Source organism: Sphingomonas colocasiae (assembly GCF_019880585.1).
Classification (GTDB): domain Bacteria; phylum Pseudomonadota; class Alphaproteobacteria; order Sphingomonadales; family Sphingomonadaceae; genus Sphingobium_A; species Sphingobium_A colocasiae.
On sequence record NZ_JAINVV010000008.1, the window covers coordinates 230,687 to 461,372 of the forward strand.

The window sequence follows — 230,686 nt, forward strand, 5'->3', positions numbered from 1 at the left end:
ATCGCGGTGACATTGTCGTCATGGCCGGAGGGCGTATTCTCGTCGAGCCAGGCGACCGCCTTTTCGCGGCTCCAGCGCAGCGCATGGACGCCGGTGTCGGTGACCAGCCGGCCCGCGCGCATCAATTCCATCGAGAGCCGGCCGAATTCCTGCCAGGGATCGCTGTAGAGCCCCATTTCGAGCGGAAGCTGTTCGGCGAACAGCGCCCAGCCCTCGCTGAAAGCGGTATAGCCGCTGAAGGCGCGGAATTTGGGCAGACCGGTCAGCGCCTGGGTGACCGCCTTCTCCAGATGATGGCCGGGCACGCCCTCATGATAGGAGAGCGCCGACAATTCGAAGATCGGCAGGTTCCGCATCGTCCGCGTGTTGACGTAAAGGATGCCCGGGCGCGATCCGTCGGCGGAGGGCGCGAAATAGCCGGCGGTGCCCGCCGACGCCTCCAGCCAGGGCTCGACCGGCTTCACCAGCACATCGGCGCTCGGGACGTGGCTGGTCAGTTCGCCCAGCCGCGCCGTCACCTCCGCGATCTTGGCGCGCATCGCGTCAAGATAGGCGGCCTTCCCTTCGGGCGTTTCCGGATAATAGAAACGATCGTCGGTCTGGACGTGCGCGAAGATTTGCGGAAGCGTACCCGAGAACCCGGTGCGCTTCATCAACGCGCGCATCTCGCCATGCAGCCGCGCCGTCTCCTCCAGCCCGATCCCGTGCACCTCCGCCGGTGAGATCGGCAGCGTGGTTTCCCAGCGCAGCGCGGCGGCATAATAGGCGTCGCCATCGGGCAGCCGCCAAACGCCGTCATTATAGGCGACGGTACGCCGGCCATGCTCGAGATGCGCGATCAGATGGCGGAAGCCCGGCTCGAACCCCTGCTTCAGCCCCGCCTCGGCGGCGCTCGTCAATTTCGCCCTCGCGGCTTCGGCAATGGCGAGCCTGGCGATCTTCGCCTTGAAATCGGCGAGGATCGGGCTGTCCGCCCCGTCCGCCTGAAAGGGGCGACCGGTGATCAGCTTCACGCAATTGCCAATCACCAGCGGATAGGAAAAAGCGGGCGGGCGCACCCCGGCAACCGCCTGCGCCTCGAGTTCCGCCACCACCTGTTCAAGGAACGGCTTCACATTGTGCAGCCGCGCGACATAGGCCTCCGCATCGGCGAGGTCGGCGATCGGATGATTGTTGATCAGCGTTTGCGGGATCGAACGCTGCGGCCCGCGCATCTGGCAGACCGGATAACGATTGCCGCGCCAGCGATGGCGCTCGATCGTCTCGTTCGCGTCATACTCGAAAAGGCGATAGCTGAGCGCGCCCTCGGGCGTCAGCGCGTTGCGATCGAAGCGTTTGAGCGCAGCCAGGTCGCGCCGAAGCTGAGCCACGTTCGCCGCCGCGCGCGCGGTGCCGATATCGGGCCAGCGATCCTGCCCCGCCTTCACCCCCATGCCCGATTGCGCACCGGGATCGCGCGCGAGATTGCGCTGGAAGACGCTCTCGAAAAAAGCGTTGAGGCGATCGGTTTCGCTCGGGCCGGCGGTAGCCCAAGCGGGCGTTGCAGCGAGTGCGGCGCCGGCCATGAGGAAGTCGCGGCGGTTGAGGGTCATGCGCCCCCTCCGTTTACTTCGAGCGCAGGTTCGAGCTTGTCGAGAACCGCAGTCGAGAAGTTGCCGGACGCAGCGCTTCTCGACGGGCGCGTCTCGACTTCGCTCGACGCTGCTCGAAGCAAACGGGGGGAGGAGGGCGAAATCGTGAACCTGGCCACGCTCACCGGCCGATCGGGAAGTCGCCGATCGGCGAAACCGGTTCGGCATCGGCCATGGCGGTGGCCGGCGCGCCCTTCACATGGGTGTCGAGGAACGCCTTGATCGTGCGATAGGCGACGATCTGGTTGGCCTTCTTGCGGAAGCCATGCCCTTCGTCGGGAAAGACGACATAGTCGACGGGCACGCCGTTCGCCTTCACCTTGGCGACGATGTCCTCCGACTCCACGGGCAGAACGCGCGGATCGTTCTGGCCCTGCAGCACGAGCAACGGCTTCCGGATGTTCGCGGCATGGAAGACCGGCGAGATCTTCTTCAGATACTCCGCGTCCTTTTCGGGATCGCCGACCTCGGTGAAAAGCAGGCGGCGAAGATCCTCCCACCAGCTCGGCGTATTGGCGAGCAGCCTGGGCCAGTTCGACACGCCGTAGATGTCGACGCCCGCCGCGAACGCGTCGGGGCGGAAGGCGAGGCCCGCCAGCGTCATATAGCCGCCATAGCTCTGCCCCTGGATCGCGACCTTCGCCGGATCGACGAACGCGGTTTCGGCGAGCATCGCCTTGGCCGCGACGACATCGTCGAGATCGGCGTCGCCATGGCGGCGGTCGTCGAGATGATAGAAGGTGCGGCCCGATCCGCTGCTGCCGCGATTGTTGATCTCGAACACGACATAGCCGTGATTGACGAGATACTGGACGAGCGGGCGATAACCGATCGAACTCTCGTCGCCCGGCCCGCCATGGACATGGATGACGGCGGGCAGCTTGTCGCCCGCCTTCGCGCCTCTGGGCACGTAGAGGATGCCGGGCACCGAGACGCCGTCATAGGATTTGAAGCGCACGACCCTGCCGGGCACCAGATCCTCTGGCGCGACCTCGGGCGAGCGCGCGCTGAGCAGTGGGGTGCGCTTGCCCGTCGCGAGATCGAGCAGCAGCACGTCGCCCGGCGTCGCGCCGTTGGACGCGCGCAGCACCGCTTTCCTGGCATGGTTGGCGAGCAGCAGGCCGACGCTCGCCTCGGGCATCGGATTGGTGAACGCCAGCGGCTTGAAGCTTTTCGCGTCGAGCAGCCAGGGCCGCGACCGCGCATCCTGGTTGACCGAGACGACGAGCGTGCGCCCGTCGCGCGAGAAGCCCGCGCCCGACACGTCCCAATCGGGCTTGAACACGGTGACGCGCTTGCCCGTCGCCACATCCTGACGGACCAGGAAGGTGAATTCGCCGCCGTCATCGGTGGTATAGAAGAGTTCGGATCCGGTAGGTGCGAAGCTCTGCGGCTCGCACGCGACCGGCTTGCCCTCGGCGGTGAGCTGGATCAGCTTCGCCGCCGTGCGATCATAGACATAGCAATGTTTGGTGGCGTTATCGACGATGCGGCTGAGCCCGACATAACGGCGATCGGCGCTGACCGCGCGCACCTGATAAGCCTTGTCATTCTCGAACAGCCGCGTCTTGGCGTAGCCGTCGGCCTGGATCTCGTAGAGATCGAAGAAACGCGGATCGCGTTCGTTGGTCTGGACGAAGAAGGATTTTCCATCCTGCGCCCATTCGACGAAGCGCGCGACATGCTTCGTGCCCGGCGTCACGTCACGCGTGGTGCCATCGCGTTCGCGGACATAGATATGCGCGAGCTCGTTGCCACCCTGATCGCTGGAAAACAGGATGCGCTCGTCATTCGGGAAATAGCCGATCGCATTCACGGTTTCCTTGACGGAATTGGTGAGCTGCGTGGCCGGGCCGCCGGTGGCCGGCATCACATAGATGTTCGCGATGCCCGTGCGGTTGCTCGTGAAGATCAGCCTGGAATCATCGGGCGACCAGGAAACCCCACCGATCGAATCGCCGGCCATGAGCTGTTCGATCGTATAGTCCTTCGCCCCCGCGACGGCGGGGGCGATCAGGCAGGCCAATCCCGCCAGGGCCGAACACAGGCTTTTAGGCATATCGCTTCCTCACGCCCGAAATCTCGTCCGGGCGGCGTGGGAGCCGCCGCCCGGACAAGGATCAGAAGTTCGCAGAGGCGCGCACGGTGAAGGTGCGGCCGATCGGATCATAGACCCCGAAGGAGCGCGTCGCCGTCGCTTCATAGGGCACCTTCTGGTCGAACAGGTTCCGCACGCTGAACTGCAGACGGAAATTCTCGTTCACACGGAAGCCCAGCGTCGAATTGACGATGGTCGATGCCGGATATTGAAGGAACGGCAGGTCCTCCACGGTCGCGGTGTTGTCGACCTTGGTCTTCTGCGACCAGACGACCTGCACATCGAGATCGAAGGGATCGAAGGCATAACCGACGCGCGCGTTGAAGCGCCATTCGGGTGTGCCGAGCGTACCCTTCACGTCGATGATCGGAGACCCCGACGAGTTCTGCGTGGTGAACTTCGTCACATGGAACGCGCTGAGGCCCAACCGCAGCACGCCCTGCTCGCCCGTCGACGAGGCGATATTGGGCAATTCGATGCCGTAATCGATCTGCGCCAAAATGCCGGCAAACTTCTGCGACGCGGTGTTGAAATAGGATTCCGAATATCCGTTGGCGATATCGCCCGCGATGCGCGCGGGGCCGGGCTGGGCGGCCGCCTGCGCGGCGGTCAGCCGGCTGAACGCCTGGCAGGCATTCTCGTTGGGATAGTTCGGGCTGTCGTAACAGGCCGCCTGCGCCGTCAGCAGCGTGAAGCGCGTGATCGCATCGCGCAGATCGATATTGTTATAGTCGATCGCGAAGCGCAGGCGCGGGATCGCCGGCGGCTGATAGACCATGCCGATCGACCAGCTGTTCGCCTTCTCGTTCTCCAGCCCCAGATTGCCCGCGATATTGCCCGCTGGCGACGCACTGCTGGTCGTCGGGTTGAACAGATTGGGCGCCGGACCGCCGACGGCCGCCAGGGCGGCGGTGCAATTGGCGAGGCGGACCGCCGGATTGGGACCGGAATTGACGCGGCTCGCGGCGCAGACGTCGTTGGCGTTGCGCAGCACGCTTGCCCCCGGCAGCGCCAGCTCGACGATCGACGGCGCCCGGATCGCGCGGGTATAGACGCCGCGGAAGGTGAGGCCATCGATGAAGTTGGGCTGGATACGCGCGCCTGCCGACCAGGTGAGATCGCCCCCTGCCGTCGAGTGATCGACATAGCGCAGCGCGCCTTCGAACTGGGCGGCGCGGATCAGCGGCAGCCCCATATCCTCGTCGATCAGCGGAACGATGGTTTCGCCATAGACTTCGTCGGTGTTGAAGCTGAAGGGCGGCGTCTGCGTGAAGGCCGCCGCGCCGCCCAGCAGGGTGATCCCGCCCTTCAGGATCGCATCGGGCGTGAAGCTGCCGAATTCGCGACGATGTTCGTAGCCGATATTGAAAGCGATCGGATCAGCAATGCCGAAGGGCAGCTTGCCGCCGAGATTGGCGGTGATCGTCTGGAGGCTGTTGACGCTGATGCCGATGCCGCGATCGACGACATATTCGGCGGCGGCGTCTGAAAAGGCGTTCTCGCCGAAGATGTTGAGCGGAACGCAATTGCCGCCGACGCGGCAGACCGGCGCGGCCGCGGTTCCGACCACGTCGATCGCCTGCAGGAAGCGCGTCAGATTGACCTGGTTGAACTCGGACTCGTTCTTGCTGCGGCCGTAATTATAGGCGAGATCCCAATTCCAGCGCTCGCCCGCAACGGTGAAATCACCCTTGAAGCCCGCGACGATCCGATAGACGTCCAGCTTCGTGCGGCCGGGCGTGCGATCCGCGATGTCGTTCATGTTGCGATTGAGCTTGAAGCTGGTCACGCCATTGGCGACCAGAATGCTGCGCGCCTGCTGGCTCAGGAACGGATTGTCGATGCTCATCGTCAATGTCGGGCCGCCCAGGATATTGGGCGCCGCATATTGGAAGAGATCGCTGAGCTTGGTGCCACTGGTGTGCGCGTAGGACCCTTCGACGAAGAAAGTGATGTTGTCGGTCAGGTCGTAATGGCCCATCGCGTTGATCAGGTAACGCTCATTGGGCGAAAGCAGACTGAAATGCTTGGCCGGATCGAGCCCGTCGCCACCGTCGCGCATGATCGCATAGGGGCCCGAACTCGCACCGAAGAAACTGCCGCCGAGCTGGAACGGAATCAGGTTTCCGTCCGGTCCGAACTGGAGCGGATTGCCCGCCGCGTCGCGGATATAGCTGTTGGTCGACGGCGCGATATCGCTTGCCTTGTAGGGCAGGCCGCCTTCGGTGAGCGCGGCATAGCGCAGCGCATCGACCACCAGCTGGGCCGCGATGCCGTCGGTGCGATTGGTGTTGCCCGACGAGGTGAGGTAACGGAACTTGAACCGGTCGCCGAGAACCATGCCTTCCTGGCGGACATATTCCGCGCCGAGCACGATATTGCCGCGCCCGCCCGCGAAATTCTTGCCGAACAGGGCACGAACGGACTGGTTGGCGGCATCGCCGCGATCGCTGATGCTCGCCTGCGCGGTCAGCTCCAGCCCTTCATAATTGTCCTTGAGGATGACGTTGACGGTGCCCGCGATGGCATCCGAGCCGTAGACCGGCGCACCGCCGATCGCGATCGTCTCGATCCGCTCGATCAGGCCGACCGGGATAAGGTTGAGATCGACCTGCGAACCCGGCGCGACGCTGGTGCCGCTGCCCGAAACCGAATTGGACGACACGTAGCGGCGGCCATTGACCAGAGTCAGCGTGCGCTGCGCACCGAGGCCCAGATAGTTGGAATAGCTCTGCGCGACGCCGAGATTGGCCTGAGCGGCGCCGATCTGGCTGTTGGCGGCGGGCGCGAACCCCGGCGTATCCTGCAAAGCCTCGATCGCGTTGGTATAGGCGCGCCGCTCGATCTGCTGCGCATCGACGACCGTGGCCGACTGCAAAGTGTCGAAGCCGGCGCGCTCGATGCGCGATCCGGTGACGACGATGTCGCTGCCCGCGCTTTCCGACGAACCCTCGGCCGATCCGGCCCGGCGGATCACCGCGGTGCCGTCGCTCGACAGGCTCACCGTGAGCCCCGTATTCGCCAGCATCTGCCGCAGCGCCTCGATCGGCGTGTAGCTGCCGTCGACCGGATTGGTGGTGACGCCCGAAAGATCGGCGTTGGGCGCCATGACCTGAAGCCCAGACTGGACGGCGAGCCGCTGCACCGTGGAACTCGCGTCACCCGCGGGCAGATTGTAGCGCTGCTTGTCCTGTGCCGCTGCGGGCGCTGCCCAAAGCAATGCGGCCGCACCGCCGAGCAGCATCGCCCGCTTGCCGAACCGAACTGATTGCCCCCAATTCATCGCGTTTCTCCCCGCCCCGAAGTGCGAACCAATCGCCTCCATTGCAGAAGAGTGACGGTGCGATGAAATCCGCTAGTCGATCAGTGCGACGGCGAATTTTGCTGGCGAACCAGCCGCAACTCCTGCCCGTTCTGGATCACGTCGGCATTGAAGGCCCGGCCGGCGGCGACCGCGAAGCCCCTGGCATCGCCGATCTTGAACACGCCCATGAATTCGGCGCGCGCCAGGGTTGGATCCTCGATGACGACGCGCAGGTCCGAATGGCGATTGACGTCGGCGGCGGCCTTGCCCAGCGGCTGGCCCTGGAAAACGAGCAGCCCACGGCGCCACGCGGTCATGCGTTCGACATCGGCCGAATCGAGCATCGCCTTGCGCGGGCCGGTCTCGGCCGCGACGAACTGCTCGTTGCGCTTCAGATAGCGGGGCGCCGCAGCACCGGGCACGCCCGCGACCGCGACCACCCCCTGCTCGACCGTGACCTCGACGTCCTTGTTCTCAAGGCCGACCGCGAATTCGGTGCCCACCGCGCGCACCGCCAGCCCGTTGGCATCGACGATGAAGGGCCGCGCCTTGTTGTGCGCCACCTTGAAATAAGCGGCGCCGCGCCGCAGCACGATCCGGCGCACATCATTCTCGTAACGGACCTGGATCGCGGAATCGCCGTTGAGCACGACGGTCGATCCGTCGTCGAGCGCGATTTCCCGCACCTCGCCCCTGCCCGTGGACACGCGCCCCGCAAGCTGATCATAAGCGACGCCGCCGCCCATCAGCGCCAGCGCCACCGAGGCCGCCATCGCATAGCGCGGCCAGCGGCGCAGCTTCTCCTCGACGACGGGCGCCTCGATCCGCGACCCGCTGTCGAGCGAGGCGACGCGATCCAGATCGAGCCAGAGCGCCTGGGCACGCACATAGGCGCCAAGATGGCGGGGTTCCTCCAGCCAGGCTTCCAGCGCCCGGCTTTCAGCCGAATCTAGCGGGCGTTCTGCGGACCGGATCGCCCAGACCGCGGCCTGAGCGTCGATATCAGCCCCATTTCCAGAACCTGCGCTCACCAGACCTTCTATCCTTTGCGCCGGACGCCGGCGTCTTCTTCATTTCTTCCGAGACCAGGCGAAGCGCCTTGGCAAGATGTTTCTCGACCGTGCTCTCCGCAATCCCCATCCGTTCGGCGATCTGCCGCTGCGACAATTCCTCGAACTTCTTGAGCTGGAACGCCTGGCGGCATTTGGGTGGAAGCTCGGCAAGGATCGCATGGAGCCGCGCCACTTCCTCCTGCCCGCTCAACCGGCGATGCGCGCCAACCTCGTCATCTATGATGTTCAGCGTTTCCAAATCCGCCACGAGCTCGATCGCCACGATCCGCGAGCGGCGGATCTGCTCGCCAACGATATGACGGGCCGTCACGAACAGATAGGCGCGGGCATTGCCGATCGCGTCGATATCCGCGGACCAGATCCGGGCATAGGCTTCCTGAACGACCTCATCGAGGTCGCACGACGCCAGCCCCCGAATGCGCCCGGCAAGCCATTTGCGCATATCGGACTCATGCGGCAGCACTTCGCGCGCAAACCAGCGGAGTCGGGCCTGATGATCCATCGCGCGCAATGGCATCATCGATTGCCCTTGCCGTCAAGGGAAAACGACACGGATCTGAAAAATTAATGAAATAAATCATTGTGTTATGCTGAATTCACGGAAACAGAAACGGCCGGAGGCGCAGCCCCCGGCACAATTTCCGATCGGCGGGCGGTGCGCCTATTGGGTGATGCGTTTCACCACCTTGCCGCTCTCATCCAGAAACTCGATGCTCGGCGCCCCATCCGCGCCGACCTTGAGCAGCAATCGCGGCTTGCCGTTCTTGTCGGCCAGCCGAACGATCGCGTCTTCCTGCGTCTTGCCCGCAAACAGCCTTTCCTGGCCCATGCCCCCCTTGGATGCGGCAAAAGCCTGCATCTCGCCGCGGATCTTCTGCTTCTCCGCCTCGGTGGTCGCACGCGCGGCGGCGTCGCTCATCTCCATCAGCGGCTTGATCGACCAGTCCGGGCGGTCCCAGACGCGCAGCCCGGCGGTGCGCCGGCCATTGCCTTCGCTATATTGCAGGCCGACGGTCTGATCCTGCTTATACTGGTCGAACATCAGGCTGCCGCTCGCCGCGCGCTTGTCGCCCACGGTGCTGCTGCCATAGCTGAGGCCGCCGACCTCATCGCCCTCGTCGTTGAAGAACAGCATGCCGCCGCCCTTGCGGGCATGATGCTTATACTCCTTGCCCTCCATGAACAGGCCCGGAAAGCGTTCCGAATTGGCGAGGACGAGGCGATATTTGCCGTCGGGCTCGACGATGTTGATGCGCTTGACGCTGATCTCGTCGAAGCTCGTCCTGGCTGGCCCGCCATCGGCCATCACCCAGGCCACCGGAATCATCGCCCCGGCCAGGAAAACGGCGCCGATCAGCGCGAAACGCTTGCCCTTCGATCCCATCGCCATTCCCCTCAATAATTCCAGTCGGCGACCGAAGCGCCGGCCGGCGCGGTCTTACGGACATGATCGGCGACCTCGCGGACGACACCCGCCCAATCGGTCAGATGCCAGTTATGGCCCTTTTTCGGCCGGCCATATTCGAAGCGGATCGGATAATCCTTGCCCCCCACCTCGCCGACCATGTCCTGGAAGCGATAGACCGCGAGGTTGAGGTAGAAATCGTCCATCTCGCCGGCGAAGAAATTGAGCTTTCCGCGTAGCTTGGGGCCAAGCACCGGCCAGTTGTCGCGGACATGGGCCGACAGGTCATAGCCATGCTCGCGCATATATTTGACGACATCCTTGTTGATCGCGCCGGTCTTCTTGTCGAACAGCAGGACGGGATAGCCGTCCGCGCCCACCGGCCCGTGCGTCGCCTGCCAGATGTCGAGCTGGTAATAGGACCGGCCCTTCGAACCCATCACGGCTTCGAGCGCGGAGAGGTTGCGCATCGAGAAGAGCGGATGCCCCTCGCGGCTGCGGCGGAACGGCTTTTCCATCGCGTTCCACTCGTTCACGCGCAGCGTGAACATATTGTCTTCCTTGTAGACGTCGGTCAGCTGGTAGCGGCTGAAATCGATCGGATCGGGATTAAAGACCCAGGCGCCGCCGATCAGGTCGGGATAATGAAGCTGCATTGCCAGCGCTTCCCAACCGCCGGTGGAGGCCCCTTCGACGATCCGGCCATAGGGCTGATCGATCAGGCGGAAGGTCTTTTCCAGATAGGGCATCAGCTCCTTGGTGATCGCATCGCCCCACGGGCCGTTATTGGCCGAGTTGAGCGCATAGCTCTCGATGAAATACGGCCCCGGCGAAACCAGCGAGATGGCGACGACGCGCGGGAATTTATCGCCCGTCCATTCCTGCGCGAATTGATAGCCCGTCTTGACATTGGCATCGGCCGCCGCCGCCCGCGCGCGCTCGTTATCGCTCTGGGGATCGGTGTTGAAATTGAACGGACCGCCGAAATGACCGAACGTATAGATCGCCGGATAACGCGACTTCGGATTTTCCGCCCAGCCCTTGGGCAGCAGCACCTCGGCGCCGATGGTCATCGGCACGCCCCAGAAATCGGACAGGATCTTGCTCTTGATGCTGACGCGCTTGATCCAGGGCGTGTCGGGCTCCTCCGCCATGGGACCGATCTTTTCGGTCAGCGCCAGCGGCACGACCGTAGACGATGCCGGATCGAGCCGCAGCTTCGCCGCCTTGCTATAGGGATTGCCGGGCGCCATGAACGCGCTGACGCGCTGCTTGGGCAACGGCACCCAGATGGTATGGCCGTCCGAGCGCTTGGCCTGGGTGTAGAGGATCAGCAGCGCCTGGACGTTATAGTCGCCGGCCGGCAGCTTCGAGAGATCGAAGGGGAAACCGTCGGCCTTGGCGTCGACGATCGCGGTCTGGCCGGGCTTCAGCCCTTCGACATCGACGCCGAAAGCCGGGGGGCCGTTCATGCCGATGGCCAGCCGGGGCTCCGGCTTGTCGCCACGCGCGGCAACGACGATCAAACGACCGGTCACCGGCCCCTTGGCGGCATCCGCCGGCAAGGTCACCTCGAAGCGAAGCTGCGCATATGCGGGCAGCGCCACGGCGAGCGCGAGCAGCGCCCCAAGGCTCAACACGATCTTCTTCGCGATCCAGCGCAACGGCATGGACATCCCCCCTCGACCCAATCCCATACCGGGATGATGCATGGGCGCGGGCAATCCGCCATTGGTGTTTTTGGAGGGAGAAGACTGAGCCACCCTTGTCATCCCCGCGCATGCGGGGATCCAGCTATTCCGTGAAGCATCCGGAGAAAGAAGAAGAAGCTGGATCCCCGCGTTCGCGGGGATGACATCGGAAGAATATTGGAAAATCTAAGCAACTTCCCGGCCTGCCCTAGCGCGACATCGTAGCTTATCGTGCGATGGCGAGCAGCTCGATCGTGAACACCAGTGTCGCGCCGGCGGGAATCTCGCCGCGCCCGGCAAAGCCGTAGCCCAGATGCGCGGGCAGCGCGATTTCCCATGCCTCCCCGACCCGCATCATCGGCAACGCCTCTCGCCAGCCGCGCACAACGCCGGCGACCGGAAAAGTCGCGGGTTCGCCGCGCGCATAGCTGCTGTCGAACACGCGGCCGTCGATGAAACGCCCCTCGTAATTCACGGTCACGCGATCGGTGGGGAGCGGGCGCGGCGCATCGGCGGGTGCCGCGCGCGTCACACGATAATACAGGCCGTTCGACGTCGTCCGCCAGCCCGGCCCGGACGCCGGGCCGGTCAGATAGGTCTGCTGCGCATGGAGATAGGCGCTGTCCGCCGGTGCGCCGGGCGGCGCCGGCTTGCGGCCGAGTTCGCGATCCAGATAGCTCAGGATCAAGGCGGTGCGATATGCCTGCTCGTTGCGATTGGCCGTGCCCGAATGGCCGCCATCGACATTCTCGTAATAGAAAAAGCCATGGCCCTGTTCCTCCAGCCGCGCCGCGAACTTGCGCGCATGGCCGGGATGGACGCGATCGTCCTTGGTCGAGGTCAGGATCAGCGGCCGGGGATAGGCGAGGTCGGGCCGGATATTGTGATAGGGCGAATAGCGCCGCAACCAACCCCAATCCTCGGCGCGATCGGGATCGCCATATTCGGCCATCCACGAGGCGCCGGCCAGCAGCTTGCTGTAGCGCTTCATGTCGGTGAGCGGCGCGCTCATCACCACGGCGTCGTAAAGGCCGGGGCGCTGGAGGAAGACGGCGCCGGCGAGCAGCCCGCCATTGGATCCGCCATAGATGCCGAGGCGCGACGCGGTCCGGTCGTTCCGCAGCGCCTCCGCGACGGCGTGGACATCGTCATAGGATTTCTGCCGGCCCGGGCCGATCGCGGCGGCATGCCAGGCGGGGCCGAATTCGCCGCCGCCCCGGACATTGACGATGACATAGGCATTGCCCGCCTCAACCCAAAGCTGTGCCATCGCCGGCAGATAGATGGGCAGGCTCGGCTGGCGGAAGCCGCCATAGGCGTTGATCAATGTCGGCAGCGGCCCCGTTGCGTCCTTCGGCCGAACGAGGAAATAGGGAATACGCGTGCCGTCTCGCGAAACCGCCCAATGCTGCGACACCGCGTAGCGCGCCGCATCGAAGCGCGGCGGCACCGATGCGATGCGGACGGGCGCACCGCCATCGGCCAGCGCATAGAGTGTCTCCGGCCGGGTCAGGCCCTGGACGACATAGAAGAGCGTATTACCATCGCGATCGGCATCGGCCAGCGCCAGCGCGCTGTCGGGCGCCACCGGGATCGCCTTGGGCGGCCGGCCAGCGCGCAGCGCGACCAGCCGCGCCGCGACATTGTGGAGCAAACCGACATAAAGCGTCGACCGTGTCGCCGCGACCGAGACGATCGATTCCCCGGCGGCCGGCACATAGACCGGTTCCAGCGACGGCGCGGTTGCGGACAGTTTCCAGGCGACCAGCGCGCCAGCGGGCAGGTCGCGCCCGGAAACGCGCAACGGCGATTGCAGCCGGGCGATCACCCGATCGCCGATCATCGCCTGATAGGTCGCGTCCTCGGGCAGCGGTGCACGCACGGTGCGCCCGTCGGGCTTCAGATGGAGCAGCTCCGCATCCCAGGTCGTGCGGTTGCGCAGGATCAGGACATGGGTGGTCGCACCGTCGCGTTCGACGATCGGCCGCAGCCACACGTCCGTCGCGGGCGCTTCGTAGAGCAAGGCGGCATCGGCCAGCACCGTGCCGCGCGTCCAGCGGCGAAGCTGGCGGCCGTAACCCGAACTGTTGAGCGTGCCCGCGCCGAAATCGGAGACCAGCAGCAGATGATCGCCATCCTGCCAGACCAGATCGGTCTTGGCTTCGGGCGTGACGAAGCCGCCATCGACGAACCGTGCCTCCACCCGATCGAATTCGCGCCAGGTGACGGCGTCCTTGCCGCCATCGGAGAGTGCGATCATGCAACGGCGATGCTCGGGGGCGAGGCAGGCGGCGCCGCGCCAGACCCAGTTGCGCTTCTCTCGCGCCGCCAGCGCGTCGAGATCGATCAGCGTCCGCCATCGCGGTGCGCCGGCGATGAAGCCGCGCCGCTCGGCCGCACGCCACAGGCCGCGCACATTGTTCGCATCCTGCCAGAAGTTGACGATATCGGCACCGGCGGCGCGCGGCATCGCCAGCCGGTTGCGATCGTTGAGGATCGTCGTCGCTTCCCGCTTGTAACGATCGAAATTCTTGCCGGCTTCAAGCACCGCGCGCGACCGGGCATTCTGCGCCGCCACCCAGTCGAGCGCGCGCTGGCCCTGGGTTTCCTCCATCCAGAGATAGGGATCCTCGCGTTCGGCCGGCGCCGCCGTCGAAAGCAGCAGCGCCGCCGCAGCCGCGAACGCGCGCATCACTCTCACGGCTTGGCCCGACTGAGCGTCGTACGCTGAACCGAACTGGGATGCAGCGTGACGACGCCCTTGCCCGCCGGCTGATCGGTCGCCGAGATGATCTCCTGCTCCAGCATGTCGCCGCGCTTGCGCGTGATCACGGTGAGCAGATGCGTGTCGAACTTGAAGATCGAATAGAGCGTGTCGCCGAGCAAACGGGTCGGCAGCTTGATGCCGTCGCCTTCGTCGACGGTATATTCGCCCTCGCCCGCAAGCCGGCAGAGCCGATAGTCCTTCAGGTGACGAAGCTCCGCACCATGGAGATACCGCGTCCGCCAAGTCGCGCACTCGCCTTCGCGTTCGGGCAACTTACCCGCTTCGAAGGTCACGTCGATCCGCTCGGCACCAGCCCGACCGGGCAGATTCTGGAGCACGCCATGCCAGGTGCCCGTCCAGCTCGGGTCGAGCGCCAAGGCTGCGGCAGGCGCCATGAAAAGCGCCGCCGCCACGATCAAGGACAATCGCATCGGTCTTCCTTCAGAATTTCAGCGAGATGCCGGAATAGAAGAAACGGCCGACATTATCGAAATTCGCGCCGCCGAAACCCGCGCCATAGATGCCGAGCGGCGGCTTGCTGTCGAACAGATTGTCGATACCGATATAGAATTCGCTGCGATCGTTGATCATCGCGCCCATGCGCAGATCATGGACGAAGCGACTGCCGGTCTTGCGATATTCGGGCGGCAGCGAATCCGGGTTGAGCGCGGGCTGGCCGCCGACGCTTTTGAAATTGGCGACGGGACCACGATACTGGCTGGAGAAATAGCGCAGATCATGGTCGAGGCTGAACGCGCCATAGGTCAGCGTCGTCCCCAGATTCGCCGCGATCCGCGGACGTGAGACCGTTTCCACCTGCTGGGTCGGGAAATCAGGCTGGGTGGGCGACAGATAATCGTCGCGATCGATCACATAGCTGCCGACCGCGCGAAGATCGACGCGCACCGGCCCGACGGGGAAGCCATAGCGCGCCTCCACATCCACGCCCGAGGCGGTCAGCTTGGTCAGGTTGACCGCGCGCTGCGCAATGTCCGTAATCTCGTGCGTCGTCGGATCGCGCGTGATCAGCGGGCAGAACACATTGTCGATCGTCGGTGAATCGACGCACTGGTTGATGATCGTATTGACCGGGATCGAGGTGATCGCGTCGGTCAGCTCGATATTGTAATAATCGACGGTGAGCGAGAAGCCCGGCAGGAAGCGCGGGGTCAGCACCATGCCGAGCGTCCAGGTCGTGCCCTTTTCGACATCGAGATTGGGATTGCCGCCGGTGGAGCCCGGAACCGTCGAGCCGATCGTGCCGGCGACGAATCCGGCGGGAATGCCGAGCGCGAGGCAGTTGTTCGCGCGCGTGCCCGTGCCCTGGTTGACGTTGCCGACCGAGCAGGGATCGAACACGCTGAAGCGCGTGCCCACCGTCGGCTGGAACAGTTCGGCGAGATTGGGCGCGCGCGCCGCGCGCTGATAGGAACCGCGGAAACGCAGGCCTTCGATCGGTTCATAGACCGCGCCGCCGCCCCAGGAGACTTCGGTGTTGACGCCGTCCAGGCTGTATTTGGCGACGCGCACCGCGCCGCTCAGCTCGAGCAGGCGCGCGCCGGGCATGTCGGCGAGCAGCGGCAGCTTCATTTCGCCATAGCCCTCGATCACGTCGAGCGAACCCTTGATCGGCTGGAAGCCGGTGAAGCTGGTCTGGCCCGCCAGGTCGCGCGGATCGGGCGAATAGCGCGTGCTTTCGTCGCGATACTCGAAACCCGCCACCAGCTTGACCGGGCCGCCGGGCAAGCGGAAGAAACCATCGGTGTCGCCGGTGACGAAGCCGCCGACGACATGCTGCTGGAGCAGGCCGGTCGCGCGCGTGTCGACGGTCAGATATTTGCGCGCCGCCGCGTCGATCGAACCGTTGCCGAACACATTGGCGGCGACGCAGGTGTCGATCGCGGCATTGCCTGTCGGCACGCCGCCCGCCTGGAGCCGGGCGCGGCAGACGATCGCATCGCGCGTGCCGAGCACGCCGGCGGTATCGCGCACCGCATCGGCCGCCAGCGCCATGCGCGCGGGATAGATGCTGTTGAAGAAGTCGGACGTCACCTCCGTCCGGCCGTAATTATAGGAGAGTTCGAAGCTCCAGCGATCGGAAAGATCGCCCTTCAGCCCAGCGACGCCGCGCAATGTCGTCCGCTTGGTGCGCTCTCCCTGCACGCCGAGATCGTCGTTGATCCGGCTCATCGCGAAGGTGCCGCCGCCGGGGATCAAGGTCGCCAGCATCGCCTGCGCCTGCTGCGTCAGGAAGGGATTGGAGGTGGAAAGCGTCAGGCTGCTCGACGTGCCCTGCCCCCAGGTGCTGGCATTCTGCCAGACGCCCTTTCCCTCGATGAAGAAGCGCAGCGAATCCGACAGGTCGTAGTGGCCGACCAGATTGACCGAGAAACGCTCGTTATCGGGCATCAGCGTGCTGGTGCCGATCGAATTGAGGCCGTCGCCGCCATCGCTGACCGGCGCCAGCGGCAGGAAATGGCCATTGCCGAAATTGGCGAGGTTCAGGCTGCCGTCGGGCGCGAAGCGATAGATGCCCGGCGGATTGGTCGCGGTGCTGCGCACGATGGTGCCACCATTGGAGGTAGCGAGAAGGCGCAGCTTGGTGATCAGGATCTGGTCGGGAATGCCGTCGGGCGGCGAGCCGGCCGGGCGCGTACGATCGGTATCGAGCACGTTGGGCACGAAGCTCGCCTGGTTCGCCGAAAACTCCCGCGCATCGTAGCGGAGCTGGTTGCGGCGCGCATAGGCGACGCTGGCCGCGATGTTCCCGCGTCCGCCGCCGAAATTGGTGCCGGCGGTGATCGACCCCATATAGGCGCCGGCATCACCGCGCGCGCTGATGCCGCCCTGCGCGCGCGCCGCCAGCCCTTCGAAATCGTCCTTGAGCACGAAGTTGACGACGCCCGCGATCGCGTCCGCGCCATAGACCGCCGACGCGCCGCCCGTCAGGATTTCGACATGGTCGAGCAGTTCGACCGGAATGGCGTTGACGTCGGGCTGCGACACGACCTGCGAGCCCGAAACATGACGGCGGCCATTCTGGAGAACGAGCGTGCGCGAGGTGCCGAGACCGCGAAGATCGAGCTGGTTGAGGCCGACCTGGCTGGGCGGCTGGTTGCCCGTCGACGACGCCTGCGACAGGGTCGAGCGAAATTGCGGAAGTTCGTTGAGTTCGTCGCCCAGCGCGGTCCGGCCGGTCTTGCCGAGGATCTCGGTCGCCGGGACGACCGAGACCGGCGCGGGCGCGTCATTGGCGGCGGTGCGGATGCGCGATCCGGTGACGAGGATTGGATCGGCCTCCGCGTCGTCGGTCGCCGGCGCCTCGACCGCCGCGGCCTGGGCGGCGGCGACGACGCTATAGGTTTGCGCGCCCGTCATGCGCGCGACAAGCCCTGTGCCGCGCAGCAACTGATCGAGCGCCTGGGGAACGGTCATCGCGCCGCGCACCGCGTTGGTGCGGCGCCCCCGCGCATCACCGGCGGAGATCAACACCTGGACATCGGCCTGACGCGCGAAAGCGGCAACACCGGTTGCGGCAGGCTGAGCGGCAAGATCGAAACGCTTGGCCTGGGCGACCGCCGGCGTCGCGACCACGATCGATGCGACGACAGCAGCGGCGGACAGGCCGTGAAGCTGGATGGACCGGAACGACATGAAAACCCCCCTTCGATTCAGCGGCGTTGTCACGCCTCGACCGTTAAAGACGCGGGGTGCGCGTTTTTCCTTTTCACCAAAGCGTCTTTTTTCTTTCGCGCGCCCGTCACGCGCTCATTTCTCCGCGGAAATCGTGATCTGTCCTTCAGCGTCGCGCGCGATCCGCGCGCCCAGGCTCATGCGGACGGCAGCGGCGAAACCCTCCGGATCGTCGGTGCGAAAAATGCCGAACAACCTTTCCCCGGCGATCGAACGGTCGACGACGATGCGTTCGCGATCATTGTAGCGATTGAATTCGGCGGCAGCCCAATCGAGCGTCTCGCCGCTCAGATCGATCTTGCCGTTGCGCCAGGCCAGCGCGCGATCGATCTCGGACGGCGCGGACGGCCGGCTGCTGATCGCGGCATTGTCCGCGACGAAGGCGCGCGCGCCCGCGCCCACGCGCACGCGATGCCCCTCGGCACCCACCACCCAGGTTTCGACCACGCCCTCCGTCACCAGCACATCGGCGCCGCCCTCGCGCCGCCGAACCGAAAAGGCGGTGCCGACGGCACGCACACGGACGTCACCCGCCTCGACGACAAAGGGCCGCTGCTTGTCCTTGGCGACCTGAAACCAGGCCTCGCCCTGCGCCAGACGGACGACACGGCGATCGCCCCGCGCGTCGAAATCGACCGCGCTCGCCGTATTGATCACCGCCGCCGACCCATCGGCCAGCGGCACGCGCCGGATCTCGCCGACGGCCGTGTCGTAACGCGCATCGGGCTGCATCAGCAGGAAAGCGGCGGCGATCGACGCCGCCAGTGCGCCGGCTCCGCCGAACATCGCGCGCCGGGCAGTGAACCATCGCCGGCGCTCGACCTCGGCGGGCTCCGGCTCGCTCACCTGCAACTGACTGCCGCGATCGAGCAGCAGCCAGGTCGCCTCCGCCTGGAGCAGCGCGCCTCGCCGGCGGACGTCGCCGGCAAGCCAGCCGTTCAGCTCCGCCTGCAACGCAGGCGTGCGCCCCTCCGCATCGATGCGCCAGACCCAGCGCACCGCCTGCTCCTCTATCTCAGCTGCGCTTTGCCGGTCGCTCATCATTCGCTTTCTTTCCGGTGAATGCGGGTTCGCCCGTGGCGCGCATCGCCTGCATGATCAGGCGCATGCCCTTGACCCCGTCATTCTCCACAATGCTTTCGGTCACCTTCAGCCGCTCCGCGATCTCGCGCTGCGACAGGCCTTCGATCTTGCGCATCTCGAAGATGCGGCGGCAGCGATCGGGAAGCCCCGCGATCAGCCGCTGCACCATCTCCAGCTCGCGCCTGGCGCCCGTCACGCGCTCGGGCGACGGATCCTCCGATCCGGCGACGAGCGTGTCGATCTCCGCGACGCTTTCGATCCGCACGATGCGCGCGCGCCGGATCTGCGTGGTCAACAGGTTGCGCACGATCTGGAAGAAATAGCCGTCGGGCCGCGCGATCTGCTCGAACGCGTCGAGCGAGGCGAGATTGGCGTAGGCTTCCTGGATCAGATCGTCGGCATCCTCGGCCGACACCATCGACCGCTTGAGCCAGGCGCGCACGGCCGGCTCATGCGGCATCACCTGGGTCGACACCCAGGCGACGAGGCGTTGATCCCGACCCCCCATGATTGCGCTTCATTCCTTTCGCTCAAACAGTCGACACGCATAGCCCAGACGAACGGCGAAGCGAGTTCCTTCGACAAAACCAATATATTTTTCCAGCCCTTGATCCCGACTTTCCAGCGCTACAGCCTCACGCGTGACGTACGTGAGAGATCGGCAGGAATATCGATGAATATCAAAGTATTGCTCTTGGGCTTCACCTTGATCGGCGCGACGCCCGCACAGGCCGAAACCATCCTCTTCATCGGCAACAGCTTCACCTATGGCGCCTATTCGCCGGTCCAGCATTATCGATCCGATGCGGTCACCGACCTGAACGGCGAGCGCATCGGCGGCGTGCCGGCGCTGTTCGAGATGTTCACGCGACAGGCGGGGCTCGATTACGAGGTGAGCTTGGAGACCGCCCCCAGCAAGGGACTGGACTTCCACCTGACCGACAAGGCGGCGGTGATCGACCGTTCCTGGGATCATGTGGTGATGCAGGGGCTGAGCGTGCTCGACGCGAAGAAACCGGGCGATGCGAGTTCGACCGTCACCTATGCCGGGCTGCTCAGCGAGCTGTTCCGCCGCCACAATCCGGCGGTACGGCTCTGGCTGACCGCGACCTGGTCCCGCGCCGACCAGACCTATCTGCCGGGCGGACGCTGGTACGGCCAGCCGATCGGCGCGATGGCGCGCGACGTGCGCCGCGCCTACGACCTCGCGGCCGCCGCGACACCCGCGATCCGCGATGTCATCCCCGTCGGCCAGGCCTGGACGCGCGCGATCGACGACGGCGTGGCCGATGCCAATCCCTATGACGGGATCGATGCCGGCAAGGTCGGTCTATGGGCATATGACCATTATCACGGCAGCACCCATGGCTATTATCTGCAGGCGCTGGTCGTTTTCGGCCGCGTGACGGGCAAGGATCCGCGCATGCTGGGCGAGAAGGAGATCGCCGCATCCGAACTCGGCATATCGCCCGCCCAGGCCAGGGCGCTGCAGCAGGTCGCGTTCGACGCGCTGGCGGCGGAGGGCGGGCGATCGCCGGCGGCGCCCGTCCACGGGCGCTGGGGGCTGGCGCCCGATGCCGGCGATCCGACGGTTCGTCCCGGCGACGATTTCTACCGCTTCGCGCAAGGGCGCGCGGTGGCGGCGATGGAGATCCCGGCGGATCGGCCGCGCCAGAACTGGTTCTCGATCCTCGACGATCTGTCGCGCGAACGCCAGAACGCGATCTTGGTTGAGGCTGCGGCGGCACCGAAGCCGGATGCGCTCGGCCTTTTCTATGCCGCCCATATGGACGAGGCGCGGATCGAGGCGCTCGGCACCGCCCCGCTCGATGCCGATCTGAAGCGGGTCCGCGGCGCGCGCGACCGCGACGCGATCGCCGCGATCATGGGATCGGCCAATCGGGGCTTCGCCGGATCGCTGTTCCAGCTCCGCATCCGCGCCGATGCCCGCGATCCCGATCGCTATGCGGTCCAGCTTCTGCAGGGCGGATTGTCGCTGCCCGATCGCGATTATTACCTCGATCCGCGCTACCGGGGCGATGTCCGCGCCTTCCAGGCCTATGTCGCGACGATGCTGAAGCTGGCGGGCTGGGCGAACGCCGAGTGCGCCGCCGAAGCGGTGGTCGCGCTGGAAACCAGGATCGCGCAGGCAAGCTGGAGCCGCGCCGACAGCCTCGATCCCGAACGCACCCATCATCCGATGACCGTGGCGGCGCTCGAAGCCGCCGCGCCGGGCTTTGCATGGCGCCCCTTCCTCGCTTCGGCGGGGCTCGCGGACAGCGACGGACTCGTGCTCGCGCAGGACAGTGCGATCGTAAGGCTGGCCGCCTTGTTCGCCGAAACGCCGATCGAGACGCTCAAGGCATGGCAGGTTTTTTCGCATGCCGACAATGCCGCCGAGATCCTGCCCGCCCGGTTCGGCGCGGCGCGCTTCGGGTTCCGCGACAAGGCGCTGCAAGGCACGCCAGCCATGCCGGCGCGCTGGCGCCAGGCGGTGCTGACGCTCGACCGCTATATGAGCGACACGCTCAACCGCCGCTATGTCGAGCGGCATCTGCCGCCCGCCACCCGCCAGGCGGTGATTCAACTCCTGACCAATCTCGAAAAGGCGGCAGCGGCGCGGATCGACCGGCTCGACCGGATGGGGCCGGAGACGCGCAAGGAGGCGCATGCCAAGATCGCCGGGCTGCTCCGCAAGGTCGGCCATCCGGATCAGTGGCGCGATTATGCGGGCCTGGAGGTCGTGGCCGGCGATGCCTATGGCAATCTGCGCCGGGGCCGGGCCTTCGACTGGGATATGCGCGTCGCACGGCTGGGCAACCCCGTCGACCGGTCCGAATGGCAGATCACCCCGGCACTGGTCGACGCGACCTATAATGGCAGCCGCAACGAAGTGCTGTTCACCGCCGCGCTGATGCAGCCGCCCTTTTTCGATCCCTCCGCCGATCCCGCCGCCAATTATGCCGCGATCGGCGCGGTGATCGGGCACGAACTGAGCCATGCGTTCGACACGATCGGCCGCCGCTACGATGCCAGGGGGCAGGTGCGCGACTGGTGGACGCCGCAGGACGATGCGCGCTTCCGTACGGAAGCGTCGCGGCTGGGCGCGCAATATTCGCGTTACGAACCCCTGCCCGGCTTTCCGCTCAATGGCGAACTCACCATGGCCGAGAATATCGCCGATCTCGGCGGCGCGGTGCTCGCGCTGGAGGCCTATCGCATGTCGCTGGACGGCAAGGCCGCGCCGGTGATCGACGGGCTGACCGGCGAGCAGCGCTTCTTCCACGCCTTCGCGCAGCTCTGGCGATCGCGCCAGCGCGACGAGACCGCGCGGCTGCGCATCCTGCTCGATTCGCACGCAGCCGAGCAATTCCGCGTCAACGGAGTCGTCCGCAACATCGATGCCTGGTACGATGCGTTCGATGTGAGGCCCGGCGATGCGCTGTATCTGGCGCAGGCAGATCGCGTGCGGATCTGGTGAGGCCGGCGCCACGATTCACGCGCTTTCAAAACAGAGATTGTGATCGGCGGGCGTCTGGGTGAAACCGCGCATCCGGCGGAAGCGATCGTCTGCACCCGTCCGCCGGATGCAAGGGGAGAAATCGAGATGGGCCGCAGCCCAGGTGCGAAACGCAAATCCAAGGCGCCGGCCAGCGCGGGCGCCCAGCCATTCGGCACGCCCAAGCAACTCGCCGATGGCGGCTTGAAGACCTCGCTCGTCCAGAGCGTCTACGCGACGATCATGGAAGCGCTGGATGCCGGCGAACTGATGCCCGGCAGCCGGATCATCGCATCCGAACTCGCGCAGCGGCTGGGCCTCAGCCGCGCGCCGGTGCGCGAGGCGCTGGCGGTGCTGGCGGGCCAGGGCCTGGTCGAGCTTCATCCCGATCGCGGCGCCATCCTGCGCCCGCTGACGGTGCACGACCTGATCGGCATCTACGAAGTCAGCGCCCCCGTCGCCGCCGTCGGCGTGCGCGGCGCGGCGCTCCGCATCGAGGAAGGCGACAATGCCGCGCGCGTCATCGCCGCGATGGCCGCCATCCGCCGCGCCGGCGAGGAGGCCACACCCAAGGTGGGCTTCTATCTGGTGCTCAACGAATTCCACTATCTGCTGAACGCCATCGCCGAGCGCCCCTATGTCGATTTCGTCCTGCGCGCGGTGAACATCGAATATTGGAATCGCTTCCTGGTCCAGGCGATCGACCTGGAGGTCCACGCGCCAAAATATGTCAGCAACTATCAGCGGATGACGGATGCCGTGCTCGCCGGCGACCCCGCCACGGGCGAATCCGTGATGCGTTATCATGGTGATTGGTGCGTCTCGCTGCTGCGTGGAGTCGGATAAAGAGCAAGATTGTCGACAATTTTACGATTTTAATCCGCTGAATCGTCATGATATTGCAAGAATCGTCGACAATAAGGTTGCATCGCGACCCGAATCATGGTCTCTTCCCCTCAAGCCGACGCCCGACAGGGGCGCGGTCCAAGGTCGGGAGGAACAGCAATGGGGATCTTTCTTCGGGTGCTGCAGGGTGGGCTGCTGCTCACTGCATCGAGCATGGCGATGGCGCAGGAAGCGGACGCGCCGAACACCTTCGATGACGGCGATATCGTGGTGACCGCCAACAAGACGGGCGCTTCGCGCCTTCAGGACACGCCGCTTTCGATCACCGCCTTCAGCGACGCCACGCTTGCGGCGACCGGCGTCAAGGACGTACGCGACCTGACGACGATGACGCCCAATCTGCAGGTCACGCAGAACGCATCCTTCTCCCAGGTCTATATCCGCGGCATCGGATCGAACAACGTGTTCGGCGGATCGGACCCATCGTCGACAATCCATGTCGACGGCGTCTATCTCGCGCGCCCTGCCAGCTATCTCAGCAATTTCCTCGACGTCGAACGGATCGAGGTGCTACGCGGTCCCCAGGGCACGCTTTACGGCCGCAACTCGGTGGGCGGCACGATCAACGTGATCAGCCGCAAACCCGGCAACGACTTCGCCGCCAAGGCCCAGTTCACCTACGGCAATTACGATCTTCTACGCGGCGAGGCCTATGTCAGCGGTCCGCTGGTCACCGACAAGGTCGCGGCGTCGATCTCCGTCATCGGCACGCGCCGCGACGGCTATCTCAAGAATATCGCGCCGGGCGTCGGCGATCTCGACAATGAAAAGACCTACGGCACGCGCGGCCAGCTCCGCTTCACGCCGTCGGAACCGCTGGAGATCATCCTGCGCGCCGATTACCTGAAATCGGACGACGCGCTGGCCGGCTATGTGAAAATGCTGCAGACGACGACCGATCCGCTCGCGAACAGCATCATCGGCGATTATCGCAAGGTCGCGACGAATATCCGCTCGTCTTCGAATCGCCAGCAATGGGGCTTGGCCGGCGAGATCAATTACGATCTCGGCTCGGACATGCAGATCAAGTCGCTCACCGCCTATCGCGAGAACCGGCTGGTCCAGGTGGGCGACACCGACGGCACGGCGGTCAACACCCGCCGCACCGATCAGTTCGAGGGCCAGCGACAATTCTCGCAGGAGCTGAACCTGACGGGCAAGACCGGCGGCCTCACCTATATCGCCGGGCTTTATTATTTCAGCGAGAACATCAAGGTAGACTCGAGCGTCACCACCTATCCGACGGTGCGCGCCAATTTCGCGCCGACGATCCAGACCAGCGCCCTCGCCGCGTTCGCGCAGGGCACCTATGCGCTCACCGACCAGTTCTCGGTCACCGCCGGTATCCGCTACACCCGCGAACGCAAGGATTTCGATCAGGTCGCGACGAACTTCTCGCTGCCCACCGGCCTACCGCTCGCGACCTATCCGCGCCTTTACTCGTCGCGCGGCATCTACAAGGCGTGGACGCCGAAGATCGCGGTCGAATACCGCCCGACGAGCGGCGTGCTGCTGTTCGCTTCGGCCACCAAGGGCTTCAAGTCGGGCGGCTTCAACTTCTCGAGCGTCAATCCGGCGCAGGGCTTCGATCCGGAGACCTTGTGGAGCTACGAGGCGGGCGCCAAGCTGGATCTGTTCGACAGGCTCCTGCGCATCAACGCCAGCGTGTTCCATTATGCGTACAAGGACCTGCAGGTTCAGTCGTTCCTGACGCCGGGCGTGATCGACATCACCAACGCCGCAGACGCGCGCGTCAACGGCGTCGAGATCGAAAGCGAACTGCGCCCGACAAGCTGGCTGCAGATCGGCGCGAACCTCGCCTATCTCGACGCGGTCTACAAGAATTACACCAACGCTCTGAAGCCTGGAAACATCGCGTTCGACGCATCGGGCAACCACCTGAACCTGTCACCGAAATGGGCTTATACGCTCTACAGCCAGGTCGATGTGCCGGTGGGCGACGGCTCCGTCTTCGGCCGGGCCGAATATAGCCATCGCACTCGCCAGTATTTCACGGCGTTGAACGCCGGGCTCGACCAGCAGGCAGGTTACGGCCTGATCAACGGCAGCATCGGCTATAATTTCCCCGGCGACCGTTTCCAGATCATCGCCTTTGGCCGCAATCTGGGCAACAAGGCCTATGTGACCAGCACGGCCAGCTTCGCGGCGGGGATCGTCGGCCGCGTCGGTGAGCCGCGGACCTATGGCCTGCGCGCGATCGTGAAGTACTGATCATGAACGCGCCCGCCCTTGTCCAGGCGGACTCCGACATGCCGATCCATGGCGTGTTCGATCCCGCCTTCGGCGCTGTCGCCGATACCTTCGCGGCGAATTTCCGCGATCGAGGAGAACATGGCGCGGCCGTCGCGGTCTATCGCGACGGCCGGAAGGTCGTCGACCTCTGGGGTGGCTGGGCGGATCCCGCCCGCACCCGCCCGTGGCGCGAGGATACGATCGTCTGCATGATGTCGGTCGGCAAGGGCATGGCCGCGCTCTGCGTGTGGATGCTCGTCGATCGCGGCCTGATCGAGATGGATGCCCCCGTCGCCCGCTACTGGCCCGAATTCGCGCAAGGAGGCAAGGCCGGCATCACCGTTCGCACGCTGATCACCGGCAAGGCGGGCCTGCTCTATGCCGATCATGCACCCGATGGCGCGGGCTATGACTGGGACGTGATGATCCGTGCGCTGGAACGGCAGGAACCCTGCTGGGAACCCGGCACCGATCATGGCTATCATTCCTCGACCGCCGGCTATCTGTTCGGCGAACTCGTCCGCCGCGTCGACGGCCGTCCGATCGACACCTTCCTGGCGCAGGAAGTCTGCGACCCGCTGGGCGCGGACTATGGCTATGGCACGCGCGGCGCCGATTCCGATCGCGTCGCCGACATGATCCCGTCGGCCGAGAGTCATACGTTCGTCCAGTCGCGCGATCCGTCGACGAAACTGGGTCGCGCCTGGCGCATGCGTCCGCAATCGCCCGATCACTATAACGACCGGCGCATGCGCGAAGGATTGATGCCGTCGACCAACGGCCATGGCAATGCGCGCGCGGTCGCGCGCATCTATGCGGCGCTGGCCTGTGGCGGATCGCTCGACGGCGTCCACCTGCTGTCCGCCGCGACCATCGATCGCATGCGCGAGGAAAGCTGGTTCGGCCAGTGCGCGATGACCGATCGCGTCTTCCGCTACGCGCACGGCTTCTTCCTCAACGAACCCAATATGTCGCCGATGGGCACCAACCCACTGGCTTTCGGCCATCCCGGCGCCGGCGGCGCGCTCGGTTTCGCCGATCCGGAGAACCGCATGTCATTTTCCTACAGTCCTTCGCTGATGTGCGCGGGCGGTGGCCTAGGCGAGCGCTGCGCGGCGCTTGCCGCCTCGGTGTACGCATGAGCGGCGCCTTCACCGGCAAGGTCGCGCTCGTCACGGGTGGCAGCTCGGGCATCGGCCAGCGCGTCGCGGAGATGATCGCGGCCGAGGGCGGCAGCGTCGCCGTCGTCGCCAGCAGCAAGGTCGAGAAGGCGGCGGCCGTGGTCGGCGATATCGAGGCCAGGGGCGGCAAGGCGAAACCCTATGCGGTCGATGTTCGCGACGCGGCGGCGCTTGGCGCACTCGTCGAGCAGGTCGAAGGCGATCTTGGCGGCATCGACCTGCTCGTGAACGCGGCAGGCGTGTTTTACCCGACGCCAGCTGGCGCGACCGACGCCACCGATGCCGGGCGCTTGCTCGACATCAATATCCAGGGTCCCTGGAACGCGATCTCGGCGGTCGTGCCCGGCATGCGCGAACGCGGCGGCGGGCGCATCGTCTCCCTCTCCTCGGTCGCGGGGCAGATCGGCGTCAACGGTTTCGCGCTCTACACCGCCAGCAAGGCCGCCGTGTCGATGATGACCCGCTCGCTCGCGGCCGAACTCGCGCCGCACGGCATCGCGGTCAACGCGGTGGCGCCCGGCAACACCGCCACGCCGATGAACGCCGATGTCCGTTCGAACCCGGACATGGCGGAAGGCATGCGGCGGATGACCCCCAGCGGCAACGCCTTCAGCGATGTCGACGACATCGCGGACATCGTGCTGTTCCTGCTCTCGGACAAGGCACGGCCGGTGCACGGCGCGACCTGGCTTGCCGACGAAGGCATTTCGGCGGCGATCGGCTGATGACGACACCGGCACCCCTCGCCACTCGGGCAAGCGGCTATGCCTGGTATGTCGCGCTGCTGATGGCGGCGGCGCACCTGCTGTCGTTCGTCGATCGTTTCCTGATGAGCCTGGTGATGGAGCCGCTGAAAGCCGATCTCGGCGTCAGCGATGCGCAGCTCGGCCTGTTGCAGGGCACCGGCTTCGTCATCCTCTATACAGTCGCCGCCGTGCCGCTGGGCCGGATGGCGGACCGGGTCAATCGCCGCAACCTGATCATCGCCGGCATCCTGATCTGGAGCCTGGCGACGGCCTTGTGCGGGCTCGCCAATTCGTTCGGATCACTGTTCCTCGCCCGCGTCGGCGTCGGCTTTGGCGAGGCAGCGCTGGTGCCCGCCGCCATGTCCCTGCTCGCCGCCTATTTCCCGCGCAATCAGCTTGGTCGCGCCGTCTCCCTGTTCACGACAGGCGCGTCGCTCGGCAAGAGTCTGGCACTGGTCGGCGGCGGCGCGCTGCTCGCCATGCTGGTCGCGGCGGGCGGGCTCTCCGTGCCTGGCCTTGGGCTGTTGGCCCCCTGGCAGGGCACGTTCGTGCTCATGGCGCTGCCGGGCATCGCACTGGCGGCGCTGCTGCTGACCGTTCGCGAACCCGCGCGCAGCGAAACCGACGGGACGCGCGCCAGCATGGCGGAAGCCTTCGCCTATCTTCGCCAGCATCGCGCGGCGTATCTGCTTCATGTGGCGGCTGCGGCGTCGGTGGTGCTCGTCGTCCAGTCCTTCAGCGCCTGGACGCCGTCCTATTATGTCCGCTACTTCGATCTGACACCGGCCGCCGCCGGCGTGGCGGTGGGCAGCGTGATCCTGATCGGCGCACCGCTCGGCCATCTGTGCGGCGGCATATTGACCGACCTGTTCCAGACGCGCCGCTTCGCCTCACCGGCCGCCCCGGTCATGATGGTCAGCCTGATGGGCAGCCTCGCCGTGCTGTTCGCCTTCGTCTCGACCACCAACCTCACTACCTCGCTTGTCCTGCTCGGCCTGCTCAACGTTTTCATGACGCTGGGCGCTCCGGCAAGCCTGGCAGGCGTGCAGATGCTGACACCGGACCGCCTGCGCGGCGTCGTCACCGCCGTGTTCCTCGCCTGCACCACATTGATCGGGATCGGTTGCGGTCCGCCGCTGGTGGGGCTGACCGCCGATCTGCTCGGCGGCCCGCTGCATCTGGCGACTGCATTGCTCATCATTCTGTCGACGATCGCGGTGATCGGCACGCTCGCCGCCCTCGCCAGCCGCACACCCTTCGCACGAACCGTCGCGGCCAACGCCGCTCATTGAACCCAGAACAGGGAGCTGTCCCATGCGCCGAACCAACAAGGCAATCATCACCTGTGCCGTGACCGGATCGATCCACACGCCATCGATGTCACCGCATTTGCCGATCACGCCCGACGAAATCGCCGAACAGGCGATCGAAGCAGCGGAGGCCGGCGCCGCGATCCTGCACCTGCATGCCCGCGATCCGCGTGATGGACGGCCTTCGCCCGATCCAGAACTCTACATGCAGTTCCTGCCGCGCATCAAACAGGCGACCGACGCCGTGGTGAACATCACCACCGGCGGTGCCCCCGGCTTCAGCGAGGAGGATCGGCTGGCCGGGCCGCTGCGCGCCAGCCCGGAAATGACGTCGCTCAACATGGGCTCCATGAACTTCGGATTCTGGCCGCTCGCCGACAAGTTCGACTGGAAGCACGATTGGGAGCGCGAGCTTATGCTCGGGTCCAAGCGCTTTCCCGCGAACCATAATTTCGCGCTGATCGAACGGATCATGGTCGAGCTTGGCCAGGGCCATGGCACGCGCTTCGAATATGAATGCTACGATATCGGCCACCTCTACAATGTGAAGCATTTCTCGGATCTGGGACTGATCAAGCCCCCGTTCCTGATCCAGGGGATTTTCGGCATCCTTGGCGGGATCGGCGCCGATCTCGAGAATTTCATGCTGTTCAAGCAGACGGCGGACCGTCTGTTCGGCGACGATTACATGCTGTCCTGCTTCGCGGTCGGCCGGCCGCAGATGAAATTCCTGACGCAATGCGCGCTCGTCGGCGGCAGCGTCCGCGTCGGGCTGGAGGACAGCCTCTATATCGGACGCGGCGAACTCGCGACCAGCAATGCCCAGCAGGTCCGCAAGATCCGCGGCATCCTGGATTCGCTCGACATCGAGATCGCAAGCCCCGCGGAGGCGCGCGAGATGCTCGGCCTCAAGGGCGGCGACTCGGTCGCCTTCTGACGGAACGATCATGCGTCTCGCAACCGATACCGGCGGCACTTTCACCGATCTGATCGTCGAGGACGATGACGGCTCGATCACGCTGCACAAGGCATCGACCGTGCCGTCCGACCCCGTCGTCGGCGTGCTCGACGCGCTGCGCGGCGCGGCTTCCACGCGCGGGCTGAGCCTGGCCGAACTGCTCGGCCGCTGCGACAGCTTCATCCACGGCACCACCCATGCGATCAACGCGATCATCACCGGGCGCACGGCGCGCACCGCGCTGATCGTCACGCGCGGCCACCGGGACATATTGCTGTTCCGCGAAGGCGGCCGCACCGAGCCCTTCAACCACACCATCCCCTATCCCGCCCCCTTCGTGCCGCGCGCACTGACATTCGAGGCCGACGAGCGCATCGGAGCGGACGGCGTCGTGATGACCCCGCTCGACGAGGCCGCGCTGGTCGAGACGCTGCGCCGCATCGGCGAGACGGGAGTGGAAGCGGTCGCGGTGGCGCTGCTCTGGTCGACGATCAATCCGGCGCATGAACGCCGCGTCGGCGAGCTGATAGAAACGCATCTGCCCGGCACTCCCTACAGCCTGTCGCATGCGGTCAATCCCACATTGCGCGAATTCCGCCGCGCATCCTCGGCCGCGATCGACGCGTCGCTCAAGCCGCTGATGACGCATTATCTGGGCGGCCTGACCACGCGGCTGGCCGAGGCTGGCTTCGGCGGCAAGGTGATGGTTCTGACCAGCGCGGGGGGCATGGTGGAAGCGAGCGAAGTCGCCGCCGCGCCGATCCGCGTGATCAACTCCGGCCCATCGATGGCGCCCGTCGCGGGGCGCCATTATGCGGGACGCGAAGGTGCATGGCGCACCGCGATCGTCGCCGATACCGGCGGAACCACCTACGATATCAGCCTGGTCAGCGACGGCCGCATCCCGATGACGCGAGACCTGTGGATCGGCGAGCCCTATCGTGGTCATCTGGCGGGTTATCCCTCGGTGGACGTGAAGAGCGTCGGCGCCGGCGGCGGCAGCATCGCCACCGTCGATACGGCGGGCCTGCTCCGCGTTGGCCCGGGAAGCGCGGGATCGACGCCCGGTCCCGCCTGCTATGGACGTGGCGGCACGCGCCCGACCGTGACCGACGCCTGTGTCGCGCTCGGCTATGTCGATCCCGATTATTTCCTGGGCGGTGCGATGCGGCTCGACGGCGATGCATCGCGCGCGGCGATCGCCCGCGACGTCGCGGACCGGCTCGACACCAGCGTTGAGGATGCCGCGTGGAGCATCCTCGATCTGGCCACCGAGAATATGGTGCAGGCGATCCAAGACATGACGGTCAATCAAGGCATCGATCCCGGCCAGGCCGTGCTGATCGGCGGCGGTGGTGCTGCCGGCCTCAATTCGGTGTTCATCGCCCGGCGGCTCGGCTGCCGCGAACTGCTGATCCCCGAAACCGGCGCCGCGATGAGCGCGGCGGGTGCGATGATGTCCGACATCGCGGCGGAGTTCGCGGTCACCACTTTCGCATCGACCGCATCCTTCGATCTGGATCGCGCGGACACGGCGATCGCCGATGTCCGGCGTCAGGCTGAAGCCTTTATCGAGCGGGCGCAACGCGCCGGATCGATCAGCTATGTGGCGGAAGCCCGTTATGAGGGGCAGGCATGGGATATCGACGTGCCGCTCGACAGCGCCACCTTTGCCACCGAGGACGATGTCGCGCGCTTCCGGGCGGCTTTCGATGCGACGCACGAACAGCTCTTCACCATCCGCGACGAAAGCTCCGCCGTGGAGCTGATCGGGCTGCGCGCGCGCGTATCCTGCCCCGCGCGGTCCGGCGCCGCTTTCCGGTTGAAGGGTGACCCCGAGGCGACCGGCGAAGCGCGGTCGCGGCCGGTCTATTTCTCCGGCCATGGCTGGATCGAGACCCCGGTGCTGCGCTGGGATGCCATGGCCGCCGAACAGCCCGTGGCCGGCCCGGCGCTGATCGAATCCGCCTTCACCACCATCGTCGTCGATCCGCCGGCCCGCTTTCGCCGGACGGCCGACGGCTCGATCCTGATCGAGGCCTGAGAGATGACCGACAAACCGATGAACGGCGCGGAAATGGCGGTGCTGCGCAGCCGGCTGGACGGCGTGGTCCGCAAGATGTCCAACACCTTGCTCCGCACCGGCCGCTCCGGCGTGATCAACCGCGCGCGCGACTTTTCCTGCTGCCTGCTGACGCGCGACGGCGATCTTCTGACCGCGGCTGACAGCCTGCCCATCCATGTCCTCTCCGGCCCCGACATGATGGCGCGCAGCATGAAGCAGTTTCATCCGGAGCTGCGCGCGGGCGACGCGTTCCTGCACAATTCGCCCTATCATGGCTGCTCGCATCCCGCCGATCTGAGTGTGATCGTGCCGGTGATGGACGCGGAGGGGCGGCATCGCTTCACCGTTCTCGCCAAGGCGCATCAGGCGGATATCGGCAACAGCCAGCCGACGACCTACATGGCGGAAGCACGCGACGTCTATCATGAGGGCGCTCTCCTGTTTCCTGCCGTCCAGGTCCAGCGCGACGGACGCGACATCGACGACATCATCCGCATGTGCGAATTGCGCATCCGCGTGCCTCACCAATGGCGGGGCGATTATCTCTCCACCATCGGCGCGGCGCGGATCGGCGAAAAGGCGCTGGGAGAACTGGCGGCGGAGATCGGCTGGGACCGGCTGGAAGCATTCGCCGCACAGTGGTTCGATTATTCGGAAGCACGGATGGCCGATGCGATCGGCAGGCTGCCCGCCGGCCGCGTGACCGGATCGAGCACGCACGATCCCTTTCCCGGGCTGCCCGCCGAAGGATTGAAGATCACAGCGACCGTCGATGTCGATCCGGCGGCTGGCCGCGTCGCGGTCGACATGACCGACAATCCCGATTGCCTGCCCTGCGGCATGAACCTGTCCGAAGCCTGCGCGCGCACCGCGGCGATGATCGGCGTGTTCAACAGCATCGATCATGACGTGCCGAAAAACGCCGGATCGTTCCGGCGGATCGACGTGAAGCTGCGCGAGGGCTGTATCGCCGGGATACCGACCCATCCCTTTTCCTGCTCGGCCGCGACCACCAACATCGCCGACCGTGCCGCCAACAGCGTCCAGACCGCGCTTGCCGGGCTGGGCGAGGGCATCGGCATGGCGGAAGTGGGATCGGTGATCGCGCCTTCGGCGGGCGTGGTCTCCGGCATCGATCCGCGCACGGGCCGACCTTTCGTCAACCAGATATTCCTGGCGATGAGCGGCGGCGCCGCGAGCCCGGCCAGCGACGCCTGGTGGACGATCGGCCATGTCGGCAATGCTGGGCTGTGCTGCATCGACGGCGTCGAACTGGCCGAATTGTCGCAACCGATCATCGTCCACCGGCGCGGCTTCGTCACCGATAGCGAAGGCGCGGGCACGCAGAATGGCGCGCCCTCGACCATCGTCGAGTTCGGCCCGGTCGGCGCGGGCATGGATATCGGCTATCTGTCCGACGGACATGTCAATTTGCCGGCGGGCGTGCGCGGCGGCCAGCCCGGTGGCGGCGCCGATCAATATCTGATCCGGCGCGACGGCACGCACGGCCCACTCGATGCTTGTGCGCAGGTGCATATCCAGGACGGCGAACGCATCGTCGCGATCTCGTGCGGCGGCGGCGGTTATGGCGACCCGCGCGAACGCCCGGCGAATCGCGTTGCGGACGACGTGGCGGGCGGCCTGATCAGCCCTGCGCGCGCGCGCGAAATCTACGGCGTCGTGGTCTCCGACGACGGCACACTCGACGAAACCGCAACACAGATCGAACGGAGGGCAGCGGCATGAGCGGCAGATCGATACTCGTCACGGCCGGCGCATCGGGCATCGGGCGCGCCATCGCGGAGCTTTTCCATGCGCGCGGCGATCGCGTCATCGTCTGCGACGTCGATCAGGCCGCGCTCGACAGCATCGCGGCCGCGCTGCCGGGCATCGTCACCAGCCGCACCGACGTCGCCGATCCGGCGGCCGTGGCGGCGATGATCGATCGCGTCGGGCCGATTTCGGTACTGATCAACAATGCCGGCGTCGCCGGCCCGATCGGCGGCATCGAAACCAACGATCCGGACGAATGGGCACGCTGCTTCGCGGTCAACGTCCATGGCGCGTTCCATACCATCCATGCGGTCGCACCGGCGATGCGCGCGGCGGGCGAAGGCGCGATCATCAACATCTCGACCGCGTCGACCGTCACCGGCCTGCCGGGCCGATCGGCCTATGTCGCGTCGAAATGGGCGCTGGAAGGGCTGACCCGGAACGTCGCGCGCGAATTCGGCCCGGCCGGCATCCGCGTCAACGCCATCCGCCCCGGCTTCATGGACACCGAACGCATGCGCGGACTGATGGCGCGCGCCGCCGAACGCCTGCAGCGCCCCGTCGCCGAAGTCGAAGCCGAGGCGCTGGGCTATATCTCGATGCGGACCAAGATCCAGCCGAGCGAGATCGGCGAGATGGCCTGGTTCCTCGCATCCGATGCCGCGCGCCACATCACCGCGCAGATCATCGGCGTCGACGGCAATGCCGAGTGGGAGGGCTGACCGATGGGCCGCATGCAATTGCTGGATGCCGATGCGCTCGGGGCGAAAGGCATTGATGTCGCGCCGTTCCTCGAGCATTTCGCCGAACTGCCCGGCAGCGTCGCCACACTGGGCCACCGACCGGCGATCCTGGGCGCGACGCTGGGCCTGTGGAATGCCGTCATGGCGACCGGCGCCGTGCCGCTCGAACTGAAATATCTCGCGGGCCATGTCGCGAGCATGGCGGCGGGCTGCCGCTATTGCGCCGCGCATACGGCGAGCAACGCCGCGCATGGCGGGAACAGCGCCCGGATCGACGCGGTCTGGGATTTCGAGCGCAGCCCGCTCTTCACCGACGCGGAACGTAGCGCATTGCGCTTCGCGATGCTCGCCGGCCAGTCGCCTTCGGGCGTCACCGACCAGGCCTATGCCGAACTGGCCGCGCATTATGATGACGGGCAGATCGTGGAACTGCTGTCCGCGATCGCGCTCTACGGCTTCTTCAATCGCTGGAACGACAGCCTGGCGATGCCGCTGGAAGAAACGCCACGCGGTTTCGCCGAGGCACATCTGACGCCGCACGGCTGGGAAATCGGCGGCCATGGCTGAGGGCCATCCGATCGATTGCGGCTTCGCCGTCGTCCATCCCTGGCTATGCGACGCGATGGGACATCTGACGACACGCCATTATCTGGGCATGTTCGATGACGCGACCTATCATCTGTTCGCGACGCTCGGCCATACCCCCGCGCAGGACATGCTCGAACATCGCGGCTGGGCCGATGTCCGCCACGAGATCGATTATCGTTCGGAACTGGCGGCGGGCGCACTGGTCAGGATCGACGGCCGCGTGACGAGCATCGGCCGCACGTCGGTCGGCATCGAATATCGCATGTTCGAACGCACCGAGGATCGCCTGTGCGCCGCGCTCGCCGCGCGCACCGTCTGCTTCGACCTCAAGCAACGCCGGGCGCAGCCGCTGCCGGAGAATTTCATCGCGCGTGTGGCGGAGCGGTTCGGGATCCACGCGTGATACGCATCGCGCTGCCAAGGCTAATCGACGGCGTCACCCGCCAGGGCCGCAACCTTCTGCGCCGATATGCGGCCGGCGCATTCGCACGGCGCACCGGCGGATCCGGATCGCATGCGATGCGGCTGGAAAGGCTGGCGCACAGCCTGTTGTCGGGACGCGGCGAGGCATCAGGCGTGCTGATCGCGACCGAATTGCTGCAGATCTATGCCGGGGCGACGACCGACGAGCGCCTCGCCTTTTTCCGCCTGCTGGCGGAACGCTTCGACACCGGCGCGACCGCGCTCGATGCGGCATGGGCACGTTACAAGGCTGACGGACCATCGGCGTTGCCGGCGCTGGCGCAGGCCGTCGAGGCGCCGCGACAGGAACTCTTCCGCAGGCTCAACCTCGCGCCGGGCGGCACTGCCGCACTGGTCGGGATGCGCGCCGATCTCCTGCGCGCGGCGAGAAGCGCGGGCGGGACGCTCGATGCCGTCGACGCCGACCTGCTCCATCTGCTGCAATCCTGGTTCAATCGCGGCTTCCTGACGATGCGGCAGATCGACTGGTCGTCGCCGGCCAACCTGCTCGAACGCGTGACCCGGTACGAAGCGGTCCACCATATCCGCGACTGGAACGATCTGCGGAGCCGGCTCGATCCGCCCGACCGACGCTGTTTCGCCTTCTTCCATCCGGCCATGCCCGACGAACCCCTGATCTTCGTGGAGGTCGCGCTGACGCGCGGCATGCCCGATGCGATCCAGTCGGTGCTCGATCCGGCGCGCGCTCCCATGGCGTCGGCCGATGCCGACACCGCCGTCTTCTATTCGATCAGCAATTGCCAACCCGGGCTCAAGGGTGTGTCGTTCGGACATTTCCTGATCAAGCAGGTCGCGTCCGATCTGAAAGGCGACCTGCCCGGCCTCGACTGTTTCGTGACCCTGTCACCAATTCCGGGCTTCATCGCGTGGCTCGGCAAGAGCGATCCGGCGCTGGCCGAAGCCTGCAAATCGGACGATTTCGACGAAGAGGCACGCGCGAGCCTGACCGCACGGGCGATCGAGTATTTCACCACCGCCCGAACCGCCGACAACCGGCCGGTCGATCCCGTCGCGCGTTTCCACCTTGGCAACGGCGCGCGACTTGAACGGCTAAACTGGATGGGCGACACGTCCGCCAACGGCATGCGGCAGAGCGCGGGACTGATGGTCAATTATCTCTACGATCTTGCGAACATCGAAACCTATCATGAAGCCTATGCCAATGACGGCGCCGTGATATTGGGCGATCCGTTCCGCGCGACGATGCGGCAACTGACGAAACCCACCGCACGCGCGATGGCGAGGAATCGACGATGACCAATCTTTATGCGCGGCTCGCGGATTGTTTCCCGGAGGATCGCGAACAGCGCTTCGCGACGCTGCCCGGCGGCGGCATCGTCAGCTATGCCGATCTCGCCGCGCGATCCGCCCGCTATGCCAATGCCATCGTCGCATCGGGCGTCGCCCCGGGAGACCGCGTCGCGGTGCAGGCGGAAAAGAGCATCGACATGCTGATGCTCTATCTCGGCTGCCTGCGCGCGGGCGCGGTCTTCCTGCCACTCAACACCGCCTATACCAGCGGCGAGCTCGACTATTTCATGCGCGATGCAGAACCCGCTCTGTTCGTCTGCGATCCCGCCCAGGCCGATCCGATCCGCGCGCTCGCCGCCACGGCCGGCGTGGCGCGCGTCGAGACGCTGGATGATGCGGGCGGCGGTTCGCTCGCCGCGATCGCTGCCGATTGCGCCGGCACCTTCGAGACCGTGCCGCGCGCCGACGACGACCTGGCCGCGATCCTCTATACCTCCGGCACCACGGGCCGCTCCAAGGGGGCGATGCTGAGCCACGACAATCTCGCCTCCAACGCCTTCACGCTGCGCGAACATTGGCGCTTCACCGGCGCCGATGTTCTGCTGCATGCGCTACCGATCTTCCACACCCATGGCCTGTTCGTCGCGACCAATGTCGTGCTGGCGGCAGGCGCGTCGATGCTGTTCCTGTCGCGCTTCGACGTGGCCGCGATCATGGCTGCGCTGCCGCGCGCCACGGCGATGATGGGCGTGCCCACCTTCTATATCCGGCTGCTCGGCGAGGCGGGTTTCGATCGCGCGCTGGTCGCGCACATGCGGCTGTTCATCTCGGGCTCGGCGCCGCTCTCCGCCGACATCCACCGCGAATTCAACGCGCGGACGGGCCATGCCATCCTCGAACGCTATGGCATGACCGAAACCAACATGAACACGTCCAACCCCTATGACGGCGATCGCATCGCGGGCACGGTCGGCCAGCCGTTGCCGGGCGTGAGCATCCGCATCGCCGACCCCGAAAGCGGCGAGATACTGTCGCAGGGAAAGATCGGCGTGATCGAGATCGCCGGCCCCAACGTGTTCAAGGGCTATTGGCGGATGCCCGAAAAGACCGAGGCGGAGTTTCGCGGCGGCCATTTCATTTCGGGCGACCTCGGCTTCATCGACGCGCGCGGCTATGTCTCGATCGTCGGCCGCGCCAAGGACCTGATCATTTCGGGCGGCTTCAACATCTATCCCGCCGAAGTGGAGACCGCGCTGGACAAACTGGCGCAGGTGCATGAATCGGCGGTGATCGGCGTGCCCCATCCCGATCTGGGCGAAGCGGTCGTCGCCGTGGTCGTGCCGCGCGATCCTGGCTTCGCCGATGGCGACGCGCTGAAGGCGGCGCTGGCCGATCAGCTCGCCCGCTTCAAGCAGCCGCGCCGGATCCATTTCGTCGATGCGCTGCCCAAGAACGCGATGGGCAAGATCCAGAAGACGGTGCTGCGCGAGCGTTACGCCGAAGCTTCATAGCGCCTGATCCAGCGGGAATGATTCATCCTTTGTCATTCCCGCGAACGCGGGAATCCAGCTTTTCCGTGAAGCATCAGGAAGAAGAAGCTGGATTCCCGCGTTCGCGGGAATGACACTGAGGGGTGTTTCAGTTGGACGAAGCCCTGTCTTCAGCCGCCATGCGCTCAAGCGCGCGTCGATAAACAGGCATGCCGACAGCGATCAGCAGGATGATGCAGGGCAGCAGCACCGCACCGGCGAGCGAGATGGAATAGCGCAGCGCGCCTTCGTCCCCGAAGCCGAAATCGGTGATCGCCGCGATGAAGCTGGCGCCCAGACCAAGCCCGATCAGGTTCACGCACAACAGGGTCAGCGCCATCACCTGGCCACGAAGCTGATTGGGCGTCACATCCTGGATCGCCGCGATGATCACGCCCTGCGCGCCCTGACCGATCAGCGTTCCCACCGCCATCAGCGCAAGCGCGAGCACCGGGGTGGGCATCAGCGGCCCGACGATCAGCGGCAGCGCCTTGAGGATCGTCGTCATCAGCACGATCCGCATATTGGCGTCGCGCCGTCCCGCGCGCATCAACCGGCCCGACAGCCAGCCGCCGCCGAGCGTGCCGAGCGTTCCGCAGATCAGCATCACCGTGCCGTAATACAGGCCGACATCGGTGACCGACATCTTGTAGGTGCGGATCAGGAATGTCGGATACCACAAGGTCACGCCGATCGAGAGCATGCCGATCAGCGAGATCGAACCGATCAGCATGCCATAGAGCCGCCAGTGCTGACGAAGATAGGCGACGACACCCGACAAGGGCAGCGTCCGCCCCTCATACCCCTTTGCCAGTTCGCGCCTTTCGGGCTCGCGCACCGTCATCAGCAGGCCCGCGATGATCGCACCGGGAAGGCCGACGACGACGAACACCGCCTGCCACGGCGCCAGCGCGCCGATCACGGGCAATGTGATGCCGCCGGTTCCGGTGAAATATTGCAGCAATACCCCGCCGATGATGAGCGCGAGCCCGCCCCCTATCGGATAGCCGATGGCATAGACGCTGATCGCGAGCGCGCGGCGCTTCGAATCGAAATAGTCGCTGATCAGCGAATAGGCGGTGGGACTGAGCGTCGCTTCCCCCACGCCCACGCCGATCCGCGCGGCGAAGAGCTGGCCGAAGCTGCGCGCGAGCCCGCACGCCATCGTCATGATCGACCAGAGCACGACGCCCCAGACGATGATGCGCGTCCGCGCGCGGCTGGTATCGACGAAACGGCCGATCGGTATCGCGGCGACGCTGTAGAGCAGCGCGAAGGCGAAGCCCTGGAGCAGGCTGATCTGGAAATCGGTGAGGCCCAGATCCTGCTTGATCGGCACCACCAACAGGGTGAGCACGCGCGCATCGATCGCGCTGAAGCAATAAGCGAGCGAGAGAACGCCCGCGACATACCAGCGATAGGCTCCGTTCGTCGCCGTTGTCACGTCCCGCACCGCATTGCTAGCCATCGTCGCGCGTTTCCCTCTTCAAATCATCCGCCTCACCATGCCGATACGGGATTGGCCCTTGCCAGCAATTCCGAAATCCTGTCGCGCAGCTTGCCGTCGCCATCCTCGCTTTCGGGCAGCAGCCAGAAACGGCCCTCGCGAATGCCCTCCAGCGCGAAGGATGCGACTTCCTCCGGCTCGGTCAGCGCCATCTTCAGCCCGGTCGTGCGGACCAGATCCTCCATCGTCTCATAGGCCGGCTTGTTGCCGTCGGTCGCGCCGTAATCGGCGGGGCGATTGCGGTTGGAGGCGAGGATCGAGGTATTGACGACATGCGGGCCGGGAAACAGCACCGCCGCGCGCACGCGGTCGCCCTCGCGCAGCAATTGCTGGTACAGCACTTCGCTGACGCTGGTGACCGCCGCCTTGGACGCGGCATAGATCGGCGTATTGGGCAGCGAGCGGAGCCCGCCGTTCGACGAGGAGGTGTTGATCACCACGCCTTCCTCGCCCGAGGCCAGCATGCGCGGCACGAAGGCGCGGATGCCGTGGACGACGCCGAACAGGTTGACGTCGAAACCCCAGTGCCAGTCATTGGCGGGCAAAGACCAGATTGCGCGCTGCGCCTCACCCAGCCCCACCCCCGCATTGTTGAACAGCAGATGGACCGCACCGTGCCGCGCCCACACCGCATCCGCAAGCGCGTCGACCGAATCCGCCTTGGTGACGTCGACCCGGATGCCCGTCACATCGGCGCCGGTATCGGCCGCGATCTCGGCCGATACCGCATCGAGCCGGGCCTGATCGATATCGGCGAGCACCACTTTCGCCCCCGCCCCCGCCAATTGCTCGCACAGCGCACGGCCGACGCCGCTGGCGCCGCCCGTGACCACAGCGACCCGCCCCGCGAAATCGCGCATCAGGCCGCCTTCGCTTCGGCAAGCGCGATCTCGACGCCGGGATTGGACGGCGCGTCGTTGCGCTGCACCCAGAAGGGCGCGATCCATTCGGACGGCACGGTGCGCAGCAACTGCCCGCTGGTATTGGTCGCCCCCTCGACATAATCGAGGCTCAGCATCCGCCGGATCGGCACGTCGACGATCGGATCATAGGCCGATTCATGGAATCGGATCGCGCCGTCGAAACCATGATGGCGGCTATAGTTCCGCTTCCAGTTGAGCCGCGTCAGATAGACGTCGCCGTCGAACTCGCCCGGCGTGGTGATCGAGGGCAGCCCCTTGTAGCAGTAGAAATATTCCTCGAACGGCTCGGGCTTGCCCTGGTCCGCGCCGATCGTGCCCTCCACCTCGAAATAGGTGATGCCATGGCGCGAACAGGTGGCGCGGACATGGTCGCCATTCTTGTCGAACGTCGTTTCCGCGATCTTCTTGGGTTCGCCGAACCGCTCGCGGCCGCTGGTGACGACGGTTTCGCCCTCCATCGCCATATGGAAGACATAGCCGCCGCGCGTGCCCTCGTAATCGCACATCACGCCCAGGGTCAGCGCGCCGATCTCGACCGTCGTCTCGGGCGTCACATGCATCGCGACATGCGCGAACTGGAGGAAGATCTCCGGCCGCGCCGCCGGCACCAGCGGCTGGGGCAGCAGGGCGCGCGCGATCTCCGCATCGGTTTCGTACAGCGCGCGCACGGTGCGGACAGTGTTGTTGAGGCCACCTGATTGCGGCGTCGCGACCGGACCCTGAACATAGCGTAGCTTGACCATATCGTCTCTCCTTTGCGGGCCATGACTCTCCGACCGCGCGAACCTGTCGCCCGCGCGCCGATCAGCCTTGATTGAATTGAGTGCGACTAGACCGCGGCCATCTGCCGCGGCGTGTCACCCTCGGTATAGAATTGCTCGAAATAGCGCCGGAAGCGCAGGATCGGGCCGTCGCCGTCGCACAGCAGCGGGCGGGCGCGATGGATCTTGTTGTGCCAGATCGGAATGTCGCCCTCGACCCCGCTCTGGCCGCACGTATATTCGATCGCGATGAGCGCCGCCTTGTACTCGGGCGAACCTTCGGGCGTTTCGGGGAAGGTGAAGCAGAAGCGCAGTTCGACCTGATCGGCCTCGACCGGCGTCGCCAGCACCATCAGCGACAGAGTGACCACGCCCTTCAACTGCGTGAATTTCTGTCCGGCCCCGTTCTGGATCGTGTTGACGCTGGACGGGATGATCTTCGTCGTGCCGTCGGGAAGCGAAATCACGCGCTCGCCCTGTGCATCGCTGCGGCGGATATGCCCGTCATAGGCTGTCTTGCCCTCGGGCACCGCCTCCATCTTGTGGACATATTCGAAATGGGCGAGGTCGACGCCGTTCTCCGCGATCTCCTGCGGGTTGCTGGCGAAGGCCCAGAAGCGGCGGACGGGCGCGCTCCAGCCGCTTTCGGTGAAGGGCGCATGCTCGATCACGTCGAAGGTCGGTTCGATGCGATCGGGGTGATACCAGGCCCAGACGACGCCGTTCTTCTCGACCACGGGATAGGGCCGCGCGATCGGCTCGCGCTTGGTGATCGGCGGGATCGCCTTGGCATAGGGAATGTCGACGCAGAAGCCGTCGGGGCGGAACGCCCAGCTATGGAAGGGGCAGCGCAGCTTGTCGCCATCGACCGTGCCGCCATGCCCCATATGCGCGCCGAGATGCGGGCAATAGGCGTCGAGCAGGCCGACATCGCCGGACTCGCCACGGAAGATCACCAGGTCTCGGCCGAAATAGTGGAGCGGCTTCACCTCGCCCACAGCGATCTCGTCGCTATAGCTGACGAAGAACCAGCCGAACGGGATGCCCATCGGGAAACGCTGAACCACCATCCTATTCTCCCATCGGCCGGCTTTGCACCGGTCCTTCCTCGATCAGCATAGCCGCTCGGGCCTGACACGGAAGCGCCCCGATGGGGACGCACTGTGCGCGGTGATGCACAATCTTTGTCCAAACAGACGGAAAGTCTGTTTGGCAATGCGCCGATGGCGCATTGCCGCACCAGCCCGCTCCCCCACCCGGCCTCCCAACGGCAGTATCTTCTGGGAGGCCGGGTGGGGGAGCGGGCTGGTGCGGCCTTGAAAATGTGCTCTTCCGCATATTTTCAAACAGACCCTATCTGCTGCGATGCAGATGGCTGGCGAGCGCGCTCATCGCCGGCTCCATCCAGGGGCGCAGCTTGCGATGTTCGAAGCTCACCGCCAGATGATCGATGAAAGCGCGCGTCGCGGCCGGCATCATCCCCGGCGAGAACACCGCCCAGACTTCCCTGTCATAATAGGCCCATTCCTCGTCGAGCGCGGTCAGCCGCCCTTCGCGCAGGTCGTCGCGGATCACGCTGATCGGGATCTGCGCGATGCCGATGCCATGCCGTGCCGCCGACGCCAGCGCGAGGCCGCTGTTGCTTTTCCAGTTGCCCGACACCTTGACCCGGCCGTTCGCCGCATCGTCGTCGTTGAAATGAAAATGCCCGCCCAGATCGGTCAGGCAGGAATGGCCGGCCAGTTCGGCGGGCGAGGATGGCCAGCCATGCTGCGCGACATAGTTGGGCGACGCGCACAGGCAGTAGGAAAGAAAGCCGAACAGCCGCGCCTTGAGGCTCGAATCGTTGAGCCGGCCATAGCGGATGACGACGTCGAACTGTTCCTGAACCAGTTCGCTTTCGCGCAGATAGGCGACGACCTCGACCGAGATGTCGGGATGCCGGGCGCTGAAATCGGCGACGATCGACGACATGTAGCTGACGCCGAAAATATCGCTCAGCCCCACGCGGAGCCGGCCGACGGGGCGTTCCTGGAATTGCGCCATCTGACGTTCCACATCGACGAGCGAGGCGCGCATTTCCTGGCAGCGCTGATGGAACACGTCCCCCGCGGCGGTGAGCGACAGCCGCCGCGTCGTGCGCACGAGAAGCTGCGCGTTCACGCGCGCCTCCAACTCGCTCACCATCTTGCTGACATAGGATTTGGAAACGCCCAGCGCCTCCGCTCCCGCGGTGAAGCTGCCGGTATCGACGACCGCCAGAAACTCCTCGATCCCTCGCCACGTCACCGGCCGCATCCCCTGCCATGCCGCGTCGAGCGCGGCGTAGCGGGAAAGGCTAGTCGGGTCCGGGGCGGATGGAAATCCCGATCGGTCGCGATTGTTCACGATACGCGACAAATCGGGACGCGACGGATCGAAATTCGATAGACCGGACAGACGTTCGCGTTCAGGCGGCACGCTTTTCGAACTGCGCCTTTTGCGGACCGATCTTCGCGGCGAGCGACCAGAGCCCGTCGGTGTCGACATCGTAGACGTTCAGCGCATTGCCGGCCAACATCTTCTGGATATCCGTATCGGGCAGGCCGCCCAGGCTGATCGTCATCTTGTCCAGCGTCGCCGGCCAGGTGCCTTCGGGATGCGGATAATCGGTGCCCCACATGATCCGGTCGATGCCGATCTTGTAATAGGCCTCGGTCGTTTCCTCGTCGGGCAGCGCCGAACAGCCGACATGGATGTTGCGCGCGAAATATTCGCTCGGCTTCATCGTCAGGTTCGAATTATAATCGCCCAGCTTGCCGCTGGTGTGCTTCACCGACGCGCGCACATCCATCAGCTCGATCATCCAGGGGAACCAGAATTCGCCGCCGGCTTCGGTGAAGACGACATTGAGCCTGGGATAGAGTTCGAACACGCCGCCGAAGATCATCGTCCACATCGGCCGCGTCAGCCAGAAGGCATATTCGGAGAGATAGGTGCCGATCCAGCCGGGCTGGCTGGTGTCATAGGCCGGCGCGCCGCCCGAATGGAAATGAACGGGCATGTTCAATTCCTGCAGCAGATCCCACATCGGATAATATTTCCGGTGGTTGTACATGGCGTAGCCGTCCATGATCGCGGGCAGGAACACGCCCTTCAGCCCGGCCTCGCGCGCCCAGCGTATCTCCTTCAGATTCTCGTCGACATCGTAGAGCGCGGGGATGACCGCCAGGCCGATGCGCCGCACCGGATCCTCGCGGCAGAATTCGGCGAGCCAGCGATTATGCGCGCGCCCGCCCGCCCATTGCAGTTCGGGATCGACGCCGAAGGGGCGCAGGCCGACATCGGCGCCAAAGGGTGGCGCGTTGCGCTCGGTGATGCCATCGGGGAACAGCACCTCCGCCGCAACGCCGTCATGATCGAGCACGCGGTTGCGGATCACCGGATCCCAGGCACCCTCCAGTCCGTCGCCAACGCGGGCGCGCCATTTGGTGTTGAAATCGTCGAGCAGGAACAGCTTCTCATGCTCCTCGCGCATCTTGATCTCGCGCGCGACGCGCTCATCGAACTGCGCATGGTATCTGCTCTCCAGATAGTCGCGATAGCGCTCGGGCGGCAGGCCCGCATGGCCGTCGGACGAAATGACGAGATAGCGATCCATGAAACTCACTCTCCTGCTGATGTCGGGCTGGGCCGGCCTTGTCGGCTCCACCGCCCATCCGATCCTTCTTCCCGAGAATACCGCGCCGCTCCCCGCCGCCACAAGGCAACCACCGCGCACAAACTATCGCTCACAGGAAACGATCGAGGGCACGGAAGCGCTGAATTCTGCCAATGCCGGGGTGATCAGGGTGTAGATGAGCAGCGCCGCCAGCGATCCGGCGAGGACGATGAAGGGCGCCGCCGGAAACAATTGATAGAGCATGACGGCGACGATCGGCGGCACGACGATCGCGGCGCCCGCGATCGCCGAGAGCGCGCCGGCCACCGCGCCCTGGCCGATATCGGGCGCGACGAGCGAGGCGCCCGCGCTGAAACCCGGCCGCGCCAGGCCGTAGCCCAGATTGACGAGCGCGAAGGCGGCGACGAGCGCTGGATAGCCCGGCAGCAACACGATGAGCGCGTTTCCGGCCAGCGCCAGCGCCGCCCCCCAGCGCAGCAGAGCGCGCGGCATCATGCCGCCGATCCCGATCAGCCCCCATTGCGCGACAAGGCCCGCGACCGCGCCCGCGACCATCGCGATGCCGATCGCCCCCTGCGCCGCGATCGGCGGCACAGCCAGCCGATCGATGACGAGAAAGCCGAGCGTATAGGTGTTGGCGGCCTGCGCCGAACTGACGACGAAGCCGTAGAGCAGGAACGGCCGCACCTTCGCGTCGCGCCAGATGTCGCGCGCCGTCATCCCGCTATCCTCGCCCGGCCCGGCAAGGTATCGCGGCGTGTCGCGTGGCAGCGCCACCGCGACGAGCAGCAGGATCGCGGCGCCGCCCAGCCCGAACAGGAACATCGGCCCGGCAAGGCCGGCCGGCGGCAGGATCAGGAACGGCGCCATCGCCGGCCCCAAAATCGTGCCGAGGCTGAGCGCACCGCCAAGCGCCGCGATCGCGCGCACACGCGCCTCGCCGCTGCTGTGATCGGCGACATAGGCCTGCGCTGCCGTGGCCGACGCCGATCCGAAGATGCCGTAGCTGGAGCGGATCACCAGGAAAGCGAGAAAGACGATGAAGGGCGCCGCCATCCGGTCGAGCCCGGCGAGCACGACCAGCCCGCAGCCCATCATCGAAAAGACGAAGCCGCACAGCCCGACCAGGATCAGCGGCTTGCGGCCGCGCCGATCGGACAGCCCCGCCCAATAGGGCGACGAGATCGCCCACATCAGCGCCGACAGCGAAAAGATGCCGGCGATCAGGAAATCGGAGATCCCGATCTCGCGGCCGACCGTCGGCATCACCGAGATCAGCCCGGTATTGCCGATCGCGGTCGCCAGCGTGGTCGCGAACAGCGCGGCGAAGGCGAGGCGCGGCAGGCGCGAACCCGCCGCGTCGATTGCCATCCGGTTCATGACGGGCCTCGCATTCCGCCGGGGTCAGAACCGCAGCCGGGCCTCCGCGCCGAAGGTGCGGGGATCGCCCCATTGGCGGACGGTGAACAGGCCGAGGTTGATCGCGGCGGTCCAGTATTTCTTGTCGGTGAGGTTGCGGCCCCAGACCGAGAATTCGAACTCCGTCCCGCCGCCGAGATCGATGCCGCCCAGGGTGACGCGCCCGTCGAGCAGGCCATAGGCGATGCGCTTGGTCAGCGGATCGGGGGCGATGTTGCTGTGCTGCGAACCGCGCCACGAATAATTGAGGCTGGGGGTCAGATCGACATCGCCCATCGGGATGCGCCACTGCCCGCCGATCTGGAAATTATGCTTGGGCACGAGCGGAATGACGTAGCTGTTCGTGACATCCTGTCCATTGGGCAGGATGAACTCGTCATATTTGGCGTCGACATAGCCATAGCCGAAATTGAGCGTGAGATTGTCGACCGGGCGCACCTGCCCTTCAAGCTCGAAGCCGGTATAGCTGGCCTTGCCGGCATTGATGATGTTGGTGGTGATGAGCGCGGGGACGAACACGCCCGCCTGAAAATCCTTGTAGATGCTGTGATAGACGGCGGCGTTCAGGCTGAGGCGTCCATTCATGAAGATGCCCTTGGTGCCGAGCTCGAACGAGGTGAGCTTTTCGGGATCGAAGGGCGTGTTGAACGCCGAATTGTTCGCCGCGGTATCGTTGAACCCGCCGCTCTTGAAGCCCGTCGCGAAGCGCGCATAGACGTTGAAGTCACGCTGGATCGCGAAGGAGATGCTCGCCTCGGGCGTCAGCCGCGACCAGGATTTCTGGTTCTCGAGCGGGATCAGGTCGTAAGGGCCGGGTCCGTTGCCGCTGGGCAGCACACCCGAAGCGGGGCCGCCGCTGCGCGTGACCGGATTCCCGTTCGCATCGCGCTGGAACACGCCAGACAGCGGATTGGCCGGATTGGCGGCATAGTTGCTGTACGAGAAGAACAGGTTGCGGACGCGCTTGGTCTCCTTGGTCCAGCGCAGGCCGGCGGTCACGTCCAGCCGGTTGTCGAGCGCCGAGGGACTCCAGGTGAACTGGCCATAGCCCGCGATCGACTTGTTGCGCGCGCCGCGATCGCTCAGGTCGTAGCGGTTCTTGACGCCGAGCTGCACCGACCAGCGCGGATTGTACACGCCATAGCTGTCGCGCATGTAGAAGGCGCCGAGCGTGTAGCGGAAATCGTCGCTCGTCCCGATCACCTGCAATTCCTGGGTGAACTGGCGATAGTCGTTGTCGAGCGTGAAGCGCAGCAGATCGGAGACGGTGCCGTCGAAATCGCTGTTGCTGCGCGTCTTGAGATTGCGCCAGGCGGTGATCGATTTCAGCGTCACTTCGCCGAAGGGCGTCGCGCCCGCATCATATTCGGCGGTCACGGCATGGCCATGGACGCTGAAATCGCTGCGCCCGGTGGCGTCGGTCGCGATGCCGCGGGGGCGTTCGGTGTAGATGGAATTGGCGATCAGCGGATACAGCGCCTTGAGCGATCCGGTGGGCGAGATCAGGCCCGGCGCGCTGATCGCCAGCATGACGCCGGTGCCCTTGCTGTCCGTGATGTCATAGGCATAGCCGATCGACAGATTGCTCGTCGGTTCCCACAATATGTCGGCGCGCGCCGCCACCTGCTCCTGCTCGCCGAAATCGCCATGCGCCGGCCCGCTATTCTTGTAGAAGCCACCGAACTGCCGGCCCGAGACGCCGAACTTCATCTTGATCGCGCCGAGCCCGCTTTCGATCGTCGGCACGTTCACCATCAGCCTTTGGGTGTAGAGACCATCCTCGCCGATCCCGAGCAGCAGCTGGCCGCCGAATTCGCCGCTGGGCTTGCGCGTGACGAGGTTGATCGCGCCGCCGATCGTATTCTTGCCGTACAGCGTGCCCTGCGGCCCGCGCAGCACCTCGACGCGCTGGAGATCGACGGTGTCGAACGCGGCGCCCGTCGACTTCGAGACGGGCACGCCGTCGATGTAGATGCCGACGGGCTGGTCGCGGCCCAGGCTGGTGTCGCCCGCAGGCGCAAGGCCACGGATCGAGATCAGCGGGCTCCAGGAATTGCCGACGGTCTCGTTGATCTGGATGTTCGGAACGACGGTGCCGATCGCGGTGACGGTGGTCGCGCCCGCATTTTCGAGCCGCTGCTCGCCGATCGCCGAAACCGAGATCGGAACATCGACCAGCCTTTCCTCGCGGCGCTGCGCGGTGACGACGATCTCGTCATTGACGGGGGCGGCGGATTCAGCGGATTCGGCCTGGGCGAAGGCCGGCCCGGCACACAGAGTGGCAGCGGCGGTGTTCATCAGCATGATCAATCGGGCGCGACGATTCATAATCCCTCCTCAGTATCCGCCGAAAGGGATCGGTATCGCGCCGGCCGACGGCCGACATTGCCCCCTCCCATCAATGCTGCGATTTTCGCAGTCAGAACAGTATCTTGCTTACGAAATGCGGACAGATTTCGTTCGAAGACCGTAACATCATCCTTGCCGATGCGCCGTTCATCAACAAGGCCACGGCCAAGATCAGACTGTTTCCGCTCGACTTTCAAAACCCCTGTGGCGGCTAGCGGGCGATCCGTGGATCGCGATGCCGAATGGGGAAGCCCGTAAAGGCCTTGCTCTGCTTCATCAGGACATGGGAGGTAATCTTGTCGATGCCGAGCGGCGAAGCGAGCAGATGGTCCGACAGCGCGCGCCACCCCTGGATATCGGGCACCGCGATCTTGAGCAGATAATCGAAGGACCCGCTCAGTTCGAGCACTTCGACGATGTCGTCGATCCGGGCGACCGCCTGTTCGAACCGGCCGAAATCCTCGGGATGGTGGCTCTTCAGCGTCACTTCCGCCAGCACGATGATGGTGGGCGCGATCCGTTCGGCCGCCACGCGCGCGTGATAGCCGATGATGACACCCGATTTCTCGAGCGCGCGTACCCTGGCCAGGCATGCGCTGGGCGACAGGTTGACCGCTTCGGACAGCGCCTGATTGGTGATGCGTCCGTCGCGCTGCAGGCGGTCCAGGATGGCGAGATCGATTCGATCCAAAAGATTCTGCTGCACGGCCGTCCTTCCGATGGGGCTTCAATCCTCGCACTAGCGCGGCTCGCGAACAAGAAGCTGCGTTCCTGACACTGTTTCACCGCAGAAATTGCGGCGATCTGACCGGCCTTCCGTCACCCCTTCGCCGACGGCAGCGCTAGAGCGTTTCCACGATAAGCGGAAACGCCCTTGTCTTTCGCGGTCGCATTTTCCGGGCCGTTGGCCGTCAACGGTCAAACTTGAAAATGCTCCAAGGCTGTCCGATCGAAATTTGAGGGGAGACAGTGCCGGCATGCTCGTCCGGATCGCGACCATCGAGGATAGCGACGCATTGCTGGCGCTCGCCCGCAAGGGCGGCGCGGGGCTGACCAACCTGCCGCCCGATCGCGACGCGCTCGCCGCGCGCGTTCGGGCCAGCACCGAAGCCATCGCCGACCCCGAAGCACCCGGCCCGATCGTGCTTGTCCTGTCGGACGGCGCGGACCTGATCGGCTGCGGCATGGTGTTTCCGCGCGTCGGCGTCGACTGGCCATTCTACAGCTATCGCATCAGCCGGACGAACCAGCGATCGGCGGTGACCGGCCGGCGCGTCTCGTTCCGCATGCTGACGCTGACCAACGATCTCGACGGCCATGCCGAGGTCGGCGGGTTGCTCGTCGATCCCGCCTTCCAGGGCCGCGCCGCCGGTGCCTTGATGTCGCGCAGCCGCTATCTCTTCATCGCCGGGCATCGCGCACGCTTCGGGGAAAAGGTGATCGCAGATCTGCGCGGCGTCCATATCGACGGACATTCCCCCTTCTGGGATGCGGTGGGCCGCCGCTTCTACGACATGCCGTTCGAGGAGGCCGACCGGCTCAACGCGCTGACCGGCAACCAGATGATCGCCGATATGGGGCCGCGCCATCCGATCCACGCCAATCTGCTGAGCGACGAGGCTCAGGCAGCGATCGGGCAGCCGCATGCCGATGGCCGGCGCGCGCGCGACCTGCTGCTGGCGGAGGGATTTCGCGAGGATGGCTATATCGACATTTTCGATGCCGGGCCCACGCTGATCGCCGAGATCGACGGGCTCGCGTCGATCCGGTCGAGCAGAGTCGACCGGATCGACGCCATCGAGCCATGCGGCGCCGATGGCGTCGACAGCCTGATCGCCGCGCATGAAGGCGGCGATTTCCGCGTGATGCGCGCGCCGGTGCTGCGCGGCGCATCGGGCATCGCGATCGCGCCGGAGACGGCGGCGGCGCTCAAGCTGGGCAAGGGCGACATGGCACGGCATACGCGTTTCTGAAGCGCATCCGGCCCATCGACAGGAAGGACATCAAATCAATGCAGGTGCGTGAGATCAATTTCGACGGGCTGGTGGGTCCTCTCCACAATTATGCGGGACTCTCGCTCGGCAATGTCGCGAGCGCGAGCAACGCCGGGGACACGTCGCATCCGCGTGCCGCCGCGCTTCAGGGCCTGGCCAAGATGCGGACATTGCTCGATCGCGGCCTGGCCCAGGGCTTCCTGCCGCCGCTGCGCCGCCCCGCGATCGGGGCGCTGCGCGGCCTGGGCTTCGCGGGCGCCGACCATCACGTGTTGCGCCAGGCGGCCGATGCGGATCCCGTGCTGTTCAACAATGCCTGTTCGGCATCGTCGATGTGGACCGCCAATGCCGCGACCGTGATCGCCGCGGCCGATGCGCGCGACGGCCGTGTCCACCTCGTCACCGCCAATCTCGATACGATGCTGCACCGCAGCCTGGAGGCCGCCGAGACCTTCGCCAATCTCCGCCGCGTCTTTGCCGACGAACGGCATTTCGCGGTGCATGCGCCGCTGGCGCCGGGCCGGCATCTGAGCGACGAGGGCGCGGCCAATCACATGCGCATCGCCCCGCATCACGGGGCGGCCGGGCTCAACATCTTCGTCCATGGCGAGGAGCGCGGCGGACGTTTTCCCGAACGCCAGTGTCGGCGCGCGGGCGAAGCGGTCGCGCGGCTGGCTGGGCTGAACGAAGACGGCGCCTTGCATATCCGCCAGTCGGCGGCGGCGATCGCGGCGGGCGCATTCCACAACGACGTCGTCGCCGTCGCGAACGAGACCGTCCTTCTCGCCCACCCCCAGGCCTTCGACGAGGATGCGCGGGCCTTCGCGCGCATCGCCGAACTCATGCCCGACGCGCATCTGATCGCGGTGGAGGGCGTGTCGCTCGACTCGGCGGTGCGCAGCTATCTGTTCAATTCGCAGCTCGTCACGCTCGAACCCGGCGTGATGGCGCTTGTCCTGCCTTCCGAAGTCGATCGCGACCCCGATGTGAAGGCGGCGATCGACCGGCTGGTCGCCGCAAACAATCCGATCGCGGAAGCGATCATCGTCGATGTCCGCGAAAGCATGCGCAACGGCGGCGGCCCCGCCTGTCTGCGGCTGCGCGTGCCGGCGAGCGAGGCCGCCATCGCCGGGATCGATCCCGCCTTCCTGCTCGACGAACGACGCTGGGACGCGCTGGCGCGGCTGGTCGAGAGCTGGTGGCCCGAGACCATCGCGCCGCACGACCTTCGCGATCCCGACCTTTGGTCGGCGGTGGCGGCGGCGCACGACGCGCTCGACTCCCATCTGGCGAAGGGATGATCAGCTCAGATCGCGACCGGCGCCAGCGCCGCACGGCGCGAAAGCGCGCCATGCGCTGCCAGCACCAGCGCAGCGCATAGGGGCGGCACGGCGACGGCGAAGAAGATCCGGTCGATCGGATAGCCGGCCGCCAGCAGGGCTCCGCCCGCCATCGGCCCCACGATCGATCCGATCCGGCCGACCGCCAGCGCCGCGCCGATGCCGGTCGAGCGCAGGGCGGTGGGATATTGCCCCGTCGTGAAGGCGCTGAGCCCGGTCTGCGTACCGACCGAGAAGACACCCGCGACGAACACGCTCACGATCAGCGGCGTCATCGCGACCCCGCTCAATCCGATCGCGACGATGCTGAGCGCACCCGACAGAAAGGCCCCGATCAGCACCGGATAGGGGCTGTAGCGATCGATCAGCCAGCCGAGCACCACGCCGCCCAATGCGCCGCCCAGATTGAGCGCCATCGCGGCGGCGATGCCGGTATCGAGCGAAAGCCCGCGATCCTTGATGATCAGCGGCAGCCAGCTCATCAGGAAATAGATCACCAACAGGCTCATGAAGAAGGCGATCCACAGCATCGCCGTCGGCCCGGCGCGGCGATCGCTGAACAAGGATGCCAGCGAGGCGCGCGTCGCGGCCGGTTCGTCGGCGAAGAAGGTGCAGCCCGGCTGCGCCGCCGCCGGCACGATCGCCCGCATGACGCGCGAAAGCGCGGCTTCATGCCCCGCCCCCGCGCGCAGCAGGAAACGCGGGGATTCGGGCAGGGCGGCGATCAGCACGGGCACCAGCGCCAGCGGCGCGAGCCCGCCGGCGATGAACACCGAATGCCAGCCAAAGGCCGCGATCAGATGCATGCTGAGATAGCCGCCGAGCACGGCGCCGAGCGGGAAGCCGCCGAAGACGAGCGCGACCATGGTCGCGCGTATCCGCCGGGGTGCGAATTCGGCGGTGATCGCCATGATGTTGGGAATGGCGCCGCCAAGCCCGAAGCCGGCAAGGAAGCGCAGCCCCAGCAGCATCCACCAGCTCTGCGCCGCCGCGGTGGCGAGCGTGAGCGCGCCGAAGCACAAGGTGGAGAGGATGATGACCCGGCGTCGCCCGAACCGATCCGAAAGCATGCTGAAGATGAGCTGGCCGAGCATCAGCCCGGCAAGGCCGGCGCTGAAGATCGGGCCGAAACTCTTGCCGTCCACGCCCCAGTCCTCGGCGATGACCGGGGTCACGAAGGCGATCGACTGGGTATCGAATCCGTCGAGCATCGCGACGAACGCGCAGAGCAGGAAGACGCGGAACTGCAATCCGCCGATCGGCGCGTCGTCGATGGCGCGCGCGATATCCAGCCTTGTATCGGCCATCGGCCCGTCCTCCCTCATGGCGCCTTCAGCAATGTCGCGATCGGCAGAACCTCGCCATCCCTGACCACGGTATCGACCTTCATGAGATCGCGGATATCGGCGAGCGGATCGCCGTCGATCACCACCAGATCGGCGAGCTTGCCCGGTTCGATGCTACCCAGTTGCGCATCGGCGCCCAGGATGCGCGCGCCCTCGATCGTCGCCGAACGCAGCGCCTTTTCCGCGCCAAAGGCCTGGGCGAAATGCATCACCTCCGCGATCTCGCCGAAACCATAGCTGACGGTGCCGCCGTCGGTGCCGGCGCCGATGACGATGCCCCGGTCGCTGAAGGTCTTGAGCGTAGCCAGTTCGTCGCGCGCCGCCTCCGACGCGCGGTCGCCATGCGTCTTTTCGAAATAGCCCATCGCGCGTTTGTAGGCGGCGATATAGCGGGGCGGGAATGCCTTGAGCTGGGGCAGATCGAGCAATCCGGGCAGCTTGCGCATCTGATAGGTGAAGCTGGTTCCCGGCAGCCGCCCGCCCGAGGTGGGGCTGATATACATGCCCGACGACGCCATGAGCTGCACGACATCCTCATAGGCGCGATTGTGCATCGAGATGCGATCGGCGAACTGCATGCGATCGCGCGTGCCCATATGTTCGATCGCATCGACGCCGAAGGTCGCGGCGGGATACAGCTCGTGCGAGGCGACCATCAGCCCGTTGCGGTGCGCGAAATCGACGATGCGGCGCTGCACCTCGTGCGTCATCGTCTCATAGGTCTTGATGAAATCGTAATCGAGCGTCAGCGCGCGCCGCAGCTCCATGTCGAGCTGCGCGTCGGGCCCGACGCCGACATTCATCCAGTAATAGAGGCGGTCGCCCTCCAGGATCACCGAATAGAATTGGCGCGGGCCGAGGCGGCGGCCGCTGGCCCAGGCCTCACGCCGCTCGAGCGCCTCATAGGGTTCCGCCCCCGGCTCGCGGACCGAGGTGACGCCGAACGACAGCCAGGTCCGCCCGGGCGTCTCGCCGTCGCTGACGAAATGATGGATATGCGTCTGGACCAGGCCGGGAATGACGGTCTTGCCCGCCGCATCGACGATGCGCGCGCCCGGCCAGTCGGCGCGGCGCGGCACGATCTCCGTGATCCGGTTGTCGTCGACGACGATATCGACGTCGCGGCGATAACCCGAGCCGACCGCGTCGAACACGCGCCCGGCGCGGATGACGGTGCGCTGCGGCTCCGTCTTCCGGCTCCAGCTCAGATCGAACGGGATATCCTCGATCGCGCCGTCGACGAGCGAGATGCGCTTGAAGGCGGTGCCGTCGAGATAGACGATCGATCGCGAATCCCCGGTCCAGCTCGGATAACTCGCGTCGCCGCGCGTCATCTGCACCGGCGCTTCGACCATGTCGCCGCGCGCATCGACCGCGACTGTCCACAGCACGCCCTGGTGCAGATAGGCGATGCTGGCGCCATCGGGCGACCAGGCGGGCGCGGTCTGGCTGCGCGTGGAGACCGAGCGGCTCCTGTCCGGCGTCGAGAAGCGTGTCGCGCCGGTCGCGAGGTCGATCGTCATGAATTCGTTGTGGCCCTTGCGGAACCTTTTGCCCGGCGTGCGCAGTGCCAGCGTCACGATCGACTTGCCGTCGGGCGACCAGGTCGGCGTGGAGGGCAGGAACAGGCCGTCATGAACCTTGCGAAGTGCGCCCGTCGCGGCATCGACGATGTTGAGACGCGCCGCGTGCCAGTCATTGGCGTCGCGCATGAACACCGCGATGCTCTTGCCGTCCGGAGACCAGGCGGGCTGCATCAGATCGTCCGTCGTTTCGGTGAGCCGGTGTTCCTTGCCCGTCGCGACATCGCGCAGATAGAGATCGGTCGTCCCGACGCCCCGGCGATCGGACAGATAGGCGATCGTCCGGCCGTCCGGCGACCAGGCCGGATCGACGTCGAGATAGGCGTCGTCGGTCAGCTTGCGCGGTTTGGGGTTGCCGATGTCGAGCTGCCACAGATCGCCCAGCGCGGTGAAGAGGATCGCCTTGCCGTCGGGCGACACGCGCGGACGCATGATGCCCTTCACCGGGCGTGGCCCGGTCGAATCCAGATCGAAACGGCGCTTGGGATAGTCGGGGCGCGACACCACGTCGAAGCGCGCGCGGAAGGGCACGACCGAGGCGTCGCCGCCGATGCGGCGGATCTTGATCCGTCCGTCCGCCGCATAGGCGAGCCGATCGCCGTCGATCCAGGACGCGCCGGTCGGGAACAGATCCTCCCGGCCATCGTCGCCGCGCGTCGCCGTGCCGGTCGCGACATCGACGATCTGGAGCGTGCTCTCGGCGCGATCCTCATTGTAGCGATTGACCGCGATGCGGCGGCCATCCGCGCTCCAGCGCGGCAAAGCGAGATCGTCGCCCTCCACCATCAGCAGCGTACGCGCCTGGCCGCCGGTCTCGACCACCAGACTCTGCCCACGGCCGGCGGCGGCGATATAGGCGATGCTGCGGCCATCGGGCGATGCGTCGGGATAATATTCCTCGCGCGCGGCATCGCTCGACGCCGCGCTGTATCTGGCGATCGCGCCGGTCGCCACATCGACGCGCCAGATGTCGAAGCTGTCGGCGCGATCCGATCCGAACAGGATCGCGCGGCCATCGGCGCTCCAGCGCGGTTCGCGATCGTCGCTGGCGCCGAAGGTGAGCTGGCGCTGGTCGCTGCCGTCGGGACGGCTGATCCAGATGTGCCAGCCGCCGTTCCGGTAATATTGATAGGCGAGCCATTTGCCGTCCGGCGACCAGGCGGCGAAGCGCGCCTCGTCCATCACCGGCGTGATCGGCCGCGCGGTGCCGCCCTTGAACGGCAGCACCCAGATCCGCCCTTGCAGATCGATCGCCACGGCGGAACGATCGGGCGAGATGGCAGCCGCGAAATTGGTGCCTTCGCGAACCTCGAAGGAAACCGGCCGCGCCATCGCGGGGCAGGCCATGGTCGCGACCAGGCCGAGCAGCAGCATCCTGACTGTCTTGCGCATCATCATTCCCTCAGCGCGGCCCGGCCAGCAGCCGGTCGAGCGTGTAGAGTTCACCGTCCTTCACGACGGCCGAGACATTGACGAGATCGGTGATGCGGGCGAGCGGATCGCCCGACAGGATCACCATGTCCGCCAGCTTGCCTGGCTCGATCGAGCCGAGCAGATCCTCGACATGGTTCAGCCTGGCGGATTCGATCGTCGCCTGGCGGATCGCCTGCGCCGGCGTCAGCCCGGCCTCGACATAATAGCAAAGCTCTCCGAACACGCCGAAACCGATATTGTAGAAGGCGGTGTCGGTGCCCGTCGGGATCGGTACGCCCGCCGCGATCAGCGTGCGCAACGGAGCGGTCGATGCCGCGAGCAGCTTCGCATCGAGCGCCGGCTTGCCCGGCACGACCGCGCCGGCGATCTGCCGCGAATTGCGGAAACGTTCGGGCAGCAGCCGCATCTGGGGAAGGTCGAGCATCGAGCGGCCCGCCTGCTGGAGATAATAGCCGCCGGTTCGCATCGATCCGCCGATCGCGGTGGGCACCACCGCCATGCCCGACTGGGCGTAGATCTGCGCGACATCCTTGTAGATGTTGCCGAGCGCCGATTGCCGGTCTCCGATCGACGCGCGGTCGCGCGCGGTGAGATGCTCGACGGCGTCGGCACCGAAGCGCGCCGCCGGATAGGCGTCGTGCGACGTCACCGGAATGCCCAGATCGTGCGCGAACTGGATGGTGCGCTTGAGCAGGGGCGCGTCGAGCTGCTCATAGGTCTTGATGAAATCGACGTCGAAGCGCGCGGCGCGATCGAGTTCGAGTTCGAGCGCGGCGGGCGAACGCACCGGATAGGACATGGGATAATAGATCCGCCCGCCCTCGATCAGCCCGGTGGTGAACAGCCGCGGCCCAAGTCGGCGCCCGCTCGCCCAGGCTTCCTTGGATTCGCGCCCCTCGCTCGGCTCGGTGCCCGGCTCGCGGATCGCGGTGATGCCGTAGGAAAGCGCGACACGGCCGGTGATCTCGCCGTTGATGATGAAATTATGGATATGGTTCTCGAACAGGCCGGGGATCACCGTCTTGTCCGACGCGTCGACGATCTCGGCATCGTCCCAGCGCGCACGGCGGGGAACGATCTCCTTGATGACATTGTCCTCGACCAGGATATCGACATCGGTGCGATAGGTGTTCGCCACCGCATCGAACAGGCGGCCGGCGCGGATCACCTTGCGCCCCTTGACGCGGCGCGGCGTCCAGTTGAGCCTCAGCGGAATCTCTTCGATCGATCCGTCGTCGACGTTCAGCCGCCTCAACTTGTCCACCGAGGTGAAGACGATCGACTTCGAATCCCCGGTCCAGCTCGGATAATCGGCGACATCGTCGGTCAGCCGGCGCGGCGTGCCCAGAAAGCCGCCATCGGGTCCGGTCGCGACCGACCATAGCATGCCATCCTGCACAAATGCCGCCTGGCGGCCATCGGGCGACCAGGTGATGCCGTTGGCGGAGCGGATGCCGAGCGCGACGCCCGGCATGGGGCTGACGAAACGCGCCGGCGATCCGTCGAGCGGCACCAGCCGCACCTCGTTCAACCCCTTGCGATAGCGTTTGGAGATATAGTCGAGCGCGACCGAGGCGATCGCGCTGCCATCGGGCAGCCAACGCGGTCCGCTGGGCTTGAACTGCGGATCGTCGAGCTTGCGCAATTGCCGCGTCGCGAGATCGAGGACATGGAGCGTATTGGCATGCCAATCGCCATGATCGAGCATGGTGACCGCCAGGCTCTTGCCGTCCGGGGAGAAGGCGGGCGCGGTCAGGCTCTCCGCCGTATCGGTCAGCCGCTCCTCGCGCCCCGTCGTCATGTCGCGCAGCCAGACGTCCATCGTGCCCGTACCGCGCCGGTCCGACACGAAGGCGAGCTTCGATCCGTCGGGCGACCAGGCGGGATCGATATCGACCCAGGGATCGTCGGTCAGCCTTTCGGGTTCGGCCTTGCCGACCGTCAGCAGCCAGATGTCGCCCAGCGCGACAAAGGCGATATGGCGGCCATCGGGCGAGACGACGGGCGCCATGATGCCCTTGGCCGGCTGCGCCGCCGCCGATCGGAGATCCTGGCGCTTGAACCGGTAGGGGGCGGGACGGTCGACCGTGAATTGCGCGGTGAAGGGAATGTCGCGCGTCCGCGCGTCGCGGCGCAGGCGGATCTTGCCGTCGGCGCTGTAGAAGAGCTGCCCATCCGGCGCCCATTGCGGCCGGCCGACAAACACATCCTCCAGCGCGCCGCTGCCGCGCGCCACCTTGCCCGTCGCGGGATCGACGAGATTGAGCGCGGTCAGGCCGGCGTCGCGCCCCTCATAGATCTCGCGATATTCGACATAGGCGAGCCGGTCGCCCGCGTCGTTCCAGTTCGGGCCGACCAGTTCGTCCTTCGAGGACAGGATCACCCGATCCTGGCCGTTCTCGCGCACGATCAGGCTGCGACCGTCCTTGCCGGCAGAAACGAACGCCAGCCGCCCGCTCTTCGAGATGGCGGGGAAATATTCCTCGGCCGATGATGTCGTGACCTGTTCGGGCGCGCCGCCATCCAGCCCGACACGCCAGATGTCGAAATTGCCGGCGCGATCCGAACTGAACAGGATCGACCGGCCATCGGGCGACCAGACGGGCTCGCGATCGTCGGCGGCGCCATTGGTGAGCTGGCGCAGGCCGGTGCCGTCGCGCGCCATGACAAAGATCCGCCATTGCCCGGCCGAGAAGTGCTGGAAGGCGATCCATCGGCCGTCGGGCGACCAAGCGGGCAAGCGTGCCTCGTCGGGCAAGTCGATCGCCTGGCGCGCGGCCCCGCCGGCGGCGGGCAGAATGCGGAGTTCGCCCTGCAGATCGATGACGATATGCTTGCCGTCGGGGGACAGGGCGGCGGCGAAGTTCGTGCCTTCATCGACCGAGAATTGCCGCGTTTCGGCGAATGCGGGGCCTCCCGCCAGCGCCGTCACGCTCATCGACAAAGCGAGCCACTTCTTCACCTGCACCTCCACACCCCGGTTTTTCTTTTTTGGGGCCGGGCGCGATCCGCGCCCGGCCAGATCCGCATTCGTTCAGTAGCGGAACCGCAACGTCGCACCGTAGGTACGCGGCGGCTGGAACTGCGCATAGCCGTCGAGCGTCGGCACTTCGGAGATCGTGTTGATGTTCAGCCGGTCGGTGACGTTCTTGCCCCAGAATTCGAGCGACCATTTGTCGTCGGGTGTGGAGAAGGACAGCCCCAGATCCAGATTCTTGAGATTGGGGATCTGATCGACCGGCGAATTGAGGATCGAAGAATAGAAATTGGAGCTGTAGGTATATTCGGCGCGCCCGGTGATCCGCAGCCTGTCCCCCACATCCACCGCATAGGTGGTGCCGATCGAGAATTTATGTTTGGGCGCGCGCGGCAGGCGGTTGCCGCGCAGGTTCGTCGTGCCGCTGATCAGTTCCTTGATGTTGGAATCGGTATAGGCATAGGTGCCGTAGAGATTCCAACCTTCCACCGGAACCGCGTTGATCTCGAGTTCCGCGCCCTTGATCGCGACCTTGCCGGCATTGCCGGTGACGCCGAAGGGCGGGAAGTTGGGATCGACCTGGCGGATCACCGTGACCTGCAGATCGGTATAGTCGGTGTAGAAGAGCGAGGCGTTGAAGCGCAGCCTGCGATCCAGCCATTCGGTCTTGAGGCCGACTTCGTAATTCCACGCGAATTCGGGATCGAAGGGTTCCATCGCGCTCAGCCGCTCGACTTCGGTGTCGCTGAAGCCGCCGCTCTTGAAGCCGCGCGAGACCGAGGCGTAGACGAACTTGGTCGGCGTCGCCTGGAAGTTGACCGAGAAAGCGGGGGTGAGCGCGCTCCACGCCGCGCGGCCGGGCGCGGTGAAGCCGGGCACGATCACGCCGCCGTCACGATAGGGCGTATAGTTGTTGCCGCCGGCGACGACGATGTGATCCTTTTCGTCGCGGCTCCAGCGCAGGCCGCCCCGCAGCTTCAGCCGGTCGGTCACTTCCCAGGCGAGATTGGCGAAGGCCGCATAGGAATCGGTGGTGTTGCTGGCGTCGAAGCGGCGGCGGCCCTGCGAATTGAAGCGCAGGAAGCGATAATCGGTGATGTTGGTCGTATCGACCTTCTCGTGGAAATAATAGATGCCGACGACCGAACTCAGCCGGTCCGAGATATCGCTGGCGAGCCGGAGTTCCTGCGAAAACTGCTTCGAATCGGTGTCATCCTCCTGGATGAACAGGGTGTGGTGATATTGGTTGCGGTTGGGATCGGTCAGTTCCGCGACGAACAGCCCGGTGGTGTTGGCGCGCGTGCGCAGCTTCGATTCACGGTAAGCGGTGATCGACGCGATCTCGCCCATCGGCGAGTCGAAGCGCGCGTTCAGGCTGACGCCGCCATTGCGGATCCGGTTGAAGCCGTCATCGGTGTGATTGCGGCCGCGCCGCGGATCTTCGTTCGCCTTGCCGATCGAGTTCGGTCCCTCGCGCAGCAGGTGCCACCAGTTGCCGGTGCCGTTGAGCCGCGAATAATCGGCGTTCAACTGGATATCGACGCCCTCGCCCGGCTGGAAGCGCAGCGCGCCGCGCACCGCGTTCGAATGCTCCGTCTCGATGTCCCTGCCCGTCGTCTCGTTGAAGGCATAGCCGCCATGATTGCGCGACGAGAAGGACAGTCCGGCGGCGACGCCCTCCGACAGCGGACCGCTGACCGCGAAGCTGCCGTCGATCTTGTCGTAATTGCCGACGGTCAGCGCGGCCTGGGCGCGGAATGTGTCGTCGGGCTTGCGCGTGAAATAGGAAAGCGCGCCGCCGACGACGTTGCGGCCGAACAACGTGCCCTGCGGCCCGCGCAGGATCTCGACGCGATCGATATCGACGAAGTCGGTGCTCGTCATCGACGGGCGCCCCATATAGACCTCGTCGACGAAGACGCCGACGGCCGCGTCACGCGCCGAACCCGCAGCGGTGCCGCCGATGCCGCGAATGAAATAGCGCGGCTGGCCGGGCGAGAAGGTGTCGACGTTCAGGCTGGGCGTGCGCGCCGCCAGATCCTTGACCGTCTCGATATTGGAGCGGGTGAGGCTGTCACCGGTGAAGGCGGTCAGCGACAGCGGCACGGTCTGCAGATTGTCGCGCGTCTTCTGCGCGGTGACGACGATCTCCTCCAGCCCGCTCGCCTCTTCGGCGGGCTGTGGCTCGGTCTGCGCGAACGCCGGCATGGTCAGTCCGGACGCCGCCAGCAGGCCGATCATGAATCTGCTACCCTTTTTCATCGCGAAGCTCCCTTATCCCTGTGGTTTCTTGTTTGAAATGGCGGTCACCACGGCATTCGCCCGGTTCCCGTCCAGGCCCAGCAGGCGCCGCGCCGTCGCGCAGTCCGCCAGATGGCTGCCCATGTCCTCGACGATCCGCCGCGCCTTCACGACCAGCGCGGCATTCGACGGGGCGAGGACACCCCGATCGAGATAGACAGTATCCTCCAGCCCGATGCGGGCATGCCCGCCGGCCAGCACCGATTGCGCGACCATCGGAAAGGCCGCGCGGCCGATGCCGAACCCCGCCCAGGGCGATCCGGCCGGCAGCAGCCCCGCCGCGTACAGCGTGGTCGCAGCGCCCGGCTGAAAGCCGTAGCGCACGCCCGTCACGATGGAGCACAAGGGCGCGGGATCGAGCGTCCCGTCCCGAACGAGATCATGCAGCAGCGCGATATCGCCCGAATCGAACAGCTCGATCTCCGGCTTCACGCCCGCCTCGCGGATCACCGCCGCCATCCGCCGGACATTGCCCGGCGTGTTGATCACCACCGCCGCGCCCGAATTCATCGTGTTGAGATCGAGCGTGCAGATGTCCGGCCGCAGCAGCGCGATATGTTCGACGCGCGCCTCCGGCGGCAGCAAGGTCGTACCCGCGGCCGCGACGCGCGGTTCGTCCTGCGAGGGCACGAAACGCCCGCCCGGCCCCGTCGTCAGGTTGATGATCAGATCCGGCCGGGCATCGCGGATGCGATCGACGGTTTCGCAATAATGCGCGATCTCCATAGACGGCATCCCCGTTTCGGGGTGGCGGACATGGATATGCGCGACGGCTGCTCCGGCATCGGCAGCCTCGATCGCGGCGGTCGCGATCTGGAGAGGCGTGATCGGCAGATGCGGCGTCTGTTCGGGCGTCGTCAGATTGCCCGTGATCGCGCAGGTGAGGATGACGGGATCGTTGATCGGGAACATCGCCGATCCCCCTAGAGCGCCCGCCCGCCATCGACCTGGACGATGTGCCCGGTCGAGTAGCGGAGGTGTGTGGCGCAGGCGAGGATCGCGTCGGCGATGTCGTGCGGGGTGGCGATGCGGCCGAGCGGCGTGCTCGCTTCCACCCGCGCGTTGAAATCGGCGCCACGCCCAGGCACGAACGCGGTATCGACGACGCCCGGCGAAACCGCGAGCACGCGGATTTCGGGCGCCAGCGCGCGCGCCAGCGCCTTGGTCATCACGTCGATACCCGCCTTCGCCGCGCAATAGGCGATGTTCGATCCCACCGCGGTGAACGCAGCGATCGACGAGATCGAGACGACCAGGCCGTCGCCCGATGCCTTGAGCAGCGGCGCGAACGCACGGATCGTGGCGAACTGGGCGCGCCAGTTCACGCGGAAGATATCGTCGATCAGCGCATCGTCGAGCGCGTCGAGATCGGCATGGGCGACGGGTTTTGTGAAACCGGCGGCGTTGACCAGGATGCTCAGGCTTTCACAATCGATTGCAAGACTGTCCCGCAATTGGGTGAGCGAGCCGTGATCGAGGATGTCCGCGGTGGCGACGCGATGCCCGGAGCCCGGCAGCCCGGCCAAAGTCGCCTGCATCCGCGCGCGATCCCCCTCACCCTCGCGATCGACGAGGATGATCCGCGCGCCCATGCCGGCAAGCGCCCCGGCGGTCGCCGCGCCGATCGCGCCGTTGCCGCCGATGATCACCGCCGTCCTGCCCTGAAGTCCCATCGCCATCGCGCCGTCCTCAATCGATCGGGGGATGCGGAAGCCGCGATTCCCCCGCATGCATGGTGAATGTCCGCATCAGGCTGAAGCGCGCGCCGTCCCCGTCTCCGGACCGTTCATAGGTGCCCACCAGATTGTCGTTCACGCCGAACACGACATCGCTGCCCAGATGTTCGTCGTCCTGGACGAAGATCTGCGTGATCAGCGTCCGATATCCGGACTTCCAGGCCAGGAAATGGATATGCGCCGGGCGGAACGGATGCCGCCCCTGACGCTCGAGCAGCCGCCCTACCGGCCCATGCGTCGGCACCGGATATCCGGCGGGCATGACGCTCTCGAACGCGAAGACGCCGTCACCGTCGGTGCGGAACTTGCCGCGCAGGTTCATCTCCGCCTGCTCGGCATCCTGATTCTCGTACAGGCCGCAGGGCGACGCCTGCCACACATCGACCTCGACATCGGGGATCGGCCGCCCGTCGATATCGACGAGCCGCCCGGCGACCGACAAGGGCTGCCCCGGCGTGGCCGAACGGACGATCGACCCGCCATTGGGCGTCACCGGCGAATGCATCCGCCAGAACGGCCCCAGCAACGCCTCGTCGCCCGCCCGCTCCTCCTCGCCATGGCAGGCGAGCGTGGTCAGGCCGAACACATCGGCAAGCAGGATCGCCTCGTTATGCGTGGCGGTCGTCGCCTGGCCCACCGCGTTGAGAAAAGCGAGGCCGATATCGAGTTCGTCGCGGGTCAGCCCGGTCTCGCGGATGAAATCGTGGAGATGGACGGTGATCGCCTGGGAAATGCCGCGCAGGCGCGCATCGCCGGTCCCTGCCAGCGCGCGCAGCACCGCATCGGTCACCACATGCGGCCGCGATACAGGCTGATCCAGTGCAATCCGTTCGGGCAATGCCCCGCCTCCCTTGGCCCCGGCCGCGCGCTCGGCGGCCATCACGTAATTTTCTTATCTTCCGAGTGCGCCATTCGACCGAATGACACGGACGCCAGGACGCCTCGGACAAGAATGACTTTACAATCGATTGCAGAAGATGCAAACGAAAAATGCAATATGCGCTTTCTCCAGTGCAATCGCGTGGCCGGCCCGATCGGAAACACTGCGATTTCTGGCTGAAATTCGGGGATGCGCGATCACCGGGCGCGAAACTGGACGGAATGAAGGAGACGAGCTTTATGACAACCGATTGCAGCCAGTCGCGCAGGCTGCGCCTCTTGAGCAAGGCGGAAAGCGTCGAAGGCCTGTCTCCGGTGATCGAGAACGGCGCGCCCCGGCGCGACAATGACAGCCAGATCGTCGTTGAAGTGGCCTGCGCCGCCGTCAATCCCAGCGACGTCAAGGCCGCGATCGGCATGATGCCCTATGCCGTCTGGCCCCGCACGCCGGGGCGCGATTTCGCGGGACGGATCGTCGATGGTCCGCGCGATCTGATCGGCGCGGAAGTCTGGGGATCAAGCGGCGATCTCGGCATCCGCCGCGACGGATCGCATGCCACGCATCTCGTCCTCGACGGCGACTGCGTCGCCCGCAAGCCCGAGAATATCTCACTGATCGAGGCGGGCGCCGCCGGCGTGCCCTTCGTCACCGCCTGGGAAGGCCTGAAACGCGCCGGCCTGCCGGTGCGAGGCGAATCGGTGGTGATCCTGGGCGCCAATGGCAAGGTCGGCCAGGCGGCCATGCAGATGGTAACGATGCTCGGCGCGCGCGCGATCGGCGTCACGCGGCGCGACGAGGGCTATATCGGCCACGCCAATGCCGAGGTGGAGATGATCGATTCGAGCGCCGTCGATGTCGGTGCCGCGATCCGCGACCTGACCGACGGACAGGGTGCCTCGCTGATCTACAACACCGTCGGCAGTCCCTATATGCAGGCCGCCGCCGACGGGCTCGCACGGCGCGGGCGCCAGATCCTGATCGGCACGATCGATCGTGTCGTGCCCTTCGACATCCTGCAATTCTATCGCGGCCAGCATCAGTATCTGGGGATCGACACGCTGGCGCTCGACACGCGCGCGACGGTGGCCTGCCTGACCGAGCTCGCCCCGCATTTCGAATCGGGCAAGCTCCGCCCCTTCGCGGTGAAGCCGGACGGCATGCACAGCCTGGAGGAAGCCGCGATCGCCTATGCCAAGGTGATGCGATCGGATCGCGAGCGCGTGGTGATCGTGCCGCGATGAGCGGCGCGATGCATGTTACGCGCTTTGCCGAGGCGCGCGAATATCAGGCGCCGGGCCATGTCGCGATGCGCTGCCTGCGCATCCAGGGCAAGGATGCGGGGCCTTCGCGCGCCATGTGGTTCGCCATTTCGACGATCGAGCCGGGCGGCGGCATATCCGCCAGCACATCGCCGCTGGAAAAAGTCTATGTCGTGCTCGAAGGCAGCGTGGAAATGACCAGCCGGGGGGAAAGCGTGACGCTCGATCGATGGGATTCCTGCCGGATCGCACCGGGCGCGGATCGCGCCGTCGCCAATCGTTCGGCGCTGCCCGCGACGATCCTGCTCGCGATGGAGAATGACGGCGCGGCGGAGCAGCCCGCATGACGCGGCTCGACATCGTCATCTTCGCCGGCGCCTCCAACTGGCCGCTGTGGATCGCGCAGCATCATGGCCTGTTCGCGATGCGGGGGCTCGACGTCCGGCTGTCGATCACGCCCGGATCGGCGCAGATGGCGCGCGACCTGTTCGACGGCACAGCACAGATCGCGCTGACCGCGTTCGACAATGTTATCGCCTATGCCGAAGGCCATGGCGCGGTTTCACTGCCTGAAACGCCCGATTTCTTTGCCTTTGCCGGCTTCGACAACGGCCTGCTCAGTCTGGTCGGCGCGGCGGGCTTCGACGGGATCGAGGCGTTGCGCGGCCAAACCATCGCGGTCGACGCGCTGACCACCGGCTTCGCCTTCGTGCTGCGCGCGCTACTGGCGGATGCGGGGCTGGGCATGGACGATTATCGCCTGGAAGCGGTGGGTGGCGGCGCGCAACGGCTGGAGGCGCTGATCGCGGGCCGGCAGGCTGCGACATTGCTCAACAGTCCACTCGATATGATCGCAGCCGAAGCGGGCTGCACGCCGCTTCGCCGCGCACGCGACGTGATCGGCCCCTATCAAGGGATCGTCGGCGCCGCACGGCGCGGATGGGCGCAGGCCAACCCGTCGATCCTGGCCGCCTTCGTCCACGCCATGCACGATGCGCTGGCCTGGCTCGCCGATCCGGCGAACCGCGACGATGCCGTGCGGCTGTTGCGAGAGAAGATGCCCCGGCTCGATGCGCGACTTGCGGACAGGGCCTATGAAATGCTGGTCCACTCGCCCGATGCGCTGACGCGCTCGCTGGAGATCGACCGCGCGGGCGCCGAAGCGGTGCTCGATCTGCGCAGGCGGCATGGCGGGCAGGCGATCGCGGCGGCCGATTCAGGGGTCTTTATCGACCAAACGATCCGCGATTCGGTTTTGACCTAGGGATAACGCCCCTTTGTCATTCCCGCGCACGCGGGAATGACAAAGGATAGATCGAACTACCGAATCCGACCTCAGCCGGCACCACGCTGCTGGTTGCGCAGCCGCGACTGCGCGCGCGGCGGAGCGGTCGATCCCCGGACGATCAGCGCGGGCGCGAGCACGACGTTGCGGGTCGAACTTTCGCCGCCGGTGAGTTGCTGCAACAGCAGATCCGCCGCCGCACGGCCGATTTCGCGATGACTGATGCGCACGGTGGTGAGCGGCGGCGCGACCATGTCGACCAGGGGCATGTCGTTATGGCCGACGATCGAGAGATCGCCCGGCACCGACAGGCCGCGCTCCGCCGCCACGTCATAGGCGCCCAGCGCCAGCAGATCGTTCGCGGCGACGATCGCGGTGATGCCCGGCGCCGCGTCGAGCAGCCGACGCGCCGCCTTCGCCCCTTCCTCTCGATTATAGGCGGCTGCGGCCTCGCAGGGATAATCGCCGGCGGGCAGACCGTGAACCTCCAGCGCGTCGTAAAAGCCCTTGCGCCGCAGAAACCCGGTCGAGATCGTTTCCGGCCCCGCGAGATGGCCGATCCGCGCATGGCCGAGCTCGACGAGATGATCGACCGCCAATTGCATGCCCAGCGCGTCGTCCGACACCACCGCTGAAATGCGCCGGCGTTCCTCCGCGCGGTTCACGAGCACCGCCGGCAAATGCTGATCCAGGCAGAAATCGACGACGGGATCATCGCGGCTGACGGTCGCGAGGATGAAACCGTCGATGCGCCGCGCAACGAGCTGGTTCGCGAGTTCCAGATGCCGCGCCGGATTGGTGCCGACATCGGCGACGACGATCGAATAGCCGTCTGACGCCAGTCGGTCGCTCGCGCCGCTCAGGATCGGCGAGAAGACGGTATTGGCGATATCGGGAACGAGTGCGCCGATCAGGTGCGAGCGCCCGGTCCGCAGCCCGGCGGCCAGCAGATTGGGCCGATATCCCAGCGCATTGGCGGCGGCGAGCACGCGATCGACCACTTCGGGCACGACCATCGATCGGGTGGCGGGGTTGAGCGCGCGCGACACCGTCGATGCGTGCACGCCCGCGGCCTCCGCCACCTGCTTCAGGGTAATCGCGCGGACCTGCCCTGTCCTTTTCGCCATCCCATAACCTCCCGCCGGCTCAGGCGCGTCGCCGCGAGGCCGGTGTTTCCGAATAACAACGAGTTTTGAATATTGACAGACTCCATGCTTCTCTGCAATCGATTGCGAGAACGGACTCCGACGAGTCCCATGGTCGAATTGCGAGTGGAGAACGGGTGATGGAGAAGAGCTATGTACGCGGCACCTGGCAAAAGACGCGGGCCTTCTCACCGGCGGTGATCACGCGCGGCGGCGCCACGATCTGGCTGGCCGGCCATACTGGGCAGAAGGACGATGCCGGCAACGTGCTGGCGGGCGATTTCGACGCGCAGGTCCACCAGACCTTCCGCAATCTGGAAGCGACGCTCGCCGAGGCGGGCGGAACGCTGAAGGATATCGTGACGATGACGGTGTTCCTCGTCGATGTGCGCCACACGACGCGCATGACCGAATTGCGCACCGAGATTTTCGGCAGCGATTTTCCCGCAAGCGCCGCGATCACCGTCACCGGCTTCGCCGATCCGGCGATGCTGATCGAGATCCAGGCCGTGGCGGTGATCGACGACGCGGATTGAACGCGACCGACAGGAAAGGATGACTTCGATGATATCGCGCACGCTCCTGACGATCGCGTCCTGCCTGGCATCGACGGCCGCGTTCGCCGCAGGCCCGCCCAAGCCCGTCGATCCGGCGACCTATGGCATGGATCCGGTGACGGGCCGCTTCATCCACCCCGAAGCCGCGCCGTCCACCACCTATGCCGGCCCCAATCCGGTGAAGGGCAGCCTCGATCACCTCGAGCAGAAGGACTATATCAAGAACATGAAGGTGCTGGGGCATTGGGACATCATCGTCCGCCCCGGCCATACCTGGCAGCATTTCGTCGACATGAATGGCCGGCGCTACATGTTCCATTATTACCGGCAATATGTGCGCGTCTACGACGTCACCGACCCGACGAACCTGAAGACCGTGCTCAACAAGGAATATAAGGACGGTTCCTGGTTCGGCGCCGCGTCGATCGCGTACAACAAGAAGCTCGGCAAATGGATCATGATCCAGACCTTCGAGGTGCCTCGCTCCAAGGGCGGCCTGGACGACAAGAAATACAGCGATCCCAGCGTCATCAACCATGTGCTCGAAGCGCCCGGCCTGCGCGGCTTCCGCGTCTATGAGTTGAAGAGCCCGACCGAATGGGTGCTGCTGGCCGAACGGAGCATGGACGTGCTCAATCCCTCGGCGGTCGTGCAGCAGGGCGGCGGGGGTTACGACGTGCCCAATTATGACGGCGGCAAATACGCCTATATGCTGGGCGCGCCGGACAACACCTTCACGCATATGGAGTTTTCCAACCAGCTCTATTCGCCGGCGCAGATGATCTACGACATGGAGGATCCGGCGAACCCCAGGCTGGTCTCGACTTGGTGGGTGCCGGGCCAGCGGCTGGGCGAGGAAGAGGCCTATCGCAAATGGCCGACGGCGGGCGACCAGACCTCCTGGACCGGCGGGCGCCTGCCGATGGAAGTGCCCGTCTCCCCCGAAAAGGGCGGCAAATATGCCTATACCGCGATGGGCAGCCTGGGCTTCTATGTCCTCGACATCGCCGATCCCGCACATCCGAAGACCGTGAGTTCGTTGCAGCTCGCCAAGGGCGCCGGCGGCGTCGAGGGCGATCATGTCGACGCCTCGCGCGTCACCCGGCGCGGCATCGTGCTGACCGGCGGCTATCCGATGAACGAGGATTGCTACGAGCCGTGGAAGGACGTGAACATCATCGACGTCAAGGATCCGGCGCACCCCAAGGTGCTGAGCGTGCTGCCGCGCCCGATGCCGCCCAAGGACGCGCCCTACAAGGATTTCTGCCTGCGTCGCGGCAAGTTCGGCCCGAAACGGGCGTCGCCGTCCTATTCGCCGGGCCAGCCCGACGCCAACATCGCCATCTATCCCTATTTCAACGCGGGCGTGCAGGTGTTCGATATCTCCGACGCGACGAAGCCGAAGAATGTCGGCTATTACGTCCCGCCGATGGGCGGCAAGTTCGGCGATCTCAATTCCTACAATTCGCCGGTCGAAAGCATCCATGTCGAATGGGATCGCAAGCTGATCTGGGCGTTCACCACCGCCGGCATCTACCTGTTGTCGTCCGACGCGCTGGGCAAGCCCATCCTCACGCCGAAGGGGCACTGAGCGATGGCGGCGAGCGCAGGATTACATGCACGGACGACGGACGAGGTGTTCAGCCGCCTGAAGCTGCGCCACCTGAACCTGCTGGTCGAGGTCGCCGCGCGCGGCAATATCGTCCATGCCGCATCGTCGCTGAACGTCGCTCAGCCCGCCGCCACCAAGATCATCCGCAATCTGGAGGCGGCGCTGGGGCGGCGCCTGTTCCAGCGGATCGCGCACGGCGTGGTCCCGACCCATTATGGCGAAGTGGTGGTGCGGCGCGCACGGCGCATCTTGGGCGAGGTCCACCATACCGGCGAGGAATTGCAGGCACTCTCGCAAGGCATGACCGGCCATGTCACCGTCGGCACCCTGCTCGCGGCGGCGCCAAGCCTGTTGCCGCACGGCATCGTCGCCCTGAAGCGCGAACGCCCCGAGATCAGTTTTTCGCTGGTCGAGGACAGTCATGAGACGCTGATGGCGATGCTGCGCCTGGGCGATCTCGACTGCGTCGTCGGCTATCTTTCCGGTCGCGCGCCCGATGCCGGGCTGGTTCAGGAGATACTCTGCCACGAGCCCGTCGCGATCACCGTCCGGCGCGATCATCCGCTGGCGGGCAAGCCGGTGGTGACGCTCGGCGATCTCCAGGCGCAGCAATGGATCATGCCGCCCGCCGAGACCGCGCTGCGCCGCCAGCTCGAATTCTGCTTCCGCAAAGCCGGCCGAGCATTGCCGCGGGAAGCGGTCGAATCGATTTCGATCCTTGCCAATTTCTCGATGCTCAAGGCGAGCGACATGGTGGCGGCGCTGCCCTGCAACGTCGTCGATACCCAGCCCGACCTGTGCCGCCTGCCGATCGATTTCGTGATCGGATCCGGCGCGATCGGCGTCACCCGCCGCGCCGAGGCGGACATCACGCCCGCGGCCGATCATTTCCTGCACCTGCTGAAACGCGTGGCGCGTGAGCGTGAGGATCGCACGCGCCACTGAACAGCAGCGGCGTTTCAGAAACGCCGCTGAACGCCGACCATGAAGGTCCGGGGTTCGCCCGGCGTGGTCCGCGTCAATGAGGCCGTCGGGAAATAGCGCTCGTTGAAGATGTTGCGGATATTGGCCTGCACCGACCAGTCGTCGAACTTGTAGTAAAGCGCGCCATCGACCAGCGTGTAGCCGTCGAGATAGAAGGGCAGCGCGGTCTTCGTCGCCGTGCTCGCCGGGCGATTGCTCTCATGGTGCACGCCCAGGCCCGCACCGAGGTTGGCAAGCGGGCCGCTCTGGATCGTATAGCGCGCCCATAGATTGGCAATGTGCTGCGGCACGCTCGACAGCCGCGCGCCGACGAGCAGGCGGCTGTCGGCCGTCACCTTGGCATCGAGATAGGTATAAGCGGCGGTCAGTTCGACCCCGGCCAGCGGGCGCCACGCCCCCTCCAGTTCGATGCCGCGCGTGCGCTGCTCGCCCGTCAGCACATAGGTGTTCGGCGGCGCCGTCGGTGAAAGATCGGCGGTGGCGACATTGGCGCGCGTCAACTGGAACACAGTCGCCATGCCCGAAAGCGTGCCGTCGGCGCGCGCGACCTTGATGCCGCCTTCGTAATTCACGCCCCGCTCGGGCGGAAGCGTCGATCCGTCGGAGGCCTTGTAGGTGCCCTGCGGCATGAACGACTTGGCATAGTTGACGTAGAGCGACACGCTGTCGCTCAGCGCCAGCGTCGCGCCGGCGCGCGGGCTGAACGCGCTGTCGCTGACCTCCGGATTGGGGACGCCGTTATTGGCGATCCGGCTGATCGCCTTGTCCCAGCGGCCGCCGAGCGTGACCGTCAGCAGCTCGCCGAGCTTGATGTGATCCTGCAGATAGAAGCCGCGCTGCTTGGTGAGCGAGGAATAGCTCGTCTTCGCCACGGCGGGATTGGGCGCACTGACGGTGCCGTAGACCGGATTGTAGAGATCGAGCCAATAGGGGCCGGGATCGAACAGGTTGGTGTCGTCGGCCGAGCGGCGCCCATAATCGAAGCCGGCGAGCACATAATGGCCGAGCGGACCGGTATCGAACTTCAGGCTGACATTGGTGTCGACACGGAAATAGGTGCCGTTCTGATCGTAGGGACCGTAATAGAAACGGCCGATCTGGCGATAGTCCGGCGATATGCTGCTGACGAACAGCCAATTGTCCCAGCTATTGTGGAAATCCTGGTAGCGCAGCGATTGATGGATCGCGATCGCGTCGCTGAACTTGTGATCGAACACATAGCCCAGATTCCAATAGTCGTTTTTCTGGACCGCCGGATATTCGCCGTCGTTGATCGACAGCTTGATCGAGATCGGGCCGTTGGGATTGGGCAGCGCGGTGCCATAGGCCGTGGTCGGCGACCAGGGATTGATATTGTCGTCGACATAGCGGCCGAGCAGGGTCAGCGTCGTGTCCGGCGTCGGCTGCCAGGTCAGCGCGGGCGCGATGAAGATGCGGCGCTGGCCGGAATGATGGACGAAGAAATCCTGGTCGCGATAGACCGCGCTCAACCGGGCGAGCAACTGCCCGTCGCCGGTGAGCGGCGCGTTCGCATCCATGCGCAATTCGAACATGTCATAGGATCCGCCGGTCAGCGCGACATCGAGAAACGCATCGTTCTGCGGCCGCTTGCTGACGAGATTGACGATGCCGGACAGCGGCCCCTGTCCGAACAGGCCGGACGCCGGCCCCTTCACCACCTCGACGCGTTCGAGCCCGGTCAGTTCGGACGTGCCATAGCCGGTATCGTCGAGCAGGCCGTCGAGATAGGTGGCGCCCGACGAGGCGTTGAAGCCACGGATATTGAAACCGTCGAAGAAGCCATAGGTGTTGTTCCGCGATACGCCGGCGACGTTGTAGAGCGCATCGCCCAGCCGGAGCACACCCTGATCCGACAGCGTCTGCTGCGAGATGACCGAGATCGCCTGCGAATTTTCGAGCGGCGGAATGTCCGCCTTGGCTGCCATCGGCGTTTCGCGGATCGCGACGCCGGTCACGATGATCGGATCCTCCGCCTTGTCCTTGTCGTCCTCGGCGGCGAACGCCGCCTGCGCAAACGTCAATGAAACGACCGCGATGGTCGCCGCCGAAGAGATCGCAATTTTCCGCATGTCAGCCCCTGTTCTGATGACGCGGGCGTCGATATTGCGAATCATATTCATTAGCAAGTGCGCTGAAGCAATTTGGTGAAATGCGCAGACCGGCATGCGGGGGGCTTTGCCGACGCCCCCGCACATCCTTCAATCAGCGTGTGAAGCTGAGCGTGGAGACATGGACGATCGACGCCATATCCTTGCCGGCGATCCGGGCAGCGCCATTCTCCTGATGCGACGCGGCCAATATGTAGCGGCCGGCCCCCAGCGCGGGCACGGTGATCCGGCCCTGCGCATCGCTCTTGAGCTCGCGCTGCGCGCGATCGGGCGCGATGACGTTGACCGAAATATCGGGCACCGGCTTGCCCCGGAAGATCACCGCCAGCGTATCGCCATGCGCTTCAACCGGCACGATCTCCAGATCGAGCGCGGCATGCGTCTCGGCACGGCCGGCGCGCGCATAGAAGATCGCGCCCTGCTTGCCCTGTTTGCCGTCCCAGGGATCGAACACGGCATCGTCGCGCACACGGACGTCGCCGGGCGCGGTGACCGCCGCCTCGATATGATCGGCCCTGCGATCGAGCGCGACGGGCTCACGCGATCCGTCGGCCAGCACGACCGGCGCACGCAGGCGATGGAATTCGGGATCGCCGGTCGCGGGCACAGGCTCGGCGGGTTCGCCCAGATAGATACGCGCGGGGCCGTCACCGTCGCGCTCCACCCACACCTCATGCGCCGATGCCGGCATCGACGACAGCGCGGCGACCGCCGCCAGCCACAAACGGGTCTTCATGATCATCTCCTTCTTGCTGAACTTCGACAGCGCCATGGAGCGCCGCGCCTGTGCGATAATCGCCTGGGCGCCATCGCTCCTTTTTCGAATCGATCCGCGGTCCTTACGAAGAGAACTATTGCGAGTCACTATCATTAGCGAATAAGGCCGGATCGAACGGGAGATTCGGACGATGCAGACACATGCCCCGCGCAAGGCCGCGCCAGCCGCGCGAAGCGCGGAACCGCCACGCTGGCATGTCGCGCTGCGACTGCTGCTCGCGATCCCCCTCGGCTATGGCTGGACGGCGCTGGCGACCGCATCCCTCGCGCGCTTCCTGCCGCTGCCCGCGCTTGAGGCGACGATCGCCGCCACGCTGGCATCCTTCGGCATCTATGCGGCGCTGATCGTCTGGATCTTCCATGCACAGCATCCGGGCCGCGCGGCATTGCTGATGGCGCTCTCCGCGGCGGCGATGGCGGGGCCGCTCTGGATTTCGATCCTCCTGGAGGGCCGGCTGTGAAGGCGTCGCTGCGTCAATCCATGTCGTGGCTGCACACCTGGTCGGGCCTGTTGTTCGGTTGGCTGCTCTTCACCATGTTCGTGACGGGCACCGCCGCCTATTTCAACGAAGAGATCACGCGCTGGATGCAGCCCGAACTGAAGGGCCGCGCCGCGCCGGAACAAGCCGTGGAGGGGGCACTCCGCTATCTCGAGCGGACCGCGCCCGATGCGAAAAGCTGGTTCATCTCACCGCCGGGCCGCCGCACCCAGACCACCAATGTCTTCTGGCAGCCGGCCGATGACGGCGGCGAGAAGCGGCGCCGCCGCCGCGACACCAGCGCGCAGCTCGATAGCGAGGGCAGCAAGGTGGAGGCGCGCGACACGCGCGGCGGCTTCTTCCTCTACCGCTTCCATTTCGACCTTCACTACATGCCCGTGATCTGGGCGCGCTATCTGGTCGGCCTCGCCGCGATGTTCATGCTTGTCGCCATCGTCTCGGGCGTGATCACCCACAAGAAGATCTTCGCCGATTTCTTCATGCTGCGCTTCGGCAAGGGGCAGCGAAGCTGGCTCGACGCGCACAACGTGACCGCCGTGCTCGCGCTGCCCTTCCACCTGATGATCACCTATACCGGGCTGGTCACGCTCGCGACGCTCTATATGCCCTGGGGGATCGCGGCGACCTATCAATCGAGCGACAGCTTCTTCGAGGCACGCTTCCCGTCGCGCGAGGAGGTGGAACGGCTGGATCGCCCCGCCCCGCTCGCGCCGATCGCCCCGATGATGGCGGCCGCGCGCACCGCATGGAACGGCGCACCGGTCGGATCGATCCGGATCGCCAATCCGGGCGACGCATCGGCGCGCATATCGCTGACGCGCGCCTCCGAAGCCTCGATCGCGTCACGCGGCGAGACACTGGAATTCAACGGCGTCACCGGCGCGCCGATCACGCCGGTCTCCGCCGGCCTCGGCGGCGCGGCGCTCACCGAAAGCACGATGATCGGCCTTCATGCCGGGCGCTATGCGCATATCGGCCTGCGCTGGCTCTATTTCCTCTCCGGCCTTGGCGGCATCGCGATGGTGGGCACCGGCCTGGTGCTGTGGACGGTCAAGCGGCGCCAGAAACTGCCCGATCCAATGCGGCCGCATCTTGGTTTCCGCATCGTCGAGAAGCTGAACGTCGCGACGGTGGCGGGTTTCCCTGCCAGCCTCGCCGGCTATTTCCTCGCCAATCGCCTGCTGCCGCTGCGCATGGAGGGCCGAGCCGATTGGGAAGTGCATGCCATGTTCATGCTCTGGGCGGCGTTCGCGGCCTGGGCGGTCCTGCGCACGGCGCGGCGCGGCTGGATCGAGATACTGGGTGCTGGCGCGCTGCTCTTCGCGGCGGTGCCGATCGTCAATCTGATGACCACCGAACGCGGGATCGTGCACAGCCTGATCCATGGCGACCTGCTGTTCATCGGCTTCGACGCGGCGATGCTGATCTGCGCCGCCCTCTTCGCGCTGGCCGCACGCAAGGCCGCGCGGAAGCGCGCGGAGCCGAAGCAACGCGCCCGGCCCGCCCCCGCGGCGAAGCGGGAGGCCGTGGCATGATCGGCATTCTGTCCGCCGCGACGGCGTGGCTGGGCTTCGCCTGCCTGTGCCTCGCCATGGACCGCCACCAGCGCGATATCCTCGGCCGGCGGCTTTCCGATTCCGCGTCGCGCAGGCTCAGGCTAACCGGCTTCGCTGCGATCGCGCTCGGCCTGGCCACCGCCATCGCGGCCCTGGGCTGGGGCTATGGCGCCGTGCTGTGGTTCGGCCTGCTCACGCTGGGCGCCGCGCCGATCATCGCGCTGCTCAGTGCATGGTCCTCGCGGGCGAAGCGGTGATCCACGCGAGACCGGGCACCGCGCCTACACGAAGCCCTGCGCGGCCAGCATGAGTGCTGCCGATGCATCGATCGGATCGGCGGTTTCCAGGCTGGTGGCGGTGATCGACTGGTCGCCGATCCTGACCGCGCGAACCACAGTGTCGTAGCGCAGATCGAGCGTGGTTCCGGCGAAGTCGAGCGTCGTCGGGTTCACGCCGATCGGGATCGCGATTGTCGCGTCCGCCGATGTCAGGACGATGTTCGATCCCACGACATGGGCCTGGAAGAGCTGGCAGCGCAGGCAGCCGAGATTGAACGATTGAAAGCGTCGTTTAACACCAAAGAGAATCTCGTTCGCGCGGAAAACGACTATTTGTATCGGGTGGACGAGAGCGGACACAAGGTTGGTTATCCGTTCCGCCCGAGATGTGAGAGCCTCGATTCACGCATGATACAGTTGGTACGAGACGGCCGATTCAATCATGCAAAATGCCCCGCCTGCGGGACAACGTATACGCCGGTCACCGCGTATTACCCTCCAGCACCTGGCCAGCCCGAAAGGTCTGATGAGCGCATGGTCAACGAGAACAAAGCTTCCAGCGAAGCATTGCGCAGCGCCGGAGCAATGCTAGGGCCTCATAGGTGGATGGCCAAATAACGCAGATGCTCGCCATCTTCGCCGCGGTCGTTGCGACCGGCTCCACATTCCAATGCACCCCCACGCGAGTATAGGACGGCGACGGGCCGATATGGTGCGCGGAGGGGCCGAAGATCCGCCTGGCCGGCATCGCCGCACGGGAAATTGATGGTGAGTGCAAGCCCGGCCATCCTTGCCCGGCGGCCAACGGCGAGGACGTGCGGGACCATCTCGTCAAATTGCTGGGCGGGTCGCGCGGACGCGCGCGCGAAGGTCACATCCTCGTCAACGGCCCGCGCCTGACATGCCAGCCCGTCGGATCGGGCAAGGGCGACCGCACAGCCGCTTGGTGCTCGACGAGCCGTGTCGATCTGTCATGCGCGATGGTCCGCGATGGATATGCGGCGCGGTGGGACGGGTATTGGCCAGGAAAGCGCTGCTAGGCGCAGCATAACAGCCAAGTGCGTAATTCGCCTTGTCTGGCCGACGACTTCATAATCGCTTAGGAATTGCGCCAATGTGGGAGGTGTGAGACCGTGAATTTCGGATCGATAGCAAAAATGACCTTCATCGGCATTGTGGCAACATTGATCGTCGGCAGCGCGACATTACTCATTTCGGGGAGACGAATCCTCATTTACGAGCGAATCGTTCAACCCGGCGAAAACTACTACGCCGGCGAGTGGGGAAACCTCGGGGCTAGCAAGCAAGCCTCTCTGGTATGTCGTTATTGGACAGGACGAAGCGTCAAACTTCAGGTCTTTTGGTATGCAGAAGGCGGGTTTCTAGGCCGAGACGAGTGCCCATTCGTGAAAACGACGAATGATTAAAACCGCTCGTCCAAGCCATAGTGGTTCTGAGCTTGAGCGGCTGCAAACCCGACAAGCCCAACGATCGAATCTACCTGACGCCACCTGCGCCCGCTTCCGGCGACTGGTTCGGGTGCGTTCACCGTTGGGCGTATCGTCTAGCCGGCGCCAGCGACGACTCGCTCGTCATTGCTCAGGCCGCCGTTACCGCGTGTGCAGATGCGGTTGCCGATCAGATAAATCGCGCTCCCGCTCACGAGCGGAATGCGCTCAGCTCCGACATAAACAGCTCGATTGTGTCGATAGCTCGATATCACGTCGCGCAAGCAAGAGCAGGAAATTGCGAGATTCCCTAGACCCTAAGCAAATTAGGCAGTGCTCGAAAAATTTGAGCGGGCTTGATCCGCCACGTATCCGCCAAGCCTCAACAAACGCACGTCGGACTTGCCGTCCCGTCGCAGCACTTCTTTCTGCCGCTTGACATGCAGACACAGACACTCCCGAGTTGCGATCAGCATCCGCTTTGCCCGGTTCGGCCCGGTCCAGCAATTCGCCGCCGTCGCAGATCGGAGCAATAGCCCAGCGCCAGCAAGCACTATCAGTTTTAGAGTTCGCTCCCCCATCCCAAGCTGAATAAATCGAGCAATCGAGTCGAGGGCCTATTCAATCTATAATAGAGCCCGACCACGCGGCCGCTTACTGTGGCGCGGTCATGGTCGCGGGATTTCATGGCGAGCTTCGGCGGACGCGCCTCGTCTCGTTTGAGGCTTTGCGCACCGCCGATCGCGACCCGCTCACGCCAGCAGTCGATGACGTTCGGCGTGAACTGAAGATGGCAGGCCGGCAGTAAAACGGGACTGGCCCGCCACTCAGGAACCCTCCGTCAACACGGCGCTCTGAGTGAGAAGCGGCCCAAGCATCCGAGTCGGCGATCAAGTGCGATTTTCGTCAAACTACCAACCTGAAAATAACTCTTGGCTACTTTGGTGGATTGGGGATAGATGGAAAGGCACGACGCGCCGGGGCCAGCCTCCAAAGCTGGCAACGCAAGAGCGGGCCGAATGATATTTCTGGGTAGCCACTGCTTGAGATTCCAAGCTCAAACAGTCCGTAACATCATTCTTCCCGCTCTTGAGCGTTACATTGTGTATTGCACTACTTGACGGTGCGGTCAACATATTCGCGGCATTCTTGCCGCATGCGCCACTACCCCGCTTCACGCTCGTCCTCTCGCCATACCCCGACACGCGCGCCCGGACGCTCGCCAGCGGGACCGGCGCGCACTTCGCGCCAGATAACGCCGCCTGCCTTGAGTTGTCCGAGAATGTCCTCATGGCGCCGTTGGTCCCAACGGCCGCGTACGCGCTTCTTGTAGAGATTCGGATTGCTCAGCAACGCGAGCGAAAAAGAAGTGATCAACAAATTTGCATGAATTAGGCTCGCAGTTAGGCGACAGAACCCCTTTCGGGATAATCTCTTTATTTTTCAACAAGTTTTGGCGGAGAGGGTGGGATTCGAACCCACGGTACCGTTGCCGGCACGCCGCATTTCGAGTGCGGTGCTTTCGACCTCTCAGCCACCTCTCCGCAGAGGAACGGGGCACCCGGACGGGTGCGGCCGGTCGAATGAGGGGCGGGCCTTAGCGCAGGCATTTCGATCTGACAAGCGCCGGGTTGCGGATGTCGAAAACGACCCTAGATTAAGATCATGACCGTACCCAGTTCCGCTTCGGCCAATGGCACACCGCCGCTGTCGATGCCGCCCGTCAGCCATGCGCGTTTTTCGATCGGCGATGTGGTGAAGCACCGGCTGTTCGATTTCCGTGGCGTGATCTTCGATATCGATCCCGTCTTCGCCAATACCGAGGAATGGTACGAGGCGATTCCCGAGGATGTCCGCCCGCGCAAGGACCAGCCCTTTTATCATCTGCTCGCCGAGAATGCGGAGAGCAGCTACATCGCCTATGTCAGCCAGCAGAATCTGGTGAGCGACGAGAGCGAGGAGCCGGTGGACCACCCCGCCATCGCGGGCATTTTCGATGGCTATGCCGATGGCCGCTATCGCCTGCGCCGGGAACACCGACACTAGCGGCTCGGCTTAAATTTTCGACACAGGCGCAACCATGGTTGACCCCCGGTGGAAACCGGGGGCATGAGCCCTTGCATGCCTTTCGAAACGCTTCTGCTGTTCGGCGCGACCGGCGATCTCGCGCGGCGCATGTTGCTGCCCTCGCTCTACGCGCTTCATGCCGACGGGCTGGTGGCGGATCATCTCCGCATCGTCGGCACCGCGCGCAGCGTGCTCGACGATGCCGGCTATCGCGATTTCGCGCGCAAGGCGCTCGACGAATTCCTGCCCGCGGACCGCAAGGACGAGACGGCGATCGCCGGTTTCATCGAGCGGCTGTTCTACCAGCCGCTCGATGCGTCCAGCTCTGAAGGTTTTCCGGCGCTCGCCGAGAAGGTGGGCGACACCTCCAGGGGCCTTGCCATCTTCCTCTCGACCGCGCCCTTCCTGTTCGAGCCGACCATCGCCGGGCTCAAATCGGCCGGGCTGGCGGGCGACAATGTCCGCATCGGGCTGGAAAAGCCGCTGGGCACCGATCTCGCCAGCTCGCGCGAGATCAACGACGCGGTGGCCGCCGCCTTCCCCGAGGACCGGACGTTCCGCATCGACCATTATCTGGGCAAGGAAACCGTCCAGAACCTGCTGGCGCTGCGCTTCGCCAATTCGATGTTCGAGCCGTTGTGGAATGCCAACGGCATCGACCATGTCCAGATCACCGTATCCGAAACCGTCGGCCTGGAAGGGCGGGTCGGTTTCTACGACGATACCGGCGCGCTGAGGGACATGGTGCAGAACCATATGCTCCAGCTTCTGGCACTTGTCGCGATGGAGCCGCCGGCGAGCTTCGACGCCACCGCGATCCGCGACGAGAAGGTGAAGGTGCTGCGTTCGCTGCGCCGCATCGATGCCGAAACCGCGCCGAGCCACACCGTGACGGGCCAATATGGCGCGGGCGCGAGCAAGGGCGAGGCAGTGCCCGGCTATGCCGACGAACTCGGCAAATCGTCCGACACCGAAACCTTTGTCGCCATCAAGGCGCATGTCGACAATTGGCGCTGGCAGGGCGTGCCTTTCTATCTGCGCACCGGCAAAAGGCTGCCCACGCGCCAGTCCGAAATCTTCATCCAGTTCAAATGCGTGCCGCATTCGATCTTCGCCAAGCGCGGCGGCAAGCTGAAGGCGAACAAGCTCGTCATCCGCCTGCAACCCGAGGAATATATCCGCCTGCTGGTGATGGCGAAGGAACCAGGGCTCGACCGCGACGGCATCCACCTGCGCGAAGTGCCGCTGGACCTGTCGCTCACCCATGCCTTTGCCGGCACGCGCCGGCGCATCGCCTATGAACGGCTGCTGCTCGACCTGATCGAGGGTGATCCGACCCTGTTCGTCCGCCGCGACGAGGTGGAAGCGCAATGGGACTGGATCGACGCCATCCGCGCGGGCTGGGCGAAGAACGGCATGAAGCCCAAGCCCTATGGCGCGGGAAGCTGGGGCCCGTCGCTCGCGATCGCGCTGACCGAACGCGATGGCGTGACGTGGCACGACTGATCTTGGCATCATTGTTTTTAGCGTGATTGAGGACCGGGCATGATCGAAGCCGAATTCTGGGATTATGAGGACGAGGATGAATGGGCCGACGCCGTTGCCGGCGATATCGGCTTCATCATCGAACAGGCGCTGGACGCGCGCGGCCAGGCGCTGGTCGCGTTTCCCGGCGGCGCCACGCCCGGCCCGATCTTCGCCAAGCTGGCCAAGGCCAAGCTCAAATGGAAGAATGTCACGATCATCCCGACCGACGACCGGCTGGTCGCGGTCAACGATCCGCTGAGCAATGTCGCCGGCATCGCCAAGGTCTTCATTCCGCTGGGCGCGCGCGTGCTGCCGATCGCCACGGAGAACAAGGATCACAAGCTGGCGGGCAATGCCGCCGATGCGCGGCTGCAGGAACTGCACTGGCCGCCCGATCTGGTCTGGCTGGGCATCGGCACCGACGGGCATACCGCCTCGATCTTTCCCGGCCCCGATCTCGACGAGGCGCTGAACGGACCCAAGGCCCGCCGCGCGGTGGGCGTGCTGCCCGATCCGCTGCCCGCCGAGGCGCCGGTGCCGCGCGTGACGCTGACCCGCGCCGCGATCCTTTCGGCGCGTACGCTGACCATCGCGATCAAGGGCGCGGAAAAGCAGAAGGTGCTGGAGCGCGCAATCGCCGACGGCCCGAGTTCCAGCGTGCCGATCGGCCGCGTGCTTGCCGATTACGAGCAGCCGATCGACATCCACTGGCTGACCGATTGAGAAGGGACCGCGCATGACCCTGCACCCCGAAATCGCCGCCGTCACCGATCGGGTGATCGAACGGTCGAGAGCGGGGCGCGACGCCTATCTCGACCTGATCGCGCGCGAACGCGAGACCGGCATCGACCGGCCCCGACTGTCGTGTGGCAATCTCGCCCACGGCTTCGCCGCGGCGGGCGACGACAAGGCCGCGATCCGCAGCGGCAAGGCGATGAACATCGGCATCGTCACCGCCTATAACGACATGCTTTCCGCCCATCAGCCCTATGGCCGATACCCGGAACAGATGAAGGTGTTCGCGCGCGAGGCGGGCGCCACGGCGCAGGTGGCCGGCGGCGTGCCCGCGATGTGCGACGGCGTCACCCAGGGCCAGGTCGGCATGGAATTGTCGCTGTTCAGCCGCGACACCATCGCCATGGGCACCGCGATCGCGCTCAGCCACGGCATGTTCGAAAGCGCGGCTTTGCTCGGCATCTGCGACAAGATCGTGCCCGGCCTGCTGATCGGCGCCTTGCGCTTCGGCCATCTGCCGACCATCCTGATCCCGGCGGGGCCGATGCCGTCCGGCCTTGCCAATAAGGAAAAGCAGCGCGTCCGCCAGCTCTATGCCGAAGGCAAGGCATCGCGCGACGAGCTGCTGGAGGCGGAGGCCGCCAGCTATCATGGCGCGGGCACCTGCACATTCTACGGCACCGCCAATTCGAACCAGATGATGATGGAGGTGATGGGCCTGCACGTGCCCGGCGCCGCCTTCGTCCATCCAGGCACCAAGCTGCGCCAGGAACTGACACGCGCCGCGGTGCACCGCCTCGCCGCGATCGGCTGGGACGGGCAGGATTATCGCCCGCTCGGCCTGTGCGTCGATGAGCGCGCGATCGTGAACGCGGCCGTCGGCCTGCTCGCGACCGGCGGATCGACCAACCATGCCATCCACCTGCCCGCGATCGCCCGCGCCGCCGGCATCCTGATCGACTGGGAGGATATGGATCGCCTGTCGGCGGCGGTACCGCTGATCGCGCGCGTCTATCCCAACGGCGCCGGCGACGTGAACAATTTCCACGCGGCGGGCGGCATGGCGTTCGTCATCCGCGAGCTGATCGCGGCGGGACTGCTGCACGGCGATATCATGACGGTGTGGGACGGGGACCTGAACGCCTATGCGGCGGAGCCGATGCTCGACGGCGAAACCCTGGCCTGGCGCGACGTCGCGGAGACGCGCGACGACAGCCTGCTCCGTCCGGTCGCGGCGCCGTTCATGCCCGATGGCGGCATGCGGCTGCTGACCGGCAATCTCGGCCGCGCGATGATCAAGACCAGCGCGGTCACACCCGATCGCTGGACAATCGAGGCGCCCGCGCGCGTCTTCTCCGATCAGGACCAGGTGATCGCCGCGTTCAAGGCCGGCGAGCTCGAACGCGACGTCGTCGTGGTCGTCCGCTTCCAGGGGCCGCACGCCAATGGCATGCCCGAGCTTCACAAGCTGACGCCATCGCTGGGCGTGCTGCAGGACAAGGGTTTCCGCGTCGCATTGGTCACCGACGGACGCATGTCCGGCGCGTCGGGCAAGGTGCCGGCGGCGATCCACGCCACCCCCGAAGCGCTCAACGACGGCCCGCTGGCGCGGCTGCGCGATGGCGACATCGTGCGCGTCTGCGCCACGCGCGGCGAGCTGACCGCGCTGGTGAGCGACGCCGAATGGGCGTCGCGCGTGCCGGCCGCCTCGCCCCCGCCGGTGATGGGTACCGGCCGCGAGCTGTTCGCACTGATGCGCCGCGGCGCCGACGAGGCCGAGCATGGCGCGTCGGCGATGCTGACCTTCGCGGGATTGTGAGTCCTGTACCCTCAATCCTTCCTGTCATTCCCGCGAACGCGGGAATCCAGATTCATAGAGCTCAATGATCGACATCGCCTGGATTCCCGCTTTCGCGGGAATGACATTGGGTGTGGGAATAGGAAAACGGACATGAAACCCATCGAAACCATCATGCGGACCTCGCCCGTAATCGCCGTGCTTGTGATCGAGGATGTCGCCCACGCCCGCCCGATCGCCGAGGCGCTGGTCGCGGGTGGGCTCAGGGTGCTGGAAGTCACGCTGCGCACAGCGGCCGCACTCGACGCGATCCGCGAGATGAAGCGTGTCGACGGCGCGATCGTGGGCGCCGGCACCGTGCTCAATCCGCAGAACCTGCGCGCCAGCATCGATGCGGGCGCCGAATTCATCGTCTCGCCGGGGTTGACCGAGCCTTTGGGCAAGGCCGCGGTGGAGAGCGGCATTCCCTTCCTGCCCGGCACCGCCAATGCCGGCGATATCATGCGCGGCCTCGATCTCGGCCTCACCCATTTCAAATTCTTCCCGGCCATGGCGGCGGGCGGCACCCCGGCGCTCAAGAGCCTGACCTCGGTGTTCGCCGATTGCCGTTTCTGCCCGACCGGCGGCATCACCCAGGACACCGCGCCGGACTGGCTCGCGATCCCTCAGGTGCTTTGCGTCGGCGGGAGCTGGATGATCGGCAAGGGCACACCCGATACGACGGCGATCACCGCCGCCGCAGCCAAGGCCGCATCGCTCGGCTGATCTATCAAAGATAGACGTTATCGATGATACTTGTCGCTTCTGATAGGCATCTTTAGACGCCCGACCACAATCCTGTTCCCTGGGGAGGAAGCCCATGAAGACCCGCGCCGCCGTCGCATTCGAAGCCAAGAAGCCGCTGGAGATCGTCGAAGTCGATCTGGAAGGCCCCAAGGCCGGTGAAGTGCTGGTCGAGATCATGGCGACGGGTATCTGCCATACCGACGCCTATACGCTCGACGGCTTCGACAGCGAGGGCATCTTCCCCTCGATCCTGGGCCATGAAGGCGCGGGCATCGTCCGCGAGGTGGGCGCCGGCGTCACCTCGGTCGTGCCCGGCGACCATGTCATCCCGCTCTACACGCCCGAATGCCGCCAGTGTAAATCATGCCTCAGCGGCAAGACCAATCTCTGCACCGCGATCCGCGCGACGCAGGGCAAGGGCCTGATGCCCGACGGCACGACGCGCTTCAGCTACAAGGGCCAGCCGATCTTCCATTATATGGGCTGCTCGACCTTCTCCAACTTCACCGTGCTGCCCGAGATCGCGGTGGCGAAGATCCGCGAGGACGCGCCGTTCAAGACGAGCTGCTATGTCGGCTGCGGCGTCACCACCGGCGTCGGCGCCGTCGTGAATACCGCCAAGGTGCAGGTGGGCGAGAAGGTCGTGGTCTTCGGCCTGGGCGGCATCGGCCTGAACGTGATCCAAGGCGCCAAGATGGTGGGCGCGGACGTGATCGTCGGCGTCGATATCAATCCCGATCGCGAGGAATGGGGCCGCAAGTTCGGCATGACCCATTTCATCAACGGCAAGGGCAAGAGCCGCGACGAAGTGATCGCCGAAGTGCTCCAGCTCACCGATGGCGGCGCGGATTACAGCTTCGATGCCACCGGCAACACCGAAGTGATGCGCACCGCGCTGGAATGCTGCCATCGCGGCTGGGGCGAAAGCATCATCATCGGCGTCGCCGAAGCCGGCAAGGAGATCGCCACGCGCCCGTTCCAGCTCGTCACCGGCCGCGTCTGGAAGGGCACCGCGTTCGGCGGCGCCAAGGGCCGGACGGACGTGCCAAAGATCATCGACTGGTATATGAACGGCAAGATCGAGATCGATCCGATGATCACCCATGTGCTCAGCCTCGAAGAGATCAACAAGGGCTTCGACCTGATGCATGCCGGCGAGAGCATTCGCTCGGTCGTCGTGTTCTGAAACCGCGAAGCGACAAGGAGAAGCTGCCATGTTCTCGCACGTGATGGTCGGTTCGAACGACCTCGACGAATCAAAGGCCTTTTATGACGCGACCTTCGGCGCGCTCGGCGGCAGGCCCGCGCGCGTCGACGATCATGGTCGGCTGATCTATGCCAATAATGGCGGCATCTTCATGGTGACCGCGCCGATCGACGGCCAGGCCGCGTGCCACGCCAATGGCGGCACGATCGGCTTCGCCGCCAGCTCGCCCGAACAGGCCGATGCCTGGCATGCGGCAGGCGTCGCCAATGGCGGCGTGGCGTGCGAGGATCCGCCGGGCTTCCGCGAAGGCGGCTTCGGCAAGCTCTATCTCGCCTATCTGCGCGATCCCGCCGGCAACAAGCTGTGCGCCCTGCATCGCCCGGCCGCCTGACCCGGTCCGACAGATCCATGACGCTCGAAACCGTTTCAACCAACAAGAGCTTCGGCGGAACGCAGGGTGTTTACCGCCATGCGTCCGCCGAAACCGGCACCGACATGACCTTCGCGGTCTTCCTGCCCCCCCAGGCGGAAGCGCCCGGCGCGAAACTGCCGGTGCTCTGGTATCTCTCCGGCCTCACCTGCACCCATGCCAATGTCATGGAGAAGGGCGAATATCGCCGGGTGGCGGCCGAACTCGGCGTCATCATCGTCTGTCCGGACACGTCGCCGCGCGGCGACGACGTGCCCGACGACGAAGGCTATGATTTCGGCAAGGGCGCCGGCTTCTATGTCGACGCCACCGCCGAACCGTGGCGCGCCAATTACCGCATGTATTCCTATGTGACGCGGGAACTGCCCGGAATCGTCGCGGCGCATTTCCCTGCCGACATGGATCGCCAGGCGATCACCGGCCATTCGATGGGCGGGCATGGCGCGCTCACCATCGCGCTCAAGCAGCCCGCACGGTTCCGCAGCGTCTCCGCCTTCGCGCCGATCAGCGCGCCGGGCCAATGCCCCTGGGGGCACAAGGCGCTCGGCGGTTATCTGGGCGAAGACCGCTCGGGCTGGCGCGCCCATGACGCGACCGCGCTGATCGAGGACGGCGCGCGCGTCGCCGAAATCCTGGTCGATCAGGGCGCGGCGGACAATTTCCTGGCCGAACAGCTGAAACCCGAACTGCTGCAGGCGGCCTGCGAAACCGCCGGGATCGCGCTCACGCTGCGCATGCAGCCGGGCTATGACCACAGCTATTATTTCATCTCGACCTTCATGGACGATCATATCCGCTGGCATGCGGAGCGGTTGTTCGCGGAGTAAGACGCATTCTTCACTGTCATTCCCGCGTGCGCGGGAATGACAGTGAGTGGCTGTTGGTCTAACGCCCAGCCATGCAGCTTCGCTTCCTCGACTATTTCGTCGCGCTCGCCCGCGAGAAGCATTTCGCGCGCGCGGCCGAAGCCTGCCATGTCACCCAGCCGACGCTATCCGCCGGCATCGCCGCGCTCGAGGAAATGCTCGGCAAGAGGCTGGTGGTGCGCGACCGGCGCTTCATCGACCTGACGCCGGAGGGGCATGCCATCCTGCCCTTCGCCCGCCAGCTTCTCGCCGATCACGAAGGATTGCGTCGCGCGATCGACGCGCCGGCGGGGCCGTTGCGCGGCGAATTGCGTATCGGATCGATCCCGGCCGCCATGCCGTGCATCGGCCATCTGATGCGCGCGCTGCGCGCCCAGCACCCCCGGCTGCAGGTGACGATCCGGTCGCTCACCTCGCGCGAGATCGAGCGCGCGCTGCTCGATTACGAGCTGGAGGCGGGCCTGACCTATCTTCACGACGATCCGCCGGCGCAGGTGCGCGCGGTGCCGCTCTATTCGGAGCGCTACATGTTCGCGACGCGCACCGATTCGCCGCTCGGCACCAGCGACGCCGTCACCTGGCGCGACGTCGCCGCGACCCCGCTCTGCCTGCTCCACCAAGGCATGCAGAACCGCCGCATCCTCGACGCGCATCTGGCGCGTCTCGGCCTCGCGATCACGCCGGTCGCCACCGCCGATTCCTATGTCGCGCTGCTGTCGATGGTGGCGCATGGCGGATTGTCGAGCATCGTCACCGACAGTCATGCCGAGTTCGTCGCCGGCGATCCCGAGTTGCGCGTGATAGAAATTGTCGATCCAGCGCCGCCCAACAGCATCGGGCTGGTCGTGCTTGACCGCGAGCCGCTTTCCCCGCTCGCACGCGCGGCATTGGCGGTCGCCGAGACGATCGAACTGACGGCGTCGCTGCGCGCCAGACGATAGAGGATATCTATCAAGGATAACGCCTCTCGATTTGACCTTTTGTGCGATTTGCGTGACCGCTTGGTCCATGAACCTGCCGAACGACGCAGCCGGGCAAGAGGATGTCAGGGCGATCATCAGCCGCCACGCCCATCGTGAGGGCGCGTTGCTGCCGATCCTCCACGCCATCCAGGCCGATCGGGGCTGGATCGACGAAACCGCGATCCGCACGGTCGCGCACGCGCTGAACCTGAGCCGCGCCGAGGTGCACGGCGTCGTCAGCTTCTATCATGATTTCCGCACCCGGCCCGAGCCGCGCCCGGTGATCAAATTGTGCCGCGCCGAAGCCTGTCAGGCGCGCGGATCCGAGCCGCTGGCCGAATGGGCGCAATCGCGGGCCGGCGATCGCGTGGCAATCGAACCCGTCTATTGTCTGGGGCTGTGCAGCGTTGGCCCCAATGCGATGCTCGGCGACGACGTCCATGCCCGGCTCGACCAGGCATCGCTCGGCGCATTGATCGAGGCACTGTGATGCGGATCCTGATTTCCGACGATGCGCTCGCCATCGCCTGCGGCGCTGACCGGGTGGCCAATGCCTTCGCCAAGGCCGCGCCCGACGCGGAGATCGTGCGGGTATCGAGCTGGGGCATGCACTGGCTGGAACCGCTGGTCGAGATCGAACTGGACGGCACCCGCACGGGCTATGGCCCGGTCTCCCCCGCCGACGTGCCCGCCATCTTGGACGGACGCGGCGACGCGATCCGGATCGGCGACGTCGCGGCCCATCCCTTTATCGCCGCCCAGACGCGGCTGACCTTCGCGCGCGCCGGCCGCACGCGGCCATTGTCGCTCGACGATTATGAAGCGACCGGCGGCTGGGCCGGCCTGAGAGCCGCCCGCGCGATGACGCCGCAACAGATCGTCGAGACCGTCACCGCATCGGGGCTGCGCGGGCGCGGCGGCGCGGGTTTTCCCGCCGGCATCAAGTGGAAGACGGTGCTCGATGCGCCGGGCGCCCGCAAATATATCGTCTGCAACGCCGATGAAGGCGACAGCGGCACCTTTGCCGATCGGATGCTGATCGAGGGCGATCCCTATCTGCTGATCGAGGGCATGGCGATCGCCGGGCTGGCGACAGGCGCCGATACCGGCTTCGTCTATGTCCGCTCCGAATATCCCCATGCGATCGCGAAGCTCGAAGCCGCCGTGGCAGCGAGCCGCGCGATCGTCGCGCCGTTCAGGATCGAAGTGCGCACGGGCGCCGGCGCCTATGTCTGCGGCGAGGAGACATCGCTGCTCAATTCGCTGGAGGGCAAGCGTGGCGAAGTCCGCGCCAAGCCGCCGCTCCCGGCGCATCAGGGGCTGTTCGGGCGCCCGACCGTCATCAACAATGTGCTCACGCTCGCCGCCGTACCCTTTGTGCTGGCCGAAGGGCCGCAGGCCTATGCCGATTACGGCATGGGGCGTTCGCGCGGGACCATGCCGATCCAGCTTGCCGGCAATATCCGCCATGGCGGGCTGTTCGAGACCGCCTTCGGCATCACGCTGGGCGAACTTGTCGACGCGATCGGCGGCGGCACCGAGAGCGGCCGGCCGGTGCGCGCGGTGCAGGTGGGCGGGCCGCTCGGCGCCTATTTCCCGCCGGCGCTGTTCGACACGCCCTTCGATTACGAGGCCTTCGCGGCGCGCGACGGGCTGATCGGCCATGGCGGCGTGACCGTGTTCGACGACCGGGTGGACATGGCGGCGCAGGCGCGTTTCGCGATGGCGTTCTGCGCGGTGGAAAGCTGCGGCAAATGCACGCCCTGCCGGATCGGATCGACGCGCGGCATCGAAACCATCGACCGGATCGTCGCGAACGAGAACAGGCTGGCCAATATCGCGCTTGTCGAGGAACTGTGCGAGACGATGAAGTTCGGATCGCTGTGCGCGCTGGGCGGTTTCACCCCCTATCCCGTGTTGAGCGCGCTCCATCATTTCCCAGAGGATTTCGGCCTGAAGGACGCTGCCGAATGACGCGCGCGCATACCCTGGGCGCGATCGTCGCCGGCGGCCGGTCCAGCCGGTTCGGCAGCGACAAGGCGCTGGCGCCGCTCGCGGGGGAGCCGTTGCTGGCGCATGTCGTCCGCGCGCTTGGCGCCCATTGCGATGCCGTCGTCATCATCGGCCGCGAGTCGGAGCTCGCCCGATCGATCGCGGACTGGCCCCGGCCCGGCCTTGGCCCGCTCGGCGGGCTGGCGGGCGCGATGCGGCATGCGATCGACCGGGGTTTCGATCAGGTGCTGAGCTGCGGCGTCGACGGAATCGGCCTGCCCGGCGATATCATCGACCGGCTGAGCCCCGCCCCCGCCTATGTCGCCAGCCAGCCGGTGATCGGCCTGTGGCCCGCCACGGCGCATGAAACGCTGGAAGACATGATCCATGGCGGCGCGAAGCTTTCGGTTCGCGGCTTCGCCGAACGGATCGGCGCGCGCGCGGTGGAACTCGACACCCCGCCCGCGAATATCAACACGCCCGAAGATCTCGCGCGTCTGGAGAAGACCCATGGGTTATGAGCGCCAGCCCGATTTCGGCACACCCGCCTCGTCATCCGAAGAGCAGGTGACGCTGACCATCGACGGCCGTCCCGTCACCGTACCCGCCGGCACCACGGTGATGCGCGCGGCGGCGGAGATCGGCACCGCGATCCCCAAGCTGTGCGCCACCGATTCGCTCAAGCAGTTCGGATCGTGCCGGTTGTGCCTGGTCGAGATCGACGGCGCGCGCGGTACACCGGCATCCTGCACCACCCCCGTCGCGCCGGGCATGACCGTGCACACCCAGACGCCCCGGCTGCAAAAGCTGCGCAAGGGCGTGATGGAACTCTATATCTCCGATCACCCGCTCGACTGCCTGACCTGCGCCGCCAACGGCGATTGCGAATTGCAGGACCAGGCGGGCGCGGTCGGGCTGCGCGACGTGCGCTACGGCTATCAGGGCGCCAACCATCTCGGCCAGGCTAAGGACCGCTCCAATCCCTATTTCGACTTCGAATCCTCGAAATGCATCGTCTGCTCGCGCTGCGTGCGCGCCTGCGAGGAGGTGCAGGGCACCTTCGCGCTGACGATCCAGGGCCGCGGCTTCGGATCCAAGGTCTCGGCGGGCACCGCCGACGACGATTTCCTCTCGTCCGAATGCGTCTCGTGCGGCGCCTGCGTCCAGGCCTGCCCGACCGCGACGCTCAGCGAGAAGTCGCTGATCGAGATCGGCACGCCCGAGCGTTCGGTCGTCACCACCTGCGCCTATTGCGGCGTCGGCTGCACCTTCCGCGCGGAGATGCGCGGCGAACAGCTCGTGCGCATGGTGCCGTGGAAGGACGGCAAGGCCAATCGCGGCCATAGCTGCGTCAAGGGCCGCTTCGCATGGGGCTATGCCCAGCATGAGGAGCGCATCACCCGGCCGATGATCCGCGCGAGCATCGATCAGCCATGGCAGGAGGTGAGCTGGGAGCAGGCCTTCGCCCATGCCGCGTCCGAACTGAAGCGCATCCAGGCGAAATACGGCCAGCGATCGATCGGCGGCATCACGTCCAGCCGCTGCACCAATGAGGAGACCTTCCTCGTCCAGAAGCTGATCCGCGCCGGTTTCGGCAACAACAATGTCGATACCTGCGCGCGCGTCTGCCATTCGCCGACCGGCTACGGGCTCAAGACCACCTTCGGCACCTCCGCCGGCACGCAGGATTTCGACAGTGTCGAACACACCGACGTGATGCTGGTGATCGGCGCCAACCCGACCGACGCGCACCCCGTTTTCGGCAGCCGGATGAAGAAGCGGCTGCGCGAGGGCGCGAAGCTGATCGTGATCGATCCGCGCCGCACCGATCTGGTCCGCTCACCGCATATCGAGGCGGCGCATCATCTGCCGCTGCGCCCCGGCACCAATGTCGCGGTGCTGACGGCCATGGCGCATGTCGTCGTGACCGAAGGGCTCGCCGACGAGGCCTTTATCCGCGAACGCTGCGACTGGGACGAATATCGCGACTGGGCGGAATTCGTCTCGCACGAGCGCAACAGCCCCGAGACGCTGGCCCCCGTCACGCTGGTCGATCCGGCGGAACTGCGCGCGGCGGCGCGGCTCTACGCCACCGGCGGGAACGGCGCGATCTATTATGGGCTGGGCGTGACCGAGCACAGCCAGGGATCGTCGACGGTGATGGCGATCGCCAACCTCGCCATGGCGACGGGCAATATCGGGCGGCCCGGCGTGGGCGTGAATCCCTTGCGCGGGCAGAACAACGTGCAAGGCGCGTGCGACATGGGCAGCTTCCCGCACGAATTGTCGGGCTATCGCCACATCTCCGACGGCGCGACGCGCGCGCTGTTCGAGCAGGACTGGGGCGTCGACCTCGATCCCGAGCCGGGCTTGCGTATTCCCAACATGCTCGACGCCGCCGTCGATGGCAGCTTCAAGGCCATCTATATCCAGGGCGAGGACATCCTCCAGTCCGACCCCGATACCCGCCATGTCTCCGCCGGGCTCGCCGCGATGGAATGCGTCATCGTGCAGGATCTGTTCCTCAACGAAACCGCCAATTACGCGCATATCTTCCTGCCCGGATCGACCTTCCTGGAGAAGGACGGCACCTTCACCAATGCCGAGCGCCGCATCCAGCCGGTCCGCAAGGTGATGACCCCGCTCAACGGCTATGCCGATTGGGAAGTGACGCAGGAACTGGCGCGCGCGATGGGGCTCGACTGGAATTACGCGCATCCCGGCGAGATCATGGACGAGATCGCGCGGCTGACCCCGAGCTTCGCGGGCGTGAACTTCCGCCGCCTCGACGAAGCGGGCTCGCTGCAATGGCCGGTCAACGAAGCCGCGCCCCAGGGCACGCCGACGATGCACATCGACGGCTTCGTGCGCGGCAAGGGCAAGTTCGTCGTGACCGATTATGTGCCGACCGACGAAAAGACCGGCCCGCGCTTCCCGCTGCTGCTGACCACGGGCCGCATCCTCAGCCATTACAATGTCGGCGCGCAGACGCGGCGGACCGCCAACACCGCCTGGCATCCCGAGGACCGGCTGGAGATCCATCCGGTCGATGCCGAGGATCGCGGGCTGAAGGACGGCGAATGGGTGCGCCTGGCCAGCCGATCGGGCGAAACCACGCTGCGCGCGCTGATCACCGATCGCGTCGCGCCGGGCGTCGTCTACACCACCTTCCACCATCCCGCGACCCAGGCCAATGTGGTGACCACCGACTTTTCGGACTGGGCCACCAATTGCCCCGAATACAAGGTGACCGCGGTTCAGGTGACGCCGTCCAACGGCCCCACTGACTGGCAGGAGGATTATGAGGCGCTCTCCGAACGCTCGCGGCGGATCGCGCCGCTGGAGGCGGCGGAGTGAACGGACAGGAGCGCCTGATCTACATGGCCAACCAGATCGCGCGGAATCTGGGCGCGATGCAGCATGATCACGCGGTGGCGGCGGTCGCCGACCATATCCGCATGTTCTGGGATCCGCGGATGAAGGCGAAGGTCTTCGCCGACGGCGCCGGCCTCTCGCCGATCGCCGCCGCCGCGATCGAGATGCTGAAACAAGGCGTGGATCCGGGCCACCAGACCCGCGCGACCGAGTTCAACGCCGTGGATGAGACCGGCGGCTCCGACGCGGGGTAGTACGGCCGTCGCAGATCAAGCATCTTTGTCATTCCCGCACACGCGGGAATCCAGCTTTTCCGTGAAGCATCAGAAAGAAGAAGAAGAAGCTGGATTCCCGCATACGCGGGAATGACAGGATAGGGCTTAACCCTCTATCAAATCCTATCCCTTCGCCAGTTCAGTCTCGATCGCCGCGACCAGCGCCGTATCGTCGGGCGCGGTGGTCGGGGCGAAGCGGCCGACGACCGTGCCGTCGCGGCCGATCAGGAACTTCTCGAAATTCCAGAGGACTTCGGGCTCGGGATTGGGCGTCATGCCGAAGCCGCGCAGCCGTTCGCGGAACGCCTCGGGATCGCCGAGCGCCGTCGGCGCTGCATTGGTCAGCGCGGCGTAGAGCGGGTGCTTGTCGGCGCCCGTCACCTGGATCTTTTCGAACATCGGGAAATCCACGCCGAAATTGGTCGTGCAGAATTCGGCGATCTCGTCGTTGCTTCCCGGCTCCTGCGCGCCGAAATCATTGGCGGGAAAGCCGGCGACCACCAGCCCCTGGTCGCGATATCGGGCGTAAAGCGCCTCCAGCCCTTCATATTGCGGCGTGAGCCCGCATTTCGAGGCGACATTCACCGCAAGCACCACCTTGCCCGCATAGTCGCCCAGCGACGCATCGGCGCCGGTGATGGTCTTCAGTGCGATATCCTGAATCGCGGTCATGTCCTTCTCCTCGGATGGCCTAGAGCATCGTGCGGAAAAGTGGGAACCGGTTTTCCGCAAAAACGGTGCGATCACAATTATCTAGAGCGGGCTGCGCGATTCACATTTCGCGCAGCCCGCTCTAAGCCTCAACGAAAAGGGGCTCCCGAAGGAGCCCCGATCCGATCAGTAAACCCGTGCCTTGGGTTTGATATAGTCGACCTCGTCGGTCAGCGTATATTCGTGGACCGGGCGGGAATCGAGCGTCACCGCACCCTTTTCGAACCAGCTGATCGTGTGCTTCATCCAGTTCGCGTCGTCGCGATCGGGATAATCCTCGTGCATGTGCGCGCCGCGGCTTTCCTTGCGGTTGGCGGCCGAATGCATCGTCACCACCGCCTGGGGCAGCATATTGTCGAGCTCCAGCGTCTCGACGAGATCGGTGTTCCAGATCAGCGAACGATCGGTGACGCCGACGTCCTGCAGATTGGCATAGACCTTGTCGATCAGGCCCTGGCCCTCGCGCAGCAATTCGGTGTCGCGGAACACCGCGCAATGCTTCTGCATCGTGTGCTGCATGTCGAGGCGGATCTTCGCCGTCGGCGTGCCGCCGGCCGCGTTGCGATACCGGTCGAGACGGCCGAGCGCCTTGTCGTCGGCTTCGGTGTTGATCGTGCCGTGCTTACTGTTGGGCTTGATCAGCTCGGCGATGCGGAAGCCGGTCGCGCGGCCGAACACCACCAGATCGATCAGCGAGTTGGAACCGAGGCGGTTGGCGCCATGGACCGAGACGCACGCCGCTTCACCGACCGCGAACAGGCCGGGGACGACGGAATCGGGATTGCCATCCTTCAGCGTCACCACTTCGCCGTGATAGTTACAGGGGATGCCGCCCATATTGTAATGGACGGTCGGCGTGACGGGCAGCGGCTGGCGCGTCAGATCGACGCCCGCGAAGATCTTGCCGGTCTCGGTGATGCCGGGAAGGCGCTCCGCCAGCACCGCCGGATCGATATGATCCAGATGCAGGAAGATATGATCCCCGTTCTTGCCGACGCCACGTCCCTCGCGCATTTCCATCGCCATCGAGCGCGCGACGACATCGCGACTGGCGAGATCCTTGGCGGAGGGGGCATAGCGCTCCATGAAGCGCTCGCCTTCGGAATTGGTCAGATAACCGCCCTCGCCGCGCGCACCCTCGGTGATGAGCACGCCAGCGCCGTAGATGCCGGTCGGGTGGAACTGGACGAACTCCATGTCCTGCAGCGGCAGGCCGGCGCGCAGCACCATGCCGCCGCCGTCGCCGGTGCAGCTATGCGCCGAGGTCGCGGAGAAATAGGTGCGCCCCGAACCGCCGGTGGCGAGCACCACCGCGTGGCTGCGGAAACGGTGGATCGATCCGTCTTCCATGCAGAGCGCGATCACGCCCTTGCATTCGCCGCCTTCCATGATGAGGTCTAGCGCGAAATATTCGATGAAGAAGTCCGCATCGTACTTCAGGCTCTGCTGGTAGAGCGCGTGAAGCATGGCGTGGCCGGTACGGTCGGCCGCCGCGCAGGTGCGCTGCACCGGCGGGCCGGCGCCCATATTCTGCATATGGCCGCCAAAGGGGCGCTGGTAGATCTTGCCCTCTTCGGTGCGGCTGAACGGCACGCCCGCATGTTCCAGCTCGATCACCGCGGCCGGCGCTTCGCGCACCATATATTCGATCGCGTCCTGGTCACCCAGCCAGTCCGATCCCTTGACGGTATCGTACATGTGCCAGGTCCAGTGATCCGGGCCCATATTGCCGAGGCTGGCGGCGATGCCGCCCTGCGCCGCGACGGTGTGCGAGCGCGTCGGGAACAGCTTGGTGATGCAAGCCGTCTTCAGCCCCTTTTCCGCGATGCCCATGGTGGCGCGCAGGCCGGAACCGCCGGCGCCGACAACCACGGCGTCGTACATGTGATCGATGATCTTATAGGCTTGCGTCATCAGGCGGGGGCTCCACCGAAGGCGATGCGGGCAATGGAGAAAACGCCGAGCGCGGCGCCGCCGATCGCGTAGAAGTTGAGAAGGACGATGCTCAGCACGCGCAGCGCATCGTCATGGACATAGTCCTCGATCATCACCTGCATGCCGATGCGCAGGTGCCAGAAGACGCTGACGATCAGCAGCATCATCGGCACCGCCGCGAGCGGGCTCGACAGCCAGGCGACCACGGTGCCGTGGTCGAAGCCGGGCAGGCGGACGAGCGAGAAGATGAACCACAGGAGCAGGACGAGGTTGCCCAGCGCCGTCATGCGCTGGATCAGCCAGTGATGCGATCCGTGCTTGGCCGAGCCAAGGCCGCGAACGCGGCCGATTCCGGTGCCGCTACCCATCAGAGGCCCTTCCCGAGAATGATAAGCCACAATCCGATCGTGGCGAAGATCGCGGCGGCGAAAATGCCGAGCGACCACAGCTTGTTCGACTGGAGCTCGTATCCGGCGCCGGTATCGAGCACGAAATGGCGCAACCCCGAAAACAGGTGCTGGAAGAACGCCCAGGTCAGGCCGATCGCGACGACATAGCCGGGCCACCAGGTCGCCCAGCTCATGAAGGTCTCATAGGCCTCCGGCCCGCTGGCGGCGGCGGCGAGCCACCACACGAAGGCGAGCGCGCCAACCACGGCAAGGCCGTTGCCCGTCACGCGGTGCAGGATGGAAACGGCCATGGCCGGCCCCCATCTCCAGATGCCCAGATGCGGCGACAGCGGCCGTTTGGGATTGCGAGTCATCATATCCCCCTTGGATTCCGGGACGCTGTTAGGGCCTGCGCCTGCAAGTCGCAATGGCCGGATCACGCCATTGGCGGCCCGGCATCACGACCTGCGCGACCGGCCCTAAGCCCAAGATTGCCGGCATGCAACACGCCATGCGCCCAACTAACAGGTCATTAACCAACTGCGGCTATGCCCGTTCCCCATGCACATTCCGGGGGCGCAGCCATGAGCAAGGCCGATCAGCAGATCACGATTTCCATCGCGGAGCGCCTGGCCGATTTCGACTGGGACGGCCAGCTCGCGCCCGCCTGCCGCGATGTCCATGCCCTGATCGGGCCATCTGCGGAAAGCATCGCCCGCGATTTCTGGGAACAGTTTCTGCGTTCCAAGGGGGCGGCGCCGATCCGGCATCAATATGGCGAAGCCAAGCTGGCCGAGGCGGTCGCCGCCAGCCGCGATTATATCCTCGCCAAATTCGCCGATCCGACCAGCCAGGCCTGGGCCGATCTGGCGATCGGCCATGCCGCCTATATCCGTGCGGCGGGGGTTCCGCTCTACAGCCTGCTCGGCGCGCTCTGCCACGCCGGCAACCAGGCGACCGAGGCGCTGTGGGAAGCGATCGGGCACGAACCCGACCGTTATCGCCGGGGCGTCGAGGCGATCCAGCGGATCGGCGTGATCGAGGCCGAGATCATGGCCGATTTCATCCGTTCGCGGAACGTCCAGCAATCGCGTGCCGAACGCGCCGAGCGCGCGGGCACCTTCAACGAACGCATCGCGAGCGAAGTCGAGATCGCGTCCGAAATCGGCCAGGCGCTGCGCGGCCAGGCGCATGGCGCGTCCGCGTCGGCGCGCGGCATGCTCAGCAAGGCGTCCGAAGTGGCGTCCGCCGCCGAACAATCGGCTCTGGCGATGCGCGAGGCCGCGCAGACCGCCGCCGGCCTGATCCGCGCGATCGAGGATGCGCGCGCCGAAGTGGAGGTCGCCGCCGATATCGCGACGCGCGCGTCGAGCCAGGCAGGCGAAGCGGTGGGCGTATCGCAGATGCTGTCCTCGCACGCCGAATCGATCGAATCGATCCTGGGATTGATCCGCGAGATCGCCGGCCAGACCAATTTGCTGGCACTCAACGCGACGATCGAGGCGGCGCGCGCCGGCGATGCGGGACGCGGCTTCGCCGTGGTCGCACAGGAAGTGAAGTCGCTGGCCAACCAGACCGCGCGCGCGACCGACGAGATCGCCGCGAAGATCGAGGCGATCCAGACCGCTACGCGCACCACCGTGCAGACCAGCGCGTCAATCCGCCAGACGGTGAGCGAGGTGCAGGCCTCTGCCGAGCGCATCCGCGACGCGATGGAATTGCAGGCCCAGACTGTCACCATGATCACCGCCGCGGTCGACGAGACCGCCCTGGCCGCCGATTCGATGTCGGGCACCATCGCCGCGATCCGTGCCGACACCGAGAATGTCGCGACCGAGATCGATCAGCTCGAAACCGGATTCGGCACGATGGCGCAGCGCATCGGCACGCTGAAACAGGCGGCCGGGAGCTATGTCGCGCGGATCGGTTGACCTGCACGCGGGCCTAGGCTGAGGCCATCTCCGCCGCTAAAGCGGCCCCATGATCAATATCCTTCTTACCGGCGCCACCCGCGGGATCGGCGCCGCGATCGCCGCGCGGCTCGAACAGGGCGGCGCCCGCATCGTCGGCACCGGCAGCGCCGATGGCGACCTTTCCGATCCCGCGACGCCGGCCCGGCTGTGGCGGAGCGCGCTCGAACGGCTCGACGGACGGATCGACGTGCTCGTCAACAATGCCGGCGTCTTCGAAGCGACGCCGCTCGATACGCCGCACGACCAATGGGTCGCGGATTGGGAACGGACGATGCGGATCAACCTGACCGCGTCCGCCGAGCTCTGCCGCCTCGCCGTGCTGCACTTCCACGAACGCGGCGAGGGTGGCCGCATCGTCAATATCGCCAGCCGCGCCGCGCATCGCGGAGACAGCCCGGCGCACTGGCACTATGCGGCGTCGAAGGCCGGCATGGTCGCGATGACCAAGACGATCGCGCGCGCCTATGCGAACGAGGGCATCCATGCCTTCGCGATCTGCCCCGGCTTCACGCTGACCGGCATGGCGGACGAGTATCTGGCGAGCCGCGACGGCGGCGGCCTGCTTGCCGACATTCCTCTGGGCAAGGTCGCCGATCCGGAGGAGGTGGCCGAGGTCACGGCATTCTGCGCTTTTTCCGCGCCACCCTCGATGACCGGGGCGGTACTCGACGTGAATGGAGCAAGCTATGTCCGATAGCTGGAAACTGACCCTGCCCTGCACGCTGGCCGAAGCGCAGGCGCTGAACGGCGAGGTCCCCGCGCTGGCGATGCTGGTGTCGCCGCCGGTGCTGATGACCAGCGAGGACGAACCGGACAATCCCGATGCCTGGCGGCTCGACGCCTATTTCGAAGTCGAACCCGACGACGAGGCGATCGCGATCATTCGCCGGCTGGTGCCGAGCGCGGGGCGCAAAAAGCCCAGGATCGAGCGGCTGGACGAGCAGGATTGGCTGACGATGAGCCAGTCCGGGCTCGAACCCGTTCATGCCGGGCGCTTCTACGTCCACACATCGACCCATGCGGGTACCGCCCCTTCCGGCACACGCGCCTTCCTGATCGAGGCAGGGCTCGCCTTCGGAACCGGCCAGCACGAGACGACGACAGGCTGCCTGCTGACGCTCGATGCGTTGAAGCAGCGGGGCGCGGTGTTCCGCGACATGCTCGATCTCGGCACCGGCACCGGCCTGCTCGCCTTCGCCGCCATGCATCTCTGGCCGCACGCCTATGCGACCGCGTCGGACATCGATCCGATCGCGATCGACGTTACCCGCGAGAATGCGGCGCTGAACGGCATCCGCATCGGCAACCGGGAGGGCCGGCTGGCCCTGGCGGTGGCCCCCGGCATGTCCCACCGTCTGCTGCGGCACCGTGCGCCCTATGACCTGATCATCGCCAATATCCTGGCGGGGCCGCTGATCGAGATGGCGGCGCCCATCGCCGGTGCACTGGAGGAAGGCGGCACGCTGATCCTGGCCGGACTTCTCGACAGCCAGGCCGAGCGCGTCGCCAACGCCTATCGCCGGCAAGGTTTGCGGCTGGCCGACCGGATCGACCGTGGCGACTGGCCGACGCTCCGGCTGGTCAAGCGGCGCGGCAAATAGCCGGGAGAGTCAGGCGGCCCCGCGCCTGAACGAGAGCGTCTCCCAGGCGGCGACAAGCAGCAGGATCGCGGTGGTCGCGACGGAAAGGGCCACCGGCTCCATATGGCCGGCGACCATGGCGAGCCCGGCGATCATGGCGAGCCCGGCCATGTGCGACAGCGGGAAATGCGCGGCCGTGGTGCGCTTGAACGCCATATTGCCCAGCAGATAGAGCGCCGGCCCGCCCAGGATCGCGGCGACCGCCATGCCCGCCGCATGACCGACCGGATGCGCGAGCACGAGTTCGTCGGCCGCCGCACTCACGATGATGCCGGCGACGATGGGCAGATGGAGATAGGTATAGGCGAGCCGCGCCATCCGCCCGGGATCGTCATGATGCGCGATCCGGTCGCTGCCGCGCACCGCGCCGACATTGAAATAGATCCACCACATCGCGACCGTGCCCAGAAAGGCGCTGGCAAACCCGGCGATCTCCGCGCCACTCCATGGCACTTCGGCGAAGGTCGCCCCGGTGATCAGAACCGATTCGCCCAGCGCGATGATCACGAACAGCCCGCAGCGCTCCGCCAGATGATGCCCCTCGACATTCCATGTGGCAGTCAATGTCCGGCCGAACCCGGGCACCAGGAAACCGAGCAGGGGGCCGGCATAGTCGATCGCGAGCGCAGCCGCCCACCAGAGCGTCCGCGACTGCCCTTCCGCCAGCGCGCCCCCGATCCAGAGCGGCGCGGAGAGCAGCGCCCAGATCAGGATCCGCTGGAAATTGCGGTAATTATCGGGGCTGCGTCCGCGCAACGCGGCCAGCATGAATAGCGGGCGTGCGATCTGGATCGTCAGGAAAGCCGCGACGAACACCGTGCCGCGCCCACCAAAGGCCTGCGGGATCGAGAGCGACATGAGCAACCCCAGCCCCATCAGCACGAACAGCAGCAGCCGCACCGCCATCCGCTCGACATCGAGCCAGTTGGTGACCCAGGCGGTGTAGATCCAGACCCACCAGACCGCGAGCAGCAGCATGGCCGTGTGAACGGCGCCAAGCGGCGTCAGATGCGCAAGCAGGCCGTGACTGAGCTGGGTGACCGCGAAGACGAAGACGAGATCGAAGAACAGTTCGACATAGCCGACCTTCGCATCGTCATGCGTGTGCGAGCGAAGGCGCAGCAGGCCCTGCGCGGCGGGATCCGCCATCTCAGGCCGGCCCGCGCGCGCGGGCGAGCAGCGCCAGCAGGAGCAGGCCGCCGATCGCGCTCATATTCTTGAGGAAATGCAGCCACTGGTCGTGGAAATCGGCCGCCGGCACCGCCCAGAAGGGATGCGAGAGGACGGCATCGACAAGCAGGAAAGCCGCCATCAGCGGCGCGATGACCGCAACCCGCCATCCGATCATGATCGCGATGCCGGCCGCCGCCTCGAATGCCGAGAAACCGAATGCGCCGGGCGAGAATGGCACGCTGCCGCCCAGCATGACGACGATCCGCTCGAGCCCCAGCCCCACGAACACACTGGCGATCAGCACCCGCGCCATCACGAACAGTGCATCGCGCCCTTCCAGCCCGGATCGGTCCATCGCCACCCCCTTGCCCACAGCACGCCGACTATTCCGTCAGCGGCGCCCCATGGCAAGAGTGAAGCGGCAAGGGCTGAGCGATCCCGACGATGCGAGAGCGGGCTGCACGGAACATGAATCGCGCAGCCCGCTCTGGATATCTGTGATCGCATTGCTTTTGCAGAAAACCGGTCCCACCCCCCGCCTGCGCAGGGCAGGCATTTTCCGCACGATGCCCTAAGGCATCCTCGATCAGTTCTCGCGTTCCTCGCGCTCGCGCCGCAGGCCGAGCCATTGGACCAGTTCTTCAAGGGGAATAATCGGCAGGAATTCCAGGCCGGCATAATCGCCTTCCTGCCAGCGGATCACGGCTTTCACCGGACGCAGGCCATCGATCGTCACCACCGCGTCCTCGTCGACGGGCAGATAATCGGACACCTTCACCTTGGCGCCGCCCTGCGAAAGATCGCTGACCTCGACGCGCCAGGTTTCCGAACCGATCCGCAGCCGCGCATAGCCCCGCACCTCAAGGCGCGGCGCGCGCGGCCGACGGCCATCCGCCACACCCCGGTTGCGCAGCACTTCGGCAACGTCGACGCGCTCGTCGAAGACGATGCCGACATTGTCGCCCTGCAGCCAGCGGATCGTGCCCGCCACGCAATGATCGGACTTGAGCTCGATCACGACGCGATCACCCACTTCGTGGGGTGAATAGACATGCGCCATCAATCCGCCTTCGGATATATTGCGGATCAGGCAGAGTTCCTGGTTGCGCGCGCAGATCATCTTGCCGACCCGAAGGATGGTGATGAGGCGCTGATCCTGACGGCGATCGGGCTGCGGAATGAAGATGCCAGCGATCGCCGGATCGTCATCCGTCAGACGAGATTTGCCTGTAATTGCACTGCCTTGGGCCATGGGGGTGTCCAGCCTTTTGCTTGAAAATGCTTTGGACGGAAACACGCCATTTCCATCCCCCCACGGCTATGGAGAATGCCCGCCAACAGTTAAAACTCTCTAAACATCGGCCAATCTACTAACATTTTATCTAATCATGCCAGTTTATTGAGCTTCGGCAACGATCCGCGCCCAGCCGGCCTCGTCGATGACGGAGATGCCGAGTTCGGCGGCTTTTTTGAGCTTCGAACCCGCGCCCGGCCCCGCCACGATCAGATCCGTCTTGGATGAAACCGATCCCGAGACCTTGGCGCCGAGCGATTCGGCCTGGGCTTTCGCCTCGTCGCGACTCATCGATTCGAGCGTGCCTGTGAACACCACGGTCTTGCCGCTGACCTCCGACGCGCGGGTCTCGTGGATCACGTCGGCGGGAGAAAGCTGACCGAGAAGATCGTCGACCGCCTCGATATTGTGCGGCTCGGCGAAGAAATCGATCAGCGCCAGCGCGACCTCCGGCCCGACCCCCGGCGTCTCGACGACCGCGGCCAGTTCCTTCGCCTCGCGCGCGAGGAATTTCTCGTCGGTTTCGCCGACCGCCTGGACGAGTTCGCCGCGCCGTTCGATCGCGCGGTCGATCAGCGCGCGGAAATCCGCCCAGCTGCGATAGCGCCGCGCCAGATCGCGCGCCGTCACCTCCCCGACATGGCGGATGCCCAGCGCGAACAGGAAGCGATCGAGCGGCGGCGCACGGCGCGCATCGATCGCGGCGATCAGATTGGCGGCCCAGACATCGCCCTTCTTCTTGCGCGCGAGCAACTGTTCTTCGCTGAGCTTGAAGATGTCCGCCGGGCTGGCGATCAGCCCGTCATTGAAGAACTGGACGATCTGCGTCAGCCCCAGTCCTTCGATATCGAGCGCATGGCGCGAGACGAAGTGGCGCAGCCGCTCGACGCGTTGCGCGGGGCAGATCAGGCCGCCGGTGCAGCGATAATCGACTTCACCGGGCTCGCGCTCGGCGGCGGAGCCGCATTCGGGGCAGGCCTGGGGAAAGAGCCAGGTGCCGCGCGCTTCGTCACGCGAGAGATTCTCGACGATCTGCGGGATGACGTCGCCGGCGCGCTGCACGACGACACGATCGCCCGGCCAGGCGTTCAGGCGGCCGATCTCGTCGGCATTGTGCAGCGTCGCATTGGTCACGACCACGCCGCCCACCGTCACCGCTTCCAGCCGAGCGACAGGGGTGAGTTTGCCCGTGCGCCCGACCTGGATGTCGATGGCGTTGAGTGTGGTCTGCGCGCGCTCGGCCGGGAATTTGTGTGCGATCGCCCAGCGCGGCGCCTTCGCCACGAAGCCCAGCCGCTGCTGCCAGTCGAGCCGGTCGACCTTGTAGACGACGCCGTCTATGTCGAAGGGCAGATCGGCGCGCATCTGCTCGATCCGCCGATAATGCGCCAGCGCCGCTTCGACGACTTCGCCATGGATCAGCAGGTCGCTGACCGGCAATCCCCATCCCGCGATCGCGCGCATCACGCCATATTGGGTGTCGGACGGCAGCGCCGAAACCTCGCCCCAGCCATGCGCGAGGAAGCGCAGCGGGCGCGACGCGGTGACCGACGGATCCTTCTGACGCAGCGAACCGGCGGCGGCGTTGCGAGGATTGGCGAATTGCCGGGCCTTTTCCGGATCATCCGCCTCGGCGAGCAGCCGCGCGTTGAGCGCGGTGAAATCGGCCTTGGCCATATAGACCTCGCCACGCACCTCGAACACATCGGGCACGTCGCCGCTCAGCCGCTGCGGGATATCGGCGATCGTCCGCACATTGGCGGTCACATCCTCCCCCGTGCTGCCGTCGCCGCGTGTCGCCGCCAGCACCAGCGCGCCCTTTTCGTAGCGGAGCGAGCAGGAAAGCCCGTCGATCTTGGGCTCGGCGGTCAGCGAGACGCGATCCTCGGCGCCGAGCGCCAGGAAACGTCGTACGCGCACGACGAACTCGATCACATCATCATCGGCGAAGGCATTGTCGAGGCTGAGCATGGCCCGCGCATGCGCAACCTTGGCGAGATGGCCGGCTGGCGCGGCCCCGACCGCCCGGCTGGGCGAATCGGCACGGATCAGATGCGGAAACTCGGCCTCCAGCGCGGCGTTGCGCCGCACGAGCGCGTCATAGTCGGCATCCGATATCTCGGGCTCGTCATCCGTATGGTAGAGCCGGTTGTGCCGCGCGATCTCCGCGGCAAGCCGCTCCAGCTCGGCGGCGGCATCAGCTTCGGTAGTCATCATGCCATTCCCGCCCGTCACGCGGCCTCCAGCAGCTTGCCCGCCTGCGCGCGGGCTTCATCGGTGATATTGGCGCCGGACAGCATGCGCGCGATCTCCTCGCGGCGCTCCCCCTCGTCGAGCGCGGTCACGCCGGTGCGCGTGACGGTGCCGTCATGGCTCTTGGCGATCAGAAGATGCGCGGCGCCCCGCGCTGCGACCTGCGGGCTGTGCGTCACCACCAGCAATTGCGCCTTGTCCGCCAGTCGTGCCAGCCGTTCGCCGATCGCCGACGCGACCGCGCCGCCGACGCCACGATCGATCTCGTCGAAGATCATGGTGCCGGCGCCCCCCTCTTCGGCGAGCGCGACCTTGAGCGCGAGGATGAAGCGCGACAATTCGCCGCCGCTGGCGATCTTGGCGAGCGGTGCGAAGGGCGCTCCGGGATTGGTGGAAATCTCGAATTCGACGCGATCGCGCCCTTCCGCGCTCCACTGCCCCTCAGGCAATGGTTCGACGACAGTGCGGAAGCGCGCGGCGTCGAGCTTCAGCGGCGCGAGTTCGGAGGCCACCGCCGCATCGAGCCTCACCGCCGCCGCCTGGCGGACAAGGCTCAGCGCTTCAGCCGCCCGCAGATAGATCGCCGCTTTCTCGGCCAGCTCCGCTTCGAGCCGGACCAGCCCCTCCGCCCCTGCCTCGATACGGCCATGGCGCTCGGTCAGTTCGCGCAGCAATTCGCCCAGCGCATCGGGTGCCACGCGGTGCTTGCGCGCCAGTCCGCGCAATTCGAACAGCCGCGTCTCGATCGTCTCCAGCCGCTCGGGATCGTGGCGCAGCGCCTCGGCAGCCTGGTTCAGCCTGTCCTCCGCATCCGACGCTTCGATCATCGCGCGGTCGAGCGCGGCGAGCGCCTCGGCGAGCAGTGGGTGTTCACCCGACATCCGATCGAGCCGGCGCGCGGCCTGGCGAAGCTGGGCGAGGCCGCCGTCGGATCCGTCGAACGCATCCATCACCGCCACCATGTCTTCGGAGAGGCGCGCCCCCTTCTGCATGTCGGCGCGTTCGGCGGCGAGCGTCTCTTCCTCGCCATCCTCGGGCGCGAAGCGGGAGAGCTCGTCGATCGCATGTTCCAGCCAGTCGCGATCCTGCGCGGCGGTCTCGATATCGGCGCGCGCGCGCGCCAGCGCCTGTTCGGCGGCGCGCCACGCACCATGCGCCGCGGCGACGGCGCGGACATCGGCCCGCGCGAAACTGTCGAGCAAGCCACGATGACCGCGCGCGTTGAGCAATCCGCGATCGTCATGCTGGCCGTGGATCTCGACCAGCATGCTGCCCAGCTCGCGCAGCAGCCCGGCGGAGACCGGCTGATCGTTGACGAAGGCGCGGCTGCCGCCATCGGCCTTCACCACGCGGCGGACGACGACCGGCTCGCCTGCCGCCGTCGCCAGACCATTTTCGGTCAGCATGGCGCGTGCGGGATGTGCGGGATCGGCGATCTCGAAGCTGGCACTGACCACGGCCTGGGTCTGCCCCTGGCGGACGAGCCCGCTTTCGGCGCGCGCGCCGAGCGCAAGACCGAGCGAATCGAGCAGGATCGATTTGCCGGCACCGGTTTCGCCGGTGAGCACGCCAAGGCCGCGACCGAATTCCAGGTCGAGCGCCTCGATCAGGACGACATCGCGAATGGACAGGACGGACAGCATCGCGGATTGATTAAAGCATCGTGCGGAAAAGTGGGAACCGGTTTTCCGCAAAAACGATGCGGCAGCACATGACAAGAGCGAGCGGTGCGATTCTCATATCGCGCAGCCCGCCCTGGCCGATCTTTCGAGCCGCGTCATTCATCCTCGAACGAGGACGGCCGACCGGGCGTTCAGACAGGATTCTTCTGCATCAGCTCAAAGGCGCGACCATACCATTTCGTGCCGCGATAATTCGTGCCGAGCACAGCCGCGGACTTCTTCGCTTCCTCCCGCATGCCGATCGCGAGATAGGATTCGGTCAGGCGCATCAGCGCTTCCGGCGTGTGCGTGGTGGTCTGATACTGGTCGACCACCGAACGGAAACGCGCCGCCGCCGCCAGCCATTGCGACCGGCGCTGATAGAAACGACCGATCTCCATCTCCTTGCCGGCAAGGTGATCGTTGACGAGATCGATCTTCAGCCGCGCATCGGCCGCATAGCGGGTGTTGGGATAGCGGCGCGTGAGCTCGCCGAGCGCCGCGAGCGCCTGCTGCGTGATCTTCTGGTCGCGCGTGACGTCCGTGATCTGCTCGTAATAATCGAGCGCGATCAGATAATAGGCGTAGGGCGCGTCCTTGTTGCCCGGATGGATCGCCAGGAAGCGCTGCGCCGACTGGATCGATTCGGTATAGTCCTTCGCCGCATAATAGCTGAACGCGCTCATCAGCTGCGCGCGGCGCGCCCAGGGCGAATAGGGATGCTGGCGTTCGACCTCGTCGAACAGCGCGGCGGCCAGCTTGTACTGGCCGCGATCGAGCCGATCCTTGCCCGCATTGTAGAGCGTGTTGACGTCGCGGGCGACATAGTTGGTGTCGGCACGCTTCTGCGAATTCTTGTTGGCGCAACCGGCCAGCGCGACAAGGGAGACGGCGGCGGCGGCAAGAGCCAGCGGCTTCAGGGAAAGGCTACGCATGGCGCGGGTTCTAGCCGAGCCTTGGGGCTTCGCCAAGCGGTTTGCCGAGCCCATGGATGCGTCGGCCGAACGTGCGGAACCGTTGCCCGCACGGGCGCATTCAGCCAGACTGATACGCAGCCAGCGCCCGGAGCCACGATGACCGCCAAACGCCTGACCACCCGCCGTGTCGAGAAGCCCTGGGGCCGGCATTCGCTGTGGCCGGGCTTTACCGATCCGCCGGCCGACGGCGCGCCGGTGGGCGAGATCTGGTTCCAGGACGAAACCGAGGAAACGCCCGAACTGCTGGTCAAATATCTCTTCACGGCGGAGAGGCTGTCGATCCAGGTCCATCCCGACGATGCGGCGGCACGCGCGTCGGGCCATGCGCGCGGGAAGGACGAAGCCTGGGTGATCCTGGCGGCGGAGCCCGATTCGACCATCGCGATCGGCACCCGCGGGCCCGTCAGCCGCGAAATGCTGCGCGCCGCCGCGCTCGACGGCAGCATCGAGGCGCTGGTCGACTGGAAGCCGGTGAAACCCGGCCAGGTCTATTACTCACCCGCCGGCACCGTCCATGCGATCGGCGCGGGCATCACGCTGATCGAGGTCCAGCAAAATGTCGACCTCACCTATCGGCTCTACGATTATGGCCGGCCGCGCGAACTGCATCTCGACGATGGCATCGCGGTGTCGGATCCCGAACCATTCGTGCCCAATTTCACGCCCGAAACTCCGGCGCCGGGCCGTACGATCCTGGCCGAAGGGCCGAAATTCGTGCTCGAACGCTGGCGCGCGCCACGGGGCCGGATCGCGTTGCCGCCGGGCATGTCCGGCTGGTTCGTGCCGATCAGCGGCACCGGCGATATCGCGGGAGAAGCATGGCAGGCCGGCGAATGTTGGCTCGTGCACGCGGATGCGACAATCGCGACCGATGGCGAAAGCGACGTGCTGTTCGCCTATCCTCTGGCCGAGCGGATCGACATATTGCGCTGAGCGTAAGGCGCTGGGAGGAATTTAACCCTCACCGTCCTATGCTGCCGGCGATGCTGCGTGTCCTCACCATCGCTTCGCTCTTTCCCGATGAGAGCCGGCCCGTTTTCGGCGTGTTCGTCGAACGGCAGACGCTTGGCCTCGCCGCGCGTGACGATGTCTCGATCGAAGTGATCGCGCCGGTCGGCATCCCGCCATGGCCGCTGTCACGCCATGCCCGCTATCGCGCGCTCGCGAAGCTCCCCGGGCATGAGCAATGGAAGGGGCTGAGCATTCATCGCCCCCGCTTCCCCGTGATTCCCGGCGCCAATGGCCGCGCGAGCGGCGCGCTGATGGCGCGCGCCATCCTGCCGATCGCGCGCAGGCTGCATGCCGAACGGCCCTTCGATGTGATCGACGCCGAATTCTTCTTTCCCGACGGCCCGGCGGCGATGCGCGTCGCCCAGGCGCTCCGCCTACCTTATTCGGTCAAGGCGCGCGGTGCCGATATCCATTATTGGGGGCACCAGCCCGCCACTGCGGACGCGGTGCATCTGGCCGGGGTCAACGCGGCCGGTTTGCTGGCGGTGAGCGACGCGATGAAACGCGACATGGTAGCGCTCGGCATGGCTGAAGAGCGGATTCGCGTCCATCACACCGGCGTCGACCTCGACCGGTTCGCACCGCGCGACCGCGCGGCGCTGAAGGCCGAACTCGGCGTGACGGGGCCGCTCGTCGCCAGCATCGGCGCGCTCATCCCGCGCAAGGGTCAGGCGATCCTGATCGATGCGGTGGCGTCGCTCCCCGGCGTCACGTTGATGCTTGTGGGCGACGGCCCCGATCGGGTCGCACTCGAAGCGCAGGCATCGAAGCTCGGCATTTCGGAACGCGTGCGCTTCACCGGCAGCCTGCCGCATGACGAGATCGCGCAGATCCTGGCCGCCGCCGACGTGATGGCGTTGCCTTCGGCGTCCGAAGGACTGGCCAATGCCTGGGTCGAAGCGCTCGCCTGCGGCACGCCGATCGTGATCACCGACACGGGCGGCGCGCGCGAAGTGGTGCAAAGCCCCGCTATCGGCCGGATCGCGGCACGCACCCCCGCCGCGATCGCCGCCGCCATCGCATCGCTGGTCGGCGATCCGCCGCCGGCGTCGGTGGTTCGGGCCGCGGCCGCGCGCTTCACCTGGCCGGCAAACAGCCAGGCGCTGTTCGCGCATCTGTCGGCAATCGCGCGCGGCGCCTGACGGTCAGGCCAGCGGCAGCAAGGCGGCGGCGATCCAGCGATCCTCGCCGCGCAATATCCCCCAGGCGCGGGCGGCGGCGCGACTGTCCATCGCCTCCACGCCGATCCCGTCCGCATCGAGCGCATCGACCAGCGCGCGCGGCGGCCGCGCCATCACGGCACCGGTGCCGATCAGGATGAATTCAGGCCGTACCGCGACCAGCGGCGCCAATGCCACCGCATCAAGCGCATCGAGAGCAGGTGCGTCCCATGCCGCCGCATTCTGCGGCGTCAGCAACGCGGCCGTCATCACGCGGCCATCGATCCGGAAGCCGCCGTCGGCGAAGCCGGTGATGCGCGGCCCCGGCCCGGCCGCATCGGGCCGGACCTGGATGCTCACGGCACCGCGCCGTCGTTGGGATCGCTCGAGCGGACACGCTCCGCCGCATTCGCCGTCGCGCTTTCCTTGGGCAGGAAGCTGTCGGGCTTCAGCTTGAGCCAGAGGAGGATCGCCGCCGAGACATAGACCGACGAGAAGGTCCCGATGCCGATACCGAGCAGCATCGATGCGGTGAAACCGAAGATCACGTCGGGGCCGAGCACCAGCAGCACCGACAGCGCGATGATCAGCGACAGCGAGGTGACGAGGGTGCGCGACAGCGTTTCGTTGACCGACAGATCGAGCAGGCCGATCATGTCCATCTTGCGGTATTTTCGCATATTCTCGCGAATACGGTCATAGACCACGATCGTGTCGTTGAGCGAATAGCCGACGATCGTCAAAATCGCGGCCACCACGTCGAGGTCGAATTCGAGCTGGGTCAGCGCGAAGAAGCCCAATGTCAGCGCGACGTCGTGGAACAGCGCGAAGAGCGCGCCGACGCCGAACTGCCATTCGAAACGGAACCAGATGTAGAGCGCGATCGCGAACATGGCGAGGCCGAGCGCCAGGGCGCCCGTGCGGAAGAGTTCCTGACTGACCTTGCCCGAGACACTTTCGGTGCCGCCAAGATGCGCGCCCGGATACGCCTTTTGCACGGTGGCGCGGATCTCTTCGGCCGCGCGGTTCGCGGCGGTCTCGTCGCCATCGGGCAACGGCGTGCGGATCGCGACTTCCTTGGGCCCGAACTGCTGGATCGAAGCCTCGCCCTGGCCGAGCGATTCCACGGTTCCGCGCAATTTCTCGATATTCACGGGCTGGTCGAAGGTGACTCGCACCATCTGCCCACCGACGAAATCGATGCCGAGGTTGAAGCCGCGCACGGCGACCAGCGCCAGCGAGCCGATGATCAGCAACATCGAAAAGGCCATCGCGATGTTCCTGTATTTCAGGAACGGGATGTTGGTGTTGTCTGGGACGAGCTTTAGCGGACGCATGGGTCGATGCCTTTATCCTGCGTCATCCCCGCAAAGGCGGGAATGCAGGAATACGGAGTTTTCCGGGAGAAGCGATGGGGCTGGCGCAACATCAGATCACCAGTTCCTTCGGCCTGTTGCGCTTCAGATATTGCGCGACCAGCAACCGAGTGAAGGTGACGCCGGTGAACACCGACGTGATGATGCCGATGGTGAGCACCACCGCGAAGCCGCGAACCGGCCCCTGGCCGAAGGTGAACATGATCGCGGCGGAGATGACGTTGGTGATGTTCGCGTCGAAGATCGCGCGACTGGCCTCCTTATAGCCGAACTCCACCGCCTGCAGCGTGTGCCTGCCTCGTCGCTGCTCCTCTCGGATACGCTCGTTGATCAGCACGTTAGCGTCCACCGCCGCGCCGATCGTTAGCACGAAGCCGGCGATCCCGGGCAGCGTCAGCGTGGCATTGAAGATCGCCATGACGCCCAGGATCATGAAGGCGTTCACGACCAGCGCCGCCGTCGTATAGATACCGAAACGGACATAGGTGACGATCATGAAGATGATCACGGCCAGCGTGGCGACAATGCCCGCGATCGCGCCCTTCTCGATCGAATCGGCACCGAGTTCGGGGCTGACCGTGCGTTCCTCGATCACCTTGAGCGCGACCGGCAGCTTGCCCGAGCGGAGCTGGATCGCGAGCGCGTTCGCGCTCTCGACCGTGAAGTTGCCCGAGATCTGCGCCTGACCGCCCAGGATCGGCTCGTTGATATTGGGCGCGGACAGCACCATCCCGTCGAGAATCATCGCGAACGGCTTGCCGACATTTTCCTGCGTCACGCGCGCGAAGCGCTTGGCGCCCTGGCTGTCGAAGCGGATCGAGACCACCGCCGCGTTGGACTGCTGGTCGAAGGTCTGGGTGGCGTCGATCAACTGGTCGCCGCTCACCATCACCTGGCGCTTGACCGCGATGAAGCCACCGCCGACCTGCGGCAGCACCTGGCTGCCGACCGGCGCGCGCCCCTGCGCGACCTCATTGGGATTGGCGTTGAGATCGACCAGCTTGAAATCGAGCTTCGCGGTCTTTCCGACAAGCTCCTTGAGCGATCCGGGATCCTCGACGCCGGGCACCTGGACAACCAGGCGATTGCTGCCCTGGCGCACCACGGTCACTTCCTTGGTGCCATCGGGATCGATGCGGCGCGCGACGACTTCGCGCGCTGTCGCCATCGCATCGTCGAGCGACTTGGCGATGCCCGCCTGGGTGGGTTTCAGCACGATTCGCGTGGCATCCACCACGCTTACATCCCAGTCGCGCTGGCCGGTCATGCCCGCGCCCTGCGTCTGCGCACGCATCAGTTCCACGGCGGCATCGACACGGCTGGCGTCGCGGACCATGAAGGACAGCTGCCCGCCCTGCGACGAGATATCGCCGATCTCGATGCGCGGGCTGGCCCGGCGCATCTCGGTGCGGACGATGTCCTCCATCGATTCGAGCCGCTGCTTGGCGACGTCGCCGGTGTCCGCCTCGAACATCAGGTGGCTGCCGCCCGCCAGGTCGAGACCGAGGTTGAAGCGTACCTGAGCGAAGCTCGGCCAGGTCGCGGTCTGCGCCTTGGGGAAGAAGCTCGGGATCGAATAGGCGCAGCTGATGACGATGAGCAGCCAGACCAGCCAGACCTTCCAGCGCGGGAAATCGAGCATCGCCGGGCTCAGTCGTTGGCCGGCCGCGCGCCGCCGACCGGCATCACGTCGCTCAGCGTGGATTTGACGACCTTCACCTTCACGCCGCTGGCGATCTCGACCTCGACATGCGCGTCGTCGACCTTGGTGACCTTGCCGACCAGGCCGCCACCGGTGACCACCTGATCATTCTTCTGCACCGCGTTGATGCGGGCCGCATGCTCGCGCATCCGCTTCTGCTGCGGGCGGATCATGAGGAACCAGAAGATCACGAAGATCAGGATCAGCGGTGCGACCTGAACGAAGAAGGCGGCCATGCCGCCGCTCGACGAAGCTGCGCCGGCGGCCTGGGCATAAGCGGGAGTGAAGATCATCAATGTCACCCGTGACAAGGGCGAGGACGCGTGCTGCATCCTCCGTGAAAGGCGGGCGCCTAACATGCCCAGACATCGCGGGCAACTTCTGCTTGTTTGGCATGGCGCGCGGCGAAGGCTTGCCAGACGCCGGACTTCGCCCTAAAGCGCCCGCCTTCGGTCGGGACGTAGCGCAGCCTGGTAGCGCATCACACTGGGGGTGTGGGGGTCGGAGGTTCGAATCCTCTCGTCCCGACCAGTTTCTTCCTCAACAGAAACATCAACGCGATCCGGCATCCCCGCGATGCGGGATGACGCCTCGCATCCCGCCTGCTATCGGCCCGCGATGCTTTCGATTTCCGGTATCACCGTGCGCCTGGGCGGGCGCCTTATCCTCGACGGCGCGACCGCGTCACTGCCGCCGCGCAGCCGCGTCGGCCTGATCGGCCGCAACGGCGCCGGCAAATCGACCCTGATGAAGGTGATCGCCGGTACGGGCGAAGCCGATTCGGGATCGGTCGACATGCCGCGCGGCAGCCGCATCGGCTATATCGCGCAGGACGCGCCGGGCGGCAGCGCGACGCCGTTCGAAACCGTGCTGGCCGCCGATCTCGAGCGCGCCGCGTTGATGGCCGAGGCCGAAACCGCGCATGATCCGCACCGCATCGGTGAGATTCACGAACGGCTGATCGCGATCGACGCGCATGCGGCGCCGGCGCGCGCGGCGCGGATCCTGGTGGGCCTGGGCTTCGACGAAGAAGCGCAGCACCGCCCGCTCGACAGTTTTTCGGGCGGCTGGCGGATGCGCGTCGCGCTCGCCGCGCTGCTGTTTTCGGAACCGGACCTGCTGCTGCTCGACGAGCCCAGCAACCACCTGGACCTCGAAGCCACGCTCTGGCTCGAGAATTTCCTGAAATCCTATCGCGCGACGATGGTGGTGATCAGCCACGAACGCGACCTGCTCAACAATGTCGTCGATCATATCCTGCATCTGGAGGGTGGGCGGACGACGCTGTATCCCGGCGGCTACGACGCGTTCGAGAAGCAGCGCGCCGAACGGATGGCCCAGCTCGAATCGGCGCGCGCCGCCCAGGCGGCACAGCGCGCCAAGCTGCAGGATTACATCGCGCGCAACAGCGCCCGTGCGAGCACCGCCAAGCAGGCGCAATCGCGCGCCAAGGCATTGGCGAAGATGGCGCCGATCGCGGCGATGGCCGAGGATCCCTCGCTGAGCTTCGATTTTCCGAGCCCGGACGAATTGCGCCCGCCGCTGGTGACGCTCGATCTGGCGAGCGTGGGCTATACCGAGGGCAAGCCGATCCTGGAGCGGCTCAACCTGCGCCTCGACCCCACCGATCGGGTGGCGCTGCTGGGACGCAACGGCAACGGCAAGACCACGCTGGCGCGGCTGCTCGCCGCGCAGCTCGCACCGATGGCGGGCGAGATCACCGCATCGGGCAAGATGCGCGTCGGCTATTTCACCCAATATCAGGTGGAGGAGCTCGACGCGGGCGACACCCCGGTCGAACATATGACGCGACTGATGAAGGGCGCGACGCCGGGCGCGGTGCGCGCGCAGCTCGGCCGATTCGGCTTTTCGGGCGACAAGGCGACGACTTTGGTCGGCAAGCTTTCGGGCGGCGAACGCGCGCGGCTGGCGCTGGCGCTGATCACGCGCGACGCGCCGCATATGCTGATCCTCGACGAACCGACCAACCATCTCGACGTCGATTCGCGCGAGGCGCTCGTCCAGGCGCTCAACGGCTATTCGGGCGCCGTCGTGCTCGTCAGCCATGATCGCCACATGCTGGAACTGGCCGCCGACCGGCTGGTGCTGGTCGATGGCGGCACCGCCAGGGAATTTTCGGGCTCGCTCGACGATTATACCGATCTGATCCTGGGCAAGGGCGGCACCGCGCCCGCACAGGAAAAGCCGGCAGCGCCCAAGGTTTCGGCCAAGGACGCGCGCAAGGCGGCCGCCGATGCCCGCGAGCGCAATCGCGCGATTCGCGAGGCGGTGAAGGCGGCGGAAGCCGACATCAAGCGCCTGACCACGCGGCGTTCGGAGATCGACCGCGCGATGTTCGATCCCGCGTCCGCCACCCCGCAGGATGCCAAGCGAACCATGGGCGAACTGATGCAGGCGCGCGGCAAGGTCGAGCAGGAGCTGGAAGAGGCGGAAGCGCGCTGGCTGGAAGCGAGCGAAGCGCTGGAGGCGCAGGAAGCGGCATAAGGCGCCGAACTCGCGATGCCGCCCCGGCGAACGCCGGGGCGCATGCGATGCTCGAGACACTCGTCGAGCGAACCCAGCATCACGGCTCCAGCGCTCGCTGGAATCGGTCTTGGACGCTAGATGTTCAACACGGGCCGGATCGGCCGCGACGCAACGCCGCAGATCTCGGCCGCGATCTCCTCGCTGCGCCAGGGCTTGCCGATCACCCGGTAATGCCGGCTCTGTTCGTCGACCAGCGCGGCGCCATAGCCGGTGGTGAGCAGCACGCGGATATCGGGGCGGCGGTCGCTCAGATAGACCGCGAGCGCGACGCCGTTCATGCCCGGCATCACGATATCGGCGAAGAGCAGATCGACCTCTCCGCCGCCATCGACCCAGGCGATCGCCGCCTCCGCATCGGGTGCGACATGCGCCACCGTGCAGCCGATGGATTCGAGTTGTTCGGATGCGATTTCGGCCAGCAGGGAATCATCCTCCACCAGCAGGACCCGGTAACCGGGTGGAACACCGGTTTCACCAAATGCACTCGCCATACGTCACCTCCCTCGTCTCGGGGTCGATGCCAGCCGGGCGCCCTCCTTTCGCCCGAAAGAGAGAGGATAACCGAATCACCGGGCATTGCGCCAGCTTTTCGACGAAAGGAGCATGTGCTTGCGGTGATGCGGGTGCCAACCCATATCGCGCCCATCGATGAAGCGGGGAACGCAGGAATCTATCTGAATGAGCGAAATGCCCAAATGGCACGGCACCACGATCCTTTCGGTGCGCAAGAACGGCAAGGTCGTGATCGCCGGCGACGGCCAGGTCTCGATGGGCCAGACCGTGATGAAACCCAATGCCCGCAAGGTGCGCAGGCTGGGTGACGGCAGCGTGATCGGCGGCTTCGCCGGCGCCACCGCCGACGCCTTCACCCTGTTCGAGCGGCTGGAAGCAAAGCTGGAGCGCGCGAACGGCCAGTTGATGCGCGCCGCGGTCGAACTCGCCAAGGACTGGCGGACCGACAAATATCTGCGCAACCTTGAAGCGATGATGATCGTCGCCGACAAGGAAACGACGCTGATCCTGACCGGCAATGGCGACGTGCTGGAACCGCTGGCCGGGGTCGCCGCGATCGGATCGGGCGGCAATTTCGCGCTCGCCGCCGCCCGCGCGCTGGTGGACTATGAAGGCGACGCCGAAACCATCTGCCGCAAGGCGATGGGCATCGCGGCGGACCTGTGCGTCTACACCAACGACCAGCTCACCATCGAGACGATGGATTCGGCCACCTGATCCGGCCGCCCATCCGATCGACAATCGACCCAGTCTATGCGCCCCGCGGTTTCGCGCGGGCCAATGGAAGATGACATGAACGACGACCTTACCCCCAAAGCCATTGTCGCCGCGCTCGATGCGCACATCATCGGCCAGAAGGAAGCCAAGCGCGCCGTCGCGGTCGCGATGCGCAATCGCTGGCGCCGCCAGCAACTCGGCCCCGATCTGCGCGACGAGGTGACGCCCAAGAACATCCTGATGATCGGGCCCACGGGCTGCGGCAAGACCGAGATCAGCCGCCGCCTGGCCAAGCTCGCCGACGCGCCCTTCGTGAAGGTGGAGGCGACCAAGTTCACCGAAGTCGGCTATGTCGGCCGCGACGTGGAACAGATCGCGCGCGACCTGGTCGAGGAAGCGATCCGGCTGGAAAAGGAACGCCGCCGCAACGCGGTGAAGGACAAGGCCGAGGAAGCCGCGATGAACCGGCTGCTCGACGCGCTGACCGGCAAGGATGCCAGCGAAGCGACGCGCTCCGCCTTCCGCCAGCGCTTCCATGACGGCCATCTCGACAATACGGAGATCGAGATCGAGCTGGAGGCGGCGCCCTCCATGCCCTTCGAAATGCCGGGCCAAGGCGGTCAGATCGGCATGATCAACCTGTCCGACATGATGGGCAAGGCGTTCGGCGGCCAGCAGCTCAAGCGCCGCAAGATCAACGTCCGCTCCGCCTGGACCAAATTGGTCGAGGAGGAAGCCGACAAGCGCCTCGATCAGGATGAGGTCAGCCGCACCGCGCTCGCCGATGCGGAAGCCAACGGCATCGTCTTCCTCGACGAGATCGACAAGATCGCGGTCTCCGACGTGCGTGGCGGATCGGTCAGCCGCGAAGGCGTACAGCGCGATCTGCTGCCGCTGATCGAGGGCACGACGGTCGCAACCAAATACGGCCCGATGAAGACCGACCATATCCTGTTCATCGCCAGCGGCGCCTTCCACGTCGCCAAGCCCAGCGACCTGCTGCCCGAACTGCAGGGCCGCCTGCCGATCCGCGTCGAGCTGAAGGCGCTGACCGAGGAGGATTTCGTCCGCATCCTTTCCGACACCAAGGCTTCGCTGCCCCAGCAATACAAGGCGCTGATCGGAACCGAGGGCGTCGAGATCGAATTCACCGAGGATGGCATCAAGGCGGTCGCCAGGATCGCCGCCGAAGTGAACGGCCAGATCGAGAATATCGGCGCGCGCCGGCTGCAGACGGTGATGGAGAAGCTGCTCGAAGAGGTGAGTTTCGATGCCGAGGACCGCAAGGACAGCAAGCTGACCGTCGACGCCGCCTATGTCGATGCCCAGCTCGCGGCGGTCGCGCGCAACACCGATCTCAGCAAATATGTTCTCTGACGGTACAATGCCATTCCCGCACCCGCGGGAATGGCATAGGGCGGGCCAGAACCGCTGAAGTGGAGCGATCGATGACCGGAATTGTCGAATCCTATTACGCCGCCTTCAATCACGGCGATGTGGAGGCGATGCTGTCGCTGCTCGACGAGTCGATCGTCCACGAACCCTGCCAGGGCGCCCCGCGCGAAGGGATCGGCAAGTTCCGCGAATTCCTCGAGCATATGAACCGCTGCTACAAGGAACGCGTGATCGATCCGGTCATCCTCTATTCGCCCGCCGGCAACCGCGCGTCGGCGGAATTCTTCCTGGAAGGCAAATATCTCAAGACCGACAGCGATCTGCCCGCCGCGCGCGGCCAGCATTATCACCTGCGCGTCGGCGCCTTTTTCGAGATCGGCGGCAACCGTATCACGCGTGTGACCAATCATTACAACCTCCAGGACTGGATCGATCAGGTCTCGGCTTGACGCCTCGCCTTCCCGGGGCTGACAACACGCCCCAGGGGAGGAACCAGCCATGTCGGTTCGTTCGCATCGCGCCACGCCGATCCTGATCGCCTTTGTCGCCTCGGCGACGGCGGTCGCGGCCGCCGCCTTGTCTGGCGGCGACTTTGTTGAACAATCCCGCCTCGCCGCGCGCTGGACGGCGCGGGCGAGTTTCCTGATCTTCCTGGTCGCCTATTCGGCCGCGGCACTCGACACGCTGTTCCCATCGGCGCTGACTCGCCGCATCCGCCAGCGGCGCCGGCAATGGGGCCTGGGTTTCGCGCTGGCGCATACCGTGCATCTCGCCGCGCTCGTCCACGCCCTCAACCTCACCGGCGAACAGCGGCCATTGCTCACCCTGATCGGCGGCGGCTTCGCCTATGTGCTGATCCTGGCGATGGCGCTGACCTCGAACGATGCGAGCCAGCGCGCGCTGGGCGCGGCATGGAAGCGGCTGCACGGCTTCGGTATCCACTATATCTGGTTCATCTTCTTCTTCAGCTATGCCGGGCGGCTCGCCGATCCCGAACGGATGGCGACGGGGCTGATCTTCGCGCCGCTCGCCGTCGCGGCGCTTGGCTTGCGCATGTTGGCATGGATAAAGAAGCGACGGGCCAGGACACTGGCGTCGGCCATATGAGGAGAGCGACATGACCAATAGCGGTGGATGCCATTGCGGGGCCGTCCGTTACGAGCTGAACGGCGACCCCATGCACCATGCCCTGTGCCACTGCACCGATTGCCGCCGCGCGGCGGGGGCGCCGATGGTCGGCTGGACCATGTATCCCGAGGACGCGCTCACCCTGACCCAGGGCAGCCCGCGCGAATATGCCTCATCGGAAAATGGCCGCCGCTTCTTCTGCGGCGATTGCGGGACCGGGCTGTTCTATCGCAACGCCGAGATCCTGCCCGGCATCGTCGATGTGCAGAGCGCCACCTATGACGATCCCGACGCCGTTCCGGCGCAGGTGCACATCCAGACCGCCGACCGCATCGGCTGGATGGCGGAGGTTCATACCCTGCCGGCGTTCGAGCGTTACCCGTCGCAATAGGCGGGGTAGCGACGGGAAGCGGGAAAAGCCTGCCCGATTTCCCTCACCCGTCATTCCGGCGAAAGCCGGAATCTCCTGTGACTTAGTGCACGAGATTCCGGCTTTCGCCGGAATGACGAGGGAAGGTTCAGCGCGCCGCCGTCTTCTTCGCGGGCGCCGCCTTCGGCACGGCGGCTTGCGGCAGCACCACCATCGACCAGTCCTTGCCGGGCGCCAGATAGCGTTTCGCGGTTTCCTGGATCTGCTCGGGCGTGATCTGCAGGAAATCGCGCGCCAGGCTCGCCATCGCCGCGATCCGGCGGGGATCGCGTGACGAGCCCGCGGTCTGGCGCAGCCAGAACTGGTTCGCGGTGCCGGCGCGCGCATAATATTGCTTGATCGGCCCCAATGTCCGCGCCAGCTCGTCGGCATCGACGGGTTTGGCCGCCAGATCGGCCGCGATTTCCCGGCTGAGCTTGAAGAACAGGTCGACACCCTCGGGCTTCAATTGCCCCAGCACGATCATATAGCCGCCATTGTCCATGCCGGTCGGCCACTGGCTCGATACGGTGGGGCTGTAGCTGGCGCCCGCCGCATTGCGGAGCTGATCGAACAGCCGGTCGTTGAAGATCGCCGCCAGCACTTCGAGTTTACGCGATTCGACGACGGTATCGAGGCCACCGCCCGTGGGCCAGGCGATCACCGCCGCCGCCTGTTCGGGCGGGCCGCTATGCGTGCGCGTCACCGGCTTGGCGACATGCACGGGCACGCCGGTCCGCTCGCTGCCGGGCTCGATCGGCGCGGGGCCACGCGGCTTCATCGCGCCGAAGGTGGCAAGCGCGGCGTTCACCGCATCCTCGGTCTTGAAGTCGCCGAAGATCTGCACCTCGATCGGGCCGGTCGCCAGCAGCGGCGCCCAGAGCGCGCGGAAGCTTTCGGGCGTCAGCGCTTCGATCTCCTTGCGGTCGGGCGTCGTCCAGCGCGGATCGCCGCCGCGCACCAGCGCATCGAGATCGCGCGTCAGCACATTGCCGGGCGAAGCCCCCATGATCTCGTAGCTGGCGAGCAATTGCGCGCGTGCGCGGACGATCGGCGCCGGATCCCAGCCGGGCTTGTCCAGCTTGGCCGCGAGCAGCTTCAACTGATCGGCCAGATCGGGTGCGCGCGTCTCCGCGCTCATCACAAAGGCGTCCTCGGTGATCGAGACACCCATGTTGATCTTGCGCCCATTGGTCAGCCGATCGAGCTCTTCCAGCCCCAGATCACCGATGCCGGTGCCGACCAGCGCCATCGGGCCGGACCAGGCCAGAGTCTCGCGCTTGGCGGGCAACGCCTTGTAACCATTGCCGAAGCGCACCGAGACATAGACCTTGCCCGGCTCGCCCTGGTTGGGGAACAGGATCAGGTTGACGCCGTTCGACAGCTTCACCGTCTCGATCGGCAACTGGGTCAGCGAAGACCGGCTCACCACCGTCCCCGGCGTGCCGAGCTTGGGCACGTCGTCGAAAGTGACCGCGCGGGCATTGGCGCCCAGCGTCGATGCGGTCACGGTTTCGGACAGCGCGGCGCTGGCGAGCTGGGTCGCGTTGGGCACCGTCTTGGGCGTGATCAGCAGGATGCGTGGGCCGGCGCCGGCGAACAGCCGCTTGGTGGCGTCACGGATGCGTTCGGGGGTGAACAGCCGCTTCGCGCCACGGAAGATGTCGAGCGCGCCCTGCGGCGTCGTCACCGTTTCGCGGATATCGACGGCGCGGACGAGATCGTCCGCCTGTTTGGAGCCCGGCTCCGCGCCGGCATTCTCGACCTGTCCAAGCAAAGCGAGATCGAACTCGCTCACCTCACGCTCGATATCGGCGGCGCCCGGCGGAACCGTCGTCGCCTCCGCGATCACCGCGCGCACGTCGCGCAACGCCGCGCGCCAGTCGTCGCCGATCGGCACCAGCGACACCGTCGTCGTGTCCGCCGAACGCGACACATCCTCCTGATCGACCTGTGCCTGGAGGAAGCTGCCGCCCGCCCGCGCGCGCGTCTCCAGCCGGCGATTGATGATGCGCAGCGCCACCGCGTCGACCATCAGCCCTTCATTATAGGAGATGGTGTCCTCCACCTGCTCCCAGGGACGCAGCACCGCCATCTGGATCATGGTGGGGAAACTCGGCTCGACCACGGCGGCGGCGGCCGGCGCCTTCATGTCGGGCTTGCCGAAATCGGGATCGGCGGGCGCCGGACCATCTCCCTTCCAGCCGCTGAAACGGTTGCGCACCATCGCTTCCATCACCGCCGGATCGAGATCGCCCGATACCACGACCACCGCGCGCTCGGGGCGATACCAGCGATCGTGGAACGCCTTCAGTCCGGTCGCCGTCGCACCGGTCAGCGTGGCCGTCGTCCCGATCGGCGACCGTGTCGCCAGCTTCTGCCCGCTGAAGAAATGCGCGCGCAAGGCATCGCCCACCTTCACCGCCGCGCCGAACTGCTCGCGCTGCTCGGCAAGCACCACCGCGCGTTCGGAATTGACGGTCTGATCGCTGATATTGGGCGAATCCATCATGCCCGCCAGAATGCGCAGGCTTTCATCGACGCTTTCTGCGGTCGCCTGGGGCAGGTCGAGCTTGTAGACCGTCTCGGTCGGGGTCGTGGAGGCGTTGCTGTCCGATCCGAAGGTCGCGCCCAGCCGTTGCCAGATGCGCTTGGCCTCGAGCTCCGGCACATCCTTCGATCCACGGAACGAGAGATGTTCGAGGAAATGCGCGAAGCCGAGTTCGCTGTCGTTTTCCATCAGCGATCCCGCATCGATGCGGACGCGGATCGAAACCTGGCCCGGCGGCACGGCGTTGCGGCGGATCGCATAGCGCAGGCCGTTGTCGAGCGTGCCGAACAGCCACGCCTTTTCCTGGGGTACGTCGCTATTGACGTACAGCCAGGGCGTGGGCCGTGGCGCCGGCACGGCAGGCACCGCGCTGACGACGCCGCGCTTCGCGGCATCCTTGGCGAACAGGGTCGCCGTGGAGAAGCCGAGGCCGGCAATGAGGGGAAGGACGGCGAAGCGCACGATGCGCCGGTACTGGAACGTCATGGACGCGATCCTACCGGTCAAAGATGAACCTTGCCAACACGGATTATTCCGCGTGCGCCCCATCCCACCGGAATGGGGCGCCGAGGTCTTTCAGCGACCGCCCATCTTCGTCACCGCGCCCTTGTGCGCACCGACGCCGCTGCGACGGCGGCGGAACGGCCGCTTCGGCCGGTCGCCCGCGGGCTGCTCGCGGCGCTCGTCATGGCGACGCGGCTGCTGCCCACGGCCGCCGCGCGGCGGCTGTTCGGCGCGCGGCGCGGCGCTCGGCTTGGGCAGGCGCGCCGCTTCCGCCGTGAAATTCTCCGGCAGCGGAATCGTGTCGAGCTTCACGCCGGTCAGACGCTCGATCTGGCGCAGCCAGCCCTTTTCCTCGCCATCGACGAAGCTGACCGAAACGCCCTCCGCCCCGGCACGCGCGGTGCGGCCGATGCGGTGGACATATTGTTCGGGCACATTGGGCAGCTCGAAATTGAAGACGTGGCTGACGCCGGGCACGTCGATGCCGCGCGCGGCGATATCGGTCGCCACCAGGAACTTGATCTCACCCTTGCGGAACGCGCCGAGTGCTGCGGTGCGCTGCGGCTGGCTCTTGTTGCCGTGGATCGCCGCCGCGCCGATATTCGCGGCGTGGAGATGCTTCACGACGCGATCGGCGCCATGCTTGGTGCGCGTGAAGATCAGCGCGCGCTCGATCGGCTCGTTCTTGAGCGTCATGGTGAGCAGCGCCTGCTTCTCCTTCTGGTTGACGAAGGTGACGTACTGGCGGACGCGTTCGGCGGTGGTCGATTGCGGCGCCACCGACACCTTGACCGGATCGGTCAGGAAACGATCACCCAGCTCCGCGATCGCCTTCGGCATGGTGGCGGAGAAGAACAGGCTCTGCCGCTTGCGGGGCAGCAGCTTGTCGATGCGCTTGATCGGGACGATGAAGCCGAGGTCCATCATCTGGTCCGCTTCGTCGAGCACGAAGATCTCGACGTCCTTGAGCGTCAGCGCGCGCTGGTCGATCAGGTCGAGCAGGCGGCCGGGCGTGGCGACGAGGATGTCGACGCCGGCGCGCATGCGCTGGATCTGCTTGCCGACAGGCACGCCGCCGAACACCGTCTCGACCGACAGGCGCATGAAGCGCGCATAGTCGCGGAACGAAACGGCGATCTGGCTGGCGAGTTCGCGCGTCGGCGACAGCACGAGCATACGGCATCCGCCGAGCGGCGTCGGCCGCGGATTCTTGTGGAAATAATCGAGGCTGGGCAGCGCGAACGCCGCGGTCTTGCCGGTGCCGGTCTGCGCGATGCCGCACAGGTCACGCCCCTCGAGCAGCGACGGGATCGCCTTGGCCTGAATCGGCGTGGGCTTGTCATAGCCCTTGGTGGCGAGCGCCTTGAGAATCGGCTCGGCAAGGCCGAGCTGGGTGAAGTTGGTCAAATCCGTAACTCACAATCTATGCGAGGCGTGCGCCAGGGCTGGCGCACGAACCGCGGGGTTCGATGACGACCCGCGTGAAAAGGGAAGCCTTGGGCAAAGCGCATCTGGTTCGGCCGGCCCCGGAAACCCGGGCGTTCACGCTGCCGATATGGTCAGGCCGGTCCACCGGCCTTGTGCGCTGCGGCGCATATGGTCGACAATGGTGGCGAAAGCAAGGCGAACCGAGACTAGCCCGCGTCGAACAGGGCCTTCGCCTCCGCACGGCTCTTGCGCGATATGAACCACAGCACCGCGCCCAATATGATGAGCCCCACCGCGAGAAACGGAATCCGGTCCTCCGCGACGATCATCAGCGTCAGCCAGACGATATTGATGATCACCACGCCCAGCGCGATCCATTCGTTGTTGCGCGGAAAATGAAAGGCAGCCCGACCATCGGGCAAGCGCACGCCGACAATGCCCTGGTGATCGATCGATTTGTAATGATAGAAGCGCGCCCTAGTACCGGGCACCAGATCGCCCTTGAGCGATGCGGGGGCAACGAATTTGGGCAGCGCCTTCCTTTGCCCGTCGGCGGTGGTGAAACTGGCGGATTTGAAGATCGCGATACCCTTGGCCTCGCGCCCCAGTTCGATGCTGTCCAGCGTGCCGTCGATGACCTGAACGCCCATGCCCCGTCCCCTTTGCTCGATATGATCAGTCGATAGGTGCGGCCCTGTTCTGGAATGACTGGATGCGCGCGATGATAGCCGCGAGCAACAGGCAAGCGGGAATCGTCAGCAGAAACGATATCAGATCGAACAGGGCCGCTGTTCGCAGATCGTCCACAGTGACGCCGTTCATGGAGAGGCGAAACGACACCCACGCCGTCATGTTCATTGCCAGCCAGCTGCCCCACCAACCAAGCAGCATACCCTCTCCACCAAGGCGGTCATCCTCACCGGGAAGTGCGCTCGCACTTGCTTCGTCGATCTCGCGCATGGCGCGAAATGGCATGAAAAGATTTGCGATGGGAACAAAATACCAGGCAACCGCCCACCCCGGCGTCACCGTCATTTCCAATGCCCCCACAAGATGCGCGCGACGGCTGGCGCTGTAGATCCAGGTCAGAACGGCAATGCCGCCGACAATATATAAGAAGGTCCCGAGCACGGAAACGAACATTGCCCGTACATTATCCGCCTCTAGAAGCCCGGAGCCGACGGGCATATGCACTGATGCCCTGCTGAGCAGATCATAGGTCCACCAAGCCGAAGCGATGCCGAACACCGCCACTCCTGCCTGAATATAAAGAAGGACGAGACAGGCCTTAGCCAATCCGCGCTGATCGCGGAACGCATATTGATCGCTCATGAAGTCCTCTCCCGGTCAGCGGGTTATCATTGCCGCTACAGCCCAACAAGCGACATGAAGCCATACCGCCACCGCATGATTCGATGCGTTCCTGCCGCTTGCCCGCCAGCGCGTCTTCACGCACAAACGCGCCATGAAGATCATCCTCGCACCCCTCGCCGCCGCCTTGCTCGCCGTCCCCGCCCATGCCGCGCTGGCCCCCGCCGAACGCAAGATGGCGGCCGCCGTCGATGCCGATCAGAACCGCGCGATCGCGCTGCTCGAAAAGCTGGTCAACCAGAATTCGGGATCGCTCAACCCGGAGGGCGTGACCAAGGTGGGCGAGATGATGCGCGCCGAACTGGAGCCCCTGGGCTTCGCGGTGCGCTGGGCGCCGATGACCGAGACGAAACGCGCCGGCCATCTGGTCGCGGTCCACAAGGGCAATGGCCGGGGCAAGCGGATGCTGCTGATCGGCCATCTCGACACGGTGTTCGAACCCGCCTCGCCCTTCCAGGCCTTCACCCGCAAGGGCGATATCGGCGAAGGCCCGGGCGCGGGCGACGACAAGGGCGGCATCGTCGTGATGGTGATGGCGCTGCGCGCGATGCATGCCGCCGGCACGCTCAAGGATGCCGATATCGAGGTGGTGCTGACCGGCGACGAGGAGGATGCGGGCGATCCGATCGAGGTGGCGCGCCGCGACCTGATCGAAGCAGGCAAGCGCGCCGACGCCGCGCTCGATTTCGAGGGGCTGAGTATCGAAAACGGCAAGGATATGGGTTCGATCGCCCGGCGCAGCAGCGATAGCTGGACCGTGACGGTGACCGCGAAGAGCGGTCATTCGAGCGGGATCTTCGCACCCGGCGTCGGCGATGGCGCGATCTACGGCCTGTCGAAGATCGTCACCGCCTTCCGCACCGAACTGCCCGAACCCAACCTGACCTTCAATGTCGGCCTGATCGCGGGCGGCAGCGACGTTGCGCTGAACGAGGGCAGGATCGCCGGCACCGTCGCCGGAAAATCCAACATCATCGCCGCGACCGCGATCGCCCGCGGCGACCTGCGCGCACTGTCCAACGAACAGATCGATCGCGTGAAGGGCAAGATGCAGGCGATCGTCGCCCGCCCGCTGGCCGGCGCGACCGCGCAGATCGGCTTCGATCCGGGCGGCTATCCGGCGATGGCGCCGACCGAGGGCAATCGCGCGCTGCTGGCGAAGCTCAACGGCATCAATCGCGATCTCGGGCTGGCTGAGATGCAACCGCTCGATCCGCTGAAGCGGGGCGCCGGGGATATCGGCTTCGTCGCGAACGATGTGCCCGGGCTGGTGGGGCTGGGGCCGTCGGGCGCGGGCAGCCATGCGCCGGGCGAGACCGTCGATCTGTCGAGCTTCCCGCGCCAGGCGAAGCGCGCCGCGATCCTGATGACGCGGCTGAGCCGCGAGACGCGATAAATCGGACACCGGCAGACCATCATGACCCGAACCGCATTGATCATCCGACATATTCCCTATGAGGATATCGCCGGTTTCGGCGATCCCATCGCGGCGGCGGGCTACGCGCTCGACAGCGTCGACGCGACCGATCCCGAATTTGCCGGTATCGACCTCACCGCGCCCGATCTTCTGGTGCTCATGGGCGGGCCGATGGGCGTCTACGAGCGCGCGGCGCATCCCTGGATCGACCACGAGATCGCGCGGCTGCGGCGCCGGCTGGACGCCGACCGGCCGACTTTGGGCATCTGCCTGGGCTCGCAGATCATCGCCGCGACGCTCGGCGCCGCCGTCTATCCGGGGCCGGTGCAGGAAATCGGCTTCCACCCCATCACGCTGACGGATACCGGCGCGAACACGCCGCTCGCCGCGCTGGGCGATACGCCGGTGCTCCACTGGCATGGCGACACGTTCGACCTGCCCGAAGGCACCGAATGGCTCGCGTCCAGCCCGCTCTACCCGCATCAGGCGTTCCGGCGCGGCGATACGCTGCTCGCGCTGCAATTCCATGCGGAGATGGGCCTTGATCCCCGCATCGACCGCTGGATCGACAATGCGGCCGAAAACCTGGCCGGACTGGGCCTGGACGGCGCCGTGCTGCGGGCCGATTATGATCGGCTCGGCCCCGCCTGCGTCGCGGCCGGCCAGGCGATGATCGCACGCTGGCTGGCTATGCTGCCTTAAAGGAGAATTGGCTTGATCGGCCGGGTCTCCGGCCCCACATGGGCGCCATGCTGATCGAGACCGAAACCACGCCGAATCCGGCGACGCTCAAATTCCTGCCCGGCCGCGCCGTGATGGGAACCGGCACGCGCGACTTCGCATCGCCCGAGGAGGCCGAGGCATCGCCGCTCGCGGAAGCGCTGTTCTCGCTCGGCGACGTCGTCGGCGTCTTTTTCGGCAGCGATTTCGTCTCGGTCACAGCAGCGCCCGGCGTGAACTGGAGCGACCTGAAGCCGCAGGTGCTTTCGGTGCTGCTCGACCATTTCTCCGCCGAAATGCCGCTGTTCCGCGCCGCGAGCGCCGCCGGCATCAGCGTTCCGGCCGAGGAGGCGTTCGCCGACGACCCCGCCGATGCCGATATCATCGCGCAGATCCGCGATCTGATCGACACGCGCGTGCGCCCAGCCGTCGCCAATGACGGCGGCGACATCATCTATCGCGGCTTCGACAAGGGCACGGTCTATCTGAAGATGCAGGGCGCCTGCGCCGGCTGCCCGTCGTCGACGGCGACGCTCAAGCACGGCATCGAATCGCTGCTGAAGCATTATGTGCCCGAAGTCACGGGCGTCCAGGCGGTCTGATCCGCCGCAATCCGACATATCTGCCAAGGGGAAAGTCAATCATGGGCCAACCGCTCTCGTCCGACGCGCTCGACACACTGTTTCGCGGCGCACGCACCTATAACGGCTATCTCGACAAGCCGGTGAGCGAAGGCCAGCTTCACGAGATCTGGGAGCTTCTGAAGATGGGGCCGACATCGGCCAACATGCTGCCGGCGCGACTGGTCTGGTGCGTCAGCCAGGACGCCAAGGACAAGCTCGCCGCGCTCTCCAGCGGCACCAACGGTGCGAAGATCCAGAAAGCGCCGGTGACCGTGATCATCGGCATGGACGTGGATTTCCACGAACAGTTGATCGATCTTTTCCCGCACGCGCCCGAAGCGCGCGACTGGTTCCCCGATCCGGCGGCGCGCGAAGTCGCGGCACTGCGCAACAGCTCGCTCCAGGGCGCCTATTTCATCCTGGCGGCGCGTGCACTGGGCCTCGACACCGGGCCGATGTCGGGCTTCGACAATGGCGCGGTCGACAAGGCGTTCTTCGCCGACACGCCCAATGTGAAATCCAATTTCATCTCGACGCTCGGCTATGGCGATCCCGCGACGATCTTCGATCGCCTGCCGCGCCCCGCCTTCGAGCGTTTCAACACGATCGCCTGAGGTTCTTCCGCCGGCATGCGCACGCTCGTGATCGAGACGGCGACCGGCGCCTGTTCGGTCGCGCTGATCGAACATGGCGCCGTCATCGCCCATGCGCATGAGGAGGTCGGCCGGGGTCATGCCGAACGGCTGATCCCGATGATCGCGGCGCTGCCCGACAAGGGCCGCGCCGGCGAGATCCTGGTTGATTGCGGGCCAGGCAGCTTCACCGGCGTCCGGGTGGGCCTCGCCGCCGCCCGCGCGCTCGGCCTCGCCTGGGGCGCAGTGGTGCACGGCTATTCCTCGCTCGCGCTGATCGCGGCCGCCGCGGACTGGAACGACGTGGACAGCCTTGCCGTCGCCATCGACGGCGGGCATGGTCAGCTCTTCGTTCAGCGCTTCGCGAAGGAGCCGATGAAGCCTCTGTCCGACCTCGCCTCGCTCGTTCCCGAAGAGGCCGCGCGCTTCGTGCCCGACGATCGGATCGTCGGCAACGCCGCCGCGACTCTCGTCGCCGCACGCGGATCGGGGCACGCCGCCTCTGTCGGCCTGGAAGCCGCGCGCGTCGTCGTCCTGCCCGTGGAGTTGCGCGCGCTGGCGGCGGTCCCGATCTATGGCCGGGCGCCCGACGCCAAGCCGATGGCATGACCATGGCCGACGCCAGAGGCTATGGCGCGATCCGCGTGGCGAGCGTCGATGCGACCTTCATGGCCCCGGTGATGGAGATCATGCGCGCCGCGTTCGATCCGGCCTATGGCGAGGCATGGACGTCGGGCCAGTGCGCCGGAATTTTGGCGAGCCCGGGCACCTGGCTGATGATCGCCGAGCTTGACGGCCGCCCCGCCGGCTTCGCGCTGACCCGCGTGATCGTCGACGAGGCTGAACTGCTGCTGATCGCGGTCCACCCCGAAGCCCGCCGCCGCGGCATCGGCGTTCGGCTGATCGCGGGGGTCGCCGAGGCCGCCCGCCGCCGTGGCGCCGCGAGCCTGTTCCTGGAGGTTCGATCGAACAATCCGGCGATCGCTCTTTATACAGGGACTGGCTTTTCGAAAGTCGGCGAACGCATCAATTATTATCGCGGCGCGAACGGCGATCTATTCGACGCGCATACTTACAGCCTGCCGCTCTGCCCCTGAAAAGCCCGGTTCTTCATTGTCAGCCGCCGGTGCCGCGTCTAATGAGCGCGCGCGTCGCGACCCCCTTGCGCCGCCAATCCGACCCAGAAGAGAGAGATATGGACGAGCATAATGAGCTTTCGGAGACGTTGATCACTTTGACCGCCGATATCGTCGCTGCGCATGTCAGCAACAACAGCGTCGCGGTTTCCGACCTTCCCCTCCTCATCCAGAATGTTCATGGCGCGCTTTCCGGCCTCGGCACCCCTGAAGCCGAACCCGAAATCAAGCAGGAGCCGGCCGTTTCGGTGCGCTCCTCGATCAAACCCGATTTCATCGTCTGCCTGGAAGACGGCAAGAAGCTGAAGATGCTCAAGCGCCATCTGATGACGCATTATCAGATGACCCCCGAGCAGTATCGCGCCAAGTGGAACCTGCCTGCCGACTATCCGATGGTCGCCCCCAACTATGCCGAGCAGCGCCGCTCGCTCGCCAAGAAGATCGGCCTGGGCACCAAGCGCCGCAAGCGCTGAAAGTCCGTTTGGACAATTTCAGAACGGGCGGCGGCCATCCCTTTCCGCCGCCGCCCTTTTCCACTCCTTCAAAAGCGGCTAGGGTTCCCCATATGGGGACTTCGGGGCGAGAAGAGCGAGAATCATGAGCCGCAAGATCGATGTTGAAGCCCTGTGCCACGAAAATGGCCTCAGGATCACTGAACAGCGCCGGGTGATCGCCCGCGTCATTTCCGAGGCGGAGGATCATCCCGACGTCGAGAAGCTGCACGAGCGCGCGTCCGCGATCGATCCCGGCATCTCGATCGCCACCGTCTATCGCACCGTCCGCCTGTTCGAAGAGGCGGGAATCCTGGAACGCCACGATTTCGGCGACGGCCGTGCCCGCTATGAAGCGGCGCCCGAAGCGCATCACGATCATCTGATCGATGTCGAAACCGGCAAGGTGATCGAATTCGTCGATCCCGAACTGGAGGCGCTGCAGAAGCAGATCGCCGAAAAGCTCGGCTATCGCCTCGTCGACCACCGCATGGAGCTCTATGGCGTCGCTCTCGATCGCAAGAGCTGACGCGCTCGGACCCGTCCGACTTTTCGCGCGGCTGCTGTCGGCCGCGCTGCTGCTGATCTTCTGCCTGCCCGCCCATTATCTGTGGCGGGCCGCACGCCAGGCATCGCCATGGCCGCGCCTGTTCCTGGGTGGCGTCGCGCGGATCTTCGGCGCGGCGGTCGAGATTCGTGGCCTGCCCCTGAAGCGCGACGTCTTCTTCATCGCCAACCATCTGAGCTGGATGGACATATTGGTGATGGCCGGCACCACCGGCACCGCCTTCGTCGCCAAGGACGATGTCGCGCGGACACCTGTCGTCGGCTGGCTTGCCCGGCTCAACAACACCGTCTTCGTCGCACGCACCGATCGCCGGTCGGTCGCGGCGCAGGTCGATGCGGTGCGCGCGGCGGTCGAGGCGCATCAGCCGATCACGATCTTTCCCGAAGGCACCACCGGCGATGGCGGCGGCATCCTGCCCTTCAAGGCGTCGCTGCTCGCGGTGCTTTCGCCGCCGCCGCGCGCGATGCGGGTGCAGCCGGTGCTGATCGATTATGGCCATGCCATGGCGGAGATCGCTTGGGTCGGAGACGAGCCGGGTGGCGAGAATGCGGCGCGCATCCTGAAGCGGCGCGGGCGGTTCGGCGCCCGCCTGACCTTCCTCGAACCCTTCGATCCGGCCGCCTGCGCGGACCGCAAGGCGATCGCCGCGGAGGCCCGCCATCGCATCGCCGAGGCGCTGGCTTCCGCATCCTGAGCCGCCGCTGTATAGGCGCGGCCATGACCGACCCCAAGACCCCCGCGCCCAAGACCTTCCACGTCAAGTCGTTCGGCTGCCAGATGAACGTTTATGACGGTGAACGCATGGGCGAAATGCTCGGCGCGCAGGGGCTGACCGCGGCCGATGCCGACAGCGCCGATCTGGTCGTGCTCAACACCTGCCATATCCGCGAAAAGGCGGCGGAGAAGGTCTATTCGGATATCGGCCGGCTCGCGCGCCGCGAAAACGGCCCACGCCCGATGATCGCCGTCGCCGGCTGCGTGGCCCAGGCCGAAGGCGCGGAAATCCATCGCCGCGCGCCGCAGGTCGATATCGTCGTCGGACCCCAGGCCTATCACCGCCTGCCCGATCTGGTTTCGCGTGCGTCGGCCGGCGGCCATGCGCTCGACACCGACATGCCCGCCGCGTCGAAATTCGATGTGCTGCCCCGCCGCGCCCGCCGCCAGGGGCCCAGCGCCTTCCTGACCGTGCAGGAAGGCTGCGACAAATTCTGCACCTACTGCGTCGTGCCCTATACGCGCGGCGCCGAGATCAGCCGCGCCTGGGACCAGATCGTCGACGAGGCCAAGGCGCTGGCCGATGGCGGCGCGCGCGAGATCACCCTGCTCGGCCAGAACGTCAATGCCTGGTCCGACGAACGGGGACGCGGCCTCCACACGCTGATCGAGACGATCGCGCTGATCCCCGGCATCGCGCGCATCCGCTACACCACCAGCCATCCCAACGACATGAGCGACGGGCTGATCGCCGCGCATCGCGATATCGACGCGCTGATGCCCTTCCTCCACCTGCCCGTGCAATCGGGCAGCGACGCGATCCTGAAGGCGATGAACCGCAGCCATTCGACCGCCAGCTATCTGAAGATCATCGACCGCGTTCGCGCGGTGCGACCCGATATCGCCATTTCCGGCGATTTCATCGTCGGCTTTCCCGGCGAAAGCGACGCCGATTTCGAAGCGACGCTCCAGATCGTCCGCGACGTCGATTATGCGATGGCCTATTCCTTCAAATATTCGCCGCGCCCCGGCACGCCGGCCGCCGACATGGACGATCAGATCGCACCCGGATTGATGGACGAACGCCTGCAGGCGCTCCAGGCACTGCTCAACGAGCAGCAGCATCGCTTCAATCTGGCGAGCGTCGGCCGCACCACCGAGATCCTGATCGAACGCGACGGCAAGCGCCCGGGCCAGAAGCTCGGCAAATCGCCCTGGCTGCAATCGGTGATCGTCGAGAATGGGCCCGAGGCCGGATCCCTTCTGCCGGTGGAGATTGTTTCAGCAGCGCCGAACAGCGTAGTCGGCGTTCCGGTTTCCGACCGTCATGCCAGCGGTGGCTGGCATCCGGCGCAGAATATGGCGCGTGCTGGTTGACAGACCCCAGCCTTCGCTGGGGTGACGGACGATCATCATTGTGCCCTTTGGGCGACAGCCGCCGGAAATTTGCGATGTCCTGCAGGTGGCGATGGACACAATCGCGTCACCGCATCATTGTAATGGCGTCCGTCGCGGGCGCCGCGCCCGCGGACGGCGTTCAAGGAGGCTTATGTCGCGCAAGCCAGTGCAAGCCCAAGTCGGCGATCGCTCGCGTCTCGAGATCGTTTTTGAAAAACCCCAGCTCCTCGGCCGGCTGTTCGGCGAATATGACCAGAATCTGGTCGCCATCGAGAACCGGCTCGGCGTCTATATCGCCGCTCGCGGAAACAAATTGCAGATAGAAGGCGAAGCCGCCGCCGCCGCGCGCGCGCGCGACGTGCTCACCGGTCTCTACAATCGCATCGTCCATGGCGAGGATGTCGATGCCGGCATGGTCGAGGCGGTGATCGCCATGTCGTCCGAGCCGACGCTCGAAGGCATCATCCGCCATGATGTCGCCGAACCGCCCAGCGTGATGATCCGCACGCGCAAGAAGACGATCGTGCCGCGATCGGCGACGCAGATCACCTATATGCAGGCGCTCGCGCGCGACGAGATCATCTTCGCACTGGGCCCGGCGGGCACGGGCAAGACGTATCTCGCGGTGGCGCAGGCGGTGAGCCAGCTCATCACCGGATCGATCGACCGGCTGATCCTGTCGCGTCCCGCCGTCGAGGCGGGCGAGCGGCTGGGCTTCTTGCCGGGCGACATGAAGGAAAAGGTCGATCCCTATCTTCGCCCGCTCTACGACGCGCTTTACGACACGCTGCCCGCCGAGCAGGTGGAACGGCGCATCGCGTCGGGCGAGATCGAGATCGCGCCGATCGCCTTCATGCGCGGCCGTACGCTCGCCAACGCCTTCATCATCCTGGACGAAGCGCAGAACACTACGCCCGCGCAGATGAAGATGTTCCTCACCCGATTCGGCGAAGGCAGCCGCATGGTCGTCTGCGGCGATCCCCGCCAGGTCGACCTGCCCGATCCCGGCAAATCGGGCCTGGCCGACGCGGTCAGCAAATTGTCGGGCATCAAGGGCATTTCGGTCGTCGGCTTCAACGCGGCCGATGTCGTCCGCCATCCGATCGTCGGCAAGATCGTCCAGGCCTATGAAGGGCCGGATTCCTGATGCTTGACGTTGCCGTCCAGACGGAGCCGGAATGGGACGATGGCGCCGACTGGGACATGCTCGCAGAAGCCGCGGTCCGCATCGCGATCGAGCACAGCCCGCATGCCGGCTGGCTGAACCGCGCCTTGTGCGTCGAGGTGACGGTGCGGTTGACCGATGATGACGAGGTGCGCCAGCTCAACGCGCAGTATCGCGGCAAGGACAAGCCGACCAACGTGCTGTCCTTTCCGATGGTCCAGCCCGACCTGCTCGAAACGCTCGCCAATACCGACGATGGCGAGGCGATCCTGGGCGATATCGTGCTCGCGCGCGACGTGTGCGTGCGCGAGGCGGCCGAGCGGGAGATCAGCGTCGCGGATCATGCCACGCACCTGATTGTCCATGGCACCTTCCATTTGCTAGGCTATGACCATCAGGGCGAGGCCGAGGCCGAAGCGATGGAGGCGCTGGAGACACGCGCGCTCGCATCGATCGGGCTGGCCGACCCATATAACAGGGACTGACACGTAAGCGCGATGCCAGACGATTCCGGGAACGGCGACAGTAGTAGCGGCCGATTGTGGAGGGGACTTCGGTCCCTGATCTTCGGAAATGAGAGCGAGCCGACTCTCCGCGACCAGATCGAGGAGGCGATCGAGGAGCATGAGGACGACAATGGCCGCAAGGCCGCTGGCGACCTTTCCCCGATCGAACGCCAGATGTTGCGCAACCTGCTCCATTTCGGCGAGCGCGACGCGGGCGACGTCGCGGTGCCCCGCGCCGACATCGTCGCGATCCCCGAAAGCGCGAGCTTCGCCGAACTGGTCGCGCTCTTCGCCGAGCACGGCCATAGCCGCGTGCCCGTCTATCGCGACAATCTCGACCAGATCATCGGCATGATCCACATCAAGGACGTGTTCGTGATCCTGGCCGAGGGCCGCAAGGCGCCGGGCGACATCACCACGCTGATGCGCCAGCCGCGCTTCGTGCCAGAAACCATGGGCGTGCTCGATCTGCTGGCGGAGATGCGCACGACGCGTACCCATCTGGCGGTGGTGTTCGACGAATATGACGGCACCGAAGGCCTCGTCACCATCGAGGATCTCGTCGAGGAGATCGTCGGCGATATCGAGGACGAGCATGACGACGAGCCCGAGGAAATGCTCGTCGCGCGCGGCGACGGAAGCTGGGACGCCGATGCGCGCGCCGAGCTGGAGGATGTCGCCGAGCGGATCGACGCGCGGCTGGCCGAGGTGGAGGAGGATGTCGACACCATCGGCGGCCTGGCGGTGGTGCTTGCCGGCCATGTGCCGCAGCCCGGCGAAAGCGTGGAGCATGTCAGCGGCTGGACCATCGAGGTGACCGAAGGCGATGAGCGGCGCGTGCTGCGCGTACGCCTGTTGCCGCCGTCGGAACCGATCGCGGTCGACGATATCTGACGCGATCGGAGCGATAGGAAAACGGGGAGTTCGACCATGGGGATCATCCGATATCCGGCCACCGCACTCCTCTTGAGCGCTCTCCTCGCCGCCTGTGGCAGCAAGCCCGCGCTGACCCTGCCGACCGATCCCGACGAGCGCGCAGCCGCCTGCTATGCCGCCAAGCTCACCCGGTTCGGCGCGGGCGACAAGAACGCGTCGCTCACCGTCGCCCAGGTCAATGAAGCCGCACATTTCCTGCTGCTGGGCGCATCGACCAACGGGATCGCCCAGCCGACCAAGGCCAAGGCGCTCGCCGAACGCGGGCAGGCGTTGCAGGCCTCGATCGCCGAACGGAAGAACGCCGCCGACTATGCCGAACCCTGCGCCAAGGCCTATCCGGAGACGTTGCCGACGGCGTTCAAGGCATTGCCGGCCGACAGCGCGGATACCCGCATGATGTGCTTCGCGCTCGCCAATGCGCTCGTCCAGATCTACCAGGCGAGCGACGTGCGCCCGGACGACAAGGGCACCGCCTATGCCCGGCTCAACGAAATGCTCGACACGCGGATCTCCGAAGAGATCCGGGCAAGCGGCGAACCCAATCTCGCCGAACTGGCGGGACGCGCCGTCCGCGGGCTCGCGCTGGGCGCGCAGGCCGGCCCGCCGACCATGGTGATGGACGCCTGCGCGGCCCGTTACCTGAAGCCCTGACCATGTGATGCGAGACGCGCGCGACGCCCCTTGACCCGCTAAGCCGCAGGCATATGGTCCGCACATGAAAAAGCCCATCCTGATCATCGTCGCCCTGCTGCTGCTGGGATTCGCGACGGCATTCTATTTCGTGTCGCGCGGCAAGCCGGCGCTGCTCTCGGTCGATGCGGTGACGGGGGCAAAACCCACCATCTCGTCGCCGCGCCCCGAAAAACTGCCGACCGTCAACATCGCCGATCCCGTCGGCTGGCCCAACGGCGCCAAGCCCGACGCCCCCAAGGGGCTGAACGTCGCGGCGTTCGCGGACAAGCTGGATCATCCGCGCTGGATGTATCTGCTGCCCAATGGCGATGTGCTGGTCGCCGAAACCAATTCGCCGCCGCGTGAGACCGGTGGCATCAAGAACTGGATCATGCGCACGCTGATGGGCCGCGCGGGCGCGGGCGTGCCCTCCGCCAATCGCATCACGCTGCTGCGCGACGGCGATGGCGACGGCAAGGTCGACCAGCGCACCGTCTTCCTCGAAGGGCTCAATTCCCCCTTCGGCATGGCGCTGGTGGGCAACACGCTCTACGTCGCCAATACCGATTCCGTGATGGCCTTCCCCTATGAGACCGGCCAGACGAAGATCACCGCCAAGGGCACCAGGATCGTCGCCATACCGGGCGGCGACGGCCATTGGGCGCGCAACGTGATCGCGAGCCCCGACGGCAAGCTGCTCTACGTCACCGTCGGTTCGGCCAGCAATATCGGCGAGAACGGCATGGACAAGGAAGTGAACCGCGCCGCGGTGCTCGAAGTCGATCCCGCCAAGAAGAGCTTCCGCATCTATGCGACCGGCCTGCGCAATCCCAACGGCCTCGCATATGAACCCAAGACCGGCTGCCTGTGGACCACGGTCAACGAACGCGACATGCTGGGCGGCGATCTGGTGCCCGATTACATGACCTGCGTCGAGTTCGGCGCCGACTATGGCTGGCCCAACAGCTATTGGGGCGGTTACCAGGACAATCGTGTCGAGCCCTACCGGCCCGACCGCCTCGAATATGTGAAGCGCCCCGATTTCGCGCTCGGCCCGCATGTGGCGGCGCTCGGCCTCGCCTTCGCCGACGGCGCCAATCTCGGCCCCGCCTATGCCAACGGCGCGTTCATCGGCCTGCACGGCTCGTGGAACCGCACGCCGGCGTCGGGTTACAAGGTGGTCTGGGTGCCGTTCGGCCCCAACGGCTATCCGCTGCCGGGTGCCAAGCCGCAGGATTTCCTGACGGGCTTCCTGGTGGGTGACGAGGCACGAGGCCGTCCGGTCGGGGTGATCAAGGACCGCACCGGCGCCCTGCTCGTCGCCGACGATGTCGGCAACACGATCTGGCGGGTCAGCGCTCCCGGTGCGGCGCCCGCAGCACCGGCCGGCGCGCCGGCGCACGCCTCCGGCTCCTGACGGGGCCGCGATCGTGACCCGGCCCGACGCGACCGTCGCGATCATCGGCGCGGGCGACCATATCGGCAGCGCGATCGCAAGGCGGTTCGCGGCCGAAGGCTTCATCGTGTTCGCCGGCCGCCGCAACGGCGACCAGTTGAAGCCGCTGGCGGAGGAGATCACCGCCGCCGGCGGCCGCATCGACACACGATCACTCGACGCGCGCGTGCCGGAGGAGGTCACGGCCTTTCTGGAGGACGCCGATGCCCGCGCCCCCTTGGCGCTCGTCATCTTCAACGTCGGCGCCAACGTCAATTTTCCGATCCTCGAGACCACCGACCGGGTGTTTCGCAAGGTCTGGGAAATGGCGTGCTTCGCGGGCTTCGTCGCCGGGCGCGAGGCGGCGCGCATCATGCTGCCGCGCGGGCAAGGCAAGATCTTCTTCACCGGCGCCACCGCCGGGCTGCGCGGCGGCAAGGGCTATGCCGCCTTCGCGTCCGCCAAGTTCGGGCTGCGCGCGGTCGCCCAGTCGATGGCGCGCGAATTGTGGCCCGCCGGGCTGCATATCGCGCATTTGATCATCGATGCCGGCGTCGATACCCAATGGGTCCGCCAGATGATCGAGCAGCGCGAAGGCAGGGACGCGATCGAGACCATGCATCCCGACCGGCTGATGCCGCCCGCCGCGATCGCCGACGCCTATTGGCAGCTCTTTTGCCAGCCCCGCAGCGCCTGGACCTTCGAGCAGGAGATCCGGCCTTACGGGGAGACCTGGTAGGAACGGCACGGGCGACAGGGGCCCAACAAGGGGAAAGACATGAAAGCCTATCTGATCGGCGCGCTCGCCGCGATATCGCTGGCCGGCGCCGCATCGGCGCAAAGCGCTCAGCCGAAGATCACCTATATCCATGCCGGCGCGGTGCTCGATCGGCCCGGCGAGAAGCCCCGGGGCCAGACCACCATCGTCGTACGCGACGGCAAGATCGCGGAGTTGCGCAATGGGTTCGAGGCGCCGCCGGCCGGCGCGGCGCTCGTCGACCTGCGCGATCGCTTCGTGCTGCCCGGGCTGATCGACATGCATGTCCATTTCTATTCGACCGGCGAACCGCTCAAGTCCCGCCTGGAGATGCCGAGCCGCGACCTGGAGGATCAGTTCGCGACCGCCGCGGTCAATGCGCGACGCACGCTCGACGCCGGTTTCACCACGGTGCGCGACCTGGGCGGCGAACCGCGCGGCATCCGCGCGCTGCGCGACGCGATCGCGCGCGGCGACCTGGAAGGGCCGACGATCGTCAATGCCGGCGGCATGGTCTCGGTCACCGCTGGGCACGGCGACGCCAACGGCCTGAAGCGCGAATTCGCGGCGGCCGAACGCGCCAATGATCCGGCGCTCTGCAATGGGCCCGACGATTGCCGGCGCGCGGTGCGCGAACAGATCTTCACCGGCGCGCTGACGATCAAGTTCGCGGCCTCGGGCGGCGTCGGCAGCAATATCGCCGGCGGGCTCGGCAAGCAGATGACCGACGAGGAGATGAAGGCGATCGTCGACACCGCCCATGCATTCGGCCGCAAGGTGACCGCGCATGCGCATGGCAAGGACGGGATCGACGCGGCGCTCCGAGCGGGCGTCGATTCGATCGAGCATGGCTCCTTCATCGACGAAGAGACGGTGCGCCTGTTCAAGCAGACCGGCGCGGCGCTTGTCCCGACGATGCTCGCCTTCCAGTCGGTCCTCGAACAGTCTCGCAGCGGCGAGCGGCCGGCGGCATCGGCCGCCAAGGCCGAGGAGGTCGCGCGCGTCGTCAAGGAAAGCCATCGCCGCGCGGTCAATGGCGGTGTCCGCATCGTCTTCGGCACCGATTCCGGGGTTGGCCGCCACGGCATCAACGGCCGCGAATTCGCGCTGATGACCGAAGTCGGCATGACGCCCGCCGCGACCTTGCGCGCCGCGACGATCGACGCCGCCGTGCTGCTCGGGCGCAGCGACAGCATTGGATCGATCGCGCCGGGCAAGGATGCCGATATCGTGGCGGTTCCAGGAAATCCGCTCGACGATGTCCGCGCGATGGAGCGGGTGGAATTCGTGATGCGCCAGGGCATCATCCACAAGGCAGGCGGCAAACGCACCGTCTTTCCCGCCGATTGACGCTTCTGCCGACAAGGGCTCTCGACTCCGGCGGAATCCGCTCTAGACTTGATCGGGTTCGCGTTCCGGAATGCGTCTGGATCTCCCCTGTCCAAGGGGATGTCCGAACGGGCAGATGATCCCATCTGCCTCGACATCCCTCCAGGCCAGGATGCCGATGACGAGAACGATCCTGCTTTCGCTGCTCGCCGCCGGCGCCGCGCCGATCGGCATCTATGCCGTGGCGCAACGCCAGGCGCCCGCGCTCGCGCCCGCCGAGATCACCCAGGCCGCGCCCGCATCGGACTGGCGCGACATTCCGGAGAGCGACCTGCTGCTGATGGATGTGGCCGGCGGCGGACGCGTCGTCATCCAGCTCGCGCCCGATTTCGCGCCCGTCCATGTCGACAATATCCGCAAGCTCGCCGCGCAGCGCTGGTGGGACGGCACGTCGATCAACCGCGTGCAGGACAATTATGTCGTGCAATGGGGCGATCCGACCGAACGCAAGGCGCTGCCCGCCGATGTGACGGCGAAACCGCCGGAGGAATATCTGCGCGCCGAAACGGGGCTGGAGCCCGAATGGATTCCATGGCCCGATCCCTATGCCAGGCGCACCGGCTTCGCGGGCGGCTGGCCGGTGGGCGGCGACGGGCGCGGCAAGATCTGGCTGGCGCATTGCTACGCGATGGTCGGCGTCGGCCGAAACATGGCGCCCGACACCGGATCCGGCGCGGAACTCTATGCCGTGATCGGCCAGGCACCCCGTCATCTCGATCGCAACATCGCACTGGTCGGCCGCGTGATCGAAGGTATGGAATATCTGTCCTCGCGCCCGCGCGGCACCGCCCAGCTCGGCTTCTACGACGATCCGCGCCAGCGCATCCCGATCGACAGCATCAGGCCGATGGCGGAGGTCGATCCGGGCGCGCGATCGACGCACCAATATCTGACGGGCAAGAGCTTCGCCGCCTTTCGCGAAGCGCGCGCCAATCGGCGCGATCCCTTCTTCAACGTGCCGGCGGGTGGCGCGGACGTGTGCAACATCCCGGTACCGATCCGGCGCAAGCCATAGACGTTCCTGTTTGCCGGGATTTCCGAGCCGACAGATGATTCCATCCGCATCGAACTTCAAAAAAACAGCCGCCCCGGCACAAGCCGGAGCGGCCGAGGCGGAAGGCTTGAGGCCGGGCGGGAACATGCCCGGCCTCAAGCCTCCTATTCGTAACGCAGCGCGTGGATCGGATTGGTGCGCGCGACGCGGAAGCTGTGCGCACCGATCGTCCCGATCGCGATCAGCAGAGCGAGCGCGCCCGCCACCAGGAAAGGCGTCGGCCCGAGTGCGATGCGTGCGTCGAAGCCGTTGAGCCAGTCGCGCATCACCCACCAGGCAATCGGCCAGGCGATGATGTTGGCGAGGATCACGGGCCGGCTGAACTGCCAGACGAGCAACCGCACGATCCGCGACGTGCTGGCGCCCAGCACCTTGCGGATGCCGATCTCCTTGGTCCGGCGCTGCGCCGTGAACGCGGCAAGGCCGAACAGGCCGAGGCAACCGACGACCACCGCGAGCAGCGAGAACGCCCCGAAGATCTGCGCACGCGACGCTTCCGACTTGTAGAGATCCCGGACGATGTCGTCGCCGAACTTGGCGGTGAAGGGCGTATCCGGCGCCAGCCGTTTCCACACCGCCTCGATCTTGCCCATCGCCGCAGCCGGATCGCCGGTATAGCGCACCAGCATTTCGTTGTGATTGTTGCGATCGTAGAAGAACATGATCGCGTCGAGCGGATCACGGATCGAGCGGAAGCGCGAATCCTGGACGACGCCGATGATCGTGACCGGCACCAGGCCATATTGATCGCCCGTGATCGCCGCGCGGATCTGCTTGCCGATGGCATCCTGCGGAGCCTTGAACCCGAGCCGCTTGGCTGCGGTCGCATTGATCATGGTGTTCGCGCCGCGTGCCACGAACGCATGCTCGGCGGCAGGATCCTCGGGCGTGGGGCGCGTGCTGTCGTCGAGCGGCCGGTTGATATCGAAACCGCGTCCGGCAAGCAGCTTGATTCCCATCGTGTCGAAGAAATTGGTGTCGACATTGTAATAGCCCAGCCCGATCGGCTCCGTCTGGCCGGGAAGCTGGACGCCGGTCACCGTGTTGTTGAGCGTGTTGATACCGATCGCCGTGCGCCCCACCGCGGTGACGCCGTCGATCTTGCCGATCTCGCGCACCAGCGTGTCCTTGATCGGATCGAGCTGGCGACGTTGCATCCCGGAGACCTGGATCAGGCCGTCGCGGCGATAGCCTGGATCGGAATTCCGCGCGTAGAGCGTCTGCGCATAGACGACGATCGTGCAGATGATGAGGCCGATCGAAACCGCGAACTGCGCGACGACGAGCGCGCTGCGCAGCCGGCCCGATCCTTCGGCATCCGCCGCCGACTTGTTCGCCTTGAGCACGCGCGCGGGCTGGAACCGGGAGAGATAGAAGGCAGGATAGACGCCGCCGGCGACGCCGACGAGCAGCACCAGAGCGATGATCGGCAGCAACAGTCCGCCGGTGCCGACATATTTGAGCGAGAGCTCCGCATCGAGGAAGGTGCTGATCAGCGGCAACACCAGCTCGGTCATCGCCAGCGCCAGCAACATCGCCAATGCCGAGACCAGGATTGATTCGCCGATGAACTGGATCACGAGCTGGCGGCGATTGGCGCCAAGCACCTTGCGCAGCGCCACTTCACGCGCACGCTGGCTCGCCCGCGCCGTCGCCAGATTGACGAAATTGACGCAGGCCATGCCCAGGATCAGCAGCGCGATCACCGCGAAGGTCATGATCGAGCGACGATCATTGCCCGGGGTCATCGCGCCTTCCTGTGCGCGGCCGAGATGGATGTCGCGGATATTGACCAGCGCGAATTCGGCACTGTCGCCCTGGTTGGTGCGCCGCTCGCCAAAGATCTGATCGGGAATATTGCGTTTTTCCCAGGCGTGGAACTGGCTGTTGATGTCCCCGACGTTCGCGCCGGGCTTCAACCGGAAATAGAGTGCGCCCGCCTGCCAGCCATATTCGGTGAGGAACTGTGGATTCTCGGCCCAATAGGCATTGACGTCGTAGCGCGCGACCATGTTGAGTTTGAGGTGCGAATTCTTCGGAATATCCTTGAGCACGCCGGTGACGCGATAATCCTGCGAGATGCCGCGCGAGACCAGGGTCAGCGTCTGCCCCATCGGATTCTCGTCGCCGAACCGGCGCTTCGCCTCGCTTTCGGTCAATACCATCCCGCCCGGCTGCGCCAGCGCGGTCTTCGGATTTCCCTGCACCAACGGCAGATCGAGCACGTCGAACAGCGGCCCGTCGACGAACTTCATCGCCTCCACCTCGGTCGCCTGGCCGTTGCGGATCACCACCGGGCCGGCGGAGAGCAGATGGACGCTGCTTTCGATCTGCGGGAAATCCTTGAGCATCGCAGCCTTGGCGACATAGGCGGACATCTGCAGGTTCTGCTGCTCGCCGGTCGTGCGATCGGTATAATAGGTCTGGAGCTGGAAGGTCCGGTCCGCCTCCGGCATCCACCGATCATAAGTGAGCTCGTTGCGCACGAAGATCAGGATGATCAGGCATGCCGCCATGCCGATGGCGAGCCCCAGGATGTTGATGGCGGCATAGGTGCGGCTCTTCATGAGCGACCGCAGCCCCACGATCAGATAGTTGCGCCACATGGCGTGTCTCCTTGCCCCGGGGGTTCAGGCGGCGCGGCGCCGTTCCTGCAGGATGCGGCCGTCGAGCATGTTGACGACGCGGCTGGCGTAATCGGCATGCGAGGGCGAGTGGGTGACCATGACGATGGTCGATCCTTCGGCGTTGAGCGTCTGGAGCATCTTCATCACCTCCTCGCCATGCTGGGTGTCGAGATTGCCGGTCGGTTCGTCGGCCAGGATCAGCTTGGGCTCGGCGACGAGTGCGCGGGCGACGGCAACGCGCTGCTGCTGGCCGCCCGAAAGCTGGCTCGGCCGGTGGCGTGCGCGATGCGCGATGCCGACGCGGTCCATCACCGCTTCCACCTTCGCCTTGCGCGTCGCCGCCGGCATGTCGTGATAGAGCAAAGCCAGCTCGACATTCTCGGCGACGCTCAGCTCGTCGATCAGGTTGAAGCTCTGGAAGATGAAGCCCAGATGCGTCTTGCGCGTTTCGGCGAGCTTGCTTTCGGGAAGCCCCGCCACCTCGATATCGCCGAAACGGTACGATCCGCTCGACGGGCTGTCGAGCATGCCGATCACGTTGAGCAGCGTCGATTTGCCGCAGCCCGAAGGCCCCATCACCGCGACGAACTCACCCTGATGGATGTCGAGATCGACCGAGTTGAGTGCCGTCGTCTCGACCATGTCGGTGCGATAGACCCGGCTGAGGTCGCGCATGCTGAGCATCGGTTGCGTCATGTCTTGGCCTTTCATGTTGGTCATTTGCGGGCGAGGTCGAGCCGATCCTTGTCGGCGAAACCGGTATAGGGAGAGGTCAGCACCTTCTCGCCGGGCTCCAGCCCGTCGAGCACTTCGATGAAATCGGCATTGCGCCGGCCCAGCCGCACCTGGCGCTTGATCGCCTGGCCGCCATCGGGCGTCACCACGAACACCCAGCTTCCGCCGGTCTCGTTGTAGAAGCTGCCATTGGGGATCAGGGTCGCGGTGCTCGGATCGCCCAAGGTCAGCTTCGCCTGCAAGGTCTGGCCGCGCTGGATCTGCGGCGGTTCGTCGCCCAGGAACTGGAGGTCGAGTTCGAACTGGCCGTTGCGCACCGTCGGATAGATTTTGGTGACGCGCATCCGGTACGACTTGCCGTTCCAGTCGACGATCGCGGTCTGGCCGGGCTGGACGCGCGCGAGATAGAATTCGTCGACGCCGGCCATCAGCTTGTTGCGGCCGGGGCTGTCGATCTGGCCGAGCCGCTCGCCGCGTCCCATCGACTGGCCGACCTGGATCGAGAAGGCAGAGAGCGTGCCCGACACCGGCGCGCGCAGATTGAGCGCGTCGAGATTGGCGCGCGCGAGCGCCAGGCTCGATTCGAGCGACACGGCGGAAGCGCGGAGCTGGGCGAGCTGGCTCGACTGCAAACGCTCGTCGGTCGCCTGCGCGCGGGCGAGCACGGCGTGGCGATCGCGCTGATAGCTGAAATCGTCGCGCGTATCGGCAAAGGTCTTGCCCGGCACGAAGCCGCGCTTCGCCAGCGGCTCCTCGCGCTCGAACTGGCGCTGCGCCTTCTTCACCGCCAGCCCGGCTTCGAGCAGGTTGCGCTCGTTCTGGATGCGGCTCTGCGAGAGCGCCAGTTCCTGGCTGCGCATCGAATTGAGCTGCTGCGTCACTTCGGTCTGGCGCGCGAGCACCGAAAGCTGGAGCTCGGCATTGGAGAGCCGCGCGAGCAATTGCCCCTTCTGGACGGTCGCGCCGTCCTCGACGAGCACCTCCTCCACCCGGCCACCCTCGATCGCGTCGAGATAGACGGTGACGAGCGGGGTGACGCGCGCGCGCAGCGGCAAGAAATCCTCGAACCGGCCGCGCGTGACGGTGGAGACGGTGACGCGATCGGCCGCGACGGTCTGGCTGCTGCCGCTGGGCATCAGATACCAGGCGATCGCGAGCAGCAGAACCAGGCCGATGCCGGCCGCGCCCAGCTTCACCTTGAGCGGTATCGCGCGGCGCTCGATCACCCGGTCCATCGCACCGCCGCTCGTCGGCTGGTCGGTGCGGCCCGCATCGCTGGTCATCCGTATCACGCTCATAGGCCGCGTCCGATTCCGAACAGTCCGTGTCCGTTTCCGGACATTAGGCGCGAATGGGTTCGCAGCCGACGAAAGCGCGCTCGATGCACACGCCGGCGGGCGACGCTTCGGTCTCGGCGACGCGGATATCGCTGGCGGAAGCGCGGATTTCCGCCTCGGGCGCGACGGTCATGAAGGTCATGACGGCGGCGGCCAGTATGGCGGCGACGGCACTGGGAAACCGGTTGGAGCTGGGCGTATACATGGTCTTTCTCCTCGTCATGCCGCCGATCGCGGCCCTGTTGCCCATGTCTTTGCAGGGCGCGTGCCAAATGCCGAAAACCGGGATTTTCCGCGCGATCGGGTGATACAGCCCAGCCTGGCACAATTATTGATTGCCCGATTTCGGACACTCGCTGTACGGGAACGGACGCATGCCGGAGGGAAAGCCATTCGAATTGTGCGTCGTCATCGATGACGACGAAGACATTTTGCTCGCGGCACGTCTGCTGCTGCGCGCGCTGTTCGACGAGGTGCTGACCTTCACCGATCCGCGCGACGCCTTCGAACGCACCGCCGCGCGCATGCCCGACGCGATCCTGCTCGACGCCAATTTCGCGCGCGGCGCGACCGACGCCGCCGAAGGCTTCGAATGGCTCGGCCGTTTCCTGGCGCGTGATCCCGACGCGGTGGTGGTGATGATCACCGCGCATGGCGGCGTCCAGATCGCGATCGAGGCGATGAAGCGCGGCGCCACCGATTTCGCGACCAAGCCCTGGTCGAACGAACGGCTGCTCGCCACCGTGCGCACCGCCGCCGCGCTCCGCCAATCGCGCCGGTTGGCGGAGGAGAAGGACAAGCTGGTCGCGATCGCGGCCACCGCACCGGGCGGCGAGACGCCGCTGCTCGGCACCTCGCCCGCGATGGCGCGCGTCCAGCAATTGATCGACCGGGCCGGGCCCACCGACGCCAATGTGCTGATCCTGGGGGAGAACGGCACGGGCAAGGAACTGGTCGCGCGCGAACTTCATCGCCGGTCACGCCGTGCCGAACGCGTGATGCTGTCGGTCGATCTGGGCGCGGTGGCGGAAACGGTGATCGATTCCGAGCTGTTCGGCCATGTCCGCGGCGCGTTCACCGATGCGCGCGCCGACCGGATCGGCCGGCTGCAGGCGGCGGATGGCGGCACGCTTTTCCTCGACGAGATCGGCAATCTGCCGCTCCACCTCCAGCCCAAGCTGCTCACAGCGCTGGAACAGCGCAAGGTGACGCCGGTCGGCGCCAACAAGCCGGTGCCCGTCGATATCCGCGTGATCGCCGCGACCAACCTGTCCACCGGCCAGCTCGGCGACGAGCAGCGTTTCCGGCAGGATCTGCTGTTCCGGCTCAATACCGTCGAGATCGTGCTGCCGCCCCTGCGCGAACGGCGCGAGGACGTGCCGATGCTGCTCGACCATTATCTGGGCTTTTACGCGCGCAAATATGCCAAGCCGGTGCGACCGATCCCGGCCGATGTGCTCGCCGCGCTCGTCGCCTATGACTGGCCGGGCAATGTCCGCGCGCTGCGCCATGCCGTCGAGCGTGCGGTGATCCTGGCGGGCGACGCCCCCTTCGGAATCGAGGACTTCTCGATCCGCCGCCCGGAGCCCGCGCCGTTGCGCGTCGAACGGGCGGCCGTGGTCGAGCCGGCAGCCGGCGACGACGACCTCAACCTCGAACGCGTCGAGCGCCGTCTGGTCGAGGCGGCGCTGAGGAAACATGGCTACAACATCTCCAACGCCGCCGCCGAACTCGGCCTGACCCGTGCCTCGCTTTACCGGCGGATGGAAAAACATGGGCTTTGACCGGCGCTTCGCGATCGGGCTGGCGCTGCGGCTCGCCCTCGCGCTCGCGGCGCTCGCCCTGTTCGCCTGGTCGCTGCTGACACCCGGGCTCGCGGCGGCGCGGATCGTCGCTGCAACGCTGGCGATGGGCGCCGGGATCGCGTTGTGGCGCTATGTCCGCCGCACCAATCTGGAGGTCGCGCGCTTCATCGACGCGGTGCGCTTCGGCGATCTCCAGGCGCGGTTCGCGCGACCGAAGGCAGGCAGCGGCTTCGACATATTGGGGGAGGCACTCGACGGCGGCATCCGCACGCTGCGCGAAGAGCGCGAACGCATCGCGGAGGAGACGCGCTTCTTTTCGGCGCTGGTCGACGACGTTCCCGTCGCGCTCGTCACCGTCGATGGGGAAGGGCGCGCCGAATGCGTGAACAAGGCGGCACGGCGGCTGTTCAACCGGCATAGCGGCGTTCGCATCGCCGATTTCGAGGTCTATGGCGCCAGCCTCGTCCAGGCGATCGCCGGGCTGCCGCCCGGGCGGCACCAATTGCTGATCCTCTCGCTCGACATCGGATCGCAGCGCGCGACGGTGCGCGCGGCGTCGCTCGCCCGGCTGGGCGACACGGTGCGGGTGATCGCGGTGCAGCCGATCCAGGACGCACTCAACGCCGTCGAAGTGGCGGCGCAAAGCGACCTGATCCGTGTGCTGACGCATGAGATCATGAATTCGATGACGCCGGTGACATCGCTGGCGCGCACCGCGGCGCAACTGATCGCGGAGGCCGATCGCGGCCAGGATCCCGCCATCGCCGATGCGCGCAGCGCGATCGAGACGCTGTCGCGCCGCGCCGATGGCGTGATGCATTTCGTCGAGACCTATCGCACGATCACCCGCCCGCCCCAGGTCAACCGCCGCCTGTTCGCCGCCGAGCCCTTCGCAGCGGAACTCGGCCGGCTGTTCGAGGCCGATGGCCATTGGGCCGATGTGCTGCTCCGGATCCTGATCAATCCGCCCGACCATCTGATCGACGCCGATCCGGACCTGATCGCGCAGGTCGTCATCAACCTGCTGCGCAACGCCGCCGACGCGGCGACGATGAACGGCGACACGCCCGAAGTCTCACTCACGATCGAGGCGATGCGCTCCGGCCGCACGCGGATCGAAGTGGGCGACAATGGCACGGGCGTGCCGGAGGCGCTGCGCCACGACATCTTCCTCCCCTTCTTCACCACCAAGAAGACGGGCAGCGGCATCGGCCTCAGCTTCGCAAGGCAGGTGCTGCTGGCGCATGATGGATCGATCGAGGTCGACCGTTCCCCCGCCGGCGGCGCGCTGTTCCGCCTGGTGCTGTAGCCCCCGAAGCGGAAGCGCCTTGCGCAGCCGCCGCAGCCGCGATAGGGAGCCGCCTTCCAAGCTATGCGGAGCGGTGGCCGAGTGGTCGAAGGCGCTCGCCTGGAAAGTGAGTATACGTCAAAAGCGTATCGAGGGTTCGAATCCCTCCCGCTCCGCCACCTGGTTCCTTTTCATTGCCGCCATTGAGGGACGCCCCACCAAAGAGGCGCGATTCCGCACGCCTTTGCGCCTGTTCCGCTAGAGGGAAGTAAATTCGAAGGTCGAGACGCACTATTTCGGGGCCGTTTCTCCGCGACTTTCCGATGCGCCACGGAATCCAAAAAACGCACACAGCATCTGAAGCCCTTCGGAATCGGGTTTTACCGACAAGCAGTTCGCGCCATTTGCGATGTAACGGACAACGCCGCACCCGGCAGCGATGGCCCTCATCGCAATGGCGGTTGCGCCCCGCTTTTCGGTATCGGTATCCGCCATCTCCGAAGCGATGAGCGCATTTGCCTTGCCCGAGCCATCCGGCCCGCTGGCGATTTCCCCCACGCGATCCCGGCTCTTGCCGGACGACGGTCATGACAGGCAGCCCTGCCCGGCGCGATTACGATCATGAAGCAGAAAACCTGATCCTTGGGACCAGAATTACTATGTTTTGCGGGCTCAAAATATCAGGCACCAGTATACGATCAGGGCGCTCGAGGGGCTTATCGGCGAAAACATGCATTAGCTACAGCGCTAATGGACTTTACCAGCCGCCGATTGAGGGAGTTTGGGGACGCGTATGTTGAAGATAGAAAATCTTACCCACATCTACCCCAATGGGACACGAGCCCTGGATTCGGTCTCGCTCGAGGTGCCCCCCGGCATGTTCGGCCTGCTCGGCCCCAATGGCGCCGGCAAGTCGACACTGATGCGCACGATCGCCACCTTGCAGGTGCCCACCTCGGGCGTGATCCGCTTCGACGAGATCGACGTGCTGGCCACCCCGGACGCGCTGCGACGGACGCTCGGCTACCTGCCGCAGGATTTCGGGGTCTATCCGCGCGTTTCCGCGTTCGACATGCTCGATCATCTCGCCGTACTGAAGGGCTATGCCAATCGCGGAGAGCGCCGGGACGTGGTCGGCGCGCTGCTCAACCAGGTCAATCTCTGGACTGTCCGCAACAAGGCGGTCGCCGGCTTTTCGGGCGGCATGCGCCAGCGCTTCGGCATCGCACAGGCGCTGATCGGCCAGCCGCGCCTCATCATCGTGGACGAACCGACCGCGGGCCTCGATCCGGAAGAGAGCAACCGCTTCCTCAATCTGCTCTCCGAAGTGGCCGAAAACATCGTGGTGATCTTTTCCACGCACATCGTTCAGGACATCGCCGATCTCTGCCAGAATGCCGCGATCATCGCGGGCGGCAGGATCATCAGCCGCGGATCCCCGCAGAAGCTGGTCGAGCAGGTGCGCGGCCGCGTGTGGAAGAAGATCATCGCCAAGGACGAGCTCGACGCGCATCGCGAACGTTACGACGTGATCGCCACGCGACTGACCGGCGGCCGCACCGTCATCCATGCCCTGGCCGACGCGAACCCGGGCGACGGCTTCGAAGCGATCGAGGGCGATCTCGAGGACGTCTATTTCGCGACGCTGCTGTCGCTGCGTCGCGCGGCCTGAGAATATGGGGATGTTCGCGCACGTCGCCGGCTTCGAGCTGAAATACCAGCTCCGCTCCGCCATGTTCTGGGGGGCGTTCATCGTCTTCTTCCTGCTCGCCTTCGCGACCGTCGCCTCGGACGACATCCGCATCGGCTGGGGCGGGCAGGTGTTCCGCAACGCACCCTATGCGATCGCGATCAACAGCATGGTCTGGACCATCTTCGCGATGTTCCTGGTGACGGCGTTCGTCTCGAACGTGGTGCTGCGCGACGACGAGACCGGCTTCGGCCCGATCATCCAGGCGACGCGACTGTCCAGATTCAACTATCTGTTCGGCCGCTTCACCGGCGGCTTCCTGACCGCGACCCTCGCCTTTCTGAGCGTGCCGCTCGGCGCGCTGATGGCGGTGCTGCTGCCGGGGCCCGACCCCGAGACGATCGGGCCGGTCAATATCGCCGACTATGTGCAGGTGTTCGTCCTGCTCTGCGTACCGACATTGTTCCTGCTGAGCGCGGGATTCTTCGCGCTCGCGACGGCGACGCGCTCGCAGATCGCCACCTATGTCGGCGCGCTGGTGGTGCTGGCGGTCTATCTGTTCAGCCGCATCTATTTCCGGCGGCCGGAATTCGGCGCAGTGGCGATGCTGACCGATCCCTTCGGCCTGGCCGCGTTCGAGCATGCCACCAAGAACTGGACCGCCAACGATCGCAACATGATGCTGCCGTCGTTCACCGGCCTGGTGCTGCAGGGCCGCGCGATATGGTGCGCAGTGGGCCTAGCGATGCTTGCGATGGCCTGGCGCTCGTTCACGCGCAAGGGTTTCGCCACGCGCGCCGACCGTCGCCCCGCGCGCAACGAGGCGCAGGCGATCGAGAGCGCGGCGCCCGTCTTCACCGGTGCGCCGCTGCCGCCGGCGGACCGCAAGCTGGGCTGGGGACCGCTGGCCGCGCTGACGCGCTTCGAGCTGCTCGGCGTGCTGCGCGGGCCGACGTTCATCGTGCTCCTCGGCTTCGCCTTCATCAACACCGTCATCGGCCTGTGGCTGGCGGGCGACGACAGCGTGACCGTCATCTATCCGGTGACGCGCGTGATGATCCAGACGCTGGCCGCGCAGTTCACCACCATTCCGCTGTTCGTGGCGGCCTTCTACGCGGGCGAACTGGTGTGGCGCGACCGCGAACGCCGCGTTCACGAGATCGTCGATGCGACCCCCTCTCCGGACTGGGCGTTCCTGATGCCCAAGATCCTGGCGGTGAGCGTGATCCTGCTCGCGATGGGCCTGATGTGCATCGCCGCCGCCGTCGGCGTCCAGCTCGCCAAGGGCTTCACCGACATCGAGTTCGTCAAATATTTCACATGGTTCCTCGCCCCCTGGTTCTCGACCATGGTGATGTACGCGGTGCTCGCCGTGTTCGTGCAGACGCTGGTGCCGCACAAGTTCGTCGGCCTGCTCGTAATGCTGCTCTACTTCATCGCCGAAACCATGCTGCCGACGCTGGGACTGGAGAGCCATCTCTATCTCTACGCCACCACGTCGCCCACGCCGGTTTCCGACATGAACGGGCTCGGCGTCCATGCCGGCCATGCGCTGTGGTATCGCGCCTATTGGGCGTGCGGCGCGGTCATCCTGACCGTGCTCGCATGGGGCCTCTGGCGGCGCGGCGCATCGGCGCCGCTGCGCGTCCGGCTGAGGAGGCTGCCGGCCCGCCTCGCCGGCGCGCCCGGCATGATCGCCGGCACGGCCGCGGTCGGGATGGCCGGGCTGGGCGGCTGGATCTACTATAACAACTATGTCCTGAACGACTTCCCCACCTTCAAGGGCAGCTCGGAATGGGCAGCGAATTACGAGAAGGCGCTGCTGCCGCTGGAATCGCATCCGCAGCCGCACATCATCGACATGAAGCTGGACGTCGACCTTCACCCCGAGGGCACCGCGCCCTGGGTGACGACGACCGGCAGCTATGTGATCCAGAACAAGACCGGCAAACCGCTGAACCAGGTCTATGTGCAGTGGCAGCACGCACTGGTCACCAAGTCGTTCCTCGGCACGACCATCGATCCGGGCGTGAAGATGCTGATGCTCGACGTGCCCGGCGCGCGGATGACCCGCGACCTGCCCGACTATAATTTCCGCATCTACACCTTCGACACGCCGATGGCGCCCGGCGAGACGCGGCAGATCCGCTTCAAGACGCTGCGCGAGCAGAAGGGGTTCCGCAATTCGGGCAATGAGGATCGGCTGGTCGCCAACGGCACCTTCCTGAACAATTTCTCGCTTGCGCCGAACCTGGGCGTGTCGCGCTGGCCGCTGCTCCAGGACCGCGCGACCCGCCGCAAATATGGCCTCAACCCCGATCTCGTGATCAACAAGCTGGAAGACGAGCATGCGCGCGCCTTCACCTATCTGCGTCACGACAGCGATTTCGTGAATGCGGACGTGACCGTGCGCGGGCCGGCGGACCAGACGCTGATCGCGCCGGGCGAGCGGGTTTCGCATCAGGTGACGGGCGACCGGCAGGTGACGCGATTCCGGACCGAGGCGCCCATCAACAACTTCTTCTCGATCCAGGCCGCGAACTATGCGGTGAAGCGGCAGAAATGGGGCAATGTGGACATCGAAGTCTACTATCACCCCACGCATGCCTTCAACGTCGATCGCTTCATTCGGCTTTCGAAGGATGGGCTCGAATATTTCTCGAAGAACTTCAGCCCCTACCAGTTCAAGCAGTTCCGCATCATAGAATTCCCCGTCTACAACAATTTCGCGCAGGCCTTCCCAGGCGCGGTGCCCTATTCGGAAGGCGCGGGGTTCATCGCGAAGATCGACGACCGCGACGGTGTGGACTTCATCGCCTATGTCACCGCGCACGAGCTCGCGCACCAATGGTGGTTCCACCAGGTGACCGGCGCGGACATGGAGGGCAGCACCGTCCTCTCCGAAACGCTCGCCCAATATTCGGCGATCATGGTGATGGAGAAGCGCTACGGCGACGCGATGATCCGCAAGTTCCTGAAGCGCGGCATGGAGGGTTATCTCGGCCAGCGCGGCAAGGAGAATGTCGCGGAGCCGGTGCTCGAGCGCGTGCAGGAACAGGCCTATGTCCGCTACCAGAAGGGCGGGAACGTCATGTACCTGCTCAAGGACCGGATGGGCGAGGAGCAGGTCAACCGTGCGCTGCGTTCGCTGATCGCGCAATTCGCCTTCAAGGGCGCGCCCTACCCCACAGGCCGGCATCTGACCAACGCGCTTCGCGCCGAGGCGAAACCCGAGCACCAGCAGCTGATCACCGACCTGTTCGAGCGGATCACGCTCTATGACCTCAAGGTGACCGACGGCCGCACGACGCGGCGCGCCGACGGGAAATGGGCGCTCTCCGCCACCGTGGAGGCGCGCAAGCGCTACGCCGACGGCAAGGGCGTGGAAACCGAAGCCCCGCTGAACGAGATGTTCGACATCGGCGTGTTCTCCGCGAACCCGGGCGACAAGGGTTTTGGCAAGGCCGATATCCTGTCGTTCAAGCAACAGCGCCTGAAATCCGGCCGGCACACATTCGAGATGGTGCTGGACAAGCAGCCCAAATTCGTCGGCCTCGACCCCTATCTCAAATATATCGACCGCAATTCGGAAGATAATGTTCGCAGCGTAGAAGCAAGATGAACCGACAATAGCAATCAACGTCCTTAATATTAAAAAATCAGGGAGATGAATATGAGGGATCTTCGAAAGACTCTGCTGATCGCGGCTTCGGCGTTCGCCGTCGCGTGCCCGGCCATGGCGATCGCACAGTCCGGACCGGCGGAAGAACAGACGGCCACGCCGGCGAGGGACGCGAACGAAATCATCGTCACGGCCACGCGACGCGCGGAATCGCTGCTCGACGTGCCGATCAGCATCGCGGCCTATTCGCAGGAAACGCTCGACCAGAAGGGCATCCGCAGCGTCGAGGATCTCGTCCGCAACACCCCAGGCGTCAATCTCACCCAAGGCTTTTCGGGCATTCGGTACATCGCGATCCGCGGCCTGCAATCATCGGTCGGCGCGACAATGACCGGCATCTATATCGATGATACGCCGGTCCATATCCGTTCGCTCGTGCTGATGAGTTTCTTCTCTCCGGCGCTGTACGATCTCGAGCGCGTCGAGGTTCTGCGCGGACCCCAGGGCACGCTGTTCGGTTCGAGCGCCATGGGCGGCGCGGTGCGCTTCATCACCGCAAAGCCGACGCTGGACAAGTTCACCGGCAACGCGCGTGCCGAACTCGGCTTCACCGAAGGCGGCGATCCGACCTATGAGCTTGGCGGCGCAGTGGGCGGCCCGATCGTCGAGGACAAGCTGGCCTTCCGCGCCAGCGCCTATTACCGGCGCGACGGCGGCTATATCGACCGTGTTCCCTTCTACGCCAACCGCGGCACGGCCGAGAAGAACTCGAACTCGAACCGGACGATGGTCTTCAACGGTTCGCTGCTGTGGAAGCCGACCGAGGACATCTCGATCACGCCATCGATCTTCTACCAGAAAACCAACCGCGACGATCAGAGCACCTACTGGACCTATGGCAACGGCTCCACCCGCGCCCAGCCGCCGGAGTTCCAGAGCGGCGAAGGCGTCGCCTCGACCGGCGAAGATAAATTCAAGCTGTACCAGCTCAAGGGCGAGTGGGACATGGGTCCGGTCTCGCTGATTAGCAACACGGCCTATGTCGATCGCCGCAACCGGTCCATAGACGACGGCACCGCCTATATCCTCGATATCTTCGACAATATTCTGAACGGACTGGGGAACGACCCTGCATTCGGCACGGGCGTCCCCCTCCGCGGCATCTATGATGCTTTCGCCAGGGCGGCGGGGGCAAATACCACCCAGATCGGTTTCGACACCGCGTCGCCCGGCCGGGCCGGCGGGCCGAATTGCGGCGAATGCTTCGTCCTCTTCTCGGACCAGATCCAGCGCAGCTTCAGCCAGGAAGTGCGCCTCCAGTCCAACGATCCGGACGCGCGCCTCCGCTATGTCGTCGGCGCATTCTACCAGAAGACCCGCCAGCGCGCGCGTGACAGCGACTTCAGCTATTCGCCCTACGACAACTATCTGTACCCGACGTCCTATCATGCGGCACCGCCAGTCGCGCTCCCCTTCCCGCTGGGCATCTTCGCAGGCGCTTTGCCGCCGTTCTTCCCGCTCGCGGCGGACGGCGTCGGGGGGTATGCCCAGACCCGTATCGTAGACCGCAGCCTGGGCCTCTTCGGCAGCGTCGATTTCGAACTTTTTGAAAATCTGACGCTGACCGCAGGGTTGCGCTGGTCGCGTCTCGAGTTCGAATCGCATGCGGAAAGTGTCGATTCGGTGACCAAAGTGACGACGACGGGCGCGCTGCAGCGCAGCGTTGAAAAGCCGCTGACGCCCAAGTTCGGCATCACCTATGAGCCTACGCCGAACCTGATGGTCTACGCCTCCGCGGCGAAGGGCTTCCGCTCGGGCGGCGTCAACACCGCCGCCGCCCAGGTCGATCCGGGCTGTCTGCCGGGCCTCCAGAAGGTTGGCTACGACACCATTCCCGCGACCTACAAGTCTGATAGCGTGTGGAGCTACGAACTGGGTGCCAAGGGCCGTGTCGGCAGTTTCGCGACATTCGCCGCCGCCGCCTTCCAGACCGACTGGACCGGCGTGCAACGCAGCCGTCAGATCGAGGGCTGCGCGAGCATCTTCACCGACAATTTCGGCAAGGCACGCTCACGCGGCCTTGAAGCGCAGATCACGGTGTTTCCGGTCAAGGGCCTGACACTCGACGCCAATATCGGCTATATCGACGGCACGCAGCGGGAGACGATCCTCGTTCCCGGCACGACCAACACCGTCACGCGCAAGGGCGACCGCTTCGCCGCGCCGTGGACGGTGAACCTGACCGGCATGTACGAGACGCCGATCGGCCCCGACGATCTGAGGGGCTATGGCACCGTCCAGTGGACCTACAAGAGCGGCTTTTCGGTGAAGCCGGGCAATGTCGGTTTCAATCCCATCCTGGCCACCACCGACGACCAGCGCAACCTGAACGCCCGCCTCGGCATCCGCACCGGCAACGGGATCGACATCTCGGTGTTCGCCAACAACCTGACCAACTCGCGCGACATCATCGGCCGCCTGCATTTCCAGCCATCCGAGCGCATCCAGATCCAGACCTGGCGCCCACGGACCTTCGGCATCACGGGCGGCATTCAGTTCTAACCATCAGCCGCGACTTCCCCTGCCGCCTCCGGACTCGCGTCCGGGGGCGGTTTCTTTTTTGGCAGATGTCCGGGATTTTTGTCCGCGAGGTCGGCGCAAACCTCATAATTCCGCGGGATACGCCGACGAGCCGGTGTCGAGACATGGTTTGCAGTCGCAGCCGAACCTCTCCTCCCTGTCGAAGATGGGGAGGGGGACCGCCACGGCATAGCCGTGGTGGTGGAGGGGAAATGCGATGGCTGATCCCGCGCCATAACTGACGGAAATACTGAGGGAATCCGGCTCAAAGACGGAGCAAAGCGGAGGCATCGTACTTCCCCTCCACCACGCCGCTTCGCGTCGCGGTCCCCCTCCCCACGCTGCGCGTAGGGAGGAGAACTCTTACCGTCTCACATCTCCAACAAAACCCCGGCCCCCAATGCACCTGCGCGCGGAGGACGGGACAGGTCCTTCGATCGTGTCGAGGCGTCCCCTACTCCGCCATCATCGCCGACTGGTCGACGGACACGACCGGCAGCCAGATCCTGGTGCCGGCGGCGCCGCGCTCCAGCGTGACCGTCGCAGCCTTGTAGTCATCCTTCTTCGCGTTGAAGATGTTGGGCACGAAGGTCTGCGGATTGCGGTCGTAGAGCGGGAACAGGCTCGACTGGATCTGCACCATGATGCGGTGGCCGGGCTGGAAGACGTGATTCACCGTCGGCAGGCGGAACTTGTAGGTCTGCGTCTTGCCTTTGGGGATGGCGGTCGGCCTGGCGAAGCTGTTGCGATAGCGCCCACGGAAAATGTCGAGGCTGATCGGCAGTTCATATCCCGCCATCTTGGGATTGGTCTCGTTCTCCTGCGGGAAGACGTCGATCACCTTCACCACGAAATCGCCGTCTGTGCCGGTCGTCCTGGCGACAATTTCGGCGATCGGCGCGCCGGAGACACGGACCGGCCTGGTCAGGACTTCGGTGGCGTAGGTCATCACGTCCGGACGGCCATCGGCGTGGCGCTGGTCGCTGACCAGCCAGACCGGCCATTCGGGGGTGTAGACCGACTTCTGCATGCTGAACGGCCGCGGCAGGAAGGGCACGGGCTTGGCCGGATCGGAGACATAGCTGTCCTCGCCCGCGGCACCCGGCTTGAACGAGAGTCCGCCTTCGGCCGCGAGATAGATGGGCGTCAACGGCGCGGGGCAGCCGCTTTCGCAGGCAAGCGGCCAGGCCTTCAGTTTCTCCCACTTGTCCTCGCCCGTATTATAGGCGGTGGCGACGGGCATGTTGGCGGGCGGGCCGTCCTTCAGATGCTGGTTGAAGAACGGCAGGATCATCTTCTTCCAATAATCGGCAACGGTGTCGCTGCTCCAGTTGAACGCGCCGGTGCTGCGGCCGCCCGCCGATCGGTTGATCTGGCTATGGAACCAGGGGCCCAGGATGATGTGGTTGTTGCCGGTCTTGCCCGCCTTGCGCAGCGCCTCGAACGCGGTGATCGCACCATAGGAATCCTCCTGATCCCAGAAGGGCTGCACCCAGAGCGTGGGCACGTCCGACGGATTGGCGGCGAGAAGCTTGTCCAGCGCCTGGCCCGACCAGGTCTGGTTGTATTCGGGGTTCGCCACGATCCGTTTCCAGGCGGGAAGCTGGTCGAAGCCGCGGGCACGCGCCCAGTCGCCGGCGGAGCCGGCTTCGCGGAAGACGTGATAATCGTCGCCGCTGCCGTGCGGCGGAGTGGCGGCGAACGCCTTGTCTCCGCTCTGCATCGCCACGAAACCCAGCATCAACTGGCGGAAAGCGCCGTGATGGAACCAGTCGTCGCCCATCCAGCCGTCGATGATCGGGCTTTCGGGCGCGGCGGCGCGCAGCGCCGGATGTGGATTGAGCAGCGCCGAGGCAGTGGTGTAGCCCTCATAGGACGAACCGATCATGCCGACGCGGCCGTTGCCCTCGGGCAGGTTCGCCTTGTCCACCAGCCAGGCGATCGTGTCGTAGGCGTCGGTCGCATGGTCAACGCCGGTGGGGTTGAGCGGCCCCGCCGCCGGCATGATCATCGTGTAATCGCCTTCGGACTTGAACTTGCCGCGCGTGTCCTGCCAGACGATGATGTAGCCGTTGCGCACGAACTCCTCATTCTCGAAGGGGAGCGCGTTGATCATCTTGCCGCTGGTCGACCGCGTCGAGCGCGCGGTGGCGTTATAGGGCGTGCGATCCATCAGGATCGGCGCGTTGGCCGCGCCCTTGGGCACCAGGATGATGGTGTGGAGCTTCACGCCGTCGCGCATCGGGATCTTCACCTCGCGCCGATCGAAGTCGGTTTCGGCGGCGATGGGCGTGTAGGACTTGGGAATGTCGCCGCCGGGAACGACGACCGGCGTGCCCTGCGCGTGCAATGCGCCCGGCGACAGCGCCAGAGCGAGGGCCAGCGAAATCTTCGACACCTTCATGGTCATATGCTCTTCCCCGTGATGGATTTTTTCGTGTGCAGATTTGCCGCCGCGCGGGCGCGCCGCAACGCCATATTCCTCAGTCTCTGAGCCAGAATAACTGTGCCTCATCCCCAGCTTTACTGGTTGGCGGCGGGACGAAGCCTATGCCAGCGTGATTCATGGATGCGGCGATGGGGGAAACGGGGATGGAGCGGGAACGGAGCGGCACCGGAGTGGGACTCTATCTGCTGCTGACCATGCTGCTGTGCGCGGCGCCCTATGCGCTGATGGCGCGCTACGGGGTGAGCGGCGGCGCGGGCGGCTATGTGACCGCGCTGATGTGGGGGCCGGCGGTGGCCGCGATCCTGACGGTATGGCTGCTGAGGCTGGACTGGTCGTCGCTGGGCTTCGCATGGCGCGGCACATCCTCGTCATGGGCGAGTTACCTGCTGCCGATCGGCTATGCCGGCCTGGCCTATGTCATCGTGTGGAGCACCGGCATGGGCCGGTTCGCGACGCCGGAGAGCATCGCGCCGCTCGCCGCGCAGATCGGCTGGACGATCGAGGACCCCATGCTGTTCGCGGTGCTGTTTTTCGTCTTCACCGGCGTGACCGGGATCATCGTGGGGACGGCGCGCGGCCTGGGCGAAGAGATCGGCTGGCGAGGCTTCATGGCGCCGCGGTTGCAGGACCGGTTCGGCTTCACCCGCGCGGCGGCGATCACAGGATTGATCTGGGCGAGCTGGCATGTGCCGCTGATCCTCTATGCCGATTACAACAGCGCCGCCCCGCGCGGCTTCGCGCTGGTCTGTTTCTTCGTGATGGTGATGAATCTGAGCTTCATCATGGCGTGGTTCCGGCTGAAGTCCGGCAGCGTGTGGCCCGCGGCGATCATGCATGGCAGCCACAATCTGTTCATCCAGCGCATCTTCACGCCGCTGACCGAACCCACCGGCGACATCACCGCCTATGCGATCGACGAGTTCGGTTTCATGCTGGCGATCACGAGTTTCGCGGTGGCGCTCTATCTGTGGTTCAGGCGCGGCGAGGCGGTGGCGGCGCACGAGGCGAGACGATCGGGCAGGGAGACGGCATGATGAACATCCTGCGGCTGACAGCGGCGCTGGCGATCGGGCTTGCGGCATCCGCCGCAGCCGCGCAGGCGCCCCGCGCGCGCGATCTGGGTGTGCCCTTCCATGGCGATCCGGGCCCGTTCAACGCGATCACCGACGTGCCCGGCGTGGAGGTGGGGCACAGCACCATCATCCAGGGCGACGGCGAGCTGAAGCGCGGCGACGGGCCTGTGCGCACCGGAGTCACCGCGATCCTGCCGCGCGGCAAGGACTCCGCCGTGCCCGTGTTCGGCGGCTGGGCGACGGCCAATGCCGCGGGAGAGATGACCGGCACCACCTGGCTGGAGGAGCGCGGCTCGTTCGACGGGCCGGTGATGATCACCAACACGCACAGCGTGGGCGTGGTCCGTGACGCGGCGGTGAAGTGGCTGGTCGACAAGAAGGCGTGCTGCCTGTTCTTCACGCCGGTCGTCGCAGAGACATGGGACGGCTATCTGAACGATGTCGACGGGTTTCACGTAAAGCCTGAGCACGCGACCGAGGCACTGGCGACGGCCAGGAGCGGCCGGGTGACCGAGGGCAATGTCGGCGGCGGCACGGGCATGGTCTGCGCCGGCTTCAAGGGCGGGATCGGGACGTCCTCTCGCAAGGTGGAGATCGGCGGCAAGAGCTATACGGTCGGCGTGCTGGTCCAGTGCAACTATGGCTCGCGGCAATTGCTGAGGATCGGCGGCGCGCCGGTGGGGCAGGATCTGGCGACACGCTATCTGCCGTGCAGCGACCTGCCGGGCGCCGCGCCCTACAAGCCGGCGCGCAAGTGCGAGCCCATCAGCCGCCAGCCCTATGAGCCGGAAGGTTCGATCATCGTGGTGATCGCGACCGACGCACCGCTGCTGCCGCATCAGCTGAAGCGCGTGGCCAAACGACCGACCCAGGCGATCGGCCGGATGGGCGACATCAGCCACAATCTTTCGGGCGACATCTTCATCGCCTTCTCCACCGCCAACGCCGAGGCGTTGAACGAGAGCGCGCCCGGTGTGCAGGCGATCTCGGCGATCTCCAATTCGGAGATCACCAAGATCTTCGAGGCTGCGGTGGACGCGACCGAGGAAGCGATCGTCAATTCCATGATCGCAGCCAAGACGATGACCGGACGCGACGGGGTGACCGTCTACGCCCTGCCCCATGACGAGCTGCGTACGATCCTGGCCAAATATGGCCGGACGGCGAAGAAATAGCACAGGAACCACATGCGCACATTCTACCCGCCGATCGAACCCTATGAGACCGGCATGCTCGACGTGGGTGACGGGCACAGCCTTTATTACGAACGCTCGGGCACGCCCGGCGCGACGCCGGCGGTCTTCCTGCATGGCGGGCCGGGCGCGGGTTTTTCGGACGCGCACCGGCAACTGTTCGATCCCGCGCGATATGATGTGCTGCTGTTCGACCAGCGGGGCTGCGGCCGATCGCTGCCCTATGCCACGCTGGAGGCGAACACGACCTGGCACCTGGTCTCCGATATCGAGCGGATGCGCGAGATGGCGGGGGTGGAGAAATGGCTGGTGTTCGGCGGGAGCTGGGGATCGACGCTGTCCCTCGCCTATGCCGAAACCCATTCCGAACGGGTGAGCGCACTGATCCTGCGCGGCATCTTTCCCGCCACGCGGAGCGCGGTCGACTGGTTCTACAGGTTCGGCGTGTCGGAGATCTTCCCGGACAAGTGGGACGCGTTTCTGGCGCTGATTCCCGAGACGGAGCAGGATGATCTGGTCGCCGCCTATCACCGTCGGCTGACAAGCGACGATCGGGCGACGCAGTTGGAAGCCGCCAAGGCCTGGAGCATTTTCGAAGGCGAGACGATCACCTTGCTGCCCGACCCCGGCCTGGCCGCGCATTTCGGGAGCGATGATTATGCGATCGCGATCGCGCGGATCGAGAACCATTATTTCCGGAATGACTGCTGGCTTGAACCCGACCAGTTGATCCGCGACGCCGAAAAGCTCAGCGGCATTCCCGGCGTCATCGTCCATGGCCGCTACGACATCCCCTGCCCCGCGCGCCATGCCTGGGACCTGCACAAGGCCTGGGCCGGATCGGACCTGAAGATCGTGCCCGATGCGGGCCACGTCTTCACCGAACCGGGCATCCTGCACGAACTGATCGAGGCGACCGACCGCTTCGCCGCCGGCTGACACACTGATTAAAAGTCGGCTCCAGCGCTCACTATCGTCATCCCCGCATGCGCGGGGATGACGATTAGGTCTTCAACACCCTGCTAGTGGATCGTATCCGACAAAAGCGTCCGCTTTTGACGGAGGTCCGATCCACTCAGCCATGGAAGAGTGGTCTGCGAAGCGACCTCGCGACCTCACTTCCGCGCGTTGGGGAACGGCACTTCCTCATGCGCGGGCTGGTAGACGCGGCCGTCCTGCAACATCAGGCGGCCGTTGACGAAGGCGGTCCTGACCTTGCGGAGCGCGGCGAAATCCTCATCGGGATTGCCGTCGACCACGATGATGTCCGCCAGCTTGCCGGGTTCGATCGTGCCCAGCCGGTCGCCCAGCTTGATGATCTCCGCGCCCGTCTTGGTGGCCGCCACCAGCGCCTCGACCTTGGTGAAGCCGATACGGGTGAAGGATTCGAGCTCGTCGATATAGGAACCGGGCAGATAATCGGTGCCCGCGAGCGCAACCACATCCAGACCGATACCCATCTTCACGCCCGCGCGGCGCATCTTGGCGGCCATGTTCTCGTTGACCGTCTCGTCGAGCTGGAAGCGGCGCGAGGTGGAGCCGAAATAGCCGCCGCTGCCGCGCATGATGACGCGATAGGCGACCAAGGTGGGCACCGAGGCGATACCGCGCTTGGCCATCAGCGCGACCGCGGCGTCGCTGCGCGGCAGCGGGTGTTCGATCGAATCCACCCCGGCCCTAATCGCCATGTCGATATATTGGGTTTCGGAATCGACCGTGACGGGGAGGCCGAGCGAGTGCGCCTCGTCGACAGCGGCGGTGATCTCTTCCTGCGTATATTCGCTGGCGAGCTTGATCAGGTCCGCGCCCTTGGCGAACTGCATGCGCACCGCCTCTCGCCACTCCTGGGGGCCGGACGCGATGCGGACCATCGAGTTCAGATTCTTGTCCGCGATCTCCGGATAGCCCTGCTGAAAGGCGTGCACCGCCGCGTGGCCGCCGGTCTGGGTGATGAGCTGCCCCGCCGCGAAGATGCGGGGGCCGAAGATTTCGCCCGCGGCCTGCTTCGCCTTCAGCACGAATGGCACATCGCCGTGCGAGGCGACGTCGCGCACCGTGGTGACGCCCGATTCCAGATAGGTCGCCATGCGCTTCAGCCCGCGCATCGTCGATTCCGCGCCGCTGTAGTTCGCGGCGGAATAGACGTTCACCGCGTCGCCCGCCGCAAAGAAGGTGAGGTGCGCGTGCAGGTCGATCAGACCCGGCATCACGGTCTTGCCGGTCACGTCATAGACCACCGCGTCCGCCGGCCAGGTCCGGTCGCCGGGCTTGAGCACCGCGGTGATCGTCTTGCCCTGCACCACGATGGTCGCCGGCCGGGCGGCCTTGCCCGTGCCGTCGAACAGCCGTCCGCCCACCAGCACGAACGAACCCTTCGGCACGTTATAGTCCTTGGGAACGGGAATGCGCAGCACGTCGTCCGACGTCGGCACCGACGGGGGCAGCACCGCGGACCGGTCGTAGATCGGGCGCGCCTCGGGGCCCTTGTCCTGCGCCATGGCGGGGGCGGTGACCGCGCCGGCGAGCAGCAATCCGCAAATCATCTTCTTCATCGTCTCATACCCCTTTTCGAATGTCCCGCGCGGTTCAGCGCGCCTTTTGCTTTGCGATCCAGATGTCGACCTGCTGCTCGAGCACGTCGAGCGGCATCTGCGCCCGGCCGATGACGGTGTCGTGGTAGCCCCGGATATCGAACTTGCCGCCCAGGGCCGCCTCCGCCTTCCTGCGGAGCTTCTCCATCTGGATCATGCCGATCTTGTAGCCCGTCGCCTGGCCCGGCATGATGATGTAGCGCTTCACCTCGGACTGGATCTGGCCGATCGCGGCGGGCGAGTTGTCGGTGAAATATCCGACCGCCTGATCCTCGGTCCAGCCCTTGGCATGCAGGCCGGTATCCACCACCAGCCGGATCGCACGCCAGATCTCGGTCGTCAGCCGGCCGAAATCCGAATAGGGGTCCTTGTACGCGCCGATCTCCTTCGCGAATTTCTCGGAATAGAGGCCCCAGCCCTCCTGAAAGGCGTTGATGTAAAGATATTTCCGGAATTCCGGGATATCGGTCAGCTCGCGCGAGATCGCGAAGTTCATGTGATGGCCGGGCAGCGCCTCGTGATAGGTGATGACCTCCACCTGCGGCTTGGGCACCGCGCGCATGTCCGACAGGTGCGAATAGAACACGCCCGGCCGCGATCCGTCCGGCGTCGAGAAATAATAATGCTGCGCAGCACCGGGGATCTCGCGATAGGGCTCGACGCGCTTCACGACGATGTCCGCCTTGGGCAGGATGCCGAAATATTCGGGCAATCGCGCCTTCATGAACGCGACATAGCGGGTGGCGTCGTCGAGATATTGCTGACGGCCCGCATCGGTATCCGGATAATAGAATTGCGCATCCTCGCGCACGAACTTGAAAAAGTCCTGCAAACTGCCCTTGAAGCCGACCTTCTGCTTGATCGCCTCCATCTCGCCCTTGATCCGGGCGACCTCGTCCAGCCCGATCCGGTGGACCTGTTCGGCGGTGAGATCGGTGGTGGTCGAGCTGCGCAGCATCATGTCGTAAAAGGCTTTGCCGCCCGGATTCTTGCCGACGCCGGTGGCGACGGCATCGGCCAGGGGCAGCTCGGATTCGAACCACGCGATCAGCTGGTCATAGACCGGCTTCCATTGCTCGATCAGCGCCGTCTTCGCCGCAGCACGATAGGCCTCGGCCCCGGCGGCGTCGATCTTGCCGGCCTTCACCAGTCCGTCGATCTTGGCGTTGGCGTCCTTCCACACGGCATTGTCGCCTTCGCCGCCGAATGGCGCGCCGCTGTTCAGCGCCTTCGCCTGGGGGATCATCATCTCATAGGAGAAGCGCGGCACGCGCGAGCCCGCCGCTGCATTGAGCTTGGCGATCTCGAGCTGCTGCGACAATGCGCGCGCGATCCCGCCGATGCGCGCGACATAGGCATCCATGTCCGACGGTTCGTCGACACGGTGCACCTGCATCAGGAATTGCGGCATTCGCGTGTGCGGGCCGTACATCTGCTGGAAGACATATGCGTTGCGGTTGAACTTCGCGAGCGCTGCGGCTTCCTCATATTGATAGATCCACAGATCATAGGAGAGCTGTGCATCCTGGGTCAGCTTCGCGCGGTCGAAATTCGCCTTCAGTTCCTCGACCTCGAGACGCATCCGTTCGAGCTGCCGCGCGGCGGCCGCTTCGGACATGTCGTCGATCTTGTCATAATCCTTCTTCTCGCCGGCATATGAGCGCGCCATCGGGCTGGCGGCCATCTGCGCCTCGTATTTCGCGTTGAGCCACGCGTTCAATCGCGCGGTTTCGGCATCGACGGCCGGCGCGGCAGATGCGACGCCTTGCGCCGCAGCAGCCATCGGCGTCGCGGCAAGCAGCGTGCCGGCCATGAACAGGGCAAGCATATTCATTCCATCATCTCCCGGGAGCAATCGCCTGTGGCGCGGGTCATTTCTTCTCGGTTTTCTGCAGGGCGCGCGCCTCTTCGGCCACATAGGCGCGGATCTGTTCGGCCTGATCGGGCGTGATCCAGCGCGAAAAGCTCACCATGCCGCTGGCGGTCAGCGCGCCGTCGATCACGACGCTCTTCCAGATTTCCCGGTCGGCCAGCGCGTTCGCACGGCGAAGATCGGGAGCGGCGACGCCCTCGTGGCAGCGCGCGCAATTCTCGCCATAGGCGGCCCCGCCCGCCGCGACCATCGCCGCGGGAAAGCGCTCCGCCGGCGGATTGGCGGGCGCCAGGGCGAGATCATATTCGGGCATGGCCCCCTTGCCGCCCAGCTTGAAGACGAACAGCCGCCCGTTGGGCTGGCGGAAGCGCGGGCGATTGGCGTCCTGAATGCCCATCGCACCGCCGCCCTTGCCGACGACCACCGCGATATATTGCACGCCGTCGATGCTGTAGCTTACCGGCCCGGCCATGATCCCGGCGGGCTGCCTGAAGGTCCACAGCTTCGCACCGTCCTTCGCGCGAAAGGCGGTGAACTCGCCATGGGCGTTGCCCGCGAAGACGAGATCGCCCGCGGTTGCGACGGTGCCGCCATTGATCATTTCGGGCTGGGGGACGCGCCAGGCCTCGCGCTGTTTGATTGGATCCCAGGCGATCAGCGCGCCGGTGCCCATGGGCTCGGCCGGATTGCCGCCGACCTGTGCGCCGATGTTGAGATGCCCCGGCTTGAACCTGAACGCGTTGTCCTGCGCGAAGGTCAGGCTCCACTGGACCGTTGGGATATAGACCAGCCCGGTCCGCGGACTGTACGACATGGGTTGCCAGTTGTGGCCGCCGACCGAGGATGGCTCGATCATCTTCACGCCCTCCTCATAATAGGCATTGGCGCTCATCACCGGGCGGCCGGTCTTCATGTCGATGCTCTCGACCCAGCTCTGTCTGACGAAGGGCCTGGCGGACAGGAGCTTTCCGTTCTCGCGGTCGAGCACATAGAAGAAGCCGTTCTTGGGCGCCTGCATCAGCACCTTGCGCGGCTTGCCCTCGATCGGGAGCGTGGCGAGCATGATCTGCTGGGTGTTCGTGTAATCCCAGCTGTCGCCGGGCGACGCCTGATAGTGCCATTTGTATCGGCCGGTGTCCGCATCCACCGCGACGATCGAGGAGAGGAAGAGATTGTCGCCCTTGCCCTCCGATCGGACTTTGCGGTTCCATGGCGATCCGTTGCCCACGCCGATCAGAAGCTGATCGAACTCCGGGTCATAGACCAGCGAATCCCAGGCGGTGCCGCCGCCGCCCATCTCCCACCAGCGGCCGAACCAGGTCTTCGCGGCCATCGCCATGGCGGAGTCGGAGGCGGCGCGGTCGGCGCCCTTGGCCGGATCTCCGGGCACGGTGTAGAAGCGCCAGGCCTGTTTGCCGGTTTCGGTATCGTAAGCGGTGACATAGCCGCGCACGCCCAGTTCGCCGCCGCCATTGCCGATGACCACCTTATCCTTGAAGATGCGCGGCGCCCCGGTGATGACATAGGGTTTGGACTTGTCGACGGTGAGCACCGACCAAAGCTGCTTGCCGGTCTTGGCGTCGATCGCGATCAGGCGGCCATCGATCGTGCCGACATAGATCTTGCCCTTCCACGCCGCGACGCCGCGGTTCACGACATCGCAGCAGGATTTTATCGCGTCCTCGCCAGGCACTTCGGGATCGAAGCGCCAGAGCTCCTTGCCGGTGCGTCCGTCGATCGCATAGACCCTGGACCATGCGGTGGAGGTGTAGATGACGCCATCCACCACGATCGGGGTCGCTTCCTGGCCGCGACTGGTGTCGAACTCGAACGACCAGGCGAGACCGAGCTGGCCGACATTGCCCTCGTTGATCTGGTCGAGCGCGCTGTAGCGCTGTTCCTCGAAGGTGCCGCCATGCGTCATCCAGTTGGCCGGATCATCGGCGGCGGCGAGCAGCCGCGCCTGATCGACCGCGGCCGGCCCGTCCGGCGTCATGCCGCACGCCTGCAACAGCAACGCGAGGAACGCCGCGCAGATACCCAATCGCTTCATGCTCACGCGGACATGTCCCCCTGGCCGGCCGCCTTGCCGGCGCCGCTGTTTCGTTGGCGAGCATCAGAGATCATTTGCGCCGGGTTCGGCAAACAACAAATGCTGGCGCAAAGAATGAGAAATTTTATCTCTTACCGGTACAAATACCGCAAGCATGCAGCGCACCGGCTGAGATCGTCTATTCCGAATAGCTGGCTGGTATCCTGCCGGAGAGCGACATCATGAATTCGAGAGGGGTCGATCCCGTCCAGCGCGCCCAGTCGTCGAGGGTGATGTCCGGCCCGATGACCGTCGCGCGGTCGAACAACGCAGGCGCCTCGCCACCGGCGTCGATCATGAGATGCTCCAGCGTGAACGCCGTGACCGCCACGCGCGCGCCGTTCATGATGATTTCGGGCGCGGCTCCGGCGACCGCCTTGCGCAGCCCGTCGCCCAAGCCGATGGCGACACTCGCCGGGTTCTTCACCGCCGCGCCCGCATAACCGCCGGACGACGCAGAAGCCTCGGCGCGGACGACCGCGGCGGACAGTGATCGGATCAGCGGGCGGAAATCCCGCGCCGGGCCGACGCCGGCGTCCAGAGGGGTCAGCCCGTAAAGTGCGTGACCGACGCAGACCGCGTTCGTTTCGTCCGGCATTTCGGCAAGCACGCCCGACGAGCCCCAGACCTGTGTGACGGGCACGTCGATCGCCGCGTCCGCCAGATCGGCAAGGAGCTGACGAAAACGCGCATAACCCTGCAATGCCCAGGCCTTGCCGTCGGCGGTGCCGAAAGGAAGGTGGGTGTAGACCCCGCGCAGATCGAGTGCGGCGCTGTCCGCGATGCGCCTGATGAGCGGCAGGGCATCGGCCACCGGCACGCCGAGGCGGCCGAGACCGGAATCGACCTTCACCCAGACCGGCGCACGCTTGCCCGCCGCCTCGGCGGCCTGCTCCGCCGCGGCGATCGAGAGCTCCTCGAACACCGTGGGCTGGAGATCATAAGCGAGAAATGCAGGCATATGCTGCGGCTCCGCACCGCCGAACAGCAGGATTTCGGCGTCGATCCCCATCTGGCGAATTTCGACGGCCTCGTCGAAATTGCCGGTCCACAGCTTGCGCACGCCCGCGTCCACGAGCGCGCCGCCGATCTCTACCGCCCCGAACCCATAGGCGTTTGCCTTGATCGAGGCGATGAGTTCGCGCCCGCCCGCCAGATCGCGGACCAGTTGGAGATTGTGGCGCAGCGCGGACAGGTCGATGTCGAGCGTGGCGGAGCGGAGCGATCGGCTCATGCGATATCCTTCAGGTGCGGGCGCGCATCGGCGTCCCGTTCATGGATCTCGGCCAGTCCGCGGCCGACATGGCTGCGGCGATAGCCGTAGAGGAAGTAGATGATCAGTCCGATCCCGCCCCAGATCGGCAGCACGAGCTGCGCGTCGACAGGCAGGTTCGCAAAGAGGAACAGACACCCGCCGATCGACGCGGGCGCGACGATCCAGACGAACGGCACACGGAAAGGCCGCTTCCGGCCGGGCTCGCGGATGCGCAACACCAGCACCGCGACCGCGACCATGAAGAAGGCGAACAACGTGCCGGAATTGGAGATGTCCGCCAGTTGCCCGATCGGCAGCACCGCCGCCACCGTCGCCACGAACACGCCGGTGACCATGGTGACGACATGCGGGGTGCCGAAGCGGGGATGGATGCGCGCCAGCTTCTCCGGCAGCAGGCCGTCGCGCGCCATGACGAAGAAGATGCGCGTCTGGCCATACATCATCATCAGCACCACGGAGGGCAAAGCGAGATTGGCAATCAGGCCGAGCGCGTTACCGACGACGGGCCAGTTTATGGCGCGCAGCACATGCGCCAGCGCCTCGTTCGAACAGACCAGCGCCTCGCGATTGGCGGGCAGCAGGCAGGCTTCGACGAACCCGGCCGAGCCCGGCATCACGGCCGCGCCATCCGGCCCCGGCACCGGCTGCGCGCCCATCGCGCCGATCGCGCCGGCGGCCACCGCCACGTAGAAGACCGTGCAGATCGCGAGGCTGCCGATCAGTGCGAGCGGCACGTTGCGCTGCGGGTTCTTCGTCTCCTCCGCGGCGGTGGAAACCGCGTCGAAGCCGATATAGGCGAAGAAGATCGAGGCTGCCGCGCCGACGATGCCGAAGCCGTGCGCCCCGCCGGTGCCGAACCAGCCATTGGGCGCGAAGGGCGAGAAATTGCCGGTATCGAGCACGGGAATGGTGAGCGCGATAAAGGCCGTGAGCGCGGCGATCTTGACGACGACGAAGATGGCGTTGAAGCGCGCGCTCTCACGCGTACCCAGCACCAGCAGGCTGGTGACCGCCAGCGCGATCAGAAAGGCCGGGAGGTTGATCACGCCATGGCTGAAGTCCAGGCTGGGCAGCACACCGTTCATCGACCAGACCGGCCCGCGCGACAACGCCTGGGGCAAGGCGAAGCCCGTGATGCTTTCCAGCAGCCCCATGAAATAGCCGGACCATCCGACCGAGACCGCACTGGCCGAAACCGCATATTCGAGCACCAGCGCCCAGCCCACCATCCAGGCGAGCAATTCGCCGATCACCGCATAGCTGTAGGTATAGGCCGAGCCCGACACCGGGACCATTGCCGCCAGTTCCGAATAGCAGAGCGCCGCGAGCGCACAGATGGAGCCCGCTATGACGAAGCTGAGCAGCATGCCCGGCCCCGCCTTCTGCGCGGCAGCGGCGGTCAATACGAAGATGCCGGTACCGATGGTAGCGCCGACGCCGAGCAGGACGAGTTGACCGAGGCCAAGGCTGCGCACCAGCGCCTTTTTCTCGGCCGTGCGGATGATCGCGTCGACGGGTTTGATGCGCCCGAAAATCATGCTGTGCGTCCCCCTCTGATGTGGCTTGGCGGACGCACGCAGACGGCAGAGCGCAACATCCCTTCGCGGAAGCGCGATCCCGGCTTGTCCCGGTGTCACATCAATTTATAGTCGTTCTTGTCCCGCCAGTTCCTCCAGAATTTTCGGGGGTCCGCAAACCACTATTCTTAGGCCTGAGGAACAGATGTCCTAATGTTGCGAGAGACGCCGAATCTCGACTGGCTGCGCGTGTTCACCGAAACCGCCGCGACCGAAAGCTTCGCGCTGGCGGCCCTGCGACTGGGCGTCACGCCCGGTGCGGTGAGCCAGCGGATCAAGGCGCTGGAATCCTTCCTGCAGATCGACCTGTTCGAACGCTATCCCCGTGGCGTGAAGCTGACCGAAGCGGGCAAACGCTATGCCCAGCGCCTTGCGCCCGCACTGGAGCAGATCATCGCGGCAACGCGCGAAGTGACCTCCAGCGGCAGCAACAAGACCGTGCGGATCACGATCCTGCCCGCGCTCGCGCAGCTCTGGCTCGGCCCCAAGATGGAGCATTTCCATACGCTGGATACCGGCGCGAATGTCGAGATCTGGGCCGATCCTGCGATCATCGACCTGCGCACCTCGAATTTCGACATCGCCATCCGCTGGGGCCGCCCGCCCTTCGCCGGCCTCGATCAGACCGAATTGTTCTTCGACGAGATCGTGCCGGTGGCCAGCCCCAGGCTGATGGAGAGCGCGGAAGTGGACGAGCGCGGCCTGCCGGTGGGCGCGCCGCTGATGGTCGATCTCTACTGGCAGCATGATTTCACCGACTGGCTCGGCCGCACCGGCCAGACCGCGCCGCCCACGCTCAACACGCAGACCTTCTCGCTTTATTCGATGACGGTGGAGGCCACGCTGCAGGGGCGCGGCTTCATGATGGGCCATACGTCGCTGGTGGGCGATCTGCTCGCCGATGGACGGCTGGTCGCGCTCTCGGAACGCCGTGTGACCTCGAGCAACCAGTTCTATCTGCTGACCAAGTCCGCCACGCCGCTGTCGGACGCGGCGCAGAACTTCGCCAACTGGCTGGTCGAACAGGCCCAGCCCGGCCAGGCGCAAGCAGAATTGAACGAATAGAGCGATTTGCAGTTCGAAGAAATCATCGAACGGCTCGAACCGCAGGCCAGTGAAGCTGGAGCGGACTGCGCAAATCCTGAATCGGGAAGTCCGCTCCAGATATTTGTGATCGCATCGTTTTTACGGAAAACCGGCTCCCGCTTTTCCGATGCTCCAAAATCGCGACAGGACGAAAGCGTGGGCATGGCGTGATCCGCTTCTGGCGGATCACGCCATGCCCCAGTGAGCGACGGCCTTGCCCGACGCCGTGCCCGTATTCGGGTTCACGGCGCTGGGAGGTTCAATCGCGAACGAAGTGCAGCGTATCGAAGCGCTTGCGGAACGCGGTGGCGCGTTCGGCGGTCGCCGCGGCGTCGTTACCGGTCAGGCCCGCCACGATCAGATCTGCGAGTTCGGGCATGTCGGCCGCGGTCATGCCCCAGCGGACGATCTCGGGTGTACCGAGACGGAGGCCGTTGAAATCACCTTCGACCGGATCGATCGGCAGGCCGATGCCCGAGGTGAGGATATTGGCCTGGCGCAGCTTCTTGGCCGCAGCGTGGCCGCCGCCGAAAGAGGCGGCCTCGATGACGAGCTGCTGCGACTCCGTGAAGCCCCGCGCCTTGCCGAACACGGGAATGCCGCGCTCGTCCAGGCTGCGCGCCAGCGCCTGCGCGCTCTCGCGCATTTCCTTGGCATAAGCGGGCCCGTAAGCCTTCCAGTCGAGCAGCGCGAGCGCGAGCGAGGCGGTCTTGGCGGCATCGAAGTTGGCGGTGAGGCCGGGATAGGCGATCGCCTCGATCCGCTCGGCCAGCGCGGCGTCGTTGGTCACCAGCAGGCCCGAAGGCGGTCCGCCGAGGCTCTTATAAGCGCTGCAGCCGAGCAGGTGCGCACCTTCCTCGAGCGGCTGCTGCCACTCGTGGCCGACGATCATGCCGCAGATATGCGCGGCGTCGAACAACACATAGGCGCCCACCTCGTCCGCGATGGCGCGGATCTCGCGGATCGGATGCCGCCACAGGTTGACGCTGCCGCCGATGGTGATGAGCTTGGGTTTCACCTGACGGGCAAGCTCCGCCAGTGCGGCGACGTCGACCGTATAATTGTCGGCATCGACCGGGGCGCTATGGACGTTCAGGCCGTAGAGGCCGGCCGCGCCCGGCGCGTGATGGGTGACGTGGCCGCCGATCGAGCCGGGCGGCGCGATGATGGCATCGCCGGGCTTGCAGGTGGCCATGAAGGCATAGAGATTGGCCATCGCGCCCGAATTGACGCGGATTTCCGCATAGCGCGCGCCGAACACTTCAGCGGTCAGTTCGGCGGCGAGGATCTCGATCTGCTCGATCGCTTCGAGACCCATTTCATATTTGTCGCCGGGATAACCGAGCGACGGGCGCGTACCGATGCCGCTGGCGAGCAGTTGCTCCGCGCGCGGGTTCATCGTGTTGGTCGCGGGATTGAGATTGATGCAGCCGACGTCATGGATCTGACGGTTTTCCTCGATCAGCTCGACGAGGCGCGCATCGACCTGATCGACGCTGCTGCCCGCGATCGACGCCGCGACCGACTGAACGAGATTTTCACTCCCCTCCCCAACCCAGGGGCGCCGTGCCAGCATCGTCATCATCTATCCTTGAATGAGGGCGCGGATGCGGCGCCGCGAAGTGCCGCATCCGCCAGGTCGTTTTGCGAAACCCGCCGAAATCAGGCGGCGATCTGGTCCAGCAGGCAATTGTCGGCGAGCGGACGGATCGGCGTCAGATCGCGGTGATGCTGGTGATCGGCCCGGTCGGTCTTGGTCAGGGCATTGGTGACCGGGTTCGCGATCATCGAGAAGATGCTGCGGTTCCACGGCGACATGTTGGGCGGCGAACCGTGCAGCATGCAGTCACCGAAGATCAGCGCGGTGCCGGCCTTGCCGGTGATCGACTGGAGATCGCAATTTTCGGAAACCCTGCGGACGTCCTTCTCCTCGATCACCCAGAGCGGCCAGCTGGTCGAGACGGTGTCGTGCCAGGTGCCGAGATGGCCGAACTTCTGCGAACCCTTGAAGAAATAGAGCGGGCCGTTGAACTCGTTCACATCGTCCAGGAAGATGTGGAGGTTGAGAGCGAGCGGCTCGGGCACGCCATCCTCGTGATGGTGCGTCGAGAAATCCTGATGCCACTGCCACTGTTCGCCGTCGAACGCGGCCTTCACATTGATCTTGGCCTGCTGGACGTAGAGATCTTCGCCGCGGAGCTGCTGCGCGGGCTCGATCAGGCGCGGATGACGCACGACCCTGGCGAAGATTTCGTCGCGCAGGTGAAGACCGGTCGCCATGCGGACGACATCGCTCTTCTTCTCGCGGATGTTGGTGGGAACGTCCTGCGCGAACACGCGGTCTGCCGCGGCGCGGATCTGCGCAACCTCCTCGGCCGAGAACAGCTCGGGAAGAATGAGGAATCCATTCTGCTGAAATTCCTCGATGCGCTCCTGCGAAAGTTTCATGTTCTGCTCCTGCCGGCCGTTCCGACCATTTTCTTCGCTGATGCCGGTTCGCGGTCCGCGGCGCCGGCTGCAATCACCCGCCTCCTTTCCTAAAATCCGCAGCCGGCATCAAACCAGAAATCTTGGGGTGATGAGTCAGTATTTCTAGGCCTTCTGGAATCCGGCCGCTGTGAAATTTCCTTGAATTGGCACAGTCGAGACTATAGCCATTCTATCACAGAAAGCAGCATCCACCGTTACGGCATCTGGTTTTCAGCATGGCAAACCATACCACAGCCGCAGTTTTTCTCTCTAGCGACGAGTGACGCGAATGACCGGCGAGACCCAGTTTATCGATCGTGTACGCGAGGCGCTGGCCGGCATCGAGGCGGCCGGGCTGACCAAGCCGGAACGGGTGCTGCTCTCCGCTCAGGGCCCGGAGATCACCGTCGCCCGCAAGGACGGCAGCACCGCGGATGCGATCAATTTCTGCGCGAACAACTATCTCGGGCTCGCCTCCGATCCGCGGGTCGTGGCCGCAGCGGCGGAAGCCATGCGAAGCTGGGGCTCGGGCGCGGCGGCGGCGCGCTTCATCTGCGGCACCCAGGGCGTCCACAAGGAACTGGAAGCCGCGCTCGCCAGCTATCTCGGCTTCGATGACGCGATCCTGTTCGCCGCATGTTTCGATGCGAACGGCGCGGTGTTCGAGCCGCTGTTCGAGGAACAGGACGCGATCGTGTCCGACACGCTCAACCATGCCTCGATCATCGACGGCATAAGGCTGAGCAAGGCGAAGCGCTACCGCTTCGCAACCAGCGACATGGCGGATCTGGAGCGGCAGCTGAAGGCCGCCCGCGCCGATGGCGCGCGCACGATCGTGATCGCAACCGACGGCGTGTTCTCGATGGACGGCCATATCGCCAACCTGCCGACGATCACCGCGCTTGCCGCCCGCTATGGCGCGCTGGTGATGGTCGACGACTGCCACGCCACCGGGCATCTCGGGCCGGAGGGGCGCGGGACGCCCGCGTTGCACGGCGTGGACGGCCGGATCGACATCCTCACCGGCACCTTCGGCAAGACGCTGGGCGGCGGCCTGGGCGGCTTCATCTGCGCGGCGCGCGAAGTGATCGCCCTGCTGCGCCAGCGCGCGCGACCCTATCTGTTTTCCAACAGCCTTTCGCCCGCGACGTGCGGCGCGGCGCTGGAGGCGATCCGCATCGCGCGATCGGGCGAAGGCGATGCGCTGCGCCAGCAACTCGCCGCGAACCGCAAGCAGTTCCGCGAGGGCATGGCGGCGGCGGGCTTCGACCTTGCACTAGGCGAGACGCCGATCATCCCCGTGCTGCTGGGCGACGATCGGGCCGCGCAGGAAATGGCGGCGCTGCTGCTGGAGGCAGGTATCTACGTCACCGGCTTCTCCTATCCGGTGGTGCCCAAGGGCAAGGCACGGATCCGCGTGCAGCTCTGCGCGAAGCACAGCCCCGACCAGATCACACGTGCCATCGAGACGTTCGTGACAGTTCGCGACACGATGGCTGCAAACGGGAGTCGATGACCATGGCGGACGATTTCACGGGACAGGCGGCGCTGGTGACCGGCGGCGCGAGCGGGCTCGGGCGCGCGATCGCGCGCGCCTTTGCCGCGGCGGGCGCCAAGGTCGCGGTGGCCGACCGCAACAGCGAGGCCACTGCGCACGAGGTGGAGCATCTCCGCACGATGGGCTGCGAGGCCCTTGCGATCGACGTGGACGTGACGGATTCCGCGCAGGTGCAGGCCATGATCGACCGGACCGTCGAGACGTTCGGCGCGCTGGATGTGCTCGTCCACAGCGCGGGAGTCGGTGTGGAGCGGCGCTTCCTCGACACCACCGACGAGGAATGGCGGCGGATCATCGACATCGATCTGAGCGGCAGCTTCTACTGCATGCGCGCCGCGGGGCGGGTGATGGCCGCGAAGGGCTATGGCAGGATCGTCCTGCTCTCCTCCACCGCGGGGATGCGAGGCGGGACCGCGCGCGCGGCCTATGGCGCGGCGAAGAGCGGCGTGATCAATCTGACGCAGGTGCTTGCGGTGGAGCTGGCCGAGCAGGGCGTGACGGTGAACGCGCTCGCCCCCGGGGCGATCGAGACCGAACTGGTGCAACGGATGCACTCGCCCGAGACGCGCAAGAACTATCGCCGCGCAGTCCCGATGGACCGCTACGGCACCCCCGAAGAGGTGGCCCACGCCGCGCTCTATCTGGCGAGCCCGGGGGCCAGCTATGTGACGGGGCATATCCTGGCGGTGGATGGCGGATTTCTGGCCGCAGGCCTGCTCAACAAACCGAACGACACTTAGGACATCTGGCGCTCGCCCCCAGCTTTATTGCGTTGTCTCGCGCCGGCATGGTCACCCATTACGGCGCCACCAAAGGGAGACGCATGATGACCGATTTCTCACGCCGGCAAATGGTGGGCGCCACGCTGGCGGCGGCGGTGGCCGCGCCGTATATCAGCCGGCCAGTGCAGGCCCAGACTTCGGCCTATCCGCCGCGCGCCTATCCCAAGCAGGTGGTCGACCTCGTCAACGAATCGCTCGTGATCGACATGCTCCATCCGCTCAAGATCGCCGAGCAGCCCGAGCCGATGACCGAGAAGCTGGCGGCGGAATTCCGTTCCAGCGGCATCACCGCCATGCACCATGCCAATGGCATCGGCGGCCCCGACGCGCGCGACATGGTGCTGACCTTCTACATGATGTGGACGCACTATATCGCGGTGAACAGCCATGTGCTGACCGGCGTGAGCAAGATGGCCGACATCCTGCGCGCCAAGCGCGACGGCAAGGTGGCGGTGATCATCGGGGTGCAGAATGCCGACCATTTCCAGAAGAAGGAGGATGTTCAGACCTTCTACAATGTCGGCCAGCGCGTCTCCCAGCTCACCTATAACAGCCAGAACCGCCTCGGATCGGGATCGACCGAGCGGGTCGATGGCGGCCTGACCGATTATGGGGCGGTGATCATCGAAGAGATGCACAAGGTGGGAATGCTGGTGGACGTGTCGCATTGCGGCGACCGCACCACGCTCGACGCCATCGCCGCCTCCAGCAAGCCGATCGCGATCACCCACAGCAACTGCCGTTCGCTCACCAACCATCCCCGGCTCAAGACCGACGAGGCGATCAAGGCCTGCGCGGCCAAGGGCGGCGTGATGGGCATCGCGGGCGTCCGCAACTTCGTCAGCAGCACGGAGCCGACCACGATCACGCAGCTGGTCGACCATTTCGACTATGCGGTGAAGCTGATCGGCATCGACCATGTCGGGCTGGGCAGCGACCTCGACATGCACGGCTATGACGACATGCCCGCCGAGCTGCGCAAATCGATGAAGGAGATCACCGGCCCCAAATATCTGTGGCGCGACAAGATCGACACCGACGGCTTCGACCATCCGCGCCGGGTGTACGACCTGACCGAGGAGCTGCTGCGCCGCCGCTATTCCAAGGACAATATCAAGGCGGTCCTGGGCGGCAATTTCGCCCGGCTGCTCACCGCGACCTGGGGCGGCTGAGGCGATTGTCGAGGCAGATGAGTCCATCTGCCTCGACATCGCTCGTGATCAGGTCGACACGAGCATGTGGAGGAATTCCACGTGCGCCATGGTGGCGTCCACCAGGCCGGCCACCTTGGGATTGACCGAGTCGATCAAATAGAATTCGTCGGGCGCGTGCGCCGCGCCGCCATAACCCAGGCCGAAGCGGCCGACCGGCACCGAGACCGGCGGCTGGGTGAAGGTGCCGCCCGGCCAGCTGCCGGCCAGGCGCGGGGTAAGATTGGGACGCACGCCCAGCTTGCGGTAAGTCGCCACTTCGGCGCGGGTGAGCGAGCTGGTTTCGCTGGTTTCCGTCGGGTCGTAGCCGCCGCTGACGTTGAGCTCGACATCGTTGAAGCCGCGCTTGTCGAGATGCGCGCGCAGCTTGCCGACGGCCTCCGTGCGCGTCTGGTTCGGCACGAGCCGCAGATCGAGCTTCGCGACCGCGCGACCCGGCAGGATCGTCTTGCCGCCCGGCCCCGTATAGCCCGCGACGAGCCCCTCGATATTGACGGTGGGCTCCTGCATCAGGCGGATCATCGCATCCTCATAGGAGAGATTGTCGATCCAATGGGTGAAGCTGAGCGCCTCCTTGAGCTGCGCCTCGCTCGAATGCCTGGTCGCCTCGCGGATCAGTGCCTTTTCGCGATCGGTGAGCGGGCGGACATTCTCGAACCAGCCGTCGATCACAGGCGTGTTTCCATCGGGCGACACCAATGTCTGGAGCGCCTGAACGAGCCGCCAGGCCGGAGAGTCGAGCGCGGCCTTCAGGCTGGAATGCACATCCTTGCGCGGACCGCGCCCCCATTTCTCGCCGCTGGCGACCAGCTCCAGCTCGATGATGCCCTTGGCGCCAAGCTCGATCGTGGCGTTGCCCTCCAGATCCGCCATGGCAGTGGGCATCATGATACCCTCGCAACGCTTGAGCCCCGCCAACACATTCGGCGTGGTCGCGAGTTGGCGGAAGTTCGGCGAACCGATCTCTTCCTCACCCTCCGCGAGGAAGACGAGATTCACGGGCAGCTTGCGCCCGGCGGCCCGAATGGCGTGAAGCGCGGCGAGGAAGGTCGCCTCCGGCCCCTTGTGGTTCGCGGTGCCGCGTCCGATCATCACGGAGCCAAGCCCCTTGCGATCGACCATCCGGCAGTCCAGCGGCGGCGACGTCCATTCGGCGGCGTCATACTGCTTCACGTCATACATGAAATAGAGCCCAAGCGTCCGCTTCGCGCCGGCGTCGAGCGTACCGAACACGCCGGGATGCCCCTTGGTGGGCACGATCTGCACGCCGGAGAAGCCCGCATCCTTGATCAGTTCGGCCATATAGGCCGCGCCTTCGGGCATGTTCCTGTTTTCGGCGGCGATCGAGTCCAGCGCCACCCAGTCACGGATGCGCTTGACCGAGGCCTCCTTGCCCGCCTCCGCCGCCTTGCGCACGTCATCGAAGCCGCCCTTCTGCGCGAATGCGCCGAACGGGCTCGCCAGCGCGGCCCCCGCCCCCAACATGGCCGCGCCGCGGATCAGATCGCGGCGGTTGAACTGATCGATGGTGCTGCGTGTCATGCGGCTGTTCCCCGTAAAGATTATCGTCTTTTCTCTCGCCCCGGCGAGGCGAGCGCAACGCGTAAAGCCTAAGGCTTAGGCTTAGCTCTTCTATCTCCAGACGGTTTCGGCGATGCGCCGGTGATTGCCGCCGAAGAGCTTGCCCAGCGTCTCGCGGCCATGCCCCCGATCAAGCATGAACCGGGCGATGTCCGGCAACCGTTCGGGCTCGACCATTTCGGCGCCGAGCGGAAACATGTCCGGCGGGAAGGTTGCCGGATCGGCCGAGATATAGTCGTTCAGCTCGTCGATATCGAAGACATAGTCGAGCGCGATGCCGACATGATCGTCACCCACCAGATCGATCATGTGCTCGACATGCGCGACATAGGACGCGGTGCCGGCATCGTTGTCGCCAAGGAACGGGCCGAAGCCGTTGATGCCGATCACCCCGCCCCGCGCCGCGCAGGCGCGGATCAGATCGTCGGGAATATTGCGTGGATGATCGTACACCGCGCGCGCGTTGGAATGCGAGAAGATCACGGGCGTCGCCGAGGCGTCGATCATCTCGCGCGCGGTGCGGTAGCCGCAATGGCTGCCACACACGACCATGCCGACCCGGTTCATCTCGGCGATCACGTCGCGGCCGAAATCGGTCAACCCTTCATCCGCCTCCATGCAGCCGCCCCCGGCGGCGTTGGCGGTGTTGTAGGTGCCCAGCATCCAGCGTACGCCGCGCGCGTAGAAATGCCCGACTCTGCCGACATCCCCGTCCAGCGCAGTCATGCTTTCGAGATCGAAGCAGATGCCGAGCCGGCCGCTCGCCTTCGCGCCATCCAGATCGGCGGCCGTCTTCACCAGCATCAGCGTATCGGGATGCTCCGCGACCCAGTTCCGGACACTATCGAGCATGGCATCTGCATGGTCGGCGCCGAACGTGCCGAACGCCGCGTTGATGGTGACGACGGTCACGCCGGTCGCGCGCATCCGCTCCAGTTGCGGCAGGAAGCGCCCGTCATCCGGCCGCAGCGGCAGGCAGGCGTGATTGTCCCAGACGAGCACGCCCGGCAGGATTTCCGAGAGTGGCGTCCTGAACGTCTGCACGCTACCAGATCCTGACGCGCTTGGACGGTTCGAGATAGAGCTTGTCGCCGGGCTTGACGTCGAACGCCTTGTACCAGGCGTCGAGATTGCGCACGACCCAGGCGCGCTGGGTCGCGGGCGAATGGGTGTCGGTGAGCAGCTGCTGGCGGAGATGCTCCTCGCGCTGCTTCACGCGCCAGAATTGCGCCCAGCCGAGGAAGAAACGCTGATCGCCAGTATAACCGTTGATCACCGGCGCGGGCTTGCCGCCCAGCGAGCGCTGATAGGCGTCATAGGCGATGGTGAGGCCGGCGAGATCGCCGATATTCTCGCCGAGCGTCAGCCGGCCGCTCATATGTTCGCCGGGCAATGGCTGATACGCGTCATATTGCGCGATCAACGCCTTGCTCGCCGCCTCGAACGCCTTGAGATCCTCCGGCGTCCACCAGCTCTGAAGCAGGCCCTTTTCATTGAACTTGGAGCCGTTGTCATCGAAGTGGTGGCTGATCTCGTGCCCGGCAATGGCGCCGATCGCGCCGTAATTCACGGCCGGGTCGGCTTTGGGATCAAAGGAGGGCGCCTGCAGGAACGCGGCCGGGAACGTGATTTCGAGCCGGTTCCAGCTGGCATTGGCGTTGACCGTCTGCGGAGAATAATACCAGTCGGAGCGCTGCGTCGGCCTGTCGAGGCGGCCGACCGACCAGGCGAACTCGAAACGGTTCGCCCGGATGACATTGCCGAAAAGATCGCCCTCCTTCACGTCCAGCGCGGCATAGTCGCGGAACGCGTCGGGATAGCCCACCCTGACCACGAAGCCCTTCAGCTTCTGCTGCGCCTTGGCCTTGGTGACCGGCTGCATCCAGTCGAGCCGGCCGATGCGATCGCCCATCACCGCCAGCAGATTGTTGGCGAGGCTGGTCATCGACGCCTTGTATTCGGGCGGGAAATAACGCCGGACATAAAGCTGGGCGACCTCGTCGCGCAGCATGCCGTTGACCAGCGCCGTACCTTTCCGCCAGCGCGGCTCGCGCTCCGGCGTGCCGTTCACGACCTTGTCGTAAAAGGCGAAGCGCTCGGCCTCGACCGCGTCCGGCAAGGCCGGCGCCAGGCTCATCAGGCTGCGCACCATCATCTGATCGCGCAGCACCTCGATCGGCGCCTCGTCCATGATCCGGGCAATGCCGATCATCGCGCTCGGGTGACTGACGATCAGTTCGCCGGCATTGGGAACGGCCGCCTTGATCACCGTCGGCATATCGAGCGTCGGCGTGGAGAATTGCGCGGTCTGCGCAAGCGTGAACTTGTTATAGGTCTTCGTGACGTCGTTCGCGTCCACGCGCGTCCATTGAACCTTGGCGATCTCGGTTTCCATCGCCATCACTGCCCTGGCTCGAGCCTCGACATCGCTTTCGCCGGCAAGCGCCAGCACGCGCGCGAGATGTGCGAGATAAGCCTCGCGCATCTTGGCGAACGCCGGCTTGTCAGACAGATACATGTCGCGATCGGGCATGCCCGTGCCATCCTGCCAGATGCTCAGGATCATGCGCTCGGGCTGCCGGTCATCGGGCCATACCCATGGGAAATAGGGGCCGCTGATGCCCATCCGCATCGATTCCGCAACCAGCGCCGAATAGCCCCTGCGGTCGTTCAACCCCTTGATCCGGGCAAGCCACGGCTGGACCGGCTTCATGCCCAGCGACTCGATCTTCGCGGTATCCATATAGGCGGCATAGGCGCGGCCGAGCTTGCTCGCCGGATCGCCCTGCGTTCCCTCGATGATGCCGCGCAGCCGCTCGCTCGTGAGGTCGCGCATGACGAGATATGATCCGTACATCGCCTTGTCGGCGGGCATCGGCGTGTTCTTCACCCAGCCGCCGCCCGCATAGGCGTAGAAATCGTCACCGGGCTTGACCGACTTGTCCATGCCGTTCTCGTCGAAGCCGAATGCGCCGATCTCGGGCGCGGGCTTCGCCGGCGCGGCTGGTTGCGGCGTATCCTGCGCGCCGAGCTGTGCGAAGCCGGCCATGGCGGTGCCGATGAGGAAGACGGACGTAAACAGGCGGCGCATGGAAACCTCTCAGGCTGAACGGACCGGTGGCGGCATCCTGCCGGGTCCGGATGAAACCGGACCCGGCAGCCCGCCCACGCATCACTGGGTCACGGAGACCACATTGTCGTTATGGTTGCGGTCGATATAGGTGAGGTACGGATCGACCCCGGCGTAGAGCGGCTTGCCCTTCGTCACGATCTTCACCTGCTGCTCGCCCGAGCGGATCGGAACCCGCTTCATCGAGAGCACATTGCCGCTGCCGAAGGCGAGATCGGCGGGGTTGGCGGTGAACACGCCGACATCGATCGGCTCGTTCAGCGCCGCCGCCTTCTCGTTGCCCTTGCCGTCCGCATAGGCCTTGCCGCCATGCACGGTGACCGTCGTCTCATACTGGCCATTGGTCAGCTTGCGGACGACCGCCGTCTTCACGCGCAGATCGTAGAGCGTGATGCGGTAGAACAGATCCCTGATCAGCTCCCGCTCCTGATCGTTGCGGGCGATGCCGAGCAGGCCGTTCACCAGATCCACCGAGCGCGCGAACGGCGGCGGCTGGAAGCGGTATTTTTCGACGATGCTGCGCAGCACGCCGTTCACGCGGTCCTCGCCCAGGCGGTCCTGGAGCAGGTACATCACCACCGAACCCTTGTAATAGTGGATGTAACCCTGCTTCTTCACCAGCGCGAGCGGGCGCTCCTCCGCCTTTTCGGCGCGGCGGCCCGACAGATAGTCGCTCTGCTCATATTGCAGGAAGCGGCGCATCCCGTCATGGCCGTAGCGCTTCTTCATCACCATGATCCCGCCAAATTGCGACGGGGTCTCGGTGAGCACCTCCGCGCCCTCGACATCGCCCGGCATCACCTGGTGGAACCAGTATTGATGGCCGTACTCATGCGCGGTGACGAAGGCGAGATAGTCCACATTCTTCGGATTGCGGAAGTCGCCGGTGAAGCCGAACCGTTCCGAATAGCCCACCGTGCCCGGCGCCGAGTTCGCGGTGCCCGCATAGTCCGGGCGCTCGATCACGCGGAAATATTTGTACTGATAGGGCCCCCAGTTCTTCTGATAATATTGGAGCGAGTCCTTCACCACGCCGAGCATGCGGTCGACGTTCATCGGGTGCTTCGGGTGGTAGTAGACGCTCAGCTTCACGCCATCGACGTCGATCGACTTGACGGCATAGCGGCCCGACTGGATCGTGATGAAGTTCAGCGTCGGGATCGGCGAGACGAACCGCGCGGTGCGGCGGTTGCCCACCACCGTGTTCGACACTTCCTGTCCGGTCACGACCAGCGTCTGATCGGCGTCGGTCGAGACCGTGATATCGGTGTTGACCCGATCCACACCGGCATAGCTGCGCATCACCGCACGCTTGTCGTCGAGCGACGGCGTCGGGGTTTCGGGCGCAAGGCCGTATTTCTTGCGCAGCGTGTTGCCCTGCAGGAAATTGCCGCGGCTCATGCCCAGCGCCGGCGCGAAGCCAAGATTGGTGAGATAGGCACCGTTCTTCGCCGGCTGAACGTCGATTTCCCAATATTGCTTGTTGGTCGGCAGCGACTTGATTCCGCGCTGCTGCATCACCGTGCGGAAGGTGAGCGTGCCGCTTGCGCCCGGCTGCAACGGCGTTTCGAACCGGTAGATCTTGTGAAGATTATCGACGTCGTCCTTCTCCAGCTTCGCGCCGGGAACGGCGATCGACTCCACCTTCGTCATCCAGCCCGGCACGTTCATGCGGACGTGGAGCAGTTCGATAGGCTTGTCGGTCTCGTTGACGAAACGATACTGGCCGTCGAACTGCACCCAGCGCTGCGACGGACGCAGGTCGACGTTGAGCTTGATGTCCTTCAGCACCGGTTCGGGCAGGTCGAGATATTTGGCGTAGTCCTTCTCGTACTGCGCCTGATCGGCTTCCATCTTGTCCTTGTCCGGACGCGTGTTGAGCACGTTCATGTTGTAGAACAGGAACCCGCCGATGACCGCGGTGGCCAGCACCGAGACCGATAGCAGCGCCAGAGGCGTGCCGCGCAGGCGCAGCGGCAGCGTGCGCCACTGTGCGCCAAGCGTGGTGGCACCGCCGCGACGCCACATCAGATGGCCGATCACCACCAGGATCAGCGCGAACGCCGTCCAGTAGGCGCGCAGCCACCAGGCGCTGGCCGCCATGTAATCGTCGCCGTTCATCTCCGAGAGCGCCATCGGCGCTTCGGCATAGTTGATCAGCGGGTGATCGAGGCCAAGCCCGGCGAAGACCGTGGTCGACACCAGATAGATCAGCATCAGCCCCCAGCCGACGAACTTGTTCGGGCTGATCGCCTGAAGCACGATCGCCAGCACCGAGAGATGGACGACATAAAGCGTGCTGGGGATGACGAACCACGACAGCCACTGGCCGAGCTCGACATCGACGACGCCGCGCGCCAGCTGATAGCCGACCGCCTGGATCATCACAACGAAGACGCTGAGCGCGACCAGCACGCCGACCACGCCGGCCAGCTTCGAAACGAGGAAGATCCAGTTGGGAATGGGCGTCGAGTCGATGATGTCGCCGAAGCGCTTCTCGCGCTCGCGCCACACAACCTCGCCGGAGAAATAGATCGCCATCAACAAGGTGATCAGCAGCGACGCACCGCGCACGGTGTCGATGATCGCATAGGTGCGCGGCCAGATCGGCACGTCGTACATGCGGCCGGCCAGGCTGAGCGTCAGGAACAGGTTGATCGAGCCGACCAGCGCCAGCACCCAGAAGGCCGGGCTCTTGAACACCAGCTTCATCTCGAGAAGCGTGCGCGTGACGAGCTGATGCCAAGCGGCACCTTCCGGGCTGGTATCGGGCAGGCGATCGACCAGCAGCGGCTGCACGGCGGCGAGCTTCTGTGCCTCGGCTGCCTGCCGCTTGTACTTGCCCTTCGAGATACCACGGTCGGCGAAGCGGAAGCGCGCAGCCGCAAAGGCGACGATGGCGACCGAAATCGCGATCCACACCAGCCGGTGGCCGAGCAAGGTCCCGGTGAGTTCGAGCGACTGGGTATTCTGCTGGATCGGCGTGAGATAGCGGACACCGAGGCTATAGGCGACCGAACCGAACGGCTCGAAATAGGAAGCCAGCGACAGGTCCGGCAGTTTCCGCAGCATCGCCGACAGCGTGAAATAGGCGAACATGAAGACGATGACGGTGAGGTAGCTATAGGTGACCGACCGCGTCCAGCAGGCCACCGCGAAGAAGATCGCCGAGGTGATCAGCAGGTTCGGCAGCGCGATCACGAAATAGGTGAAGACATAATCGCCCAGCCGGTTCGGCCCGACCAGTTCGGGATTGACCCATGGCATGAAGGTGCCGAGCCAGATCGCGAACGGCACCGCCAGAAACGCGACCGCAGCCCCCAGAAAGGCGCCGGTGAAGCGGCCGAACAGATAAGGCAGCTTGCCGACCTTGGTCGATCGGATGATCTGGCCGAAGCCGGTCTCGTCGTCGCGCACCACCACGTTGCCGACGAACGCGGTCGTCACGAACATGAAGAACATCGACATGGTCAGCATCACCTGTGCGATGCCGACGGGCGAGTTGGTGTAGGTGTTGCCGCTGACGGGGCGGATCGACTCCACGGTCGTCCACCCGAAGGTCAGCAGGAAGAAGAGGATGGTCGCAGCCCAGAAGACCGGGTTGCGCAGCTGGTAACGCGCCTCGAAGCGCGCGATCGTCGAGAACATCGGGCGGTCCTTTATGCGGCGAGAGGCGCGGCCGGGCGACGCGATCGGACCAGCGTGGAAAGATAGACATCCTCCAGCCCGCCATCGACCTGCGTGAAGCCGTTGCCGGGATCCTTTTCGGAGAGGATATGCACGATCGTGCTGCCCGAGAGCAGGCGGGTGGAGATCACCTCGTAACCCGTCTTCACCTCTTCGAGACGGTCACGCTCGATGGTCTTGGCCCAGATGGTGCCGCGGCTGCGCCGGATCAGATCGGCGGGCGCGCCCTCCAGCTGGATGCGGCCGGCGGCGAGCACCGCCATGCTGGGGCAGAGATCGGCGACGTCCTCGACGATGTGGGTGGAGAGGATGACGACGACATTCTGGCCGATCTCGACGAGCAGATTGTAGAAGCGGTTGCGCTCCTCGGGATCGAGGCCCGCGGTCGGCTCGTCGACGATGATCAGTTGGGGATTGCCGATCAGCGCCTGGGCGATGCCGAAGCGCTGGCGCATGCCGCCGGAATAGCCCGCGACCGCCTTGTTGCGATGGGTCCAGAGATTGGTCTGGTTGAGCAAGGTCTCGACCGTCGCCTTGCGGTCGGCCTTGTTGGCGATTCCCTTCAGCGACACCATATGGTCGAGCAGGTCATAGGCCGAGACGCGCGGATAGACGCCGAAATCCTGCGGCAGATAGCCGAGCGTGGAGCGTAGCCGGGTGGGTTCGGCCAGCACGTCGATATCGCCGAAGCGAATCGAGCCCGCAGTCGGCGTCTGAAGCGTGGCGATCGTTCGCATCAGCGACGACTTGCCCGCGCCGTTGGGACCCAGCAGCCCGAACATGCCCTTGCCGATCGATATCGTGACACCGTTCAGAGCCCGTGTCCCGTTGGGATAGACGTGCTCGACACCATTCAGCTCCAACAAGGCTTATCTCCTTAAAAACATGCGTAACCGGGTTGACGAGGGCGCACGGATCCGCCAATCGGATTACCGACCGATATGGTCGGTTACCAACCAATTTGGACTGGCGCAAGAAATTTGTGTGCCGCCGGTCCGTTCGGTGGCAAGGCGGACGGCAATGCCGAGACAGACCAAATCCGAGATCGACGACGAAATCCTCGACTGCGCGGCCGGGCTGTTCGCCCGGCACGGCTTCGCGCGCACCTCGATCCAGCAAATCGCCGAGGCACTGAAATATTCGAAAGCCGGGCTGCTTCATCACTATTCCAGCAAGCAGGCTCTGTTCGACGCGGTGATGGTGAAACACGAGGCGCAGACGAGCGAGCGACTCGACCATGTCCGCACATTCGCGCCGGGCATCGAGAGGGATCGCGAACTTGTCGAAGGCGCGGTCGACTTCGCTTATCAATGGCCGGGCATGGCAGAGTTCGGACATTATCTGTCGCGCGAACAGATCGGCGACAACCCGCGCCTGACGAAGCTCGGCCTCGACCTGCTGGTCGTGATGGGCGTCGACCTGACCGCGCCGGACATGCAACGGCTGACGCGCGCCTTCACCGCGCTGGCAGGTGCCAATTTCACCGCCCGGATGGCGGTGAAGATGGGCCTTCAGAAAGAATGGCGCGACATGATCATCGCGTCGGCGATGGATGCGCTGGGCCACAAGGCCCAGGACGACTGAAGACCGCCAGCCGCGCGAACCCGCAGCCCGCAACGCGGCAGCGGATCCCGATCGCGCAAGACGGCCCCTGTCCATCGAATCTCCCGTCCACCCGCGGCGAACCTTTCCGCCGCTCACCCCCACCCGACGAGCCGCGATGCGAAACATCCGCATCATTTGGGCGCGAACGGGATTGATCATTCGTAGATCGTATACTAAACACGATACTGCGCTGAGGAGTGGAGTCAAGATCGCGGCCCGAGACAGGGCCAGCGTCCGGACGAAGTTCCTGGTTTGAAGGAGATTTCAGTGGCGGCTCAAAATCCATTGTGGTCGGGCGTCTATCCCGCCGCGACGACCCAGTTTTCGCAAGACGGATCGATCGACCTCGATGCGACCCAGCGGGTGCTGACCGCGCTGGTCGACGATGGAGTCGACGGACTGATTCTGCTGGGCACCTGCGGCGAGAATAATTCGCTCGACCCGGACGAGAAGCTGACCGTTCTGCGCGCCGGCGTCGAGGCGGTCGGCGGACGCGTGCCGCTGGTCGCGGGGGTTTCGGAGTTCACCACACGCCGCGCCGCCGCCTATGCGAAGGAAGCCGAAAAGATCGGCCTCGATGCGCTGATGGTGCTGCCAGCGATGGTCTATGTGCCGACGAGCGCTGAGCTGGGCACGCATTTCCGCACGGTGGCCGAGGCGACGGCGCTGCCGATCATGCTCTACAACAATCCGCCCGCCTATCGCGTGAGCGTGGATTTCGCGACGCTCGATGCGCTGGAGGCGGTGCCGAACATAGTGGCGGTGAAGGAAAGCGCGCCGGATACACGCCGCTTCACCGATCTGCTCAACCGCTACGGCGACCGCTATTCGGTGATGGCCGGTCTCGACGATGTCGCGCTGGAAGGGCTGATGCTCGGCGCGTCGGGCTGGGTGTCGGGCCTCACCAGCGCCTTTCCGCAGGAATCGGTCGCGCTGGTCGCCGCCTTCTACCGCGGCGATATCGAGGAAGCGCGCAAGATCTATCGCTGGTTCATGCCGCTGCTGCACCTCGACGCGGAGCATGACCTGGTCCAATCGATCAAGCTGGCCGAGGAGATCATGGGCCGCGGATCGGAGCGGGTGCGCCTGCCGCGCCTGCCGCTGGCGGGCGAGCGGCGCGCCGAGGTGATCGCGATGGTCGAGGAAGCCGCGCGCACCCGACCCACACTCAGGGAGGCCATCGCAGCCTGATGCGCCACAGTTTCTTCTGCATCGACGGGCATACCGCCGGCAACCCGGTCCGCCTGGTGGCGGGCGGGGCGCCCCTGCTGCGCGGTTCGTCCATGGCCGAACGGCGGCAGGACTTTCTCACGCGCTTCGACTGGATCCGCACCGGCCTCTGCTTCGAGCCGCGCGGGCACGACATGATGTCGGGCGGTTTTCTCTATCCGCCCTGCGGCGACGCGGATGCCGCGATCCTGTTCATCGAGACCAGCGGCTGCCTGCCGATGTGCGGCCATGGTACGATCGGCATGATCACCTTCGGGCTGGAAAACGGCCTGATCCAGCCGCGCGAACCAGGACGATTGACGGTAGAGGTGCCCGCGGGGACGATCGAGATCGCCTACGCCCAAGAGGGCAACCGGGTGCGTTCGGTGAAGATCCGCAACGTGCCGGCCTATGTCGCCCAGCGCGGCATCGCGATCGATGTCCCCGGCTTCGGGCCGCTGACGATCGACGTCTCCTATGGCGGCAATTTCTATGCGATCATCGAGCCGCAGGGCGCCTATACCGGGCTGGACGATCTCGGCGCCGCGCGGATCGTGGAGCTGAGCCGCGTCGTCCGCGCGATGGTGCGCGAGGTCTATGAGCCGGTGCATCCAGAAGAGGCAAGCATCCGCGGCGTCAGCCATGTGCTGTGGGCGGACACGCCGAAGGGCGAGGGCGCCGACGGGCGCAATGCGGTGTTCTACGGCGAGCGCGCGATCGACCGGAGCCCCTGCGGCACCGGCACTTCGGCACGGCTGGCGCATCTCGCCGCGACCGGCAGACTGGCCGTGGGCGACCGCTTCGTCCACGAAAGCTATATCGGCAGCCGCTTCATCGGCCAGGTCGAGGCGTCGGCGAAGGTGGGCGGTATCGAGGGGATCATACCCTCGATCGAAGGGTCCGCCATCGCGACAGGTTACAACACGATCTGGATCGACCGCGAGGATCCGTTCTGGGCTGGGTTCACGGTCGTTTGAACGCGGCGCCCGCCACGACGATCGTGATCGGCAACGGCGTCGTGGGCCTCGCCTGTGCGATTGCGCTCCAGCGGCGCGGCATGCGGACGACGATCGTTGCGCCCGACGAACCGTGGCGCGGCGCATCCTGGGGGAATGCCGGGCATATCGCGACCGAGCAGGTCGAACCGCTCGCCTCGCCCGCGGCCATTCGCAGCGTTCCCAGGCGCCTGTTCATGCGCGGCGGTGCGCTGGCGCTGCCGCCCGGTGATGCGGCGACCTGGCTGCCCTTCGTGCTGAAATTGCTCCGCGCAAGCACCCCGACCCGGTTCGCGCATGGCAAGGCGGCGCTGAGCGCGGCACTTGCCCATGCGATGCCCGCCTGGGAGCGGCTGCTTGCCGATACGGGCCATCCCGGCCTGTTGCGCAGGGATGGGCATCTGGTGGTGTGGGAGAGCGCAGCCAGCGCCGAGGCGGGACGGGCGCATTGGCACGCGGCGGATATCGGCACGGCGACGCTGGAGGACGTGCCCGCCGACGAACTCGCCGGATTGCAGCGCCTTGTCCGCCCCCGGATCGCAGGGGCACTCCGCTTTCGCGCCACCGGGCAGATCACCGATCCGGCGGCGCTGGGCCAGGCGCTTCAGGCCCGATTCCATGCCCTGGGCGGAGAGCGGCATATGGGCCGTGCGGTGCGGCTGTCGGGGCAGACGGCCGCGCAGGTCATGCTCGACGATGGCGGCGAGCTGGCCGCCGATCTCGTGCTCGTCGCCGCGGGCGCGGCCTCGGCCGCGCTGCTGACGCCGCTGGGCGTTTCCGCGCCGCTGATTTCCGAGCGCGGCTATCACATCGAGACCACCACCACCGAATGGCCGGCCGGCATGCCGCCGATCGTGTTCGAGGACCGCTCGATGATCGTCACCCGGTTCGCGCATGGCTTGCGTGCCGCGAGCTTCGTCGAGTTCGCGCGCGGCGACCGCCAGCCTGACCGTCGCAAATGGGCGCGGCTGCGCGCTCATGCGGAGGCGCTGGGACTGGGGTTCCACGACCGGACGAGCGAGTGGATGGGCGCCCGTCCCACCCTGCCCGACTATCTCCCCGCGATCGGCCGCCTCCGCGACCGGCCGGCCATCGCCTACGCGTTCGGACACCAGCATCTGGGACTGACGTTGGCGGCAGTGACCGGCGAGGCGGTCGGCGCGATGATTTGCAACGAAACCGCCACGTTGAACCTGTCCCCCTTCGCCCTGGCCCGCTTCGGGCGAGCGCGCTCGCAAGGAACAAATATATGATATACGGGATGAACCATGTCAGGCCTCATCATTCGTAATCTTTCCGACCAACTCGTCGACCTGGTCCGCGACCGGATCCTGAACGGCTCGGTTTCGCCCGATCAGCCGATCCGGCAAGATGCGCTCGCCGCCGAGCTCGGCGTCAGCAAGATCCCGCTGCGCGAGGCGCTGACCCGGCTCGAGCAGGAAGGGCTGGTCCGCAACCAGATCAACCGGGGCTATTTCGTCCGTTCGCTTGACGCGGCCGAAGCCGAGGAGGTCTATGCGCTCCGCCTGAAGCTGGAGCCGGACACGGTCGCGCTGGCCGCCAAGCGCGCGACCGACGAAGACCGGCAGCACGCGATCGCGACGCATGCCGCGCTCGACGACGTGACCAACGCGCATGGCGACGGCGTCGGGGCGTTCAACCGGGCATTCCACCTCGCGCTGATCCGCCCATCGGGCCAGGCGATCACCACGATCCTGCTCGAACGTCTGCATGTGCTGAGCGAGCGCTATGTGCGCAAGCATCTCGAACCGCTGGGCCGCGATGAGCGCGCCAACAGCGAGCATGACGAGATTCTGAAGCTGTGGCTGGCCCGTGACAAGGCGGTCGCGAAGCTGATGCACGCGCACATCAAGAAGACGGTCGTCGATCTGCGCGGACAGCTCTCCCAGCGCGGAAAAAGCTGACCGCCGACGACCTCCCCCGCTTGCGATTTTGACTTGTCGTATTTCGTATACGGTATAACAAGGTCGCAGGCGCACCGGCGCCATGGTCAATCGGACAGGGGAGCGTCGCGTGGCAGGAAGTTGGCTGGGGCCGCGCAGGCCGATCGAGATCGCGACCGATGGCGAGAACGGACTGCGCAAGACACTGAGCTGGCCGCATCTTGTCGGCCTGGGCGTTGGCGCGATCGTGGGCACCGGCATCTATACGCTCACCGGCGTCGGTGCCGAGCGCGCGGGTCCCGCGATCATCCTGGCTTTCGCGGTGGCTGGCGTGGTGTGCGCCTGCGCGGCGCTTGCCTATGCGGAGATGGCGACGCTGATGCCGACGTCGGGCGGCGCCTATACCTACACCTATTCCGTGCTCGGCGAGACGCTGGCCTGGATCGTCGGCTGGAGCCTGATCCTCGAATATTCGCTCGCCTGCTCGACCGTGGCGGTCGGCTGGTCGGGCTATCTGGTCGGCTGGATGCAGTCGTTGGGCATATATCTGCCGCCGGCGATTCTGGCGGGGCCGCATGCCGGGGGCATCGTCAATCTGCCCGCGGTGGCGGTGGCGCTGGCGATCGCGGGCATGCTGATCGCAGGCACGCGCGAGAGCGCGACCTTCAACATCATCCTGGTGGCGATCAAGCTCACCGCGCTCACCGCCTTCGTCGCACTGGCCTTGCCCGCCTTCGATGCCGACAAGTTCACCCCCTTCATGCCCTATGGCTTCGGCAGCGAGGTGATCGAAGGCAAGACGCGCGGCGTAATGGCCGCCGCGGCGATCGTGTTCTTCGCCTTTTACGGCTTCGACGCGGTAGCGACCTCCGCCGAGGAAGCGCGCAATCCCGGTCGCGACCTGACCATCGGCATTCTGGGATCGATGGCGGTCTGCACGCTGATCTACATGTTCGTCGCGGTCAGCGCGATCGGCGCGGTGAACTATCTCCAGCTCGGCACATCGGCCGAGCCGCTGGCATTCGTGCTGCGCTCGCTGGACCATCCCTTCGCCGCCTGGGCGATCGGGCTGGCGGCGCTGATCGCCCTGCCTTCGGTGATCCTGGTGATGATGTACGGACAGAGCCGCATCTTTTTCGTGATGGCGCGCGATGGGCTGCTGCCGCGCTTCCTGAGCCGCGTATCGCCGCGCTCGGGTGCGCCGACCACGATCACCGCGGTGACCGGCGTGTTCGTGGCGGTGGTGGCGGGCTTCTTCCGGCTGGACGAAATCGCCGAACTCGCCAATGCCGGCACGCTGGTGGCGTTCATCGCCGTGGCGGTGTGCATGATGGTGCTCCGTCGTCGCGCGCCCGATCTGCCGCGCGTGTTCCGCTGCCCGCAGCCCTATCTGATCGGCACGCTCGCGACGCTCGGCTGCATCTATCTGCTGATCAGCCTGCCCACCCACACGCTGACGCGCTTCGCGATCTGGAATGTGGCGGGCATCGCTTTCTATGTGCTCTACAGCCGCACGCGCAGCGCGCTCGGTTCGAAGAATGACCATCCGGCATGACGCGGTCGCCGGAGCGGAATATGCACCGGTCGATCATGATGTCCGTGTGCGCGCTGGCGCTGGCGGTACCCCAATCGGCGTCGGCCGAATGGATCAACCGCTACCCCAGGGTCTCCACCCTGCCGCTGCAGGTTTATCTCGAAGGCTATAATCTTCCGACCTTCGCCACCTCACCGACCGATCCGGCACCCTCGCCCGACGGCAAGAGCGTGGCGTTCGCAGCGCGCGGCTGGCTGTGGATCATGGACATCGCCACGCGCGAGGCGCGCAGGGTCACCCGCGGCGCGTCCGTCGACGCACGCCCCACATGGTCGCCCGACGGCCATAGCATCGCGTTCATGCGTGACAGCGGCCGCGACACCGGCCTGTGGCTGCTCGACGTGGCGAGCGGGCGCGAGCGTGTCCTCGTCGATACGCCCACGATCGAGCTGGACCCGGCCTTTTCTCCCGACGGCAAGGGCGTCTATTACAGCTCCGCCGAGGCTGGCGATCTCGACATCTGGCGGATCGATCTGGCCTCCGGCGCAAAAACAAGGCTGACCACCGCCAAGGGGCAGGAGATCAATCCTCAGCCGGTCACCGGCGGACTCGTCTATGTTTCGGAACCCACTTTGCTGTCCGATACGGTGGAGATGCTGTCCTTCGCGGACGGCAGCACGAAAATCCTTCGCCGCGAGGGCCTGTCGCCGCAGCTGCGCATCTCGGCCAGCCCCGATGGCCGCAGCTTCGCGCTGACGCCGCTGGCGGGCGACGACCGCACCCAGCTGCTCGTCTCCAACGCGGACGGCGGCGAGACGTTGCGGCTGGCGAACGACGCCACCTATCCTGTCACGCCCGCCTGGGGCCGCGACGGCATCTGGTATGTCCAGCCTGATCGCGACGAGCGTTTCAGGCTGTATCGCGTGGCGGTCACCGGCGGTCCGGCGGAAGAGGTGACGCCGCTTTCCTGGACCATGGGGGCACCAACCGCGCGCGTCACGATCCGCACCCGTCGCGACGGCGCCGCCCTGCCCGCGCGTCTCGCGGTGGTCGACGGCGCCGGCCACCCCGCCGCGCCCGAGATCGGCAACACGACATTCGACGGCCAGCATGGCCGCATCTCCTTCCATTCACAGGGCGCCGCGACGATCGAGCTGCCGGCGGGCGAGATCGCGATCATCGCGAGCCACGGGCTGGAGGGAGCAGTCACGACGCGCCGGAATTTGCGCGCGGGCGAGAATGTGACGATCGACATCGATCTGCCGAAACCCGCCTTCGATGCGGCGGGCCGTGGCTGGTTCAGCGGCGATCTCCACAGTCATCTCAACTATGGCGGGCCGTTCCAGCTCGAGCCCGACGATCTCGTATCGGCGATGCGCGCCGAGGCGCTGGACGTTTCGACTCCCATGCTCGCCAATCTCCAGACAGCACTCACCGATGTGCGCTTCTGGGGCTGGCAGCGGACCGAGCGGCCGTTCGTGAAGTTCTCGCAGGAGGTGCGCTCGCACTTTCTCGGGCATATCGGGGTGATCGGTGCCGATGCGCCGCATACGCCCTTCTTCTTCGGCCCGGGCTATCCCGCCGCCTATGAACGGCTCGATCTGGCCAACAGCTCGCCACTGCGCTTCGCGAGGGCGCATGGCGGCATGAACATCTACGTCCATCCCGTGATAGCGCGCGACCCCTTCCCACAGAGCGGTCCGCCGGCGGGCATCCCTCTCGAACTGGTACCCGATGCGCTGGCGGGCGAGGTGGACGCGATCGAACTGGCCTGCCTCTGGACCGATGAACTCGGCACCGCCGAGCTCTGGTACAGGCTGCTCAATCTCGGCCTGACCATCGCGCCGACCGGCGGCAGCGACACCATGCACAATCTCCACCGCACCATGGCGGTGGGCTCCACGCGGGTCTATGCGAAGCCCAGGGAGCCGCTCGGCATGGCCAGTTTCCTCGACGCCGTACGAGCGGGCCGAAGCTTCGTGACCAACGGACCGATGATCGACTTCACCGCGGGCGACGCAGGGCCGGGCGCGGCGATTCCAGGCGGCCGGCGCATCCCCTTCGCGATCGATGCCTTCACCACGGCACCCGTCGATCATGTCGAGATCCTGGTCAATGGCCGCGTCGTCCGGAGCTATGGCGCGCTGGAGGGCAGCGGCCGCTATGCGGGCGAAATCGACGTGCCCATGGGCGGCTGGATCGCCGCGCGGATCCGCGGCGGCGCACCGGCATGGCCGTCTCAGGACAGCTATCAGTTCGCGCACAGCGCCCCGATCTGGCTTGGCGCACGCGGCAGCCGCGATCCCGCGGCTTCGCAGGCGGCGGCGAGCGACCTGCTGCGCTGGATGGATGTCGCCGACGCCCGGCTGAAGCAGGGCTATGGCGGAGAACCGACCGCCAAGCTGCGCGCGCGCTTCGCGGAGGGACGCGCGCGGCTGATGGAATTGGCTCGATGATGATGCGATCCGTCTGGCGCAGGCTGTGATTCGACGGAAGTGGATCGCCCGCCCTAGGTATTTGTTCAATCACGATTTTCGAGTCGCTCGATGGTTCCATCGAACGACAAATCGCTCCAGCCGCTGCCGCTTCGCGTTCGATCCGGACTGACGCTTATCCCGCCCCGATGGGCACGCTGAGCGTGCTGGGATGTTTGGCGTCGTGGAAGAGCCGCACCGTGACGGTGCGCGCATCGGCCATGGTCTCGTCCGCCACGGGCTTGCCGCTGTTATAATTGCGCTGCCAGGCGAAGCCCTGATGCGGCTGCACGACGAGGCGCAGCCGATTGCCCTTTTTGATCAGGCGCGAGACGAAGCTGAACCGGTCGAAATCGTAGCGCAGCGGCGCCTTGGTCCGAATCAGCTTTTCTGTCCGCAGGCCTTCGCGATGACGCGCGCGCCAGCGCTGCTCGGTCATGAACATGCTTGTCCCGTCGGGCGCTATGTCGTGGATCGAGACGGAAAAGTCGGTGTCGGGCTGGTCGAGCGCGATCCAGGCGGCCAGCCTGAAGACGCCGCTGACCTCGGTATCCTGTTCGAACGGTGCGGTCTGGTAGATCAGCTTGTCGTCCTTGTCGGTGAGCAGGGCGGTCTGATCGACCAGATGCGACTGGGTCTGCGCCAGCTGGGCGTGGAGCGCGCTCAGGTCGCGCGGATCGTAGACATAATGATCCGGCGTCGATTTCGCGGCGGGCGTCGGACCGAGCGTGCCGGCGCGATAGGCGCTGTTCGGGTTGCCGCTGGAATTCAGGTGCAGCGTCTCATAGCGCGCGGTGACACCCTCCAGCGTATCGGCATAGCGCCATTCGTCGGCAACCATCGCGAAATAGCTGATACGCTTCTTCAGGAACTCCGGCTTCGCGCCGCCGTCCATCGTCCAGCCGAACCAGTCGCGGTGAAGCTTGAGCGCGTCGATCACGCTGTTCTGGCTGACCTTGATGCCCAGGAAATCGGTCTCGGGCTTGCGCACCTGATCATGCCCCCAGGGGCCGAGCACCACATAATGGTCCGCCTTCGCGCCCGCGAGCTTCGTGTGCTGCCGGTAGAATTCCAGCGCGCCCGGCTGATCCCCGTCGAAATAGCCCGCCATGGTCAGCACCGGGATGGTGAGGTTCGCGAGCTGCTCGGGCGTGGGATTGCGCGCGTCCCAATATTCGTCCTGCCGCGGGTGCTTCACCCATTGCTGAAAGGTCGTGGATTGCAGGCCGTAGAATTCGTCCATCCGGCGGAACGGCAGGCCGGACTCCAGGAACCGCAGTTGTTCGGTGACTTGATACATGCCGTCGCGCATCATCGTGTTGCGCTGGGTGTGGCCGTCGACATGCGTGAGCCACGATACGGCGAAGGCGTAGAAGATGTTGTTGTTGATCGGGAAATCCAGCCCGACCCAGGGCGATGACAGCGGTGCGATGGTGGCGAGGCCGGTGGCCCCGCCGCGCACCGCGGCCCATTGGGTGTAGCCCACCCAGCTATGTCCGTTGGTCGCCACCTTGCCATTGCAGAAGGGCTGTTTCGCGATCCATTCGACGATGTCGTGGGCATCCTCGACCTCGCTGCCGAAGGGCGCGAAATCGCCTTCGGAATCGCCGCGGCCGCGCATGTCGACCGCGAGATAGGGATAGCCGTGCGACGAGAAATACGCGCCTTCGGGATGGTAGAGATCGGCGGTGTAGGGTGTGTGCGAGAAGATCGCCGGGCGCGGCTTGTCCAGGCCGCGCGGCCGATAGAGCGTAGCGCCCAGATGGACGCCGTCGCGCATCGGGATCCGCACCCGATATCCGATCTGCGGGCTGAAGGCTTGCGCCGCAGCCCGTGCGCCGGGAAGCGCGGCGAGCGAGACGGCCGACGCGGCGGACAACAGCTCCCGGCGGTTCACACCCTCAGCCCACGACGTCGGAAATGATGCGCAGCCAGTTGCCGCCCAGGACCTTCTGGATATCGGCGGTCTTGTAACCGCGCTTCATCAGGCCGGCGGTGGCGAAGTGCCACTTCTTCGCGTCGTTCATGCCTTCGGTGCCGAACGGATAGCGGAAGCGGTAGCTCGACTTGAAGTGCGGCTCGCCATAGGCCTTGAGGAATTCGTCCTTCAGCTTGAGATCGGTCGCCCAGCCGCGGATCAGCGTGTCCGTGCCGAAACCGACATGATCGATGCCGACGAGCTTCACCAGGTGATCGACATGGTCGAGCCAATGCTCGGCGGTCACTGGGAATTCGCGCTTCACCATGGTGTTCACCGTGGTCAGCCCCATCACGCCGCCCTTCTTCGCGAGCGCCATGATGATCTCGTCGGACTTGGTGCGCGGATGCTCGTTGAGCGCGCCGGCATTGGAGTGCGAGATGATCGGCGGACGCTTGGAGAAGGTGATGGCATCCATCGTGGTCTGCGGCCCCGAATGCGATGAATCGACCAGGATGCCGACTTCGTTCATCCGATGCACGGCGGCGATGCCGAAATCGCTCAGGCCCGCATTGGTGCGTTCGGTCGATCCGTCGCCGAGCAGGTTGCGCTCGTTGTAGGTGACCTGCATCGCCCGGATGCCGAGGCCGTGGAACATGTCGATATTGTCCAGTTCGCCGTCGATCGGCGAGTTCTGGAAATTGAGCATGACCGAGGTTTTCCCTTCCGCCTTGGCGCGGCGGATGTCGGCGGCCGAGCGCGCGGGGGCGAGGACAGCGCTGTTGTCCTTGATGAACTTGTGCCAGGCGACGCAGTCGGCCACGCCGTTTTCCAGCGTGAAGCCGTTCATCATATAGCTGCCGCGCGGATTTTCCGGGCGGCGCACGCCGAGCGTCGTGCTCATCGTGGTCAGGCCGCTCTGCTTGATCTGCGCCAGGCCTTCGGCGTCGCGAGTCTCGTCGCACAGCATGTCGATGACGATCGACTCCCGGTAAAGCGCCTCCGCGTCCTTCAACAGCGGCTCGATATCCGAGAGTTTGCCCAGCGCCGGAGCCGCCCATGCGAGCGCCGCCATCACCCCGCCCGCCTGCATGAGTTCGCGCCTGTTCATCGTCATGATGTGCCTCCCTGTCGCTGCTGCCGCATTTTCCTTTCCGAACTTAATGGGTGAGCGAAGGCGCGTGAGGCAACGCAGTAAAGCTGGGGCCAAGCACCAGCCCTTCTGATGCATATTTGATGGCATGCGGACAAAAAGGGATAGACGCCCTACTTCATCGCACCAAAATTAATGGGGTGGCGCCGGCCGGCCGGATTTGTCAGGGCGCTGACAGGTAAGGCTGGAGGACGAGATGGACGGACGCTTTCTGATCGCGGGCGAGCGGATTGCCACCGCGCGGAGATTCCAGGGTTGCAACCCCGCGGCGGGGGTGGCGATCGAGGGGGAATTCCATGTCAGCGGCCCCGACCATGTCGATCGCGCCTGCGCCGCCGCTGATGCCGCGTTCGATGCATTTCGCGAAACAAGCCCTCAAGCCCGCGCCGATTTTCTCGAAGCAGTCGCCTCGCATATCGAAGCGATCGGCGAGCCGCTTGTCGAGCGGGCCATGCAGGAGACCGGCTTGCCCCGTGCGCGACTGGAGGGCGAGCGCGCCCGCACCACCGGGCAGCTTCGCCTGTTCGCGCAGGTGCTGCGCGCCGGGCGTTGGGCGGGCGTGGTGATCGACAGTCCCCTCCCCGCGCGGCAACCATTGCCGAGGAGCGACCTCAGGCAGCGGCGCATCGCGGTCGGGCCGGTGGCGGTGTTCGGCGCGTCGAACTTCCCGCTCGCCTTTTCGGTGGCCGGCGGAGACACTGCGACGGCGCTCGCGGCCGGCTGCCCCGTGGTGGTCAAGGCGCATCCCGCGCATCCAGGCACCTCGCTGCTGGTGGCCGGCGCAATCGACATGGCCATCGCCGCATGCGGCCTGCCGCGCGGCATATTCTCGATCGTGCAGGGACCCGGCAATGATCTGGGCGCGGCGCTGGTGCGGCACCCGGCGATCAAGGCGGTAGGCTTTACCGGATCGCGGAACGGCGGCCTCGCGCTCGTCGCCATCGCGCAGGCGCGCCCCGAACCGATCCCCGTCTATGCCGAGATGTCGAGCGTCAATCCCGTGATCCTGCTGCCCGGCGCGCTCGCCGAGCGGGCGGAGGCACTGGGCACGGCGTTCGTCGGATCACTGACCATGGGCTCGGGACAGTTCTGCACCAATCCCGGATTGGTGTTCGGGGTGGAAGGCGCGGATCTCGACCGCTTCGTCGCGGCGGCATCGGCGGCGCTCGCCGAAGCACAGCCGCAGGTGATGCTCACCCAGGCGATCCATGTCGCTTTCGAGAGAGGCGTCGAGACGCTGAGCGCCGGCGCGGCGCTGGTGGGACGCGGCCGAGCTCCGGACGGCTGCAATCGCGGCCAGGCCGCTTTGTTCACCACCGACGCCGATGCGGTCATCGCCAATCCGGAACTCGTCCATGAAGTGTTCGGCGCGGCCTCGCTGGTGGTCCGCGCGCGCGACCTGGACCAGATCGCGCGTGTGCTGCGCACGCTGGAAGGGCAGCTGACCGCGACGCTCCATCTGGGTGAGGGCGACGCCGAACCGGCGCGCGCCCTGCTCCCGATCCTGGAGCGCAAGGCCGGCCGCATCCTCGCCAATGGCTGGCCGACCGGGGTGGAGGTGGCGCACGCCATGGTTCATGGCGGCCCTTGGCCCGCGACCTCCGATCCGCGAAGCACCTCGGTCGGAAGCGCGGCGATCGAGCGCTTCCTGCGCCCGGTCTGCTACCAGGATCTGCCCGACGCGTTGCTGCCGGACGCGATCCGTGACGGCAATCCGCTCGGACTGCCGAGACTGGTGGACGGCGAACTCACTCGCTGATCCCGCCGCTTTCCGATCGCATCGGCGGCGATCTCGGCCGCTGGCACTTGTATCAAGGCGATAGACATGCCTGCCCAACCACTGTCAGCGGCGATGAATGACACGCGAATCCAGAGCGAAGCCGCCATGTGGAGAGCGGTTGGTACGGGATTGACACCACCCAGCCACCATCGCCCGATCGGCCCCGTTTGACCGCCCAAGACAAGACCGGACGATATTCCGGTCTTGCCGCGAACCTCATTCCGATGTTTTCGGTCCGCCGAGATGCTCCACGAAATAAGCCCACCGCTTGTGCTGGAGATAGCGCGTGACGGTGTCCGACGGGTTGCCGGGGTCCACCAGCAGATGGTTGGTTCCCGGCACGATCAGCATGTCGAAATCCTTGTCGGCCTTCATCAATGCATCCGCCAGCCGCATGGTGCTGGCGGGATGGACATTGTCGTCCATCTCCCCATGGACGAGCAGCAGCTTGCCCTTCAGCCGCGCCGCCAGATCGGGGGTGACCGTCGCGTCCAGTCCTTTCAGATCGGGGCCGTTGTAGAGATCGCTCCACATCGCCTGATATATGCGCTGGTCATGGTCGCCCGCTCCGGCCACGGCCACCTTGTAGACGTCCGGATAGGTCAGGATCGCTTGCACCGATGCATAGCCGCCGCCCGAGTGACCGAAGATGCCGACACGATCCAGGTCCATCCATGGCCGCGATCCGGCGAGCTGCTTCAGCGAGACGACATGATCCTCCAGCGTGCCGGCCGTACCCATCCGGCCATAGGACTCGTTCCAGAACGCCTTCGAACGGAACGGGCCGCCGCGGCCGTCCATGGTGATGACGATGAAGCCGAGTTCCGCCAGCGCCTGGCGATCCTGGGTACCGATCCTGTTCGAAAAGGCCGAGGTGAAATAACGCGAATTGATCACCGATTGCGGGCCGGGGTAATTCAGCTCGACCACGGCGTAGCGTTTCGCCGGATCGAAATCGCTCGGCTTGAACATCGTGCCGTACAGCCGGGTCCGGCCGTCCGCCGCCAGCGTGCTGAACGGTTCGGGCAAGGGTGCCCCCGTCCGGAAGGCCTTGCCCCCGTCCGCCGTTTCCAGCATCCGCACCAATGTGCCGTCCGCGCGGCGCAGCACCAGCCTGGGCGCCAGATCGGGGCGGGAGAAGCTGTCGACGAAATAGCGGCCGCTCGCGGAAAAGGTCGCGCGCGCGGGCAACTCCGCGGGATCGGCGGAAACCGCACGGTTTGCGCCAACCGAAACACTCGGCTCCATCTGGACATGGTCAGCGTCCTCGGGCGTCAGCAGCCTGAGATCGCTGCCGTCGAACTTCACCGAATAGACATATTGGTCGTAGGGCTGGCGCGCAGGATCGCGCGCAAGGCCGCTGAAAAAGACGCGCTGTGCCGCCTCGTCAACCGCCAGCACGTTGCGCACGAGCCACGCGCCGGAGGTGATCGGATTCCGGAGCGTGCCGTCCTTGCGATAATAATAGAGATGCGCCCAGCCGCTGCGTTCGGAAAACCAGATGACGTCGCCATTGGCCAGGGTGCGCGCCAGCGGCTTTTCGCGGAACCAGTTGATCGTAAGGTTGGTATCGCCCTTCTCCGAGAGGATTCGCCGGCTCTCGCCCGTGCCGCTGTCCGCCACGTTCAGCCCGACCTCGCGATAGAAGCGATCGCGGTTGAGGAAATAGAGCTGCTGTCCGTCCTTCGACCACCAGAGCTGGCCGCCCTGGATCGGGTTCCAATATGCCGCGATCAACGGCTCGGCGGCGACGTCGGTGCGCTTGCGCGTGGCGAGATCGAACATGACGATCCGCGCGGTCGCGACAGCCTTGTCGCCGGGCAAGGGATAGCGATAGCTGTACAGCCTGGGCCGCAGGCTGCCATCCGCCGGAATGGATTCGACAAGGTGGTATTCACCGACCTCACGTTCGTCGATCCACTGGGTGGCGAGCTTGCTGGAATCCGGAGACCATAGCACCGCCGGCATTCCGGGCACGCCCGAACGCTGCTGGGTCACCGCCGACATGGTATCGCCGCTGGTACCGGCATAGGCATGATCGCGGATACCGTCGGTGGTCAGCGCGAATGCTTCACCCCCATCCGCCGGGCGCACCCACAGATTATGGTCGCGAACAAAGGCGATCCAGCGACCATCGGGCGAAACCGATTCCCCGGCGGCCGAAGGCAGCGTATCGCATGTTCCCTTTACGATCGCGCAGCGCAGGCGCTTGCCGCCCACATCGATCGCCAGCGATTTGCCGTCCGCCGAATAGCGGAAATCATCAAACGGCAGCGCATTCGCCGCAACGGGCCGCTGCAGGGTCGCCGACAGGCCGCGCGCGAGCAGGGCATGATCGAACGCCGGCTTCGCGCGTCCGCTCGCGGCATCGACGAGGACGAACGCCTTGTCGCCATTCGCGTCGGTCCGCTTGTACCAAAGGCTGTCCTTGCCCGCGATCCAGTGGGTCACGATGTCCGCATTGGCCACCGTCCCGGTGATCCGGTCGAAGGTGAAACGCTCAGCCGGAGCGAGGTCAGGTCGCTCCTGCGCCGTCGCCGGCGAACAGCCCAGCGCGGCGATCATCGCCAGCGCGCATCGTGCCACAGATCGATCCACCGACAACACTCCCCTTTTCAGACCAGATCGTTCATCGCGCCGCGAACGGCTTGCGCACCGCCCCCTCGATCATCACGGTACGAATGTTCGCACCGTCGGCGGTGAACACCGACAGATCGGTGGTCGGATCGCCGTCGACCAGGATCAGGTCGGCAGTCGCCCCAACCTTGATGCGGCCCAGCATATCCCCCTTCTGAAGGATCTTCGCGTTCACCGACGTCGCCGATCGCAGGATATCGATCGGATCGAGCACCTGCGCGCGGATCGCGAATTCGTCGCACTGATCGACATGCATCGCGCCGAGCAGATCGGTGCCGAAACCCGTCGCCACGCCCGCATCGCGCAGGATCCGCAGCGATTCCAGTCCGGCGGCCTGGACCGTCCGGATCTTGTCGAGCAGATCCTCGCTCCACCCATGCGCCGCGCCATTGGCGATCAGCGAGTTGTAGGTGGACAGCGTCGGCACGACGAAGGCGCCGTGCGCCGCCACATCGGCGGCGCTCGCCGCATCGATATGGTTGCCATGCTCGATCGTGCGGACGCCCAGCCGGACGCAGCGGCTGATCGCCTCCGGCGTATAGGCATGCGCCATCACATATGTGCCCCATCGTGCCGCCTCTTCGACGGCGGCGGCGATTTCGGCTTCGGTATATTGCACCATCCAGATCGGGTCGGAGGGCGACGCCGCCCCGCCCGATGCCATGATCTTCACCTGCGACGCGCCCCAGCGCAGCTGTTCGCGCGCCGCCTTGCGCACCTCGTCGACGCCGTCCGCGATCGTGCTGATCGCGCCGGTATAGCCGCAGCCGCACAGCCGGAGCCCGGGGACGCGGAAGTCGCCGTGCCCGCCGGTCTGGCTGAGCGCCAGCCCGCTGTAGAAGAGCCGCGGCCCATCGAACATCCGCGCATCGAGCGCATCCGCCAGGTCGCGATCCGCACCGCCCGCATCGCGCAGCGCGGTGAAACCGCGCATCAATGCGGACTGCATCACCTGTTCCGCATGCAGCGTCCGCGCGACCATCGACGCGGAATCGTTGCGGATCAGATTCGCCTCGTAAGCATAGACATGGACGTGCGCGTCGATGAGGCCGGGCATCAGCGTCATGCCGGCCGCGTCGATCACGTCGCCGTCCGTTTCGCCGCCGCCCGCGATATCGACCCGCGCGATCCGTCCGCCCTCGATCACCACCGTCCCGGATTGGGTGATGACATCAATGCCGTCGAAAATGCGGCAATTCGTGAAAACCGTCTTCGTCAAGAAATCGTCCCCCGGGGATTCGCGCAAGGCCCGCCCTCGTCCGCACTGGGCGAGGGCGGGAAGCCGAGCCGTCAATATTTCACCGCGACACGCACCCCCCAGGTGCGCGGCGGCTGGAAATCGCTGAACACCAGATTGGTGCCGGAATAGTCGTTGTTCTTGATGATGTGGTTCTCGAGATTGAACACATAGGCCGACAGCGTCCAATTCTCGTTGGGCGAGACATAAGTGAGGTTCAGGTCGCTGCGGGTGAACGGCCGGATGCGATAGGCCGGCGCGTTGATCGCCTGGGTATAGCTGGTCGACTGGGTGAAGAACGTCGCCTGCGGCGTGATCCGGCCGCCATTGGCGAGTTCGAAATCATGCGCATACTGGATGCGGAAGGTCCAGTCGGGCGCGAGCGGCAGCATATTGCCCGCCAGGCTCGGCACGATCGCGCCGGTGCGCGAATCCACCGCATTGTCGAAACGCGTGTAGCGTGCGTTGGTATAGGTCAGGAAGCTGCTGATGCGGTCGTTCGGGGTCGGCGACCAATCGGCTTCCAACTCCAGACCATAGATGCGCGCCGCGCCCGCATTCGACGTCACCGTCGTGCTCGTCGCGCCCAGCGCGATATACTGGAAGACCTGCAGATCCTTGTAGTCGGAATAGAAGCCGGCCAGCCGATAGTTGAGCGTTCCGGCGAAAGCGCGTCCCTTCACGCCCGCTTCGTAATTGGTCACCGTCTCCGGACGGAAGGTGCGGCCGAACACCAGCGGCGCGTTCGGCTGCACGCCGCCCTGCTTGTAGCCGGTGGCGATCGTCGCATAGCCCATGGTGCCGGGGGCGAGATCATATTCGACACCCGCACGCCACGTCACCTTCGACGAGGTCTCCTCGGCGAAATTCGACGTCGTCGGCGCATTGCAGCCCGTGGTCTGCGGGGTGATCGACAGCACGTCGTGCAGGCGGATGGTGGGGTTCGCGGCCAGCGAGCAGGACACCGTCGTCGCCGCCGCGATCGACTGCCAGTCGTCGCTGTAGCGAAGGCCGGCGGTGATGCGCAGCGCGTCGGTCACGCTGACCGTCGACTGGTTGAAGATGCCCCAGCTTTCCTTCGAAATGCCGTCATTCGCGGCCTGCAGGCTGAAGCGGCCGGTGATCGGATAGCGCGACGCCACGAACAGATACGGAATGTCGTTCCGGAAATAGGTCGCGCCCGCCACGTTGGTCAGCCACGAATTGCTGAAGCTCAGATTGATTTCGTGCGACGTCGATTCCGATTTGTACGCCAGTTCCTGCTGATAGCTGGGCGCCCGATCGCTCGGAATTTCGCCCGCGCTGGCCCAGGCATAATGCATCTTCAGCCGCTGATAGCCGGCGATGTAGCTGAGCGTCAGATGATCGGCGAATTCCCAGTCCAGCCGCGAACGGATCGTGTGGCTCTGCAGACGCGTCAGCGGCTCGGGATCGCCCGTGGTCGGCTGCTCGAAGATCGGCAGGCCGTTGACCGGCTTCACCGCATCGTTCGTCGCAATGCTCAGGCCCGGCGTGCCGCGCATCGCGAAACCGTCATAGGAAAGGCGCCAGGTCAGCGACGGGCTCGGCTTCCACAGCAACGTCGCGCGACCGCCGAAATCGTCGGCCGCGCCGTAGTTGCGCGCGGTGGTGCCCTGCGTATCGAACATGCCGTCGCTGCGATGCATGAAGCCGGAGAAGCGCACGGCCAGCGTGTCCGACACCGGAACGTTGACCGCGGCATGCGCCAGCACATCATCGAAGCTGCCATAGGAAAGATCGGCCGAGCCGCCGAACTCGAACTTCGGATCGGCGGTGACGATGTTCAGGTTGCCGCCGGTCGCGTTGCGCCCGTACAGCGTGCCCTGCGGCCCGCGCAGCACCTCGATGCGCTGCAGATCATACATCACATTGGCCAGACCCGCCGGCATGTCGACGTAAACGCCGTCGATATAGGTCGACACCGCAGGGTTGGCATTCAGCGCATAGCTGGCGTTGGAGATGCCGCGGATCGACAGGCCGACAAAGCTGTTCGATCCGACGGTGCGGATCTGCAGGTTCGGCGCGATCGAGTTCAGGTCCTTCACGCCAACGACACCCTGGCTCAGCAGCTTTCCGCCCTCGACCGCGGTGATCGCCAGCGGCACGCGATTGACGGACTGCTCGCGCTTCTGCGCGGTCACGACGATGTCCCCCATGTCGGTCGCGCCCTGGTCGGCGACCTCGGCGGTGGTGGACTGGGCAAGCGCCGGCTGCGCGAGCGCCGCGGTCAGCGCCAGGAACGATGTACGCAAGAACGGATTCAACTTGGACATGAAGGACTCCCTGATCATTTTTCGTTGTTGAAGGCCGCCGCCCGGGTATCGGACGGACGGAGGAAGAGGATCGCGAGGATCGCGATGGCGAGGATCGTCACGGTCGCGCCGAACACCCCCAGGAAACCGACGCTGGGGTAGAGCAGGCCAACCAATATGGGCGACACCATCGCGCCGACCCGCGAAATGCCGACAGCGAGCCCCTGACCGCTCGCGCGTGAGGAGGGCGGGAAAAGATCCGGCGTGAATGCGTAGAGCCCCGCATAGACGCCGTTCATCGCGAACGAGAGCAGCACGCTGGCGACGACGATCGCGGCCGGATCGGTCGCGACGGCGAGCCCGAGCGCGGCCAGCGCCCCGCCCGAAAGATACAGGGTGATCACGCGCCGCCGCCCGATCCGGTCGTTGAGCAACGCGGCGGAAAAGAAGCCCGGGATCTGCGCGCCGAAGATCAGGATCGAAAAGCCGAAGCTGTTGGCGAGCGTGAATCCACGCGCGACCAGCAGGCTGGGGATCCAGGTGAGAAAGGCATAATAGCAGATGCCCATCGCCGCCCAGATGATGCAGGCGAGCATCGTGGAACGGATAAGGCCGCCGGCGAACAGTGGAGTGATGCCGCCGCGCGGAGCATCCTCGCCGATGGCCGCCCGGGCGAACACCGCCTGATCGGGAACGGGCGCGGCGATACCCTCTTTCGCCACTTCGGCCGAAATGCCGCGGCAGATCGCATGCGCCTCCGCGCCGCGGCCCTTGCCCTCCAGCCACACGGGCGACTCCGTCAGCCGGCGCCGCCACCATAGCAGCATGAAGATCGGCAAGCTCGCGACGATCAACGCCCAGCGCCACCCTTCGGCGAAAGACGGGACGAGAAGATATCCGAGCACCGCCGCACTGACGAAGCCGAACGAGAAGAAGCCGGTGATCGCCCCGACGAAACGCCCCCGGAAGCGCCGCGCCGCGAATTCGGACAGATATGGCGCGATGATCACGCTTTCCGCCGACGTGCCCGCGCCGGCAATGATCCGCGGCACCAGAAAACCCAGCCAGCTGGTCGACAAGGCCGTGGCGAATGTCGCCAGCGAATAGACCGCCAGCCCGCCGAACATCACGGCGCGCCGCCCCAGCAGATCGCCGATCGCGCCGCCCAGCAGCGCACCGACGATACCGCCGATCGAGCTGGCCGCGGCGATCACGCCCGCCTCGCCGCCGGTCAGCGACCATTGGCTTATCAGCACCGGCAGGACGAAGGCGACGATGCCGACGTCAAGCGCATCGAACCAGTAGCCGAGCCCGCCGATCAGCAGCAGCCGGCGGTGGAAGCGGGAAAAGGGAACGGTTTCGACGAATCGCTCGGAAGCGAGCATCGCCTGGTCTTCCCGCCTTTCCTGAGCGCCGATTCCCGGCATCAATCCCCCATCACCCGACAAAACAATCTGATCAGATTGATTCTGATTACAGATTTGTTGCGGCGATGTCCAACCAAAAACAATCTGACCAGATTGCTTTTGGCCGGGCCTCGTATGTGCGACGGATACCGGCTAGGCTAGGCACCTTCCCGCCCGACGCCCGTTCGCACAGGACCCTTCGCCAAGTGACTGCACTCAAGGAAAAAAAGCGGAAGACGGAACGCGCCGTGCCGGCGCGGCCGCAACAGGCGCGCAGCCGGGAAACGCGCCGCAAGCTTTTGTCGGCCGCGATCGAATCGGTTTCCGAATTGGGATATGCCGGTGCGACGATGGATCAGGTGGTCGAGCGCGCGGGCGTATCGCGCGGCGCCCAGATGCATCATTTCCCGACGAAGAGCCTGCTGATGCAGGCCGCCTTCACCGAGATGCTCGATGCGATGATCGAGGATCTGGCCGCGCAGACCGAGCGCATCCGCAAGCGCCAGCAAAAGCCCTCGGCGGTGTTCCGCCACTTGTGGAAAACCTATTTCTCCAACCGGCTGTTCGCGGTGACGATCGAGTTGATCGTCGCGTCACGCACCGATGGCGAATTACGCAATGTGCTGTCGCCCGTCACCGAACGTTTCCACCGGCAGATCGACGATTGCTTCGGGGTGATCCAGTCCGACGACACGGCTTCGGCTCCGAATGTCGGGATCGTGGTCAACCTCACCATGTCGCTGCTGCGGGGAATGGGTGTCCAGACCGTTCTCTACGATCGCCCCGAGGCGTTCCGGAAGCAATTGTCCGACTGGCTATCGATCGTCGAACAGTTCCTCGATCAGGATACGGACATGACAAGCGTCGAGGCGCGCTCACCCGGCTTCGGTTCCGCCCCTGGTCGTCCGGAATGTTCTGGGTGATGGCAGCCCTCCCCAACCGCCCGGAATAGAGCGAAACCGGGAGGCGGGCGTACAGAAAACAGGCGGAGCGCCGTGGAGGACGGATCGCCGCTGCAATCCGTCCTCCCGCGCATTTCAGGCAGCCTCAGCCCGTTGCCCCCCCCCAGAGGAAGGGGGGCGTGACCGTCAGAAGCTGTAACCCAGGCTCATGCCGATCGTGCGCGGCCTGGCGATCGTGACCCATGGAAAGCCCTGCCGCGTGTAGGCGGAGAGCTCCGCGCGCCGATCGGTCAGATTCCGCACGAAGAGGCCGAGCTCGACATTGCCCTTGCGCACACCGATCCGGGCATCCAGCATGGTGTAGCCGTCGAGCAGGAAGTCCGCCGTGGAGGTCGATCCCGCCAGCGCGCCGTGGCGATCGCCGACAAAGCGGGCGACGCCGTTCACAAGGCCTTCCCAGTCGCCGGCCAATGGCTGCGTATAGGTGACCGACAGGCTGCCGCTCCAGCGTGGCGTATAGGGCAGCCGGTCGCCTCGCGCCGCGACGCCCGCCCGGGCTTCGCGGATCGTTGCGTCCGCATAGGCAAGCGTCGTCGCGATATCGAGACCGGCCGCCGGTTTCAGGATGAGCGAGCCTTCGAAGCCCATGTTCCTGGCCCGTCCGCCATTCGCATAGCCCGACAGGCCCTGCGCGGAGGCCGTCACCTGGATGTTGCGCCAGTCCAGATAATAACCGATCAGCTCCGCTGATCCCCATCCGCCCGGAAAGTTCGACTTGAAGCCGATTTCGTAATTGCGCGTCTCGTCGGCTTCGAAGGACCGGGGCAATCCGTTCACGACCAGATTGGGGCCGCCCGGCCGGAATCCCGTCGCATAGCGCGCGTACATCGTCGCGAAGGGCGAGAATTCATAGGTCAGCGTGGCCAGATAGGTTTCGAAGCTTTCCTTCGACGCGACACGGCCCGTGTCCGCCGGTGTGGGAAGCGCCTGGAGCACCGAGGTCAGCAGGAGATTATACGCAGCCGCCGCGCTCCCCCCGAACCGCTGCCGGAAGCCCTGCTTGATGGTGCCGACACGGACGCCAAGCGTAAGATCGAGCTTGTCCGTCAGCGAATAGGTGCCGTTCGCGAAGGCCGAATATTCCTTCAGGTCCGTCGGCAGATCGAAGAACAGCGTCGGCGCGAGGCTCGGGATCGGCGAGAGATCGGGCGTCACGCCGTTCACATTGGTGAGCAGCCTGTTCTTTTCGTCATTGTGGAACACGCCGACCATCCACTCGAACCGCCCGCCATTCGGCGAGGTCAGGCGGAATTCCTGCGTGGTCCTCTGGTTCGTCGCGGGAAAATCGAGCGACAATATCACCGGTGTCGGAAATGCCGGTCCGCCAAAGAGCGGCAGCGTTTGGGAGACGGTGCGCGCCAGCGACCCCCGCGTGCCGTTGAGCACCTGGAAGCTCTTGACGCGCTGATAGGAGGTCAGCGACGTGAAGGTGGCCCAGTCGAATTCGTAATCGACCGTCAGCAACCCGGCGGAGGTCCTCCGCTTGTAGCTCGGCACGACATATTCATTGTAGCGGAATTGCCCGTTTCGCGGCGTCGGATCGAGCCCGACATTATAGGCGACGACATCGCGGCCATCGATGTTCACATGTTGCTGGAAGGCCGCCGCCAGGATGGTCAGGCGATCGCTGGGCTTGAGAAGCAGCGACGCGCTCACGCCATAGCGCTTGCTGCTGTTGACGTTGCTCTCGCCGGTCAGGTCGTTGTCGATATAGCCGCCCTGCCGCTCCCAATATCCCGAGACGCGCAGCCCCGCCCGGCCGGGCGCCAGACCGCCGCTGACCGATGCGCGGATGGAACCGCCCATCTCCCCGAATTTCGTATCGGAGATCTCGCCGCGCGCGCTGGCCTCAAGCCCGTCGAGGCTCGGCTTGCGCAAGGTGTAGGAGATGAGCCCGCCAAGCGTGTTCGCGCCGAAGATCGTGCCCTGAGGACCGCGAAGAACCTCGACGCGCTCAAGGTCGATGGGATCGAGATCGAGCGAATCCTGCGCGCCGTTCGAATAGGCCGAGCTGATTCCGAAGGGTGCGCCATCGACGACGATACCTGTCGTCGGGCCGCCGATATCCGCCCCCTGGGTAAGCCCCCGGATCACCGGCACGCCGCCGCCGAGATTGTTGTTGATCTGGAGGCCCGGAACCAGCGCCGCGAAATCCTTGAAGCTGGTGAAACCGGCGGCCATGAGCTTGTCGGCGTTCAGGCTGGTGACCGCGGCGGGAACATCGATGAGCGCTTCGCTGCGCTTGGTGGCGGTCACGACGATGTCATCGGGCGCGTCGGCGCCGTCGCCTTCGGATTGACCGGTTTGAGCGACCGCCGATCCCATCCAGGACCCGGCGAGTAACAAACCCAAAACGAACCTTGCCCGCTGCTGATGGCCGCGCATTTTCCCCCCTTTTTTAAAACCAGATTGCCTGCTCGCAGCCATAGGGGTAGATGTCCAACTTATTGGGGTCATTATCCGTATGAATTTGTCTCATATAACTTTGGCTCAGCTCCGCGCACTGGTGACGCTTGAGGAGACGCAGAGCTTTACGGTTGCGGCGCAACGGCTTGGCCGCACCCAATCCGCGATCAGCCACGCGGTGAGGCAGATCGAGGAGGTGTTCGGCGAGGTTCTTTTCGATCGGCTGAAGGAGGGGACGGTCCCGAATTCGACCGGCAAGCTCGCCATCGCGGAAGCCCGGCTGGCATTTGCCCATCTCGAACGCCTGGAGTTCGCGATACGCGGGGAAAGCGCGCTCGAGACCGGTCGCCTGAGGCTCGCCTGCTTTCCCAGCGCGACGCGCTGGATCCTGCCCGAGGTCATCGGCGCATATTCGCAGCGCCACCCCGGCATCGAACTGGAGATTTTCGAGCGGGCCGACGACGCATGCGTGACGGCGGTCCGCGAGCGGCGGGTCGATCTCGGGATGATCAATGCGCCCTATGGCGATCTGATGACCATCCCCCTGTTCGACGATGAGCTTTGCCTTGTCGCCACGCATGCCTCCCTGCCGGACAACCACGAAGCGGGGCTGCGATCATTCGCCGACATTCCATTCATCTACCCTCGCGGCGCGTGCGAGCCGTTGATCGATGCGGCGTTTCAGGCGGCGGGCTTCACCCCATCGATCGCCGCCTCCATGACGACGAACGGGCCCACCCTGATTCTGTCGCTGCTGCGCGCGCGACGCAGCTTCACGATCCTGCCGGCGCTGGCGCTCCACGACCAATCGAACAGCGATCTCTACATCGATCCGATACGGCCGCGCCTCTTGCGCCGCGTGGCGCTCGCCGCCGGATCCGAACATACGCTTCCTCCCGCCGCGCGCGCGTTCGTGGACCTGCTGCGCGACCATCAGCTTCAGGCGGGCGGACCCATGACCTTCACGACGCCCACCGTTGCCGGGGCAGGCGGGATCTGAGATGACGGATGAAATCCAAGCCGGCGTGACGCGCTCCACGCTCGAACCCCAGGCCCTTCGCAGGTTCGCCTATGCATGCCCGAGCATCGAGATCCAGGGGGCGAACGCCGGCCCCCGGCTTTGCATCATGGCCGGCGTTCACATCAACGAAGCGTCAAGCATCGTCGCCGCGATGCAACTGCCCGATCTGATCGATCCGCAGCGCCTGCGCGGCCGGGTCTCGATCATTCCGGCCGTCAGCACGCATCACCTCTACACCAAGGCGATGGTCACCCCGCCATCGAGCGGCGTCGACCTGCACTGGTCATATCCGGGGGCGCCGGACGGCGAATTCAACGATGCGCTCGCGCACTGGCTGGTGAGCGACTGGGCGCAGGACGCCGAGGTGTTTCTGGACTTGCATGGGGGCGATCTCGACGAGCGGATGGCGCGCTATGTCGTCACCCAAAGGACTGGCGACGAGGCCTTCGACACATCCGTCTCACACCTGGCCGGATGTTTCGAGACGGATCTGAACGTCGCATTGGCCCCGCCCGAAAGCTGGTCGGCGGGACGGATCTGCACCGCGCTCGCGAGAAACCGACGCCATGGCATAGTGGTCGAAGCCGGCGATCACGGACATCTCGATCCGGACAGCGTCGACTGGATCACCAACGGCGTGCTGAAGGTCCTGCGCCATCTGGACATGCTTCCGGGCGACGTGGATCCGAGAACGGATCAAACGATTCTCGGGCGCTACGAATGGGTCGTCGCGCCCGTGGCGGGCGTCGTGCGGCTCGCGGTCGCTCCTGCCGAACGCGTGACGCAGGGCGATCGGATCGGGATCATGACGGATTTGTTCGGCCGGCCCGTCGCGGACGTGCGCGCGGCGGCGTCAGGCCATATCATGATGCTCAAGACGCCGCTTTTCGCACAGGCCGGAGAATGGATCGGCGCGATCGCGAGCGAGGTGTGAGCGTATGCCAGGGTGCAGGGATGCTGACGCATCTGCACCCTGGAACGCTCAAGCGCCGCGCGGGCTTGACCGGGATGCGATGTGTCGAACTCAACGCATCCCGGTATTGCCGATCACGCGAACACTTGCTGGGCGCGTTTCACCCAGCGCTCGACACGGGCGATCACCGGGCTGAACAGGCCGGAGTCGAGATTGCCGCCGCTCAGGACGATCGCGACCCGTTTGCCGCGCAGGCGATCGCGATCCTTGAACACCGCCGCGAGCGCGGCGGCCCCGGCGCCTTCGACGAGATTATGCGTCGCGGCCAGATACAGGGCGCAGGCATCGAGTATCTCATCATCGGTCACGCGAACGACGCGCTCGGCGCGCCTGACGAGCAGATCGACGACCCCTTCATCGGGCGTCCGGCAAGCAAGGCCATCGGCGACGGTTTCGGCCGTGTCGGTGGACACGCGCCCGCCTTGCTCGAAGGACAATGCATAGGCCGGGGCGCCATCGGCGACCACGCCGATCACCTCAGTCGTCAAGCCCAGCAGATCCCGCACCAGCAATGTGGCGCTGATGCCGGAGCCCATGCCGATCGGGACATAGACGACATCCACGTCGGAGATCGCGCTGAACATTTCCAGCGGATAGGTGGCAATGCCGCGCAGCAATTGCGGGGTGAACGAGCGGATCATGTGAACGCCCGTCGATTGCTCCAGCGAGATCGCATGCTCGCGCGCCTGCTGATAGTCCTGCCCCTTCACGACGACGCGGGCGCCCCAGGCGGCCATGGCCACATTCTTGTCGGGAGAATTGCCTTCGGGAACGATGATGGTCGACGAGCGCCCATATTTGCCCGCCGCCCGCGCCACGCTTTGCCCGTGATTGCCGCGCGTGGGCGCGATGACGCCGATGCCGTCCGCAGAATTCCTGACGAACCAATCCATATAGGCGAGGCCGCCGCGCAGCTTGAAGCAGCCGATCGGGCTGTGATTCTCATGCTTCACCCAAAGCTCGCAGCCGCAAATCGCCTCGAGGATCGGCCAGCGATATTGGGGCGTCGCCGGCATGTCGGCATAGACGATGGCGCTGGCGTCGCGAATGTCGTCAAGGCCGATCACAGCGCGGCCTCCACCGCGGCGACCGCGTGCAGGCTGGTCGTATCGAACAGCGGGACGGGCGACATGTCTTCCCTGATCAGCAGGCCCAGTTCGGTGCAGCCAAGGATCACGCCCTCCGCCCCGTCGGCCACCAGTGACGTCACCAGATCCCGCGCATAGGTGACAGCCGCATCGGAGACGACGCCCCGGCAGAGTTCTTCGTAGATTATCGCGTGAAGCCTGCCCTGGTCCTCTTCGCCGGGAACCAGCACGTCGATGCCATGGCGATCGGAAAGGCGGGACCGATAGAAGGGCTCGGCCATGGTGAAGGCGGTTCCAAGCAGGGCGACACGCCGGATGCCTTGACGCACGACCTCGGCGGCGGTCGCGTCGGCGATGTGCAGGACGGGCGGCGCCACGCCTTGCGAGATTTCGTCGAAGACGATGTGCATCGTGTTCGTGCAGATCAGGATGAGATCGGCGCCCGCGCCTTCCAGCGCCAATGCCGCGGCGTTGAGCTGACGGCCGGCCTCCTCCCATCGGCCGGATCGCTGCAACGGCTCGATCTCGGCGAAGTTCACGGAGCAGATCAGGAGTTTCGCCGAGTTGAGACCGCCCAGCCGTCGTCTCGTCTCCTCATTGATGAACTTGTAATAAAGAGCGGTGGACTCCCAGCTCATCCCACCGATCAATCCTATTGTCTTCATGATCATCCTCGAATTTTCCGGTTCGCGGCAAGTGTCGGATCCATGGCGATCCGATGATCTCGAACAGGAGGCGTCACGCACGCGTTGATCAGAAACGGGCCCTTGCAGAACAGCCCCATGAGGTCGAATTAATAGCTTTCATTGGCCGAATGAGGCGCTTTGCTCATTGGCATTCCCGCGCGACGCACGGCGCGATGCGATCCTGGTGGCTGCGAAATAGATGATATAGGTCGCCGCGATCCCCATCCCGGCGACCGCGATCTCGAACGTATCGGCCTGAAGGATCAGCCAGCCCATCGCACCCATGCCCAGGAAAGCCGCGACCGGCAGCGCCCGAAAACAGATGCTGCCCTCCACCGAGATGCCCCGGCGATGGAGCCGCCACGCCGCGGCGCAGGCGACGGCATACAGACAGGCATTGGCGAGCGCCGACAATGTCGCGAGTTTTTCGAACGTTCCCGACATCGCCAGCGCGAACGCGCACCCGCCATGCAGGATGATCGCGCGACGCGGCACATGATGTTCCGGATCGAGCGCCCCGAGGCTGCGCGGCAACAGGCCGTCGCGCGCGAAAGCGAACAGGATGCGGGGTCCGCCGAGCAGATTGCTGCCGACCCAGAACAGCATGGAGAGAATTGCCGCGACCAGAATGAATTGCCGCAGAAACGGGTGGATGGTGCCGACCGCATCGGCCAGGGGCGCCGCCGATTCAGGAAGCGCGGGGCCCAGCAACCCTTGGGCGACGATCTGCAGCGATATGTAGAGAAGGAGGACGGATCCCATGGCCAGCATCAACGCCTTTGGGATGGAGCGTTGCGGATTGGCCACCTCTCCGCTCGCCGAAAGGGGTGTTTCCATGCCGCTGAACGCGAAGAGCGCCAGGATGACCGCGCCGCCGAAGTCGGAACCGCCCGAACCCGAGGGCGCGAACAGCAGATCCGGATCGACATAGGCGGTGCCGACCACCACGACCACGAGAAGCGCCGAAATCTTTATGATCGTCGCAGCGACGATGAACCGCCCGGCGGCTGCCACGCCCTGGATATTCAACAAGGCCAGTCCGATGATCACCGCACCGATGATCGCGGGGCGCACGGCCGGGCCGGCGGCGGCCGGGATCATGGCGAGCACGCTTTCCGAGAGAGCTGCGGCGATACTGCCACAGGCCAGCACCGACGCGACCCAGATACCGTAAAAGCCCGCGACGAAGCCTGTCGACGGGCCGAAGGCGACATCGACGAAACCGGCGATGCCCCCGGACGTGGGCACGCGGCTTCCAGCCTCTGCGCAGCAGATCACCACCGCTCCCATGGCCAGCGCGCACGCCAGATACGCGACCGGCGCCAGATTGCCCGTGGCGAACGCCATCGCCGCCGGCGCCTTGAAAATGCCGGCACCGACGACGCAGTTCACGATGATGGCGGCGAACGCGAATGTGCCGATGCTGCGATCGAGGCCATGATCGCGCTGCACGACTTTCCCGACACCGCCCTGACCGTTCATATCGCCGCCGCCCCTTTTGTGACCCGTTGTTTTCAGCGGAATATTCGGCCGTACGCCTGCGCTCGACCAAAGGCTTTCCAGAGAAAAAGCGCCATCTATGGTGACGGCATTTCACGGCGGGAGGCACCGAGTCACGCGAACTCTCGTCATGACGATATGAAATTTATCAATGCGGTTGCGGCTTCTTGGCGGATTCCTTCATACGCTGTTCCTTGCCGAACACCGGCTTCTCTTGGCCGAATATTTCAGGGTGGACTGATATGAAGGATCGCACGAAGCTTTTGTGGCTGCCCGCAACGGCCTGGATGCTGATGCAGGCGGGAATGGCGCACGCCCATGACGCCGCGCCCCCGGTGGTCGCCGGTAACGCCGAGACGCTCGCCACTCCGCCGAAGACGGCGAAAGTCTGGGGTATCACCTCGGCGAGCGGACGCCATGGGACGATGTCGCGCTGGACCACGGAGGACGGCACCCAATGGTCCCGCAAGAGCTTCCTGGTGCGCGGCCTGAAGACCGAGATGGAGCAGCAGACGCGGTTCGCCGCCGACGGATCGATCCGCATGCTGCGGATCCGGGGGACGACCCCCTATGGCACCGCCGACGAAGACTTCACCGTCTCGGCGACGGGTTATTCGTTCAAGACCGCCGTCGACCACGGATCCGGAAAAGCGGAAAGCAATCTTCACTATCATCCGCTGAACGAGACGATCGACAGCTATGTCGCATTGACCGATGCCCTGATGAAGGCGCCGGGAAACCGGCTGCGGATCGTGCCGTCGGGTGAGGCCAGACTGTCCCGGCTGACGGCGCTTCAGGTCTCCCGGGGCGGCGAGACCAGGCAATTGACGGCCCATGCCGTTGACGGCCTTGGCGTGTCGCCGCTCGTCATATGGACGGAGGGCGAGAGCTTTTTCGGAACGATCGGCCTGTACCAGATATTGCCGGACGGCTGGGAGGGGGTTGGCCAGCAGCTCGGCATCGCGCAGGCCGAAGCGCTCGCGTCGCGGAACGCGACACTGGTCGATCGCCTCGCCCCCCGCGCGGACCAGCCGCTCGCCTTCACCAATGTGCGCATTTTCGATGCCGATGACGGGGTGTTTCGCGACGGCATGACCGTGACGGTCGAGAAGGGCAAGATCGTCCGCGTCGGCCCGGCGAAGGAGATTGCGCCCCCAGGCGCCGCTCTGGTGATCGACGGCCGCGGCAAGACGCTGATGCCGGGCCTGTGGGACGTCCATCAGCACCTGTTCAACGACGAAGCCGGGCTGCTCCTCCTCTCCCAGGGCATCGTGAACGTGCGCGATGCCGGGAACCAGATCGACGAATTGCTGGAGCGCCGGCAACGCATCCGCGATGGCAAGCTGCTGGGGCCGCGCATCGTGGCGTCGATGCTGATCGACGGCAAGAATCCCCTTGCCGCGCAGGTCGGCAAGACCGTCGCGACCGTGGCGGAGGCCCAGGACGCGGTGAGATACGCCAAGGCGCGCGGGTTCGAAGGCATCAAGCTGTACGGCAGCCTGGACAAATCGCTCGTCAAGCCGATGGTGGAGGAAGCCCATAAGCTGGGAATCCGGGTGCATGGCCATATTCCGCACGGCATGCGCCCGGGGGAAGCCGTCGCGGCCGGCTATGACGAGCTGAACCATATCAATTTCGTGATGATGGAGGCGATGCCCGACAGCGTCGTCGAGCGCTCGAACACGAATGCGCGCTTCTACGGCCCCGCGCGCTACGGCCCCGATGTGCGCTTCGACGCGCCGCCGATGAAGGCATTCCTCGATACGCTCAGCCAGCGGCAGATCGCCGTCGATCCGGACATCTCGCTCTACGAAACCAGCTTCGTGCCCGAACAGGGGGAACTGGCCATATCCTATGCGCCCTTCCGGCAGTCGATGCCGACGGCGATGCGGCGCACGCTCAGCAGCATCAGTTTCGCGCCGACCGCCGAGGTCGATCGCAAGACCATGCGCAAGGGCTATCAGAGCCTGTTCGCGCTGACGGCCGAACTGTTCCGCCGCAACATTCCCGTCATGGCGGGAACCGACGGCAACGGCCTGGAACTCGTGCGGGAGATCGAACTCTATCACGCCGCCGGCGTCTCGCCGGAACGCGCGATCCAGGCGGCCACGATCGTCCCCGCGAAAGCGTTCGGGCTCGGCGAAACGACAGGATCGATCAGGGTAGGCAAGGACGCCGATCTTTTCCTGATCTCGGGCGATCCCCGCGCCGATCTGGGAACGCTCCGCAATGTGGAATATGTGTTGCGCGATGGCCGCCTCATGCGCGCGGACGCGCTTCGTCACGCCGCCGGTTTCAACGACGCCGGCCAGCACTGAGCGAGAGGCCGATGAAAACGAGCAGGATCATCGCGGCGTCGATTCTCGCCGCGATCTGGGTGCAGCCGGTTCTCGGCCAGGCGGGCCCCGGACGCATGGCTCCGGCTCCGCCGCGCGCGGGCGAGGGCGAAGGCCCTTATGAAAGGCTGGTGATCAGGGGGGCGACGCTGATCGACGGCAGCGGCGCGCCGCCACGCGGGCCGGTCGACATCGTCATCGCCGGGAACCGCATCACAAGCGTGGCCGGCGCGGCGCCCCCCGGATCCGCGATCGACAGCGGCGCCCAGGGCAGGATGCGAGAAATCGATGCGCGGGGCATGTATGTCATGCCCGGCTTCGTCGATACGCACGGCCATAACGGCGACGCTGTGAAGGCACCGGACCCGTCCTATGGATACAAGCTCTGGCTCGCGCACGGCGTGACGAGCGTCAGAGGCGTGCCATTCTATTTCGGCGGCGAAAATGCCTCGCTCGACGACAAGCGGCGCAGCGCCGGCAACCTGATCGTCGCCCCCCGGCTTTTCGCCTATGCCGCCTTCGGAGACATATGGGCCGACGGCGCCGTGGATACGCCGGACCGGGCGCGCGCATGGGTCAGATGGGCGGCCAGGCAAGGCTATGACGGCGTAAAATTCTACAATGAGGCACCGCCGGCCGTGATTGCGGCAGCCATCGACGAGGCCAGGAAACACGGCCTGGGAACCGTCGCGCACCTTGGCCAGATCGGCAACGCCGAAGTCAATGCCAGCGTCGCCGGACGGATCGGCATAGGCACGATCACGCATTTCTATGGGCATTTCGAATCCTTGCTCAAGGAGACGAGCCTGCCCGATTATCCCGCCGACTATAATCTGTCCGACGAGCAGAGCCGGTTCAGCGAGGCCGCCAACCTGGCGCAGCAGATCGTGGAGCCGGAAAGCCCGCGATGGCAGGATTATCTCGCACGGCAGCGCGACCTGGGCGTGACGTTCGAGCCCACGCTGAACATTTATTCGGCGTCGCGGGACCTGATGAGAGCGCGCAACGCCGATTGGCACCGGCAATATACGCTTCCGTCGCTCTATCGGTTCTTCCAGCCGAGCCGGACGAACCACGGATCCTATTGGCATAATTGGACGACGGCGCGCGAGATCGCATGGCGCCGCTTCTACACGCCCTATATGCGGCTCATGAACGACTATAAGAATGGCGGCGGGCGCATCACGGTCGGATCCGATCCGGGATTCATCTACCAGACCTGGGGCTTCTCCTATATTCAGGAGTTCGAGATGCTCCAGGAGGCGGGTTTCACGCCGCTGGAGGTGATCAAGGCCGCCACCATCAACGGCGCGAAGACGATCTACGATCCCAAGGGCGCGGAACCACCCTTCGGCCTCGTCAGGCCCGGCATGCTCGCCGATCTCGTCATCGCACCGGAGAATCCGCTCGAAAACTTCAAGACGCTGCTGGGCACCGGGTTCGTCAGGCTCGATGCCCACGGCGAACAGGTCACGACCGGCGGCGTGCGCTGGACCGTGAAGGACGGCATCGTCTACGACGCGCGGGCGCTTCTGGCCGACGTGGCGAAGATGGTGGCGGAGGCCGCCGCCAGCCCGGATAGATAATCAGTCGCTCACCCAACCACTCATCGCGAAGCGACCGCCGGAACCGAGATAGGCGGGAATCGACGATGGATGGGTTTCCCCCTCATACACGCGGAGATCGACCACAAGCCCGGGCACCCTTTTGAGATCCTCGGCGAGACCTCGGGTTTTGCGAACCATCGCATAGCCTTTCAGAACGGATGCCGAAGGAAGGTCGAGCCCCCGCTTTTTGGCTTGAACAAAGTCTTCCGTCAGCTCTTCCTCGAGACCGCCGACGGTGAGCAACAGTCGGCGCGGGGCATCCCCGCTCCCCCGGCCGCTCACGAACGCGTCTTTTTCCCGCAGCACTGCGTCGCCACCCCACCAGATCGACGGACTGCCGGCGACATAGGTGTCGAAACTCTCAGGGTGGCTGAACAGGACGTGCAAGGCAAAGAGTCCGCCAAAGGAGTGGCCGAACAAAGCTTGCCGGCTCCGGTCGATGGGCATGGCCTTTTCGACGACTGGCTTCAGCTCCTCCTCGATAAAACCGAAGAACGCCTCCGCGCCTCCCGTCGGCCCCGCGGCTCCACGATGTTCGTCGTCCGCATCGGGCAACCTCGCGATCGTCAGATCATAGCTGCGATTGGCGATCTCTGCGGCACTCGGATAGCCCACACCCACGACCACGGCAGGCCCGTAGAGTCGCCTCGACTGCCAAAGCGTGTCCGCCAGCGTGGCGAAACTCCAGCTCGGATCGGTGACGTATATCACCGGATAGCCCTGTTCCGGTGGGGGTTCGTCCGGGCGGGCCACATAGATCTGGAACAGCCGGCCGCTCCTCGATCTGAGCGTCCATTCAACCGAGCCATGGCGGCTATATGGCCGAGCATCGCCTTGAACGGGCTCGACCAGATCCGACGCGGCCTGTGCGCATGCCGGCCCGGCGCACGCAGAAGCGATCAGCATAGCCGCGACCCACTTGAGCGAGCGCGTCCGGGAAAGCCTTCTCACGGACTTCATCACAGGAATTCGCCCGTTCGCGATCAGAATGACGCCGCTCCCTTTATGCCGATCGAACGCGGAACGACGCGCGTCGAGAAGAACAACGGATTCGGCGCGGTCCGGCCGCGATCGTTCAGGATGTTTTCCGCGAAAAGCTGGATATCGAATCCCTTCCAGCTCAGGCCCAGCCTGGCGTTGAGCAGGTGGAGCGTTTCATTCCCGGCAAAGAGATTGGCGGTCCTTTGAATGAGCACCGAGTCACCGCGCCGATTATAGTCGACACGGAATGTCCCTCGCACGTCATCGCTCAAGGGTGCCTGGGTTTCCACGAAGGCGCCGGCGTTGAATTTCGGGATGAAGCTCAACCGGTCGCCGACCTGGTAGCCGCTGGCCGGCGCCGATTCGACCACGCGCGTGTCCACAAGCGCGCCGGTCGTGCCCAGCGTCAGCCAGTTCGCGGGCGCGAGCCTGAAATTCCAGTCGATGCCCTTCACATGCGCGCGCCCGACATTGCCGGTGTAACCAAGGCCGACGGACAGCGCGATCACGCCGGTCTGCATATCGCTATAGCGGCTTATGAAGCCCGAGATTTCGCCCGAGACCAATCGATCGAGAGCGCTGAACTTCGTACCGACCTCATAGCTCCAAACGTCTTCCGGGCCGAAGGTCTGCGGAAAAGACGCGTTGACGGCGTTGAAGCCGCCGCTGCGGAAGCCCTTTGCGGCGCTCGCATAGACCGACCAATCCGGTGCCAGCTTGTAGACGGCATAGATGCGCGGATCGAGCGAATGAAAATCCGCCTTGAGCCGGCCGTTCACGCTCGGCGATGTCTGGCTGTCCACGAAATAGCGCAGCCCGCCGCCGATCTCGAGCCGATCGCTGAGCTGATAACTGGTGTTGCCATAGAATGACCAGCTATCCGTGTCATAGGCGGTATTGAAAGGAAGGTTTACGGTCGTACCGACGGTACCCGTATGGCTTCCGGTCTGGAGCAGGGTGTTGACGGCCGAGAATTCGGCGTTCCGGTAGAATATGCCCGCCGTCCATTTCCAGATGCTTGATGAATCCGACGACAGGCGGACTTCACCGGTTCTGGCCCGGTTGCGATTGGCATAGGTGAAAACGCGCGCGAGCGCGCCGAAACGATTGAAAAACCCGCCGTCCATATCATTGCGATAGATCGATCCGACGGCCAGCAGCTTCACGCCGCCCAGCCGGACGTTCGCGGTCAGGCTATACAGGTCGAAATCGTTGCTGACCGGCTGGACGCCGTCCTGCATGAAACCCGGAAAGATGATATTGTAATTCTCGTCTTCGCCATTGCTGACCGATCCGGCGCGATTGCGATGGATATCGATCATCGGCACCAATGAAATATCGTCCGAAAGATTGAGCAAACCCTTGATTCGGATTTCGAACAGGCGGCCATCGTTGATATTGGTTCGCCCGGCCGTGGGCGCATCGATCCAGCCGCCGATTTTCTCGTAGACGCCGCTGACGCGCAGAGCCGCGATGTCGTTCAAGGGCAGGTTGGCCGTGGCCGTCAGGCGGCCCGACGCACTCCCTTTCCGGGTGCCCCAGAGTTCGGCCGAGGTGGTGAGGCTCGTACGGCCGATAACGGGATCGTTAGTGACGAAGCGGATAGTGCCGCCGGCGGAACCCTGGCCGTACAGGGTCCCTTGCGGACCGTTGAGGACCTCGACACGTTTGACATCGAGCGGACGCAGATCGAGTTGCTGTCCATTAGGGCCGTCCACCGCCACCTCGTCCTGATAGACGCCGACGAGCGGCAGATTGCCGCCTGAGGGGCTGATCCCGCGCAACACGACTTGGGATTGCCCGAGCATGGCGCTGAACACATTCATCTCGGGAACGCTGTATGAAAGATCCTGCAGATTGTTGATGCCGCGCTGCTTCAGTTCCGTCGCGCCGAATGCATTGATCGTGATCGGCACCTCGATCGAGCGCTGCTCACGCTGCTGCGCGGTCACGACGATCTCGGAATCGCCAAGACCGTCATCGGATGCCGCGGCCACATCCTCCCTGACGGGCGCCATCCTGTTTTCCACGGACTCGGCCGACCGCTTTTCCTTCACCATGAAGATCCCGCCACTGCCCGTCGTCACCGTCAGATCGCTGCCGGCGAGCATCCTGCGCAACGCTTCCTCAGCGCTGAAATGGCCATTGATGGCCGCACTGCGCTTGCCGGCCACGCTCTTGCCGTCGAACATGACCTGTCGGCGGGTTTCACGCGCAAGCTGGCGCAGCGCGCCGCCCAAGGGTTGCGCCGCGATGTTGAGCCTGAAGCTTTTCTCCTGAGCGGCAGCCTGCGCCTGGAGCGGAGCGGGCACGGCCATGATTGCCGTCAGACATGCACCCGCAAGGCCCGCCATTCGCACGCGATCGAAAAGATATTTATTGCTCACTTGTCCGCCCCGTCATCACGCCGGAAATTCCGGCCTTCGATAACTTCGACGCGGCAGGTGCGAGACCTTGTAAGGAACAGGGAGAAAATTTTTTGCGATCCAGGAATTTCTGGCGAAATCAGCCACGAACTTTCGTCAGCACCACTTTACCGTCCTGTGTTCGGGAACGAACGGAGAAGACGCCGGCGAGACCTTCGAGAAAGCTGGAGGTATCGGTTGCGTCGAAGACACCGCTCACCAGCAGGCCCGCCGTTTCGGCATCGCCAACGACCAATCTCGTTTGGCTGTAACGGTTCATGCGCTCGACCACTTCGCCCAGCGGCTCGTCGACGAAGCTGAGTTGCCCCGATTCCCACGACAAGGCGCGCGGTTCGTCGACACCGGCGACATGGACTGGGTGATCGCCGTCCGGAAGCGTCATCTCCTGCCCCGGCCTGAGAGCCTGATCGACGGGAATCCGGGCATCGAGAGGAACAGGCCGGGGAGAGGTTCCCGGCGCCGGCTTCATCACGGCCACCTGCCCTTCGTAAAGGACGACATCGACCTGGGATCTAAGCCTTTCGACACTGAAGCTCGTGCCTATGGCGACGACCATCTTGTCGCCCGCGGCGACGCTGAACGGCCGCAGCGGATTCTTCGCGACATCGAATTTCGCCCGGCCGGCCAGGAGAGTCAGAGCGCGGCGATCGTCGGTATAATCGACTTCGACCCGTGTCGCCGCATCGAGCGAGAGCCTGGATCCATCGGCCAGTACGATCTGCCGCCTTTCTCCGATTCCGGTTTCATAGATGGTGGCTCGATCGCGCACGGCCAGGAACGTGGCCAGAAGAGCGACCACCACTGCCGCCGCCACCGCGCCCGGCAAGCGCCAGTTGCGTATCCGGCCCGCCCTTTTTACCTCCGGTCCGCGCAAGGCTTCCAGGGCCTTCAGGCGAATATCCAGCAGCGCGGGCGTCGTCTGGCTGCCATCGAGCGAACGCCAGACGAAAACGGCCCTGTCGAACGCCGCGCGATGATCGGGCGAGGCGGCCATCCAGCTTTCGAATTGCGCGGTCTCGACTTCGTCGAGATCGGCCTCGGCAATGCGGAAGCACCAAAGGCCCGCTTCGTCGCTTACGGGATCCTGATGCAGCGGTTCGACCTCGCTCATCGACGGTGCCCCAGTTTCGACGTGAGGAAACCCATCGCCCGCGCGATATGCTTGTCGACCGTACTCTCGCAGACGCCGAATTTGGCGGCTATCGTCTTCTTCGCCACCCTTTCGATGCGATACAGGGTGAAGATGTGCCGGGTCTGCTCAGGCAATTCCTCAAGCCCGGCGAAAAGGCAGGCCAGCATGTCATTCCCCTCGGCGATCCGGTGAGGGTCGAGTGGATCGATGCCCGCATCGGGCGCCCATCGCTTATCCTCTATGTAAAGCGATCGTACCTTGGCGCGCCGGGCACGATCGCGCAGCAGGTTGCTCGCCGTCTGAAAAATATAGGCTTCGCGGGCATCGAGGACGCTGAGGTCGGTACGGGCCAGACGAACGAAGACCTCCTGGGTCAGATCTTCCGCCTCGGCATGATTATCGGTGCGGCGCAGGAAATAGCGCAGCAGCACCGGACGGTACGCCCGGTCTATCGAAGCCATCTCTGCCACCAGATTCGACGTCGCCCATCTCCTTGCCTCGGCGCTTACCATAGAGACGCACGAGGCGTTCGATCTTGTAAGCTTCGGCAGAATTTCGTTCGCAGGGCCGGCCAACCCGAGCAAACCCGTATCTTTTTCCTATGAAGCGTGCGCAGCCTCCACACGATCCCATGCGAGCGCCGCCAGCCTCGGAAATTGCCTGCCGCGGTCACGTGCCTGCGCGGACACCGCGGTTCCCCGGATCACGCGTGACCGGATGCCGTGGAAGATGGCGGCAAGCCTGAACAGGTTGAACGCGATGCAGAACATGTAATCGGATCGTGCGATCCCCGCGCGGCCGGTGCGCCGGCAATAGGCGTCGACATAGTCCGCCTCTGACGGGATACCGCACCGCGCCAGATCGGCACCGGCCAGCCCCGCGACGATGTCGGGCGGCATGTGATACATCATGCTGTGATAGGCGAAGTCGGCAAGGGGATGGCCGAGCGTCGACAATTCCCAGTCGAGCACCGCGAGCACGCGCGGTTCGTGCGCATGAAAGATCATGTTGTCGCAGCGGAAGTCGCCATGGACGAGTGCGCTTTCGTCGCTGTCCGGCAGGTTCGCGGGCAGCCATTCGATCAACCGGTCCATCGCCGGATCGCGGCCGCCGGCCTCATCTTCCAGATACTGGCGCGACCATCGCCCGACCTGCCGCGCGAAATAATCGCCCGGCCGACCATAATCGGCGAGCCCGATGGTCGCGGGATCGATCGCGTGCAACGCGGCGATGGTCGCGTTCATCGCGTCGAAATAGGCCGCGCGTTCGGCGTGCGGCACATCGGGAAAGGTCGCATCCCAGAAGATCCGGCCCTCGACGAGATCCATGACGTAGAATGGGGTGCCGATGACATGTTCGTCGGCGCAGACCGCATGCACCCTGGCGACGGGAAAGCCGACCGGCGCCAGCGCGCGCTGGACGCGCGCTTCGCGCTCGATGGCATGTGCGCCCTTGAGCAGCACGCCGGGCGGTTTTCGGCGCAGCACATAGCTCCGGCCGGGCGTCACGACCTTGTAGGTCGGGTTCGACTGGCCGCCGCGGAACTGTTCCACACGCAGCGGCCCGGCAAAGCCGTCCACATTATGCGCGAGCCATGCGGCCAGGGCGCGTTCGTCGAAAGCATAGCCTGCCCTGACCGGCGCGGTGCCCAGATTGTCCGCCGCGGATGCGCTCATCGGCGCCGGCCCCAGCCAGTGTACGACATCGGCATTTTCTCCCATCACTTGTCATATGGTACCTAATCATATAATCTGGTACCACAATGAAAATCGACGTTCGGGCGAGTGGAGAGCCGATGCCAACGCAATTTTCGACAAAGGCGCTCGACCATATCGGTATCGAGATCATCGGAATCGATCCGGACAGGCTGAGCAGCGGGGATGAAGCCGCGTTGCGCGCGCTATGGGTGCGGTACGGCCTGTTGCTGTTCCGCCGCGCCGGGACCGATGCTGCCACCCATGTGCGGCTTTCGCGCATCTTCGGGCCGCTTCAGGAACATGTGATCGCGTCGCTGCGCCTTGCCGGCAATCCCGACCTCATCGTGCTTGGCGGCGAGGGCGAGAAGAAGGGGCCGGGCATGTTCGTCGACGGCGAATTGCGCGCCGGCTTTCTGGCGCTGCACCAGGACGGCGCCTATACGCCGTCGATCTCGCAAGGCGGCATGCTCCGCATGATCCGGCCGCCGGCACAGGGCGGCGATACGATATGGACCGACACCCAGGCGGCCTATGCCGCACTGCCCGGCGAGCTGAAGGCATTTTGCGACGCGCATTCGACCGTGCAGATCTGGCGCGATGCGCCCGAACGGCTCTGGGGCTGGCCGGATGTGGATTTGCGCCCCGGACCGCATGCCGCCGACCGCGAATATCAGGTGGATCGCCAACCCTTTCCGCCCGTGCTGCAACCCATGGTGATCGATCATCCCGTGTCGAACGCGAAGGCGCTGCTGCTGAGCCCGTTGGGTTATGCGGGCGTCTGGGGCATGCCCCGGACCGAAGCCGATCCGCTTTATGAGGAGATCGTCGCGCATGCGGTGCAGCCGCGCTTCTGCTATCGCCATCACTGGACGGTCGACGATCTCGCGCTGTGGGACAATCGCCGGACGATGCACGCGGCTTATGGTTTTCCCTATGCCGATACCCGCATCGTCCAGCGCACCACGCTTGCCGGCGATCAAATGACGGGACGGCTCCTGACCGATGCCGAACGCCAGTCCTGGACTGGCAGCGCCGAGAGTGGTTCCGAGGCAGGTGGTAACACCTCCCAGCTCGGGAACCACGATAAATCGAGGGAATCCGAAGTCGATCCGGTTCAATCCGAACCGGATCGACTCTAAAGCGAACCCACCATATGGCCGCCATCGACGACCAGCACGCTGCCCGTCATGAACGCCGAGGCATCGCTAGCGAGCAGCAATAACGGCGCGTCGAGATCGGCGAGGCGACCGAGCCGGCGCTGCGGAATACGCTTGATCAACGCCATGCCGGCCGGTGTTTCGAAGAAGGCGCGATTGAGATCGGTCTCGATATAGCCCGGCGCCAGCGCGTTCACGCGGATGTCGAAGCGGGCAAGCTCAAGCGCAAGCTGCTTCGTCATCTGAATGACGCCCGCCTTGGAGACGGCATAGGGCGTCACCTGCCCACCCTGGCGCAAGCCCAGAATGGAGGCGATATTGACGATCGCGCCACCCCGGCCACGCGCACGCATCGCGCGCGCCGCAGCGACCGCCACGCGGTAACCCCCTTCAAGATTGGTACCGACGACGGCGGCCCAGTCCCCCTCGTCCTGATCGAGTGCGGGCGCGGTCACCGTCACCCCGGCATTGTTGATCAGCACATCGATCGGCCCGGCCGCCTCGATCGCGGCGGCGACCATGGCGGAATCGCGGACGTCGAGCACCACCATTTGCGCCGCGGGACCGATTTCCGCCGCAAGCGCCGCCAGCTTGTCCGTGCCGCGCGCCGCCAGAACGACGTGCGCCCCCGCGCCCGCGAGCACCTTCGCGAAATGCGCGCCGAGCCCGGACGACGCACCGGTGACGAGCACGCGCCTGCCGTCGAGCGAAAGCTTCATGACGCGTGCCGCCGCTTGATCTTCTTGGCCAGGCTCCATTTATGGACCTCGGTCGGCCCGTCATAGATGCGGAATGCACGCACCTCGCGGAACACCTGCTCGACGATCGTGTCGCCCGAAACACCCGTCCCGCCCATCACCTGGACGCAGCGGTCGGCGATACGGAACAAGGCCTCGCTCACGGCCACCTTTGCCATCGAGGATTCGACGGTGCCGGCCGCGCCGCCATCGAGCACGCCGGCGCACCAGTCGATCATGAGTTCGGCCTGTTTCAGATCGATCATGTTCTCGGCGAGCATGAAACCGACGCCTTCATGATCGATCAGCGGCTTGCCGAAGGCATGGCGGCGCACCGCATAGGCGCTGGCGATCTCATGCGCGCGGTCGCAGGCGCCGAGCCAGCGCATGCAATGGGTGAGCCGCGCCGGGGCAAGGCGGATCTGGGCATATTGGAAGCCGCGATCAACCTCTCCCAGAACGGCATCGGCGCCGACTTTCAGCCCCTCGATCGCGACGATCGAATGCCCCCCCGGCATCGAGCTGTCGATCGTGTCGAGCACGCGTTCGATGCACACCGACGGATCGGGAAGATCGACAAGGAACATCGTCGCCGTCGTCGCGCCCTCGCCACCGGTCCGCGCCATGACGATGCCGACGGTCGCCCCCACCGCCCCGGTGATGAACGCCTTGCGCCCGTCGATCACCCAGCCATCCCCATCACGGCGCGCCACCGTGCGCAGCATCGACGGATCGGAACCCGCGCCGCCGTCTTCGGCCGGCTCGGTCATGAAGAATGCGGAGCGGACGCGACCCTCGACGAGCGGCACCAGGAAATGCGCGCGCTGCGCGGGCGTCGCCACCCGATCGAGCAGATGCATGTTGCCCTCGTCCGGCGCCATCACGTTGAGCGCGACCGGGCCGAGCGGCGAGAGGCCAGCCGCGCGAAAGACCGGCGCCATCGCGGCAAGCGGCAAATGCCCGCCCGATGCGGGCAGATGCGGTGTCAGCAAACCCGCCGATCGCGCCATGCCGCGCAGTTCGGCGACCAGATCGTCCGCCGGGCCATGCGCGCCGAGGCGCGCATCCCTCTCGAAGGGGATGACGTGTTCGCGCACGAACGATTCGACGCGGGCCGCGATCTCGAGCCCCGCATTCATCGGCACATGCCCTTCCCGCCAGCCGTCACGCGGACGGCTCGAGCCGAAGCATCACCTTGCCCTGATTCCAGCCGGTGAACAGCGAGAGAAAGGCTTCGGGACCTGCTTCGAGGCCATCATGGATGGATTCGCGGAAATGGATCTTCCCCTCGCCCACCCAGCGCGCGAGCGTGGCCGCC

General features: G+C 65.5%; 182 protein-coding genes and 3 tRNA genes (2 of these 185 cut by a window edge). 99 read left to right on the top strand and 86 right to left on the bottom strand.

What is annotated here, in order from left to right:
• The 12 genes from K7G82_RS16850 to K7G82_RS16905 all read right to left on the bottom strand — a co-directional run.
• Positions 1–1,592, bottom strand: the 5' portion of a protein-coding gene (locus K7G82_RS16850; protein WP_222991080.1) for a DUF885 domain-containing protein. The gene continues 214 nt to the left of window position 1, outside the view; only the first 1,592 of its 1,806 coding nucleotides appear in the window; its start codon is at positions 1,590–1,592; the stop codon falls past the left edge of the window.
• Between the two features lie 160 nt (positions 1,593–1,752).
• A complete protein-coding gene (locus tag K7G82_RS16855; RefSeq protein WP_222991081.1) occupies positions 1,753–3,690 on the bottom strand; it encodes a S9 family peptidase in 1,938 nt (645 codons plus the stop codon).
• A gap of 61 nt (positions 3,691–3,751) precedes the next feature.
• Positions 3,752–7,012: a TonB-dependent receptor gene (locus K7G82_RS16860; RefSeq protein ID WP_222991082.1), complete on the bottom strand. Its 3,261-nt coding sequence runs from the start codon at positions 7,010–7,012 to the stop codon at positions 3,752–3,754.
• A gap of 80 nt (positions 7,013–7,092) precedes the next feature.
• On the bottom strand, positions 7,093–8,064 hold the full coding sequence (locus K7G82_RS16865; RefSeq protein WP_222991083.1) for a FecR family protein: 972 nt from the start codon (positions 8,062–8,064) through the stop codon (positions 7,093–7,095).
• Positions 8,036–8,626, bottom strand: coding sequence for an RNA polymerase sigma factor (locus tag K7G82_RS30320; RefSeq protein ID WP_222991084.1), 591 nt, complete (start codon positions 8,624–8,626; stop codon positions 8,036–8,038). Before K7G82_RS30320 ends, K7G82_RS16865 begins: the two co-directional genes overlap by 29 nt.
• Positions 8,627–8,767: 141 nt before the next feature.
• Positions 8,768–9,496, bottom strand: coding sequence for a hypothetical protein (locus K7G82_RS16875; protein WP_222991085.1), 729 nt, complete (start codon positions 9,494–9,496; stop codon positions 8,768–8,770).
• Between the two features lie 5 nt (positions 9,497–9,501).
• A complete protein-coding gene (locus K7G82_RS16880) occupies positions 9,502–11,181 on the bottom strand; it encodes an alpha/beta hydrolase-fold protein (RefSeq protein ID WP_222991086.1) in 1,680 nt (559 codons plus the stop codon).
• 247 nt (positions 11,182–11,428) lie between these two features.
• The gene (locus K7G82_RS16885; RefSeq protein ID WP_222991087.1) at positions 11,429–13,894 is read right to left on the bottom strand and encodes a prolyl oligopeptidase family serine peptidase; all 2,466 of its coding nucleotides are present in this window, start codon (positions 13,892–13,894) and stop codon (positions 11,429–11,431) included.
• A 5-nt stretch (positions 13,895–13,899) separates the two neighbouring features.
• Positions 13,900–14,400, bottom strand: a complete 501-nt coding sequence (locus K7G82_RS16890) for a hypothetical protein (RefSeq protein ID WP_222991088.1) — start codon at positions 14,398–14,400, stop codon at positions 13,900–13,902.
• Positions 14,401–14,410: 10 nt separating this feature from the next.
• Positions 14,411–17,623 carry a TonB-dependent receptor gene (locus K7G82_RS16895; RefSeq protein WP_222991089.1) on the bottom strand — a complete coding sequence of 1,071 codons (3,213 nt, stop codon included), beginning with the start codon at positions 17,621–17,623 and terminating at the stop codon, positions 14,411–14,413.
• Positions 17,624–17,737: 114 nt separating this feature from the next.
• Positions 17,738–18,703 (bottom strand): FecR family protein, encoded by a 966-nt coding sequence (locus tag K7G82_RS16900; protein WP_246623632.1) that lies wholly within the window; start codon positions 18,701–18,703, stop codon positions 17,738–17,740.
• Complete coding sequence (locus tag K7G82_RS16905) at positions 18,678–19,253, bottom strand: RNA polymerase sigma factor (RefSeq protein WP_222991091.1); 576 nt, start codon at positions 19,251–19,253, stop codon at positions 18,678–18,680. Before K7G82_RS16905 ends, K7G82_RS16900 begins: the two co-directional genes overlap by 26 nt.
• Positions 19,254–19,418: 165 nt before the next feature.
• Between K7G82_RS16905 and K7G82_RS16910 the strand changes: the two genes are divergently transcribed.
• The 14 genes from K7G82_RS16910 (at position 19,419) to K7G82_RS16975 (ending at position 38,012) form a co-directional block, all read left to right on the top strand.
• On the top strand, positions 19,419–22,226 hold the full coding sequence (locus tag K7G82_RS16910) for a M13 family metallopeptidase (protein WP_222991092.1): 2,808 nt from the start codon (positions 19,419–19,421) through the stop codon (positions 22,224–22,226).
• A 126-nt stretch (positions 22,227–22,352) separates the two neighbouring features.
• On the top strand, positions 22,353–23,090 hold the full coding sequence (locus K7G82_RS16915; RefSeq protein WP_222991093.1) for a GntR family transcriptional regulator: 738 nt from the start codon (positions 22,353–22,355) through the stop codon (positions 23,088–23,090).
• Between the two features lie 159 nt (positions 23,091–23,249).
• Positions 23,250–25,382 (top strand): TonB-dependent receptor, encoded by a 2,133-nt coding sequence (locus K7G82_RS16920; RefSeq protein WP_222991094.1) that lies wholly within the window; start codon positions 23,250–23,252, stop codon positions 25,380–25,382.
• A 2-nt stretch (positions 25,383–25,384) separates the two neighbouring features.
• Positions 25,385–26,545 (top strand): serine hydrolase domain-containing protein, encoded by a 1,161-nt coding sequence (locus tag K7G82_RS16925; RefSeq protein ID WP_246623633.1) that lies wholly within the window; start codon positions 25,385–25,387, stop codon positions 26,543–26,545.
• Positions 26,542–27,309, top strand: coding sequence for an SDR family NAD(P)-dependent oxidoreductase (locus tag K7G82_RS16930; RefSeq protein WP_222991095.1), 768 nt, complete (start codon positions 26,542–26,544; stop codon positions 27,307–27,309). Before K7G82_RS16925 ends, K7G82_RS16930 begins: the two co-directional genes overlap by 4 nt.
• On the top strand, positions 27,309–28,622 hold the full coding sequence (locus K7G82_RS16935; protein WP_222991096.1) for an MFS transporter: 1,314 nt from the start codon (positions 27,309–27,311) through the stop codon (positions 28,620–28,622). The genes K7G82_RS16930 and K7G82_RS16935 overlap by 1 nt, the downstream gene beginning before the upstream one ends.
• 22 nt (positions 28,623–28,644) lie before the next feature.
• On the top strand, positions 28,645–29,577 hold the full coding sequence (kce, locus tag K7G82_RS16940; RefSeq protein ID WP_222991097.1) for a 3,5-dioxohexanoate:acetyl-CoA acetone transferase: 933 nt from the start codon (positions 28,645–28,647) through the stop codon (positions 29,575–29,577).
• Between the two features lie 10 nt (positions 29,578–29,587).
• Positions 29,588–31,642: a hydantoinase/oxoprolinase family protein gene (locus K7G82_RS16945; RefSeq protein WP_222991098.1), complete on the top strand. Its 2,055-nt coding sequence runs from the start codon at positions 29,588–29,590 to the stop codon at positions 31,640–31,642.
• A 3-nt stretch (positions 31,643–31,645) separates the two neighbouring features.
• A complete protein-coding gene (locus K7G82_RS16950) occupies positions 31,646–33,409 on the top strand; it encodes a hydantoinase B/oxoprolinase family protein (RefSeq protein WP_222991099.1) in 1,764 nt (587 codons plus the stop codon).
• On the top strand, positions 33,406–34,158 hold the full coding sequence (locus tag K7G82_RS16955) for an SDR family oxidoreductase (protein ID WP_222991100.1): 753 nt from the start codon (positions 33,406–33,408) through the stop codon (positions 34,156–34,158). Before K7G82_RS16950 ends, K7G82_RS16955 begins: the two co-directional genes overlap by 4 nt.
• A 3-nt stretch (positions 34,159–34,161) precedes the next feature.
• Entirely contained in the window at positions 34,162–34,746 is a 585-nt protein-coding gene (locus tag K7G82_RS16960; RefSeq protein WP_222991101.1) for a carboxymuconolactone decarboxylase family protein, read from the top strand.
• Positions 34,739–35,170, top strand: coding sequence for an acyl-CoA thioesterase (locus K7G82_RS16965; protein WP_222991102.1), 432 nt, complete (start codon positions 34,739–34,741; stop codon positions 35,168–35,170). The genes K7G82_RS16960 and K7G82_RS16965 overlap by 8 nt, the downstream gene beginning before the upstream one ends.
• On the top strand, positions 35,167–36,507 hold the full coding sequence (locus tag K7G82_RS16970; protein ID WP_222991103.1) for a malonyl-CoA decarboxylase domain-containing protein: 1,341 nt from the start codon (positions 35,167–35,169) through the stop codon (positions 36,505–36,507). The genes K7G82_RS16965 and K7G82_RS16970 overlap by 4 nt, the downstream gene beginning before the upstream one ends.
• Positions 36,504–38,012 carry a malonate--CoA ligase gene (locus tag K7G82_RS16975; protein WP_222991104.1) on the top strand — a complete coding sequence of 503 codons (1,509 nt, stop codon included), beginning with the start codon at positions 36,504–36,506 and terminating at the stop codon, positions 38,010–38,012. The genes K7G82_RS16970 and K7G82_RS16975 overlap by 4 nt, the downstream gene beginning before the upstream one ends.
• A gap of 127 nt (positions 38,013–38,139) precedes the next feature.
• On the opposite strand, the gene K7G82_RS16980 is transcribed toward K7G82_RS16975, so the two are convergent.
• The 9 genes from K7G82_RS16980 to K7G82_RS17020 all read right to left on the bottom strand — a co-directional run bounded on the left by K7G82_RS16980 (position 38,140) and on the right by K7G82_RS17020 (position 49,341).
• Positions 38,140–39,498: an MFS transporter gene (locus tag K7G82_RS16980; protein WP_222991105.1), complete on the bottom strand. Its 1,359-nt coding sequence runs from the start codon at positions 39,496–39,498 to the stop codon at positions 38,140–38,142.
• A 32-nt stretch (positions 39,499–39,530) separates the two neighbouring features.
• The gene (locus tag K7G82_RS16985) at positions 39,531–40,397 is read right to left on the bottom strand and encodes an SDR family NAD(P)-dependent oxidoreductase (protein WP_222991106.1); all 867 of its coding nucleotides are present in this window, start codon (positions 40,395–40,397) and stop codon (positions 39,531–39,533) included.
• Positions 40,397–41,203 (bottom strand): acetoacetate decarboxylase family protein, encoded by an 807-nt coding sequence (locus K7G82_RS16990; RefSeq protein WP_222991107.1) that lies wholly within the window; start codon positions 41,201–41,203, stop codon positions 40,397–40,399. The genes K7G82_RS16985 and K7G82_RS16990 overlap by 1 nt, the downstream gene beginning before the upstream one ends.
• Before the next feature lie 86 nt (positions 41,204–41,289).
• Entirely contained in the window at positions 41,290–42,291 is a 1,002-nt protein-coding gene (locus K7G82_RS16995) for a Rieske 2Fe-2S domain-containing protein (protein ID WP_246623634.1), read from the bottom strand.
• Between the two features lie 283 nt (positions 42,292–42,574).
• Positions 42,575–43,510 carry a LysR family transcriptional regulator gene (locus K7G82_RS17000; protein ID WP_222991108.1) on the bottom strand — a complete coding sequence of 312 codons (936 nt, stop codon included), beginning with the start codon at positions 43,508–43,510 and terminating at the stop codon, positions 42,575–42,577.
• A 160-nt stretch (positions 43,511–43,670) separates the two neighbouring features.
• Positions 43,671–44,861 (bottom strand): amidohydrolase family protein, encoded by a 1,191-nt coding sequence (locus tag K7G82_RS17005; RefSeq protein ID WP_222991109.1) that lies wholly within the window; start codon positions 44,859–44,861, stop codon positions 43,671–43,673.
• Positions 44,862–44,984: 123 nt separating this feature from the next.
• The gene (locus tag K7G82_RS17010; protein ID WP_246623635.1) at positions 44,985–46,262 is read right to left on the bottom strand and encodes an MFS transporter; all 1,278 of its coding nucleotides are present in this window, start codon (positions 46,260–46,262) and stop codon (positions 44,985–44,987) included.
• Positions 46,263–46,286: 24 nt separating this feature from the next.
• Positions 46,287–48,629, bottom strand: coding sequence for a TonB-dependent receptor (locus K7G82_RS17015; RefSeq protein ID WP_246623636.1), 2,343 nt, complete (start codon positions 48,627–48,629; stop codon positions 46,287–46,289).
• Between the two features lie 232 nt (positions 48,630–48,861).
• Positions 48,862–49,341, bottom strand: coding sequence for an Lrp/AsnC family transcriptional regulator (locus tag K7G82_RS17020; RefSeq protein WP_222991110.1), 480 nt, complete (start codon positions 49,339–49,341; stop codon positions 48,862–48,864).
• Positions 49,342–49,627: 286 nt separating this feature from the next.
• Here K7G82_RS17020 and K7G82_RS17025 point away from each other — a divergent pair, with 286 nt between their 5' ends.
• A complete protein-coding gene (locus K7G82_RS17025) occupies positions 49,628–50,623 on the top strand; it encodes an arginine N-succinyltransferase (protein ID WP_222991111.1) in 996 nt (331 codons plus the stop codon).
• A 38-nt stretch (positions 50,624–50,661) separates the two neighbouring features.
• The gene (locus K7G82_RS17030; protein ID WP_222991112.1) at positions 50,662–51,945 is read left to right on the top strand and encodes an N-succinylarginine dihydrolase; all 1,284 of its coding nucleotides are present in this window, start codon (positions 50,662–50,664) and stop codon (positions 51,943–51,945) included.
• Positions 51,946–51,950: 5 nt separating this feature from the next.
• On the opposite strand, the gene K7G82_RS17035 is transcribed toward K7G82_RS17030, so the two are convergent.
• From K7G82_RS17035 to K7G82_RS17065, 7 genes are all read right to left on the bottom strand, one after another.
• On the bottom strand, positions 51,951–53,291 hold the full coding sequence (locus tag K7G82_RS17035) for an MFS transporter (protein ID WP_222991113.1): 1,341 nt from the start codon (positions 53,289–53,291) through the stop codon (positions 51,951–51,953).
• Positions 53,292–53,305: 14 nt separating this feature from the next.
• On the bottom strand, positions 53,306–56,305 hold the full coding sequence (locus K7G82_RS17040) for an amidohydrolase family protein (protein WP_246623637.1): 3,000 nt from the start codon (positions 56,303–56,305) through the stop codon (positions 53,306–53,308).
• Positions 56,306–56,315: 10 nt separating this feature from the next.
• On the bottom strand, positions 56,316–59,309 hold the full coding sequence (locus K7G82_RS30230) for an amidohydrolase family protein (RefSeq protein ID WP_222991115.1): 2,994 nt from the start codon (positions 59,307–59,309) through the stop codon (positions 56,316–56,318).
• A gap of 72 nt (positions 59,310–59,381) precedes the next feature.
• Positions 59,382–61,586 (bottom strand): TonB-dependent receptor, encoded by a 2,205-nt coding sequence (locus K7G82_RS17050; protein WP_222991116.1) that lies wholly within the window; start codon positions 61,584–61,586, stop codon positions 59,382–59,384.
• A gap of 12 nt (positions 61,587–61,598) precedes the next feature.
• A complete protein-coding gene (locus K7G82_RS17055; RefSeq protein ID WP_246623638.1) occupies positions 61,599–62,537 on the bottom strand; it encodes a beta-keto acid cleavage family enzyme in 939 nt (312 codons plus the stop codon).
• Between the two features lie 11 nt (positions 62,538–62,548).
• Positions 62,549–63,304 carry an SDR family NAD(P)-dependent oxidoreductase gene (locus K7G82_RS17060; RefSeq protein WP_222991117.1) on the bottom strand — a complete coding sequence of 252 codons (756 nt, stop codon included), beginning with the start codon at positions 63,302–63,304 and terminating at the stop codon, positions 62,549–62,551.
• Between the two features lie 10 nt (positions 63,305–63,314).
• Positions 63,315–64,241, bottom strand: a complete 927-nt coding sequence (locus tag K7G82_RS17065; protein WP_222991118.1) for a dioxygenase family protein — start codon at positions 64,239–64,241, stop codon at positions 63,315–63,317.
• A 239-nt stretch (positions 64,242–64,480) separates the two neighbouring features.
• On the opposite strand from K7G82_RS17065, the gene K7G82_RS17070 reads away from it, so the two are divergent.
• From K7G82_RS17070 to K7G82_RS17080, 3 genes are read left to right on the top strand one after another with little or no spacing between them, the layout of a single operon-like run.
• Positions 64,481–65,482 carry a quinone oxidoreductase family protein gene (locus K7G82_RS17070; protein WP_222991119.1) on the top strand — a complete coding sequence of 334 codons (1,002 nt, stop codon included), beginning with the start codon at positions 64,481–64,483 and terminating at the stop codon, positions 65,480–65,482.
• Between the two features lie 8 nt (positions 65,483–65,490).
• Complete coding sequence (locus K7G82_RS17075; RefSeq protein WP_222991120.1) at positions 65,491–65,847, top strand: cupin domain-containing protein; 357 nt, start codon at positions 65,491–65,493, stop codon at positions 65,845–65,847.
• The gene (locus K7G82_RS17080) at positions 65,844–66,764 is read left to right on the top strand and encodes an ABC transporter substrate-binding protein (protein WP_222991121.1); all 921 of its coding nucleotides are present in this window, start codon (positions 65,844–65,846) and stop codon (positions 66,762–66,764) included. The genes K7G82_RS17075 and K7G82_RS17080 overlap by 4 nt, the downstream gene beginning before the upstream one ends.
• Before the next feature lie 71 nt (positions 66,765–66,835).
• Here the strand turns inward: K7G82_RS17080 and K7G82_RS17085 are convergent, their stop codons facing one another.
• Complete coding sequence (locus tag K7G82_RS17085) at positions 66,836–67,912, bottom strand: LacI family DNA-binding transcriptional regulator (protein WP_222991122.1); 1,077 nt, start codon at positions 67,910–67,912, stop codon at positions 66,836–66,838.
• Positions 67,913–68,070: 158 nt separating this feature from the next.
• On the opposite strand from K7G82_RS17085, the gene K7G82_RS17090 reads away from it, so the two are divergent.
• From K7G82_RS17090 to K7G82_RS17100, 3 genes are read left to right on the top strand one after another with little or no spacing between them, the layout of a single operon-like run.
• Positions 68,071–68,466, top strand: a complete 396-nt coding sequence (locus tag K7G82_RS17090) for a RidA family protein (RefSeq protein ID WP_222991123.1) — start codon at positions 68,071–68,073, stop codon at positions 68,464–68,466.
• A 28-nt stretch (positions 68,467–68,494) separates the two neighbouring features.
• Positions 68,495–70,078, top strand: coding sequence for an LVIVD repeat-containing protein (locus K7G82_RS17095; RefSeq protein WP_222991124.1), 1,584 nt, complete (start codon positions 68,495–68,497; stop codon positions 70,076–70,078).
• A gap of 3 nt (positions 70,079–70,081) precedes the next feature.
• Positions 70,082–71,044, top strand: coding sequence for a LysR substrate-binding domain-containing protein (locus K7G82_RS17100; protein ID WP_222991125.1), 963 nt, complete (start codon positions 70,082–70,084; stop codon positions 71,042–71,044).
• 14 nt (positions 71,045–71,058) lie between these two features.
• Here the strand turns inward: K7G82_RS17100 and K7G82_RS17105 are convergent, their stop codons facing one another.
• Together K7G82_RS17105 and K7G82_RS17110 are read right to left on the bottom strand one after the other, a co-directional pair.
• On the bottom strand, positions 71,059–73,173 hold the full coding sequence (locus tag K7G82_RS17105; protein WP_222991126.1) for a TonB-dependent siderophore receptor: 2,115 nt from the start codon (positions 73,171–73,173) through the stop codon (positions 71,059–71,061).
• A gap of 133 nt (positions 73,174–73,306) precedes the next feature.
• On the bottom strand, positions 73,307–73,948 hold the full coding sequence (locus K7G82_RS17110) for a DUF4198 domain-containing protein (RefSeq protein WP_222991127.1): 642 nt from the start codon (positions 73,946–73,948) through the stop codon (positions 73,307–73,309).
• 172 nt (positions 73,949–74,120) lie between these two features.
• Between K7G82_RS17110 and K7G82_RS17115 the strand changes: the two genes are divergently transcribed.
• Genes K7G82_RS17115 through K7G82_RS17125 form a run of 3 tightly spaced genes read left to right on the top strand, consistent with a single transcriptional unit; the run spans position 74,121 to position 76,302 of the window.
• Positions 74,121–74,450, top strand: coding sequence for a hypothetical protein (locus K7G82_RS17115; RefSeq protein ID WP_246623639.1), 330 nt, complete (start codon positions 74,121–74,123; stop codon positions 74,448–74,450).
• A complete protein-coding gene (locus tag K7G82_RS17120; RefSeq protein ID WP_222991128.1) occupies positions 74,447–76,024 on the top strand; it encodes a PepSY-associated TM helix domain-containing protein in 1,578 nt (525 codons plus the stop codon). The genes K7G82_RS17115 and K7G82_RS17120 overlap by 4 nt, the downstream gene beginning before the upstream one ends.
• Positions 76,021–76,302, top strand: coding sequence for a DUF3325 domain-containing protein (locus K7G82_RS17125; protein ID WP_222991129.1), 282 nt, complete (start codon positions 76,021–76,023; stop codon positions 76,300–76,302). The genes K7G82_RS17120 and K7G82_RS17125 overlap by 4 nt, the downstream gene beginning before the upstream one ends.
• Positions 76,303–76,326: 24 nt before the next feature.
• On the opposite strand, the gene K7G82_RS17130 is transcribed toward K7G82_RS17125, so the two are convergent.
• Positions 76,327–76,554 carry a hypothetical protein gene (locus tag K7G82_RS17130; RefSeq protein WP_222991130.1) on the bottom strand — a complete coding sequence of 76 codons (228 nt, stop codon included), beginning with the start codon at positions 76,552–76,554 and terminating at the stop codon, positions 76,327–76,329.
• Between the two features lie 3 nt (positions 76,555–76,557).
• Between K7G82_RS17130 and K7G82_RS17135 the strand changes: the two genes are divergently transcribed.
• Positions 76,558–76,941 carry a hypothetical protein gene (locus tag K7G82_RS17135; protein ID WP_222991131.1) on the top strand — a complete coding sequence of 128 codons (384 nt, stop codon included), beginning with the start codon at positions 76,558–76,560 and terminating at the stop codon, positions 76,939–76,941.
• Between the two features lie 2,284 nt (positions 76,942–79,225).
• Here the strand turns inward: K7G82_RS17135 and K7G82_RS17140 are convergent.
• A tRNA-Ser gene (locus K7G82_RS17140) sits at positions 79,226–79,315 on the bottom strand.
• Between the two features lie 121 nt (positions 79,316–79,436).
• On the opposite strand from K7G82_RS17140, the gene hspQ reads away from it, so the two are divergent.
• The 14 genes from hspQ (at position 79,437) to K7G82_RS17210 (ending at position 93,770) form a co-directional block, all read left to right on the top strand.
• Positions 79,437–79,817: a heat shock protein HspQ gene (gene hspQ / locus K7G82_RS17145; RefSeq protein WP_246623640.1), complete on the top strand. Its 381-nt coding sequence runs from the start codon at positions 79,437–79,439 to the stop codon at positions 79,815–79,817.
• A 75-nt stretch (positions 79,818–79,892) separates the two neighbouring features.
• The gene (gene zwf, locus K7G82_RS17150) at positions 79,893–81,344 is read left to right on the top strand and encodes a glucose-6-phosphate dehydrogenase (RefSeq protein WP_222991132.1); all 1,452 of its coding nucleotides are present in this window, start codon (positions 79,893–79,895) and stop codon (positions 81,342–81,344) included.
• A gap of 39 nt (positions 81,345–81,383) precedes the next feature.
• On the top strand, positions 81,384–82,088 hold the full coding sequence (gene pgl, locus K7G82_RS17155) for a 6-phosphogluconolactonase (protein WP_222991133.1): 705 nt from the start codon (positions 81,384–81,386) through the stop codon (positions 82,086–82,088).
• 13 nt (positions 82,089–82,101) lie between these two features.
• A complete protein-coding gene (edd, locus tag K7G82_RS17160) occupies positions 82,102–83,919 on the top strand; it encodes a phosphogluconate dehydratase (protein ID WP_222991134.1) in 1,818 nt (605 codons plus the stop codon).
• A gap of 132 nt (positions 83,920–84,051) precedes the next feature.
• Positions 84,052–84,663: a bifunctional 4-hydroxy-2-oxoglutarate aldolase/2-dehydro-3-deoxy-phosphogluconate aldolase gene (gene eda / locus K7G82_RS17165; RefSeq protein ID WP_222991135.1), complete on the top strand. Its 612-nt coding sequence runs from the start codon at positions 84,052–84,054 to the stop codon at positions 84,661–84,663.
• A 94-nt stretch (positions 84,664–84,757) separates the two neighbouring features.
• Positions 84,758–85,870 (top strand): S-(hydroxymethyl)glutathione dehydrogenase/class III alcohol dehydrogenase, encoded by a 1,113-nt coding sequence (locus K7G82_RS17170; RefSeq protein WP_222991136.1) that lies wholly within the window; start codon positions 84,758–84,760, stop codon positions 85,868–85,870.
• A 28-nt stretch (positions 85,871–85,898) separates the two neighbouring features.
• Positions 85,899–86,282 carry a VOC family protein gene (locus K7G82_RS17175; RefSeq protein WP_222991137.1) on the top strand — a complete coding sequence of 128 codons (384 nt, stop codon included), beginning with the start codon at positions 85,899–85,901 and terminating at the stop codon, positions 86,280–86,282.
• A 17-nt stretch (positions 86,283–86,299) separates the two neighbouring features.
• Positions 86,300–87,148 carry an S-formylglutathione hydrolase gene (gene fghA / locus K7G82_RS17180; RefSeq protein WP_222991138.1) on the top strand — a complete coding sequence of 283 codons (849 nt, stop codon included), beginning with the start codon at positions 86,300–86,302 and terminating at the stop codon, positions 87,146–87,148.
• 71 nt (positions 87,149–87,219) lie between these two features.
• Positions 87,220–88,128, top strand: a complete 909-nt coding sequence (locus tag K7G82_RS17185) for a LysR family transcriptional regulator (RefSeq protein WP_222991139.1) — start codon at positions 87,220–87,222, stop codon at positions 88,126–88,128.
• Between the two features lie 67 nt (positions 88,129–88,195).
• Positions 88,196–88,639, top strand: a complete 444-nt coding sequence (locus tag K7G82_RS17190; RefSeq protein ID WP_222991140.1) for an NAD(P)H-dependent oxidoreductase subunit E — start codon at positions 88,196–88,198, stop codon at positions 88,637–88,639.
• Complete coding sequence (locus K7G82_RS17195) at positions 88,639–90,123, top strand: formate dehydrogenase beta subunit (protein WP_246623641.1); 1,485 nt, start codon at positions 88,639–88,641, stop codon at positions 90,121–90,123. Before K7G82_RS17190 ends, K7G82_RS17195 begins: the two co-directional genes overlap by 1 nt.
• Positions 90,120–90,662 carry a molybdenum cofactor guanylyltransferase gene (mobA, locus tag K7G82_RS17200; RefSeq protein ID WP_222991142.1) on the top strand — a complete coding sequence of 181 codons (543 nt, stop codon included), beginning with the start codon at positions 90,120–90,122 and terminating at the stop codon, positions 90,660–90,662. The genes K7G82_RS17195 and mobA overlap by 4 nt, the downstream gene beginning before the upstream one ends.
• On the top strand, positions 90,652–93,498 hold the full coding sequence (gene fdhF / locus K7G82_RS17205; RefSeq protein ID WP_222991143.1) for a formate dehydrogenase subunit alpha: 2,847 nt from the start codon (positions 90,652–90,654) through the stop codon (positions 93,496–93,498). Before mobA ends, fdhF begins: the two co-directional genes overlap by 11 nt.
• The gene (locus tag K7G82_RS17210; protein ID WP_343228596.1) at positions 93,495–93,770 is read left to right on the top strand and encodes a formate dehydrogenase subunit delta; all 276 of its coding nucleotides are present in this window, start codon (positions 93,495–93,497) and stop codon (positions 93,768–93,770) included. Before fdhF ends, K7G82_RS17210 begins: the two co-directional genes overlap by 4 nt.
• Positions 93,771–93,914: 144 nt before the next feature.
• Here the strand turns inward: K7G82_RS17210 and K7G82_RS17215 are convergent, their stop codons facing one another.
• The 4 genes from K7G82_RS17215 to sdhC form a co-directional block, all read right to left on the bottom strand.
• Positions 93,915–94,463 carry a glutathione peroxidase gene (locus K7G82_RS17215; RefSeq protein ID WP_222991144.1) on the bottom strand — a complete coding sequence of 183 codons (549 nt, stop codon included), beginning with the start codon at positions 94,461–94,463 and terminating at the stop codon, positions 93,915–93,917.
• A 165-nt stretch (positions 94,464–94,628) separates the two neighbouring features.
• A complete protein-coding gene (gene sdhA, locus K7G82_RS17220) occupies positions 94,629–96,416 on the bottom strand; it encodes a succinate dehydrogenase flavoprotein subunit (protein WP_222991145.1) in 1,788 nt (595 codons plus the stop codon).
• Positions 96,416–96,805, bottom strand: coding sequence for a succinate dehydrogenase, hydrophobic membrane anchor protein (gene sdhD / locus K7G82_RS17225; protein ID WP_222991146.1), 390 nt, complete (start codon positions 96,803–96,805; stop codon positions 96,416–96,418). The genes sdhA and sdhD overlap by 1 nt, the downstream gene beginning before the upstream one ends.
• Positions 96,805–97,200 (bottom strand): succinate dehydrogenase, cytochrome b556 subunit, encoded by a 396-nt coding sequence (sdhC, locus tag K7G82_RS17230; RefSeq protein WP_222991147.1) that lies wholly within the window; start codon positions 97,198–97,200, stop codon positions 96,805–96,807. The genes sdhD and sdhC overlap by 1 nt, the downstream gene beginning before the upstream one ends.
• A 210-nt stretch (positions 97,201–97,410) precedes the next feature.
• Between sdhC and K7G82_RS17235 the strand changes: the two genes are divergently transcribed.
• From K7G82_RS17235 to K7G82_RS17245, 3 genes are read left to right on the top strand one after another with little or no spacing between them, the layout of a single operon-like run.
• On the top strand, positions 97,411–98,757 hold the full coding sequence (locus K7G82_RS17235; protein WP_246623642.1) for a methyl-accepting chemotaxis protein: 1,347 nt from the start codon (positions 97,411–97,413) through the stop codon (positions 98,755–98,757).
• 49 nt (positions 98,758–98,806) lie between these two features.
• On the top strand, positions 98,807–99,496 hold the full coding sequence (locus tag K7G82_RS17240; RefSeq protein WP_222991149.1) for an SDR family NAD(P)-dependent oxidoreductase: 690 nt from the start codon (positions 98,807–98,809) through the stop codon (positions 99,494–99,496).
• Positions 99,486–100,400: a 50S ribosomal protein L11 methyltransferase gene (locus K7G82_RS17245; RefSeq protein WP_246623643.1), complete on the top strand. Its 915-nt coding sequence runs from the start codon at positions 99,486–99,488 to the stop codon at positions 100,398–100,400. The genes K7G82_RS17240 and K7G82_RS17245 overlap by 11 nt, the downstream gene beginning before the upstream one ends.
• 9 nt (positions 100,401–100,409) lie before the next feature.
• On the opposite strand, the gene K7G82_RS17250 is transcribed toward K7G82_RS17245, so the two are convergent.
• From K7G82_RS17250 to K7G82_RS17275, 6 genes are all read right to left on the bottom strand, one after another.
• Entirely contained in the window at positions 100,410–101,588 is a 1,179-nt protein-coding gene (locus K7G82_RS17250; protein WP_222991151.1) for a low temperature requirement protein A, read from the bottom strand.
• 1 nt (position 101,589) lies between these two features.
• Entirely contained in the window at positions 101,590–101,967 is a 378-nt protein-coding gene (locus tag K7G82_RS17255; protein ID WP_222991152.1) for a hypothetical protein, read from the bottom strand.
• Between the two features lie 231 nt (positions 101,968–102,198).
• A complete protein-coding gene (locus K7G82_RS17260; RefSeq protein ID WP_222991153.1) occupies positions 102,199–102,864 on the bottom strand; it encodes a PilZ domain-containing protein in 666 nt (221 codons plus the stop codon).
• 144 nt (positions 102,865–103,008) lie between these two features.
• Positions 103,009–105,120: an NAD-dependent DNA ligase LigA gene (gene ligA / locus K7G82_RS17265; RefSeq protein ID WP_222991154.1), complete on the bottom strand. Its 2,112-nt coding sequence runs from the start codon at positions 105,118–105,120 to the stop codon at positions 103,009–103,011.
• A 17-nt stretch (positions 105,121–105,137) separates the two neighbouring features.
• Positions 105,138–106,802 carry a DNA repair protein RecN gene (gene recN / locus K7G82_RS17270; protein ID WP_222991155.1) on the bottom strand — a complete coding sequence of 555 codons (1,665 nt, stop codon included), beginning with the start codon at positions 106,800–106,802 and terminating at the stop codon, positions 105,138–105,140.
• 170 nt (positions 106,803–106,972) lie between these two features.
• Complete coding sequence (locus K7G82_RS17275; protein WP_222991156.1) at positions 106,973–107,755, bottom strand: outer membrane protein assembly factor BamD; 783 nt, start codon at positions 107,753–107,755, stop codon at positions 106,973–106,975.
• A 138-nt stretch (positions 107,756–107,893) separates the two neighbouring features.
• Between K7G82_RS17275 and K7G82_RS17280 the strand changes: the two genes are divergently transcribed.
• Both K7G82_RS17280 and K7G82_RS17285 read left to right on the top strand, forming a co-directional pair.
• Positions 107,894–108,730: a class I mannose-6-phosphate isomerase gene (locus K7G82_RS17280; RefSeq protein ID WP_222991157.1), complete on the top strand. Its 837-nt coding sequence runs from the start codon at positions 107,894–107,896 to the stop codon at positions 108,728–108,730.
• Positions 108,731–108,780: 50 nt separating this feature from the next.
• On the top strand, positions 108,781–109,950 hold the full coding sequence (locus tag K7G82_RS17285; protein WP_222991158.1) for a glycosyltransferase: 1,170 nt from the start codon (positions 108,781–108,783) through the stop codon (positions 109,948–109,950).
• 3 nt (positions 109,951–109,953) lie between these two features.
• On the opposite strand, the gene K7G82_RS17290 is transcribed toward K7G82_RS17285, so the two are convergent.
• The 4 genes from K7G82_RS17290 to yajC form a co-directional block, all read right to left on the bottom strand.
• The gene (locus K7G82_RS17290; protein ID WP_343228597.1) at positions 109,954–110,328 is read right to left on the bottom strand and encodes an Mth938-like domain-containing protein; all 375 of its coding nucleotides are present in this window, start codon (positions 110,326–110,328) and stop codon (positions 109,954–109,956) included.
• Positions 110,325–111,305, bottom strand: coding sequence for a protein translocase subunit SecF (gene secF, locus K7G82_RS17295; RefSeq protein ID WP_222991159.1), 981 nt, complete (start codon positions 111,303–111,305; stop codon positions 110,325–110,327). The genes K7G82_RS17290 and secF overlap by 4 nt, the downstream gene beginning before the upstream one ends.
• A gap of 91 nt (positions 111,306–111,396) precedes the next feature.
• Positions 111,397–112,986 (bottom strand): protein translocase subunit SecD, encoded by a 1,590-nt coding sequence (secD, locus tag K7G82_RS17300; protein ID WP_222991160.1) that lies wholly within the window; start codon positions 112,984–112,986, stop codon positions 111,397–111,399.
• 8 nt (positions 112,987–112,994) lie between these two features.
• On the bottom strand, positions 112,995–113,339 hold the full coding sequence (gene yajC / locus K7G82_RS17305) for a preprotein translocase subunit YajC (protein WP_222991161.1): 345 nt from the start codon (positions 113,337–113,339) through the stop codon (positions 112,995–112,997).
• A 161-nt stretch (positions 113,340–113,500) separates the two neighbouring features.
• Here yajC and K7G82_RS17310 point away from each other — a divergent pair.
• Positions 113,501–113,577 (top strand) — tRNA-Pro (locus tag K7G82_RS17310).
• An 87-nt stretch (positions 113,578–113,664) separates the two neighbouring features.
• The gene (locus K7G82_RS17315) at positions 113,665–115,551 is read left to right on the top strand and encodes an ABC-F family ATP-binding cassette domain-containing protein (RefSeq protein WP_222991448.1); all 1,887 of its coding nucleotides are present in this window, start codon (positions 113,665–113,667) and stop codon (positions 115,549–115,551) included.
• Positions 115,552–115,667: 116 nt separating this feature from the next.
• Here K7G82_RS17315 and K7G82_RS17320 read toward each other — a convergent pair whose 3' ends face one another.
• Positions 115,668–116,084, bottom strand: a complete 417-nt coding sequence (locus K7G82_RS17320) for a response regulator (protein WP_222991162.1) — start codon at positions 116,082–116,084, stop codon at positions 115,668–115,670.
• A 187-nt stretch (positions 116,085–116,271) separates the two neighbouring features.
• On the opposite strand from K7G82_RS17320, the gene hslV reads away from it, so the two are divergent.
• The 5 genes from hslV to K7G82_RS17345 all read left to right on the top strand — a co-directional run bounded on the left by hslV (position 116,272) and on the right by K7G82_RS17345 (position 119,737).
• Positions 116,272–116,823, top strand: coding sequence for an ATP-dependent protease subunit HslV (hslV, locus tag K7G82_RS17325; protein WP_222991163.1), 552 nt, complete (start codon positions 116,272–116,274; stop codon positions 116,821–116,823).
• Between the two features lie 75 nt (positions 116,824–116,898).
• On the top strand, positions 116,899–118,200 hold the full coding sequence (hslU, locus tag K7G82_RS17330) for an ATP-dependent protease ATPase subunit HslU (RefSeq protein WP_222991164.1): 1,302 nt from the start codon (positions 116,899–116,901) through the stop codon (positions 118,198–118,200).
• A 71-nt stretch (positions 118,201–118,271) separates the two neighbouring features.
• Entirely contained in the window at positions 118,272–118,667 is a 396-nt protein-coding gene (locus K7G82_RS17335; protein ID WP_222991165.1) for a nuclear transport factor 2 family protein, read from the top strand.
• Positions 118,668–118,716: 49 nt separating this feature from the next.
• Positions 118,717–119,325: a cytochrome b family protein gene (locus tag K7G82_RS17340; RefSeq protein ID WP_222991166.1), complete on the top strand. Its 609-nt coding sequence runs from the start codon at positions 118,717–118,719 to the stop codon at positions 119,323–119,325.
• 10 nt (positions 119,326–119,335) lie between these two features.
• Positions 119,336–119,737 carry a GFA family protein gene (locus tag K7G82_RS17345; protein ID WP_222991167.1) on the top strand — a complete coding sequence of 134 codons (402 nt, stop codon included), beginning with the start codon at positions 119,336–119,338 and terminating at the stop codon, positions 119,735–119,737.
• Positions 119,738–119,864: 127 nt separating this feature from the next.
• On the opposite strand, the gene K7G82_RS17350 is transcribed toward K7G82_RS17345, so the two are convergent.
• The 4 genes from K7G82_RS17350 to K7G82_RS17365 all read right to left on the bottom strand — a co-directional run bounded on the left by K7G82_RS17350 (position 119,865) and on the right by K7G82_RS17365 (position 125,570).
• Positions 119,865–122,792, bottom strand: a complete 2,928-nt coding sequence (locus K7G82_RS17350) for a M16 family metallopeptidase (protein ID WP_222991168.1) — start codon at positions 122,790–122,792, stop codon at positions 119,865–119,867.
• A gap of 90 nt (positions 122,793–122,882) precedes the next feature.
• Positions 122,883–124,217 (bottom strand): DEAD/DEAH box helicase, encoded by a 1,335-nt coding sequence (locus K7G82_RS17355; RefSeq protein ID WP_222991169.1) that lies wholly within the window; start codon positions 124,215–124,217, stop codon positions 122,883–122,885.
• A gap of 227 nt (positions 124,218–124,444) precedes the next feature.
• Positions 124,445–124,888, bottom strand: coding sequence for a hypothetical protein (locus tag K7G82_RS17360; protein WP_222991170.1), 444 nt, complete (start codon positions 124,886–124,888; stop codon positions 124,445–124,447).
• A gap of 25 nt (positions 124,889–124,913) precedes the next feature.
• Positions 124,914–125,570, bottom strand: a complete 657-nt coding sequence (locus K7G82_RS17365; RefSeq protein ID WP_222991171.1) for a DUF4328 domain-containing protein — start codon at positions 125,568–125,570, stop codon at positions 124,914–124,916.
• A 133-nt stretch (positions 125,571–125,703) separates the two neighbouring features.
• Between K7G82_RS17365 and K7G82_RS17370 the strand changes: the two genes are divergently transcribed.
• The 18 genes from K7G82_RS17370 (at position 125,704) to K7G82_RS17455 (ending at position 141,183) form a co-directional block, all read left to right on the top strand.
• Complete coding sequence (locus K7G82_RS17370) at positions 125,704–127,005, top strand: M20/M25/M40 family metallo-hydrolase (protein WP_222991172.1); 1,302 nt, start codon at positions 125,704–125,706, stop codon at positions 127,003–127,005.
• A 21-nt stretch (positions 127,006–127,026) separates the two neighbouring features.
• The gene (locus tag K7G82_RS17375) at positions 127,027–127,728 is read left to right on the top strand and encodes a glutamine amidotransferase (protein WP_222991173.1); all 702 of its coding nucleotides are present in this window, start codon (positions 127,027–127,029) and stop codon (positions 127,726–127,728) included.
• 47 nt (positions 127,729–127,775) lie between these two features.
• The gene (locus K7G82_RS17380) at positions 127,776–128,348 is read left to right on the top strand and encodes a NifU family protein (protein ID WP_222991174.1); all 573 of its coding nucleotides are present in this window, start codon (positions 127,776–127,778) and stop codon (positions 128,346–128,348) included.
• A gap of 41 nt (positions 128,349–128,389) precedes the next feature.
• Complete coding sequence (locus K7G82_RS17385) at positions 128,390–128,983, top strand: malonic semialdehyde reductase (RefSeq protein WP_222991175.1); 594 nt, start codon at positions 128,390–128,392, stop codon at positions 128,981–128,983.
• 15 nt (positions 128,984–128,998) lie between these two features.
• The gene (gene tsaB, locus K7G82_RS17390; RefSeq protein WP_222991176.1) at positions 128,999–129,610 is read left to right on the top strand and encodes a tRNA (adenosine(37)-N6)-threonylcarbamoyltransferase complex dimerization subunit type 1 TsaB; all 612 of its coding nucleotides are present in this window, start codon (positions 128,999–129,001) and stop codon (positions 129,608–129,610) included.
• Positions 129,611–129,612: 2 nt separating this feature from the next.
• Positions 129,613–130,098: a ribosomal protein S18-alanine N-acetyltransferase gene (gene rimI / locus K7G82_RS17395; RefSeq protein ID WP_246623644.1), complete on the top strand. Its 486-nt coding sequence runs from the start codon at positions 129,613–129,615 to the stop codon at positions 130,096–130,098.
• A gap of 98 nt (positions 130,099–130,196) precedes the next feature.
• Entirely contained in the window at positions 130,197–130,610 is a 414-nt protein-coding gene (locus K7G82_RS17400; protein ID WP_222991177.1) for a Ros/MucR family transcriptional regulator, read from the top strand.
• Positions 130,611–130,734: 124 nt separating this feature from the next.
• On the top strand, positions 130,735–131,157 hold the full coding sequence (locus tag K7G82_RS17405; RefSeq protein WP_222991178.1) for a Fur family transcriptional regulator: 423 nt from the start codon (positions 130,735–130,737) through the stop codon (positions 131,155–131,157).
• Positions 131,129–131,890: a lysophospholipid acyltransferase family protein gene (locus K7G82_RS17410; RefSeq protein ID WP_222991179.1), complete on the top strand. Its 762-nt coding sequence runs from the start codon at positions 131,129–131,131 to the stop codon at positions 131,888–131,890. Before K7G82_RS17405 ends, K7G82_RS17410 begins: the two co-directional genes overlap by 29 nt.
• A gap of 23 nt (positions 131,891–131,913) precedes the next feature.
• On the top strand, positions 131,914–133,287 hold the full coding sequence (miaB, locus tag K7G82_RS17415; protein ID WP_222991180.1) for a tRNA (N6-isopentenyl adenosine(37)-C2)-methylthiotransferase MiaB: 1,374 nt from the start codon (positions 131,914–131,916) through the stop codon (positions 133,285–133,287).
• A gap of 172 nt (positions 133,288–133,459) precedes the next feature.
• Complete coding sequence (locus K7G82_RS17420; RefSeq protein ID WP_222991181.1) at positions 133,460–134,455, top strand: PhoH family protein; 996 nt, start codon at positions 133,460–133,462, stop codon at positions 134,453–134,455.
• On the top strand, positions 134,455–134,958 hold the full coding sequence (gene ybeY / locus K7G82_RS17425; protein WP_222991182.1) for an rRNA maturation RNase YbeY: 504 nt from the start codon (positions 134,455–134,457) through the stop codon (positions 134,956–134,958). The genes K7G82_RS17420 and ybeY overlap by 1 nt, the downstream gene beginning before the upstream one ends.
• 12 nt (positions 134,959–134,970) lie before the next feature.
• Positions 134,971–135,873: a hemolysin family protein gene (locus K7G82_RS17430; protein WP_222991183.1), complete on the top strand. Its 903-nt coding sequence runs from the start codon at positions 134,971–134,973 to the stop codon at positions 135,871–135,873.
• Positions 135,874–135,909: 36 nt separating this feature from the next.
• Positions 135,910–136,566, top strand: coding sequence for a hypothetical protein (locus tag K7G82_RS17435; protein ID WP_222991184.1), 657 nt, complete (start codon positions 135,910–135,912; stop codon positions 136,564–136,566).
• 64 nt (positions 136,567–136,630) lie between these two features.
• Positions 136,631–138,004, top strand: coding sequence for a PQQ-dependent sugar dehydrogenase (locus tag K7G82_RS17440; RefSeq protein WP_222991185.1), 1,374 nt, complete (start codon positions 136,631–136,633; stop codon positions 138,002–138,004).
• Positions 138,005–138,017: 13 nt separating this feature from the next.
• Positions 138,018–138,761 carry an SDR family NAD(P)-dependent oxidoreductase gene (locus tag K7G82_RS17445; protein ID WP_343228598.1) on the top strand — a complete coding sequence of 248 codons (744 nt, stop codon included), beginning with the start codon at positions 138,018–138,020 and terminating at the stop codon, positions 138,759–138,761.
• Positions 138,762–138,800: 39 nt separating this feature from the next.
• A complete protein-coding gene (locus tag K7G82_RS17450; RefSeq protein ID WP_222991187.1) occupies positions 138,801–140,129 on the top strand; it encodes a metal-dependent hydrolase family protein in 1,329 nt (442 codons plus the stop codon).
• Between the two features lie 157 nt (positions 140,130–140,286).
• Positions 140,287–141,183, top strand: a complete 897-nt coding sequence (locus K7G82_RS17455; protein WP_222991188.1) for a peptidylprolyl isomerase — start codon at positions 140,287–140,289, stop codon at positions 141,181–141,183.
• Between the two features lie 143 nt (positions 141,184–141,326).
• Here K7G82_RS17455 and K7G82_RS17460 read toward each other — a convergent pair whose 3' ends face one another.
• The 3 genes from K7G82_RS17460 to K7G82_RS17470 are packed head-to-tail and all read right to left on the bottom strand — an operon-like array spanning position 141,327 to position 145,867.
• Positions 141,327–143,828, bottom strand: a complete 2,502-nt coding sequence (locus K7G82_RS17460) for an ABC transporter permease (RefSeq protein WP_222991189.1) — start codon at positions 143,826–143,828, stop codon at positions 141,327–141,329.
• 24 nt (positions 143,829–143,852) lie between these two features.
• Entirely contained in the window at positions 143,853–144,545 is a 693-nt protein-coding gene (locus K7G82_RS17465) for an ABC transporter ATP-binding protein (protein WP_281423015.1), read from the bottom strand.
• 20 nt (positions 144,546–144,565) lie between these two features.
• Complete coding sequence (locus K7G82_RS17470) at positions 144,566–145,867, bottom strand: efflux RND transporter periplasmic adaptor subunit (protein WP_246623645.1); 1,302 nt, start codon at positions 145,865–145,867, stop codon at positions 144,566–144,568.
• Between the two features lie 98 nt (positions 145,868–145,965).
• Here K7G82_RS17470 and K7G82_RS17475 point away from each other — a divergent pair, with 98 nt between their 5' ends.
• From K7G82_RS17475 to K7G82_RS17505, 7 genes are all read left to right on the top strand, one after another.
• Positions 145,966–146,229 carry a hypothetical protein gene (locus K7G82_RS17475; RefSeq protein ID WP_222991190.1) on the top strand — a complete coding sequence of 88 codons (264 nt, stop codon included), beginning with the start codon at positions 145,966–145,968 and terminating at the stop codon, positions 146,227–146,229.
• Positions 146,230–146,295: 66 nt separating this feature from the next.
• On the top strand, positions 146,296–147,705 hold the full coding sequence (locus tag K7G82_RS17480) for a sigma-54-dependent transcriptional regulator (protein ID WP_222991191.1): 1,410 nt from the start codon (positions 146,296–146,298) through the stop codon (positions 147,703–147,705).
• Entirely contained in the window at positions 147,695–149,035 is a 1,341-nt protein-coding gene (locus K7G82_RS17485; RefSeq protein WP_222991192.1) for a sensor histidine kinase, read from the top strand. Before K7G82_RS17480 ends, K7G82_RS17485 begins: the two co-directional genes overlap by 11 nt.
• A 67-nt stretch (positions 149,036–149,102) precedes the next feature.
• Positions 149,103–149,193, top strand: a tRNA-Ser gene (locus K7G82_RS17490).
• 614 nt (positions 149,194–149,807) lie between these two features.
• A complete protein-coding gene (locus K7G82_RS17495; RefSeq protein ID WP_222991193.1) occupies positions 149,808–150,686 on the top strand; it encodes an ABC transporter ATP-binding protein in 879 nt (292 codons plus the stop codon).
• A gap of 10 nt (positions 150,687–150,696) precedes the next feature.
• Positions 150,697–154,326 (top strand): ABC transporter permease/M1 family aminopeptidase, encoded by a 3,630-nt coding sequence (locus K7G82_RS17500; protein ID WP_222991194.1) that lies wholly within the window; start codon positions 150,697–150,699, stop codon positions 154,324–154,326.
• A gap of 51 nt (positions 154,327–154,377) precedes the next feature.
• Entirely contained in the window at positions 154,378–156,888 is a 2,511-nt protein-coding gene (locus tag K7G82_RS17505) for a TonB-dependent receptor (protein ID WP_222991195.1), read from the top strand.
• A 472-nt stretch (positions 156,889–157,360) separates the two neighbouring features.
• On the opposite strand, the gene K7G82_RS17510 is transcribed toward K7G82_RS17505, so the two are convergent.
• Positions 157,361–159,310, bottom strand: a complete 1,950-nt coding sequence (locus K7G82_RS17510) for a CocE/NonD family hydrolase (protein ID WP_222991452.1) — start codon at positions 159,308–159,310, stop codon at positions 157,361–157,363.
• Between the two features lie 173 nt (positions 159,311–159,483).
• Here K7G82_RS17510 and K7G82_RS17515 point away from each other — a divergent pair, with 173 nt between their 5' ends.
• The 3 genes from K7G82_RS17515 to pip are packed head-to-tail and all read left to right on the top strand — an operon-like array spanning position 159,484 to position 162,560.
• The gene (locus K7G82_RS17515) at positions 159,484–160,389 is read left to right on the top strand and encodes a CPBP family intramembrane glutamic endopeptidase (RefSeq protein ID WP_222991196.1); all 906 of its coding nucleotides are present in this window, start codon (positions 159,484–159,486) and stop codon (positions 160,387–160,389) included.
• Positions 160,386–161,603 carry a DmpA family aminopeptidase gene (locus K7G82_RS17520; RefSeq protein WP_246623646.1) on the top strand — a complete coding sequence of 406 codons (1,218 nt, stop codon included), beginning with the start codon at positions 160,386–160,388 and terminating at the stop codon, positions 161,601–161,603. Before K7G82_RS17515 ends, K7G82_RS17520 begins: the two co-directional genes overlap by 4 nt.
• 12 nt (positions 161,604–161,615) lie before the next feature.
• On the top strand, positions 161,616–162,560 hold the full coding sequence (pip, locus tag K7G82_RS17525) for a prolyl aminopeptidase (protein WP_222991197.1): 945 nt from the start codon (positions 161,616–161,618) through the stop codon (positions 162,558–162,560).
• Positions 162,561–162,736: 176 nt separating this feature from the next.
• On the opposite strand, the gene K7G82_RS17530 is transcribed toward pip, so the two are convergent.
• The 5 genes from K7G82_RS17530 to K7G82_RS17550 all read right to left on the bottom strand — a co-directional run bounded on the left by K7G82_RS17530 (position 162,737) and on the right by K7G82_RS17550 (position 170,991).
• Positions 162,737–164,173 carry an amidohydrolase family protein gene (locus K7G82_RS17530; protein WP_222991198.1) on the bottom strand — a complete coding sequence of 479 codons (1,437 nt, stop codon included), beginning with the start codon at positions 164,171–164,173 and terminating at the stop codon, positions 162,737–162,739.
• A 34-nt stretch (positions 164,174–164,207) separates the two neighbouring features.
• Positions 164,208–166,046: a DUF885 domain-containing protein gene (locus tag K7G82_RS17535; protein ID WP_222991199.1), complete on the bottom strand. Its 1,839-nt coding sequence runs from the start codon at positions 166,044–166,046 to the stop codon at positions 164,208–164,210.
• Positions 166,047–166,083: 37 nt separating this feature from the next.
• A complete protein-coding gene (locus tag K7G82_RS17540) occupies positions 166,084–168,138 on the bottom strand; it encodes a PQQ-dependent dehydrogenase, methanol/ethanol family (RefSeq protein ID WP_246623677.1) in 2,055 nt (684 codons plus the stop codon).
• Between the two features lie 178 nt (positions 168,139–168,316).
• Positions 168,317–169,411, bottom strand: coding sequence for an alanine racemase (gene alr, locus K7G82_RS17545; RefSeq protein WP_222991201.1), 1,095 nt, complete (start codon positions 169,409–169,411; stop codon positions 168,317–168,319).
• The gene (locus K7G82_RS17550; RefSeq protein WP_222991202.1) at positions 169,408–170,991 is read right to left on the bottom strand and encodes an amino acid permease; all 1,584 of its coding nucleotides are present in this window, start codon (positions 170,989–170,991) and stop codon (positions 169,408–169,410) included. Before K7G82_RS17550 ends, alr begins: the two co-directional genes overlap by 4 nt.
• Positions 170,992–171,183: 192 nt before the next feature.
• On the opposite strand from K7G82_RS17550, the gene K7G82_RS17555 reads away from it, so the two are divergent.
• Together K7G82_RS17555 and K7G82_RS17560 are read left to right on the top strand one after the other, a co-directional pair.
• The gene (locus tag K7G82_RS17555; RefSeq protein WP_222991203.1) at positions 171,184–172,095 is read left to right on the top strand and encodes a LysR substrate-binding domain-containing protein; all 912 of its coding nucleotides are present in this window, start codon (positions 171,184–171,186) and stop codon (positions 172,093–172,095) included.
• Positions 172,096–172,101: 6 nt separating this feature from the next.
• Positions 172,102–172,287 (top strand): hypothetical protein, encoded by a 186-nt coding sequence (locus K7G82_RS17560; RefSeq protein WP_222991204.1) that lies wholly within the window; start codon positions 172,102–172,104, stop codon positions 172,285–172,287.
• Positions 172,288–172,375: 88 nt separating this feature from the next.
• Here the strand turns inward: K7G82_RS17560 and K7G82_RS17565 are convergent, their stop codons facing one another.
• Positions 172,376–173,698 carry a serine hydroxymethyltransferase gene (locus K7G82_RS17565; protein WP_222991205.1) on the bottom strand — a complete coding sequence of 441 codons (1,323 nt, stop codon included), beginning with the start codon at positions 173,696–173,698 and terminating at the stop codon, positions 172,376–172,378.
• Positions 173,699–173,778: 80 nt separating this feature from the next.
• Complete coding sequence (locus K7G82_RS17570) at positions 173,779–174,564, bottom strand: phytanoyl-CoA dioxygenase family protein (RefSeq protein WP_222991206.1); 786 nt, start codon at positions 174,562–174,564, stop codon at positions 173,779–173,781.
• A 310-nt stretch (positions 174,565–174,874) separates the two neighbouring features.
• Between K7G82_RS17570 and K7G82_RS17575 the strand changes: the two genes are divergently transcribed.
• The 3 genes from K7G82_RS17575 (at position 174,875) to K7G82_RS17585 (ending at position 178,097) form a co-directional block, all read left to right on the top strand.
• Positions 174,875–176,101 carry a glycine C-acetyltransferase gene (locus K7G82_RS17575; RefSeq protein ID WP_222991207.1) on the top strand — a complete coding sequence of 409 codons (1,227 nt, stop codon included), beginning with the start codon at positions 174,875–174,877 and terminating at the stop codon, positions 176,099–176,101.
• A gap of 2 nt (positions 176,102–176,103) precedes the next feature.
• Positions 176,104–176,883 (top strand): SDR family NAD(P)-dependent oxidoreductase, encoded by a 780-nt coding sequence (locus tag K7G82_RS17580; RefSeq protein WP_222991208.1) that lies wholly within the window; start codon positions 176,104–176,106, stop codon positions 176,881–176,883.
• Between the two features lie 86 nt (positions 176,884–176,969).
• Complete coding sequence (locus K7G82_RS17585; RefSeq protein ID WP_246623647.1) at positions 176,970–178,097, top strand: dipeptidase; 1,128 nt, start codon at positions 176,970–176,972, stop codon at positions 178,095–178,097.
• 48 nt (positions 178,098–178,145) lie between these two features.
• On the opposite strand, the gene K7G82_RS17590 is transcribed toward K7G82_RS17585, so the two are convergent.
• The 5 genes from K7G82_RS17590 to K7G82_RS17610 all read right to left on the bottom strand — a co-directional run bounded on the left by K7G82_RS17590 (position 178,146) and on the right by K7G82_RS17610 (position 187,400).
• Complete coding sequence (locus K7G82_RS17590; protein WP_222991210.1) at positions 178,146–179,678, bottom strand: M20/M25/M40 family metallo-hydrolase; 1,533 nt, start codon at positions 179,676–179,678, stop codon at positions 178,146–178,148.
• A gap of 90 nt (positions 179,679–179,768) precedes the next feature.
• Positions 179,769–180,761: a dipeptidase gene (locus K7G82_RS17595; protein ID WP_222991211.1), complete on the bottom strand. Its 993-nt coding sequence runs from the start codon at positions 180,759–180,761 to the stop codon at positions 179,769–179,771.
• Between the two features lies 1 nt (position 180,762).
• Positions 180,763–182,808: a M13 family metallopeptidase gene (locus K7G82_RS17600; RefSeq protein WP_246623648.1), complete on the bottom strand. Its 2,046-nt coding sequence runs from the start codon at positions 182,806–182,808 to the stop codon at positions 180,763–180,765.
• A gap of 81 nt (positions 182,809–182,889) precedes the next feature.
• The gene (locus K7G82_RS17605) at positions 182,890–186,495 is read right to left on the bottom strand and encodes an ABC transporter permease/M1 family aminopeptidase (protein WP_222991212.1); all 3,606 of its coding nucleotides are present in this window, start codon (positions 186,493–186,495) and stop codon (positions 182,890–182,892) included.
• 11 nt (positions 186,496–186,506) lie between these two features.
• Positions 186,507–187,400, bottom strand: coding sequence for an ABC transporter ATP-binding protein (locus K7G82_RS17610; RefSeq protein ID WP_222991213.1), 894 nt, complete (start codon positions 187,398–187,400; stop codon positions 186,507–186,509).
• Positions 187,401–187,554: 154 nt separating this feature from the next.
• Between K7G82_RS17610 and K7G82_RS17615 the strand changes: the two genes are divergently transcribed.
• The 7 genes from K7G82_RS17615 to K7G82_RS17645 all read left to right on the top strand — a co-directional run bounded on the left by K7G82_RS17615 (position 187,555) and on the right by K7G82_RS17645 (position 196,237).
• Positions 187,555–188,118: a TetR/AcrR family transcriptional regulator gene (locus tag K7G82_RS17615; RefSeq protein ID WP_222991214.1), complete on the top strand. Its 564-nt coding sequence runs from the start codon at positions 187,555–187,557 to the stop codon at positions 188,116–188,118.
• Positions 188,119–188,406: 288 nt separating this feature from the next.
• The gene (locus tag K7G82_RS17620; RefSeq protein ID WP_222991215.1) at positions 188,407–189,330 is read left to right on the top strand and encodes a dihydrodipicolinate synthase family protein; all 924 of its coding nucleotides are present in this window, start codon (positions 188,407–188,409) and stop codon (positions 189,328–189,330) included.
• Positions 189,330–190,325, top strand: a complete 996-nt coding sequence (locus K7G82_RS17625; protein WP_222991216.1) for a 4-hydroxyproline epimerase — start codon at positions 189,330–189,332, stop codon at positions 190,323–190,325. Before K7G82_RS17620 ends, K7G82_RS17625 begins: the two co-directional genes overlap by 1 nt.
• Positions 190,322–191,596: an NAD(P)/FAD-dependent oxidoreductase gene (locus tag K7G82_RS17630; RefSeq protein ID WP_222991217.1), complete on the top strand. Its 1,275-nt coding sequence runs from the start codon at positions 190,322–190,324 to the stop codon at positions 191,594–191,596. The genes K7G82_RS17625 and K7G82_RS17630 overlap by 4 nt, the downstream gene beginning before the upstream one ends.
• Before the next feature lie 15 nt (positions 191,597–191,611).
• Complete coding sequence (locus K7G82_RS17635) at positions 191,612–192,268, top strand: GntR family transcriptional regulator (RefSeq protein ID WP_222991218.1); 657 nt, start codon at positions 191,612–191,614, stop codon at positions 192,266–192,268.
• 109 nt (positions 192,269–192,377) lie between these two features.
• Positions 192,378–193,802 (top strand): amino acid permease, encoded by a 1,425-nt coding sequence (locus K7G82_RS17640; RefSeq protein WP_425517286.1) that lies wholly within the window; start codon positions 192,378–192,380, stop codon positions 193,800–193,802.
• Positions 193,803–193,822: 20 nt separating this feature from the next.
• Complete coding sequence (locus tag K7G82_RS17645) at positions 193,823–196,237, top strand: CehA/McbA family metallohydrolase (RefSeq protein WP_222991220.1); 2,415 nt, start codon at positions 193,823–193,825, stop codon at positions 196,235–196,237.
• A gap of 154 nt (positions 196,238–196,391) precedes the next feature.
• Here the strand turns inward: K7G82_RS17645 and K7G82_RS17650 are convergent, their stop codons facing one another.
• Together K7G82_RS17650 and K7G82_RS17655 are read right to left on the bottom strand one after the other, a co-directional pair.
• Complete coding sequence (locus K7G82_RS17650; RefSeq protein ID WP_222991221.1) at positions 196,392–198,152, bottom strand: CocE/NonD family hydrolase; 1,761 nt, start codon at positions 198,150–198,152, stop codon at positions 196,392–196,394.
• Positions 198,153–198,156: 4 nt separating this feature from the next.
• Positions 198,157–199,290, bottom strand: a complete 1,134-nt coding sequence (locus K7G82_RS17655; protein ID WP_222991222.1) for a dipeptidase — start codon at positions 199,288–199,290, stop codon at positions 198,157–198,159.
• Between the two features lie 232 nt (positions 199,291–199,522).
• On the opposite strand from K7G82_RS17655, the gene K7G82_RS17660 reads away from it, so the two are divergent.
• Positions 199,523–201,085 (top strand): aldehyde dehydrogenase (NADP(+)), encoded by a 1,563-nt coding sequence (locus K7G82_RS17660; protein ID WP_222991223.1) that lies wholly within the window; start codon positions 199,523–199,525, stop codon positions 201,083–201,085.
• Between the two features lie 237 nt (positions 201,086–201,322).
• On the opposite strand, the gene K7G82_RS17665 is transcribed toward K7G82_RS17660, so the two are convergent.
• The 4 genes from K7G82_RS17665 to K7G82_RS17680 all read right to left on the bottom strand — a co-directional run bounded on the left by K7G82_RS17665 (position 201,323) and on the right by K7G82_RS17680 (position 208,680).
• Positions 201,323–203,704 carry a S9 family peptidase gene (locus K7G82_RS17665; RefSeq protein ID WP_222991224.1) on the bottom strand — a complete coding sequence of 794 codons (2,382 nt, stop codon included), beginning with the start codon at positions 203,702–203,704 and terminating at the stop codon, positions 201,323–201,325.
• A 31-nt stretch (positions 203,705–203,735) separates the two neighbouring features.
• Positions 203,736–204,962, bottom strand: a complete 1,227-nt coding sequence (locus K7G82_RS17670; RefSeq protein WP_222991225.1) for a metal-dependent hydrolase family protein — start codon at positions 204,960–204,962, stop codon at positions 203,736–203,738.
• 71 nt (positions 204,963–205,033) lie between these two features.
• A complete protein-coding gene (locus tag K7G82_RS17675; RefSeq protein WP_222991226.1) occupies positions 205,034–207,274 on the bottom strand; it encodes a TonB-dependent receptor in 2,241 nt (746 codons plus the stop codon).
• 14 nt (positions 207,275–207,288) lie between these two features.
• A complete protein-coding gene (locus K7G82_RS17680; protein WP_222991227.1) occupies positions 207,289–208,680 on the bottom strand; it encodes an MFS transporter in 1,392 nt (463 codons plus the stop codon).
• A 227-nt stretch (positions 208,681–208,907) separates the two neighbouring features.
• On the opposite strand from K7G82_RS17680, the gene K7G82_RS17685 reads away from it, so the two are divergent.
• Positions 208,908–209,582 carry a TetR/AcrR family transcriptional regulator gene (locus K7G82_RS17685; RefSeq protein WP_222991228.1) on the top strand — a complete coding sequence of 225 codons (675 nt, stop codon included), beginning with the start codon at positions 208,908–208,910 and terminating at the stop codon, positions 209,580–209,582.
• 165 nt (positions 209,583–209,747) lie between these two features.
• On the opposite strand, the gene K7G82_RS17690 is transcribed toward K7G82_RS17685, so the two are convergent.
• Entirely contained in the window at positions 209,748–211,946 is a 2,199-nt protein-coding gene (locus K7G82_RS17690) for a TonB-dependent receptor (RefSeq protein ID WP_222991229.1), read from the bottom strand.
• A gap of 160 nt (positions 211,947–212,106) precedes the next feature.
• Between K7G82_RS17690 and K7G82_RS17695 the strand changes: the two genes are divergently transcribed.
• Positions 212,107–213,027, top strand: a complete 921-nt coding sequence (locus K7G82_RS17695; protein WP_222991230.1) for a LysR family transcriptional regulator — start codon at positions 212,107–212,109, stop codon at positions 213,025–213,027.
• Between the two features lies 1 nt (position 213,028).
• On the top strand, positions 213,029–213,982 hold the full coding sequence (locus K7G82_RS17700) for a succinylglutamate desuccinylase/aspartoacylase family protein (protein WP_222991231.1): 954 nt from the start codon (positions 213,029–213,031) through the stop codon (positions 213,980–213,982).
• Positions 213,983–214,095: 113 nt separating this feature from the next.
• Here K7G82_RS17700 and K7G82_RS17705 read toward each other — a convergent pair whose 3' ends face one another.
• The 3 genes from K7G82_RS17705 to K7G82_RS17715 all read right to left on the bottom strand — a co-directional run bounded on the left by K7G82_RS17705 (position 214,096) and on the right by K7G82_RS17715 (position 217,277).
• Positions 214,096–215,088, bottom strand: coding sequence for a threonine dehydratase (locus tag K7G82_RS17705; RefSeq protein WP_222991232.1), 993 nt, complete (start codon positions 215,086–215,088; stop codon positions 214,096–214,098).
• Positions 215,085–215,747: an aspartate/glutamate racemase family protein gene (locus K7G82_RS17710; RefSeq protein WP_281423023.1), complete on the bottom strand. Its 663-nt coding sequence runs from the start codon at positions 215,745–215,747 to the stop codon at positions 215,085–215,087. Before K7G82_RS17710 ends, K7G82_RS17705 begins: the two co-directional genes overlap by 4 nt.
• A gap of 165 nt (positions 215,748–215,912) precedes the next feature.
• A complete protein-coding gene (locus K7G82_RS17715) occupies positions 215,913–217,277 on the bottom strand; it encodes an APC family permease (RefSeq protein WP_222991234.1) in 1,365 nt (454 codons plus the stop codon).
• Between the two features lie 260 nt (positions 217,278–217,537).
• Between K7G82_RS17715 and K7G82_RS17720 the strand changes: the two genes are divergently transcribed.
• Together K7G82_RS17720 and K7G82_RS17725 are read left to right on the top strand one after the other, a co-directional pair.
• Positions 217,538–219,613 (top strand): amidohydrolase family protein, encoded by a 2,076-nt coding sequence (locus tag K7G82_RS17720; RefSeq protein WP_222991235.1) that lies wholly within the window; start codon positions 217,538–217,540, stop codon positions 219,611–219,613.
• An 11-nt stretch (positions 219,614–219,624) separates the two neighbouring features.
• Positions 219,625–221,217: an amidohydrolase family protein gene (locus tag K7G82_RS17725; protein WP_222991236.1), complete on the top strand. Its 1,593-nt coding sequence runs from the start codon at positions 219,625–219,627 to the stop codon at positions 221,215–221,217.
• Here the strand turns inward: K7G82_RS17725 and K7G82_RS17730 are convergent, their stop codons facing one another.
• From K7G82_RS17730 to K7G82_RS17750, 5 genes are all read right to left on the bottom strand, one after another.
• Entirely contained in the window at positions 221,218–222,144 is a 927-nt protein-coding gene (locus tag K7G82_RS17730; protein WP_222991237.1) for an alpha/beta hydrolase, read from the bottom strand. It abuts the gene before it with no gap.
• 77 nt (positions 222,145–222,221) lie between these two features.
• Positions 222,222–224,537: a TonB-dependent receptor gene (locus K7G82_RS17735; protein ID WP_222991238.1), complete on the bottom strand. Its 2,316-nt coding sequence runs from the start codon at positions 224,535–224,537 to the stop codon at positions 222,222–222,224.
• A gap of 187 nt (positions 224,538–224,724) precedes the next feature.
• Positions 224,725–225,756: a FecR family protein gene (locus K7G82_RS17740; protein ID WP_222991239.1), complete on the bottom strand. Its 1,032-nt coding sequence runs from the start codon at positions 225,754–225,756 to the stop codon at positions 224,725–224,727.
• A complete protein-coding gene (locus tag K7G82_RS17745) occupies positions 225,753–226,238 on the bottom strand; it encodes an RNA polymerase sigma factor (protein WP_222991240.1) in 486 nt (161 codons plus the stop codon). The genes K7G82_RS17740 and K7G82_RS17745 overlap by 4 nt, the downstream gene beginning before the upstream one ends.
• A gap of 138 nt (positions 226,239–226,376) precedes the next feature.
• A complete protein-coding gene (locus K7G82_RS17750; protein ID WP_222991241.1) occupies positions 226,377–227,453 on the bottom strand; it encodes a phosphotransferase in 1,077 nt (358 codons plus the stop codon).
• Positions 227,454–227,572: 119 nt separating this feature from the next.
• Between K7G82_RS17750 and K7G82_RS17755 the strand changes: the two genes are divergently transcribed.
• Positions 227,573–228,613 (top strand): TauD/TfdA dioxygenase family protein, encoded by a 1,041-nt coding sequence (locus K7G82_RS17755; RefSeq protein ID WP_222991242.1) that lies wholly within the window; start codon positions 227,573–227,575, stop codon positions 228,611–228,613.
• Here K7G82_RS17755 and K7G82_RS17760 read toward each other — a convergent pair.
• The 3 genes in view from K7G82_RS17760 to K7G82_RS17770 are tightly spaced (at most 25 nt apart) and all read right to left on the bottom strand, a layout consistent with a single transcriptional unit that may run on beyond the window.
• Positions 228,610–229,350, bottom strand: a complete 741-nt coding sequence (locus K7G82_RS17760) for an SDR family NAD(P)-dependent oxidoreductase (RefSeq protein WP_222991243.1) — start codon at positions 229,348–229,350, stop codon at positions 228,610–228,612. The two genes, K7G82_RS17755 and K7G82_RS17760, sit on opposite strands and share 4 nt — an antisense overlap.
• Complete coding sequence (locus K7G82_RS17765; RefSeq protein ID WP_222991244.1) at positions 229,347–230,507, bottom strand: acyl-CoA dehydrogenase family protein; 1,161 nt, start codon at positions 230,505–230,507, stop codon at positions 229,347–229,349. Before K7G82_RS17765 ends, K7G82_RS17760 begins: the two co-directional genes overlap by 4 nt.
• Positions 230,508–230,532: 25 nt before the next feature.
• Positions 230,533–230,686: the 3' portion of an NADP-dependent oxidoreductase gene (locus K7G82_RS17770; protein ID WP_222991245.1), read on the bottom strand. Its footprint extends 875 nt past the window's final position; only the last 154 of its 1,029 coding nucleotides appear in the window; its start codon lies off the right edge, out of view; its stop codon occupies positions 230,533–230,535.

What these genes read in the sequence shown, in the direction of transcription:
- K7G82_RS16890 (WP_222991088.1), bottom strand. Translation starts at nt 14,400, where the DNA reads ATGCGATTGTCCTTGATCGTGGCGGCGGCGCTTTTCATGGCGCCTGCC.
- K7G82_RS17275 (WP_222991156.1), bottom strand. Translation starts at nt 107,755, where the DNA reads ATGCGTAGCCTTTCCCTGAAGCCGCTGGCTCTTGCCGCCGCCGCCGTC.
- hslV (WP_222991163.1), top strand. Translation starts at nt 116,272, where the DNA reads ATGAGCGAAATGCCCAAATGGCACGGCACCACGATCCTTTCGGTGCGC.
- K7G82_RS17170 (WP_222991136.1), top strand. Translation starts at nt 84,758, where the DNA reads ATGAAGACCCGCGCCGCCGTCGCATTCGAAGCCAAGAAGCCGCTGGAG.
- K7G82_RS17655 (WP_222991222.1), bottom strand. Translation starts at nt 199,290, where the DNA reads ATGACGATGAACAGGCGCGAACTCATGCAGGCGGGCGGGGTGATGGCG.
- sdhC (WP_222991147.1), bottom strand. Translation starts at nt 97,200, where the DNA reads ATGACTCGCAATCCCAAACGGCCGCTGTCGCCGCATCTGGGCATCTGG.
- K7G82_RS16930 (WP_222991095.1), top strand. Translation starts at nt 26,542, where the DNA reads ATGAGCGGCGCCTTCACCGGCAAGGTCGCGCTCGTCACGGGTGGCAGC.
- K7G82_RS17375 (WP_222991173.1), top strand. Translation starts at nt 127,027, where the DNA reads ATGACCCGAACCGCATTGATCATCCGACATATTCCCTATGAGGATATC.
- K7G82_RS17235 (WP_246623642.1), top strand. Translation starts at nt 97,411, where the DNA reads ATGAGCAAGGCCGATCAGCAGATCACGATTTCCATCGCGGAGCGCCTG.
- K7G82_RS17255 (WP_222991152.1), bottom strand. Translation starts at nt 101,967, where the DNA reads ATGGACCGATCCGGGCTGGAAGGGCGCGATGCACTGTTCGTGATGGCG.
- K7G82_RS17240 (WP_222991149.1), top strand. Translation starts at nt 98,807, where the DNA reads ATGATCAATATCCTTCTTACCGGCGCCACCCGCGGGATCGGCGCCGCG.
- K7G82_RS17645 (WP_222991220.1), top strand. Translation starts at nt 193,823, where the DNA reads ATGCACCGGTCGATCATGATGTCCGTGTGCGCGCTGGCGCTGGCGGTA.
- K7G82_RS16880 (WP_222991086.1), bottom strand. Translation starts at nt 11,181, where the DNA reads ATGCCGTTGCGCTGGATCGCGAAGAAGATCGTGTTGAGCCTTGGGGCG.
- K7G82_RS17615 (WP_222991214.1), top strand. Translation starts at nt 187,555, where the DNA reads ATGCCGAGACAGACCAAATCCGAGATCGACGACGAAATCCTCGACTGC.
- K7G82_RS17195 (WP_246623641.1), top strand. Translation starts at nt 88,639, where the DNA reads ATGCGGATCCTGATTTCCGACGATGCGCTCGCCATCGCCTGCGGCGCT.
- K7G82_RS17100 (WP_222991125.1), top strand. Translation starts at nt 70,082, where the DNA reads ATGGCGGCGAGCGCAGGATTACATGCACGGACGACGGACGAGGTGTTC.
- K7G82_RS17505 (WP_222991195.1), top strand. Translation starts at nt 154,378, where the DNA reads ATGAGGGATCTTCGAAAGACTCTGCTGATCGCGGCTTCGGCGTTCGCC.
- K7G82_RS17280 (WP_222991157.1), top strand. Translation starts at nt 107,894, where the DNA reads ATGACCGCCAAACGCCTGACCACCCGCCGTGTCGAGAAGCCCTGGGGC.
- K7G82_RS17575 (WP_222991207.1), top strand. Translation starts at nt 174,875, where the DNA reads ATGACCGGCGAGACCCAGTTTATCGATCGTGTACGCGAGGCGCTGGCC.
- K7G82_RS17535 (WP_222991199.1), bottom strand. Translation starts at nt 166,046, where the DNA reads ATGAATATGCTTGCCCTGTTCATGGCCGGCACGCTGCTTGCCGCGACG.
- K7G82_RS17600 (WP_246623648.1), bottom strand. Translation starts at nt 182,808, where the DNA reads ATGCGCCGCCTGTTTACGTCCGTCTTCCTCATCGGCACCGCCATGGCC.
- K7G82_RS17125 (WP_222991129.1), top strand. Translation starts at nt 76,021, where the DNA reads ATGATCGGCATTCTGTCCGCCGCGACGGCGTGGCTGGGCTTCGCCTGC.
- K7G82_RS17460 (WP_222991189.1), bottom strand. Translation starts at nt 143,828, where the DNA reads ATGTGGCGCAACTATCTGATCGTGGGGCTGCGGTCGCTCATGAAGAGC.
- K7G82_RS17605 (WP_222991212.1), bottom strand. Translation starts at nt 186,495, where the DNA reads ATGTTCTCGACGATCGCGCGCTTCGAGGCGCGTTACCAGCTGCGCAAC.
- K7G82_RS17555 (WP_222991203.1), top strand. Translation starts at nt 171,184, where the DNA reads ATGTTGCGAGAGACGCCGAATCTCGACTGGCTGCGCGTGTTCACCGAA.
- K7G82_RS17085 (WP_222991122.1), bottom strand. Translation starts at nt 67,912, where the DNA reads ATGGCGAAAAGGACAGGGCAGGTCCGCGCGATTACCCTGAAGCAGGTG.
- K7G82_RS17710 (WP_281423023.1), bottom strand. Translation starts at nt 215,747, where the DNA reads ATGAGCTGGGAGTCCACCGCTCTTTATTACAAGTTCATCAATGAGGAG.
- K7G82_RS17690 (WP_222991229.1), bottom strand. Translation starts at nt 211,946, where the DNA reads ATGGGATCGGCGGTCGCTCAAACCGGTCAATCCGAAGGCGACGGCGCC.
- K7G82_RS17735 (WP_222991238.1), bottom strand. Translation starts at nt 224,537, where the DNA reads ATGGCCGTGCCCGCTCCGCTCCAGGCGCAGGCTGCCGCTCAGGAGAAA.
- K7G82_RS17370 (WP_222991172.1), top strand. Translation starts at nt 125,704, where the DNA reads ATGAAGATCATCCTCGCACCCCTCGCCGCCGCCTTGCTCGCCGTCCCC.
- K7G82_RS17055 (WP_246623638.1), bottom strand. Translation starts at nt 62,537, where the DNA reads ATGTTCCCGATCAACGATCCCGTCATCCTCACCTGCGCGATCACGGGC.
- K7G82_RS17700 (WP_222991231.1), top strand. Translation starts at nt 213,029, where the DNA reads ATGACGGATGAAATCCAAGCCGGCGTGACGCGCTCCACGCTCGAACCC.
- secF (WP_222991159.1), bottom strand. Translation starts at nt 111,305, where the DNA reads ATGCGTCCGCTAAAGCTCGTCCCAGACAACACCAACATCCCGTTCCTG.
- K7G82_RS17510 (WP_222991452.1), bottom strand. Translation starts at nt 159,310, where the DNA reads ATGAAGGTGTCGAAGATTTCGCTGGCCCTCGCTCTGGCGCTGTCGCCG.
- K7G82_RS17410 (WP_222991179.1), top strand. Translation starts at nt 131,129, where the DNA reads ATGGCGTCGCTCTCGATCGCAAGAGCTGACGCGCTCGGACCCGTCCGA.
- secD (WP_222991160.1), bottom strand. Translation starts at nt 112,986, where the DNA reads ATGCTCGATTTCCCGCGCTGGAAGGTCTGGCTGGTCTGGCTGCTCATC.
- K7G82_RS16935 (WP_222991096.1), top strand. Translation starts at nt 27,309, where the DNA reads ATGACGACACCGGCACCCCTCGCCACTCGGGCAAGCGGCTATGCCTGG.
- sdhA (WP_222991145.1), bottom strand. Translation starts at nt 96,416, where the DNA reads ATGACGCAAGCCTATAAGATCATCGATCACATGTACGACGCCGTGGTT.
- K7G82_RS17175 (WP_222991137.1), top strand. Translation starts at nt 85,899, where the DNA reads ATGTTCTCGCACGTGATGGTCGGTTCGAACGACCTCGACGAATCAAAG.
- K7G82_RS17060 (WP_222991117.1), bottom strand. Translation starts at nt 63,304, where the DNA reads ATGGCGATGGGACTTCAGGGCAGGACGGCGGTGATCATCGGCGGCAAC.
- K7G82_RS17760 (WP_222991243.1), bottom strand. Translation starts at nt 229,350, where the DNA reads ATGAAGCTTTCGCTCGACGGCAGGCGCGTGCTCGTCACCGGTGCGTCG.
- K7G82_RS16955 (WP_222991100.1), top strand. Translation starts at nt 33,406, where the DNA reads ATGAGCGGCAGATCGATACTCGTCACGGCCGGCGCATCGGGCATCGGG.
- rimI (WP_246623644.1), top strand. Translation starts at nt 129,613, where the DNA reads ATGGCCGACGCCAGAGGCTATGGCGCGATCCGCGTGGCGAGCGTCGAT.
- K7G82_RS17720 (WP_222991235.1), top strand. Translation starts at nt 217,538, where the DNA reads ATGAAGGATCGCACGAAGCTTTTGTGGCTGCCCGCAACGGCCTGGATG.
- K7G82_RS16990 (WP_222991107.1), bottom strand. Translation starts at nt 41,203, where the DNA reads ATGGTCAAGCTACGCTATGTTCAGGGTCCGGTCGCGACGCCGCAATCA.
- K7G82_RS17105 (WP_222991126.1), bottom strand. Translation starts at nt 73,173, where the DNA reads ATGCGGAAAATTGCGATCTCTTCGGCGGCGACCATCGCGGTCGTTTCA.
- edd (WP_222991134.1), top strand. Translation starts at nt 82,102, where the DNA reads ATGACCCTGCACCCCGAAATCGCCGCCGTCACCGATCGGGTGATCGAA.
- K7G82_RS17580 (WP_222991208.1), top strand. Translation starts at nt 176,104, where the DNA reads ATGGCGGACGATTTCACGGGACAGGCGGCGCTGGTGACCGGCGGCGCG.
- hslU (WP_222991164.1), top strand. Translation starts at nt 116,899, where the DNA reads ATGAACGACGACCTTACCCCCAAAGCCATTGTCGCCGCGCTCGATGCG.
- K7G82_RS16885 (WP_222991087.1), bottom strand. Translation starts at nt 13,894, where the DNA reads ATGCGCGCGTTCGCGGCTGCGGCGGCGCTGCTGCTTTCGACGGCGGCG.
- K7G82_RS17635 (WP_222991218.1), top strand. Translation starts at nt 191,612, where the DNA reads ATGTCAGGCCTCATCATTCGTAATCTTTCCGACCAACTCGTCGACCTG.
- K7G82_RS17570 (WP_222991206.1), bottom strand. Translation starts at nt 174,564, where the DNA reads ATGAAACTTTCGCAGGAGCGCATCGAGGAATTTCAGCAGAATGGATTC.
- K7G82_RS17585 (WP_246623647.1), top strand. Translation starts at nt 176,970, where the DNA reads ATGACCGATTTCTCACGCCGGCAAATGGTGGGCGCCACGCTGGCGGCG.
- ybeY (WP_222991182.1), top strand. Translation starts at nt 134,455, where the DNA reads ATGCTTGACGTTGCCGTCCAGACGGAGCCGGAATGGGACGATGGCGCC.
- K7G82_RS17075 (WP_222991120.1), top strand. Translation starts at nt 65,491, where the DNA reads ATGCATGTTACGCGCTTTGCCGAGGCGCGCGAATATCAGGCGCCGGGC.
- K7G82_RS16860 (WP_222991082.1), bottom strand. Translation starts at nt 7,012, where the DNA reads ATGAATTGGGGGCAATCAGTTCGGTTCGGCAAGCGGGCGATGCTGCTC.
- K7G82_RS17245 (WP_246623643.1), top strand. Translation starts at nt 99,486, where the DNA reads ATGTCCGATAGCTGGAAACTGACCCTGCCCTGCACGCTGGCCGAAGCG.
- K7G82_RS17725 (WP_222991236.1), top strand. Translation starts at nt 219,625, where the DNA reads ATGAAAACGAGCAGGATCATCGCGGCGTCGATTCTCGCCGCGATCTGG.
- fghA (WP_222991138.1), top strand. Translation starts at nt 86,300, where the DNA reads ATGACGCTCGAAACCGTTTCAACCAACAAGAGCTTCGGCGGAACGCAG.
- K7G82_RS16960 (WP_222991101.1), top strand. Translation starts at nt 34,162, where the DNA reads ATGGGCCGCATGCAATTGCTGGATGCCGATGCGCTCGGGGCGAAAGGC.
- K7G82_RS17025 (WP_222991111.1), top strand. Translation starts at nt 49,628, where the DNA reads ATGCTCGTCCGGATCGCGACCATCGAGGATAGCGACGCATTGCTGGCG.
- K7G82_RS17565 (WP_222991205.1), bottom strand. Translation starts at nt 173,698, where the DNA reads ATGACGATGCTGGCACGGCGCCCCTGGGTTGGGGAGGGGAGTGAAAAT.
- eda (WP_222991135.1), top strand. Translation starts at nt 84,052, where the DNA reads ATGAAACCCATCGAAACCATCATGCGGACCTCGCCCGTAATCGCCGTG.
- K7G82_RS17590 (WP_222991210.1), bottom strand. Translation starts at nt 179,678, where the DNA reads ATGACACGCAGCACCATCGATCAGTTCAACCGCCGCGATCTGATCCGC.
- K7G82_RS17350 (WP_222991168.1), bottom strand. Translation starts at nt 122,792, where the DNA reads ATGACGTTCCAGTACCGGCGCATCGTGCGCTTCGCCGTCCTTCCCCTC.
- K7G82_RS17385 (WP_222991175.1), top strand. Translation starts at nt 128,390, where the DNA reads ATGGGCCAACCGCTCTCGTCCGACGCGCTCGACACACTGTTTCGCGGC.
- miaB (WP_222991180.1), top strand. Translation starts at nt 131,914, where the DNA reads ATGACCGACCCCAAGACCCCCGCGCCCAAGACCTTCCACGTCAAGTCG.
- K7G82_RS16980 (WP_222991105.1), bottom strand. Translation starts at nt 39,498, where the DNA reads ATGGCTAGCAATGCGGTGCGGGACGTGACAACGGCGACGAACGGAGCC.
- K7G82_RS17660 (WP_222991223.1), top strand. Translation starts at nt 199,523, where the DNA reads ATGGACGGACGCTTTCTGATCGCGGGCGAGCGGATTGCCACCGCGCGG.
- K7G82_RS17405 (WP_222991178.1), top strand. Translation starts at nt 130,735, where the DNA reads ATGAGCCGCAAGATCGATGTTGAAGCCCTGTGCCACGAAAATGGCCTC.
- K7G82_RS17135 (WP_222991131.1), top strand. Translation starts at nt 76,558, where the DNA reads ATGGGCCTGGAAGAGCTGGCAGCGCAGGCAGCCGAGATTGAACGATTG.
- yajC (WP_222991161.1), bottom strand. Translation starts at nt 113,339, where the DNA reads ATGATCTTCACTCCCGCTTATGCCCAGGCCGCCGGCGCAGCTTCGTCG.
- K7G82_RS17715 (WP_222991234.1), bottom strand. Translation starts at nt 217,277, where the DNA reads ATGAACGGTCAGGGCGGTGTCGGGAAAGTCGTGCAGCGCGATCATGGC.
- pgl (WP_222991133.1), top strand. Translation starts at nt 81,384, where the DNA reads ATGATCGAAGCCGAATTCTGGGATTATGAGGACGAGGATGAATGGGCC.
- K7G82_RS16995 (WP_246623634.1), bottom strand. Translation starts at nt 42,291, where the DNA reads ATGGTGGTTCAGCGTTTCCCGATGGGCATCCCGTTCGGCTGGTTCTTC.
- K7G82_RS16910 (WP_222991092.1), top strand. Translation starts at nt 19,419, where the DNA reads ATGAATATCAAAGTATTGCTCTTGGGCTTCACCTTGATCGGCGCGACG.
- K7G82_RS17680 (WP_222991227.1), bottom strand. Translation starts at nt 208,680, where the DNA reads ATGCCGGGAATCGGCGCTCAGGAAAGGCGGGAAGACCAGGCGATGCTC.
- K7G82_RS17070 (WP_222991119.1), top strand. Translation starts at nt 64,481, where the DNA reads ATGACAACCGATTGCAGCCAGTCGCGCAGGCTGCGCCTCTTGAGCAAG.
- K7G82_RS17625 (WP_222991216.1), top strand. Translation starts at nt 189,330, where the DNA reads ATGCGCCACAGTTTCTTCTGCATCGACGGGCATACCGCCGGCAACCCG.
- K7G82_RS16915 (WP_222991093.1), top strand. Translation starts at nt 22,353, where the DNA reads ATGGGCCGCAGCCCAGGTGCGAAACGCAAATCCAAGGCGCCGGCCAGC.
- K7G82_RS17190 (WP_222991140.1), top strand. Translation starts at nt 88,196, where the DNA reads ATGAACCTGCCGAACGACGCAGCCGGGCAAGAGGATGTCAGGGCGATC.
- K7G82_RS16985 (WP_222991106.1), bottom strand. Translation starts at nt 40,397, where the DNA reads ATGCGCGATTTCGCGGGGCGGGTCGCTGTGGTCACGGGCGGCGCCAGC.
- hspQ (WP_246623640.1), top strand. Translation starts at nt 79,437, where the DNA reads ATGACCGTACCCAGTTCCGCTTCGGCCAATGGCACACCGCCGCTGTCG.
- K7G82_RS16855 (WP_222991081.1), bottom strand. Translation starts at nt 3,690, where the DNA reads ATGCCTAAAAGCCTGTGTTCGGCCCTGGCGGGATTGGCCTGCCTGATC.
- K7G82_RS16950 (WP_222991099.1), top strand. Translation starts at nt 31,646, where the DNA reads ATGACCGACAAACCGATGAACGGCGCGGAAATGGCGGTGCTGCGCAGC.
- K7G82_RS17015 (WP_246623636.1), bottom strand. Translation starts at nt 48,629, where the DNA reads ATGAATCGTCGCGCCCGATTGATCATGCTGATGAACACCGCCGCTGCC.
- K7G82_RS16925 (WP_246623633.1), top strand. Translation starts at nt 25,385, where the DNA reads ATGAACGCGCCCGCCCTTGTCCAGGCGGACTCCGACATGCCGATCCAT.
- K7G82_RS16875 (WP_222991085.1), bottom strand. Translation starts at nt 9,496, where the DNA reads ATGGCGATGGGATCGAAGGGCAAGCGTTTCGCGCTGATCGGCGCCGTT.
- K7G82_RS17040 (WP_246623637.1), bottom strand. Translation starts at nt 56,305, where the DNA reads ATGCGCAAGACAGTCAGGATGCTGCTGCTCGGCCTGGTCGCGACCATG.
- K7G82_RS17475 (WP_222991190.1), top strand. Translation starts at nt 145,966, where the DNA reads ATGCACACGCCGGCGGGCGACGCTTCGGTCTCGGCGACGCGGATATCG.
- K7G82_RS17515 (WP_222991196.1), top strand. Translation starts at nt 159,484, where the DNA reads ATGGGGGAAACGGGGATGGAGCGGGAACGGAGCGGCACCGGAGTGGGA.
- K7G82_RS17750 (WP_222991241.1), bottom strand. Translation starts at nt 227,453, where the DNA reads ATGAGCGCATCCGCGGCGGACAATCTGGGCACCGCGCCGGTCAGGGCA.
- K7G82_RS17745 (WP_222991240.1), bottom strand. Translation starts at nt 226,238, where the DNA reads ATGGCTTCGATAGACCGGGCGTACCGTCCGGTGCTGCTGCGCTATTTC.
- mobA (WP_222991142.1), top strand. Translation starts at nt 90,120, where the DNA reads ATGACGCGCGCGCATACCCTGGGCGCGATCGTCGCCGGCGGCCGGTCC.
- tsaB (WP_222991176.1), top strand. Translation starts at nt 128,999, where the DNA reads ATGCGCACGCTCGTGATCGAGACGGCGACCGGCGCCTGTTCGGTCGCG.
- K7G82_RS17030 (WP_222991112.1), top strand. Translation starts at nt 50,662, where the DNA reads ATGCAGGTGCGTGAGATCAATTTCGACGGGCTGGTGGGTCCTCTCCAC.
- K7G82_RS17345 (WP_222991167.1), top strand. Translation starts at nt 119,336, where the DNA reads ATGACCAATAGCGGTGGATGCCATTGCGGGGCCGTCCGTTACGAGCTG.
- K7G82_RS17335 (WP_222991165.1), top strand. Translation starts at nt 118,272, where the DNA reads ATGACCGGAATTGTCGAATCCTATTACGCCGCCTTCAATCACGGCGAT.
- K7G82_RS17260 (WP_222991153.1), bottom strand. Translation starts at nt 102,864, where the DNA reads ATGGCCCAAGGCAGTGCAATTACAGGCAAATCTCGTCTGACGGATGAC.
- K7G82_RS17035 (WP_222991113.1), bottom strand. Translation starts at nt 53,291, where the DNA reads ATGGCCGATACAAGGCTGGATATCGCGCGCGCCATCGACGACGCGCCG.
- K7G82_RS30320 (WP_222991084.1), bottom strand. Translation starts at nt 8,626, where the DNA reads ATGATGCCATTGCGCGCGATGGATCATCAGGCCCGACTCCGCTGGTTT.
- K7G82_RS17485 (WP_222991192.1), top strand. Translation starts at nt 147,695, where the DNA reads ATGGGCTTTGACCGGCGCTTCGCGATCGGGCTGGCGCTGCGGCTCGCC.
- K7G82_RS16900 (WP_246623632.1), bottom strand. Translation starts at nt 18,703, where the DNA reads ATGAGCGACCGGCAAAGCGCAGCTGAGATAGAGGAGCAGGCGGTGCGC.
- K7G82_RS17005 (WP_222991109.1), bottom strand. Translation starts at nt 44,861, where the DNA reads ATGGATCGCTATCTCGTCATTTCGTCCGACGGCCATGCGGGCCTGCCG.
- K7G82_RS17320 (WP_222991162.1), bottom strand. Translation starts at nt 116,084, where the DNA reads ATGGCGAGTGCATTTGGTGAAACCGGTGTTCCACCCGGTTACCGGGTC.
- K7G82_RS17215 (WP_222991144.1), bottom strand. Translation starts at nt 94,463, where the DNA reads ATGACCGCGATTCAGGATATCGCACTGAAGACCATCACCGGCGCCGAT.
- ligA (WP_222991154.1), bottom strand. Translation starts at nt 105,120, where the DNA reads ATGACTACCGAAGCTGATGCCGCCGCCGAGCTGGAGCGGCTTGCCGCG.
- K7G82_RS17450 (WP_222991187.1), top strand. Translation starts at nt 138,801, where the DNA reads ATGAAAGCCTATCTGATCGGCGCGCTCGCCGCGATATCGCTGGCCGGC.
- K7G82_RS17755 (WP_222991242.1), top strand. Translation starts at nt 227,573, where the DNA reads ATGCCAACGCAATTTTCGACAAAGGCGCTCGACCATATCGGTATCGAG.
- K7G82_RS17010 (WP_246623635.1), bottom strand. Translation starts at nt 46,262, where the DNA reads ATGAACCGGATGGCAATCGACGCGGCGGGTTCGCGCCTGCCGCGCCTC.
- K7G82_RS16905 (WP_222991091.1), bottom strand. Translation starts at nt 19,253, where the DNA reads ATGGGGGGTCGGGATCAACGCCTCGTCGCCTGGGTGTCGACCCAGGTG.
- fdhF (WP_222991143.1), top strand. Translation starts at nt 90,652, where the DNA reads ATGGGTTATGAGCGCCAGCCCGATTTCGGCACACCCGCCTCGTCATCC.
- K7G82_RS17420 (WP_222991181.1), top strand. Translation starts at nt 133,460, where the DNA reads ATGTCGCGCAAGCCAGTGCAAGCCCAAGTCGGCGATCGCTCGCGTCTC.
- K7G82_RS17340 (WP_222991166.1), top strand. Translation starts at nt 118,717, where the DNA reads ATGTCGGTTCGTTCGCATCGCGCCACGCCGATCCTGATCGCCTTTGTC.
- K7G82_RS17440 (WP_222991185.1), top strand. Translation starts at nt 136,631, where the DNA reads ATGAAAAAGCCCATCCTGATCATCGTCGCCCTGCTGCTGCTGGGATTC.
- zwf (WP_222991132.1), top strand. Translation starts at nt 79,893, where the DNA reads ATGCCTTTCGAAACGCTTCTGCTGTTCGGCGCGACCGGCGATCTCGCG.
- K7G82_RS17435 (WP_222991184.1), top strand. Translation starts at nt 135,910, where the DNA reads ATGGGGATCATCCGATATCCGGCCACCGCACTCCTCTTGAGCGCTCTC.
- K7G82_RS16920 (WP_222991094.1), top strand. Translation starts at nt 23,250, where the DNA reads ATGGGGATCTTTCTTCGGGTGCTGCAGGGTGGGCTGCTGCTCACTGCA.
- K7G82_RS17520 (WP_246623646.1), top strand. Translation starts at nt 160,386, where the DNA reads ATGATGAACATCCTGCGGCTGACAGCGGCGCTGGCGATCGGGCTTGCG.
- K7G82_RS17530 (WP_222991198.1), bottom strand. Translation starts at nt 164,173, where the DNA reads ATGAAGAAGATGATTTGCGGATTGCTGCTCGCCGGCGCGGTCACCGCC.
- K7G82_RS17360 (WP_222991170.1), bottom strand. Translation starts at nt 124,888, where the DNA reads ATGGGCGTTCAGGTCATCGACGGCACGCTGGACAGCATCGAACTGGGG.
- K7G82_RS17730 (WP_222991237.1), bottom strand. Translation starts at nt 222,144, where the DNA reads ATGCTGATCGCTTCTGCGTGCGCCGGGCCGGCATGCGCACAGGCCGCG.
- K7G82_RS17285 (WP_222991158.1), top strand. Translation starts at nt 108,781, where the DNA reads ATGCTGCGTGTCCTCACCATCGCTTCGCTCTTTCCCGATGAGAGCCGG.
- K7G82_RS17470 (WP_246623645.1), bottom strand. Translation starts at nt 145,867, where the DNA reads ATGACCAGCGATGCGGGCCGCACCGACCAGCCGACGAGCGGCGGTGCG.
- K7G82_RS17765 (WP_222991244.1), bottom strand. Translation starts at nt 230,507, where the DNA reads ATGAATGCGGGGCTCGAGATCGCGGCCCGCGTCGAATCGTTCGTGCGC.
- recN (WP_222991155.1), bottom strand. Translation starts at nt 106,802, where the DNA reads ATGCTGTCCGTCCTGTCCATTCGCGATGTCGTCCTGATCGAGGCGCTC.
- K7G82_RS16975 (WP_222991104.1), top strand. Translation starts at nt 36,504, where the DNA reads ATGACCAATCTTTATGCGCGGCTCGCGGATTGTTTCCCGGAGGATCGC.
- K7G82_RS17430 (WP_222991183.1), top strand. Translation starts at nt 134,971, where the DNA reads ATGCCAGACGATTCCGGGAACGGCGACAGTAGTAGCGGCCGATTGTGG.
- K7G82_RS17365 (WP_222991171.1), bottom strand. Translation starts at nt 125,570, where the DNA reads ATGAGCGATCAATATGCGTTCCGCGATCAGCGCGGATTGGCTAAGGCC.
- K7G82_RS17065 (WP_222991118.1), bottom strand. Translation starts at nt 64,241, where the DNA reads ATGGCCGCCGAGCGCGCGGCCGGGGCCAAGGGAGGCGGGGCATTGCCC.
- K7G82_RS17495 (WP_222991193.1), top strand. Translation starts at nt 149,808, where the DNA reads ATGTTGAAGATAGAAAATCTTACCCACATCTACCCCAATGGGACACGA.
- K7G82_RS17090 (WP_222991123.1), top strand. Translation starts at nt 68,071, where the DNA reads ATGGAGAAGAGCTATGTACGCGGCACCTGGCAAAAGACGCGGGCCTTC.
- K7G82_RS17050 (WP_222991116.1), bottom strand. Translation starts at nt 61,586, where the DNA reads ATGAAAAAGGGTAGCAGATTCATGATCGGCCTGCTGGCGGCGTCCGGA.
- K7G82_RS17250 (WP_222991151.1), bottom strand. Translation starts at nt 101,588, where the DNA reads ATGGCGGATCCCGCCGCGCAGGGCCTGCTGCGCCTTCGCTCGCACACG.
- K7G82_RS17185 (WP_222991139.1), top strand. Translation starts at nt 87,220, where the DNA reads ATGCAGCTTCGCTTCCTCGACTATTTCGTCGCGCTCGCCCGCGAGAAG.
- K7G82_RS17465 (WP_281423015.1), bottom strand. Translation starts at nt 144,545, where the DNA reads ATGACGCAACCGATGCTCAGCATGCGCGACCTCAGCCGGGTCTATCGC.
- K7G82_RS17455 (WP_222991188.1), top strand. Translation starts at nt 140,287, where the DNA reads ATGACGAGAACGATCCTGCTTTCGCTGCTCGCCGCCGGCGCCGCGCCG.
- K7G82_RS17540 (WP_246623677.1), bottom strand. Translation starts at nt 168,138, where the DNA reads ATGAAGCGATTGGGTATCTGCGCGGCGTTCCTCGCGTTGCTGTTGCAG.
- K7G82_RS17110 (WP_222991127.1), bottom strand. Translation starts at nt 73,948, where the DNA reads ATGAAGACCCGTTTGTGGCTGGCGGCGGTCGCCGCGCTGTCGTCGATG.
- K7G82_RS17740 (WP_222991239.1), bottom strand. Translation starts at nt 225,756, where the DNA reads ATGAGCGAGGTCGAACCGCTGCATCAGGATCCCGTAAGCGACGAAGCG.
- K7G82_RS17115 (WP_246623639.1), top strand. Translation starts at nt 74,121, where the DNA reads ATGCAGACACATGCCCCGCGCAAGGCCGCGCCAGCCGCGCGAAGCGCG.
- K7G82_RS17095 (WP_222991124.1), top strand. Translation starts at nt 68,495, where the DNA reads ATGATATCGCGCACGCTCCTGACGATCGCGTCCTGCCTGGCATCGACG.
- K7G82_RS17500 (WP_222991194.1), top strand. Translation starts at nt 150,697, where the DNA reads ATGTTCGCGCACGTCGCCGGCTTCGAGCTGAAATACCAGCTCCGCTCC.
- K7G82_RS17080 (WP_222991121.1), top strand. Translation starts at nt 65,844, where the DNA reads ATGACGCGGCTCGACATCGTCATCTTCGCCGGCGCCTCCAACTGGCCG.
- K7G82_RS17380 (WP_222991174.1), top strand. Translation starts at nt 127,776, where the DNA reads ATGCTGATCGAGACCGAAACCACGCCGAATCCGGCGACGCTCAAATTC.
- alr (WP_222991201.1), bottom strand. Translation starts at nt 169,411, where the DNA reads ATGAGCCGATCGCTCCGCTCCGCCACGCTCGACATCGACCTGTCCGCG.
- K7G82_RS17550 (WP_222991202.1), bottom strand. Translation starts at nt 170,991, where the DNA reads ATGATTTTCGGGCGCATCAAACCCGTCGACGCGATCATCCGCACGGCC.
- K7G82_RS16895 (WP_222991089.1), bottom strand. Translation starts at nt 17,623, where the DNA reads ATGTCGTTCCGGTCCATCCAGCTTCACGGCCTGTCCGCCGCTGCTGTC.
- K7G82_RS17315 (WP_222991448.1), top strand. Translation starts at nt 113,665, where the DNA reads ATGCTTTCGATTTCCGGTATCACCGTGCGCCTGGGCGGGCGCCTTATC.
- K7G82_RS16965 (WP_222991102.1), top strand. Translation starts at nt 34,739, where the DNA reads ATGGCTGAGGGCCATCCGATCGATTGCGGCTTCGCCGTCGTCCATCCC.
- sdhD (WP_222991146.1), bottom strand. Translation starts at nt 96,805, where the DNA reads ATGGGTAGCGGCACCGGAATCGGCCGCGTTCGCGGCCTTGGCTCGGCC.
- K7G82_RS17480 (WP_222991191.1), top strand. Translation starts at nt 146,296, where the DNA reads ATGCCGGAGGGAAAGCCATTCGAATTGTGCGTCGTCATCGATGACGAC.
- K7G82_RS16945 (WP_222991098.1), top strand. Translation starts at nt 29,588, where the DNA reads ATGCGTCTCGCAACCGATACCGGCGGCACTTTCACCGATCTGATCGTC.
- K7G82_RS17675 (WP_222991226.1), bottom strand. Translation starts at nt 207,274, where the DNA reads ATGTCCAAGTTGAATCCGTTCTTGCGTACATCGTTCCTGGCGCTGACC.
- kce (WP_222991097.1), top strand. Translation starts at nt 28,645, where the DNA reads ATGCGCCGAACCAACAAGGCAATCATCACCTGTGCCGTGACCGGATCG.
- K7G82_RS17400 (WP_222991177.1), top strand. Translation starts at nt 130,197, where the DNA reads ATGGACGAGCATAATGAGCTTTCGGAGACGTTGATCACTTTGACCGCC.
- pip (WP_222991197.1), top strand. Translation starts at nt 161,616, where the DNA reads ATGCGCACATTCTACCCGCCGATCGAACCCTATGAGACCGGCATGCTC.